The 175086-nt window shown below is 71.4% G+C and carries 162 protein-coding genes, 2 tRNA genes and 4 pseudogenes; 71 read left to right on the top strand and 97 right to left on the bottom strand.

Annotated elements, in window-relative coordinates; translation table 11 throughout:
• Window positions 1-122 precede the first annotated feature (122 nt).
• From ACFWV2_RS22960 to ACFWV2_RS22950, 3 genes are all read left to right on the top strand, one after another.
• The gene (locus ACFWV2_RS22960) at window positions 123-329 is read left to right on the top strand and encodes a DUF397 domain-containing protein (RefSeq protein WP_384407130.1); all 207 of its coding nucleotides are present in this window, start codon (window positions 123-125) and stop codon (window positions 327-329) included.
• A 313-nt stretch (window positions 330-642) separates the two neighbouring features.
• On the top strand, window positions 643-1293 hold the full coding sequence (locus ACFWV2_RS22955; protein WP_384407128.1) for a YdcF family protein: 651 nt from the start codon (window positions 643-645) through the stop codon (window positions 1291-1293).
• A gap of 140 nt (window positions 1294-1433) precedes the next feature.
• Window positions 1434-2576: a teichoic acid biosynthesis protein C gene (locus ACFWV2_RS22950; RefSeq protein WP_384407126.1), complete on the top strand. Its 1143-nt coding sequence runs from the start codon at window positions 1434-1436 to the stop codon at window positions 2574-2576.
• A gap of 49 nt (window positions 2577-2625) precedes the next feature.
• Here ACFWV2_RS22950 and ACFWV2_RS22945 read toward each other — a convergent pair whose 3' ends face one another.
• Window positions 2626-3417 (bottom strand): SDR family NAD(P)-dependent oxidoreductase, encoded by a 792-nt coding sequence (locus ACFWV2_RS22945; RefSeq protein ID WP_384407124.1) that lies wholly within the window; start codon window positions 3415-3417, stop codon window positions 2626-2628.
• Window positions 3418-3562: 145 nt separating this feature from the next.
• Here ACFWV2_RS22945 and ACFWV2_RS22940 point away from each other — a divergent pair, with 145 nt between their 5' ends.
• Window positions 3563-4180 (top strand): LysE family translocator, encoded by a 618-nt coding sequence (locus tag ACFWV2_RS22940; protein WP_384407121.1) that lies wholly within the window; start codon window positions 3563-3565, stop codon window positions 4178-4180.
• A 90-nt stretch (window positions 4181-4270) separates the two neighbouring features.
• Here ACFWV2_RS22940 and ACFWV2_RS22935 read toward each other — a convergent pair whose 3' ends face one another.
• The 4 genes from ACFWV2_RS22935 to ACFWV2_RS22920 all read right to left on the bottom strand — a co-directional run bounded on the left by ACFWV2_RS22935 (window position 4271) and on the right by ACFWV2_RS22920 (window position 8188).
• On the bottom strand, window positions 4271-5485 hold the full coding sequence (locus ACFWV2_RS22935; RefSeq protein ID WP_384407120.1) for a serine hydrolase domain-containing protein: 1215 nt from the start codon (window positions 5483-5485) through the stop codon (window positions 4271-4273).
• 147 nt (window positions 5486-5632) lie between these two features.
• The gene (locus ACFWV2_RS22930; RefSeq protein WP_384407118.1) at window positions 5633-6379 is read right to left on the bottom strand and encodes an energy-coupling factor ABC transporter ATP-binding protein; all 747 of its coding nucleotides are present in this window, start codon (window positions 6377-6379) and stop codon (window positions 5633-5635) included.
• On the bottom strand, window positions 6376-7140 hold the full coding sequence (cbiQ, locus tag ACFWV2_RS22925) for a cobalt ECF transporter T component CbiQ (RefSeq protein WP_384407116.1): 765 nt from the start codon (window positions 7138-7140) through the stop codon (window positions 6376-6378). Before cbiQ ends, ACFWV2_RS22930 begins: the two co-directional genes overlap by 4 nt.
• A gap of 1 nt (window position 7141) precedes the next feature.
• Window positions 7142-8188: an energy-coupling factor ABC transporter permease gene (locus ACFWV2_RS22920; protein ID WP_384407114.1), complete on the bottom strand. Its 1047-nt coding sequence runs from the start codon at window positions 8186-8188 to the stop codon at window positions 7142-7144.
• 201 nt (window positions 8189-8389) lie between these two features.
• Here ACFWV2_RS22920 and ACFWV2_RS22915 point away from each other — a divergent pair, with 201 nt between their 5' ends.
• Window positions 8390-8749 carry an SsgA family sporulation/cell division regulator gene (locus ACFWV2_RS22915; protein WP_360793260.1) on the top strand — a complete coding sequence of 120 codons (360 nt, stop codon included), beginning with the start codon at window positions 8390-8392 and terminating at the stop codon, window positions 8747-8749.
• 24 nt (window positions 8750-8773) lie between these two features.
• Here the strand turns inward: ACFWV2_RS22915 and ACFWV2_RS22910 are convergent, their stop codons facing one another.
• Together ACFWV2_RS22910 and ACFWV2_RS22905 are read right to left on the bottom strand one after the other, a co-directional pair.
• Window positions 8774-10978, bottom strand: a complete 2205-nt coding sequence (locus ACFWV2_RS22910; RefSeq protein WP_384407112.1) for an MMPL family transporter — start codon at window positions 10976-10978, stop codon at window positions 8774-8776.
• Between the two features lie 102 nt (window positions 10979-11080).
• Entirely contained in the window at window positions 11081-11653 is a 573-nt protein-coding gene (locus tag ACFWV2_RS22905; RefSeq protein WP_384407110.1) for a TetR/AcrR family transcriptional regulator, read from the bottom strand.
• Between the two features lie 183 nt (window positions 11654-11836).
• Here ACFWV2_RS22905 and ACFWV2_RS22900 point away from each other — a divergent pair, with 183 nt between their 5' ends.
• Window positions 11837-15184 (top strand): S41 family peptidase, encoded by a 3348-nt coding sequence (locus ACFWV2_RS22900; protein ID WP_384407108.1) that lies wholly within the window; start codon window positions 11837-11839, stop codon window positions 15182-15184.
• 57 nt (window positions 15185-15241) lie between these two features.
• Here the strand turns inward: ACFWV2_RS22900 and ACFWV2_RS22895 are convergent, their stop codons facing one another.
• The 5 genes from ACFWV2_RS22895 to ACFWV2_RS22875 form a co-directional block, all read right to left on the bottom strand.
• Complete coding sequence (locus ACFWV2_RS22895; protein WP_384407106.1) at window positions 15242-15745, bottom strand: GNAT family N-acetyltransferase; 504 nt, start codon at window positions 15743-15745, stop codon at window positions 15242-15244.
• Window positions 15746-15852: 107 nt separating this feature from the next.
• Complete coding sequence (locus ACFWV2_RS22890; protein WP_384407104.1) at window positions 15853-16098, bottom strand: hypothetical protein; 246 nt, start codon at window positions 16096-16098, stop codon at window positions 15853-15855.
• A gap of 143 nt (window positions 16099-16241) precedes the next feature.
• Window positions 16242-17123, bottom strand: a complete 882-nt coding sequence (locus tag ACFWV2_RS22885) for an SDR family oxidoreductase (RefSeq protein WP_384407102.1) — start codon at window positions 17121-17123, stop codon at window positions 16242-16244.
• A complete protein-coding gene (locus ACFWV2_RS22880) occupies window positions 17120-18046 on the bottom strand; it encodes an alpha/beta fold hydrolase (RefSeq protein ID WP_384407100.1) in 927 nt (308 codons plus the stop codon). The genes ACFWV2_RS22885 and ACFWV2_RS22880 overlap by 4 nt, the downstream gene beginning before the upstream one ends.
• Entirely contained in the window at window positions 18043-19611 is a 1569-nt protein-coding gene (locus tag ACFWV2_RS22875; protein ID WP_384407098.1) for a flavin-containing monooxygenase, read from the bottom strand. Before ACFWV2_RS22875 ends, ACFWV2_RS22880 begins: the two co-directional genes overlap by 4 nt.
• A 200-nt stretch (window positions 19612-19811) precedes the next feature.
• Between ACFWV2_RS22875 and ACFWV2_RS22870 the strand changes: the two genes are divergently transcribed.
• Window positions 19812-20450 carry a MerR family transcriptional regulator gene (locus ACFWV2_RS22870; RefSeq protein WP_384407144.1) on the top strand — a complete coding sequence of 213 codons (639 nt, stop codon included), beginning with the start codon at window positions 19812-19814 and terminating at the stop codon, window positions 20448-20450.
• A 9-nt stretch (window positions 20451-20459) separates the two neighbouring features.
• Here the strand turns inward: ACFWV2_RS22870 and ACFWV2_RS22865 are convergent, their stop codons facing one another.
• Window positions 20460-21263, bottom strand: coding sequence for an exodeoxyribonuclease III (locus ACFWV2_RS22865; protein ID WP_384407096.1), 804 nt, complete (start codon window positions 21261-21263; stop codon window positions 20460-20462).
• A 50-nt stretch (window positions 21264-21313) separates the two neighbouring features.
• Between ACFWV2_RS22865 and ACFWV2_RS22860 the strand changes: the two genes are divergently transcribed.
• A complete protein-coding gene (locus ACFWV2_RS22860; RefSeq protein ID WP_384407094.1) occupies window positions 21314-21793 on the top strand; it encodes a GNAT family N-acetyltransferase in 480 nt (159 codons plus the stop codon).
• Between the two features lie 75 nt (window positions 21794-21868).
• On the opposite strand, the gene ACFWV2_RS22855 is transcribed toward ACFWV2_RS22860, so the two are convergent.
• The 7 genes from ACFWV2_RS22855 to galU all read right to left on the bottom strand — a co-directional run bounded on the left by ACFWV2_RS22855 (window position 21869) and on the right by galU (window position 27167).
• Window positions 21869-21942: transfer RNA gene (locus tag ACFWV2_RS22855), tRNA-Ala, on the bottom strand.
• 91 nt (window positions 21943-22033) lie between these two features.
• On the bottom strand, window positions 22034-23050 hold the full coding sequence (gene glpR, locus ACFWV2_RS22850) for a gephyrin-like molybdotransferase receptor GlpR (protein ID WP_384407092.1): 1017 nt from the start codon (window positions 23048-23050) through the stop codon (window positions 22034-22036).
• 137 nt (window positions 23051-23187) lie between these two features.
• Window positions 23188-23799 (bottom strand): GNAT family N-acetyltransferase, encoded by a 612-nt coding sequence (locus ACFWV2_RS22845; RefSeq protein ID WP_384407090.1) that lies wholly within the window; start codon window positions 23797-23799, stop codon window positions 23188-23190.
• Window positions 23796-24353, bottom strand: coding sequence for a molybdenum cofactor biosynthesis protein B (locus tag ACFWV2_RS22840; protein ID WP_384407088.1), 558 nt, complete (start codon window positions 24351-24353; stop codon window positions 23796-23798). Before ACFWV2_RS22840 ends, ACFWV2_RS22845 begins: the two co-directional genes overlap by 4 nt.
• Window positions 24350-24835 carry a cyclic pyranopterin monophosphate synthase MoaC gene (gene moaC, locus ACFWV2_RS22835; protein ID WP_384407086.1) on the bottom strand — a complete coding sequence of 162 codons (486 nt, stop codon included), beginning with the start codon at window positions 24833-24835 and terminating at the stop codon, window positions 24350-24352. The genes ACFWV2_RS22840 and moaC overlap by 4 nt, the downstream gene beginning before the upstream one ends.
• 57 nt (window positions 24836-24892) lie before the next feature.
• Window positions 24893-26251, bottom strand: coding sequence for a gephyrin-like molybdotransferase Glp (glp, locus tag ACFWV2_RS22830; RefSeq protein WP_384407084.1), 1359 nt, complete (start codon window positions 26249-26251; stop codon window positions 24893-24895).
• Between the two features lie 4 nt (window positions 26252-26255).
• Window positions 26256-27167, bottom strand: coding sequence for a UTP--glucose-1-phosphate uridylyltransferase GalU (galU, locus tag ACFWV2_RS22825; protein WP_360793833.1), 912 nt, complete (start codon window positions 27165-27167; stop codon window positions 26256-26258).
• A 104-nt stretch (window positions 27168-27271) separates the two neighbouring features.
• Here galU and ACFWV2_RS22820 point away from each other — a divergent pair, with 104 nt between their 5' ends.
• On the top strand, window positions 27272-27877 hold the full coding sequence (locus ACFWV2_RS22820; protein ID WP_384407082.1) for a 5-formyltetrahydrofolate cyclo-ligase: 606 nt from the start codon (window positions 27272-27274) through the stop codon (window positions 27875-27877).
• Here ACFWV2_RS22820 and ACFWV2_RS22815 read toward each other — a convergent pair.
• Window positions 27867-30626 (bottom strand): penicillin acylase family protein, encoded by a 2760-nt coding sequence (locus ACFWV2_RS22815; RefSeq protein WP_384407080.1) that lies wholly within the window; start codon window positions 30624-30626, stop codon window positions 27867-27869. The two genes, ACFWV2_RS22820 and ACFWV2_RS22815, sit on opposite strands and share 11 nt — an antisense overlap.
• 259 nt (window positions 30627-30885) lie before the next feature.
• Here ACFWV2_RS22815 and ACFWV2_RS22810 point away from each other — a divergent pair, with 259 nt between their 5' ends.
• From ACFWV2_RS22810 to mscL, 6 genes are all read left to right on the top strand, one after another.
• A complete protein-coding gene (locus ACFWV2_RS22810) occupies window positions 30886-32403 on the top strand; it encodes a potassium/proton antiporter (RefSeq protein WP_384407078.1) in 1518 nt (505 codons plus the stop codon).
• Between the two features lie 326 nt (window positions 32404-32729).
• On the top strand, window positions 32730-34001 hold the full coding sequence (locus ACFWV2_RS22805) for an MFS transporter (protein ID WP_384407076.1): 1272 nt from the start codon (window positions 32730-32732) through the stop codon (window positions 33999-34001).
• A 68-nt stretch (window positions 34002-34069) separates the two neighbouring features.
• Window positions 34070-34399, top strand: a complete 330-nt coding sequence (locus ACFWV2_RS22800) for an FmdB family zinc ribbon protein (RefSeq protein ID WP_384407074.1) — start codon at window positions 34070-34072, stop codon at window positions 34397-34399.
• 81 nt (window positions 34400-34480) lie between these two features.
• The gene (locus ACFWV2_RS22795) at window positions 34481-35326 is read left to right on the top strand and encodes an S-methyl-5'-thioadenosine phosphorylase (protein WP_384407072.1); all 846 of its coding nucleotides are present in this window, start codon (window positions 34481-34483) and stop codon (window positions 35324-35326) included.
• 399 nt (window positions 35327-35725) lie between these two features.
• Window positions 35726-36133, top strand: a complete 408-nt coding sequence (locus ACFWV2_RS22790) for a hypothetical protein (RefSeq protein WP_384407070.1) — start codon at window positions 35726-35728, stop codon at window positions 36131-36133.
• 123 nt (window positions 36134-36256) lie between these two features.
• Window positions 36257-36784: a large conductance mechanosensitive channel protein MscL gene (gene mscL, locus ACFWV2_RS22785; protein WP_384407068.1), complete on the top strand. Its 528-nt coding sequence runs from the start codon at window positions 36257-36259 to the stop codon at window positions 36782-36784.
• Between the two features lie 19 nt (window positions 36785-36803).
• On the opposite strand, the gene ACFWV2_RS22780 is transcribed toward mscL, so the two are convergent.
• The 9 genes and pseudogenes from ACFWV2_RS22780 to ACFWV2_RS22740 form a co-directional block, all read right to left on the bottom strand.
• The gene (locus tag ACFWV2_RS22780) at window positions 36804-37019 is read right to left on the bottom strand and encodes a hypothetical protein (RefSeq protein ID WP_384407066.1); all 216 of its coding nucleotides are present in this window, start codon (window positions 37017-37019) and stop codon (window positions 36804-36806) included.
• A 77-nt stretch (window positions 37020-37096) separates the two neighbouring features.
• On the bottom strand, window positions 37097-37528 hold the full coding sequence (locus ACFWV2_RS22775) for a hypothetical protein (protein WP_384407064.1): 432 nt from the start codon (window positions 37526-37528) through the stop codon (window positions 37097-37099).
• A complete protein-coding gene (locus ACFWV2_RS22770; protein ID WP_384407062.1) occupies window positions 37525-38175 on the bottom strand; it encodes a ubiquinol-cytochrome c reductase iron-sulfur subunit in 651 nt (216 codons plus the stop codon). Before ACFWV2_RS22770 ends, ACFWV2_RS22775 begins: the two co-directional genes overlap by 4 nt.
• Window positions 38172-38771, bottom strand: coding sequence for a 4Fe-4S dicluster domain-containing protein (locus ACFWV2_RS22765; protein ID WP_086832060.1), 600 nt, complete (start codon window positions 38769-38771; stop codon window positions 38172-38174). Before ACFWV2_RS22765 ends, ACFWV2_RS22770 begins: the two co-directional genes overlap by 4 nt.
• 7 nt (window positions 38772-38778) lie before the next feature.
• Window positions 38779-41064, bottom strand: a complete 2286-nt coding sequence (locus ACFWV2_RS22760; protein ID WP_384407142.1) for a molybdopterin oxidoreductase family protein — start codon at window positions 41062-41064, stop codon at window positions 38779-38781.
• 122 nt (window positions 41065-41186) lie between these two features.
• Window positions 41187-42338 carry an MFS transporter gene (locus ACFWV2_RS22755; protein ID WP_384407059.1) on the bottom strand — a complete coding sequence of 384 codons (1152 nt, stop codon included), beginning with the start codon at window positions 42336-42338 and terminating at the stop codon, window positions 41187-41189.
• A gap of 66 nt (window positions 42339-42404) precedes the next feature.
• Window positions 42405-42704 (bottom strand): annotated as a pseudogene (locus ACFWV2_RS22750) (pyruvate formate-lyase 1-activating enzyme); the annotation flags it as partial.
• Between the two features lie 119 nt (window positions 42705-42823).
• Window positions 42824-43701 (bottom strand): annotated as a pseudogene (locus ACFWV2_RS22745) (pyruvate formate lyase family protein); the annotation flags it as partial.
• Window positions 43698-43859 (bottom strand): hypothetical protein, encoded by a 162-nt coding sequence (locus ACFWV2_RS22740; protein ID WP_384407146.1) that lies wholly within the window; start codon window positions 43857-43859, stop codon window positions 43698-43700. The pseudogene ACFWV2_RS22745 and the gene ACFWV2_RS22740, both read right to left, overlap by 4 nt.
• Before the next feature lie 277 nt (window positions 43860-44136).
• On the opposite strand from ACFWV2_RS22740, the gene ACFWV2_RS22735 reads away from it, so the two are divergent.
• The 3 genes from ACFWV2_RS22735 (at window position 44137) to ACFWV2_RS22725 (ending at window position 47368) form a co-directional block, all read left to right on the top strand.
• A complete protein-coding gene (locus ACFWV2_RS22735; protein WP_384407057.1) occupies window positions 44137-45324 on the top strand; it encodes a low temperature requirement protein A in 1188 nt (395 codons plus the stop codon).
• Between the two features lie 53 nt (window positions 45325-45377).
• Window positions 45378-46457, top strand: coding sequence for a P1 family peptidase (locus tag ACFWV2_RS22730; protein WP_384407055.1), 1080 nt, complete (start codon window positions 45378-45380; stop codon window positions 46455-46457).
• A gap of 62 nt (window positions 46458-46519) precedes the next feature.
• Window positions 46520-47368, top strand: a complete 849-nt coding sequence (locus tag ACFWV2_RS22725) for a DUF6227 family protein (RefSeq protein ID WP_384407053.1) — start codon at window positions 46520-46522, stop codon at window positions 47366-47368.
• 83 nt (window positions 47369-47451) lie between these two features.
• Here ACFWV2_RS22725 and ACFWV2_RS22720 read toward each other — a convergent pair whose 3' ends face one another.
• Window positions 47452-48540 carry a glycosyltransferase gene (locus tag ACFWV2_RS22720; protein WP_384407051.1) on the bottom strand — a complete coding sequence of 363 codons (1089 nt, stop codon included), beginning with the start codon at window positions 48538-48540 and terminating at the stop codon, window positions 47452-47454.
• 290 nt (window positions 48541-48830) lie between these two features.
• Between ACFWV2_RS22720 and ACFWV2_RS22715 the strand changes: the two genes are divergently transcribed.
• A complete protein-coding gene (locus ACFWV2_RS22715) occupies window positions 48831-49859 on the top strand; it encodes a hypothetical protein (RefSeq protein WP_384407049.1) in 1029 nt (342 codons plus the stop codon).
• A gap of 103 nt (window positions 49860-49962) precedes the next feature.
• On the opposite strand, the gene ACFWV2_RS22710 is transcribed toward ACFWV2_RS22715, so the two are convergent.
• Window positions 49963-51501: an MFS transporter gene (locus ACFWV2_RS22710; RefSeq protein ID WP_384407048.1), complete on the bottom strand. Its 1539-nt coding sequence runs from the start codon at window positions 51499-51501 to the stop codon at window positions 49963-49965.
• Window positions 51502-51563: 62 nt separating this feature from the next.
• Here ACFWV2_RS22710 and ACFWV2_RS22705 point away from each other — a divergent pair, with 62 nt between their 5' ends.
• Window positions 51564-52523: a helix-turn-helix transcriptional regulator gene (locus tag ACFWV2_RS22705; protein WP_384407046.1), complete on the top strand. Its 960-nt coding sequence runs from the start codon at window positions 51564-51566 to the stop codon at window positions 52521-52523.
• 143 nt (window positions 52524-52666) lie between these two features.
• Here the strand turns inward: ACFWV2_RS22705 and ACFWV2_RS22700 are convergent, their stop codons facing one another.
• A complete protein-coding gene (locus ACFWV2_RS22700) occupies window positions 52667-53668 on the bottom strand; it encodes an RNA polymerase sigma factor RpoD/SigA (RefSeq protein WP_384407044.1) in 1002 nt (333 codons plus the stop codon).
• Window positions 53669-54060: 392 nt separating this feature from the next.
• On the opposite strand from ACFWV2_RS22700, the gene ACFWV2_RS22695 reads away from it, so the two are divergent.
• Window positions 54061-55074, top strand: coding sequence for a questin oxidase family protein (locus tag ACFWV2_RS22695; protein WP_384407042.1), 1014 nt, complete (start codon window positions 54061-54063; stop codon window positions 55072-55074).
• A gap of 119 nt (window positions 55075-55193) precedes the next feature.
• On the opposite strand, the gene ACFWV2_RS22690 is transcribed toward ACFWV2_RS22695, so the two are convergent.
• A complete protein-coding gene (locus tag ACFWV2_RS22690) occupies window positions 55194-55982 on the bottom strand; it encodes a dioxygenase (RefSeq protein ID WP_384407039.1) in 789 nt (262 codons plus the stop codon).
• A 101-nt stretch (window positions 55983-56083) separates the two neighbouring features.
• Between ACFWV2_RS22690 and ACFWV2_RS22685 the strand changes: the two genes are divergently transcribed.
• Window positions 56084-56590, top strand: a complete 507-nt coding sequence (locus ACFWV2_RS22685) for a MarR family winged helix-turn-helix transcriptional regulator (protein ID WP_384407037.1) — start codon at window positions 56084-56086, stop codon at window positions 56588-56590.
• A 173-nt stretch (window positions 56591-56763) separates the two neighbouring features.
• Here ACFWV2_RS22685 and ACFWV2_RS22680 read toward each other — a convergent pair whose 3' ends face one another.
• Window positions 56764-58293 (bottom strand): MFS transporter, encoded by a 1530-nt coding sequence (locus ACFWV2_RS22680; protein ID WP_384407035.1) that lies wholly within the window; start codon window positions 58291-58293, stop codon window positions 56764-56766.
• Window positions 58294-58453: 160 nt separating this feature from the next.
• The gene (locus ACFWV2_RS22675) at window positions 58454-59119 is read right to left on the bottom strand and encodes a TetR/AcrR family transcriptional regulator (protein ID WP_384407033.1); all 666 of its coding nucleotides are present in this window, start codon (window positions 59117-59119) and stop codon (window positions 58454-58456) included.
• A 349-nt stretch (window positions 59120-59468) separates the two neighbouring features.
• On the opposite strand from ACFWV2_RS22675, the gene ACFWV2_RS22670 reads away from it, so the two are divergent.
• Window positions 59469-60740, top strand: a complete 1272-nt coding sequence (locus ACFWV2_RS22670; protein WP_384407031.1) for a M6 family metalloprotease domain-containing protein — start codon at window positions 59469-59471, stop codon at window positions 60738-60740.
• Here ACFWV2_RS22670 and ACFWV2_RS22665 read toward each other — a convergent pair.
• Entirely contained in the window at window positions 60727-62403 is a 1677-nt protein-coding gene (locus tag ACFWV2_RS22665) for a class I adenylate-forming enzyme family protein (RefSeq protein WP_384407140.1), read from the bottom strand. The genes ACFWV2_RS22670 and ACFWV2_RS22665 overlap by 14 nt on opposite strands.
• Window positions 62404-62752: 349 nt before the next feature.
• On the opposite strand from ACFWV2_RS22665, the gene ACFWV2_RS22660 reads away from it, so the two are divergent.
• A tRNA-Arg gene (locus ACFWV2_RS22660) sits at window positions 62753-62825 on the top strand.
• A 1201-nt stretch (window positions 62826-64026) separates the two neighbouring features.
• Here ACFWV2_RS22660 and ACFWV2_RS22655 read toward each other — a convergent pair.
• Window positions 64027-64779, bottom strand: a complete 753-nt coding sequence (locus ACFWV2_RS22655; protein WP_384407029.1) for a GIY-YIG nuclease family protein — start codon at window positions 64777-64779, stop codon at window positions 64027-64029.
• 147 nt (window positions 64780-64926) lie between these two features.
• Between ACFWV2_RS22655 and ACFWV2_RS22650 the strand changes: the two genes are divergently transcribed.
• From ACFWV2_RS22650 to ACFWV2_RS22635, 4 genes and pseudogenes are all read left to right on the top strand, one after another.
• Window positions 64927-66231, top strand: a complete 1305-nt coding sequence (locus ACFWV2_RS22650; RefSeq protein ID WP_384407027.1) for a DNA cytosine methyltransferase — start codon at window positions 64927-64929, stop codon at window positions 66229-66231.
• Window positions 66228-67004, top strand: a complete 777-nt coding sequence (locus ACFWV2_RS22645) for a very short patch repair endonuclease (protein ID WP_384407025.1) — start codon at window positions 66228-66230, stop codon at window positions 67002-67004. Before ACFWV2_RS22650 ends, ACFWV2_RS22645 begins: the two co-directional genes overlap by 4 nt.
• A 464-nt stretch (window positions 67005-67468) precedes the next feature.
• Window positions 67469-68307, top strand: a pseudogene (locus ACFWV2_RS22640) (IS5 family transposase).
• Between the two features lie 1104 nt (window positions 68308-69411).
• Window positions 69412-70935: a hypothetical protein gene (locus tag ACFWV2_RS22635; RefSeq protein WP_384407023.1), complete on the top strand. Its 1524-nt coding sequence runs from the start codon at window positions 69412-69414 to the stop codon at window positions 70933-70935.
• Window positions 70936-71305: 370 nt separating this feature from the next.
• On the opposite strand, the gene ACFWV2_RS22630 is transcribed toward ACFWV2_RS22635, so the two are convergent.
• The 5 genes from ACFWV2_RS22630 to ACFWV2_RS22610 all read right to left on the bottom strand — a co-directional run bounded on the left by ACFWV2_RS22630 (window position 71306) and on the right by ACFWV2_RS22610 (window position 73301).
• Complete coding sequence (locus tag ACFWV2_RS22630; protein WP_384407022.1) at window positions 71306-71653, bottom strand: hypothetical protein; 348 nt, start codon at window positions 71651-71653, stop codon at window positions 71306-71308.
• Window positions 71650-72321 (bottom strand): GntR family transcriptional regulator, encoded by a 672-nt coding sequence (locus ACFWV2_RS22625; protein WP_384407020.1) that lies wholly within the window; start codon window positions 72319-72321, stop codon window positions 71650-71652. The genes ACFWV2_RS22630 and ACFWV2_RS22625 overlap by 4 nt, the downstream gene beginning before the upstream one ends.
• Before the next feature lie 8 nt (window positions 72322-72329).
• On the bottom strand, window positions 72330-72554 hold the full coding sequence (locus tag ACFWV2_RS22620) for a hypothetical protein (protein ID WP_150504121.1): 225 nt from the start codon (window positions 72552-72554) through the stop codon (window positions 72330-72332).
• On the bottom strand, window positions 72551-72727 hold the full coding sequence (locus tag ACFWV2_RS22615) for a hypothetical protein (RefSeq protein WP_384407017.1): 177 nt from the start codon (window positions 72725-72727) through the stop codon (window positions 72551-72553). Before ACFWV2_RS22615 ends, ACFWV2_RS22620 begins: the two co-directional genes overlap by 4 nt.
• 295 nt (window positions 72728-73022) lie before the next feature.
• Complete coding sequence (locus ACFWV2_RS22610; protein ID WP_384407138.1) at window positions 73023-73301, bottom strand: hypothetical protein; 279 nt, start codon at window positions 73299-73301, stop codon at window positions 73023-73025.
• Between the two features lie 78 nt (window positions 73302-73379).
• Here ACFWV2_RS22610 and ACFWV2_RS22605 point away from each other — a divergent pair, with 78 nt between their 5' ends.
• Together ACFWV2_RS22605 and ACFWV2_RS22600 are read left to right on the top strand one after the other, a co-directional pair.
• A complete protein-coding gene (locus ACFWV2_RS22605) occupies window positions 73380-74144 on the top strand; it encodes a GntR family transcriptional regulator (RefSeq protein WP_384407015.1) in 765 nt (254 codons plus the stop codon).
• 231 nt (window positions 74145-74375) lie between these two features.
• On the top strand, window positions 74376-74561 hold the full coding sequence (locus ACFWV2_RS22600; RefSeq protein WP_384407013.1) for a hypothetical protein: 186 nt from the start codon (window positions 74376-74378) through the stop codon (window positions 74559-74561).
• Window positions 74562-74788: 227 nt separating this feature from the next.
• Here ACFWV2_RS22600 and ACFWV2_RS22595 read toward each other — a convergent pair whose 3' ends face one another.
• The 3 genes from ACFWV2_RS22595 to ACFWV2_RS22585 form a co-directional block, all read right to left on the bottom strand.
• On the bottom strand, window positions 74789-74998 hold the full coding sequence (locus tag ACFWV2_RS22595) for a hypothetical protein (RefSeq protein WP_384407012.1): 210 nt from the start codon (window positions 74996-74998) through the stop codon (window positions 74789-74791).
• A 33-nt stretch (window positions 74999-75031) separates the two neighbouring features.
• A complete protein-coding gene (locus tag ACFWV2_RS22590; RefSeq protein WP_384407010.1) occupies window positions 75032-75616 on the bottom strand; it encodes a glycine-rich domain-containing protein in 585 nt (194 codons plus the stop codon).
• A 105-nt stretch (window positions 75617-75721) separates the two neighbouring features.
• Window positions 75722-76006 carry a hypothetical protein gene (locus tag ACFWV2_RS22585; RefSeq protein WP_384407008.1) on the bottom strand — a complete coding sequence of 95 codons (285 nt, stop codon included), beginning with the start codon at window positions 76004-76006 and terminating at the stop codon, window positions 75722-75724.
• A 7-nt stretch (window positions 76007-76013) separates the two neighbouring features.
• Between ACFWV2_RS22585 and ACFWV2_RS22580 the strand changes: the two genes are divergently transcribed.
• The 4 genes from ACFWV2_RS22580 to ACFWV2_RS22565 all read left to right on the top strand — a co-directional run bounded on the left by ACFWV2_RS22580 (window position 76014) and on the right by ACFWV2_RS22565 (window position 78632).
• Window positions 76014-76352: a hypothetical protein gene (locus ACFWV2_RS22580; protein ID WP_384407006.1), complete on the top strand. Its 339-nt coding sequence runs from the start codon at window positions 76014-76016 to the stop codon at window positions 76350-76352.
• A gap of 4 nt (window positions 76353-76356) precedes the next feature.
• Entirely contained in the window at window positions 76357-77598 is a 1242-nt protein-coding gene (locus tag ACFWV2_RS22575; protein ID WP_384407004.1) for a Twin-arginine translocation pathway signal, read from the top strand.
• 1 nt (window position 77599) lies between these two features.
• Window positions 77600-77920, top strand: coding sequence for a 4a-hydroxytetrahydrobiopterin dehydratase (locus ACFWV2_RS22570; protein ID WP_384407002.1), 321 nt, complete (start codon window positions 77600-77602; stop codon window positions 77918-77920).
• A 271-nt stretch (window positions 77921-78191) separates the two neighbouring features.
• Window positions 78192-78632, top strand: coding sequence for a hypothetical protein (locus tag ACFWV2_RS22565; protein WP_384407000.1), 441 nt, complete (start codon window positions 78192-78194; stop codon window positions 78630-78632).
• Between the two features lie 85 nt (window positions 78633-78717).
• Here the strand turns inward: ACFWV2_RS22565 and ACFWV2_RS22560 are convergent, their stop codons facing one another.
• Both ACFWV2_RS22560 and ACFWV2_RS22555 read right to left on the bottom strand, forming a co-directional pair.
• Window positions 78718-80403, bottom strand: coding sequence for an MFS transporter (locus tag ACFWV2_RS22560; protein WP_384407136.1), 1686 nt, complete (start codon window positions 80401-80403; stop codon window positions 78718-78720).
• A gap of 811 nt (window positions 80404-81214) precedes the next feature.
• A complete protein-coding gene (locus ACFWV2_RS22555) occupies window positions 81215-83773 on the bottom strand; it encodes a serine hydrolase (protein WP_384406998.1) in 2559 nt (852 codons plus the stop codon).
• Window positions 83774-83968: 195 nt separating this feature from the next.
• On the opposite strand from ACFWV2_RS22555, the gene ACFWV2_RS22550 reads away from it, so the two are divergent.
• The 4 genes from ACFWV2_RS22550 to ACFWV2_RS22535 all read left to right on the top strand — a co-directional run bounded on the left by ACFWV2_RS22550 (window position 83969) and on the right by ACFWV2_RS22535 (window position 88045).
• Window positions 83969-84664 carry a GPP34 family phosphoprotein gene (locus tag ACFWV2_RS22550; protein ID WP_360793757.1) on the top strand — a complete coding sequence of 232 codons (696 nt, stop codon included), beginning with the start codon at window positions 83969-83971 and terminating at the stop codon, window positions 84662-84664.
• A 232-nt stretch (window positions 84665-84896) separates the two neighbouring features.
• The gene (locus tag ACFWV2_RS22545) at window positions 84897-85757 is read left to right on the top strand and encodes a helix-turn-helix transcriptional regulator (RefSeq protein ID WP_360793755.1); all 861 of its coding nucleotides are present in this window, start codon (window positions 84897-84899) and stop codon (window positions 85755-85757) included.
• Between the two features lie 181 nt (window positions 85758-85938).
• Window positions 85939-86139 (top strand): DUF397 domain-containing protein, encoded by a 201-nt coding sequence (locus ACFWV2_RS22540; protein WP_360793752.1) that lies wholly within the window; start codon window positions 85939-85941, stop codon window positions 86137-86139.
• Between the two features lie 355 nt (window positions 86140-86494).
• Entirely contained in the window at window positions 86495-88045 is a 1551-nt protein-coding gene (locus ACFWV2_RS22535) for a sodium:solute symporter family protein (RefSeq protein ID WP_384406995.1), read from the top strand.
• Window positions 88046-88075: 30 nt separating this feature from the next.
• Here the strand turns inward: ACFWV2_RS22535 and ACFWV2_RS22530 are convergent, their stop codons facing one another.
• The 3 genes from ACFWV2_RS22530 to ACFWV2_RS22520 form a co-directional block, all read right to left on the bottom strand.
• Window positions 88076-89194 (bottom strand): ADP-ribosylglycohydrolase family protein, encoded by a 1119-nt coding sequence (locus ACFWV2_RS22530; RefSeq protein ID WP_384406993.1) that lies wholly within the window; start codon window positions 89192-89194, stop codon window positions 88076-88078.
• Between the two features lie 149 nt (window positions 89195-89343).
• Entirely contained in the window at window positions 89344-91926 is a 2583-nt protein-coding gene (locus tag ACFWV2_RS22525) for a bifunctional FO biosynthesis protein CofGH (protein WP_384406991.1), read from the bottom strand.
• 269 nt (window positions 91927-92195) lie between these two features.
• Window positions 92196-93026: an LLM class F420-dependent oxidoreductase gene (locus tag ACFWV2_RS22520; RefSeq protein ID WP_384406989.1), complete on the bottom strand. Its 831-nt coding sequence runs from the start codon at window positions 93024-93026 to the stop codon at window positions 92196-92198.
• A gap of 155 nt (window positions 93027-93181) precedes the next feature.
• Here ACFWV2_RS22520 and ACFWV2_RS22515 point away from each other — a divergent pair, with 155 nt between their 5' ends.
• The 3 genes from ACFWV2_RS22515 to ACFWV2_RS22505 all read left to right on the top strand — a co-directional run bounded on the left by ACFWV2_RS22515 (window position 93182) and on the right by ACFWV2_RS22505 (window position 94890).
• Entirely contained in the window at window positions 93182-93922 is a 741-nt protein-coding gene (locus ACFWV2_RS22515) for a GNAT family N-acetyltransferase (RefSeq protein WP_384406987.1), read from the top strand.
• Window positions 93923-94076: 154 nt separating this feature from the next.
• Window positions 94077-94544, top strand: a complete 468-nt coding sequence (locus ACFWV2_RS22510) for a carboxymuconolactone decarboxylase family protein (RefSeq protein WP_384406985.1) — start codon at window positions 94077-94079, stop codon at window positions 94542-94544.
• A gap of 133 nt (window positions 94545-94677) precedes the next feature.
• The gene (locus tag ACFWV2_RS22505; RefSeq protein ID WP_384406983.1) at window positions 94678-94890 is read left to right on the top strand and encodes a hypothetical protein; all 213 of its coding nucleotides are present in this window, start codon (window positions 94678-94680) and stop codon (window positions 94888-94890) included.
• 90 nt (window positions 94891-94980) lie between these two features.
• Here the strand turns inward: ACFWV2_RS22505 and ACFWV2_RS22500 are convergent, their stop codons facing one another.
• Window positions 94981-96546 (bottom strand): APC family permease, encoded by a 1566-nt coding sequence (locus tag ACFWV2_RS22500; RefSeq protein ID WP_384406981.1) that lies wholly within the window; start codon window positions 96544-96546, stop codon window positions 94981-94983.
• Between the two features lie 453 nt (window positions 96547-96999).
• On the opposite strand from ACFWV2_RS22500, the gene ACFWV2_RS22495 reads away from it, so the two are divergent.
• Together ACFWV2_RS22495 and ACFWV2_RS22490 are read left to right on the top strand one after the other, a co-directional pair.
• On the top strand, window positions 97000-100164 hold the full coding sequence (locus ACFWV2_RS22495; protein WP_384406979.1) for a BTAD domain-containing putative transcriptional regulator: 3165 nt from the start codon (window positions 97000-97002) through the stop codon (window positions 100162-100164).
• A gap of 224 nt (window positions 100165-100388) precedes the next feature.
• Complete coding sequence (locus tag ACFWV2_RS22490; RefSeq protein ID WP_360793726.1) at window positions 100389-100631, top strand: hypothetical protein; 243 nt, start codon at window positions 100389-100391, stop codon at window positions 100629-100631.
• Window positions 100632-100840: 209 nt separating this feature from the next.
• Here the strand turns inward: ACFWV2_RS22490 and ACFWV2_RS22485 are convergent, their stop codons facing one another.
• Together ACFWV2_RS22485 and ACFWV2_RS22480 are read right to left on the bottom strand one after the other, a co-directional pair.
• Window positions 100841-101503 (bottom strand): hypothetical protein, encoded by a 663-nt coding sequence (locus tag ACFWV2_RS22485; protein ID WP_384406977.1) that lies wholly within the window; start codon window positions 101501-101503, stop codon window positions 100841-100843.
• 261 nt (window positions 101504-101764) lie between these two features.
• Entirely contained in the window at window positions 101765-102376 is a 612-nt protein-coding gene (locus ACFWV2_RS22480) for a hypothetical protein (RefSeq protein WP_384406975.1), read from the bottom strand.
• Window positions 102377-102503: 127 nt separating this feature from the next.
• Here ACFWV2_RS22480 and ACFWV2_RS22475 point away from each other — a divergent pair, with 127 nt between their 5' ends.
• Window positions 102504-103097 carry a hypothetical protein gene (locus tag ACFWV2_RS22475; protein WP_384406973.1) on the top strand — a complete coding sequence of 198 codons (594 nt, stop codon included), beginning with the start codon at window positions 102504-102506 and terminating at the stop codon, window positions 103095-103097.
• 13 nt (window positions 103098-103110) lie between these two features.
• On the opposite strand, the gene ACFWV2_RS22470 is transcribed toward ACFWV2_RS22475, so the two are convergent.
• The gene (locus ACFWV2_RS22470) at window positions 103111-105528 is read right to left on the bottom strand and encodes a PQQ-binding-like beta-propeller repeat protein (RefSeq protein ID WP_384406971.1); all 2418 of its coding nucleotides are present in this window, start codon (window positions 105526-105528) and stop codon (window positions 103111-103113) included.
• A 253-nt stretch (window positions 105529-105781) separates the two neighbouring features.
• The gene (locus ACFWV2_RS22465) at window positions 105782-106573 is read right to left on the bottom strand and encodes a VOC family protein (protein WP_384406969.1); all 792 of its coding nucleotides are present in this window, start codon (window positions 106571-106573) and stop codon (window positions 105782-105784) included.
• A 342-nt stretch (window positions 106574-106915) separates the two neighbouring features.
• Here ACFWV2_RS22465 and ACFWV2_RS22460 point away from each other — a divergent pair, with 342 nt between their 5' ends.
• From ACFWV2_RS22460 to ACFWV2_RS22450, 3 genes are all read left to right on the top strand, one after another.
• On the top strand, window positions 106916-107563 hold the full coding sequence (locus tag ACFWV2_RS22460; RefSeq protein ID WP_384406967.1) for a TetR family transcriptional regulator: 648 nt from the start codon (window positions 106916-106918) through the stop codon (window positions 107561-107563).
• Window positions 107564-107763: 200 nt separating this feature from the next.
• Window positions 107764-108426: a pyridoxal 5'-phosphate synthase gene (locus tag ACFWV2_RS22455; protein WP_384406965.1), complete on the top strand. Its 663-nt coding sequence runs from the start codon at window positions 107764-107766 to the stop codon at window positions 108424-108426.
• Window positions 108427-108458: 32 nt separating this feature from the next.
• Window positions 108459-108707, top strand: a complete 249-nt coding sequence (locus ACFWV2_RS22450; protein WP_384406963.1) for an SCO4226 family nickel-binding protein — start codon at window positions 108459-108461, stop codon at window positions 108705-108707.
• Window positions 108708-108735: 28 nt separating this feature from the next.
• Here ACFWV2_RS22450 and ACFWV2_RS22445 read toward each other — a convergent pair whose 3' ends face one another.
• The 4 genes from ACFWV2_RS22445 to ACFWV2_RS22430 all read right to left on the bottom strand — a co-directional run bounded on the left by ACFWV2_RS22445 (window position 108736) and on the right by ACFWV2_RS22430 (window position 113500).
• Window positions 108736-110619: an AMP-dependent synthetase/ligase gene (locus ACFWV2_RS22445; protein WP_384406961.1), complete on the bottom strand. Its 1884-nt coding sequence runs from the start codon at window positions 110617-110619 to the stop codon at window positions 108736-108738.
• Between the two features lie 150 nt (window positions 110620-110769).
• Window positions 110770-111417: a TetR/AcrR family transcriptional regulator gene (locus ACFWV2_RS22440; RefSeq protein WP_384406959.1), complete on the bottom strand. Its 648-nt coding sequence runs from the start codon at window positions 111415-111417 to the stop codon at window positions 110770-110772.
• Between the two features lie 108 nt (window positions 111418-111525).
• Complete coding sequence (locus ACFWV2_RS22435; RefSeq protein WP_384406957.1) at window positions 111526-112875, bottom strand: dicarboxylate/amino acid:cation symporter; 1350 nt, start codon at window positions 112873-112875, stop codon at window positions 111526-111528.
• Between the two features lie 358 nt (window positions 112876-113233).
• The gene (locus ACFWV2_RS22430) at window positions 113234-113500 is read right to left on the bottom strand and encodes a DUF4229 domain-containing protein (RefSeq protein WP_360793703.1); all 267 of its coding nucleotides are present in this window, start codon (window positions 113498-113500) and stop codon (window positions 113234-113236) included.
• A 144-nt stretch (window positions 113501-113644) separates the two neighbouring features.
• On the opposite strand from ACFWV2_RS22430, the gene ACFWV2_RS22425 reads away from it, so the two are divergent.
• Together ACFWV2_RS22425 and ACFWV2_RS22420 are read left to right on the top strand one after the other, a co-directional pair.
• Complete coding sequence (locus ACFWV2_RS22425) at window positions 113645-114178, top strand: GNAT family N-acetyltransferase (protein WP_384406955.1); 534 nt, start codon at window positions 113645-113647, stop codon at window positions 114176-114178.
• 85 nt (window positions 114179-114263) lie between these two features.
• Window positions 114264-115130 (top strand): GyrI-like domain-containing protein, encoded by an 867-nt coding sequence (locus tag ACFWV2_RS22420; protein ID WP_384406954.1) that lies wholly within the window; start codon window positions 114264-114266, stop codon window positions 115128-115130.
• 52 nt (window positions 115131-115182) lie between these two features.
• Here the strand turns inward: ACFWV2_RS22420 and mqnE are convergent, their stop codons facing one another.
• Both mqnE and ACFWV2_RS22410 read right to left on the bottom strand, forming a co-directional pair.
• Window positions 115183-116346, bottom strand: a complete 1164-nt coding sequence (gene mqnE, locus ACFWV2_RS22415) for an aminofutalosine synthase MqnE (RefSeq protein ID WP_360793697.1) — start codon at window positions 116344-116346, stop codon at window positions 115183-115185.
• 60 nt (window positions 116347-116406) lie between these two features.
• The gene (locus ACFWV2_RS22410; RefSeq protein WP_017241016.1) at window positions 116407-116862 is read right to left on the bottom strand and encodes an Lrp/AsnC family transcriptional regulator; all 456 of its coding nucleotides are present in this window, start codon (window positions 116860-116862) and stop codon (window positions 116407-116409) included.
• 114 nt (window positions 116863-116976) lie between these two features.
• Here ACFWV2_RS22410 and ACFWV2_RS22405 point away from each other — a divergent pair, with 114 nt between their 5' ends.
• Window positions 116977-117114, top strand: a complete 138-nt coding sequence (locus ACFWV2_RS22405) for a hypothetical protein (RefSeq protein WP_360793695.1) — start codon at window positions 116977-116979, stop codon at window positions 117112-117114.
• On the opposite strand, the gene ACFWV2_RS22400 is transcribed toward ACFWV2_RS22405, so the two are convergent.
• Genes ACFWV2_RS22400 through ACFWV2_RS22390 form a run of 3 tightly spaced genes read right to left on the bottom strand, consistent with a single transcriptional unit; the run spans window position 117115 to window position 120198 of the window.
• Entirely contained in the window at window positions 117115-117828 is a 714-nt protein-coding gene (locus ACFWV2_RS22400; RefSeq protein WP_384407134.1) for a UbiX family flavin prenyltransferase, read from the bottom strand.
• 13 nt (window positions 117829-117841) lie between these two features.
• Window positions 117842-118744 (bottom strand): menaquinone biosynthesis prenyltransferase MqnP, encoded by a 903-nt coding sequence (gene mqnP / locus ACFWV2_RS22395; RefSeq protein ID WP_384406951.1) that lies wholly within the window; start codon window positions 118742-118744, stop codon window positions 117842-117844.
• Window positions 118741-120198: a menaquinone biosynthesis decarboxylase gene (locus ACFWV2_RS22390; protein WP_384406949.1), complete on the bottom strand. Its 1458-nt coding sequence runs from the start codon at window positions 120196-120198 to the stop codon at window positions 118741-118743. Before ACFWV2_RS22390 ends, mqnP begins: the two co-directional genes overlap by 4 nt.
• 90 nt (window positions 120199-120288) lie before the next feature.
• Between ACFWV2_RS22390 and ACFWV2_RS22385 the strand changes: the two genes are divergently transcribed.
• Complete coding sequence (locus ACFWV2_RS22385) at window positions 120289-120687, top strand: PLD nuclease N-terminal domain-containing protein (RefSeq protein ID WP_384406947.1); 399 nt, start codon at window positions 120289-120291, stop codon at window positions 120685-120687.
• A gap of 69 nt (window positions 120688-120756) precedes the next feature.
• Window positions 120757-121632: pseudogene (locus tag ACFWV2_RS22380) on the top strand (LysR family transcriptional regulator); the annotation flags it as partial.
• Here the strand turns inward: ACFWV2_RS22380 and ACFWV2_RS22375 are convergent.
• Window positions 121544-122497, bottom strand: a complete 954-nt coding sequence (locus ACFWV2_RS22375; RefSeq protein WP_384406945.1) for a DMT family transporter — start codon at window positions 122495-122497, stop codon at window positions 121544-121546. The pseudogene ACFWV2_RS22380 and the gene ACFWV2_RS22375 overlap by 89 nt on opposite strands.
• A gap of 159 nt (window positions 122498-122656) precedes the next feature.
• On the opposite strand from ACFWV2_RS22375, the gene ACFWV2_RS22370 reads away from it, so the two are divergent.
• Window positions 122657-123304 (top strand): flavodoxin family protein, encoded by a 648-nt coding sequence (locus tag ACFWV2_RS22370; protein WP_384406943.1) that lies wholly within the window; start codon window positions 122657-122659, stop codon window positions 123302-123304.
• Window positions 123305-123908: 604 nt separating this feature from the next.
• Here ACFWV2_RS22370 and ACFWV2_RS22365 read toward each other — a convergent pair.
• Window positions 123909-124127 (bottom strand): hypothetical protein, encoded by a 219-nt coding sequence (locus tag ACFWV2_RS22365; RefSeq protein ID WP_384406941.1) that lies wholly within the window; start codon window positions 124125-124127, stop codon window positions 123909-123911.
• 111 nt (window positions 124128-124238) lie between these two features.
• On the opposite strand from ACFWV2_RS22365, the gene ACFWV2_RS22360 reads away from it, so the two are divergent.
• The 4 genes from ACFWV2_RS22360 (at window position 124239) to ACFWV2_RS22345 (ending at window position 130189) form a co-directional block, all read left to right on the top strand.
• Window positions 124239-124691, top strand: coding sequence for a nucleoside deaminase (locus tag ACFWV2_RS22360; RefSeq protein WP_384406939.1), 453 nt, complete (start codon window positions 124239-124241; stop codon window positions 124689-124691).
• Between the two features lie 106 nt (window positions 124692-124797).
• Window positions 124798-126867: a hypothetical protein gene (locus ACFWV2_RS22355; protein ID WP_384406937.1), complete on the top strand. Its 2070-nt coding sequence runs from the start codon at window positions 124798-124800 to the stop codon at window positions 126865-126867.
• A gap of 108 nt (window positions 126868-126975) precedes the next feature.
• The gene (locus tag ACFWV2_RS22350) at window positions 126976-128520 is read left to right on the top strand and encodes a hypothetical protein (RefSeq protein WP_384406935.1); all 1545 of its coding nucleotides are present in this window, start codon (window positions 126976-126978) and stop codon (window positions 128518-128520) included.
• A gap of 193 nt (window positions 128521-128713) precedes the next feature.
• Window positions 128714-130189: an MFS transporter gene (locus ACFWV2_RS22345; protein ID WP_384406933.1), complete on the top strand. Its 1476-nt coding sequence runs from the start codon at window positions 128714-128716 to the stop codon at window positions 130187-130189.
• Window positions 130190-130222: 33 nt separating this feature from the next.
• Here ACFWV2_RS22345 and ACFWV2_RS22340 read toward each other — a convergent pair whose 3' ends face one another.
• From ACFWV2_RS22340 to hemL, 8 genes are all read right to left on the bottom strand, one after another.
• Window positions 130223-130756 carry an SRPBCC domain-containing protein gene (locus ACFWV2_RS22340; protein ID WP_384406931.1) on the bottom strand — a complete coding sequence of 178 codons (534 nt, stop codon included), beginning with the start codon at window positions 130754-130756 and terminating at the stop codon, window positions 130223-130225.
• Between the two features lie 37 nt (window positions 130757-130793).
• Window positions 130794-131876, bottom strand: coding sequence for a c-type cytochrome biogenesis protein CcsB (ccsB, locus tag ACFWV2_RS22335; protein WP_384406929.1), 1083 nt, complete (start codon window positions 131874-131876; stop codon window positions 130794-130796).
• Window positions 131873-133579 carry a cytochrome c biogenesis protein ResB gene (locus tag ACFWV2_RS22330; protein WP_384406927.1) on the bottom strand — a complete coding sequence of 569 codons (1707 nt, stop codon included), beginning with the start codon at window positions 133577-133579 and terminating at the stop codon, window positions 131873-131875. Before ACFWV2_RS22330 ends, ccsB begins: the two co-directional genes overlap by 4 nt.
• 5 nt (window positions 133580-133584) lie before the next feature.
• A complete protein-coding gene (locus ACFWV2_RS22325; protein ID WP_384406925.1) occupies window positions 133585-134322 on the bottom strand; it encodes a cytochrome c biogenesis CcdA family protein in 738 nt (245 codons plus the stop codon).
• Window position 134323: 1 nt separating this feature from the next.
• Window positions 134324-134929: a TlpA family protein disulfide reductase gene (locus ACFWV2_RS22320; protein ID WP_384406923.1), complete on the bottom strand. Its 606-nt coding sequence runs from the start codon at window positions 134927-134929 to the stop codon at window positions 134324-134326.
• A 94-nt stretch (window positions 134930-135023) separates the two neighbouring features.
• Window positions 135024-136301 (bottom strand): hypothetical protein, encoded by a 1278-nt coding sequence (locus ACFWV2_RS22315; RefSeq protein WP_384407132.1) that lies wholly within the window; start codon window positions 136299-136301, stop codon window positions 135024-135026.
• A gap of 221 nt (window positions 136302-136522) precedes the next feature.
• Window positions 136523-137212, bottom strand: a complete 690-nt coding sequence (locus ACFWV2_RS22310) for a histidine phosphatase family protein (protein WP_384406921.1) — start codon at window positions 137210-137212, stop codon at window positions 136523-136525.
• Complete coding sequence (hemL, locus tag ACFWV2_RS22305; RefSeq protein ID WP_384406919.1) at window positions 137209-138555, bottom strand: glutamate-1-semialdehyde 2,1-aminomutase; 1347 nt, start codon at window positions 138553-138555, stop codon at window positions 137209-137211. Before hemL ends, ACFWV2_RS22310 begins: the two co-directional genes overlap by 4 nt.
• 230 nt (window positions 138556-138785) lie before the next feature.
• On the opposite strand from hemL, the gene ACFWV2_RS22300 reads away from it, so the two are divergent.
• A complete protein-coding gene (locus tag ACFWV2_RS22300) occupies window positions 138786-139388 on the top strand; it encodes a hypothetical protein (protein ID WP_384406917.1) in 603 nt (200 codons plus the stop codon).
• Between the two features lie 201 nt (window positions 139389-139589).
• Here ACFWV2_RS22300 and ACFWV2_RS22295 read toward each other — a convergent pair whose 3' ends face one another.
• A complete protein-coding gene (locus ACFWV2_RS22295; RefSeq protein WP_384406915.1) occupies window positions 139590-141545 on the bottom strand; it encodes an APC family permease in 1956 nt (651 codons plus the stop codon).
• Between the two features lie 133 nt (window positions 141546-141678).
• Between ACFWV2_RS22295 and ACFWV2_RS22290 the strand changes: the two genes are divergently transcribed.
• Window positions 141679-142098: a MerR family transcriptional regulator gene (locus tag ACFWV2_RS22290; protein WP_384406913.1), complete on the top strand. Its 420-nt coding sequence runs from the start codon at window positions 141679-141681 to the stop codon at window positions 142096-142098.
• A gap of 35 nt (window positions 142099-142133) precedes the next feature.
• Here ACFWV2_RS22290 and ACFWV2_RS22285 read toward each other — a convergent pair whose 3' ends face one another.
• The gene (locus ACFWV2_RS22285) at window positions 142134-143117 is read right to left on the bottom strand and encodes an ABC transporter substrate-binding protein (RefSeq protein WP_384406911.1); all 984 of its coding nucleotides are present in this window, start codon (window positions 143115-143117) and stop codon (window positions 142134-142136) included.
• 241 nt (window positions 143118-143358) lie between these two features.
• Window positions 143359-143943 carry a TIGR03086 family metal-binding protein gene (locus ACFWV2_RS22280; protein ID WP_384406909.1) on the bottom strand — a complete coding sequence of 195 codons (585 nt, stop codon included), beginning with the start codon at window positions 143941-143943 and terminating at the stop codon, window positions 143359-143361.
• 141 nt (window positions 143944-144084) lie between these two features.
• On the opposite strand from ACFWV2_RS22280, the gene ACFWV2_RS22275 reads away from it, so the two are divergent.
• Both ACFWV2_RS22275 and ACFWV2_RS22270 read left to right on the top strand, forming a co-directional pair.
• Entirely contained in the window at window positions 144085-144939 is an 855-nt protein-coding gene (locus ACFWV2_RS22275) for a DUF6597 domain-containing transcriptional factor (protein ID WP_384406907.1), read from the top strand.
• A 14-nt stretch (window positions 144940-144953) separates the two neighbouring features.
• Window positions 144954-145493 (top strand): GNAT family N-acetyltransferase, encoded by a 540-nt coding sequence (locus ACFWV2_RS22270; RefSeq protein ID WP_384406905.1) that lies wholly within the window; start codon window positions 144954-144956, stop codon window positions 145491-145493.
• 12 nt (window positions 145494-145505) lie between these two features.
• On the opposite strand, the gene ACFWV2_RS22265 is transcribed toward ACFWV2_RS22270, so the two are convergent.
• Window positions 145506-145958 (bottom strand): GNAT family N-acetyltransferase, encoded by a 453-nt coding sequence (locus ACFWV2_RS22265; RefSeq protein WP_384406903.1) that lies wholly within the window; start codon window positions 145956-145958, stop codon window positions 145506-145508.
• 161 nt (window positions 145959-146119) lie between these two features.
• On the opposite strand from ACFWV2_RS22265, the gene ACFWV2_RS22260 reads away from it, so the two are divergent.
• Window positions 146120-146857 (top strand): Mut7-C RNAse domain-containing protein, encoded by a 738-nt coding sequence (locus tag ACFWV2_RS22260; RefSeq protein ID WP_384406901.1) that lies wholly within the window; start codon window positions 146120-146122, stop codon window positions 146855-146857.
• Between the two features lie 69 nt (window positions 146858-146926).
• On the opposite strand, the gene ACFWV2_RS22255 is transcribed toward ACFWV2_RS22260, so the two are convergent.
• Window positions 146927-147451, bottom strand: a complete 525-nt coding sequence (locus ACFWV2_RS22255; RefSeq protein ID WP_384406899.1) for a hypothetical protein — start codon at window positions 147449-147451, stop codon at window positions 146927-146929.
• A gap of 75 nt (window positions 147452-147526) precedes the next feature.
• Between ACFWV2_RS22255 and ACFWV2_RS22250 the strand changes: the two genes are divergently transcribed.
• Together ACFWV2_RS22250 and ACFWV2_RS22245 are read left to right on the top strand one after the other, a co-directional pair.
• The gene (locus ACFWV2_RS22250) at window positions 147527-147862 is read left to right on the top strand and encodes a YnfA family protein (protein WP_384406897.1); all 336 of its coding nucleotides are present in this window, start codon (window positions 147527-147529) and stop codon (window positions 147860-147862) included.
• Window positions 147863-147929: 67 nt separating this feature from the next.
• Window positions 147930-148694 carry an SDR family NAD(P)-dependent oxidoreductase gene (locus tag ACFWV2_RS22245; RefSeq protein WP_384406895.1) on the top strand — a complete coding sequence of 255 codons (765 nt, stop codon included), beginning with the start codon at window positions 147930-147932 and terminating at the stop codon, window positions 148692-148694.
• Window positions 148695-148756: 62 nt separating this feature from the next.
• Here ACFWV2_RS22245 and ACFWV2_RS22240 read toward each other — a convergent pair whose 3' ends face one another.
• Window positions 148757-149950, bottom strand: coding sequence for an RtcB family protein (locus ACFWV2_RS22240; RefSeq protein WP_384406893.1), 1194 nt, complete (start codon window positions 149948-149950; stop codon window positions 148757-148759).
• Between the two features lie 174 nt (window positions 149951-150124).
• Between ACFWV2_RS22240 and ACFWV2_RS22235 the strand changes: the two genes are divergently transcribed.
• The 3 genes from ACFWV2_RS22235 to ACFWV2_RS22225 all read left to right on the top strand — a co-directional run bounded on the left by ACFWV2_RS22235 (window position 150125) and on the right by ACFWV2_RS22225 (window position 153457).
• A complete protein-coding gene (locus ACFWV2_RS22235; protein WP_384406891.1) occupies window positions 150125-151072 on the top strand; it encodes a DUF3558 domain-containing protein in 948 nt (315 codons plus the stop codon).
• A 129-nt stretch (window positions 151073-151201) separates the two neighbouring features.
• Window positions 151202-151939 (top strand): DUF3558 domain-containing protein, encoded by a 738-nt coding sequence (locus ACFWV2_RS22230; RefSeq protein ID WP_384406889.1) that lies wholly within the window; start codon window positions 151202-151204, stop codon window positions 151937-151939.
• Window positions 151940-152107: 168 nt separating this feature from the next.
• Complete coding sequence (locus ACFWV2_RS22225; RefSeq protein ID WP_384406887.1) at window positions 152108-153457, top strand: DUF2637 domain-containing protein; 1350 nt, start codon at window positions 152108-152110, stop codon at window positions 153455-153457.
• Between the two features lie 68 nt (window positions 153458-153525).
• Here ACFWV2_RS22225 and lysS read toward each other — a convergent pair whose 3' ends face one another.
• Window positions 153526-155250, bottom strand: coding sequence for a lysine--tRNA ligase (gene lysS / locus ACFWV2_RS22220; protein ID WP_384406885.1), 1725 nt, complete (start codon window positions 155248-155250; stop codon window positions 153526-153528).
• 218 nt (window positions 155251-155468) lie between these two features.
• Here lysS and argS point away from each other — a divergent pair, with 218 nt between their 5' ends.
• Complete coding sequence (gene argS / locus ACFWV2_RS22215) at window positions 155469-157235, top strand: arginine--tRNA ligase (protein WP_384406883.1); 1767 nt, start codon at window positions 155469-155471, stop codon at window positions 157233-157235.
• Window positions 157236-157316: 81 nt separating this feature from the next.
• On the opposite strand, the gene ACFWV2_RS22210 is transcribed toward argS, so the two are convergent.
• The 7 genes from ACFWV2_RS22210 to ACFWV2_RS22180 form a co-directional block, all read right to left on the bottom strand.
• Window positions 157317-157586: a DUF1876 domain-containing protein gene (locus tag ACFWV2_RS22210; RefSeq protein WP_360793845.1), complete on the bottom strand. Its 270-nt coding sequence runs from the start codon at window positions 157584-157586 to the stop codon at window positions 157317-157319.
• Window positions 157587-157647: 61 nt separating this feature from the next.
• Complete coding sequence (hemB, locus tag ACFWV2_RS22205; RefSeq protein ID WP_384406881.1) at window positions 157648-158652, bottom strand: porphobilinogen synthase; 1005 nt, start codon at window positions 158650-158652, stop codon at window positions 157648-157650.
• 273 nt (window positions 158653-158925) lie between these two features.
• The gene (locus ACFWV2_RS22200; protein WP_384406879.1) at window positions 158926-160596 is read right to left on the bottom strand and encodes a uroporphyrinogen-III synthase; all 1671 of its coding nucleotides are present in this window, start codon (window positions 160594-160596) and stop codon (window positions 158926-158928) included.
• A complete protein-coding gene (gene hemC / locus ACFWV2_RS22195; RefSeq protein WP_384406877.1) occupies window positions 160593-161579 on the bottom strand; it encodes a hydroxymethylbilane synthase in 987 nt (328 codons plus the stop codon). Before hemC ends, ACFWV2_RS22200 begins: the two co-directional genes overlap by 4 nt.
• Window positions 161576-162931 carry a glutamyl-tRNA reductase gene (locus ACFWV2_RS22190; RefSeq protein WP_384406875.1) on the bottom strand — a complete coding sequence of 452 codons (1356 nt, stop codon included), beginning with the start codon at window positions 162929-162931 and terminating at the stop codon, window positions 161576-161578. Before ACFWV2_RS22190 ends, hemC begins: the two co-directional genes overlap by 4 nt.
• Window positions 162928-163731, bottom strand: a complete 804-nt coding sequence (locus tag ACFWV2_RS22185; RefSeq protein ID WP_384406873.1) for a redox-sensing transcriptional repressor Rex — start codon at window positions 163729-163731, stop codon at window positions 162928-162930. The genes ACFWV2_RS22190 and ACFWV2_RS22185 overlap by 4 nt, the downstream gene beginning before the upstream one ends.
• Window positions 163732-164003: 272 nt before the next feature.
• Window positions 164004-164273 (bottom strand): glutaredoxin family protein, encoded by a 270-nt coding sequence (locus ACFWV2_RS22180; RefSeq protein ID WP_384406871.1) that lies wholly within the window; start codon window positions 164271-164273, stop codon window positions 164004-164006.
• 100 nt (window positions 164274-164373) lie between these two features.
• Between ACFWV2_RS22180 and ACFWV2_RS22175 the strand changes: the two genes are divergently transcribed.
• The 3 genes from ACFWV2_RS22175 (at window position 164374) to ACFWV2_RS22165 (ending at window position 168060) form a co-directional block, all read left to right on the top strand.
• Window positions 164374-165327: an HAD family hydrolase gene (locus ACFWV2_RS22175; protein ID WP_384406869.1), complete on the top strand. Its 954-nt coding sequence runs from the start codon at window positions 164374-164376 to the stop codon at window positions 165325-165327.
• A 410-nt stretch (window positions 165328-165737) separates the two neighbouring features.
• Complete coding sequence (locus ACFWV2_RS22170; protein WP_384406867.1) at window positions 165738-166523, top strand: ECF subfamily RNA polymerase sigma factor, BldN family; 786 nt, start codon at window positions 165738-165740, stop codon at window positions 166521-166523.
• 298 nt (window positions 166524-166821) lie between these two features.
• On the top strand, window positions 166822-168060 hold the full coding sequence (locus ACFWV2_RS22165) for a DUF5667 domain-containing protein (protein ID WP_384406865.1): 1239 nt from the start codon (window positions 166822-166824) through the stop codon (window positions 168058-168060).
• Between the two features lie 67 nt (window positions 168061-168127).
• Here ACFWV2_RS22165 and ACFWV2_RS22160 read toward each other — a convergent pair whose 3' ends face one another.
• The 8 genes from ACFWV2_RS22160 to ACFWV2_RS22125 all read right to left on the bottom strand — a co-directional run bounded on the left by ACFWV2_RS22160 (window position 168128) and on the right by ACFWV2_RS22125 (window position 174978).
• Window positions 168128-169192 (bottom strand): lysophospholipid acyltransferase family protein, encoded by a 1065-nt coding sequence (locus tag ACFWV2_RS22160; RefSeq protein WP_384406863.1) that lies wholly within the window; start codon window positions 169190-169192, stop codon window positions 168128-168130.
• A 15-nt stretch (window positions 169193-169207) separates the two neighbouring features.
• A complete protein-coding gene (locus ACFWV2_RS22155; RefSeq protein WP_384406861.1) occupies window positions 169208-170290 on the bottom strand; it encodes an NAD-dependent epimerase/dehydratase family protein in 1083 nt (360 codons plus the stop codon).
• Between the two features lie 137 nt (window positions 170291-170427).
• The gene (locus ACFWV2_RS22150) at window positions 170428-170526 is read right to left on the bottom strand and encodes a 30S ribosomal protein bS22 (protein ID WP_003948845.1); all 99 of its coding nucleotides are present in this window, start codon (window positions 170524-170526) and stop codon (window positions 170428-170430) included.
• 164 nt (window positions 170527-170690) lie between these two features.
• A complete protein-coding gene (locus tag ACFWV2_RS22145; RefSeq protein WP_015034391.1) occupies window positions 170691-170900 on the bottom strand; it encodes a helix-turn-helix domain-containing protein in 210 nt (69 codons plus the stop codon).
• Window positions 170901-171027: 127 nt separating this feature from the next.
• A complete protein-coding gene (locus ACFWV2_RS22140; protein WP_384406860.1) occupies window positions 171028-171843 on the bottom strand; it encodes a phosphatase in 816 nt (271 codons plus the stop codon).
• Window positions 171844-171928: 85 nt separating this feature from the next.
• Window positions 171929-173104, bottom strand: a complete 1176-nt coding sequence (locus ACFWV2_RS22135; protein ID WP_384406858.1) for an acetoin utilization protein AcuC — start codon at window positions 173102-173104, stop codon at window positions 171929-171931.
• Window positions 173073-174287, bottom strand: a complete 1215-nt coding sequence (locus ACFWV2_RS22130) for an MFS transporter (protein ID WP_384406856.1) — start codon at window positions 174285-174287, stop codon at window positions 173073-173075. Before ACFWV2_RS22130 ends, ACFWV2_RS22135 begins: the two co-directional genes overlap by 32 nt.
• 43 nt (window positions 174288-174330) lie before the next feature.
• Window positions 174331-174978: an HAD family hydrolase gene (locus ACFWV2_RS22125; protein ID WP_384406854.1), complete on the bottom strand. Its 648-nt coding sequence runs from the start codon at window positions 174976-174978 to the stop codon at window positions 174331-174333.
• Window positions 174979-175086: the final 108 nt, after the last annotated feature.

Genomic DNA, 175086 nt, shown 5'->3' with positions numbered 1-175086 from the left:
GCACAACCTCGCTCTCGCCGGATAGGCAAGCGGGCCGCAGGGTGGCCCGCCATGCCCGACGCGCCCCGGAGATCATTTGCGGGACAGCCCTTAGGCTTGCGGAATCACAAGACTGAGAGAAGGTGCGGGAATTGCAGTACGACGCCGTCGAGCCCACGTGGCGAAGCAGCAGCTACAGCAGCGGCAACGGGCAGTGTGTCGAGGTCGGGGACGACCACCCGGGCACCGTGCCCATCCGCGACAGCAAGGCCCCCGCCGGGCCCCGTCTCTTCTTCGAGGCGAACGCCTGGAGTTCGTTCATCCGCGCCGTGCGGGCCGAGCAGCTGTAGGGCGTCCCCGGACGCCAGCGGGGCGCTGAGCCCCGGGGGGACAGCACCTCCGGGAGCACCCGCGCTCAGTCCAACGACGCCAAGGCACTCGCCACGCGGGCGCGTGCGGCGGCTCCTCGTACAGCTTCTTGGGAGAGCCCTTCAAAGGCTCGGGTGTACAGCTCCACCCGGCTGGGCTGCGTGAGTGTGGAAGCCGCATCGAGTGTGTCCACGTGGGCCCTCGAACTGTCGAAGATCGTGAAGGTCGACATGGCCCACACGGTCCGCTGCCCCGAGAGTGGCGGACTTCCCGCACCGACCAGGAGGCACCCCCGTGATCACCCCTCAGGACTGGGCCGATGCCCGGCTGCTCTGGGACTTCCAGCAGATGGGGCACCAACCCCGCCCCTGCTCCGTGGCGATCGGGCTCGGGAGTCACGATCTCGGGGTCGCCGACGTGGCCGTCGGGCTCTACCGACGTGGGCTCGTGCCGCTGCTCGTCTTCACCGGGGCCACCAGTCGGACCACACGGGCGCGGATGCCACGGGGCGAGGCCGAGCACTACCGGGAGCGGGCCCTGGAGTTGGGGGTGCCCGGGGGTGCGGTGCTCGTCGAGCCTCGGGCCCGTAACACCGGGGAGAATATCCGGTTCTCGCGGGAGCTGCTCGCCGAGCAGCGGGTCGGCGTCTCCTCCGTGCTGCTCGTCAGCAAGCCGTACGAGGAGCGGCGGGCGTACGCGACGCTCCGCAAGCTATGGCCGGAGGTCGATGTCGTCTGTGCTTCCTCCCGCATGACACTCGCCGCGTACGTGGACTCCATCGGTGACGACCGTCTCGTGCTCGACATGCTCGTCGGCGCCGTACAGAGGCTCATCGTCTACCCGGCGCTCGGCTTCATGGTCGAGCAGGAGGTCCCCGTGCCCGTCGCCTCCGCGTACGAGCGGCTCCGGGACCGGGGGTTCACCGGGCGGCTCGTCTCGGCATGAAGAGGTCCCGCGCCCGACGCACCCACCGCCGGGCCCGGTTACGCCGACCCCCCGGCGCCCGACCCCGGCCGGGGCGTAGCCCCTTCAGCCCGCCTGCGAGGATGCTTCCGTTTCGTCAAATGGTGAACAGAGGCAGGAATATGAACGACATACAGCTGAACCGGCGCAACTTCCTCTCCTGGGGCGGCGTGGCCGCGCTCTCCTTCGCGGGTATCGGAGCGACGGCCGGGTCCGCGCAGGCGGCGGGCAGCCTGCCCGCGTCCCCGCTGATCAGGGTCGAGGGCAACACCGGGCCCGCCTACTTCCGCGAGGTGGCCCTGCACGAGGGGACCGTCATCCAGTCCATAGGGTTCGACAACGTCAACCGTCGGCTCTACTACGCCCAGCTCATCGGAGGCGGCCGTCAGCTGAAGGGGGAGTCGGCGCCTCTCTCCGGTGCCACGCGCGATCTCCACGGCGACCTCGCGATCACCGAGTGGACGCTCGGCGCCGACGCGGCGGACGGCGACGGCACCGGCCGGATCACGGGCTACATGTACCTGCGCGGCTTCGGGCACGGCGTCGGTATCGGCGTCGAGCCGTCCGGCACCAGCACCTACCTGTGGACCGAGACCGACGCCGTCCAGGACGCCGAGGACGGGACGAGCCGGGGCCGGCGCCTGTGCCGCTTCAAGTTCGTCTCCTCCAGCACCCCGCTGGACGCCACCAGCACCTCGCTCCAGAAGTTCACCCCCGTCCCGGGCAGCGTGAACAACACCGCGAGCATCGACCCGGTCAACAACCGCCTTGTGGTCCGGTACAGCCTGAACGGCATGCGCTACCGCATCTACGACCTGACCCAGGCCCGCGCGGGGGACTTCAGCACCCCCCTGGCGGAGATCGCCGAGCCCGCCGTCTCGATCGACCGCAACCGCTACGGCAAGCCGTCGTTCCAGGGCTACGCGGCGGCCGGGCAGTACCTGTACATGCTGCACGGCAACTCGTACGGCTCCACCCAGGACCACGACGGCAGCGCCTCGACGCCCAACATCGTCATCTCCCCGCCGGGTGAGGGCAACACCCACCTGACCTCGGTCGACCTGAACACCGGGGCCGTCGTCACGACCTTCCACTCCAAGGCCGGCTACACCCTGCCGTTCCGCGAGCCCGAGGGCCTGGCCATCCAGATCCCGCAGCCGTCCCGGCCCGACGTCTTCCGCCTGTGCATGGGCTTCGCCTCCGGAGAGACGCCGGGGCAGCGCAAGGCCTCGGTCTACTACAAGGACTCCCTGATCCAGCTCTGACCGCGAGCCGCCCGAACCCCACCAGCTCCTTCGGGGCGTCGGACAGGCCCTACGGGGCCCCGTCGCCCAGGACCTCCGCGAAGTGGGTGTTCACCGCGAGCAGGCCGCCGTCCACGCGCAGGACCGTGCCCGTGATCCAGGACGCGTCCGCCGAGGCGAGGAACGCGACGGCGGCGGCCACGTCCTCGGGGGTGCCGACGCGGCGCAGGGGGTAGACGCGGCCGGCGAGGGCGGCGAGTTCGGCTTCCCTGCCCGCCCACGCCCGTGTCGCGATCGTGCCCGGGTTGATCTGGTTCACCCGGACCCCGCGCGGCGCGGCGTCGCCCGCCAGGGTGCGGGTGAGGGAGGCCAGGCCTGCCTTCGCCGCGCTGTAGGCGTGGCCGCCGAAGTCCACCTCGGCGTTGACGGAACCGATGGTGACGATCGCCCCGCGTCCGCCGGCCGCCGCCAGGTGCGGGAGCGCCGCGCGGGCACAGCGGACGGTGCCCATGAAGGTGACGTCGTGCTGGGCGGCCCACGCCTCGTCCGGCTCGTCCTCGAAGCGGTCGCGGTCGGGCGAGACGGGCCCGAGGGCGTTGTTCACGAGGACGTCCAGACCGCCGAAGGCCTCCACGGCGTACGCGACCGCCGCCTCCACCGAGGACCGGTCGGCGACGTCGCAGCGCAGGGCGACCGCGCCGGGGAGGTCCGCCGCCGTCCTCCCGGCCTCCTCCTCGTCGATGTCCGTGACCAGGACCCTGGCGCCCTCCGCCGCGAGGCGCCGGGCGGTGGCCGCGCCGATGCCGCGCGCCGCGCCCGTGACCAGTACTCCGTATCCGTCGAACCGCGTGGTGAGTTCCATGGGCCGATCTCAGCACCGAACGCACCGCCCGCACCAGGCCCCACGACTCTGTCACCTCTCCCTCGCGCGGCGGACCCTTCATCGGCTAGCGTCACGGGGCCGTCCTGAAGGCGCGGGGCCGGGCGGGTGTGGGGGGTTCGGGGACATGGCTCAGCTGATCGCCGTAGCGATCATCACCGTTCTGGCTGTCATCAGCCCCGGCGCGGACTTCGCGATGACCGTCCGCAACAGTTATCTGTACGGGCGGACGGCGGGCGTCCTCGCGGCCGTCGGGATCGCCCTCGGCGTGCTCGTCCACGTCACGTACACCATGCTGGGCGTGGGCCTGCTGGTGTCCCGGTCACCGATGCTGTTCACCGCGATGAAGCTGATCGGCGCCGCGTACCTGGTGTACATCGGGTACAGGACCTTCGTCGCCACGTCCCGGGTGGACGTCGACCTCTCGGACGACGCCGGCCTGTCGAAGGCGGGGGCGCTGCGCACCGGGTTCCTGACGAACGCGCTCAATCCCAAGACGATGCTCTTCGTCCTGAGCACGTACACGCAGGTCGTCAGCGCCGACACCCCCCTCTTCCAGCAGGTCGGCTACGGCCTGTTCATGTCGTTCGCGCATCTCGTCTGGTTCGGTCTCGCGGCGGTCCTGTTCTCCCAGGAGAGCCTGCGCGCGCGGCTGTTGCGGCGGCAGGCCGTGCTCAACAAGGTCATCGGGAGCGTCCTCGTCGGGCTCGGCGTGGTGCTCGCCCTGACGCCCGCCGTCGCCTGACCCCGCCCGTCGCCGTGTCTGTCGTGCGGCGGACCTGCGGTCATGTGCCCCGCTCCCCGTGCGACGCGGTACGTCTCCGGCGCCTCGCCCCTACGCGGCGGAGAGCGGCGCCACCGACCGCACCGCCCGGACGAGCGACTGGGCGCGCGGGTCCGCGGTGACCGTCCTGCGCATGCCGTTCGTCACGTACCCGAAGGCGATCCCGGAGTCCGGGTCGGCGAAGCCGAGCGAACCGCCGCGGCCCGGGTGGCCGAAGGAGGACGGGCCGAGGAGGGGCGACGCCGGGCCGTGCAGCATGTGGCCGAGGCCGAAGCGGGTGCCGACGAGCAGTACCTTGTCCGGGCCCGCGGACTCCTCGGTCCGCGCGAGCGTGAGGGTGTCGGGGGTGAAGAGGCGGTCGTGGCCGTCGACGGGGCCGAGCGTGGCCGCGTAGAAGGCGGCGAGGGCGCGGGCGGTCGCCACGCCGGCCGAGCCGGGCAGTTCGGCGGCCCGGTAGACGGGGTCGTTCTCGTCGGGCTTGGGGTCGATGGCCCCGAAGGCACGCCGGGTGAGGGACTCCGGGTCGTTGTACGCCTCCGTGACGGAGCGCTTGGGGCGGAGCCTGAGGGCACCGCTCCCGGCGGGTTCGATCTCCTCGACGGGGCCGATCCTGCCGACCCGGCGGGCCTCCGCCGGGGGCAGCCCGATCCACAGGTCGAGGCCGCGCGGGCCGGTGATCTCGTCGGCGACCCAGCTGCCGATGGTGCGGCCCGTGACGTGGTGGACCAGGCCGGAGAGCAGCCAGCTGAAGGTGTGGGCGTGGTAGCCGTGGGCGGTGCCGGGCTCCCAGACGGGGGCCTGGGCGGCGATCGCGGCGGTCGCCGTCGGCAGGTCGGCCGCTTCGGCGAGGGCGAGGGGACGGTCGAGGACGGGGACGCCGGCCTGGTGCGCGAGGAGCTGCCGTATCGTCACCCGGTCCTTCCCGGCCGCCTTGAAGTCGGGCCAGTACGCGGCGACCGGGGCGTCGGGGTCGAGCAGGCCGCGCTGGTGCAGGATCAGGGGTACGGCGGCGGCGACGCCCTTGGTGGCCGAGCGGACGACCTGGGCGGTCTCCTCGGTCCACGGGTCCGTGCCGTCGACGTCACGGCTGCCCGCCCACAGGTCGACGACCTTCACCCCGTCGCGGTGGACGGCGACGGCCGCCCCGCGCTCGCCGCGCTGCTCGAAGTTGCGCAGGAACGCGTCCCTGACGGGCTCCCAGCCCGCCGCCACCGTGCCCTGGACGTCCACCTGTGCCACGCTCCCTGTCGCTCGACCGGCTCCCATGGTGCAACGCGGCCGGTGGGAGACCGATTCCGGGGGTCGGACCACCGAGGCCGGTGACCGACCTGCTCCGGGGTCAGACCACCGAAGCCGGTGACCGACCCGCTCCGGGGTCAGACCACCGAAGCCGGTGACCGACCCGCTCCGGGGTCAGACCACCGAAGCCGGTACGAAGCCGAACGGCAGCTCCAGGCGGTGCCGGGCCATCAGCTCCTCGTCGGCGAGGATGTCGCCGGTCCGGCCGTCGGCGGCGATGACGCCCTCGCTGAGGATCACCGCGCGCGGGCAGAGCTCCAGGGCGTACGGCAGGTCGTGGGTGACCATGAGGACGGTGACGTCGAGGGAGCGGAGGATGTCGGCGAGCTCGCGGCGCGAGGCCGGGTCCAGGTTGGAGGACGGTTCGTCGAGGACGAGGATCTCCGGTTCCATGGCGAGGACGGTCGCGACGGCGACCCGGCGGCGCTGCCCGAAGGACAGGTGGTGCGGCGGCCGGTCCGCGTACTCCGCCATGCCGACCCGCTCGAGCGCACGGGCCACGACGGCCTCCAGGTTGGCGCCCCGGAGGCCCGCCGCCGCCGGGCCGAAGGCCACGTCCTCGCGGACGGTCGGCATGAACAGCTGGTCGTCGGGGTCCTGGAAGACGATGCCGACCTTGCGCCTGATCTCGGCGAGGTGCTTCCTGCCGACCGGGAGCCCGGCGACGGTGACGCCGCCCGCGCCGCCGGTGAGGATGCCGTTGAGGTGGAGGACCAGGGTGGTCTTGCCGGCGCCGTTGGGGCCGAGGATCGCGACCCGCTCGCCGCGCCCGACGGTCAGGTCCACGCCGAACAGGGCCTGATGGCCGTCGGGGTACGCGTACGCGAGGCCGCGGACTTCGAGAGACGGGGCAGGGTTCATCGGAGCGTCCATCCCAGGAGGCAGATCAGGAGTGCGGTGAGCGGCACCGCGGCGGCGTACGCCCATTGCGCGCGGGTGGCGGTCACCTCGTCGATGACCGGCATGGTGCCGGTGTAGCCACGGCTGACCATGGCGAGGTGGACCCGTTCCCCGCGTTCGTACGAACGGATGAAGAGCGCGCCCGCCGACTTGGCGAGGACGCCCCAGTGCCGTACGCCCCGCGCCTCGAAGCCGCGGGAGCGGCGGGCCACGGACATCCGGCGCATCTCGTCGGTGATGACGTCGCCGTACCGGATCATGAAGGAGGCGATCTGGACGAGCATCGGCGGCAGCCGCAGTCGCTGGAGGCCGAGGAGCAGCTCGCGCAGTTCGGTGGTGGAGGCGAGGAGCACGGAGGCGGCGACGCCGAGGGTGCCCTTGGCGAGGACGTTCCAGGCGCCCCACAGTCCGGGGACGCTCAGCGACACCCCGAGGACGGTCGTCCGCTCCCCTGGCACCACGAACGGCATGAGCACCGCGAACGCGACGAACGGGATCTCGATGAGCAGCCGCTTGAGGACGAACCCGGCGGGGACGCGGGCCTTCGCCGCCACGCCCGCGAGCAGCAGGGCGTAGAGGGCGAAGGCCCAGACGGCCTCGCGGGGCGTCGAGACGACGACCACGACGAAGCCGAGGACGGCGGCGAGCTTGGTGTGCGGGGGCAGCTCGTGGACCGGCGACCGCGCGTGCCGGTAGAGCTTGTGGGCGTGCCCCGTTCCCATGTCAGACCGCTTCCGCGTCCGCGTGGACGCGGCGGCGGCGGACGATCCAGAACGCGCCGGTGCCGGCGGCGAGGGTCGCGCCCACGCCGATGACTCCGGCGAGGCCGCCGGCGAGGCGCTCGGTCTCGATGCCCTTGACGCCGTAGTCGGCCAGCGGGGATCCGGCGGCCGCGTGCTCCTCGGCCGCGGCGTCGAAGCCCTTGTCTGCGGCGACCTTCTCCAGGCCGTCGGGGCTGGCCGAGGCGTAGAAGGAGACGAAGCCGGCGAGGACGAGGGCGGTGAGGACGCCGCCGGTCCACAGCTTCTTCGGGGAGCCGCCGGTGACGGGAGCGGCGGCCGGGGCCGCGTCGACCAGCTCGCCGGCGACGCGGAGCCTGAGCGGGGCGGTCAGGCCGCGGGCGCCGTAGACCAGGTCCGGGCGGACGGCGATGACCGCGCCGACGGTCAGCATGGTGATGACGGCCTCGCCGACGCCGATGAGGACGTGCACGCCGACCATGGCCGTGAGGACCTTGGGCAGTGGTACGTCGGTGGTGCCGCCGATCGCGTAGAGCAGGGTGAAGGCGGCGGCCGACGCCGGTACGGAGACGAGTGCGGCGACGAAGGAGGCCGCGGTCACCGAGGCGCGGGTGCGCGGCAGGACGAGGACGAGGCCGCGGAAGAGGGCGTAGGCGACGACGACCGTGACGACGCCCATGACGGTGATGTTCACGCCGAGGGCGGTGAGGCCTCCGTCGGCGAAGAGGATGCCCTGCATCAGCAGGACGACGGCGATGCACAGGATCCCGGTCCAGGGGCCGACGAGGATCGCGGCGAGCGCCCCGCCGAGCAGGTGCCCGCTGGTCCCGGCGGCGACCGGGAAGTTCAGCATCTGCACGGCGAAGATGAAGGCGGCGACGAGCCCGGCGAGCGGGGCCGTCCGCTCTCCGCCGTGGCCGTCGTCCAGCTCGCGGCGGGCGCCCCGCAGGCTCACGGCGACGGCGCCGGCGGCGACGACACCGGCGGCGACCGATACGGGGGCGTTGATGAATCCGTCAGGTACATGCACGTACCGAATGATGAGCGCTCCTGCGAAGAGCTTGCAAGAGCGCACGGGTCACAGAACGGCGGCGCCCGGTCGTGCGCGGCTGTGCCCACGCTCCACCGCGTGACCCCGCACACACATGCCGTCGGCCACGCTTGGGCCGGGCGGTCGCCGGGAAGAAGTGGAACATTAGTCGATAAGAGGACAAAACGTGAGGAGCCCCCGATGGCCGCCGCACACGACCGTGAAGTCGACGACCACGCCAAGGGGCGGATCATCAGCGACGCACCACTCTCCCGGCCCGTGCCGGTGGCCCTCCGCTACGACCCCGCCTCCTCCCCCGCCACCGTCCGCTTCGTCTTCCCCCACGACGTCGAGTGGTCCTTCCCCCGCACCCTCCTGGAGAACGGGTTGCGCGCCCCGGCCCGCCGCGGCGACATCGAGGTCTGGCCCTGCGGCCGGGTGCAGACGGTCGTCGAGTTCCACGCGGCCGACGGGGTCGCCGTCGTCCAGTTCGACACCGCCGCCCTGCTGCGCTTCCTCAAGCACACGTACGCCGCCGGCGCGTCGATGTCGACACGCTGACGGCGTACGGGGGACGGGCGGAGGTCAGGCCTTCACGAGGTCCGGCTTCGCAGTCGGCTCCGGGGACTCCCGCTTCGCGAGCCCCTCACCCTCCACGTCCACGTTCGGCAGGATCCGGTCCAGCCACTTCGGCAGCCACCAGGCCTTGTGACCGAGGAGCGCGAGCACGGCCGGGACGATCGCCATCCGGACCACGAAGGCGTCGAAGAGGACCGCGATGGCCAGGCCGAAGCCGATCATCTTGATCATCTGGTCCGTCATGCCGATGAAGCCGGCGAAGACCGCGATCATGATCACCGCGGCGGCGGTGACCACCCGGGCGCTGTGCCGGAAGCCGGTCACGATCGCCTCGCCGGGCCGCTCCCCGTGGACGTACGCCTCACGCATGCGGGTGACGAGGAAGACCTCGTAGTCCATCGCGAGACCGAAGACGACACCCACCATGAAGATCGGCATCATCGACATGATCGGGCCGGTCTGCTCGACCCCGAAGAGGCTTCCCAGCCAGCCCCACTGGAAGACCGCGACGACCGCGCCGAGGGCCGCGACCACCGAGAGCAGGAAGCCGAGGGCCGCCTTCAGGGGGACGAGGACCGAGCGGAAGACCAGGGTCAGGAGCAGGAAGGCCAGACCGACGACGAGCGCCAGGTAGGGCACGAGGGCGTCGTTCATCTTCTGCGAGAAGTCGATGTTCATCGCGGTGGCGCCGGTGACGAGGACGTCGTCGCCGGTGGCGTCCCGGATGTCGTGGACGAGGCTCTCGGTGGCGACCGAGGACGGCCGGTCCTTGGGAACCACCGTGATCATCGCGGCGTCGCCGGCCTTGTTCGGGGTCGCCGGGGTGACGGCAGCCCAGCCTTCGAGGCCCTTGATCGTGGAGACCGCCCGGTCGGCGGTGGCCTTGTCGCCGTCCACGACGACGAGCAGCGGGCCGTTGAAGCCGGGGCCGAAACCGTCCGAGAGCGTGTCGTACGCCCGGCGCTCGCTGGTGGAGGTCGGCTTGGCGCCGTCGTCCGGGAGGCCCATCTCCAGGGAGGCGGCGGGCAGCGCGATCGCGCCGAGACCGAGGACGCCGACGACCAGCACCATCACGGGGCGGCGGATGACGAAGCGGGCCCAGCGGGTGCCACCGTTCGGCTTGTCGGCCTGCGCCGTGCCGACCTGTGCCGTGGCACCGGTCGCGGCGGCGTCGCCGCCCTTCGCACCCTTGCGCTGCCTGCGGCCGAGCACCTTGTCGCCCGCGAAGCCGAGCATGGCCGGGATCAGGGTGAGCGCGATCAGTACGGCGATCACGACCGTACCGGCGGCGGCGAAGCCCATCTTCGTCAGCATCGGGATGTTGACGACGGCCAGGCCGACCAGGGCGATGACGACGGTGAGCCCGGCGAAGACGACGGCGGAGCCGGCCGTGCCGACCGCGCGCCCCGCCGCGTCCTCCTTCTCGCGGCCCTCGGCGAGCTCCGCGCGGTAGCGGGAGACGATGAAGAGGGCGTAGTCGATGCCGACCGCGAGGCCGATCATCATCGCGAGGGTGGAGGTGGTGGAGCCGAGGTCGAGGACGTTCGCGAGCGCGGCGATCGAGGAGACGCCGATGCCGACGCCGATGAGCGCCGTGAGCAGCGGGAGCCCGGCGGCGACGAGCGAGCCGAAGGTCATGACCAGCACGATGGCGGCGATGACGACACCGATCGCCTCGCTCGCGCCCTGCTCCGGCATGGTCTGGAGGGCGTCACCGCCGACCTCGACGGTGAGTCCCTTGCCCTGCGCGTTCTCGCCGGCCCGGGTCAGGGCCTCGCGGGTCTCGTCGGTGAGCTCCATCGCGTTGACCTTGTAGGCGACGGAGACGTAGGCGGTCGAGCCGTCGCCGGAGACGGCCTTGCCGGTGTACGGGTCAGTGACCGAGACGATCTGGTCCGAGCCGGACTTCAGCGCGGAGACGGTCTCCTCGACGACGGCCTTGTGCCCGGCCTCGGTCATCTTCTGGCCCTCGGGGGCCTTGAAGACGACCCGGGCGGTGGCGCCGTCCGCCCCGGCACCGGGGAAGCGCTCTTCGAGCAGGTCGAAGGCGCGCTGGGCCTCGGTGCCCGGTATGGAGAAGGAGCTGGAGGTCGCGACGGGTGCGGTGGCGGCGCCGATCCCGGCTATCGCCAGGAGGGCCACCCAGAGGAGGGCGACGAGCCGTCGGCGCCGGAAGGCGGAACGGCCGAGCTTGTACAGGAACGTGGCCACGGGGGCGTACTCCCAGGGTGGGTGGGACAGGGCATGGGGAGCCGGCCCGACGGCGTGAGCGGTTCGACGTCAGGTGGAGAAGTCGTGCGGTACTTCTGGGGATCAGACGCCGAGTGAGGGGAGCACGACGGCGTCGACGTAGGCGCTGAGGAACGCCCGGTCGACCGGCTGATCGTCGATCAGCGGCCGGGCGACGAACGCACCGATCAGCATGTGGGGAATGAGCCTGAGCGCCGGGTTGGCGGCGTCGACCTCTCCCCTGCGGACCGCTCGGCGCAGTACCTCGTCGAGGCCGTTCATCTCGGGTTCGATGAGCAGCTCGCGCAGCGCCCGGTGCAGTTCGGGGTTGGTGTGGACGGCATGGGCCAGACCCCGCATCAGCGCGGAGTCCTTCTCCATCTGGCAGTCGTCGGTCCGGGTCATCAGCTCGTGGAAGTCGCCGCGCAGTGAGCCGGTGTCGATCTCGGAGAGGTCGGCGGGCTTGTTGGCGCGGAGCGCCCTGGCGACCAGCTCGGGCTTGCTCCCCCACTGGCGGTAGAGGGTGGCCTTGCTGGAGTGGGTGCGGGCGGCGACGGCGTCCATGGTGAGGGCGTCGTAGCCGACGTCGCGGAGGAGGTCGAGCACGGCTGCGTACAGCTCGGACTCCCGCTCGGGAGTGAGTCTGCTGCGTGCCATGGCCGGGGGCTCCGATCCGACGAGAAGCGAACGAAACGGTTTCGTACAGTACGAAGATACTCCTGGCGTCAACGAAACGAAACCGTTTCGTACGTGTCCTGGCCCACAGTCGGGACCCCCTCCGAAGACGCTCGCAAACACGTACGAGTTGCCGCACCCCCTCCGCGCGGAAAGCATGGGGAGGTGAGTCACGACGTCGCGTACCTCCGCTTTCCGCACCTCCACGACGACCTGCTGTGCTTCGCCGCCGAGGACGACCTCTGGATCGCCCCCCTCGTCCCCGAGGGCCACCGCCCCGGCCGGGCCTGGCGACTGACCGTCGACCGGACGCGGGTCGGCCACCCGCGCTTCTCGCCGGACGGACGCCGGATCGCGTACACGAACTGGCGCAGCCTCGACCCGGAGATCCACCTCGTCCCCATCGACGGCGGACCGGCCCGGCGGCTCAGCTACTGGGGGTCCACCGACACCCGGGTCTGCGGCTGGACGCCCCCGGACAAGGACGGCCGCTCCGACATCCTCGCCGTCTCCTCGCACGGCCAGCCCTTCTCGTACTACTCCTGGGCCTACACCGTCCCCACCGACGGCTCCCCCGGCAAGCGGCTGCCCTGGGGCCCGGTCTCCGACATCGGCGTCATCGACGGCCCCGGCGGCCACGAGGGGGAGCGCCGCACCCTCCTCCTCACCGGGAAGCCGCCGCACGAACCGGCCGCCTGGAAGCGGTACCAGGGCGGCGCCACCGGCCGCCTCTGGCTGCACGGCGAACGGCTGCTGCCCGACATCGGCGGCCACCTCGACTGCCCCATGGCCGTCGACGGCCGCATCGCGTTCCTCTCCGACCACGAGGGCATCGGCAACCTGTACTCCTGCCTGCCCGACGGCACCGATCTGCGCCGCCACACCGACCACGACGAGTTCTACGCCCGGCACGCGTCGAGCGACGGACACCGGGTCGTCTACCAGTGCGCCGGCGACCTGTGGATCGTCGACACGCTCGCCGACGGCTCCCGCCCCCGGAGACTGGAGGTACGGCTCGGCGGCCAGCGCGTCGGCAGGCGCCCCTACCAGGTGCCCGCCGCCCTCCACATCGACGCGCTCTCCGTCGACGAGACCGGCCGCGCCAGCGCCGTCTCCGTGCGCGGCAGCCTGTACTGGCTGACCCACCGCGACGGCCCGGCCCGCACGATCATCGACGAACCGGGCGTCCGCGTCCGGCTCCCCGAGATGCTCGGCAGCGGCGGCCAGGTCGCCTACGTCACCGACGCCGAGGGCGAGGACGCCGTCGAGATCGGCCATCTCCCGCGCGCCAGCGGCGACCGGCCGCCGCGCCGCCTCGCCTCGGGCGACCTCGGCCGCGTCGAGGAACTCGTCGCCGACCCCGCCGGCGAGCGGCTCGCCATCGCCTCCCACGACGGACGGCTGCTGCTCCTGGACACCACGGAGGAGCCCGAACCGGACGGGGACACCTCCCCGGCCGAACGCTCTGGAGGCTCCGAAGGCTCCCGAGGGGTCACCGAACTGATCCGCTCCGTCAACGGGCCCGTCCGCGACCTCGCCTTCTCCCCCGACGGCGCCTGGCTCACCTGGTCCCACCCCGGCATCGGCCGCTCCCTGCGCTCCATCAAGATGGCCCGGATCGCCGGCCCCGGAGCCCGGACCGTCCTCGACGTCACCAACGGGCGCTTCGAGGACGAGAACCCCGTCTTCACCCGGGACGGCCGCTACCTCGCCTTCCTCTCCTGGCGGGGCTTCGACCCGGTGTACGACGTCCACACCGGTGACCTGTCGTTCCCGCTCGGCTGCCGCCCCTACCTCGTACCGCTCTCCTCCGCCACGCCCTCGCCCTTCGCGCTGCTGCCCGACGGGCGCCCGGCGGCCGGCGGCCTCGACCCCGCCGACGACACGGACTCCGGCGACGGCACCGTCACCGTCGAGATCGAGGGGCTCCCCGACCGGGTCACCCCCTTCCCCGTCGCCGCCTCCAAGTACTCCGCCCTGCACCCGGTCAGCGGCGGCGGACTCGTCTGGCTGCGCTGGCCCATCTCCGGCGCGCTCGGCGAGACCTTCGCCAACCCGGCCGACACCTCCGGCCGCCCCACCCTCGAACACTTCTCCATCGTCAAGGCGCGCAAGAGCGAACTCGCCAAGGACCTCGACTGGTTCGCGGTCAGCGGCGACGGCACCCGGCTCGTCGTCGCCGACGAGGGCGAACTGCGGGCCGTCCCCGCCACCGAGTCCGGGGACGGCGACTCCACCGTCTACCTGGACCTGCGGCGCATCCTCCACGAGGCCGACCCGGGCGCCGAGTGGCGGCAGGCCTTCGACGAGGCCGGCCGGATCGTCCGCGCCTACTTCTGGGAGCCGGGCATGGGCGGGGTCGACTGGACGGCCGTCCTCGACCAGTACCGGCCGCTCGTCGAACGGGTCGCGTCCCCCGACGAGTTCGCCGACCTGCTCCGCGAGGTCATGGGCGAACTGGGCACCTCCCACGCGTACGTCACCCCCGCCCGCCGCAACGAGGGACCGCCGCACTACCAGCGGCCCATGGGGCTCCTCGGGGCGAACCTCGTGCCCCGCGAGGCCGGCTGGACGGTGAAGCGCATCCTGCCCGGCGAGTCCTCCGACTCCAAGGCCCGCTCCCCGCTCGCCGGCACCGGCATCCGCGAGGGCGCGGTCCTCACCCACGTCGACGGCCGGCCCGTGGACCCGGTCACCGGCCCGTACCCGCTGCTCTCCGGCACCGGCGGCACCACCGTCGAGCTCACCTTCACGCCCGCCGAGGGCGAGGGCCGGGCCCGCCGCGTCGCCGTCGTCCCCCTCGTCGACGAGCGTCCGCTGCGCTACCAGGACTGGGTCGCCAAACGCCGGGCGGTGGTACGGGAGGTCAGCGGCGGCCGCTGCGGCTACCTCCACATCCCCGACATGGGCGGCTCCGGCTGGGCCCAGTTCAACCGCGACCTGCGCATGGAGGTGTCCCGGCCCGCCCTCATCGTCGACGTGCGCGGCAACGCCGGCGGCAACATCAGCGAGCTCGTCATGGAGAAGCTCACCCGCAGGATCCTCGGCTGGGACCTCACCCGGAACGCCCAGCCCGTCGCCTACGCCTCCAACGCCCCGCGCGGCCCCGTCGTCGCCCTCGCCGACGAGGCCACCTCGTCCGACGGGGACATGATCACCGCCGCGTTCAAGCTCCTGGGCCTCGGCCCCGTCGTCGGGCAGCGCACCTGGGGCGGGGTCGTCGGCATGACCGGCCGCCACCGGCTCGGCGACGGCACCCAGATCACGGTCCCGATGAACGCGGCCTGGTTCCCCGAGTACGGCTGGTCCCTGGAGAACCACGGCGTCGAACCCGACCTCGCGATCCTGCGCACCCCCCTCGACTGGGCCGAGGGCCGCCACGCCCAGCTCGACGACGCGGTCCACGTCGCCCTCGCGCTCCTCACGGAGACCCCGGCGGCGAGCCCCCCGCCCTACGAGAACCTCCCGGACCGCTCCCGCCCGAAACTCCCCCCGAGGCCGGACGGCCGTTAGGGCTGGAGCGGTCCGGGAGGAGCAGGACGACGAACCCCCGCCGGGGCCCGGCGGCCCCTAGGAGGCCAGGGCCACGAGTTCCCCGAGGTCCGCCTCGTAGGAGATCCCCGGCCGTCCGTCGATCGTGACGCTCCCGACCGCCCCGAAGCCGACCCGCCCGAGCACGGCCCTCGACCCCTCGTTGTCGAGGGTCGTGACGGCGGTCAGCCGGCTCAGCCCGTACTCCTCGCGCGCCAGCCGGCACACCTCCCTGACCCCGGCCGTCGCCACCCCGCGCCCGGTCGCCTTCTCGGCCACCCGGTAGCCCAGCTCGGCACCCCCGTCGGCGACGTCGACCAGGTTGAACCGGCCCAGGATCTCCCCGCCCTCCCCCACCAGCACATGGAAGTGGATCGTCCCGGTCCCCTGCTCGTCGAGCAGGGCCCGGTGCCGCTCCGCGAAGTCGGTGAAGTAGGCGTCCCCCCGGTCGGGCACGGACGCGGCGAAGTACCCCCGGTTCTCCCGCTCGAACGCGAGCAGGGCGGGGGCGTGATCGGATCGGAGTCGCTCAAGTACGGCCATGGACAACACCGTACGAAGAACGGCCCTCGACGTGTACGACTTTTCGGTCCGCACGTGCGAAGGCGCACCCGGTGTCGCGGGTGCGCCTCGCTCACGGAAGGCCGGCGTCAGACGCCGGACTCCCGGTCCATACGGGCCCGGTCCATGCGGTCCCGGTCCGCGCGGTCCGGGTCGATCCGGTCCTGGTCCCTGCGGTCCTGAACTTCCGTGCGGGCCGTGCGGGCCTCGTCGTCGGAGCGGCCACGGCCCTGGGAGGCGCGCTCGGACGCTTCGTCCTTCGCCTTGCCCATGGCCTCCTTGGCCTGCTGCTTGAGCTGCTCCGACTTGTCCTTGAACTGGTCCTGCATGCCCATGGAAGTTCACTCCTAGAAGGGTGTGTCGGGAGGGGGCGTCGCGCCCCCTGGGGGCTCGATCAGCCTCGCACGCGCACCCACTCCACGCATGTCGATCAGTCACGGACAGTGAGGGCCCTGCGGGCAGGTGCCGAAGCCGGCCGTCAGGCCTTCCCCGTCCGCGCCCGCTCGTCGGCCGCGCCGCCCGCGCCCACCAGCCCCTTGGACACCGAGCCGAGCCGCGGCTCGAAGCGCCGCATCTCGCGCTGCCCGACGGTGGCGATCAGACCGGGGAGGTAGCCGCGGACCGACTGCATCCCGCGCAGCCACCACTGCGCGTACACATGGGCGGAGCGCCGCTCGATGCCCGCCACGATCCGGTCGACGGCGGGGCCGAGGGGGTACGTGCGGTTCGTCGGCCACGGCAGCCGCTGCCGCAGCTCCTTCATCACGTCGTCCTGGTCGGCGCCCCGCACCATGTCCGTGTCGGTCCAGGAGAGGTACCCGACGCCGACCCGCACCCCCTTGTACGCGACCTCGGCGCGCAGGCTGTGCGCGAAGGCCTCGACGCCCGACTTGGAGGCGCAGTACGCCGTCATCATCGGCGCCGGGGTGAGCGCGGCGAGCGAGGCGATCTGGAGGAAGTACCCCCGGGACTCCATGAGGACCGGCAGGAACGCCCGGCCCGTCACCGCGCCGCCGATGAGGTTGACCTCGATGACCCGCCGCCAGGCGTCGGGGTCGGAGTCGACGAACGGACCGCCCGCCGCCACACCGGCGTTGGCGACGACGATGTCGACCTTCCCGAACCGCTCCTTCACCTCGGCCGCGACCCTGGCCATCGCCTCGTGGTCGGTGACGTCGGCGTGCCACCAGTCGGCCTCGGTGTGCAGCCGCCCGGCGACCTCCTTCAGCTGCTCCGGCTCCAGACCGACGAGCGCGATCCTCGCACCGCGCGCGGAGAGCTTGCGGGCGAGGAGTTCGCCGACTCCGCGCGCCCCGCCGGTGACGACCGCGACCTGTCCTTCCAGGCTCACCCTGCTCATGCCTGCTCCTTCTCCTTCTCCTGGTCCCCGGACTTCACGCCCAGGTACGTGAGGGTCAGTTCGCGGATCTGCGCGGTGACGGCCTCGGGGGCCTCCACCGGTGTCATGTGGCCCATGCCGGCCAGCTCGACGAGACCGGTGCAGTGCGGCAGTTCCTCCGCCATCGCCCGGGAGTGGACGGCCGGGGTGAGCCGGTCGGCGGTCCCGACGAGCACGGCCACGGGCAGCCGCAACTCCCGCAGCCCCGCTCCGAGATCGAGCCCGGCCAGGACCTGCGACCAGCCGTACCGGGAGGTGCGCGGGCAGGCGTGCACGATCCGCGCGCAGGCGTCGACGCGGTCGGGCGCCGAACCGGGTCCCATCGTCGCGTACTTGAGGATCTTCTTCGAGACGGCGGTGACCGGCCCGAGCGGTGCCTTCGCGCCGAGGACGGCTCTGGTGAGGCGACTGCGCAGACCGCCCGGCCTGAGCGGTACGACGGTGGCCTCGGCCGTCAGCCGGGAGGACCCGGTGGAGCAGAGCAGGACGGCGGCGGCGTGCTGCCGGAAACGGGGCCGCCCGGCGGCGGCCATGATCGTCATGCCGCCCATGGAGTGACCGGCAAGGACGGCCCGTTCGCCGGGACCGAGGGTGGCCGCGAGCACGGCCTCCAGGTCGTCGGCGAGCGCCGTCGTCGAGTACCCCCCGGGGCCGGGCACCGGGGAACGGCCGTGACCGCGCTGGTCGTAGGCGATGACCCGGTGGTCGGCGGCGAGGGCCCGTATCTGCTCGGCCCAGAAGGCGGTCGAGCAGGTCCAGCCGTGGGCCAGGACGACGGCGGGGGCGCCCTCGGGGCCGTACACCTCGATGTGGACCGGGGCGCCGTCGGCGGAGACGGCGGTGAGCTCGCGGGACACGGGGAGCGATATCAGACGCGGTCTCACTGGGCGGCCTCCTTCTTGAGGGCCTTCACGGTGGCGGGCTCCGTGACGGCGGGCTCCGTGGCAGTCGGATCCGTCTGCCTGGGGGCGCGGATCACCTCGTACTCGGAGAGGTCGACCCGCCGGGTCTCGCGCCGGAACTCGCCCGTGGTGCCCGGCCACAGCGTGGTGTTGCGGCCGTTGGCGTCGAGGTACCAGCTCTCGCAGCCGCCCGCCTTCCACACGGTCCGCTCCATCCGGAGCTGCACCTTGCGGTTCCAGGCGCCGACGGCAGAGGGCCGGACGGCGAGGGCGGCGCGGCCGCCGAGCCCGGAAGGAGTCAACAGAGTCAACTGGCGCAGGTAGTCGGCCATGTAGTTCAGCTGGGACTCGATCATCAGGATCATCGAGGAGTTGCCGAGGCCCGTATTGGGGCCGATGACGGTCATGAAGTTGGGGAAGCCGGCGGCGGTGGCGCCGCGCAGCGCCTCCATACCGCCCTTCCAGGTCTCGGCGAGGGTCCTCCCCTCGGCGCCGACGACCCGCTCGGCGATCGGCATGTCGGTGACGTGGAAGCCGGTGCAGAAGACGATCGCGTCGACCTCGGTCTCGGTGCCGTCGGCGGCGACCACGGTCGAGCCGCGGACCTCGCGCAGGCCGGAGGCGACGACGTCGACGTTGGGCTGCGCGACGGCCGGGTAGTACGTGCTGGAGAGCAGGATCCGCTTGCAGCCGATGCGGTACGAGGGGGTCAGCTTGGCCCGCAGCGCCGGGTCCTTGATGGACTTGGCCATGTTGGCCTTGGCGAGCCGCTCGACGAGCCCGAGTTCGTTCGGGTGCTTGGTGAAGGCCCCGACCTGGAGCTCGCGGATGCCCCAGAGCAGGCCGCGCCGGAGGGTTCCGGTGACGGGCAGGGTGCGGTGGAGCCAGCGCTCGGGGCGGCTGATGGCCCGGTCCATGCGGCTCATCACCCACGGGGGTGTGCGCTGGAACAGCGTCAGCCTCTCCACCTGGGGCTGGATCGCGGGCACGATCTGGATGGCGGAGGCGCCGGTGCCGATCATGGCGACGCGCTTGCCGGTGAGGTCGTAGTCGTGGTCCCAGCGGGCGGAGTGGAAGACCTTGCCGGGGAAGTCGGCGAGCCCCGGGATGTCGGGGATCTTGGGGTCGGAGAGCGGTCCGGTCGCGGAGACGACGACCTCGGCGCTGAAGGAGCCCTCGCCGGTCTCGATCTCCCAGCGGAGCGCCTCGGCGTCCCACTCCATCCGCAGCACCTCGTGGTTCAGGCGGAGGTGGGGGCGGAGCCCGAAGGTGTCCGTGACATGCTCCAGATACGCGCGGATGTGGCGCTGCCCTGAGAAGGTCCGCGGCCAGTCGGGGTTGGGCGCGAAGGAGAAGGAGTAGAGGTGGGAGGGGACGTCGCAGGCGCAGCCGGGGTAGCTGTTGTCCCGCCATGTGCCGCCCACGGAGTCGGCCCGTTCCAGGACCACGAAGTCGGTGATCCCCTCGCGGCGCAGCCGGACGGCGGCGCCGAGGCCACCGAATCCCGATCCGATCACCGCCACCCGTACGTTCTCGTGCTTCGCCATGCCGCCTCCCGTGCACCCGGCCAATCACGCCAGCAATCACTGGCACAGTCGGGACTGTAGAGCAGCTCCCTACCAAGCGGTAGGGGTACGGCAAGGGAAAGTTACCGGCGGTACAACATAGGCTGGCGGGCGTGGCTGAAGGATCAGACGAAGGATCGGCACCCGGCAGGGGCGCGCACGAGGGCGTACGCGAGTACCGCATGGACGAGCTGGCGGCGGCCGCCGGCATCACCGTGCGCACTCTGCGCTTCTACCGCGAGCGCGGCCTGATCCCCCCGCCGCGCCGCGAGGGCCGGATCGCCTGGTACGACGAACAGCACCTGGCCCGGCTCCGCACCATCGCCGCCCTCCTGGAGCGCGGCCACACCCTCAACGGCATCGCCGACCTCACCACCGCCTTCGAGAGCGGCCGCAACGTCCGCGAGGTCCTCGCCCTCCCCGCCCCCTCGGAGGAGGAGCCGGTCCGCCTCACCCCCGGGGAGCTCGCCGACCACTTCGCCGGCGAGGTCACCCCGGAGAACCTCGCGGCCGCCCTCGACCTCGGCTACCTCGTCACAGACGGCGAGGAGATCATCCACATCAGCCGCCGCCTGCTCGACGTCTCCGCCGCCCTCGTCCGCGAGGGCGTCCCGCTCGCCGAGGTCCTCAAGGCGGGCGCCCGCGTCCGCGAACACGCCGACGCCCTCGCGGAGCTCTTCACCGACCTGCTGCGCACCCACGCGGCCGAGGGCGACCTGTGGCGGCTGCGTCCGCTCGCGAAGAGCGTGGTGGAGGCCGAACTGTCGATGGCCCTGGACCGCCGCCTGCGCCCCGAGCCCCCGGGGACACCGGCTCCGTAACCGCCGGGGCTACAGCTCGTAGACGGCGGTCACGGGCGCGTGGTCGCTCCACCGCTCCTCGTGGGTCGCGGCGCGCTCGACGTACGCCTTCACCGCCTTGGCGGCGAGACGGGGAGTGGCGATCTGGTAGTCGATGCGCCAGCCGGAGTCGTTGTCGAAGGCCCGCCCCCGATAGGACCACCAGGAGTAGGGCCCGTCCTGGTCGGGGTGCAGGGCGCGCACGACGTCGACGTAGCCGCCGTCACCCTCATCGAGCACCCGCCCGAGCCACTCCCGCTCCTCGGGGAGGAAGCCGGCGTTCTTCCTGTTCGCCCGCCAGTTCTTGAGGTCGGCCTCGCGGTGGGCGATGTTCCAGTCGCCGCAGACGACGACGTCTCGCCCGTCGGCGGCGGCACGGCCCCTGAGCTCCTTCAGGTAGGGAAGGAACTCCCCCATGAACCGCAGCTTCTCGTCCTGCCGCTCGGTGCCGGCCTCGCCGGAGGGCAGATAGAGGCTGGCGACGGTCACTCCGGGCAGGTCGGCCTCGACGTACCGGCCGCTGCCGTCGAACTCGCTGGACCCGAAGCCGACGCGCACCCGGTCGGGCTCGCGCCGCGTGTACAGGGAGACACCGGCGCGGCCCTTGGCGGCCGCGGGCGCGTGGACGGTGAACCAGCCCTCGGGCGCCCGCACCTCCACGGGCAGCTGCGCCTCCTCGGCACGCACCTCCTGGAGGCAGACGGCATCGGCGGAGGTCCCGGCCAGCCACTCCACGAAGCCCTTCTTGGCGGCGGCGCGCAGACCATTGACATTGACGGAGGTCACAGTGAGCATCCGGGGAGAATACCGACACCCGCACACCGCATACATGTACGCTACTCCGCATGAACATCCAGCCCACGCCCTATGACCACCCGGACGCCGTCAAACTCAACGACGCCGTCCAGGCCGAGTACGCCGTCCGCTACGACGACGAGGGCGATGTCACACCGCTGGACGCCGGGATGTTCGACCCTCCGCGCGGCCTCTACCTCCTGGCGTACGCCCCCGAGGGCCACCCCGTCGCCACCGGCGGCTGGCGCACCCAGGACAAGAACGACGAGGGCTACGAGAACGGCGACGCCGAACTCAAGCGCATGTACGTGATCCCCGAGGCCCGCGGCCTCGGCCTGGCCCGCCGCATTCTGGCCGCCCTGGAATCCGACGCCCGCGCGGCCGGCCGCACCCGCATGGTCCTGGAGACGGGCACGGCCCAGCCGGAGGCGATAGCCCTCTACACGTCCAGCGGCTACGAACCCTGCGCCAAGTTCGGCCACTACCGCGACTACCCCAACAGCCGCTGCTTCGCGAAGTCGCTGGTCTGACGGGAAGGCCGCTGGTCTGACGGGAAAGCGAAAATCCCGCCCGATCTTGCGATCGGACGGGATTCCCGGTGTCTGTGGACCTGTGGGGATTTGAACCCCAGACCCCCTCGATGCGAACGAGGTGCGCTACCAGACTGCGCCACAGGCCCTTGCGACGTGTGAAACATTAGCATCTCGATCGACGAGAACAAAAATCGCTTTCGCCGCAGGTCAGCCGGGGGCCTTCGGGCCCCCGGCCGGTCACTCGTTCGCCGCTCGGGGGCGGTCGTCGTCCGCGTACTGGTCGAAGAGCGGGGTGCGGCCGTGGTCGCGGGAGCGGCGGGGGGCCGTGGGGCGCTGGCGGGGGGCCGGGGGCGGGGTGGGGGTCGGATCGGCCGCCGTGGAGGAGCGGGCCGCGCTCCAGGTCTCCGGGTCCGTGATGTCGATGCCGCTCGTGGCGCGCGGGGCGACCGGGGCGGTGACGTACGTGGGGAGCGGGACCGGCACCGGGTCCCAGCTGTCGCCGCGGGCCGGGCCGCGGTCGCGCTGCTGGTCGACCCACTCCGCGTGGTCGGTCTGCTCGACCAGGGCGCGCCGGTCCGCCTCCTGCGGGGAGGGGGCCTGGGAGGTGTGGGGTGCCGGTTCGGGCGTGGGGGCCGGGCGCCTGCTCTCGCGCAGCCGGGCCGCCGCCGCTTCGGCGCGCCGCCGGTCCATCACGTAGACGAAGCGGCGTCGCTCCTGGGCCCGCAGGTGCACGATGTACGCGCTGAGGAGCAGCGCGGGGACGGCGGGCGCCCACAGGAAGGCGATGCCGCCGACGGCGGCGACGACCGCGCCGAGGGTGAAGGCCGCGAAGAGGAGCGTCGTGGTGCGGCGGCGGCGGGCGAGGACCTTGCCCCGGCGGGCGCGCTCGGCGGCGGCTCCGGTGGCGGGGCGGGCCGGCGCCGGTTCCTGTTCCGGTTCGGGGAGTTCCAGGCGCGCTTCGGTCCTGGCCGCGGGCGCGGAGAAGGCCCGGACGTCGACCGAGCTCAGATGCTCGGTCTCGACGTCCGGGTCCACGTCGGGCGTCGGACCCTCCGCCGTACGGTCCCGCTCCCTGAGCTCCTTGGCATACCGGCGCTCCATGCCCGCCCGTCCGGAAAGCAGCCGGATGGCGGTGCTGAAGCGTTCCGTCGGACGGGCTTCGTTCAGCTCGTCCTGCCTGCGGAGCCACATCGGCACCAAGTAGGCGGCCCAGGCCCCGACGATGACTGCGTAGATGAGGCCGCTGCTGCTCACGCTTCACACGGTAGAGGGGTTCGCGTGACGGCATCGGCCAATTGGGCCGGTGTGTCGCACGATCTGGCTGATATCACTGAAGTTTTTTGTGATTGTTCAGATCGATTGCGCGTCACCTACTGATTGAATTCGAACACTTATTTTATTCTTGTCTGATGCCAGCGGCGGATCAGCCCCTCCGGCACCTCCTCCACCGTCAGCGCGAAGACCAGATGGTCCCGCCACGCGCCGTCGATGTGGAGATAGCGGGGCCGCAGCCCCTCCTCACGGAATCCCAGTTTCTCCACGACCCGGCGCGAAGGCCCGTTCTCCGGGCGGATGCACACCTCCATGCGGTGCAGCCCGACCGCGCGGAAGCAGTGGTCGACGGCGAGCGCGACCGCCGTCGGCATCACCCCGCGCCCGGCCACCTCGCTGTCCACCCAGTACCCCACGTGCCCCGAGCACATCGAACCCCAGGTGATGCCGGCGACCGTCAACTGACCGACGAGCCGCCCCCGGTACTCGATGACGAACGGCAGCATCCGGCCCGCGTTCGCCTCCGACCTGAGATGGCGCACCATCTGACGGTACGTCGGCCGCTGCGGGACCGGGGTGCCCGGGGGCGGCGGCGGAACCGTCGCCTCCCAGGGCCGCAGCCACTCGCGGTTGCGCCGGTTCACCTCCCGCCAGGCCGCGTGGTCGCGCATCCTTATCGGGCGGAGCACCACCTCGCCGTCCACGAGGACCACCGGCCAGGACGGGATCACGACGGTCTCGGATGGTCGCCGCCACGGATCTGGTCGACGGCGTGCCGGAGGATCGGCTCCAGGACGGCCAGCCCGTCCCGTACCCCACCGGTCGAACCCGGCAGGTTCACGATCAGGGTGCCTCCCGCGACGCCCGCCAGGCCCCGCGACAGTGCCGCCGTCGGCACCTTCTCCCGGCCGTACGCGCGGATCGCCTCCGGGATGCCCGGGATCTCCCGCTCCAGGACCCGGCGGGTCACCTCGGGGGTCTCGTCGGTGGGCGAGATGCCCGTCCCGCCCGTGGTGACGATGACGTCGTACCCGGCGGCGACCCCGGCGCGCAGCGCCGCCTCGACGGGCGACCCGTCCGGCACGACCTGCGGGCCGTCCACGGCGAACCGCATCCCGGTCAGGCCCTCTGCGATCAGCGGACCGCCCTTGTCCTCGTACACCCCGGCCGACGCCCGGTTCGAGGCGGTGACGACCAGGGCGCGGTAGGCCGCCGCCGGAACCTCGCCCGGTCCCGTCGGCTCCTCGTGCTCGTGCGTCCCCGCCACCCGGCCCGCGCGCGTCACGCCTCGGCCCTCGTCCAGTGCCCCGACTTGCCGCCCGTCTTCTCCTCCACCCGTACGTCGGAGATGACCGCGCCCTTGTCGACCGCCTTGATCATGTCGACCACCGTCAGGGCGGCCACCGAGACCGCCGTCAGGGCCTCCATCTCGACGCCCGTCCGGTCCGTGGTCCGCACCGTCGCCAGGATCTCGACCGCGTCGTCCGTGACCGTGAGGTCCAGCGTCACGCCCGAGACGGCGAGGGGGTGGCAGAGCGGGATGAGGTCCGGGGTCTTCTTGGCGCCCATGATCCCGGCGATGCGGGCGGTCGCCAGGGCGTCGCCCTTCGGGACACCCTCGCCGCGCAGCAGCTCGATCACGCGCGGCGAGACGAGCACCCGCCCGCTGGCGCGGGCGGTGCGGGCCGTGACGTCCTTCGCCGATACGTCGACCATGCGGGCCGCGCCCGCCTCGTCGATGTGGGTGAGACCTTGCTGCGTGCTCATGGCCGTGACACTCCCGGTCGCTGTGTGGGACGACACCGTACCCCCACCCTCGCCCCCTCAGCCGAGGAGGACCACTTCCAGCTCGGTGCCAGGCTCCACGGTCTCCGTGTCCTCCGGGACCACGAGGAGGCAGTCCGCGTGCGCGAGGGCCGCGATCAGATGGGAGCCCGCGCCGCCCACCGGAGTCACCGTGCCCGCCTCCGCGTCGTACGTCCCCCGGAGGAACTGCCGCCGCCCGGCGGGTGACGAGAGGGCCTCGTCGGCGACGAGCTCCGCCCGCGCGCGGGGCCGGTGCAGGTCCTCGACGCCCATCAGGGCGCGGATCGCGGGGCGTACGAACAGCTCGAAGGAGACGTACGACGAGACCGGGTTGCCCGGCAGGGCGAGGAGCGGGATCTGCTCGGCGCCGATCGCGCCGAAGCCCTGCGGCTTGCCCGGCTGCATGGCCAGCTTGCGGAAGTCGACCTGCCCGTCGGCGGTCAGCGCCTCCTTGACCACGTCGTACGCGCCGACGCTCACCCCGCCCGTGGTCACGATCAGATCGGCCCGGATGAGCTGGTCCTCGATGGTGGCGCGCAGCGACTCCGCGTCGTCGGCGACGGCGCCGACCCGGTAGGTGAGGGCGCCCGCGTCCCGGGCGGCCGCGGCGAGCGCGAAGCTGTTGGAGTCGTGGATCTGGCCCTCGCCCAGCGGCTCGCCGGGCTGGACCAGCTCGCTGCCGGTGGACATGACGACCACCCGGGGGCGGGGGCGGACCTTCACGGTGCCCCGGCCGATCGCGGCGAGCAGGCCGATCTGGGGCGGCCCGAGGACCGTGCCCGCCGCCAGGGCGAGCTCCCCCGCCCGTACGTCGCTGCCGCGGGCGCGGACATGGGCGCGGGCCTCCGCTGCGCGGTGCACCCGGACCTCGCCGGCCGCGCCCTCGGGGGCGGCGCTCGCGGCGGTCATGCCGGTGGCCGCGCCCCCGCCCGTACCGCCGTCGGTCCATTCGACGGGGACGACGGCCTCGGCGCCGGGCGGCAGCGGGGCGCCGGTCATGATGCGGGCGGCCTGGCCGGGGCCGATCTCGGGCAGGCCGTGCGCGCCCGCCGCGACGTCGCCGACGACGGTGAGGACGGCCGGGTACTCCTCGGTGGCGCCGGCGATGTCCGCGACGCGGACCGCGTACCCGTCCATGGAGCTGTTGTCGAAGGGGGGCAGCGCGACCGGCACCGTCACGTCCTCGACGAGGACGCAGCCCTGCGCGTCGAGGAGTTGCAGCTCGATGGGTTCGAGCGGGCCGACCGCCGCGAGGATGTCGGCCAGGTGCTCGTCCACCGACCACAGACCGCGCGCGGGGCCCGCGCACGGGTCGCCGGCCCCCGGCCCGGGGTCGTGGTCGTCGTGGGGCGGCGACGGTGCCGTGCTGCTGCTCAAGGCTCTACATCTCCTCGCTGACGTATCTCCGGAGCCAGGCCCGGAAGTCCGGTCCCAGATCTTCACGTTCGCACGCGAGTCTGACAATGGCACGCAGATAGTCACCGCGGTCACCGGTGTCATAGCGGCGCCCCTTGAACACGACGCCGTGCACCGGGCCGCCGATCTTCTCGTCCGAGGCGAGTTTCTGCAGGGCGTCGGTCAGCTGGATCTCCCCGCCGCGCCCCGGTTCGGTCTCCCGCAGCATCCCGAAGACGGCCGGATCCAGTACGTAGCGGCCGATGATCGCGTAGTTGCTGGGGGCCTCGCCCGCCTCCGGCTTCTCGACCAGTCCCGTCACCTTGACGACGTCCGAGTCGACCGTCGCCTCGACCGCGGCGCAGCCGTACAGATGGATCTGCGAGGGCTCGACCTCCATGAGCGCGATCACGCTGCCGCCCTCCCGCTCCTGGACGTCCACCATCCGCGCGAGCAGCGGGTCACGCGGGTCGATCAGGTCGTCGCCCAGGAGGACCGCGAAGGGCTGATCCCCGACGTGCGGGGCGGCGCAGAGCACGGCGTGGCCGAGGCCGCGCGGGGCTCCCTGGCGCACGTAGTGCATGGTGGCGAGGTCGCTGGACTCCTGGACCTTGGAGAGGCGTTCGGCGTCGCCCTTCCGGCTCAGGGCCTCCTCCAGCTCGTAGTTCCGGTCGAAGTGGTCCTCCAGGGGACGCTTGTTGCGGCCGGTGATCATCAGCACGTCCGAGAGGCCCGCCGCGACGGCCTCCTCCACGACGTACTGGATGGCCGGCTTGTCGACGACCGGCAGCATCTCCTTCGGCGTCGCCTTGGTGGCCGGGAGGAAGCGGGTACCGAGGCCGGCGGCCGGGATGACAGCCTTGCTGATCCGGCCGAGCCTGGGGAGCGACTGATTCATGCGGTGCACCTTAGTCGTTCGGAATGAGAGGAAGATGTGGGTTCGGTTAACTTCCTCCACATAAAGACAGTTACCAGAGTTTTGTGAATGCACACGAGGCCGTCATGTCATCTGAGATGTCCGAAAAGACCCTGCTGCGCAGTCGACTTCTGGCCGCCCGCGCCACGCTGGACGCCGAGTCCCTGACTCGTACGGCCGAATCGCTCGCCCGTCACGGGGTGGAACTCCCCGAACTCGCCGAGGCGTCCACCGTCGCCGCCTATGTGTCGGTGGGCCGCGAGCCGGGCACGCGCGCCTTGCTCGACGCCCTCCACGCGCGCGGGGTGCGGGTCCTGCTTCCCGTCCTGCTCCCCGACAACGACCTGGACTGGGCCGCGTACGAGGGTCCCGAGCGGCTCGCGAAGGCCGGGCGGGGACTTCTCGAACCCGTCGGGCCGCGGCTCGGCCCCGACGCCGTGTGCGCCGCCGGCGCCGTCCTGCTGCCGGGCCTCGCGGTCGACGGGCGCGGGATGCGGCTCGGGCGGGGCGGCGGCTCGTACGACCGGGTGCTCGCCCGGCTCACGCGCGCGGGTGCCGATCCCGCCCTGGTGGTGCTCCTCTACACGGACGAGGTGGTCGCGCGGGTCCCGGAGGAACCGCACGACCACCCCGTGCACGCGGTGGTGACCCCGCAGGGGGTCACCCGTTTCCCGACAGGTCCTACGGCCTGAGGACCAGCGTGTCCTTCGTCGCCGCGTCGACCGCCGCCTTGCCGTAGGCCCAGTCGTAGAGCTCGCCCCTGGCCCAGGCGTCGGTCTGGTCGGTGTAGTGCGAGTGGAAGGCGTGGCCCGACGCGCCGGTCAGGTTGATCCACCGGGACTTGTCCCAGTCGCCGACGTTGACCACCATCCGCATCGACGGCACCCAGATCACCTCGTAGCCGCCGGCCGCGTTCCAGCCGGTGGCGTCGACGGCCGCCTCGCCGCCGCCCAGGTTCCACGGGCCGCGGTTGAGGAGCTGCTGCACGACACCGGGTCCGGCGATGCCGAGGGTCTGGTTCTTGAGGGTCAGCTGGTGGAGCCGGCCCCAGCTCCAGGTGGAGACGTCCTTGCCGAGCTTGGCCGTCAGCTCCCAGCGCGCGTCCTTCATGGCGCGGGCGAGCAGCTGGTCACGGGTCTCGGTGGCCGAGTCCAGGCGGTTGCCGGGGGTGGTCCACCACTCGCTCTTCTCCTGCTTGAGGAGCGGGCGGACCACCTCGTACCAGCGGTCGCCGCCGTCCGGCTGCGCCGTGTCGGGGTCGCGCTGGCCGCATTCCCGGACGAGCTTGTTCTGCTCGTCGACCGGGCCGGTGGCGTCGGCCGGGCGCACGTTGATGCAGTCGCCCTCGACGCGCAGCTCCTTGGGCAGCTTGTTGCCGAAGGCGAGCTTGAGGACGTTGCGCCAGACCGCGTTGAAGTAGGCGGCGGCGGCCGAGTCGGGTTCCTGGGTGTAGTCCCAGCCCTCCAGGAGCTTCTGCGCCTCGCGGACGTACGGGTCGGAGATGTCGATCTTCAGCAGGAGCGGGTTGAGCAGGGTCGCGATCTCGCTGCGGTTGTCCGTCTGCATGGTCCGCATGTCGTCCGACGAGATCTTTCCGCCGTCCTTGATCTTCGACTCGATGAGGTCGTTGATCCGCTGGCTGCGCGAGCCGTAGCCCCAGTCCTTGGTGAGCAGGTCGGGGTAGGTCGTGGAGTCGATCACGGCCTGGTTGGCGGTGACGATGTAGCCGCGCTTCGGGTTGTACTCGTAGGGCAGCTGCTCGTAGGGGATGTATCCCTTCCACTTGTACGTGGAGTCCCAGCCGGGAGCGGGCAGGGTGCCGTCGCCCTTGGAGCGCTGCGGGATCTTGCCGGGGGACTGGTAGCCGATGTTGCCCTCGGTGTCGGCGTAGACCAGGTTCTGGGAGGGCACCTCGAAGTTCTTCGCGGCGGCCCGGAAGGTGGTGAAGTCCTTGGCGCGGTCGAGGGCGAAGACCGCGTCCATCGACCTGCCGGGCTGGAGGGCGGTCCACTGCAGGGAGACGCCGTAGCCGGTGCCGCGGTCGGGGGCGGCGTTGCCGACGGGGGCCTTCTGGCCGACCTTCTCCAGTTCGGTGGAGCGGTCGGAGACGAGCGGGCCGCGCTCGGTGGCGCGGACGGTGATCTTCCGGTCCTTGCCGCCGGCGACCTTGATGATCTCGTCGCGGACCGTGAAGGGCTTGACCTTGCCGTCGACGAGGTAGCCGTCGGGGCCGATCCTCTCCAGGTAGAGGTCGGTGACGTCGGCGCCGAGGTTGGTGAAGCCCCAGGCGATCTTGTCGTTGTGTCCGATGATCACACCGGGCATGCCGGAGAAGGTGTAGCCCGAGACGTCGTAGCGGCAGGTCGCCGACACCGAACGGCAGTGCAGACCCATCTGGTACCAGAGGGACGGCAGCTGGGGCGCGAGGTGCGGGTCGTTGGCGAGCAGCGGCTTGCCGGAGGTCGTGTACTGCCCGGAGACGACCCAGGAGTTGGAGCCGATGCCGTTGCCGTTGGGGCCGAGCAGGGCGGGGACGCCGTCGAGGACCTCGGAGAGCGCGCCGAGCTGGGACTGCGCGCCGGAGGAGTCCGAGGAGTCGTCGGACCCCGAGCCGCCCGGCCCGTTCCCCGGCGTCTCGCCGGTGGTCGCCCCGTCGCCCTCGGTCGCCTCGGCCTCCGGGTCGAACTTCCCGCTGTCCTCGTCGACGGCGCCCTGCGAGACGATCGGCTGGTGGAGCGCGTACGGGTACTCCGGGTACAGCTGCCTGATCTGGTCCGCGCTCAGCCGGCTCGTCATCAGCGAGCGGTCGATCTCGTCCTGCATGTTGCCGCGCAGGTCCCAGGCCATCGCCTTGAGCCAGGCCACCGAGTCGACCGGCGTCCACGGCTCGATCGCGTAGTCGTTGGTGAGGGCCAGGGCCGCGTACTCGACCGAGACGTCGGCGGGGGCCCGGCCCTTCAGATAGGCGTTGACGCCCTCCGCGTACGCCTGGAGGTACTTCTTCGTCTCGGCCGACAGGACCTTGTCGTACTCCTCCTGCGCGACCCGGCGCCAGCCGAGCGTGCGCAGGAAGGAGTCGGTCTCGACCTGGCTCTCGCCGAACATCTCGGAGAGCCGGCCCGCGGTCACGTGCCGCCGGACGTCCATCTCGTAGAAGCGGTCCTGCGCCTGGACGTAGCCCTGGGCGCGGAAGAGGTCCGCCTCGGTGTCCGCGTAGATCTGCGGGACGCCGTTCGCGTCGCGCTTGACCTCGACCTGGCCCGAAAGTCTGTCGAGCCGGATTTCGCCCGTGGTCTGCGGGAACGAGGCCCGGACGGAGCTCACACCCCAGTACCCGCCGAATCCGACGCCCGCGACCAGGGCGAGGACCAGGACGAGGAGGATCAGGCGGGCGCGCCGCCCTTTCTTCTTGGCGGGAGGCGCGGTCGTGTTGGAGGGCATCGCTGTCCTTCGAGGGGCAGGGTGGTCCTGGAGTACGGGTGCAACCTTAGGCGCAGCGTCCGGACGGCCCGGACGCGGTGTCAGGAAGAGAACCGTACTGACGAGCGAGCGAACGCAAAGACGGCGTCAAGAAAACGTTAAAGATTAGGTAAGGTAACGAAGTGTCGGCCGCTGGAGGAACGATCCAGCTGCGTGTAAGGGGAAGGAACGGCCACTGACTGTCCACGAGCTCAACGCACTCCTGCTCATCAGCTCCCTCGTGCTGCTGATCGCGGTCGCGGCCGTCCGGATCTCCTCCCGCAGCGGCCTCCCCAGCCTGCTGCTCTACCTGGGCATCGGCATCGCCATCGGCCAGGACGGCATCGGCAACGTCGCCTTCGACAACGCCGAACTGACCCAGGTCATCGGCTACGCCGCCCTCGTCGTGATCCTCGCCGAGGGTGGCCTCGGCACGAAGTGGAAGGAGATCAGGCCGGCGCTTCCCGCCGCGGTCGTCCTCTCCACCGTCGGCGTCGCGGTGAGCGTCGGCATCACGGCCGCCGCCGCCCACTACCTCGTCGGCCTCGAATGGCGACAGGCCCTGATCATCGGCGCCGTCGTCTCCTCCACCGACGCCGCCGCGGTCTTCTCCGTGCTCCGCAAGGTGCCCCTGCCCGCCCGGGTCACCGGCGTCCTGGAGGCCGAGTCCGGCTTCAACGACGCCCCCGTCGTCATCCTCGTCATCGCCTTCTCCACCGCGGGCCCCGTCGACCACTGGTACGTCCTCGTCGGCACGATCGCCCTCGAACTCGCCATCGGCGTCGCCGTCGGCCTCGCCGTCGGCTTCCTCGGCGCCTACGGGCTGCGGCACATCGCCCTGCCCGCCTCCGGCCTCTACCCGATCGCCGTCATGGCCATCGCCGTCGTCGCGTACGCCGCCGGCGCCATGGCCCACGGCTCCGGCTTCCTCGCCGTCTACCTCGCCTCGATGGTCCTCGGCAACGCCAAGCTGCCCCACGCGCCCGCGAACCGCGGTTTCGCCGAGGGCCTCGGCTGGATCGCCCAGATCGGCATGTTCGTCCTGCTCGGCCTGCTCGTCACCCCGCACGAGCTCGTCCACGACTTCTGGCCCGCCGTCGTCATCGGCCTGGTCCTGACCGTGGTCGCACGGCCCATGGAGGTCCTGGTCAGCCTGCTGCCCTTCCGCATCCCCTGGCAGGAACAGGCCCTCATGTCCTGGGCGGGACTGCGCGGAGCCGTCCCCATCATCCTCGCCACCATCCCGATGGTGACGGAGATCGAGGGCAGCGAGCGGATCTTCAACATCGTCTTCGTCCTCGTCGTCGTCTACACCCTCGTCCAGGGCCCGACCCTGCCCTGGCTCGCGAAGGCACTGAAGCTCGGCGACTCCTCGGGGGCCTCCGACCTCGGCGTCGAGTCCGCCCCCCTGGAGCGGCTGCGCGGCCATCTGCTCTCCGTCGCCATCCCCACGGGCTCCCGGATGCACGGCGTCGAGGTCGCCGAGCTGCGCCTACCGGCCGGAGCGGCCGTCACCCTCGTCGTACGGGAGGACAAGAGCTTCGTACCGGGGCCCGCGACCGTCCTGCGGCGCGGCGACGAACTCCTCGTCGTCGCCACCGACCCGGTACGGGACGCCACCGAACGGCGCCTGCGCGCGGTCGGCCAGGGCGGCAAGCTCGCCGGATGGCTGGGGACGGGGGGCGCCACGGCGGCGTCCACGCCCTCGGGCGCGGCGATGCGGTTCCATCGGCACGGCCACGGCCGACAGGAGAAATAGCCGTCCGGCTGAGCGAAGGTCCGGGTGGGCGCCCGGGTGGCATGCGGATGGTCATCCGGGTGACCATCCGGTTGATCCGAGGCACCATTTCCGGGGCAGGAGCGTTTTCCCAGGCAAGAAGGCGCTCCTCCCTGTACCATGAAGGCACACCTGATCGAACCAACTCTGCCTGACGCAGAGCTGGCGCGACCGTATGGCGGCCGTGGCGCCCCTCCGCAGTGGGGCCGGCCCGGTATCTACCGCAGTGACGCGCATGAGGACAGCTCTCGGCGACACCCGCACCACCGTGCTGGGGCGCGCTACCAGGCGGCAGAAAGGCCAGGACCGTGGCGTCCACGGTCATCTCGGACAAGCGACCCGGCTACGGCCAGTTGCTGCGCACACCCGGTGCGCTGTCCTTCCTGCTCCCCGGCTTCGCCGCCCGGCAGCCCTTCGCGATGCTGACCATCGGCATCGTCCTGCTCGTCCAGCACACCACCGGCTCCTTCGGCAGCGCCGGCGCCGTCGCCGCCGTCACCGGCGTCTCCATGGCGCTGTTCGCACCGCAGAGCGGCAAGCTCGCCGACCGCCTCGGCCAGCGCACCGTCCTGATCCCCGGCGTCCTGATCCACACCGCGTCCGTCTCCCTGCTCGTGGTGCTGGCGCTGACCGGGGCCCCGCTCTGGGCACTGTTCCTGGCCGCCGTGCCCGCCGGTGCCTCCGTGCCGCAGGTCGGCCCGATGGTCAGGGCCCGCTGGGCCGCGAAGCTCGACGGCACCCCGCTGATGCCGACGGCCGCGGCCTTCGAGTCGGTCACGGACGAGTTCACGTTCGTCGTCGGCCCCGTCCTCGCCACCGCCCTGTGCACCGGCGTCCACCCGGCCGCCGGTCTGATCGCCGAGGCCGCCCTCACCCTCTTCGGCGGACTGTTCTTCGCCGCCCAGCGCGCCACCCAGCCCGCCTTCGGCGTCGCCGCCGCCGCGTCGGCGGAGCCCCACCGCTCGGCCCTCTCGATCCCCGGCGTCCGCGTCCTGATCGTCGCCTTCCTCGGCATCGGCTCCGTCTTCGGCGGCATGCAGGTCTCCCTCACCGCCTTCACCGAGGAGATCGGCAACCCGGGCGCCAACGGCCTCCTGTACGGGGTCTTCGCCGCCGGCAACATGCTCGCGGGCATCGCCATGGGCGCCGTCGCCTGGAAGACCGGGCCCCGCCGCCGCCTGATCCTCGGATACGCCGGCCTCACCGTCGCCGCGTCCCTGCTGTGGACCGCGCACTCGGTGCTGCTCCTCGGCGCCCTGGGCCTGGTCGTGGGCCTGTGCATCGCGCCCGCCCTGATCACCGGCTACACCATCGTCGAGACCCTGATCCCGGCGTCCGCCCGTACCGAGGCGTTCACGTGGCTCACCGGCGCCGTCGCGCTCGGACAGGCCGCGGCCGTCACGGTCGCCGGCCGCCTCGCCGACGTCCACGGCTCCAGCACCGGATTCCTGGTGCCGATGGTCGGCACGGCGCTCGCCCTCGGCACGCTCCTCGCCCTGCGGTCGCGGCTCGCGCCGCGCGAGACGAGCCGGGTCGCGGCACGTGGTATCGGTCACCGCGTGCCGGTGGCGGTGGACTGATGCCGCGGAATGCGTCACTATGGATCGTCGTTAGCACTCGATGAGTGTGAGTGCCAGGAGGAAGACAAGTGCCGACCTACCAGTACCAGTGCACCGAGTGCGGCGAGGGCCTCGAGGCGGTGCAGAAGTTCACCGATGACGCGTTGACCGAGTGCCCCCAGTGCAAGGGCCGCCTGAAGAAGGTGTTCTCGGCCGTCGGCATCGTCTTCAAGGGTTCCGGTTTCTACCGGAACGACAGCCGTGGCTCGTCGTCCAGCAGCTCGCCCGCCGCGGCGAAGTCCACGACTCCGTCGTCCACGTCCTCGACGTCGGACGCGAAGCCGGCCGCGTCGTCGACCGCGTCGTCCGCTTCCTCCTCCTCGGCGTCCTCGTCGAGCACCGGAAGCTCGGCCGCCTGACCGTCGCTTTCCCCGAGGGCCCCGTCGCCGCGTGCGACGGGGCCCTCGGCGTCTCCGGACACCCCGCATAGGGTGAGCGGCATGGCGACCCACGACGCGTACGCGGACATCGGTGTGATCGGCGGATCCGGCTTCTACTCCTTCCTGGAGGACGTCACGGAGGTGTCCGTCGACACCCCCTACGGCAGCCCGAGCGATTCCCTGTTCCTCGGCGCGGTCGCCGGCCGCCAGGTCGCCTTCCTCCCCCGGCACGGCCGGAGCCACAGCGTCCCGCCCCACCGCATCAACTACCGCGCCAACCTGTGGGCCCTGCGCTCCGTGGGGGTACGGCAGATCCTCGGGCCCTGCGCCGTCGGCGGGCTGCGCGAGGAGTACGGGCCGGGGACGCTCGTCGTCCCCGACCAGCTCGTCGACCGTACGAAGGCACGGGCGCAGACCTACTTCGACGGGGAGCGGCGGGCCGACGGGGCCGTCCCCCGCGTCGTCCACGTGACCTTCGCCGACCCCTACTGCCCCGACGGGCGGCGGGTCGCGGTCAAGGCGGCCCGGGGACGGGGCTGGGAGCCGGTCGACGGCGGCACGATGGTCGTGGTCGAGGGGCCCCGCTTCTCCACCAGGGCCGAGTCCCGGTGGCACGCGGCGGCGGGCTGGTCCGTCGTCGGCATGACCGGGCACCCCGAGGCCGTACTCGCCCGCGAACTGGGCCTCTGCTACACCTCGCTGGCACTCGTGACCGACCTGGACGCGGGCGCGGAGACGGGCGAGGGCGTCTCGCACACGGAGGTGCTGCGGGTGTTCGGCGAGAACGTGGGGCGGCTGCGGGAGGTGCTCTTCGACGCGGTGGGCGCCCTGCCGGCGACCGTGGACCGGGACTGCCTGTGCACCCACGCGCACGACGGTTGGAACCTGGGGATCGAGCTGCCGTGAACCCCCCTGGCGGGTGAGGGAGTTGTCCACAGGGCGGGGGTGGTCCCCAGGGCGGAGCGGGGCGGCGGCGAGGCCGGGACAGTGGGAGCGCACGCCACACCCGACCAGGACGGGCGGTACTCCGCGATGACGACTCGTTTCCCTTCCCCCGACGCCCCTGCCGCTTCCCTCGGCGCCACTGTTCCCGCTGTGGGCCTCTCGGGTCCCTCGGGCCTCTCTGGCCTCTCTGGCCTTTCGGCCGACTCCTCTGTCCTCGGCGCTCACCCCGCCGGTCCCTCTGTTCTCTCCGCTCGCCCCTCGGTTCCGGCGCCGTGTGCGGTGCCCGCCTTCGCACCCCTTCGGGTACGGGGCGCCAGGTGGCGGCTGCGGAAGGCGCTGCGGCGGGGGCGGTGGGCTCCAGTGCTGCTGTCGGCGCTCGCGGCCGTCGCCCTCGCCCTCACGAGCGGCGCCCCTGCGGCTCCCCCGCCGGGGAGCGAGGGGGCTCCGGTCTCCACGGTCGCCGCTCGCGCGCGGCCGCCCGTCGCCGTGCGCCCGGTGTCCGCTCCGGTACGGATCGCCGACGCCGCGACCGTACGGCTGTTGCGCCCGGGTGACCGGGTCGACGTCATCGCCGCCCCCAACTCGCCCCTGGGCACGGACGGTGCGGCCCGGGTGGTGGCACGGGGAGCCCGAGTGGCCCAGGTCCCGGATCCCGGCGAAGGCTCGTCGGACGGAGGGGCGCTCGTCGTCCTGTCCGTGCCGCGGTCGACGGCGGCGGAACTCGCGGGTGCGGGTGTCACCTCCCGGCTGGCGGTGACGGTGTGCTGATTCGCACGGACACCCTGTCAAGTCACCGTCCCGTGTGTACGGATTGGACGCCCCCGCGCCGGGCGCGGCCTAATGACACGGCAAGCACCGCACACAGCGACATGAGCGACGAAAGGCACCTTGGTGTCCGAGAACAAGGAAAGTTTGCTGGCAGGCTTCAAGGCCTTCCTGATGCGCGGCAACGTGATCGACCTGGCGGTGGCCGTCGTGATCGGTGCCGCGTTCACCAACATCGTGAACTCGGTGGTCAAGGGCATCATCAACCCGGTCGTCGGCGCCTTCGGCACGAAAAACCTGGAGAGCTACGCGTCCTGCCTGAAGAACCCCTGCAGGGTGGTCGACGGGGAGATGCAGGGCATCCAGATCCAGTGGGGTCTGGTCCTCAGCGCGGTTCTGAGCTTCCTGATCACCGCGGCGGTCGTCTACTTCCTGATGGTCCTGCCGATGGCGAAGGTCCTCGCGAAGCGCGCAGCGCACGACAAGGCGCGGCAGGGCGTCGCGGAGACCATGGAGATCACCGAGCTGGAGGTCCTCAAGGAGATCCGCGACCACCTGGTCGCCCAGCGCGGTCCGCTCACGGCGACGGGAGCGGGACCGAACCCCAACGGGTCGGGCTCCGGCGCCGCCTCGGGGACGCACTCCACCTCCTGACCGGCATCGCATGCCGGCTTCAGAGGTGGTGCGGCGGCTTCTCGTCGAGGAAGCGCGCGAGGTCGGAGGCGCTGTCGCCGCCGGCCGGAGGCCGCTCGCCCCACCCACGGTCCGTGTCGTCCGCGGACTGCTGGTCCAACGGATCGTCGAAGACGAGTACCGGCTTCGTCTCATCGGTGGGATGCGGGCCGGACCGCTTCGCGTCTCGCGGGCCGTGGGCGGGGGCGGTGCTCATACCTTCAGGGTACGCCCGCCGGCCCGCCCCGGACCCGTCTGATCCGCCGCCTCCGACGCCCTGTCCGCGTGCTCCGCTCAACGGTCCTTCGGGTCCACCAGCCAGAGGCCCAGCACCACGAGGAACGACAGGACGAGGAAGCCCGCGCCCCACCAGGCGGTGCCGGTGTCGCCCGACATCCACTCCTCCACCACGATCGTCAGACCCCAGAGCTGGCCGATGACGACCGTGAGCGCCAGCGCCAGACGGGCCGACAGCCTCGCGGAGCGTTCCGGTTCCTGTTCCGTGCCGGCGCCCGGCCCCGGCCCGGTGTGCCGGATACGGGGATCGCCGTACCCGCTGGTGGGGCGGATCTGCGGATACCGCTCGCGCACGGGCCGGTTCAGGCGCGGCTGCGCACTGCCGGGGGTGTACGCGGGGGGCTGCGGGGCGTCCGGGGTCCGGGCGGGTCCGGGGGCCCCGGTGGGGCCGGGGGGCTGCGGGTGGTGGGGAAAGGGGGTCTCCGTCATGAGCGCTCGCTCCTCTCCACCGGCTTCCCGGCCGGGGCTCCGTCACCGAAGCCGGGGCAGCCCGGACGGTCGTCGCCGTTCTGGCGGCAGAAGCCCTCGACGGCGCTCTCCCCCGAGCGGGCGGTGCCGACCGCCCAGACGCTGCCGTCGACCTGCTCGACGAGCAGCACCTTCGGCAGTCCCCTCGGCGGTGGGCCGGCGGCGACCTCTCCCGTACGGGCGTCGAAGATGCCCTCGTGGCAGGGGCAGTACAGCTCGCCCTCGCTGCCCCGCTCCTTGCGCCACAGCACGGCGCAGGCGAGGTGGGTGCAGACGGCGGAGTAGCCGGCGAGGGTGCCGTCCTCCATGCGGACGGCGATGGCCCGGTCCTCGGCGCCCGGGTAGCGGAAGGCGAGCGACTCCCCCGGTTCGATCCGGTCGGCGACCTTCTTGACCTCGGTCGCGCCCTCGGCGTCGCCGTGCCGGTGGAGGATGCCGGAGGCGACGGCGACACCGCCGACGGCGAGACCGCCGGAGACGGTCGCGACGATCCGCAGGTAGTCGCGGCGGGTGGTGAGGGAGTCGGCGGCGATCCGGTCGTGGAGCGCCTCCTTGGCCGCGTCTGTGCCGGCGTCCGAGGTCGGCGGCTGGGGGTCGGTGACGCTCAACGGACATCCCTTCCATTGATCTCGACGACGGGAAGTCCGCCGGGGACCGGCCACTGGACCTTGTCGGCGGGGACCACCATCGCCACTCCGGTGGAGACGGTGGTGGAGCCGAAGGTGAAGGAGTCGGCCACCTGGACGCCGGGGCGTTCGGCCCGGAGTTCGTCGAGGGTTCCGTAGAAGAGGGCGCCGGTGGGGCAGACGGTGGCGCACATCGGGGCGAGACCGTAGGCGGTGCGGTCGTAGCAGAGGTTGCACTTCATCTGCAGCTTCGCCTGGAGGTCGATCTTGGGGACGCCGAAGGGGCAGGCGTTGACGCAGTTGGCGCAGCCGATGCAGCGGGTGGTGTCGGCCTGCTGCACGACGCCGTCGGCGGTCACCAGGATCGCGTCGGCCGGGCAGACCTCGGCGCAGGGGGCGACGGGGTCCTCGCAGTGCATGCAGACGGTGGGAAGGGAGGCGACGGAGCGCCCCTCGTCGGGGTAGTCCAGGTGGATCATCGACTTGCCGCGGTGCGAGTCGCATTCACGGCAGGCGGAGACACAGGCCTGGCAGCCGATGCAGCGGCCCGGGTCGATGAAGATCGTGCGGCCCATCATGTGCGGATCAGCTCCTCTCCGCGGTGCCGCGGCCCTGGGGGGAGGTGGGGGGCAGCGGGTCGGTGCGGGAGACCTGGGTCTCGGGGTAGGCCCGCCGGCCGGGGGCGGTCGGCGGGGCGGGGACCTCGTCGATGTGCGGGGCGGCCTCGATGCGGGCGGCGCAGACCTTGTACTCCGGGATCTTGGAGCGCGGGTCGAGGGCGTCGATGGTCAGGGCGTTGGCCGCGGTGGGGACCGGCCAGTGGTACGGCACGAAGACGGTGTCGGGGCGGATGGCCTCGGTGACGAGGGCCGGGAAGACCTCGCTGCCGCGGCGGGTGACGACGCGGACGGGGTCGCCGTTGCGGAAGCCGTGCGAGGGGTGGACCTCGACCCAGGGGCGCGGGGTCTGTTCGACGAGGGCGCCGAGACGGCGGGTCTGGTTGCCGGAGAGGAAGTGGGCGACGGTACGGCCGGTGGTCAGCGACAGGGGGTACTCCTCGCTGTACGGGTCCATCGGCGGGTGCCATTCGACGACCTGCAGATGGACCTTGCCGTCCGGGTGGTACGTGCGGCCGTCCTCGAAGAGGCGGGGGGTCCCGGGGTGCTCGGTGGTGGGGCACGGCCAGGAGATCCCGCCGGTCTCCTCCAGGCGTTCGTAGGTGATGCCGTAGTAGTCGTTGACGGTTCCGGCGGACGCGACGCGGAGTTCCTCGAAGACGGAGCGGGAGTCGGGGAAGTCGAACTTGTCGCCGGCGCCGAGCCGTCGGGCGAGCTCGCACATGACCCAGGTGTCGGTGCGGACGCCGGCGGGCGGTTCCTGGGCCTTGTTGTGCTTGACGACGCGGGCCTCGGCGTTGGCCATGACGCCTTCGTCCTCGGCCCACACGGTGACGGGGAAGACCACGTGCGCGTTGGCGGCGGTCTCGGAGAGGAAGAAGTCGAACTGGGCGTGGAACTCGAGGGTGTCGTAACCGTCCTTGACGGTGGCGTAGTTGGGCAGCGAGACGAAGGGGTTGTTGCAGATGCCGACGAGACCGCGGATCTCCTTGCGCTGCATCTGCCAGACCATCTCCATCATGGAGGTCCCGGCGGGCGGCAGCTCGGTCTCGTCGACGCCCCAGATCTCGCAGATCTGGCGGCGGTGCTCGGGGTTGGTGATGGAGCGGCCGCCGGGCAGGAGGTCGGACTTCTGACCGTGCTCGCGACCGCCCTGGCCGTTGCCCTGGCCGGTGATGGTGCCGTATCCGGCTCCGGGCCTGCCGATGTTCCCGGTGGCCACGCACAGGTTGATGATGGTGAGGCAGTTCTCGACGCCCTGGGAGTGGTGCTCGACGCCGCGGGCGTGCCAGGCCATGGCCCTGCCGGCACCGGCGAACACGCGGGCGACCTGGACGATCTGTTCCTCGGGGACGCCGCAGATCCGGGCGGCGCGGGCGGGCGGGTAGTCGGCGACGGTCTTCTTCACCTCCTCCCAGCCGGTGGTGTGGGCGGCGAGGTACGCCTCGTCGGTGAGGCCTTCGGCGACGACGACGTTCAGGACGGCGTTGAAGAAGGCGGAGTCGGTGCCGGGCTTGAGGGCGACATGGATGTCGGCGGTACGGGCGACGGCGGTCTCACGGGGGTCGATGACGATCAGGGTGGCGCCCCGGTCGCGGGCTCCCCACAGGTACTGGGTCATCACGGGGAAGCACTCGCCGACGTTGGAGCCCGCGATGAGGAGGCAGTCGGTGAGGAGGATGTCGGAGAAGGGGTTGCCGGCGCGGTCGATGCCGAAGGCGAGTTTGTTGGCTCCGGCGGCGGAGACCATGCAGAGGCGCCCGTTGTAGTCGACGTGCCGGGTCCTGAGGGCGACCCGGGCGAACTTGCCGACGAGGTAGGTCTTCTCGGAGTAGAGGCTGGCGCCGCCGAGGAGACCGAAGGAGTCGTTGCCGTACTCGCCCTGGATGCGGCGGATCTCGGCGACGGTGTGGTCGAGTGCCTCGTCCCAGCTGACCTCGCGGAACTCCTCGTCACGGTTCCGTCGCATGAGCGGCGCGGTGAGCCGGTCGGGGTGGTTGACCTGCTGGTAGGCGTTGATGCCCTTGGGGCACAGGCGCATCCGGTTGATGTCGTGGTTGCGGGGTTCGACGCCGAAGACCTTGCCGCCGCGGTCGACCCGGAGGTACATGCCGCACTGGACTCCGCAGAAGCAGCAGTGGGTGGGGACGAGGGTCTCGCCGTTCTGGTCGGCGTGCCAGCGGTCGGCGGGGATGCCGCCGGCGTCGCGGAAGGCGCGGGTGCCGGGCGGGGCGAGGGAGGGGTCGAGCGGCAGCGTCGCCCGGCCCCGGGCGGCCGCGGGTCGGGAGCCGGCGTCGGTCGCGGGGCGGGTCCCGGCTTCGGCCGCGGGTCGGGAGCCGGCTTCGGTCGCGGGGCGGGGCGCCGGGTCGGTCGCGCTCACTTGAAGCCCTTCTTCACGTGGTCGAGGTAGGCGGTGCCGCGCAGGACGCGCTTGCAGCGGGGGCAGTACTCGGCCCAGTCGTCGAAGCCGAGGTCGAGGTCGCGCATGGTGCCCCTGAGGTTCTCCACGTACGGGGCGGTGTCGATGGGTTCGTGGCAGCGGCGGCAGCCGAGCACCTCCTCGTCCCTACGGCGGGAGGTGTACTTGAAGAGCTGCATGCCGACGGCGGCGGGCCGCTGCACGATGTGGAAGAACTTCCCGAAGGGGATGTAGATGAGGGTGAAGACGACCGACACCATGTGGAGGATCGCGAGGAACTCGTAGCCTCCGCCGTGCAGGAAGATCGACGAGAAGGTGAGCAGGAGCCCGGTCACGGAGATGACGATGAGGGCGATCAGCGGCACCAGGTCGTAGGCGAAGCGCTGGCCGGTCATGGCTCCGCGGTCCTTCATGCGGCGCCAGAGGAAGTAGGCGGCGCCGGCGATGACGAGGACGGCGGCGATGTCGAGACCGTGGAACATGAGCCAGCCGAGGAGACTGAGGGCGTCGAAGCCGACGACCTTGAGGCCCCAGATCCGCATCTCGTAGCCGGGGCCCGAGCCGGTGGAGGAGGTGAAGGTGAACCAGCCCCAGGTGAGCGGGAAGGTGATCGCGGCGGCGAGCAGGCAGCCCCAGAAGATGAGCTGGTGGGCGGCCCAGCGGGCGTGGGAGCGGGCGCCGAGGAACTTCTGGAAGCCCAGGTAGGTGGCGATCATCCGGGGCAGGGCGGTGGGCGCCTTGCGGAAGTTCCCGACGGAGAAGAAGGAGCGCCAGCCCTGCTTGAAGAGGCGGCGGGCGCCGGGGGCGGAGACCCACACGGTGTAGCGGTAGGCGACGCCGAAGGCGAGGAACACGGTGGCGACGGCGTAGGGCAGGAGGGCCGAGTCGAAGTCGCGGAGCAGACGGCTGCCGAAGACGATCGCGAGGATCAGCAGGACGGAGACGACGGTGCCCGCGAGGGTGGCGCGGCGGCGTACGGCGGCCGGGGTCTGCGGCGGGGGTCCGACAGCGGCCGGTCGTCCCGGGGCCGGGTCGCCCGTGGCGGGGACGCCGGGGTCCCGGTCGCCCGGCGGGGGTGTCGGATCGACTGTCTGCGGTGGCTCGGTCACGCGGCCACGGTAAGGCCATACGGGCCCTTTTGCCTGTTTTACACCGCTCTGGCGTAGGGGCGTCGTTCAGACGGCGTTCAGGCCGTGACAGCGGAAGACCTCGCGGACCCGGGCCACTTCCTCGGGGCTCGGGGACGGGGTGTCGCGCAGGGTGAACGGCTTGGCGAGTGCTTGCCACTTCGCTTCGCCGAGCTTGTGGAAGGGCAGGACGTCCACGCGCGAGACGTTGCCGAGACCCCCGGCGAAGGCGGCGACCCCCTCGACGTCGACCGGGTCGTCGGTGAGCCCCGGGACGAGTACGAAGCGGACGTGGACCTCCTGGCCGAGGTCGGCGAGCCGACGGGCGAAGTCTGGCCGGGGCGGTCGGGGCGGCTGATGTGGCGGGCCCGAAGGCGAGGCTTGTCATGGCGGGCCTTCTGCCTTCGTGTGGGGGCGACGGGCCGGGGCCGGGGTGAGACCCTGCGGCCCCGGGTGCGAGGAGGGGGTCACAGGGCCCCGTGGAAGGTGCGGTTCAGGACGTCGAGCTGCTGCTCGCGGGTGAGCCGGACGAAGTTGACCGCGTATCCGGAGACCCGGATGGTCAGCTGCGGGTGGTTCTCCGGGTGCTCCATGGCGTCCTTCAGCACGTCGCGGTCGAGGACGTTGACGTTCATGTGGAAGCCGCCGCCGGCCACGTAACCGTCGAGGACGCCCGCGAGGTTCCTGATCCGCTCCTCCGGGGTGCGGCCGAGGCCGTCGGGGGTGACCGTGCTGGTCAGCGAGATGCCGTCCTCGGCGTCCTCGTACGGCAGCTTGGCCACCGAGAGGGCCGAGGCCACGTAGCCGTGGGGTCGCGGCCGTTCATCGGGTTGGCGCCCGGCGAGAAGGGCTCGCCCGCGCGGCGCCCGTCGGGGGTGTTGCCGGTCTTCTTGCCGTAGCCGTAGACGACGTTCGAGGTGATCGTCAGGACGGACTGGGTGTGCTCGGCGTCGCGGTACGTGGGGTGCTTGGGGACCTTGCGCATGAACTCCTCGACCAGACGGACCGCGATCCCGTCGACGCGCTCGTCGTTGTTGCCGTACGCCGGGTAGTCGCCGTCGACGAGGTAGTCGGTGACGAGGCCGGTCTCGTCCCGGACCGGGGTGACCCGGACGTACTTCACGGCGGCGAGGGAGTCGGCGGCGACCGAGAGGCCGGCGATGCCGCAGGCCATGGTGCGGCGCACGTCGCGGTCGTGGAGGGCCATCTCGACGCGCTCGTAGGCGTACCGGTCGTGCATGTAGTGGATGACGTTCAGGGCGTGGACGTAGACGCTCGCGAGCCACTCCAACTGCTCGTCGAACCTGGCCATGACCTCGTCGTAGTCGAGGACGTCGGAGGTCAGGGCGCCGGTGGGGTGGCGACCTTCCGGCCGACGGACTTCCAGAAGAGCTCGTTCTCGGGCTCCCAGTCGGTGATCGGCCTGCCGGGGCGGTACTGCTCCGTGTCGTACGAGCCGGTCGGCCCGCCCGTCGCTCTGCTGTCCTGGACTACGGAACTCATGGCGCTTCCCTGGCTTTTCGAGACGTTCGGGGCGTTCCCCGCTCCTCCAGGCTGCGCTTCGGCCCAAGGGCGAGGTGAGTGCCGATGGTCGCCGGGCCGACCGCCCCAGGTCGGCTCTTCGGGCGGGACCAGGGTCCCGTCATCGGCGGGCCGGAGGGACCGGGAGGACGTCCACGCGCGCGCGTGGCGGGCCTGTGGCCACCGGGTAGGGCCGCTCAGGTGCCGTAACCGCGTGGCAGGTGAACCGGAGGGTCTCCGGCTCTGATGTGCTGGGGTCATGACACAACCGTTCCTCCCCCTCACCGCGCGGTCCCGTACGGAGTCCCACCGGGCCGCAACCCCCCTGGAGCTCTTCTTCGACCTGTGCTTCGTCGTCGCCGTCGCCCAGGCGGGCGCACAGCTCGTGCACGCGGTGGCCGAGAACCACACCGGTGAGGGGATCATCAACTACGCGATGGTCTTCTTCGCCATCTGGTGGGCCTGGATGAACTTCTCCTGGTTCGCCTCGGCTTACGACAACGACGACGTCCTCTACCGGGTCGTCACCCTCGTCCAGATCGCCGGTGTCCTCATCCTCGCCGCCGGTGTCTCGCGGGCCTTCGAGGAGCACGACTTCCTCGTCGTCTACCTCGGCTACCTCGTCATGCGGCTCGCGCTGGCCACCCAGTGGCTGCGCGCCGCCCACCACGCCGTCGACCGGGCCGAACGGACGATGTGCCGGCGGTACGCGGGCGGGGTCGTCGCCTGCCAGGTCGGCTGGCTCGCGCTGGTCCTCGCGCCGGAGGCGGTGCGCCCCTGGGTGTTCCTCGTGATGGCGCTGGTCGAGATGGCCGTACCCCTGTACGCGGAGAAGGACGCGCCCAGCACCTGGCACCCGCACCACATCGCCGAGCGGTACGGCCTGTTCACCATCATCGTCCTCGGTGAGACCGTCGCGGCGGCGACCGTCGCCGTGAAGTCCGGCATCGTCGAGAACGACGCCCTCGGTGAGCTGCTCCCGATCGCCGCCGGCGGTCTGCTGCTCGTCTTCGCCGCCTGGTGGATCTACTTCGTCGTCCCCGCCCACGACCGGCTGACGTCAAGCCGCCAGGGGTTCCTGTGGGGCTACGGCCACTACGTGATCTTCGCGTCGGCCGCCGCCGTCGGCGCGGGCCTGGAGATCGCCGTGGAGCAGGCGGTGGGCGAGGCGCACATCTCCACGTTCGCCGCCTCCGCGTCGGTGACGATCCCGTCGGCCGTGTTCCTGCTGTCCGTGTGGCTGCTGCACGCCCGCTACTTCAAGGTCGGTCTCGCGCAGCAGCTCGTCCTGCCCGTCTCGGCGTGCGCGATCCTGCTGTGCACCTTCGCGGGCCACTGGGCGGTCCTGGCCGCCGGTCTCGTCGCGGCGGCCACGGTCGCCGTGGGAGTGACCCTCACGGCCCGCAACCCGGCCACGAAGGCGGACGCGGGAGCGGCGACCGGCTGAGCCCGGAGCCGATCCCCGTGGTAGGCACCCGACGCCCGTGGTAGGCAGGGGACATGACACAGCCCGACGGGACGAACGGCCGCGACTCGATCACCGATGTCGGCGGACTGCGCGTGGGGCACGCGCGCGTGGACGGGGCCGGGGCGCTCAGTGGCACCACGGTGGTGCTCGGACCCGAGGGCGGGGTCGTCGCCGCCGTGGACGTACGGGGCGGGGGCCCGGGGACGCGGGAGACGGACGCCCTCGACCCGAGGAACGTCGTCCAGCGGATCGACGCGGTCGTCCTGACCGGGGGCAGCGCCTACGGCCTCGACGCCGCCACCGGGGTGATGGCCTGGCTGGAGGAACGGCGCCGGGGCGTGCGGGTGGGCCCCGATCCGTCCCACGTGGTGCCGGTGGTGCCCGCCGCGTGCGTCTTCGACCTGGGCAGGGGCGGCGACTTCACGGCCCGCCCGGACGCGGCGACGGGACGGGCGGCGGTCGAGGCGGCCGACGCCAGCGGCGACCACGCGCGCGTGGGGACGGGCGCGGTCGGCGCGGGCACGGGCGCGGTGGTCGGCGGCCTCCGGGGCGGGGTGGGCACGGCGAGCACGGTCCTGGCGTCGGGGATCACGGTCGGCGCCCTCGTGGTGGTGAACGCGGTGGGCTCGGCCGTCGACCCGGCCACGGGCGCGCTGTACGGGAGTTACCACGCCGAAGGCGGCCCCCCGGCCCCTCCCGGCCCGGAGGTGCACGAGGCGGCCACGAGGCGTCTCGCGGAGGCGCGCGCGGTGAGCGCCCCTCCCCCGCTGAACACCACGCTGGCCGTCGTGGCGACGGACGCGGTGCTGACCCGGGCCCAGGCGCAGAAGGTGGCGGGCACGGCACACGACGGCATCGCGCGGGCGCTGCGCCCGGTGCACCTGATGAACGACGGCGACACCGTCTTCGCCCTCGCCACCGGGGCGCGGGACCTGCCGGAGGAGGGCGGTCCGCTCGCCCTGAACGAGATCCTGGCGGCGGGGGCGGACCTGGTGACCCGGGCGATCGTGCGGGCGGTGCTCGCCGCTCCCGGCGGCCTGCGGGGGCCCGGCGGGGACTTCCCCTCGTATGTCGAGCTGTACGGGCCCGGGGTCGGTCCGTACACCCGGTGAGCGGACGGCAGTTGGGGGGAACTTCCCGCCCGCGCCCTTCGTTTTCCCGAACCCCGGACACGATGTCAGACCCAGGGACTACGTTAAGCAAGCACCAAGTGACATGCGGCGACGGCCTGGAGACCCTCTTGAACGATCCGCAGGATCCTCACGATCCCTTCGAGACGACCGAGACGCACCTCGAGCGGCTTCTCGGCCGGGCGCTCAACTCCTTCGACCTGCCCGACTCGACCGTCGAGCGCCTCGGCACGGCGCTCGCCCACTCCAGCGCGCTGCACTCCTCGCACCACAGCGCGTCGCTGCGCCGTTCCACCTACCGCCACACGTATCTGCTCAGCGACGGCAGCGCGCTCTCCCTCTGGGAGCTCACGCACAACGCCGGCCGGGACGGCGCCGAGCAGCACGAGCTCTACGCCGAGGAGGCGGAGGCCCGGCTCGCCGCCTCCCGTCTCCCGTCCGGGCCGCTGCCCGGCTGGAGCGCGGAGCGTTCCGACGGCAGCGCCCTCGACGAGACCGAGGACGACGACATGGCGCTGTTCGGCGCCCTGCTCGCCCGCCCGATACCCGCCCAGCCCCGGATGTACGTGCCGGACGACTCCGCCGACCACGCGCGCCGCGTCCTGCGGCGCGCGGAGAACGCGGACCGGCCGGGCGAGCGGACGGCCCGCCGGCTCCGGCTGGCCTTCGCCCACCACATCACCCAGGCCTTCGGACGCCACTGCCCCACGGAGGGGGGCCGGGACGCCGGCTTCACGCTCTACGAGCACCAGTTCCTGCTGCTCGACGGCAGCGAGGTCAGCCTCTGGGAGGTGGAGCACACGTCGACGCCGGACGGCCGGCACATGTGCGAGGTGTACGAGTCCGAGAGCGCCGCCCGCGCCGCGATGGAGTCCCGCTCCCGGGTCCGCTGACACCCTCCGCGTACGTCCGGGGCCGCTGGCACACCGCGCGCGCGTGCTGGGGCGCCGTCCCCGTACCGGTCCGCCTCCCGAGGTCAGACCGGTGCGGGGACGGCGGCCTCGGCGAGGCGGTCGGCGGCGAACCCGCGGTTGGCGCGGGTCTGTTCGCGGTACGTCTCGGGCAGGTCGGGCAGGGCGAGCAGCCGGTCGCAGGCGGCCAGCGACGCGGCGTGGTCGCCCACCCAGTACGCGGTGATCGAGTACTCGAAGAGCAGCCCCCACCGGTACACCCACGGCTGGGTGAAAAGCAGGTCGTCGGGGTGCTCCCGGTCCAGGACGGCACAGACGATCGCGTGGGCGGCCCGGTAGCGGCCCAGCTTCCTCAGCCGCGCCACCAGCTCGTAGCAGGCTTCAAGGCGCCCCGGCCGTGACTCCCAGGCGCGGGAGAGGGCGTCCATGGCGGCGGGCCAGTCACCGGCCTCGGCGCGCAGGACACCGGACTGGAGCAGTGCGTAGTAGACCTCCTCGCCCCAGCCGCCCATGGCCGCGCGCCGCTCGTAGAGCGCGACGGCCTCGTCGGGGCGGCCCATGTCGCGCAGGGTCTGCGCGAGGTAGAAGACCGTACGGGGGTTGGTCGGGTCCCGGTCGAGCTCGGCGCCCAGGAGCCGGGCGTCCCGCTCGAACTTGTCGTGCCGGGAGCCCCCGTCGGCGTAGTCCTCGATGACGAGGGCGTCCAGGTTCTCCTGGACGTGGTCCCGGTCGGCCGTCAGGTACTCATGGGTGACGCCCTCGTACCGCCACGGCAGGTCGCCCCTGACCAGGCGTTTGATGCGGTACTGGAGGGCGCCCTCGTGGCGGATCATGTACGCGTCGGCGGTCAGCGCGGGCAGCGGGCCCTCCTGCCGGAGGACGTGGTCGGCGTCGAGGAGCAGCAGGTGCTCGGCCCGGCCGCGGGCGTGTGCGATGTTCAGCGTGCGGTTGTGGCCGAAGTTCACCCACGGCTCCTCGCGCAGCTCGCCGGGGATGCCGGCGAGGGCGGTCCGGATCAGCTCCTGGGTGCCGTCGGTGGACCCGGTGTCGGAGATGACCCAGGTGTCCACGAGTCCGCGGACGGAGGCGAGGCAGCGCTCGATGACGGCGGCCTCGTTCTTGACGATCATGCACAGGCAGATGGACGGCTGCACGGCAACACCACTTCCGGTGGGGGCGCGAGGAGCGGGTGGGTGGAGCGATCGGGGGGCGACCCTACGGAGGGCCCGCCGACGCGGTCGGGCGGCGCGCCGTCGGGCCCTCCGAAGTTCGCCGTGGCGTACGCATCCATTCGGTTGTCCGCGATAGGCCATGGCGTTGAGAGTGCCGCGAGACCGTCAAGACCGGGCCTGCGCGATCCGATGATCCGATGGTGGGAGCGCTCATCGCTCCCCTCTCGATCTCGCTCACACCGGCCGTGAAGCCGGTGGAGGAAGGAGCATGCATGCGTCCTGATGCCAGGACCCGGTCCAAGCTCGGTCCCCTGCCCCGACGTCGCTCATGGCTCGGCGGCGGCGCCGCCGCCTCGCTCACCCTCGTGCTCACGGGCTTCGCCTCGCCGGCGGTGGCCGGCACGTGGGAGGACGCCCCCCGTACGACGGTCGCGGGGCCGTCCACGGGCGACCACTGCGAGGAGCGGCCGCCGCACCACCCGGACGGGCCGCCCCCGCACCACCCGGACGGGCCGCCGCCGCAGCACCCGGACGGGCCGCCGCCGCAGCACCCGGACGGGCCGCCGCCGTGGGAGCACCAGAACGGCCCGCGTCACACGGGCCAGGACGGGTCGGCGCCGATCGGTGACCTCCAGGCGTTCCTGGACGAGCGGATCAGGCCACTGGTCGAGGGCCCGCGGTACCGGACCCTGCCCGCGGTCCCGGCCGGCGGGGACGAATGCCCGGTGGGTCCGACAGGCCCGACGGGCCCGACCGGACCGCCCGGCCCCGAAGGCCCGACGGGCGACACGGGCGCGACGGGTGCGACCGGCGCCACGGGTGCGACCGGGCCGACGGGGCTCACCGGCGCCACAGGTGCCACGGGAGCCACGGGAGCCACGGGTCCCTGCTCCGACATCGACGCGTTCAGCCACTCGAACAACGAGGACTTCCAGGCGGTGCTCACCGGCGGCAAGTCCTTCGTCGGGAAGGCGAGCGTGCTGGGCGGGGCGATCGCCTGGCAGGACCTCACCAACGCCGTCGCCACCATGACGGACCCCGCGAACGCCAACTACCCGACGGGCGTCTGCGGCATCGCCATCGAGGCGCGGGGCAGCGACGCGTTCGTCAAGGTCGTCACGACCGGCGGCCAGGTCTGGCAGACACACGGCGACCTCATGGGCAACTCGTTCGTCTGGGACGAGGGCTGGTTCCAGCAGTCGACGCCCACCCCGCTGGCCCTCCGCGCGAACAAGTTCACGCGCGCGCTGCCGTCCGGGACGGCGCGGAACTTCGCCCTGCCGGAGGCGGCACGCCCCTGACGCGCTGATCCGGCCATGACGAAGGGCCCTGGTCACGGGAGTCCTCCCGCGACCAGAGCCCTTCGGACCGTTCAAGGCCCCTCGGCCCTACCGTCGACGGACCTCAGTGCGTCAGCACCGGCTCCTTCTCGACCACGACGCCGGCGTCACCCTCGTCGTCACCGCCGCCCTCCAGGTGCTGCTTCGGCTTCGCCGGCAGGGCGAACATCACCAGGAAGATCAGGGCGAGCACGCCCGCGACCCAGCCCATCGCGTTCTGGAAGGCGTCCGTGAACGCCGCCCCCGCCTCGGCCTGGGACTTCGGGGCGGGCTTGCCGTCGATCACGCCGAAGAAGACCACCGACACCAGGCCGAGCCCGAGCGCGTTGCCCATCTGGCCCGTCGTGTTGATCAGGCCGGAGGCCGAACCCGCGTGCTCCTTGGGCACGTCCGAGAGGACCGCGTCCGTCAGCGGCGCCACGATCAGGCCCATGCCCAGACCCATGACGACGAGCGGCGGAATCATCTGCCAGGACGCGATCCCGGTCCCGTGACGCCCGGCTTCGAAGAGGTAGAGCAGGACGCCCGCGGCCATCGTCAGGGCGCCCGCCTGGAGCACCTTCCGGCCGAAGCGCGGCACCAGCTTCTGCACCGAGATCCCCGCGGCCACCGACACGGCGATCGAGAACGGCACCCCGGTCAGGCCCGCACGCAGCGCGCTCCAGCCGAGCCCGATCTGCATGTACAGCGTCCACACCAGGAAGAAGATGCCCATCACGACACCGAACGTCAGCTGCACCGCGATGCCCGCCGCGAAGCTCTTCACCTTGAACAGCGAGAGCTCGACGAGCGGCGACCCGTCCTTCTTCGTCTTGTACTTCTCGTACGCGACGAAGGCGCCGAAGACGACCAGGCTGCCGGCCATCATCAGGTGGCCCCACAGCGGCCAGTCCAGCTCACGGCCGCGCGTCAGCGGGTAGATCAGCATGAGGAGCGCGCCCGTCACCAGGAGCACACCGATCATGTCGAGGCGGAGCGCCTTCGGTGCCTTCGACTCGGTGATGAACTTCCGGCCGAGGAGCAGACCCGCGATGCCGACCGGCAGGTTGATGAGGAAGATCGGGCGCCACTCGAGGCCCGCGATGTTCCACTGCGTGAGCAGCGCGCCGAGCAGCGGTCCCGAGACCGCGCCCAGGCCGATGATCGCGCCGAACATCCCGAAGACCTTGCCGCGCTCGTGCGCCGGGAACGTGACGTGGATGATCGACAGGACCTGCGGCACCATCATCGCGGCCGCCGCGCCCTGGAGGAGCCGGGAGGCGACCAGCATCTCCGGGTTGGCGGCGAAGCCGCAGAGCGCGGACGCGACGGTGAAGCCCGCCGTGCCCAGGAGGAAGAGGCGCTTGCGTCCGTAGATGTCACCGAGCCGGCCGCCGGTGATCAGGCCCGCCGCGAAAGCGAGGGCGTACCCGGCGGTGATCCACTGGATGGCCCCGAAGGTGGCGCCGAGGTCCCGCTCGATGCTGGGGATCGCGATGTTGACGATCGTGGCGTCGACCAGGTCCATGAAGGCGGCGGTCATGACGATGGCGAGGGCGATCCAGCGCCGCTTGCCGTTCGTGTCGGTGGGGGCCGCGTCCGTGACGGCGTCGTGTGAACTCATACGAAGAAGATAGAAGTCATCTAGGTCAGCTCGTGACCTAGATCGGCCGCATCCTGGAAGACATGACGGACACCCCGGCACGACTCCTGAATCTGCTCTCGCTCCTCCAGACCCCGCGCGAGTGGCCCGGAAGCGAACTCGCCGAACGGCTCTCGGTCTCCCCGCGCACCATCCGCCGGGACATCGACCGGCTCCGTGACCTGGGCTACCCCGTGGAGGCGACGCTCGGCGCGGTCGGCGGCTACCGGCTCGTCGCGGGCAGCGCCATGCCGCCGCTCCTGCTCGACGACGAGGAGGCCGTCGCCATCGCGGTCGGCCTGCGGGCCGGGGCCGGGCACGCGATCGAGGGCGTCGAGGAGGCGTCCGTACGAGCCCTGGCGAAGCTGGAACAGGTCCTGCCCGCGCGCCTCAGGCACCGGGTCTCCACCCTCCAGAACGCCACGATCCCGCTGACGCGCGGCGACGGGGCCACGGTCGCCCCGGCCACGCTCACCGCCCTCGCGGGCACGGTCACCGGCCGGGAGAAGCTCCGCTTCGGCTACCGGGCGGGCGACGGCGCGGAGACGAAACGCCTGGTCGAGCCCTACCGGCTGGTCTCCACCGGCCACCGCTGGTACCTCGTGGCGTACGACCTCGGGCGCGAGGACTGGCGCACCTTCCGCGTCGACCGGGTGAGCGAACCGCTCGCCACCGGGGCCCGTTTCACCCCGCGCGAGCTGCCGGCCGGGGACGCGGCGCAGCTCCTGCTGCGCTCCATGTCCCGCGCCCAGTCCGAAGTGGACCTCGACGTGTCCTTCGAGGCCCCGGCCGACTTCGTCACCGCGCGCCTCCCCTCCCACCTCGTGCCCACGGCGACGGGGCCCACCACCTGCCGTCTCCGCACCCGTGCGACGGACTCGGTCGAGTGGCTCGCCCTCCGCCTGGCTCTGGTGGACGCCCCCTTCACGATCCACGGCCCCGCCGCCCTCCACTCCTACGTGGAGGACCTGGCGAGCCGCCTCGCGGCGTCGACGCGGGAGTGAGGAACCCGGGGACCCCGGGAGTTCGCGGGCCCCCGGATCCCGGAACCTCACCGGGCCCGGGTTACGGGACCTCGCGGGGCCCATCCGGAACCTCACCGGGCCCCGGTTCCGGCGCCTCGCCGGGCGCGGGTCCACGGACCTCGTCAGGCCACCGCGTCGAAGCCGGTGTCGCGGGCCATCCTCTTGAGTTCGAGCAGGGCGTGCTTCTCGATCTGGCGGATCCGCTCCCTCGTCAGGCCGTGCTGCTTGCCGACCTCCGTCAGGGTCCGCTCGCGGCCGTCCTCGATGCCGTACCGCATGCGGATGATCGACGCCGTCCGGTGGTCGAGCTTGCCGATGAGGTCGTCGAGCTCCTCGCTGCGCAGCAGCGTGAGCACCGACTGCTCCGGGGAGATTGCCGACGTGTCCTCCAGGAGGTCGCCGAACTGCGTCTCGCCCTGGTCGTCCACCGACATGTTCAGCGAGACCGGGTCACGCGCCCAGTCCAGGACGTCGATGACCCGCTCGGGGGTCGAACCGAGCTCCTTGGCGATCTCCGCGGGCTCGGGCTCCCGGCCGTTCTCGCGGTTGAACTCGCGCTGCACCCGCCGGATCCGGCCGAGCTCCTCCACGAGGTGGACGGGGAGCCGGATCGTGCGGGACTGGTCCGCGATGGAGCGGGTGATGGCCTGGCGGATCCACCACGTCGCGTACGTGGAGAACTTGAAGCCCTTCGCGTAGTCGAACTTCTCGACCGCGCGCACCAGGCCCGCGTTCCCCTCCTGGATCAGGTCGAGGAGCGGCAGCCCGCTGCGCGGATAGCGGCGGGCCACGGCCACCACGAGCCGCAGGTTGGACTTGATGAAGAGGTCCTTGGCACGTTCGCCCTCGGCGACCAGCGCTTCGAGCTCCTCGCGGCTCGCCCCGCCGGCCTCGGTCTGCACCTCGCCGTCCAGGACCTGCCGGGCGTACACACCCGCCTCGATCGTCTGGGAGAGCTCGACCTCCTTGGCGGCGTCGAGCAGGGGCGTGCGCGCGATCTCGTCGAGGTACATGCCGACCAGGTCGCGGTCGGCGATCTCCCCGCCCACGGCGCGAACGCTGCTTGCCCGTGCGGCCCCGCTCTTGGCGGAGGTCTGACGACGGGCGACGGCACGGGTTGCCATGCGAGCTCCCTTGCTGAGTAGGTCGCGACACCCTTACGGGTGCCCTGCATCCGACGGAAACAACGACTGGAATCAGGACAGAATTCCCACGCGGCACATGGATTTTCGAGATCATGCAGTATCCTGCGCGGCCACCGCCCCTTCGGGCAGGGCGCCGGAACCCACGGAGGCGCAGGTCAGACCGGGCACGGCGGGTGATGCGGCGCCGCTCGCGGGGAGGCCGACCACACTGTCGGTGAGACCGCGATCACATGCGCCGCCGTCTCTCCAGACGCCCGGACGGGTCAGCGGGTTGCCTGCTCCCCACGCCGGGGTCCGGGTCGCCCTCCGCCTCGCGGACTAGGTCCCGCGCCCGTTACGTGGCAGCCGTCCCCCGCCCTAGCGTCCTCGGCATGAGCGACACCACCGGCATCCTGGACGAAGCCCTCGAACGCCTCCACACCACCGGCCCCGAGCGCAACGGCTGGCTCACCAATCACGCCCCGATGGCCGTCGAGGCCCTGGTCCACCGCGGCCAGGCCCCGGCCGTGCACCGGTGGCTGGATCGCTACGCCCACAAACTGGAGGAGCCGCCCTCCCCCTCCCGTCCCGTCACGGCCGGCGACTGGCACGAGGCGCTCGGCGACCCGGCCCGGATCACCGACTGGACCCGCTTCTTCGGGCGCGAACTCGACGGGCGCCCCTGGCGGGAGGTCCTCGCCGAGTGGTGGCCCCGGCTGCTGCCCGGGATCGCGGGCGGGGCGACGCATCCCGTGATCCGTACCGGACACGCCGTACGCACCCTCCTGACGTCCCCCGAGGCGGAGACGGCCCCGCGCCGCGCCGAACTCGCGCACGCCCTCGGCTACTGGGCGGCCCGCCACCAGCCGCTTCCGGCGCTCACCCCGCTGGCCCCGGCACCCACGGCGGCGGCCGCCCTGGACGCCGTACCGCCGATTCCCGAGCAGGACGGCGGGATGCGGGCGCGGCTCGCCCTGCTGACGGGGTTCCCGGTGTGGGGGACGGCGCCGGACCCGGACACGGCACGGGCGCGGCTCGTGGAGCTGGTGACGGCCTCGACGCACCGGTACGCGACGCACGGCCATGGCGAGCCGATCATGCTGGTGCACGCGGCGACCGCGCCGAACGCGGTGCTGCGCGCCCTGCCCGCGCTCCCCCGCGAGCTGTGGGCGCCGAGCCTGGCGGCGGCGTGGACGGCGTCGGCCGCGGTGACCGCCGCGTACACGCCGGTGGAGGCGGCGCCCCACGCGCCCACGTCCCTCACCCCCGAGGAGGTCTTCGAGCGGGCGGCGGCGCACGGCGACGACCACACGATCAAGTTCACCGACACGGCGCTCGACGTGGCCGACCCGTTCGCGCTCGCGGCGGCGGTCCGGTCGGTCGAGCTGAACCCGCCGGTGTTGTGAAGCGCGGCAGAGACTGCGGGTGGGCCGGGAGGCCCGCCGCGGCAGAAGGCTACGGGTGGGCCGGGGGACCCGCCGCGTCGTCAGGCGGCGGGGCGGACCGGGGGCCCGCCCGCGCGAGTTCAGCCGAACTGCAGGGACCTCTTCGCGAGCCCCATCCAGAACCCGTCGATCACCGACCGCTGCGCGTCGAGGTCGCCGGCCGCGTCCGCGGCGCCCAGGGTCACGAAGAGCGGCGCGAAGTGTTCCGTACGCGGGTGGGCGAGGCGGCCGGCGGGCGAGGCGTGCGCGAAGTCGAGCAGGGCGTCGACGTCGTGCGCGGCGAGGGCCTCCCGGCCCCACGCGTCGAACTCGGCGGACCAGCCCGGCACCCCGCCGCCGGGGTGACGGAGCGCGGCGAGGTTGTGGGTGAAGAAGCCGCTGCCCACGATGAGGACGCCCTCGTCGCGCAGCGGGGCGAGCCTGCGCCCGATGTCCATGAGCCGGCGCGGGTCGAGGGTGGGCAGGGAGATCTGGAGTACGGGGATGTCGGCGTCCGGGAACATCTCGACGAGCGGCACGTAGGCGCCGTGGTCGAGGCCCCGGTCGGGGATGTCCTGCACGGGCGTCCCCGGCGCGCGGAGCAGCTTGCGGACGGCGTCGGCGAGGGCGGGCGCGCCGGGAGCCTCGTACCGGACCCGGTAGTAGTGCTCGGGGAAGCCCCAGAAGTCGTACACGAGGGGGACGGTCTCGACGGCGCCGAGCGCGAGCGGGGCCTCCTCCCAGTGGGCGGAGACCATGAGGATCGCCGTGGGGCGCGGGAGGTCCGCGGACCAGGCGGCGAGCTGGCCGGGCCAGAGGGGATCGTCGGCGAGGGGCGGGGCGCCGTGGGACAGGTAGAGGGCGGGCATACGGGCGAGCGTGGCGTCCATGGCGACGACCTCCGGCAACCGATGTGGTGATTGAAACTTCAAGCTCCCCCTGCCATGCAGCATAGAACTACATAGTTCAACTTTCAAGGACGAGTCGTACGATGGAAACCATGGGAGACATGACCGCACCCCGCTGGCTCAGCGACGAGGAACAGCACGTCTGGCGCGCGTACCTGCACGCCACCACGCTCCTGGAGGACCACCTCGACCGCCAGTTGCAGCGCGACGCCGGAATGCCGCACATCTACTACGGACTGCTCGTCCAGCTCTCCCAGGCCCCCCGCCGCCGCCTCCGGATGACGGAACTGGCCAAGAGCGCCAAGATCACCCGCTCCCGGCTCTCCCACGCGGTCGCCCGTCTGGAGAAGAACGGGTGGGTGCGGCGCGAGGACTGCCCCTCCGACAAGCGCGGGCAGTTCGCCCTGCTGACCGACGAGGGGACGGAGGTCCTGCGCCGGACCGCGCCGGGCCATGTGGCGGCCGTACGCCAGGCTCTCTTCGACCGGCTCTCCGCCGAGCAGGTGGAACAGCTCGGCGCGATCATGCGGATCATGGCGGAGGGCCTCGAACCCCAGGACCCGGACGCGGACCTGCCCTGGCTCCGCTGAGCACACGGCTCGCGGGACCAGGGCAGGCGTCGGGGTCCGGGGCGGGGTCGGAACCAGGGCGGGCCCCCTGGGAGGCCAGGGCGGACCCCCGGGGGGGGAACCAGGGCGGGCCCGACCCCGAGGCCGGGATCACCCGACCCCGAGCGTGGGATCCCCCGGTCCCAGGGCTGCGGTCAGTGGACGATGACCGGCACCTTCAGCTCGTCGTCCGCACCCTCGCCCGATCCGGCGACGGCCCCCATGTCCGGCTTCCCGGTGTTGATCAGGACGAAGGCGATCGCGGCCGAGACGACCAGGATGCCGACGGCCCACCAGATCGCCGCGGTGTAGCCCTCGACCATGCCCTGGAGCTGGAGCAGCCTCTGACCGGCCGGGGTGGTCGCGCCGGCCGCGTTGTCGGTCAGGTACGCGGTCGTCGCCGAGGCGGCGATCGTGTTGAGCAGGGCCGTACCGATGGCGCCGCCGACCTGCTGCGAGGTGTTGACCATCGCGGAGGCCACGCCGGCGTCCCGCGGGTCCACACCGAGCGTCGCGAGCGACATGGCCGGCATGAACGCCGTGCCCATGCCCAGGCCGAGCAGCAGCTGGGCGGGCAGGATCAGACCGGCGTACGAGGTGTCGATCTCCAGCTGCGTGAGCAGCAGCATGCCGACGCCCGCGGTCAGGAAACCGGGGGCCATGAGCAGCCGCGGCGGGACCCGGGTCATCAGGCGCGTACCGATCTGGGTCGAACCGATGATCATGCCCACGATCATGGGCAGGAACGCGAAGCCCGTCATGACCGGCGAGTAGCCCTTCACGACCTGGAGGTAGTACGTCAGGAAGAGGAAGAGGCCGAACATCGATATGACGGCGAGACCGAGCGACAGGTAGACACCGCCGCGGTTACGGTCGGTCAGGACGCGCAGCGGCAGCAGCGGGGCCTTCACACGCGCCTCGACGAGGACGAAGACGCCGAGGAGCACCACCGAGCTCACGAACATGCCGATCGTGCCGGCGTCGCTCCAGCCCTCGGACTCGGCGCGGGTGAAGCCGTACACGAGCGCGACGAGGCCCAGGGTGGACAGGATCACGCCGGGGACGTCGAGCGGGGAGCGGTTGCGGCCGCCCGCGGGCTCACGGATGACGAGGTACGCGCCGACGGCGGCGACGATCGCGAACGGGATGTTGACGTAGAAGGTCCAGCGCCAGTTCAGGTACTCGGTGAGGAAGCCGCCGAGGATCAGGCCCACGGCGCCGCCGCCGCCGGCGATCGCGCCGTAGATGCCGAAGGCCTTGGCACGCTCCTTGGCGTCGGTGAAGGTCACGGCGAGCAGCGAGAGCGCGGCGGGCGCGAGGAGCGCGCCGAAGGCGCCCTGGAGCGCGCGGGCCCCGAGCATCATGGCCTCGCCGCTCGCGGCGCCACCGAGGGCGGAGGCGGCGGCGAAGCCGATCAGGCCGACGACGAAGGTGCGCTTGCGGCCCCACAGGTCGGCTATACGGCCGCCGAAGAGGAGCAGACCGCCGAAGGCGAGGGCGTAGGCGGTGATGACCCACTGCCGGTTGCCGTCGGAGATGCCGAGGTCCTGCTGCGCGGACGGCAGGGCGATGTTCACGATCGTCGCGTCGAGCACGACCATCAGCTGGGCGAGGGCGATGAAGACGAGCGCTTTCCAGCGGCCCGGGTCGGCGTGGGTCACGGTGTGGTCGGGGATTTTCGGCATGGGTGTAGCCACCTCTTGGCACGTACGGGGTGAAAAAGGGCGAAGGGAAGGCGGACGGAGGGAAAGCGGGCGAAGGGAAGGCGGACGGAGGAGCTGCGGGTGCGGAGATACGGGTGAGGGAACGCGGGTCACGTCAGGGGGGTCGAGGCCCCGAAGGCGGTCACGACGGGCGGGAGTCGCGCCTCAGGTCCTCGAGGGTGGCGGGCGACCCGAGCAGCTCGGAGCGCGCGGGCGCCTCCAGGCCGTCGAGGAACAGTTGCAGATGACGGTGGACGAACTGGTCGAAGGTGGTGCCGCAGGCCGTTCCCGGCAGCGGGCGGGTCAGTTGGGAGACCGCCACCATCAGGTCCCCGACGCCGACGTCGGACCGGAGCCGGCCGGACCGCTGGGCGCGGTCGACGAGCGCCTGGACGGCCTCCTCCAGGCGTTCCCGCTCGACGGTCAGCTCGGGGTGCTCACTGTCGAAGGCGCCGTCGAGCATCGGGCACAGGGCGCCGATGCGTTCGTCGGCGGCGGCGTGGGTGAAGCGCCGGAGTGCGGCGAAGGTGTCGGCCTCCTCCTCGGCGGCCCGTACGGCGATCCCGGTGACACGGCCCATGATCGAGAGGACGACCTCGTGGACGAGGTCGGTGCGCTCGGGGAAGTTCCGGTAGAGGGTGGCGTTGCCGACGCCGGCCCGGCGCGCGACCTCGTCGTACGGCACCTGGGGGCCGAACTCGACGAACATCTCGCGAGCCGCCGTCACGATCCGCTCGCGGTTGCGCAGGGCGTCGGCGCGCGGGCGGGGTACCCGACGGGCGGGCGCGGTGTCGGCGGTACGGGTCACGCCACGGCCTCCTGACAGTCGTCTCGTACATCCGGGAGGGAATTTCCCGGTATCCGGGGAAGGACTCCCCACTTCTTCGAACACAGGCGTAAACGGGGACGCGCTCCCCGGTTATTTCCCCTCCTGCCTGTGACCCCGGTCACAGGTGGAGCCGGGGGTGGCATACCCAGCCGTCCGGCACCCGCCGACGACCCGCGGTCCCGGACGGGCGGGGAGGCGGAATACCCACGATCGGGCCACCCGGCGCGCGCACCCGAACACCTCGTCACAGGCTGAATCGCACAGCGCGGCCCCGCGAGACCGGAGAGGGCCCGTGCCGCCGACCTGCCCCCACCGGAGAGGCGCCCGTATGCAGCACTCCCGCCGACGGATACCCAGAACCGTCGCCCTGGCCGCGACCACGGCGCTCTCCCTCACCCTGCTCGCCTCCGCGAGCACCACCCTCCCCGGGCCGGCCCCCGCCTCCGCCGGCCCCGTGGCCACCGTTCCCGGCGCCGCCCAGCTCGGACCGTGCCGCATCGCCACCACGATGGGGGTGCAGATGTCGGAGGGGCTGCCCACGGCCCCCGGCTACGTGCGCTCCACGGGCCAGGTCAGGGCCCTCACCCTGATGGTCGACTTCCCCGACGTACCGGGGGACGGCACGGCGATGGGCCGCTTCCGCGAATTCTTCCCGCAGACCGCCGACTGGTTCCGCACCAGCTCGTACGGGCGCCTGACGTACAAGGCCGAGACCCCGATACCCGACTGGCTGCGGATGCCCAAAACCTTCTCCGCGTACGGGATCGAGCGCGGCGCACCGTACGAACCCGGCTACCGCTCCCTCGTCGAGGACATCGTGACGGCGGCCGACCCGAAGGTGGACTTCAGCGCCTACGACCTGGTCAACGTCCTGGTCACGCCGAACGCCGGGCCCTCCGCCCTCGACACCGTCCTGTCCGTGACGTTCTCGGGCAACGACGACGCCCCCTACGCCGACGGCGTGCCGCTCGCCAACACGTCCTTCGTCTACAGCCGCCAGGACGACGGCTCGGGCAGCTTCGCCGAGACCGGCTACCGGGTCCTGCCGCACGAGAACGGGCACGTCTTCGGCCTGCCCGACCTGTACACCGCGGACGGCGGCGGGACCGTCGGGCACTGGGACATCATGTCCGAGGACTGGGGAGCCAACAACGACTTCCTCGCCTGGCACAAGTGGAAGCTGGGCTGGCTCGACAACGACCAGGTCGGCTGCGCGTCCCGCCCCGGCACAGCCGACCACACCCTCACCCCGCTCGCCGTCACGGGCGGCCCCAAGCTCGCGGTCGTCCCGCTCTCCGACACCTCCGGGTACGCGGTCGAGGTCCGCAGCCAGGACGGCAACGACGAGGCGGTGTGCGAACCGGGCGTCCTCGTCTACCGGGTGGAGTCCGACGTGGACACCGGCCACGGCCCCGTCACCGTGTCGGACAGCGAACGCGCCAGCGGCGGCTGCACCCGACGCGCCAACGTCCACGCGGAGCTGTCGGACGCCCCGTACCAGCCCGGCGAGACGTTCACGGACCGCGCCAACGGCATCCGGATCGAGGTGCTCGACGAGGACGCGAACGGCCGCTACCGGGTGCGCATCACCCGGAGTTGAGCAGCGCCTCCCGCAACTCCCGCTTGAGGACCTTCCCGGTCGGGTTCCGGGGCAGCTCCTCCTCCCGTACGACGATCCGGGCGGGCACCTTGAACGCGGCGAGACGAGCCCCTACGTGCTCCCGAAGCCGCTCGGTGTCGACGCCGGGGGCCTGGGTGCCTGGACGGGCGTCGGGACGGGGACGGGCGCCGGGCCGCAGCCGGACGACGGCGACGACCTCCTCCCCCCACAGGGGATGGGGGACGCCGAGGACGGCGGCGTCGACGACGTCCGGGTGCTCCTGCAGAACCGCCTCGACCTCGACGCAGTACACGTTCTCGCCGCCGCGGATCACCATGTCGGTGAGCCGGTCGACGATGCTGACCCGGCCGTCCGCGTCGACCCGGGCGAGGTCTCCGGTCCTGAACCAGCCGTCGTCGTTGAAGGCGGCGCGGGTGGCGGCCTCGTTGCGCCAGTACCCCCGGATCAACGACTGCCCGCGCAGCCACAGCTCACCCACGCCGTCCGCGTCGGGCCGGTCGATCCGCACCTCGGTGGCGGGCGAGGGGCGCCCGACGCTCCCGGGGTGGGCGCGGTACTCGGCGCCGACGTTGGACAGCACCCCGCCGCTGGTCTCCGTGAGCCCGTAGCCGTTGCGGGGCTCGACGCGCTCCCCGTACCCGGCGCTGATCCCGGCGACGATGCCGGGCGGGGCGGCGGCGCCCCCGGTGCTGAGCAGGGTGAGGCTCTCCAGCGGGTCGGCGGTGGAGCGGGCGAGGTCGAGCAGCTGGAGCGCGGTGGTGGGCACGCCGGCGTAGTGGGTCACGCGATGCTCGCGGATCAGTTCGAGAGCCCGGCCCGCGTCCCACTTCCGCATCATGACCAGGGTGCCGCCGGCGGCCATCACGGCGTAGAAGGAGGTGAAGGCGGCGACGTGGAAGAAGGGGAACGTGGTCAGCGAGACGGGCGCGGGCCCGGCCCCGGGCACGTCCCCCCGCGCGAGGGCCGCCGCCGCGGCGAAGTACCGGGGGTTCATGGCGGCCCCGGCCTGCGCGAGGTGGGTGGCGACGGCGCCCTTGGGGCGGCCCGTGGTGCCGGAGGTGTAGAGGATGGTGGCGTCGTGCTCGGGCAGGACGTCGACGACCGGAGGCCCGAGGAGCGGATCGTCGTCGACGGCGTAGGCGACGAACCCGTCCTCCGCCTCTCCCTCCCCCTGGAAGACGATCCCGGGCACACGGTTCCGCCGGGCCCAGGCCCGGACCCGCCCGACCCGCTCGCCGTCGACGAGGAGCACGCCCGGCGCGCAGTCGTCGAGGGCGTACGCGAACTCGTCCTCGGTCCACCAGGCGTTGAGGGGTACGGCGACGAGCCCGGCGAGCTGCGCGGCCCAGAAGGCGACCTGCCACTCGGGAAGGTTGCGCATGGCGACGACGGCCCGGTCCCCGGGCCGCAGCCCGTACTCCCCGACGAGCGTGCGCGCGAGCCCGCAAGCGGCGTCGAAGAACTCCCGATAGGTCGTCCGCCCGCTCTCGGACACGAGGAACACCCGGTCCCCGTAGGCCCAGGTGACCTCGACGAACTCCCGCAGGGTGCGGGGCCCGCCGGCGTAGACCCCGCCCTCGACGGCGAAGGGCGCCCCGGGCGCGGTCAACCGCGCTTCCCCCGCCTGCCCACCGGACACCATCACGAGGACCTCCTGAGCGCTTGCTTACCCCAGCGGGCGACGCTATGCGCCACCCTCCCGGGGGTCAACCCCGCGGCCGGGGACCGCGGCGGTGGCGAGTGCGATCCGGAGGCAACCGGTCGGGGCCGAAGTGACGCACCGCCTCACCGGCACGACCCCCGGAGACCCGGGCCCAACGCCACACCACAAGGAGACCGCGAGCGGCGCCGCCTCCCGAAGCGACCAGACCCGCCCGCCGGTCGCCCTGCCCGGCCCCACCCCTCCCGGGGCCGCCGGGACAACCCCCTCACCCGCCCGCCCCCACCCGCTACACTGACGGCGGCGTACCACTCCACGGGCGGCACGCCACGCCTTCGTAGCTCAGGGGATAGAGCACCGCTCTCCTAAAGCGGGTGTCGCAGGTTCGAATCCTGCCGGGGGCACAAGACCAAAGGCCACACCTAAACGTTTAGGTGTGGCCTTTGCCATCGACGCCTGACATCAACGGCAACGGTCAGGGGACCGGACCGCCTCTTCAGCAGCCGGTCCATGTGGCTGAAGGTGCTCCGCTGTAAGACCACAGGCGGCGAGGAACCAACGTCCTCAGACTCCAACTGCGGTCAAGCGGCTCACCCAGGCCGAGAGCACCGACCGAATGGCCACGGTCCACGCGATCCATCTCCTAGAAGCCCTGGACGAAGCGGGCCCTCACGTCCGATGCACAACGATCTCCACCTTTACAGAAGTTGGCGCCTGCGGCTGTACCGCCACACCTACGATTCGTACTGCCTCGACATCGACGACTCCCCACGGCTTCACCAGACCTCAGGGCAAACCTGGCACGCCTCCTGGAGCAATGGAAAAGCCAGGTCGACGAGCCGAAGGGCACCAGAGGCACTGCCTACCTGCCCTACGGCTTCTCCGACGAGTGCACGGCCTGGCTCCGCGTATCGTCCACGGACGGCCACAACGCCGAGGTGGAGGCTGGGTGGAGCGTCGCGGAGAACGATTGGAGCTTCATACCTTCCGACGACCTCGACACGGCCAGCGAGATCAGAGACTTCGCCCCAGAGGCCAACGCCCGGATCGAGTGCTCCTTGGAGGCCATATCCAGGCGCATCGCCGCAAGCGCCGAGACTTTCACGGCCCCCAGCCGGTAGCGCGGTAAGAGTTTCCCTACTTCATCAAGTGCCCGCGCAAGCGCGGCTGGCCCCTGGGGCCCGACCCCTCTGCGCCTTCGGCGCCGGGGCCGGACCCCTGGGGCCGCAGCAGGCTACGGCCCATGAGTAGAGAGCTGGACACGGAGTACTCCGGTCAGAACATGCCTCCGGCGGGGGCGCTCAGGCTCCGAGATGGCGGGGCGCCGTTCGCGTGTGCCGGCCGAGTGTGGCGTGCGCGGGGTGCTCCCTCCCGTCTACCGTCGACCCAGGCAGAGCCGAGCAGCCGTGGTCCACGATGTGTGGGTCGACGGCAGACGGGATGGAAGCTAGGTCGAGTAATGGGATCGGACGGTGGATTGCCGCCCTTGGCAATTGCCCCGGCCCCTGACATGAGAACGTCGGTAATTGACGAGCTCAATCGCGCGTGTCATAAACGGCCCCTGACATTCCGCTCATCTGACCAGGACCTATTAGCGTGCATGCCCTAGGCCAGATCCTCAGGAGCGTATTCCTCACCGGAGATGTAGTACTTGCGTGCACTCTCTGAGCGCAGCTCCTTCGGATACATGACCGCGTAGCCCGGCAGAGCCATGATCTGCCAGTCGCCTGGCAGAGTCGCACTAAGGAAGAGGAAGAACTCGTGCGCCGTCATCTCGGGGCGGTCGATGGTCACATCAAATCGCTCATAGAATTTCTCGGCGGCAGTCCGATAATAGGCGTAGCGAAATGTATAGGGAAGCTGCGTCTTCACGTTCTTCAGTAGCGGGCGCAGGTTCTGGCCCCCAAGGGCGAGGTCGCGTATCACCCAATTGAGATTCGCCGGATAGAGCTGATCAAAATGATCGCTCGCAAACACCGTGGTATCCCGCTTATCACCCGGATCATTGATGCCGAACCCGTTTTCATTCCACGGCGCCTCACCAGCGCTCTGAAACCTGTCGATCAGGAGCTTTTCAGGGGCAACTGCGGAAAAGTCTTCGTCGACCGAAAGCGCCGTAAAGGAGATCTCTTCCAACCGAATCCCCTCGCGGCCACTCAGCTTCCGCAGATGCTTCCCAAGGCGCTGGGGCAGGGTGACCTCGGCCTTTCCTACATAAAGCAGTTCCTTTCCTCGGCGCAGTTGGTAAACACCCTTGTGTGGAGGCAGGAGGCGAAGGTTAGCCTCGGTGAGTGGGGCTGGCGCGAGCGCTTCCAGGTCTGCAGCCAATTGATCACCAAGGGCCTTGGTGATGCTCAACTTGAACTCAGCGTGGTTCCCCAACGGCACCGTCGCGACTCCCTTCCCGGAGTGATCGCCGTCACTCTAACCGGTGAGCCCGGGGGGCATGATGCGTGTTCCCTCAACGCGCGTCGATGATCGCTAGCTCCGCGGTATAGTTCCCTCATGTCTGAGCTGCGAATCAAGCATCCCCAGGTAGGCACCTGCGTCGAGCTGTTCGCTGGCGGTGGGGGTCTCGCCATGGGCGTACACGCCGCCGGCTTCCGTCCACTGCTCGTGAATGAGTACGCCAAGCGGGCGATCGAGACGCTTCAGACCAACCCCACTCCAGAGGGCGGAAAGTGGCCAGTCAAGCCTGGCGATGTCCGCGATCTCGTCGACGACTTCAAGGCTCTCGACGGAAAGGTTGACATCCTGGCTGGGGGTCCGCCTTGCCAGCCGTTCAGTCTCGGCGGCGCGCACAAGGGCATGGAAGACGAGCGGAACATGTTCCCTCAGATGTTTCGCGCCATTCGCGAGATGAAGCCAAAGGCGGTCATCTGCGAGAACGTTCGCGGTCTCTTGCGTCCCTCCTTCGAGCCCTACTTCGAGTACATCCTCAACGAACTGCGCCTTCCCTTCGAGAAGCGCAAGGCTGGCACATCGTGGGAGGATCACAACGACATCCTGAAGAAGAAACTCGCCAACGACGAAGTGCCGCCCTCGGAGCGCTACTTCGTCAAGCACATCCCAGTGAACGCGGCGGACTTCGGGGTCCCTCAGATCCGACAGCGCGTGATCATCGTCGCCTTCCGTGCCGACCTCGGCGTCGACGAGGAAACCTGGAACGGATTCGAACCCAAGCAGACTCATTCCGACGAGGCGCTGATCCACTCCATGCGTGAGGGTGGGGAGTACTGGAACCGGCACGACTACGTCGACGACGACGCCAAGGCTCGCACCATCGCGAATCTACCGAAACTCGACTACGACGACCACAAGACCAAGAAGAAGCTGGAACTCCAGCCTTGGCGCACATTGCGCGACGCCATCCAGGGCATTGATGAGTTCGAGGGACGCCCTTTGCAGTTCATCGAGGTCGACGCCGTTGAGAACAAGCTTCAAGTGGGCGAAGTCTCTGATCATTTCGGCTGGCCCGGGGCCCGCGTCTACACCGGGCATACTCCGAACCTTCTTGATCGGCCGGCCAAAACCGTCAAGGCAGGGGTGCATGGTGTCCCTGGTGGCGAGTCGGTCATGCAGATGGATGACCCTACGTTCAACGGCACGGGATATCGCTACATGACCGTGCGTGAGACCGCCCGCGTCATGACTTTTCCCGATGAGTGGCAGCTTGCTGGCCCACGTGGGGAAAAGATGCGGCAGCTCGGCAACGCCGTGCCCGTGAAGCTCGGCGCGACCTTCGCGAACGCTGTGGGCAACGCGCTCCGTTCCGTCGGTGCCTTGCAGCAGTCCGGCGGGAAGCCGTGACTCCGGCGGCGGTCGTGAAACAACGGGGGTGGAACGATCGACTGCCGCCGGAGAATGCGTACAAACCGCGGCCGGGCCTGTCTCGGGACAAACGGACAGCAGAGCAGGACAAAGCGGCAGGTGGACGCTATCGCCGTGCAGTGCCGCTCGGGGAAGGCCGATACGCGCGGGCATCAATCCTGCTCCGACTTTATCGAAGCACTCGACGTATCCGGGCATATCTACGGTGGTCGGTCAGTGGCAACACCGAGGAGCGCTACGTCTGCGACGTCGATGGACCCACCCGCGCAGCCAATCTCGCCGCCGCCTGGAGCGAGGCACGCGAGGCCGGAATGGTCGTCGACGAACCGATTCCCGAGAACTCCTCCGCTAGCTCGATGTCCGTCCGGGCGGTCATGACGGCGAACAAGGGCAAGGACACCAAGCCAGAGCTCTTGTTGCGATCGGCGCTCCATCGCAGGGGTTTGCGGTATCGCGTAGGCATCCGTCCGTTGCCGAATCTGCGTCGAACCGCTGACGTCGTTTTCCCGAAGGCGAAGGTGGCTGTCTTTGTTGACGGTTGCTTTTGGCACGGCTGCCCTCAACACTATCGACCGGCCAAGAAGCAGGGCCAGAAATGGCAGGAGAAAATCCAAGCCAACCGAGAGCGCGACGCTACAACCAACATAGCTCTCAAGGAAGCGGGTTGGGCCGTCGTCCGCGTCTGGGAACATGAAGAGGTCGATGATGCGGCCGAACGAATCGAAGACATCGTCAGCGCCTTGTACCGGTGATGCGGCATCCGCACTCGGCCACGTGTCAAGCGAAGTGTGCTGCAACCAGCGGCAAGCCCGTGGGCTCCCGGCGAGGGCCGACCAAAACTTGCAGCAGAGTCTTCCCTTCCCTGACTGTCGATGGAACGTCAGGACATCCCGCACCCGAGCGTCACACCCCATGCTGACCTAGGCCGGTTCGTTTGGATCACTTCCGCTGGCCGAGGTCATCGTTGATGATGTCCATGTGACTCACCGCATCAGCGCTCTGATCTCGGCCGTCGGCGTCCTTGCCAGCATGGTGCTGCTCGTTGTCGCCGTTCGTGAGTACCGCTCTGGGGCTTCGATTCTCTGGCTCGTGGCTGGAGCCGTGATCTTCCTCAGCGCTTCGTACACGCTCGTGCGGGACGCGCGGCGACTCCGCACTGGGCCGACCGCCTGACAGCGGCGCCGTTCCAACCAGCCCCGCCAGTCGTTGTTCGTGTGTGCCGTTGACTGACGCGCAGTGGGCGCGAATCGAGCCGTTACTCCCAGATCGGACGCCACGGCGGGGTGGCCGGTGGCAGGACCACCGAGAAGTGATCGACGCGATCGCCTGGAAGTTCCAGACCGGATCGCAGTGGATCCACCTCCCGGAGAAGTACGGCAACTGGCGAGGCGTCTACAACCGGCTGCGGATGTGGGCCATCGACGGCACGTGGGAGCGGGTGTTCACCGCGCTGATCGCACAGGCCGACGACGACCTCAACTGGGCAGTCTCGGTGGACTCCACCATCGTGCGCGCACACCAACACGCGGCCGGAGCCCGCAAAAGAGGGCCCCAGCCGGCGAACCGGCAGACCATGCCATCGGCCGGTCCCGCGGCGGACTGACCACAAAGATCCACCTGGCCTCCGATGCCCACTGCCGGCCCCTGGCCTTCGTGCTCACCGCCGGACAGGCCGGCGACGCACCCGCCTTCACCCACGTCATGGCCCGCCTCCGCGTCCCTCGACGGCGAGGACGAACCCGCACCAGGCCGGACGTGGTCCTGGCCGATAAGGCGTACTCCTCCCGCGCGATCCGCGAGCACCTGCGCAAGCGCGGTATCCGGGCGGTCATCCCCGTTCCGGCCGATCAACGCGGTCACCGGCTGCGGCGCGGCAGCCGGGGCGGCAGGCCACCCGCCTTCGACCGCGAGGCGTACAAGCAGCGCAACACCGTCGAACGCTGCATCAACCGCTTGAAGCAATGGCGAGGCATCGCCACCCGCTACGAAAAGACAGCGGTCATCTACCTGGCTGGACTGCACGTCGCGGACATCTTCCTCTGGTCCGCCAGGTGATCCAAACGAAACGGCCTAGCGGTGTAAGGCGTCAACCATCGTGCCTCTAACTCGGCGTGACGGCCATGCACCCACTGTGACGGACCTCGCAGGGCGACATCCCACCCAGCGGGATGGTCCGAACCAAGCGTCCGCCGGCAGCAAGGGCCCCATATATCAGAGCCCGCCGACCTGAGACTCGAGAATGGAGAAAGTCCCCCAACCGCCTGAAGTCTCCGGCAGGCTAATGCCATTGGACGTACTTGTTCCCGGCACGTCGCGACATATGGCACTCGTCCCATGTGTTGGCAGTGGTCGCACCGTCGCATCGACGGGGGACCCGACAGACGACCGGCACCGAGTGCGGCCGCTCGGCAACACCGGAATCACCGGGATGCCGCAGCGGGGACAGTTGGTCGCCTAGCGCCCTTCGTCTCCAGGTGAGGCAGAAGGGTCCTTCCTTTGTCCGACGTGGCATGTCCCACGGAGGGCCCCGATCGCCTCAACGAACCCGGCGCCGCCGCAGTTCGTTCCACGCAGATCGGAAGGACCCCCGTGGAAGACCACGCCTCTCAGTCAGGGCCCGACGGCTCCGAGCCGAATTCGACACCCTCTGCTGAAGCCACCCCGCATTCTCCCGCCTTGCCACTGGCCAGTGCGGTTGAGATCAGCACCACCGCCCCTGAAACGAGTGAGGCGCGTGTTGATGAGATTGACCCCGTGGAAGAAGATCTTCCATCGTTGCCTGACGGGCTACCTGCCCTTCCGCGGACGGCGGCGGTACGTAAGCTCGCAAGCACACTCGTGAGCTATGGGTTCAGTGAGGGTGCTGCCACAGCCGTCGCACGAGCAATCGCACGACCTGAAGAGGCTCGCAAACGCCTCCAGAATCCCGACATCATGCGGGTACCCGGAGGCATTCTCCACACGATCACTACCCAGGTGTGGGCGCCTGCAGTCTGTCACTTCCCAGGCAACAACCGGGAAGCGGGATACAGGGTCTATCCCCTCTCGGGAACACTGTCACCAGGACACTTCCCCCCCTTGCGTGGCCTAGAAGCGGCGCCGGGGGAAACCGGGGAACTTGTTCTCCAAGCCCAATCGCGTGCGCATGTTGTCAGCGCCATGGACAAGTCGAATAGCTTCCTTGCTCGACACAACGACCTCACTGAGACTATCGGGCAGCACGGCATCCTGAGGGAGCTGCTGCTCACGGTTGTCAGAATCGACCACGACTCGGAGGATGAATCGTCGGTATGGGCACTAGCCGGCGCGGACGGGAGCAGCCGAATTTCGGCAAGTCACCGCATTCATGCACTCGGCGCGAGCGACGTTCTGTATGGCCTACCGGGTGACGATCGGAAGTATCGGCAGCTACTGAGCCAGGTCCTTGGCACGGGTGAGCGTCCGCGGGAAGAGGTCACGCCTGACGACGTGAAACGCGCCCGTGCGCTCGTGGCTCCGGCGACCCTCGTACTGCGGTTCATCCCGGACGAAAGCTCCCAACTGCAGTACGACCAGGCGGTGAAGTTCATCGTAGGCATCACCCACGTCGAGCCTCCGAAGCCCTGGGGAGCCGCAAGTGAGAACGACGCTTTGGCGGATCCGGTCATTGAGGAGTTCCTGAGGGCAGGCCGGCTCACCCGCACTCGTGCGGAGTGGTTCGCCGCAGACCTGACGCCGGATGAAGTCCGCTCGAACGTCCTCGACCCGTGGCCTGACACTCGGGTCGCGGAGATCGTAGCCGCATTCCTCAATGCCGAAGAGCACGCCCTCTTCCGTAAAGGCGTCTTGAGGATCACGGCCAAAAGCAAAGTCACGGTCGACTTTAAAGCCAAGGTGGTCACGGAGATGATCCTGCGCCCCTGGCGCGCTGCTAACGCTGACGCAGATGCCGCAGATCGGGTGAGCGGAACCCGCAGCACACTGCAACGCATGCTGAAATGGACGCCACTTCAGGCGTCAGGCTGGCACGTCAGTGGGGACAACGATCCGGACAAGATGCTGGAATCAGCTCTTCGCAGCCTGAAAGAGGGAGGCTCCTCCGAAGGGGCAGGCGTCGAGCTGGGGGTCCGTGGGGGCTACTACCTGGCAGTGCACGGAACTTTGGTCCGAGAGGCGCGAGGACGCACCGTCGACTATCGCACTCCGTCATCCGTGCTCCAACGAATGACGGAGAATCCGCACGGACTTAGGACCCTTCACAGGGCAATCATCGACGGACGCCAAAACAGGAAACCACAGAGGGTAGATGAGATCGGAACGCCGCAACTCAACCTGAATAACAAGCCTCTCGAAGCCGACGACACGTGGCTCCGAACCACGTTCACCGCCGTCGGTGAGGCAGTCTCTTCCCCTCCGATTGAAGGAGACGTCACGACGCCAGAGAGCGAATTCGAAGGGGCCAAAGCTCACTTCGCGAACCTCGTAGCTTCACTGGAGAGCGCACTCGTCGCAGCCGAGAGCGTTCGCGGACACAGCCGCGCGTTCGTCAGAGAACAGGGATGGCCTCAGGTTCACGCGGAGGACCTAGGTATCCGTCTCGACAAGATCAGCGGGCGGTTGAAGATGTACGCGGCAATCGCCGAGGCCGCAGAAGAGGCGCACACGGGGAGCACGGACAGCGCGGACGAGTCTGACGAAACCTGACGGCCGACTGCGCGCGCCGTCGCAATCAGCTCGACGGCGCGCAGCTCCGCAACCGGCTAGGCTGTAACCCCGGGCAAGGCGCCTCGCGCCCATGCCGACAAACCGTAGGGAACAGATACAGGATGCCTGCGAACCACCGCTACAGGTGACACTGCAGTCGTCAATGTCTCGGTTGTCAAGGTTGACCATGGTCAGCCACGTGCATAAAGGAGCGGGGCACCGCACCAGGCTGTGGACCCGCCAGGGACCTCTGGTCCTTTGACAGCCCCTCACCTGGGCCGACGTCGGTGGCTGGAACCTCCTCCGGAGCCGTGTGCAGAGGAGCCCCGGACTGGCCCCGGGGCTCCTCATTGTGCGGGGGCATCGCTCGTCAGCCGAAGGCCGCCGCCGGCAGCGTGGGACCTTTGGTGACGTTGGCGCGGGCCTCCGGGACCGGAGCCAATAGGCGGTGCCCGCGGCTTTCCGCTACACGGAGCGTGCCCCGCAAGGCTTCCGTGAGGTCCGCTGCCAGCGCGCTCAACTCTTGCAGGTCAAACTCATCGCTGTCGAGTACGTTGGCCACGCAATCCAGGAGCCGGGCCGCCAAGTCGAGTTGGAGCGCTTCGGTGTTGTCGGCCAGGCGGGAAAGGTGGCTGTCTTTGTCGTCGGTGCTCAGGTAGCAGGGCTTGCCGTCGGGGCCCGTCCACGGCAGGAGGCGGAGTTCGTTGTGGGGCGTCATCCTTCCTGTCCTTTCGCGTTGGCTGTGTGGTGCGTGACGAAGAGTGCTTCGGCGCGGTCGCTGGGGAGGACCAGGAGGGCCGCCTCGACCACGCGTCCGGTGATGTCGGTCGACACGCGCGTGATCGAGAGGACGACCAGCGTCGAGCTAATTCGGAGGGTTGCCGCTTCCTCGGGGGTTGGGTGGCGCGCCCTGATCTTGTCTCGGGATTCCTCCACGCCGGATCGGGGCCAGGGGGGCCCAGCCGACGCCAGCTCGCGCGAGACGTAGATGCGGGCCAGGCTGTGTGGGGACTCTCCCTGGTGGGTGAGGTAGAGGAACTCCGTCAGCGGGGTGCGCGAGGGGACTCCGAGCAGCGGGATTAGGTCTCCGCGGGCTCGGACGTTGGTGGTGCGGATCGTGACATGGAGGCCTGTGTCCGGGGTGAGACGGCCTCCGGTGTACGTGAGTCTGCGGAGGGGGTGGCGGACGAAGTTGCCCTTGCCGTGGATCTTCTCGATCAGACCCTCGGCCTGGAGGAGCGCGAGAGCGTTGCGCAGGGTCGGGGTGCTGACCTTGTACTGAGCGGCGAGCATCGGTTCCGAGGGGAGGCGGGCGCCAGCCTTCAGGTGGCCGGTGGTGATCTGCGTCCGGAGGTCGGCGGCGATGGTGTCGCGGAGGGACCGCATCGGGGCGCTCACCACCTTCTGAGCACTCGTACGGCGATCAGGCGCGTACGGGTGTGCATCGTCAGAAGTTCGCCCGACTCGAAGAGGAGACGCTTCGCGCCGCCGGGGAGTTGGCGGAGGTCGGCTACTCGGCACGGTTGGCCGCCGATCTGGATGACGTCGCCGCGCTGCACGGTGGCCGTGGTGATCTCGACCGGGGAGGCGAGCGCGCCGCCCGAGGGGAAGCCGTTCACGAGGCCGCCTTCGGTGACGTGGTCGGGGAGTGACAGGGGCAGACGCACGCCTCGTAGATGACGGGGATGTCGATCGGTGCCGTCGTCGGGGAGGAGTGCGCGCACTCGCGGTGGGTGCCGATCCGGCATGCGCTGGACCGGTAGGGCGTGGCCGCCGCGGGGATGCGTGTCATCCGTGGATCTCCGCTGGCGTGAAGCACGTGTGGGCGAGGAGGTGGTGCGGGACTGGCGTGTGCGCTGCTCGCTGGCCAGGACGTACGGGCGGACAAGGACCGTCTCCTCGCCCGGGAGGAAACCCATCCGTTCTGGGAGCTGCAGAAGGAGCAGCGTCAGCGCCTCGGACGGATTGGGGTGGATGCGTGTCGGGCGGGTGGGCTGTAACGCGTCGCGGTGCCGGGGCCGTTGGGAGTACCGCTCCCTGGTGCGCGCGATGGCGCGGCAGATACGGTCGAACATGCTGATCAGCTCCTATCGCTGATGGCCAGGTCCCCGGACATCGCCCGTCGCGGGGACCTCTTTGTTCACGGCGGCCCAGAGGGTTCGGCCGCCCAGGCTGGTGGCGAGGAGACCGAATCGGTCCGCCTTCGACACGACTTCCAGGACCTCCCGCCATGTCTCGACGGGAAGGGTTTCCGGTACCTCCGCTTCGATCGATGTGTGTCTTGCGTGCTCCTCCACTCGTGTGGTGAGCCCGATGGCAGATAGCCGGGCGGCGAGGGCCTCCGCGCTTACTGCTGGAGCAGGCACGGGGAAGCCTCCGTCACCGACGATCACTTTCAGCGAAGCTAGTTAACTAGATTAGAGCTAGTGGACTAGATTTTCCACATGCCTGAGCAGCCGCCCTATCTCCGCATCGCCGACAAACTCCGGCGGCGGATCGCGGAGCACGAGTGGACTCCTGGAGACCGGCTGCCCTCGCGGGCCCAGATCGGCCAGGAGTGCGGCGTGGGCGAGAACGTCGTCCGCCGCGCCCAGGAGCTGTTGATCTCCCAGGGCGTGCTGGAGGGACGGGCAGGATCCGGGACCTATGTCGCCGAGCCCAGGCAAAGGGTGCGGATGGTTCGGTCCGCTGCGCGCGAGCAGCCCGACGGATCGCCGTTCCGGGCAGATATGAAGGCCGTTGGGCGGAACGGCGGCTGGGAGAGCCGGACCGATGCCAAGGTGCCCGCGCCGACGGAGATCGCTGCGCGGCTCGGGATCGGTGAGGGCAAGCTGTGCGTCCGGACCGTGTACGAGTTCCTCGCCGACGGGCGACCCGTGCAGTTGTCCACGAGCTGGGAGCCGTACGACCTCACCGGCGGAACCCTTGTCGTCCTTCCCGAGGGCGGGCCACACGCCGGGGCCGGCGTCGTGAACCGGATGGCCGAGATCGGCGTCACCGTCAGCCATGCCGTCGAGCAGCCTGAGCCGCGGCAGGCCACCGCCGAGGAAGCTTCACTCCTCGGGATCCAGAAGGCTGCGCTTGTCACGCACATCCGGCGGACGTACTACAGCGACGAAGGCCGACCAGTGGAGACGGCGGACATCGTCGTACCTGCTGCGCTCTGCGAGATCGTCTACGAGATCCCCATTAACCGGCAGCAGGCGTAGGGAAGCCCGGAGTATCGTCGGCACCGGCTGCAATCCCGGTGTTGCAAAGACGGGCGATCGAGCGACGGATGACCGGGAGTTCCCGTTGCTTGCGCCCGTACCAACCGAAGACCCAGGCATGCCTGATGGACGTTGCGAGGCACCATCGTGGACGCAGATCGAAGGGCCCGGATAGCCGGCATGGCTGAGGCGGTGCGGCCCGTCTGGTCCGAGAGCCGCGACGGTGCTGCCTTGCAGGAGCTCTTGAAGCAGCGCGGCTGTGACGGGGTGGACGCCGTCATGGCCACCATGCAGGTCGTGGGTTGCGGGCTCGCCGAAGCGCAGGACATGTTCTTCGCCGCGCCGTGCCGCGCGGCCGAGCTCCGATTCCACAACGCCGTAATGGACGGTCTGGAGCGGTCCCAGAACGATGCCTGAAGTGCAGCGTGCCTCGGATGCCTGACATCCACAGCTGACATCAACACCAGTGGATGGCGACAGTCGTCCCTGGCTGTCCGCAGCAACCGTCAGCAGCGCCCCTCCCCCGCCCAGGACCCCACCACCGAACTCCTAAAGCGGGTGTCGCGGGTTCGAATCCTGTCCCTCGCGGAGCTGGTGCGGTAGCCCCGACCGGGGGACGGTCCGGCCGGGGCGGTTTCGGGCGGCTAGCCCGCGGTGACGAACCCGCGGGTGGGTTGCCGGCGGTCGGCGGCGGCCACGCGGGCGACGACGTCGTCAGTGATGTCCCGCTGGTCGACAGGGTCGACCACCCGCCAGGCACCCGACTGGTTCTGCGGATCGACCGGTGTGAGGATCCCGGGGATCCCGTACTTACGCATCGAGTCATGCAGGGACTTGACGTTGGCGGCGTCCATGACAGCTCTCCTTACGTCGGCAGGATGTCGAGCCTATTCGTCGTCGTCGCCGCCGTGGCTCGCGCAGTTGCCGGGGTTGATCGGGCCGCATCCGCCGGGCATCGGGGTGTGCCTGACCACCCCGACCAACGACTCCTGTCGCCCCGTCCAGAGCTCGGCGTCGACGTTGTAACCCGCCTGCTCGATGAGGGCCATGGTGCGGGTGAGGATGTCCGGGTCCGGGCGGGCCGCCTCCGGACGTTCGGGGAAGTGGTGGACGGTACGGCCGAGACGGCTGCACAGCGTTGCGTACAGGTGCGTGTGGAGGATGAGAGCGTGCCACCCCTCGTCGACTTCCTCCGTGGGGGAGATGCGCACCAGGGGGAAGAGGGAGGCGGCGTGCACGAACTTGAGGGCCTCGACGACGATCCGGGAGGCCCGTGACGGGTCCATGCCGGGGTTGTTGTCGAGGACCGTGTGCATGACGCCGGTGAACGCCGCGTCACTCAGCAGGGCTCTCGCGCTGGGCGAACTGCTGCTGACGCCGGGGGTGGCCGAGCAGGGCCTCGGGTTGCCGTCCTGCGGCTGGTTCTTGCAGGCCATGGGGTCCTCCTGGTGGGTGGATTTCCGATGGTTCATGGACCCGTCCCCGTTGGGGCGGGAGTCAGCGGGTCATGCCGATGACGAGGGCGGCGAGGATGCCGAGGACGATCAGGCAGAAGAGGGCCTGACGCTGCCACTCGCTCACCGGATCTTCGGGACAATCGGGGGCCGGTCGAGGCGGCCGACGAAGGACGTCGGTTGCTCGGCCGCGCGGTGCTGGCGCAGGGCGTGGACCATGCCGTGTGCGGCGTGGGCCAGGGCACGGAGGTAGGACCAGTTGCCGAGGGGGGCCGGGGCGGGCCCCTGCGCTTTGAGCCGCTCCCACGTGGCGAGTGCGCCGACTCCGCTCGCGCCGCGTCGGCACACCGGGATGCGCTCGACGCCGACGGCCAGGCCGGCGACGCGCGTCAGCATCCTGTCGGTCATCGCCGCAATGACGGCGGCCGGTTGGGTGCGGGATGGTCAGGGCGACGGTTGCGTCGCGTTCGGCCTCGTCCTCGGCGTGCTCCTCCAGAGCGGTGGCGACTTGCATGAGGGCAGCGCCGAGTCCCGTGTCGACGGCCGGACCGCCTTCCGTCTGATCCGTGTGCTCGGTCTGCTCGCGCATCGCTGCTCCCTCCGTCCCTGGGTGTTTCTGCAGTTCGCGGTACACCCCGTCTTCATGGGAACGATGATGTGCGAGCACCGCACCGAGCAGATAGGCCATCGAGTGGCCACGCATGGCCACGTCGCGGCCAAGGCCCAGAGGCGCCGCGATGACACCTCACACTGACACCATGAGCCGCAATGACGCACTCCGTGCCGCCCGCTTGAAAGCGGGCTGGAGGTCGATGGAGGCCGCCGCCGCGGCGCTCACCCGGCATGGGCAGCAGCTCCTCGACGACCTTCACTTCAACGTCAGCCCGCGGTCGTGGCGCCGGTGGGAAGGGCCCAATCCCGGGTGGCCCCCGCAGGAGACCGCGCTCGTCCTCCACGACACACTCGGGCGCTGGCCGGAGGATCTGGGCTTCACCACCCCGCAGGGCTGGATCCGGCCCGAGCACCACGAAGAGACCACCGTGCAGAACGCGACCTTCCTGAACGTCACCGCAGCCGCGCTCATCCCCGGGCCGCTCGCGACCCAGCACGTCGACCCCGCGCTCATCGACTACTTCCAAGCCCAGTTGGAGGGCCACTACAGGGCCGACATGCTCCTCGGGCCGCACGACCTCATCGGCGCCCTCGGACCGCAGTACCAGCTCATCGACAAGCTCACCCGCAGCGCCACCGGCGCGACCCGCCTCGGCCTCCTCCGCGTCGGAGCGGCGTACGCCGCGCTCGTCGGCTGGCTTTACCAGGACGCCGGCGACCTCTCCGCCGCCGCTTTCTGGCGTGGCATCACGCAGGAGATTGCGCTCCGGGCCCGGGACCCGCACCTCATCGGGTACGCCATGGTGAACTCGGCGCAGGTCCGCACCGACCTCGGCGACGGAGCCGGCGTCGTCGACCTGTGTGAAGCCGCCCTCGACGACGACCGAGTCGTCCCGAAGATCCGGGTCATGGCCATGCAGCAACAGGCCCACGGCGCGAGCCTTCTGCGCGATCGCGTGGCGGTCGACCGGCTCATCGATGACGCCTACCGGATTCTGTCCCGGGTCAACGATGACCTGCCCTGGGGCAATGCATGCAGGAGGACGCCCGGCTACCTGGAGGTGCAGCGCGCCACCTGCTACGGCCGGCTCGGTCTCGGCGCGGAAGCGGGTGCGCTCTGGGAGCAGGTGCTCGGCGTCGTCCCGGCCTCCGCGCGACGGGACCGCGGGGTGTACATGGCGCGTCAAGCGACGGCGGCCGCAACCGCGCGGGAGCCGGAGCAGGCAGTAGAGATCGCCCGGGACGTCGCGGTGATCGCCGTCGAGACCGGATCCGCGCGGATGCGGCGGGAGCTGGCGACTCTGGAGCGGACGATGCGGCCGTGGCAGGATGCGCCGGTGGGCCGGGACCTCGCGGAGGCTCTGGCTCCCGTGAGCGAGGGGAGCTGAAGTGTCGGACGAGAAGACGCCGTTGAGCGAGGACGAGATCGCGGCCGCGCTGGCGGAGGTGCCGGGGTGGCGGCGCACCGGGGACGAAATCACTCGCTCGTACAGCATCCGGTACCACGGCGGGGTCGCGATGATCGTGCACGTCGCGGACGTCGAGCGGCTCATCGGGCACCATGCTGACATCGACCTGCGCTGGGGCTCGGTCCGGTTCGGGATCACCACCCACGACGCCGGGCACCGGCTGACGGCGGCCGACTTCGACCTCGCGCAGCGGATCGACGCGATCGCGGCGGGGCACCTTGCTGAACCTCTCGACGACTGACCGAGCCTCGGAAGTCGGCCCATGTCATTCTCACGGGCGCAGGATGCCAGGCCCGTTGACCTCAACGGCTGACATCAACGACGGCGGACGGAGGCGAACGCACCCGGCCAACCGCAGCCGCCGACAGCGGCGCCCCTCCCCCGGCCAGGACCGCACAAGTGGATCCCTGGAGCGGGTGTCGCAGGTTCGAGTCCTGCTGGGGCGCAGCAGTGCTGTCGGAGTAAGGGTCCTTCTGCCGTGAGGTGGGATAGTTTCGTGAGGTGATCACGTCATGAGTGCGTTGCCGTTCGTCGACGAGCATGCCGTCGTCGTCGACGTCCGTGCCGAGGAGTTGTGGCAGCGGCTGGTCGTCGGGGTGGAGCGGGCGTTCTCGCGGGACGGTGGGGCGCGGTACGCGCGGCTCGTGCGGGCCGAGCCTGTCGTGGCCGGTGGGCCCCGGCCGCTTGCCGAGGGGGCCACGTTTCCCGGGTTCCGGGTCGTCCGGGTCGTGCCCGGGCGGGAGTTGGCGCTCCATGGCGGGCATCGGTTCTCCGCCGCGTATAGCCTCGTCTTCCGGATCGACGCGCTCGCGGACGGGCGCTCCCGGCTGCGCGCCGAGACCCGGGCCGCCTTTCCCGGGGTCGCCGGGCGGATCTACCGTCTCCTCGTCATCCGCAGCGGCGGGCACGCCTTCGGCATGCGGTGGATGCTCGCCGGATACCAGCGGCCGTAGCCCGGGTTACCGGCGACGCAACCCGTACCCGTCTCCCGTAGCCCGGTTACCGGCGACGCAACCCGTACCCCGCGTCCCGCACCCCCTAGCGCAACTCCTCCGGGCAGGCCGTGCCGCGGGAGAGTTTGTAGGGGGCCGCCAGGCGGTAGACGCCCGCCTTCGGGGCGAGTAGTTCCGTCCATTCGTCGCCCTCCGTGTCCGCCTCCGCCTTGAACAGGCAGCCCTCCTTGTTGGCGAAGACCTTGGGGATCTCCGTCTCGGACTCCTCGCGGGCCAGCTTCGACGCCTCTGTCTCCTGCGGCGGTTCGATCTTGCCGCCGTTCTCGTCGACGAGGGCCAGCCACGGCGAGTACGGCACGCGGATCAGGACTCGGCCGGGGCGGTCGACGCTGATCACGACCTCGTTCTCCTCCGCGCTCCGCACCTCCGCCGGCGGGTCCGCGAGCGGGGTCGGGTTCTCGACCTCGTAGAGGCGCCAGTTCGCGTCCGACCAGACCTGCTTCAGGTACGGCAGCCCCTCGGCGACCAGTTCGGCCTCCTGCTCGGCGCCCGAGTCGGGGGCGCCGGTGGGCAGCACCACGTAGTGGACGGCCCAGCGGTCCAGCCAGTCCTGGTAGTTCACCGCGTTCAGGGTGTCGTCGTAGAAGAGCGGGTTGCGCTCCATGTCGGCCTGCCGGTTCCAGCCGCGCGCCAGGTTGATGTACGGGCTGAGCGCCGAGGACTCGCGGTGGCTCGACGCCGGTACGACCTCCACCCGCGCCTTGCCCGCGCCCCGCACCTGGAGCTGGTTGATGAGCGGCGCCAGCTCCCGCGCCCAGGAGGCGTCCGGGGCCGTGCGGATCACGTCGTCGACGCCCTTGAAGCCGATCCAGAAGTTCAGCCCGGCGAACGCGAGGAGCAGCGCGTACCAGCGGCGTGAACGCGGCGCCGTGTACGGCAGGGCCGCGAGCAGCACGACACCGGCGAACAGCATCGGGAGCCGCGAGATGTTCGAGCCGATCTGCGAGTCGACCAGCCACGTCAGGAACGTGCCGATGACATAGACCGCCGCGGCGGTACGCACCGTCCTCCAGTCCCCCGGCACGAGCAGGAAGACCAGGGCCCCGAACGCCAGCGGCAGCGCCGTCGAACCGAAGGCCATCGGCTGCGTCCCGGAGAAGGGGAACAGCCACGACGAGAGCGCGACCACCGCCACCGGGGCCAGACCGAGGGCGTACGCGCCCGGGCGCCGTTTGTTGAGGAAGAGCGCCGCCGCCCCCACCCCGAGGAACAGCCCCGCGACCGGGCTGCACGCCGTCGCGAGGCCGGCGAGCGGGGCGGCCACCGCGGCCTTCGCCCAGCGCTTGCGGCGCCAGCGGTGCGGCCAGCAGAACACCGCCGCGACCGCGCCGAGCGCGAACATCATGCCGAGACCGAACGTGACCCGTCCCGACAGCGCGTTGCACAGGAACGCGAAGACGCCCGCGACCGAGCAGGCCAGCGGATTGCGGACCGCCCGCACCCGCACCAGGATCAGCGCGGTCAGCGCCGCGGACAGGGTCCCGGCGACCATCATCGTGCTGCGCACGCCGAGCAGCGACATCAGGTACGGCGACACGACGCTGTACGAGACCGGGTGCATCCCGCCGTACCAGGCCAGGTTGTACGCCGAGTCCGGGTGCCGGCCGACGAACTCCGCCCACGCGTCCTGCGCCGCCAGGTCGCCGCCGCTGTTCGCGAAGAAGAAGAACCAGAGGATGTGCGTCACGGCCGCCAGGCCGGTCGCCGCCATCACCGTGTAGCGCCGCTTCCGCCGGGGGGCGCGGGCCGTGGAGGCCGGAGCCCCGGGGGTCGCGGCCACGGAGGGCGGGGTGTTCCGCTGCGCCGGGAGCACTATTCGCGGGTGCGAAGAAGGGCCCGCGTCGGAGCCGGGGGCGGCGGATACGGGGACGGGGCCACGAGCCGCGGAGCCGCGGGGCACGGGGCCTCGGGGCACGGGGACGGCTCCGAGGGCGGCGGCGCGAACGGGGACGTGTCCTGAACCGAGGTCGTGGGCCGAGCCGGGGTCGGGGTCATGGGCGGGTCCGGCTTCTGCGCGGTCGAGGTGGGGTTGGAGGTCGGCGTCGAGAAGGGAGGCGGGGTGAGGGCCCGGGGGGACGTCGAGGGGGATGGGGCCCAATGGAGTGGGGTCCAGGGGGGTGGGGTCCAGGGGCGAGGTGACGTGCGCGCCGACGTGGAGGGCCGAGTCGGCGTCGAGACCTGACTCTGCGCGGTCGGGGCGGTCGGGGTGGTCGGGACGACCGGGACGGTCCGTACGGTCGGCGCTGGCCGGACAGTCCGCGCGATCGAGATGACCGGCGCGGTCGGGACGGTCCGTACGGTCGGCGCGGTCGGGACGATCCGCGCGGTCGGCGCGTGTCGGCTCGGCGGTGGTCACTGCGGCCCTTTCCCGTGCTGCTGCCCGTCTCACTTCTCACGTGTGTCACGCGTGCTTCTCGTCCCCCGAAGACGCTAACAGCCGGGCGCCCCGGAGAACCGGGGCGCCCAGCCAAGCGGGTGGCTTCTCGGGCCGGGCGAGTGCTTCGCGCCCGGCCTAGTACGCCTCAGCCCACGCGGGTCAGCTTCTTGTCGAAGCCGGGCTCCACCAGGTCCGTCCGGAGGGCGACCGGCGCGCTGACCTTGCCGGCGCCCGTACCGATCGACACCTGACCGACCACGTCACCCGCCTTGCCGGCGTGAGGGAGGGCCTTGCCGCCGTCGGTGAGCTCCAGCTTCACCCGGAGGCCGGGCCAGCCGATCGCCTTGAGCTCCTTGGTGGCCACGACCGGGGTCCGGCCGCCGAGGCCATCGTCGACGTACCCGAGGACCTGGCCCTTGCGGACCACGGCCGCCGAGGTGACGTCGTTCTGCGCCTTCTTGATCAGCTCGTAGCTGTAGTCGATGGAGAGCTGGAGCTTCTCGCCGAGCTGATCGGCGTCCTTGGCCCCCATAACGACGCCGAGGATGCGCCGCATCTTGCCGTCGACGACGGTGTTGGCCGACCAGAGCAGGTTGCCGCCCGCCGGGGTGGAGGAGCCGGTCTTGATGCCGCTCACGCCCGGCTTCAGCAGGATGTTGTTGTTGTTCTCGATCTGGCCGGGGATGCCGTCGACGGTCACGTTCGGCATGTTCACGATCTCCCGGAACACGTCGTACTGCATGACCGCCTTCGCCAGCTTCAGCTGGTCCTTCGGGGTCGACATGGTGCTGTCCAGCAGGCCGGACGGGTCCGTGTACGTGGACTGGGTCATGCCCAGGTCCTTCGCGGCGGCGTTCATCTTCTCGACGAACGCGGCCTCCGAACCGGCGTCCCAGCGGGCGAGCAGCCGCGCCACGTTGTTCGCGGAGGGGATCATGAGGAGCTGGAGCAGCTCCTTCTCCGAGTACGTCTGGCCCTCCTGGACCGCCGCCGTCGACTCGTGCTCCGCCTTGCCCTGTTCGGCGGCCTTCTTGTCGACGGTGATCTCGGGGCCCTTCTGCTTCCCCTTGAGCGGGTGGTCGCGCAGGATCACGTACGCCGTCATCGTCTTCGTGACGCTCGCGATCGGGGCCGGCTTCTGCGCCCCGTACGTGCCCATGGAACCGACGCCCTCGACCTCGACGGCGCCCTGCCCCTCGGTGGGCCACGGCATCTTCAGTTCGCCGCCCTCGAAGGTGAAGGTCGGCGCGGCGGAGAGGGTGAGCGCGGGTGCGGGCAGCGGGCGGACCATCTGCGCGATCGCAAAGACGATCAGGAGGATCAGCACCAGCGGCGTCCAGATCCGGACCCGGCGCACGGTCGTCCGCAGCGGGGTCGGAGGCGGCGGCGGGGTGTTCGTCAGCTCGGCGAGCAGATCGAGCGGAGGCAGCGGCGGCAACGGCTGCTGCCGCGTCCGCTCCGCCTCCACGAGACCGGAAGCGGGGACGGGAGTGGGAGCGGGGTCGGCAGCAGGGGCGGCAGCGGGTGACGTGGCCCGCTTCCCGGCCGGAGCCGGTACGGGGGCGGGCGAGGCGTCGCCGGGGGCCCTGACGGCCTCAGGGGCCTCCGGTGCCTTCTGCGCCTTCTGCTCGGCCGGGATGTCCGCGCGCAGCGGTACGAAGGCGCTGGTGCGCTCGTCGGCGGACTCCGCGGCCGGGGAGGGCGGAAGCTTCAGCGCGGTCGTCGGCTGGTCCACGGGGGGCGCCGCGGGCAGGCGGACGGCCTTGAACATGGTCGTGGGCTGGTCGAGGGGCTCCGGTTCGGGTGCGCCCTCGCCGCTGCCGGCGCCATCGTCCTCAGCGCCACTCTCGCCGTCGTCGCCCGCGTCCCGCACGTCGGCCCCGGACGCCGTGGGCTCCGAAGGCTCCTCGTCCGCCGCCGGCTTCCGCGCGGCGAACCAGGACTCGGCGGACGCCTTCGCCCCGACGGACGCCGAACCGGCCGGCTCGTCGTCCGCGATCTCGTCGTCCGCGATCTCGTCGTCCGCGATCTCGTCGTCCGCGATCTCGTCGTCCGCGATCTCGTCGTCCGCGATCTCGTCACCCTCGGGCTGGTCGCCCTCGAGTTCGTCATCGGCGGGCTCGTCGTCCGCGGACACGGCCTCGTCCTCGTCCCCGACACCGACCGGCTCCGGCTCCGGCTCCGAAGCCACCGGGCCAGCGGTCTCCGGCTCCGAAGCCACCGGGCCAGCGGTCTCCGGCTCCGAAGCCTCCGCGCCAGGGGTCTCCGGCGCCACCGGCTCCGCCGGATCCTCCGCCGTCGCGACCCACGCCGCCACCGCCGCCTTCAAGCGCTCGCTCTCCGGCTCCGCCGCCCCCGCAGGCGCGTCGTCCTCGGAGGCCCTCGGTACCAGGTTCTTGAAGACCGCAGTCGGCTGGTCGACCTGAACCGACGAACCCGACGCCGATCCCGCACCCGACGCCGAGCCCGCTGCCGAACCCGGTGCCGAACCCGAACCCGAACCCGGTGCCGAACCCGAACCCGAACCCGGTGCCGAACCCGACCCCGACGCCGACCCCGAACCCGCCCCCGCAACCGAAGCCGCCGACGAGGCGTCTGACTCATGGAGCACGGAAAGCCGAGGATCCCGGCCGCCGCCGCCCGAGGCCGCCGTCTCCTGAGACGGCCCCTGCTGCTCCGCCTTGTCGGGGGACTCGCCCGCCACCGTGCCTCCTCCATGCGTCATGCGTACGTACGGACCGTGTACCGGTCCGTGTACCAGTGTCCTGTGTGAACCCCTTGGCCCCCGTGCTAGACGAGAACGACATACCTACTGGTTCCCGGATGAACCACCCGGGCGCTCTCGACAGATGAATGTGAGAGGGGTCACCCTGTCATTCATCCACGCGGGGAGGCATGGATGGGCAGGAGCCGCAGAACCATTCCGGAGGAGCTTCTGCTGCTCGCTCTGGACCCGACCACGGGTACCACAGCGCAGCCGCAGTCGCTCGACCTCGGCCTGGCCGGTGCACAGCTAGTGGAGCTGGCGCTGGCAGGCCGGATAGCCCCTGACGGGGATCGTATCGCCGTGGTGATGCCACGGCCGACCGGAGATCCGACCTTGGACTCCGCACTGGAGCTGCTGCGCAGGCGTGGCAGTCCGGTTCGGGCCGTCCACTGGATCGGCGGGCCCCGACTGGGGCTCCGCCAGACGTATCTCTCGCATCTGGAGCGATGCGGCATGGTGCATGCCGTGGAGGGCCAGATGTGCGGGGTGTTGCCGACGACTCGCTACCAGGCGACGGAGACGGCGATCAGTCGGGAGATCCGTTCCCGGCTGGACAGTGCGATCCGCACCGGCGTACCGCCGGACCCGCGGACCGCGGCGCTTGCCGCGCTGGCCCACGCGGTCGGTCTCGGTAAGCACCTCTACCCCGGCAACGAAGGACGGTCGTCGCGGTCCCGGCTGCGCGACCTGATCCGGCACGACCCGATGGGCGGACTCGTGGCGCACGCCGTGATGGACGTCCAGAACGGCGCGGCGGCACAGCCGCGCCGGAGCGCCCCGGGTGTCCCGGCGCAGCCTCGCGGCATGGCCCGCGCGGCGGCGCTCTAGGACGACTCCGAGGACTCCGAGGAACCAGCCCGGGAGCCGCACAGGTGCGCGGGGCGGTCAGGACGACCGCCCCGCGCACGTGCCGCTCCGGCGGTACCGGACCAGGGTGTGTGTCCGTACGCCCCGGCGCGCAGTTGTGGTCGTTTCCCAGCGCACACCCGGCCTTTGGTGGCAGTCTGCCAAGCGGTAGATACTCACAGCTACGCAGCAGAGAGCCGGAGGTGCAGTTTCCGTGGCGTCCAACGTCAACCCCACCGTCAGGCGACGCCGATTGGGGCAGGAGCTGCGAAAGCTCCGGGAAGCGAAGAACATGACGGCGGAGCAGGTCGCCGAGCGTCTCCTCGTCTCCCAGTCCAAGATCAGCCGGCTGGAGAACGGTCGTCGCTCCATCAGCCAGCGCGATGTCCGCGACCTGTGCGGTGTGTACGAGGTCGAGGACGAGCGCATGGTCGACTCGCTCATGCAGATGGCCAAGGACTCGCGCCAGCAGGGCTGGTGGCACGCCTTCGGTGACATCCCGTACAGCGTCTACATCGGTCTGGAGACGGACGCGGAGAGCCTGCGGATGTACGAGCCGCAGATCATCCCCGGGCTGCTCCAGACCCACGCCTACGCGGAGGCCGTGATCTCGGGCGCGCTGCCGGAGTCGACGCCCGCGGAGATCGAGAAGCGGGTCACGGTCCGCACCCGCCGCCAGGAGCGCATCCGGGACGAGGAGCGTCCGCTGCGGCTGTGGGCGGTCATCGACGAGGGTGCGCTGCACCGGACCGTCGGCAGCAGGCAGTTGATGGTGGAGCAGCTCGAGCACCTCATCGAGCAGTCGCATCTGCCGCATGTCACCGTGCAGGTGATCCCGTTCGAGATGGGCGCCCATCCGGGGATCAGCGGCCAGTACTCGATCCTGGAGTTCCCGGACACCTCGGACTCCAGCGTCGTCTACATCGAGGGCGTGACGAGCGATCTGTACCTGGAGAAGGCGCAGGACGTCGGCAAGTACAGCGTCATGTACGAGCACCTCAGGGCGCAGGCGCTGAACGTCGAGCAGACCCGTGACTTCATCTCCGAGATGGCCAAGAAGCACGCCAGGGGCTGACTCCGGCCGACCGGGGCAGGCACCGTACACCGCGTGATCGCTCCCACGGAAGCTGAGTTGGAATATGCCACTCGGACGTGTGAACGCCGGTCCCGCCGGTGGGGACCGACCAGTAGCGTCGATCACGCCGCCAAGAAGGTCGGTGCGACACACCCCACACGCAGAACCGGAGTTGAGCGTCATGGCGATCATTCAGGGTGCAACGGACACGTGGACCAAGTCTTCCTACTCCGGCGGGAACGGAGCCTGCGTCGAGGTGAAGTCCCCCCTCGTGGCCGCGATCGCGGTGCGGGACTCCAAGGCTCCTGAAGGCCCGTCCCTCTCCTTCGGACCGGGATCGTGGAACGCGTTCGTGGGCGAGGTGAGCAACGGGGCCCTCTAGCCCCGGTGCGCGCCCGCCGTCACCAGCAGTACCCGAAGAGCCCTCTCGTCCGGTCCGCCGTCCTGGCCGAGAGGGCTCGGCCATGTCCGGAAGCCCTCCCCGCTCGCGTCCCCGCCCCCGGCGCCCGCAAGGTCTACGGGGCAGTCGCCGCTGGTCAACGCGGGTGAGGTGATGCGCTGACACCGCCCGGGAGGGAGTTCAGGACCCCCCTCACAAGTTCATGGACATGAACGAGAGTCAGTAAACAGAACGATTTTACTGTCCCTTGACCCTCCATTGCATTGTCCCCGCCTTGTCCGTCGCCACACCATGAACGGCGTTCACAAGGCGGACCAGAACCCCTGGAGGGGGCTCCATGAACAGTCTCGACTGGGCCGTGCTCATCGGCTACTTCGGCGTGATGGTCGCGATCGGCGTCTGGTCCCACAAGCGCGTGGACAACGTCTCCGACTTCTTCACCGCCGGAGGCAAGATGCCCTGGTGGCTCTCCGGCATCTCGCACCACATGTCGGGCTACAGCGCCGTGATGTTCACCGGCTACGCCGGCATCGCCTACACCTACGGTGTCACGTCCTACGTCACGTGGTCCTTTCCCATCGCCATCGGCATCGCCATCGGCGCGCACCTCTTCGCGCCCCGGCTCAACCGGCTCCGGTCACGGCTCCACGTGGCCTCCCCGCTGGAGTACCTGAAGAACCGCTACAACCTGCCCACCCAACAGGCCCTCGCCTGGTCCGGCGTCCTCCTGAAGATCGTGGACGTCGGCGCCAAGTGGGCCGCCATCGCCACCCTGCTCTCCGTCTTCACCGGCATCTCCCTCAACCAGGGCATCCTCATCACCGGTGTGATCACGGGCATCTACTGCACGGTCGGCGGCCTGTGGGCCGACGCGCTCACCGAACTCGGCCAGTTCATCATCCAGTTCTTCGCCGGCATCGCGATGCTCGTCGCCGTGCTGGCCGAACTGGGCGGGATCAGCGCGCTGTGGGACGTCTGGGACCGGCCCGAGCTCCAGGGCCACACCGCGCCGACGGCCGGCCCGTACACGCTGACGTTCCTGCTCGCGTACCTCTTCATCAAGACCTTCGAGTACAGCGGCGGCATGTGGAACCAGGCCCAGCGCTACATGGCCACCCCCACCGCCCGCGAGGCCACCCGCTCCGGGCGCCTCTCGGCCGCCCTGTGGTTCGTCTGGCCGCTGGTCCTCTTCTTCCCCATGTGGGTCGCGCCCCTGCTCGTCACCCCCGAGAAGCCCGACGCCTCCGACTCCTACGCCCTGATGACCGAGCAGCTGCTGCCGCACGGACTGCTCGGCCTGGTCATCGTCGGCTTCTTCTCGCACACCATGGCCATGTGCTCGTCGGACGCCAACGCCATCGCGGCCGTCTTCACCCGGGACATCGCACCCGTCATGAGCAAGGCGGCGCGGACCTGGACGCAGCGGGCCGGACTGGTCGCGGCGCGCTGGTCGACGGTCGCGTTCCTCGCCCTGTCGATGGCGGTCGCCACCCAGGTCAACTCCCCCACGTTCAAGGACATCATCACCATCGTCATCAAGTGGGTGGCCGGCCTCATGGGTCCGATCGCGATCCCCTTCATGCTCGGCCTGCTGCGGACCTTCCGGAAGTCGGGCCCCACGGCGGCGCTCGTCTCCTGGGCGGCCGGGCTCTTCGTCTTCTGGCTCACCAACTACGGCCTCGACGGCATCGAGCTCCAGATCCAGATCGTCTCGCCGCTCACCACCTCGCTCGTCCTGTACGTCCTCATCGGCTTCGTCCGACCCGAGGACACCCCGGAGCGGGACGCGGTCCTCGACAAGCTCCACTCGGACGACGGCAGCCCGGCCGGAGCGGCAGCCGTCCCCGCGCAGGCCGACGGCGACCGCGCGGACCAGCCCCTCCGGTAGCGGGGCCGCACCCCACCGAGAAGCCGGCGATCAGCCCCTCGGGTAGCGCGCCAGCCAGCCCGGGGAGGCCTCGGCGGGGGTGTGCAGGGCCGGTCCCTGGGTCATCTCCATCGCGAAGTCGTCCGCGAGCTCCAGGACCGTCGCACGGCCCTCCAGTTCGGCCAGCCAGGCCGGCGGGAGGGCCGTCTCGCCGTGCAGGGCGCCGAGCAGCGCGCCGGTGAGCGCCCCCGTCACCGCCGAGGGCCCGTCGTGGTTCACGGCGAGGCGCAGCCCGTGCCGGACGTCCTCACCGACCAGGGCGCAGTAGACGGCCGCCGCCAGCTGCCCCTCGGCCCGGTCCTCGTCCGCCCCGAGGGCGGCCACCCGCCCGGCGTCCGGAACCCCTTCCCGTACGGCTCCGAGGGCGCGGCCGAGCGCCTCGGTGACCGGCTCGTGGCCGGGGCGCGCCGCCAGTTGCTCCAGGGCCCGGTCCACGGCCGCCTCCACGGAGCCGCCGCGGGCGAGTCCGTGGACGGTGACCGCGAAGGCGCCCGCCGCGAGGCCGGCGGCGGGGGCGCCGTGGGACTGCGCCGCGCACTCCACGGCGAGCTGGCAGACGAGCTGCGGCTCCCAGCCGACGAGCAGCCCGAAGGGGGCGGAGCGGACGAGGGCGCCGGAGTCGGCGGCGGTGGGGTTCTTGGGCCGGTCGAGGGTGCCGGGACGCTCGTCACCGAAGCCGGTGAGGCAGGCGCGGGGCGGGTTGCGGCGGGCGTAGAGCCACTCCTCGCGGGCGAGCCAGCCGTTGTCCTTGCGCCGCTCGTCCGGCCCCCAGTCGCGCTGGGTGGCGGCCCAGCGGAGGTGCGCCCGGTGGACGTCGGTGGGCGGGTGCCAGACGCCGGTGTCGCGGCGGACCTGTGCCCGGATCAGGCCGTCGACGGTGAAGAGCCCCATCTGGGTGGCGGCGGTGACGGCGCCACGGCGGCCGAACGCGGGCGCGGGCTCGGTCAGTCCGCCGGGCCCGTGGACGTCCCGGATCCCGGCGAGGGTGAGGCCGTCGACGCCCACGCCCAGCGCGTCGCCGAGGGCCCCGCCGAGCAGACAGCCCCGTACGCGGGCCCGGAAGTCCTGCTGTTCGGCGCGGCCCCACACGGCTGCGGCTGTCGTGGCCACGACGTGCCCTCCCCCCGTAGACCGGTCTGCGCAGCACTGTAATCGACCGGGTACGCCCGTTCGGGGGCCGGAACGTTATGTGATCCGACGCCCTTCACGCCGCTTTTGACCGGAGTTCAGCGCGTCTTTTTCCGGCGCGGTGCCGCACCTCACCCCTCGACCACCGGCAGCAGTTCGGGAAGGTGGCCGTCGGAGGCGCGGGCGGTGCGCTGCCGTTCCTCGGGCACCTCGCCGTACATGGTCGTCCGGGGCTTCGCCGGGCGGCCGGCCGCCTCCGCGATGGCCTCCAGGTCGCGGATCGAGCGGTACGAGCCGTAACTCGACCCGGCCATCCGGGAGATGGTCTCCTCCATGAGCGTGCCGCCCAGGTCGTTCGCGCCGGAGCGGAGCATCTCGGCGGCGCCCTCGGTGCCCAGCTTCACCCAGCTCGTCTGGATGTTCGGGATGTGGGGGTGGAGGAGGAGGCGGGCCATGGCGATGACCGCCCGGTTGTCGCGGACGGTCGGGCCGGGGCGGGCGATGCCCGCGAGGTAGACCGGCGCGTTGGTGTGGATGAAGGGGAGGGTCACGAACTCGGTGAAACCGCCGGTCTCCCGCTGGATGCGGGAGAGGGTGCGGAAGTGGCCGAGCCAGTGCCGGGGCTGGTCCACGTGCCCGTACATCATCGTGGACGACGAACGGATGCCCAGCTCGTGCGCCGTGGTGACGACCTCGATCCACGTGGCCGTCGGCAGCTTGCCCTTGGTGAGGACCCAGCGGACCTCGTCGTCGAGGATCTCGGCGGCCGTGCCGGGGATCGAGTCGAGCCCGGCCTCCTTGGCGGCCGTCAGCCACTCGCGGATCGAGAGCCCCGTGCGGGTCGCGCCGTTCACGACCTCCATCGGGGAGAAGGCGTGCACGTGCATGCCGGGGACCCGCTTCTTCACCGCGCGGGCGATGTCGAAGTACGCGGTGCCGGGCAGGTCCGGGTGGATGCCGCCCTGCATGCAGACCTCGACGGCGCCGACCTCCCAGGCCTGCTGGGCGCGGTCCGCGACCTGGTCCAGGGAGAGGGTGTACGCGTCGGCGTCCGTGCGGCGCTGGGCGAAGGCGCAGAAGCGGCAGCCGGTGTAGCAGACGTTGGTGAAGTTGATGTTCCGGGTGACGACGTAGGTGACGTCGTCACCGACGGCGTCACGGCGGACGTCGTCGGCGATCCGGGTGAGCGCGTCGAGGGCCGGTCCGTCGGCGTGCAGCAGGGCGAGCGCCTGGGCGTCGGTGAGCCGCGTCGGGTCGTCGGCGGCGACGGAGAGGGCCTCGCGGACGTCGGCGTCGGCCCGCTCGGGGACCATCCCGGGGGCGGCGGCCTCGCGCAGCGCCTCCCAGTCGCCGTACACGTCGTCGAAGTCGTCGCGCCGGTCGCTGGTGCGGCCCGTGGTGTCGATGGTGCGGTGCAGGTCGGTGCGGCCGGCGGCGGTGAACGCCTCGTCGGGCTCCTGCCAGGGGAGGCCGCGCACCTCCGCGTCGGGGTCGGCGAGGCCGGTCTCGGGGTCGGCGAGGGCGCGGACGTGCGGGAGGAGCCGGGGGTCGAGCCAGGGTTCCCCCCGGGTGACGAACTCGGGGTAGACACAGAGGCGTTCGCGCAGCTCGAAACCGGCGGCGGCGGAACGGGCGGCCAGCTCCTCGATCCTGGGCCAGGGCCGCTCGGGGTTGACGTGGTCGATGGTGAGCGGGGAGACGCCTCCCCAGTCGTCGATGCCGGCGGCGATCAGGCGCTCGTACGCGGAGTCGACGAGGTTCGGCGGGGCCTGGAGGCAGGCGGAGGGGCCCATGATGAGCCGGGCGACGGCGACGGTGGCGACGAGGTCGTCGAGTTCGGCGTCCGGTGTCCCGCGCATGGCCGTGTCCGGCTTGGCGCGGAAGTTCTGGATGATCAGCTCCTGGAGGGAGTGGTACGCCCTCGACACCCGGCGCAGGGCGAAGAGGGACTCGGCCCGCTCCTCCAGGGTCTCCCCGATGCCGAGCAGCAGCCCCGAGGTGAAGGGGACGGAGGACCGTCCGGCGTCCTCCAGGACCCTGAGCCGGACGGCCGGTTCCTTGTCGGGGGACCCGTAGTGGGGGCCGCCGGGCTCGGACCACAGCCGGGTCGCGGTCGTCTCCAGCATCATCCCCATGGACGGGGCGACCGGCTTGAGGCGCTGGAAGTCGGTCCAGGACAGCACGCCCGGGTTGAGGTGCGGGAGGAGCCCGGTCTCCTCCAGGATGCGGATCGCCATGGCCCGTACGTACGCGATCGTGTCGTCGTAGCCGTGCGCGTCGAGCCACTCGCGGGCCTCGGGCCACCGGTCCTCCGGCTTGTCGCCGAGGGTGATGAGGGCTTCCTTGCAGCCGAGTTCGGCTCCGCGGCGGGCGATGTCGAGGACCTCGTCCGGCGACATGAACATCCCGTGGCCGGCGCGGCGCAGCTTGCCGGGCACGGTGACGAACGTGCAGTAGTGGCACGTGTCCCGGCAGAGCCGGGTGAGCGGTATGAACACGCTCTTCGAGTACGTGATGACCCCCGGCCGCCCGGCGGCGTCGAGCCCGGCGTCCCGCACCCGCCCCGCGGAGGCGACCAGATCCGCCAGATCGTCCCCCCGCGCCCGCAACAGCACGGCGGCCTCCGCGACATCGAGCGCGACCCCGTCCCTGGCCCGCCTGAGGGCGCGACGCATGGCGTTCTCGGTGGGGCGTGCCGCCCGGTGATCCGTCATGGAGCGAGCATACGAGCGAGTACGGGGGTGAGGGCCGGGGTCTCCGCAGGAGGCCGGTCAGTCGGTGTCCTCGGGACGCCGGGGTGCGGCGTACACCAGGTGCGCCGTCCCGCGCGGCTCGTCGACGGGATACCGCACGCGACAACCGGCCGTGACCTCGAACTCGCCCTGCGGGTGATCCCGCCCGCCGAGGGTTCCCACGGGCGAGCCGGCCGCGCCGCCGGTGCCGCCGGTCCGGATCGGTCCGCAGGTATTCCTCGGTCGATCGCTCACAGGTACCGGGCGTACGCGTCCATGACCCCCAGGACCTCGGTCTCCTCCCGCGGCGGCAGTTGGAGGACGACCTCCTCGCAGCCCAGGTCCGCGTAGCGGGCGAGCTTGCCGGGGTTGGGCAGGACCGCGTACGGGACGATCTGGAGGGCCTTCGGGTCGCGGCCCGCCCGCTCCCAGGTGTCCCGGAGGACCGGGAGGGACTCCGTCAGGCCCCGGCCGCCGATCGGCATCCAGCCGTCGGCCCGTGCCGCGATCTGCGCGAACAGCCTCGGACCCGCCGCCCCGCCGAGGAGGGTGCGCGGGGCCCCGCCGACGGGCTTGGGCCACGCCTCGGAGGCCCGTACCGAGTGGCCGAACCCTCCCTCGTACGCCGTCGGCTCCGACGCCCACAGGGCTCGCATCAGGTCGAGCCGGTCGCCGGTGAGCTCCCGGCGGGTGGACCAGTCGACGCCGTGGTCGGCGGCCTCCTCGCGGTTCCAGCCGTAGCCGACGCCGAGGGTGAAGCGGCCTCCGGAGAGGTGGTCCAGCGTGGCGACCTGCTTGGCGAGGGCGATCGGGTCGTGCTGGGCGACCAGGGTGATCCCGGTGCCGAGCCCGAGGCGCTCGGTGACGGCGGCGGCCTGCCCGAGCGCCACGAACGGGTCCAGGGTGCGCCCGTACTCGCGGGGCAGCTCGCCGCCCGCCGGATAGGGCGTGGTCCGTTCGACCGGGATGTGGGTGTGCTCGGGAAGGTAGAGCCCGGCGAAGCCGCGCTGCTCCAGCTCCCGCGCGAGCCGCACCGGGCCGATGGTCTCGTCGGTCAGGAAGATCGTGGTCGAGATCCGCATAGCGGCACGGTAGGGGGTGCGGCGCGGATTTCCGAGGGGTGCGACGCCGGACGCCCGCGTCCGGGGGGGCGGGACCGGGACGCCGGAGCGGGCCGTGGACCGGTTCGCCGGAAATCCTCCTGCGCGGGCGGCTCCCGGCGCCTACCGTGACGCCCGTGCTGAAGCGAATCGAGACGTACTACGACACCGTCCCCCGGACCTCCGCCCGCGCGGAGGACTTCGGGCCCCTGACCCTCTTCGTCCGGGAGGGCGGGGGCTGGCCCTTCTACGCGCGACCGGCCCTCGGGGTCACCGGAGAGATCCCGCTCGGGGCCGTGGAGAAGGTACGGGCCCGGCAGCGGGAACTCGGTGTGCCCGAGGCCTTCGAGTGGGTCGCGGAGACGACTCCGGGGCTGCGGGCGGCCGTGGAGGCGAGCGGGCTCACCGTGAGCGAGCACCCGCTGATGGTCCTGGAGGGCGAGGCGCTCGCCGTACCCGAGCCGGAGGGCGTCACCGTCCGGATGGTCGGCGCGGACGACCCCGCCCTTCGCAGCGCCGTCGCCGCGCCGTTCGCCGCCTTCGGTGTCGCCCCGGAGCCCGGCACGGCGGAACGGATCGGCGCCAGGATCGAAGCGGGGTGGACCCGCCTCGCGGCGGCGCTCGACGGTACGGGAGAGGCCCTGTCGGCCGGGCAGCACCAGCCCGTCGGGCCGGTCTCCGAGGTCGTCGGCGTCGGCACCGTCCCGTCGGCGCGGCGGCGCGGCCTCGGTCCGGCGGTGACGGCCGCCCTGGTCGCGGACGCCCGCGCCCACGGGGCGGAGCTCGTGTTCCTGTCGGCCTCGGACGCGGACGTGGCCCGCCTGTACGGCCGGCTCGGCTTCCGTACGGTCGCGACGGCCCTCATCGCGGAGGCCTAGGGACTGTTCAGGGGAGGCGCGGTGATCCGGTCCGCGAAGGCGCAGGCGCTGTTCCCCGGAGGCGCGGTGATCCGGTCCGCCGAGCCTGTCACATCGTCGGCGCGGGCTCCGTCAGTGCGGTGGAAGCGACACCACACGCCGAGGAGTGATCACGATGACGCACCCGACCACGGCCCGCATGGCCAACCCCGCCCACGTCCTGCCCGAGGCCGGTCCGGCGATCCAGGAACTCCTGAAGGCCACCCGGCGGGGCGGGGTCCCCGAGTCGACCCTGGAGCTGGTGCACCTGCGGGCCAGCCAGATCAACGGCTGCGGGTTCTGCGTCGACTACGGCGCGAAGAGCGCCAGGAAGAGCGGGGTGAGCGACGACAAGCTGTTCGCCGTCGCCGCCTGGCGCGAGGCGCCGTACTTCTCCGACGAGGAGCGGGCGGCCCTCGCCCTGGCCGAGGCCGCGACCCGGCTCGCCGACACCTCGGACGCCGTGCCGGACGCCGTCTGGGACGCGGCCGCCGACCACTACGACGAGAAGCAGCTCGCCGCGCTCGTCCTGATGGTCGCCGTCACCAACCTCTTCAACCGGCTCAACGTCACCGTCCGCCAGCCGGCCGGCGTGGGCCTGTGACGGGGCTCGGGGCGGTGGCGTGAGCCTGGTGACGGGGCTCGGGGCGGTGGCATGGGCCTGGTGACGGGGTTCGCGGCGGTGGCCGCGAGCCGGCCGTCGTAACCGGATCCGTCCCCTCCCCGTTGGAGCCGGCATGAAGAAGATCCTCACCGCAGCCGCGCTCTCCTGTCTCGCCGCCGCCGGCGGTCTCTCCGGCCCCGGTACCGCGGCCGCCGACGCCGGAGGCCTGAACCTGCCCTCGGTCGTGCCGCTCAGCGGCGTCCTGACACCCACGGCCGAGTCCGCCGACACGCCCGACCTGCCGCCCGCGAACGCGGCGGTGGAGCGCCTGCTCCCGGGGCACTGAGCCCGTACCCGGACGGAACGACGAAGGCGGCGGGACCCCCCACGGGCCCGCCGCCTTCGCGTTCTCGGATGACTCAGGGACGTCCGGCCGTCAGTCGGCCACCACCAGGGACGGCGTCTCCTTCGTCAGGACCTCGCCGCGGAAGAAGGCGGGGCTCCTGCGCTGCATGACCAGCATGATGACCACGCCGAGGAGCAGCAGCCCCACGCCGATCACGAAGACCGAGCCGACGCCGAGGACGGCCGAGCCGGAGCCGTACGCCGGGTCCCACATGTCGTACAGCGTCTTGCCGAAGACGGCGGTGAGCATCAGGCCGCCGACCAGCGGCATGAGGCCCTTGTAGGCGAAGTCCCGGCCGGAGCGGAAGAGCTCGCCGCGGAAGTACCAGACGCAGGCGAAGGCCGTGAGCGCGTAGTAGAAGCAGATCATCAGGCCGAGCGCGTAGATGGTGTCGACCAGGACGTTCTCGCTGACCAGGGTCATCACGGTGTAGAAGACGCCGGTGGCGACGCCGGCCACGATCGTGGCCTTGCCGGGGGTCTTGAAGACCGGGTGGACCTTGGTGAAGGACTTCGGCAGGGCCTCGTACGTGGACATCGCGAGCACCGTGCGGGCGACCGGGATGAACGTGGTCTGGAGGCTGGCGGCCGCCGAGGCGAGGACCGCGACGAAGAGCAGGACGCCGAGCGTGGGGCCCATGACGGGGCCCGCGAGCGCGGCGAAGACGTTGTCGGAGGTCTCCGGGTTGGCGAGGCCGAGGCCCTCCTCGCCGGAGCCGACGACCATCTGCGCGGCGATGCCGGTGGCCAGGTAGGAGGCGACCAGGACGACCATCGCGATGAGCGCGGCACGGCCGGGGGTCTTGGTGCTTCCGGTGGTCTCCTCGTTGGTCGCCATGCAGGCGTCCCAGCCCCAGTACATGAAGATCGAGAGGGAGAGTCCGGCGGTGAAGGCGGCGAAGGACTGGACCGCGAAGGGGTTCATCCAGGACCAGGAGAAGTCGACCGAGGTCTCGAAGGAACCGGCCTTCGTCAGGGCCATGCCGACGAAGACGGCGAGGACGACGAGCTGGAGGCCGACGAGGGCGTACTGGACGCCCTTGGTGGCGGTCATGCCGCGGTAGCTGATCGCGGTGGCGACGGCGATGAGCACCAGGCAGGTGACGATGTGGACGGCCTTGTTGTCGTCCAGGGCGGCGATGGACTCGTTGCCGCTGACCTCACCCGCGAGGAGCCAGAAGTAGGAGGTCGCGACGCCGGCCAGGTTGGAGAGCACGATGATCGTCGCGATGACCAGGCCCCAGCCGCACATCCAGCCGATCTTCGGGCCGAAGGCCTTCACGGTCCAGGTGAAGGAGGTGCCGCAGTCGGGCATGACCCGGTTGAGCTCCCGGTACGCGAAGGCGACGAGGAGCATCGGGAGGAAGCCCGCGAGGAAGATGGCCGGCATCTGGAGGCCGACCTCACCCGCCGTGGAGCCGAGTGTCGAGGTCAGGCAGTAGACGGGGGCGACCGTCGAGATGCCGATGACGGCACTGCCGAGGAGGCCGACGGAGTTCCCGCCGAGGCCCTTGGTGCGAACGCCGTGGGTGTCACCCGGGGCGTCGACGCCCCTTACCGTGTCTCCGGCCTGCGGCCGCGCTTCCACCTGAGTCATGAACAGGACGTTAAATGCTGCGGTTTCCACATCCGGAGGTCTTGACTCCGTAAGATCCGTCGATCCTCCGCCTTGGTTTGACAGGCGGAATCCGGACGCTCACCAATGATTGAAAGATCGACCACCGCGACGGACCGACCAACTGGTAGGTCGACGGACCCATGTCCGATATGCGGGAACCGCAGCCGTGACCTAAATGTCCGTTTCGAAATTTTCCCGAGGAATTTTCCCGGGAATCCCCCGGCGGCCCCCGAGCGGCGCTCGGCCCGTGCGTGCGCGGCCGGTCCGGGGGCGGCGAACGACGGCCGGACGGCGGCGCGGTCGTCGGCACGGTCCGGTGGCGGAACCGCGGTGCGGTGACGGGCCGTAGTGCGCTCGACCCGATGCTGACGGACTCCGTCCGGACAAGGCAGACTGTCCTGGGCGAAACCAGCGGTACGGGCAGGGGGAGCGATGGACCGTGAGAACGGGCCGCGAGTTCCGGTGCAGCGGACACCGACGACGGACGCGGGTGCCGAGTCCGGCGCAGGCAGGGGTACGAGGGTGAGCGCGGGCGCGCGCGCCGACACGGACACCGGAACCGGAGCTGAGCCCACCGTGAGCACGGGCACCGGCACGACCGCCGACGGCAGCACGGGCTCCGGCTCCGGCTCGCACGACGGCTCCCGCTCACGCGACAGCTCCGGCTCACGCGACGGCTCCGGCTCAGGCGACGGCTCCGGTGTCGGGCTTCGTTTCGCCGTGCTCGGGCCCGTGCGGGCCTGGCGCGACGGGAAGACCGTGCCCACCGGGTCGCCCCAGCAGCGCGCCCTGCTCGCCGCCCTGCTCCTGCGCGGCGGGCGCACCGCCACCGCGTCCGAGCTGATCGACGCGCTCTGGGGTGAGGAGTCGCCCTCGCAGGCCCTCGCCGCCGTGCGGACCTACGCCTCCCGTCTCCGCAAGTCCCTGGACCCGAACGTCCTCGTCAGCGAGTCCGGCGGCTACGCCCTGCGGACGAGCCCCGCCGCCCTCGACGTCACCACCGCGCAGGAACTCGCCGCCGAGGCCGAGAAGCTGCGGGCCGCCGGGGACCGCGCGGGCGCCCGCGACCGGCTGGCGCAGGCCCTCGACCTGTGGGACGGCGAGGTCCTCGCCTCCGTACCCGGTCCGTACGCCGAGACCCAGCGGACCCGCCTGGAAGAGTGGCGGCTCTCGCTCCTGGAGACCCGGCTCGACATCGACCTGGAGGTCGGCGCACACGCCGAGGCCGTCTCCGAACTGACCGCGCTCACCGCCGCGCACCCGCTGCGCGAGAGGCTCCGCGAGCTGCTGATGCTGGCGCTCTACCGCAGCGGACGGCAGGCGGAGGCGCTCGCCGTGTACGCCGACACCCGCCGGCTCCTCGCCGACGAGCTGGGCGTCGACCCGGCCCCCGAACTCTCCCGGCTCCAGCAGCGCATCCTCCGGGCCGACGCCGAACTCGCCCGGCCGGTCGAGGAGACCGCCCCGGCCGCCGGGCCCGTCGCCCGCCCCGCCCAACTCCCGGCGACGGTCGCGGACTTCACCGGCCGCGACTCCTTCGTACGGGAGCTCGGCGCCCGGCTCGCCGCCGCCGAGGGCCACGTCATGGCGGTGTCGGCGCTCGCGGGCATCGGGGGCGTGGGCAAGACGACGCTCGCCGTGCACCTGGCCCACGAGGCTCGGCCGCACTTCCCGGACGGCCAGCTGTACGTGGACCTCCAGGGCGCCGGTTCGCGCGCCGCCGCACCCGAGACCGTCCTCGGCTCGTTCCTGCGCGCGCTCGGCACCCCGGACTCGGCGATCCCGGACTCGCTCGACGACCGGGCGGCGCTCTACCGGTCGACGCTCGACGGCCGCCGGGTCCTCGTCCTCCTCGACAACGCCAGGGACGCGGCCCAGATCCGCCCGCTGCTGCCCGGCACCGCGGGCTGCGCGGCCCTGGTGACGAGCCGCATCCGGATGGTGGACCTGGCGGGGGCGCACCTGGTGGACCTGGACGTGATGTCCCCGGACGAGGCGCTCCAGCTCTTCACCCGGATCGTCGGCGCGGAGCGGGTCCAGTCCGAGCGGGAGGCGGCCCTCGACGTGGTCGGCGCCTGCGGTTTCCTGCCCCTGGCGATCCGTATCGCCGCGTCCCGGCTGGCGGCCCGCCGTACGTGGACGGTCTCCGTCCTCGCGGCCAAACTGGCGGACGAGCGCCGGCGCCTGGACGAGCTCCAGGCGGGCGATCTGGCGGTCAAGGCGACCTTCGAGCTCGGCTACGGCCAGCTGGAACCGGCGCAGGCCCGCGCGTTCCGCCTCCTCGGCCTGGCCGACGGTCCCGACATCTCCCTGGCGGCGGCGGCAGCCGTCCTCGACCTCCCGCTCTGGGACACGGAGGACCTCCTGGAGGCCCTGGTCGACACGTCCCTGGTGGAGTCGGCGGCCCCGGGCCGCTACCGGTACCACGACCTGGTCCGCCTCTACGCGCGTGCGTGCGCGGACCGGGACGAACAGCCCCCGTCGGAGAAGGAGGCCGCGCTCTCCCGGCTGCTCGACTTCTACCTGTCGACGGCGGCCCGTGTGTACGCGACCGAACGCCCCGGCGACCGTCTGGTGGACCATCTGGAGCCGACGGCCTACGAGGGCCTGACGTTCACCGACCGCCACCAGGCCCGGGACTGGCTGTACGCCGAGGCGAACTGCCTGCTGGCCACGGTCCGCCAGTCCGCCGCGTCCCCCTCGACCCTGCGCAGGGCGGTGGACCTGCTGTGGGCGTCGCTCGACCTCGGCGAGTCCGGGGCGAACTCGAAGGAGTTCGAGGCGACGGGGGCGGTCGTGCGCAGCGCCGCCCACACCCACGCGGACGACAGGGCCGAAGGCCGTGCGTTGATGGTGCTCGCGGGCGTCCACCACACGGCGGGCCGGTTCGAGGACGCGGACCGCGACGCCGAACGGGCCCTGCCCCACGCCGACCGGGCCGACGACCCGGTGCCGGCCTGCTGGTCCGCCAACGCCCGCGGCATCATCGCCCTCTACCAGAACCGCTTCGCGGAGGGCGAGCAGTACCTGACGGCGGCGATCGAGCGGTTCCGGGGCATCGGGGACGAGCCGGGTGAGGCGAGCGCCCTGTGCAACCTGTCGCGCATCCACCTGGCCACGGGCCGTACGTCGAGCGCCATCGCCCTCGCCCGACGGGGCACGGAGATCTACGACTCGATGGGGCACACGCTCCGGGGGGCCAACGGGCGGTACGCCCTCGGTCTCGCGCTCACCCAGGACAACCAGCTCGGCGCGGCCGGCGACCGGCTCCGGGAGGCGCTGGCGGTCTTCGCCGACAGCAGGCAGCGGCTGTGGGAGGGCATGACCCACTTCCGGCTGTCCGAGGTGGACCTCGCCGCCCGCCGTCACGCGCAGGCGGCGTCGAACGCCGAGATGGCCCTCACGGTGCTGCGGGGCATAGGGGGCGAGTGGCGGCGGGGCAACGTCCTCACCGTGCTCGGCCGGGCCCTCTTCGGCATCGGCCAGAGCGGCCGGGCGCTGGTCTGCTGGCGGGAGGCCCTCGGCATCTTCGAGGAGCTCGGGGCGCCCGAGGCGGCGGACGTCCGCGCGCTGCTGGCCCCCGCGACGGCCGCGTAGGGCCGCGCAGGGCCGCGGCCAGGACGTTCATCGTTCGTTTATCGCCGCACGGCATGCTCTGCTGCATGACGATCCGCCGCGTCGGGGGGCAGACGGGTCGCCGATGAGGGCCACACCCCGCGGTACTAGGGTGACCGGCCCCGGAGATTCGTCCAGCCGTCCTCGGGGGAACGACTGGACGAATCTCCTCACATCTCGGACATCACACGCAGGAGTTGACGAGCATGACCGACCCGAACAAGCAGGAACCGCTCATCACCACCAAGGACATGCACGCCACCTCCGAGCCGGCGGTCGGCGCGATCACCGGGAAGATCACCGGCGGCAAGGAGGCGTCGATCACCACCAAGGACATGCACGCCACCTCGGAGCCGGCGGTCGACGCCATCACCGAGAAGATCACCGGCGGCCACGAGGAGACCATCACCACGATGGACATGCACGCCACGACGGAGCCGGCCAAGTAGACCATTCCCGACGGGGAACGGCCGCGGCGGCGACTTCGGGGGAGCCGCCGGGGCCGGCCGGGGAGGTCCGGTCGACGGGGGAGCGCACGGATTCGGGGGACACCCGACGGCACCAGGGGGGAGCCGTCCGGGCAGGGCCCGTGCGCAACGCGGTCGGACCACCGCGAAGAGGGGCCGGGCAGCTGCCCGGCCCCTCCTGCGTGCGTGGGTCACCGGGCGTAGGAGCCGAGGCCGACCAGGCAGTACACGTACTCGCTGACGACGGCGCCGTTCATGGTGTAGCGGTGCGAGAAGGCGTACTGGGTCTTGGGGTTGGAGTTGCAGTTGTCCATGTCCGAGGTGAACGGGAAGGTCTGGATCACCCGGTAGTGCGCGTCGGCCGCCGAGCAGGGGACCTCCTCGACGTCGTCGACCGTCTGCGCGGTCGTCGAGTCGGGCAGGGAGCCGTTGAGGCAGGTGCCCTTCTCATACGGGTCGGGCTCCTCTTCGGTCGGGGTGGAGGCGGGGCTGCGGGTGGGGTCGAGGTCGAGGGTGGGGAACGGCGAGTACGAGAAGGTCGGCACCGGGCCGGGTCCCCGGGAGCCGGCCGTGTCGTCGCCGTCGTCCAGGAGGGACAGGCCGCCGATGATCGCGCCGATGACGAGGAGGGGGACCAGACAGCCGAGGATCCCGGACTTCTTGGTCGGCTGCGCTCCGGCGACCGTGATGCGCAGGTACACGGTGCCCTCGCCGAGCCGGGCGGCGACGAGTTCGCCGTGGCGGCAGGGGCGGACGGTGAGGTGAGCGGTGCCGGTCGGCAGGTTGATCGGGATGATCACGCCCTGGGCCGCCTGCTGAGGGGTGAGGGTGAGGGGGATCTCTTGCGTCGACACCGGCTGCTCCTGAAGAGGGGAGGGGAGGTGCGGGACTGCCTGTATGACGTGTACACGGAGGGAGTTGGTTGCGTACACGGGCCCCGGAGGCACCCGGCGCCCCTCCCCTCAGCACCACGTCCGCGTCCCCTCGGCGCGTGCCCCGTCCGTGCCCGCAGTTCGCCGCCGCCCGGGCTCTCGTGCCCGCGCCGCACCTGGTCGCCCCGGGAACCCACCGCCGGAGCGCCGGACGGCGCTGTTCACCCGGTGGGGAGCCGGGCTTCAGGACGCGGTAGCCGAAGGGGTGGAGGAGGGGGTCGATGCGCCGGCCCCCGGGACCTCGCCCTCGGTGAAGGCGAAGCACTCCTTCACCCGGCCGACGGTCCCCGGGTGGGCCATCTTCACCTCGAAGGTCTTCGTCCCCCGGCGCTCGACCGTGACCGTCGTCTCGGCCCGGTCCACCCCTTCGTGTCCCGCCCCGTCGAACTGCACGACGACCCGGAACGTCTTCTCCTCCCACGCGTCCGAGGTGATCCGCACCGTGGCCGTGGTGTCCGCCTTGCGGGCGGGCCTGCCCTTGCGCTTCTTCTGCGCCGGCTCCACGCAGTCGACGACGGAGACCCAGACGTCCGCCGTCGGGGTGGCCGTCGGCGTGGGGCCGTACGTGTACTCGTCGGCGGCGGACCGGCCCGAGCCGTCCGCGCCGCTGTAGTCGTCGTTGCTCTTCTCGTCGCTGGAGCAGCCGCCGCCGGAGTCGTCGTCCGAGCGGCTCTTGCCGCTCTTGCTCTTGCCGCCGCCCCCACCGCTGCTGCTGCCGTGACCGGTCTGGAAGCCGGTCAGCGCGAGCACCACCACCGTGAGCGTCGCCGCCAGCTTCAGCCGTGTGCGTACCATCGCCGTTCCCCCGCGTCCCTGTCGTGTCCGCGCCACTCTAGCGATGCCCCGGGCCGCGTGGCGGGCCCCCCGCACCCGGCGTAGCGTCGGGAGCGAGAGCGCCGGACCGTCAAGGAGGGCCGCATCGATGCTTCGCAACGTCGTCGGCTCGGTCCTCGCTCTCGCCGGAGCGACGGCCGCCGTCTGGAGCCCCTTCCGTGCCTGGTACGACGGCCGTCACGGCCGCGACTACGCCCTCGGCGACCTGTTCACCGGCATCACGGGCGACTCGGCGGACCCGCTCGGCTCGATCCTGCTGCCCCTCGTCGTCGCCGCGCTCCTCACCCTCCTCGGGGTGGTGCTGCGCTCCCGTCTTCTCGTCGCCTTCGCCGGGATCGTCGTCCTCGGCTTCACGATCCTGTGGATGGTGCGCGTCGGGCAGGCCGAGGGCAGCCTGACGGTCGGCGGCGACGGCACGGGCCTCGGCGACGGCGTCGCCGGCGCCCTCGGCGGCGGGACCCTGCTGCTGATCGGCGCGCTCGTCATGTCCGGCAGGACCCGCGCGCGCCGGGTGGACGGGGAACCCCGGCACACCCGCCCCCCGCTCGACGAGCCGCCCCGGGACGGCAGCCCGGACGAGCCCCGCCGGCACCCGCAGACCTCGGCCCCGTACGCGGCGACCCAGACCTACGACGTACCGGCCTGGGACCCGGACCGCGAGAACCCGCCCCCGCGGCAGTAGGCCCGTCCGGACCTCACGGTGCGGCGGATCCCCGGCCGGTGGCCGTGCCCTTGACCGCGTCGAGGGCGTACACGCAGCGGTCCTTGCTGCACGCGTACACGACCCCGCCCTTCACCACCGGCGAGCCGGTGATCTCGCCGCCCGTCGCGAGCTTCCAGCGCAGCTGACCGCCCGTCGCGTCCAGGGTGTAGAGGACGTGGTCGGCCGAGCCGAAGTGCACCCGGCCGTCGGCGACGACCGGGGAGCCGACCAGATCGCCGCCCGCCGCGAACCGCCACCGGGGCGTGCCCGTGACCGCGTCGAGCGTGTACAGGGCGCTGCCGCTGCCGACGTGCACGTTGCCGTCGGCGACGAGCACCGGCTCCGCCGACTGGCGCGGCTCGGTCGCGATCCGCCAGCGGTCCTGCCCGGTGGTCGCGTCGATCGCGTACACCGTGCCGAGGTGGTCGGAGAGGTACACCCCGCCGCCCGTCACCGCCGGCCCCGGCGCGAACGCCGGCGGCGACAGGAAGACGGCCGGTGCCTCGAAGTGCCAGCGGACGTGCCCGGCGGCGATGTCGACGGACAGGACCCGGGTCCCGGCCGACACGTACACACAGCCGTCCTCGGCCGGGGCGACCCTGACCGGCACGTTCGCACAGGAGGCGGCGTCGCCGATCGGGTACGACCAGCGCTCCACCCCGGTACGGGCGTCGAGGGCCTGGAGCCGGGCGTCCCGCCACACGTACACGGTGTCGCCGTGCACGGAGGGCCCCGCCTCCGGGGTCTCGAAGTCGGTCTGGGCGCCGGTGATCTCCCACAGCTTGGCGCCGTTGGAGGCCTCCCAGCCCTGCACCCCGCCGCCGCGCGTGCCGGTGACGACCGTGCCCCGGTCGACCTGGAGCGAGTACACCCAGGCGTCCGTCCGCAGCCGCCAGCGCTCACTGCCGTCGGCCGCGTCGAGGGCGTACAGCGTGGGCCCGTCGGACGCGTGGATACGGCCCGAGGCGACGGCCATGGACCAGGCCACGTCCCGGGTCTTGAACTGGCGCCGGCCGCTGCCGGTGTCCAGGGCGTGCACCTCGAACGAGGTCACGTACAGCAGGTCACCGGCCACGACGGGGGTGCCCCACACGTCGTTCGACATCCGGAAGCGCCACGGCCGCCAGGGTCCGGGCTCGGCCGGCGGGGCTTGCTCGGAGCCCTGCGCGGGGACGTTCACCGGGCGGGCGCCGGGCGGCGGGCCGGGCTCCCCGGCGTACGGACCCGGGTCCGCGCCGTGCGGGCCGCCCCCGGGCGGACGGATCCAGCCGGTCGCCGGCCCGGCGTCGGCACCCCGGCCGACGGCGAGCGCGGCGCGGGTGTCGGCGACCCGGGGGCCGGGGCCGATCGGCACGGTCGCGCCCGGGAGGCGTACGGGACCGCCCGCGCCCTCGGCGGGCCCCGCGTGCCGGCCCCCGCCGACGGGCGCGGGCTCGCGGAAACGCGGGTCGCCGCCGCCGTCGGGCCCGCGCGGCGGGCGCGGCGGCATCGGCGGCGCGGTCGGGGCCGGGGCGGGACGACCGCCGCGGCGGGTCTCGATCATGGCGGTGGCGCTCTCCGGCAGCCAGGCCGACGCCGTACCGCTGTCGTCGCTGCCGGGGCCGAAGAGGTGCGGGGCGAGCTGCGCCTGGAGGTCGGCCGGGGTGGGCCGGCGGCTGACGTCCATCTGCATGCAGGACTCGATGAGGGGCCGCAGTTCCTCGGGCAGGCCCTCCAGGTCGGGGCCCTCGCGGAGCAGCATGAAGACGGTCTCGACCGGGTTGGCGCCGTGGAAGGGCGCGTGGCCGGTGGCGGCGAAGACCAGCATGGAGCCCAGCGAGAACACGTCGCTGGCGCCGGTCACGCTGCGCGAGTCACGGGCCTGCTCGGGCGACATGTAGGCCGGGGTGCCGACGGCGACGTTGGTCATGGTCAGGCGCGTGTTGGAGACGCCCGACGCGATGCCGAAGTCGATCACCCGGGGGCCGTCCTCGACGACGAGGACGTTGGAGGGCTTGAGGTCACGGTGGACCAGGCCCGCGCCGTGGATGGACTGCAGGGCCTCGGCGACGCCGGCGGCCAGCCAGCGCACGGCCTGGGCCGGGAGCGGTCCGCACTCGTTCACTATCTCTTCGAGCGAGGGCGCGGGGACGTAGGCGGTCGCCAGCCAGGGCACGGCGGCCCGGGGGTCGGCGTCCACGACGGCGGCCGTGTAGAAGCCGGAGACCGCCCGCGCGGCCTCCACCTCCCGGGTGAAGCGGACCCGGAACAGCTGGTCCTCCGCGAGCTCCGTGCGCACGGTCTTGATCGCCACGCGCCGGCCCGAGGCCGATCGCGCGAGATAGACCAGGCCCATCCCGCCCGCGCCGAGCCGGCCCAGCACCTCGAAGGGCCCGATACGTCTCGGGTCGTGCTGCGTCAGCTGCTCCACTTGCCTGCCACCTCCCCGTACGGGCCATGAGTACGGCCCCGTGGCCCTGATTCTTCCTGTCCGAGGGCCCGGTTGCGAACCCGGGGGCGGATCGGGGTGTCGCAGGTCATGGGGTGCGGCCCGGCGGGGGCCGGTACCGGCCCCCGGGAGCCGCCCGTACCGACCGGTTCGGTGACGGACGCGGCGGCTCGGCGCGCCGGCCCCGAAGGGGCGGGCGACCCGGCTCGGCGCGTCGGCTCGGGTTGCCGGCCCCTCAGCTCGTACCGGACGGCTTCGGTTCCGCGAGGACGGCGAAGCGGGCGCCCTGGTTGTCGTGGAGGACGGCGATGCGGCCGTGCGGGGTGTCGAAGGGCGGGGTGGTGACGCGGCCGCCGAGGCGGACGGTGGTGGCGCAGGCCTCGTCGCAGTCGTGGACGACGAAGTAGACGAGGACGTGGCCGGGCAGCTCGGCGGGGAAGTCGTCGGTGATGACGGCGCGGCCGCCGAAGGCGCTGTCGTCGCCGGGCCGGGAGCCGGGTGGCGACCAGACGCGGTAGTCGAAGCCGGCGTCCCTGCCCTCCTCCTCGGCGTCGGTCTGGCGGCCGAGGTAGCCGAAGACGGTGGCGTAGAAGGTGTCGACCGCGTCGGGACGGCGGGTGTACACCTCCATCCAGCAGAAGGAGCCCGGCTCGTTCGTGACCTCGAAGCCGTCGTCGTCACCCGCCTGCCGGAGCCCGAAGACGGCGCCGCCGGGGTCGGCGGCGAGGGCGAGGACGCCGAAGGGGCCGACGGGGTACGGCTCCATGACCATCTGTCCGCCGGCCGCCTTGATCCGGGTGGAGAGCGTGCCGGCGTCCCGGGTGGCGAGGTAGAGCGTCCAGGTGGTGGGCATGCGGCCGTCGCGCTTGGGGAGGAGCCCGGCGACGCGTCGTCCGCCGAGGAGGGCCTCGTCGCGGTCGGGGTCGAAGGTCCAGCCGAAGAGCTCGCCGTAGAAGCGCTTGCCGGCCTCCACGTCGGGAAGCTGTGCGTCCACCCAGCAGGGGGTGCCCTCAGTGCGTGCCGCCATGGTTCCACGCTAGGGCGGCGGGATCGGCCTCGCATGCCCCGACATGCGAACAAACAGGCGATTCATCCCACTGGAACCCTTGGCGCGCCCGGGTTGTCCACCGAAGTTGTCCACAGCCTGTTCATAAGCCTATTCGGGTACGGGGTGGGTGCGGGGCGGGGACGAAGGCTCCCGCGGCCACCCCGCCGACGCCACCACTCTGGCTTGAATCCGCCCCTCCACCCCGAGCCGGCCCGCGCCGGGACACGCGCGCCGACCTCGTAGAACACCCGTGGGACAGGGTCGCACCCCATTTGCAGTCGGCCGAATCGCGCCCCGACCCCCCCTCGGTAAGCTGACGGCATGACAGGACAAGTACGCACCGTCGACGGCCGCGTGGCCGGACGACGCGGTCAGGCGACGCGGCAGAAGCTGCTCGACTGCCTCGGTGAGATGCTCAGCTCCTCGCCCTACCGGGACGTCAAGGTCATCGATGTGGCCCGGAAGGCGGGTACTTCACCCGCGACGTTCTATCAGTACTTCCCGGACGTCGAGGGAGCGGTCCTCGAGATCGCGGAGGAAATGGCCAAGGAGGGCACCGGGTTGACCGAGCTGGTCTCCGGCCGCTCCTGGGTCGGGAAGGCCGGCTGGCAGACCTCCGAGGAACTGGTCGAAGGCTTCCTGGACTTCTGGCGGAAGCACGACGCGATCCTCCGGGTGGTGGACCTCGGCGCCGCGGAGGGCGACAAGCGGTTCTACAAGATCCGCATGAAGATCCTGAACTCGGTCACCAACTCCCTGACGGACGCGGTGAAGGAGCTCCAGGCCAAGGGCAAGGTCGACAAGGAGGTCAGCCCCGCCGCCATGGCGGGATCGCTCGTGGCGATGCTGGCCTCGGTCGCCGGGCACCAGAAGGGGTTCACGACCTGGGGCGTGAAGCAGGCCGAACTCAGGCCGAACCTGGCCCTGTTGGTGCATCTGGGCATCACCGGAAAGAGGCCGACCAGGTAGCCCCACTCCCTCCTTCCCCCGTCCTGTCGCCGACGCCGACGGCTGCCCGCCCCCACGGACCGCCGTCGGCGTCGCCGTGCACAGGGGGACCTGGTTCTGCTCGGCCGGAACGGTGGTGCCGGGCCGGAGCCGACGCTCCGACCGTCCGTCACCCACCGCACGACCGGCTCCCACCCCTCCCCGCCCCCTACCGTGGCCGCATGACCGACTTCCACCACGCCCTGCGCTCCCTGAAGGTCTGGGACACCGAACTGCCCTCCTTCGATCCCGCGGGCGCCCCGCCCTCGCCGCTGCCGCTCTTCCACGACTGGTTCACGTCGGCGGTCGCGGCCGGCCAGACCGAACCGCACACCCTCTCCCTGGCCACCGTCGACGAGGACGGGCTGCCGGACGTCCGTACGGTGATGCTGCACGGCGCCGACGCGCGCGGCTGGCACTTCGCCTCGCACGCCACCAGCGCCAAGGGCCGCCAGCTCGCCGCCCGCCCCGCGGCCGCCCTCGGCTTCTACTGGCCGGTCCAGGGCCGCCAGGTCCGGATCAGGGGCCACGTCACCACCGGCACCGCCGAGGAGGCGCACGAGGACCTCCACGCCCGCACCACCGGCGCCCTCGCCTCGGCGCTCGTCGGCCGGCAGAGCGAGGTCCTGGACTCCCCCGCGACCCTCGCGGAGGCGAGCGAGGCGGCCTGGCACCGGGCCGAGACGGAACCCGACGCCCCGGCCCCCACCTGGACCCTGTACGTCGTGGAACCGGCCGAGGTGGAGTTCTTCCAGGGCGACGGCAGGCGCCGCCACCTCCGCCTCCGCTACCGCCGCGACCCGGTGTCCGCGGCCGGCTGGCTGCGCGAGCTGCTCTGGCCGTGAGGGCGCACCATGGAAGTGGAGGTGGGTGAACCATGGCAACGTACATGGACGTGCACCGGGGCATGACGGGCATCACGGCCGAGCAGTTGAACGAGGCGCACCAGGCCGATCTCGCCGTCGAGAAGGACGAGGGAGTGCACTTCGAGAGGGCGTGGGCCGACCCGGAGTCGGGAACGGTCTACTGCCTGTCGCACGGCCCGTCGGCCGAGGCGGTCCAGCGGGTCCACGCCCGCACGGGCCACTCCGCCGACGAGATCCACGAGGTGTCCCTCATGGTCTGAGGAGCGGGCCGGGTACGGGGCGGAGCCCTCACGGGGCATCCCCCGCCCCGTACATCTCCTCGATCTCGCGGGCGAAGTCCCGCAGCACCGCGCGCCGCCGGAGCTTGAGCGACGGTGTCAGATGTCCGGAACTCTCGGTGAACTCGGCGGTCAGGACGCGGAAGGCGCGGATCGACTCCGCCCGCGAGACCAGCCGGTTGGCGTCGTCCACCGCGCGCTGGACCACGGCGAGCAGCTCCTCGTCCCGGGTCAGCTCCCACAGGGCCAGATGGTCCTTGCGCCGCATCCGCCGCCAGTGGGTCAGCCCTTCGTGGTCGAGGGTGACGAGGGCGGTGATGTACGGGCGGTCGTCGCCGAGGACCACGCACTGGGCGATCAGCGGATGGGCCCGCAGCCGGTCCTCCAGGGGGGCGGGAGCGACGTTCTTGCCGGCCGAGGTGATGAGCAGGTCCTTCTTGCGGCCGGTGATCCGCAGATAGCCGTCGGCGTCCAGTGAGCCGAGGTCGCCGGTGGGGAACCAGCCGTCGTCGGTGTACGGCACGGCCGCTCCGCGCCGGGCGTCCCAGTACCCGGCGAAGACGTGGCCGCCCTTGAGCCAGACCTCGCCGTCGTCGGCGATCCGCACGGCCGTGCCGGGCAGGGGCCAGCCGACGGTCCCGGTGCGGGGCCGCAGGGGCGGGGTGACCGTGGAGGCCGCCGTGGTCTCCGTCAGGCCGTACCCCTCGAAGACCTCGACGCCCGCGCCCGCGTAGAACTCGGCGAGCGGCGCGCCGAGCGGGGAGCCGCCGCAGATCACGTACGCGAGCCTGCCGCCGAGCGCGGCCCGGATGCGCCGGTAGACGAGCGGGTCGTACAGCGCCCGTGCCGCACGCAGGGAGAGCGAGGGGGCCGCTGTCCTGCCGTAGCGGCGGGCGACGGTGGCGGCCCGGTCGAACGCGGCGGCCCTCCCGCCGCGTTCGGCGGTGGCGCGGGCGCTGTTGTAGACCTTCTCCAGGACGTAGGGGATGGCGAGGAGGAACGTGGGGCGGAAGCCCGCGAGGTCGTCGAGGAGTTCCGGTCCCTCGACCGTGGGGGCGTGGCCGACGCGGACCCGGGCCCGGACGCAGCCGACGGCGACCATCCGTCCGAAGACGTGGGAGAGCGGCAGGAAGAGCAGGGTGGCGGCGGGTTCCTCGCTGTCGGCGACGAAGACGGGGTGGAGGAGCCGGACGGCGTTGTCGACCTCGGCGAAGAAGTTGGCGTGGGTGAGGGCGCAGCCCTTGGGGCGGCCGGTGGTGCCCGAGGTGTAGACCAGGGTGGCGAGGGTCTCGGGGGTGAGCAGTCCCCGGCGGGCGGTGACGGCCTCGTCGGCGACCCTGGCCCCGGCGCGGCGGAGCTGGTCGACGGCGCCGGTGCCGAGGACCCACAGGTGGGCGAGGCCGGGCAGCTGCCGTCGTTCGGCGGAGACGAGCCGGGCCTGTTCGGGGTCCTCGACGACGCAGGCGGCGGCGCCGGAGTCCTGGAGGATCCACCGGGTCTGGAACGCGGAGGAGGTCGGGTAGACGGGGACGGTGACGAGTCCGGCGGCCCACGCGGCGAAGTCGAGGAGGGTCCACTCGTAGGTGGTGCGGGCCATGAGGGCGAGCCGGTCGCCGGGGCGCAGGCCCTGGGCGACGAGCCCCTTGGCGACGGAGTGGACCTCGGCGGCGAAGGCGGAGGCGGTGACGTCGCGCCACTCCCCCTGCGGTCCCTTGCGGGAGAAGAGGACGGCTCCCGGTTCCTGGCGGGCGTTGTCATACGGCAGGTCGGCGAGGGACCCCCGGCGGACCGGCGGGGCGAGGGCGGGAACGGAGACCTCCCGCACCCCCCCGTCGACCAGGGTCTTGCGCGGTTCGACGGGTTCGCTCTCGGACGGGGCGTGGACGACGGACACGTGCGGCTCCTCGGTCTGCGCGATGAACTGAGGTCGTACGTAGGTGCGTTGTCTGCTTCACGTGAGTGACTAGCCGGTAACCTTACTGCGCGGTAAGGCCCTGGGGGGAGAGCGGCGCCGGTATGCGGAGGCCCGCCCACGGAGTCCGGCTCACCGCCTGGGAGACCACCGCTCGCTCCTCATCAGGTTCCCGAGCCCGGACCACGCGAAGTTCATCAGCGTCGCGGCCGCCTCCCGGGCCGTCACCCCCGGCGTCTCGTTCGCCCAGCCGGCCAGTGACTCGGCCGAACCGACGAGCGCCTGCGCGAGCGCGGCCACGTCCCGGTCCGCGATGGCGGCGGCGCCCCGCGCCTCCCGTGCCGCCTCGCCGATCAGACCGGCCACGAACGCCGTGATCCCGTCCCGCATCCGGGCCGCCTCCCCGGCGAACGGCTCCCCCTGCGTCCGCGCCTGCCTGCTGAGCACCGCCCAGGAGTCGGGGTGCTCGGCGGCGTACGTGAAGAAGGCGAGGAGCCCCGCCCACAGCCGCTCGTCGGGCGGCGCGCTCCGGTCGACGACCGCCTCGGCGACCACGGTCAGCAGCGCCTGCGCCTCCCGCCGGATCACGGCGGTGAAGAGCTCCTCCTTGGAGTGCAGATAGAGGTACACCAGCGGTTTGGAGACTCCGGCGAGTTCGGCGATGTCGTCCATGGACGCCGTCTGGTACCCGTGCCGCGCGAAGCACCGCACCGCCGCGTCCAGCATCTGCCGCTCCCGCACGGCCCTCGGCAACCGCCGCGCCTTCGCACCGCCGGCCATGGCGCCCCACCCCTGCTTCCAAGATCCACTGGATGCCCCGCCAAAGCGTACGTGCCCCCTGCCCGGACGGGGCAGGGGGCACGTGGGCCGTCGGACGCGCGGGGCGTGTCAGGCCGGGACCGGCACCGAGACCTTCTGCTCGGCCTCGCGGCTGTCGGCCAGGTCGTCGATCGGGGACGACGAGGCGTTCTCGTAGGCGGTGAGGTCCAGGATCTTCTCGCGGGCGGAGACGATCACGGGGACCAGCGCCTGGCCTGCAACATTCGTAGCCGTCCTCATCATGTCCAGGATCGGGTCGATCGCCATCAGCAGGCCGACGCCCTCCAGCGGGAGGCCGAGGGTGGAGAGGGTCAGGGTCAGCATGACCGTCGCGCCGGTGAGGCCGGCGGTGGCCGCCGAGCCGATGACGGAGACGAAGGCGATGAGCAGGTAGTCACCGATGCCGAGCTGCACGTCGAAGATCTGCGCGATGAAGATCGCGGCGAGCGCCGGGTAGATCGCGGCGCAGCCGTCCATCTTGGTGGTGGCGCCGAACGGGACGGCGAAGGAGGCGTACTCCTTCGGGACGCCGAGGCGCTCGGTGACCTTCTGGGTGACCGGCATGGTGCCGACGGAGGAGCGGGAGACGAAGGCCAGCTGGATGGCCGGCCAGGCGCCCTTGTAGAACTGGATCGGGTTGACCTTGGCGACCGTGGCGAGCAGCAGCGGGTAGACGCCGAACATGACCAGGGCGCAGCCGATGTAGACGTCGGCGGTGAAGGTCGCGTACTTGCCGATCAGGTCCCAGCCGTAGTCGGCGATGGCGAAGCCGATGAGGCCGACGGTGCCGAGCGGGGCGAGACGGATGACCCACCACAGGGCCTTCTGGAGGAGTTCCAGGACCGACTCGGAGAAGGTGAGGATCGGCTTGGCCCGGTCGCCGAGCTTGAGGGCGGCGATGCCGGCGACGGCGGCCATGAAGACGATCTGGAGGACGTTCAGCTCGGTGAAGGGCGTGATGACGTCCGTCGGGATGATGCCGGTGAGGAAGTCGATCCAGGAGCCCTCGCGCTTCGGCAGCTTGCCGTCCTGCGGGGTGAGGCCGGTGCCGGCGCCCGGGTTGGTGATCAGGCCGATGGCGAGGCCGATGGCGACCGCGATCAGCGAGGTGATCATGAACCAGAGCAGGGTGCGGGTGGCGAGCCTGGCGGCGTTGTTCACCTTCCGCAGGTTGGTGATCGAGACCAGGATCGCGAAGAAGACGAGCGGGGCGACGGCCAGCTTTAGCAGCTGGACGAAGATGTCACCGATCTGGCCGAGGGTCTCCTTCAGCCAGGAGACGTCCTGGCTGCGGGCGATCCAGCCGAGCAGGGCGCCGAGGACGAGACCGGCGATGATCTGGGCCCAGAAGGGGACCTTCGGTATGCGCGAGGAAGCCGGGGACTTCTTCTCGTCGGGCGTGGTCGCGGACGCGGACACAGACACACTCCACAGGTGCGTATCGGGCAATACGGGGACGGGGGTGCGGCACACACGCGTTTTCACGCGGGCCGCTGCATGATGCCGGGTCAGAGCGCGCGGCAACAGACCGCGGACATACAGCGGCAGAGGTCGACATGCAGGCGCGCCACGAGCGGGGTGCTCGCGGCGTCGGAGAGGCGCACTGCTGTCGTCATGCCGAACACGTTAACACTTGAACTTTGAGAACCTCAAAGCCCTTCTTTGGGGTGTGCGGGCGGCCCGGTGCCTCCGAAACGCAGAACGCCCGGGCCAGGAGCCTGGGAAGCTCCCGCCCGGGGCGGACGGTCTGTGATGTTGCTTACGCGGCCCTCGCGGGTTACAGCGCGTCCTCCTGGGACCGGTTCGCCGCGAGGCGGTCCTTGGCGCGGTCGACCTTCGCCGCCACCTCGGCGCTCGCCTCGTCCCGCACCTTGCGCAGGAGGACGAAGCTCAGCGGGGCGGAGATGACGAGGGACAGCATGAGGACCCAGAGCAGGTTCGAGTCGCCGAGACCGCGCGGCAGCGCACCGACGTAGACGAGACCCCACAGGGCGAGGAAGCATCCGGCGAAGATGCCGAGACGCATCAGCGTGTAGCGGAGCATGTCAGCCCACTCTTCCGTTCCGATGTTTCCGGGAAGCGCCCGGGATCCCTACAGGGCCCGGGCCCCTCCAGTGAAGCACGGGACACCGGCACACCCCGGCCCGGGCCTCTTGAGCGCCCATTCGGTAATAGATACGATTCATATATGACCCTTACGTTCGAGATGGACCCGGCGGTCGACCGCGCCCTGCGCGACGGCGTGCTCTCCCTCTGGGCCGACGTCTCCAACGCCGGCGGCTCGGTCGGCTTCGTCCCTCCCGTCACTCCCGACGACATCCGCCCCGTGCTGCTCAAACACCTCATCGGGATGACCGAGGGCGGCACCCGCCTGCTCGTCGGCCGCGACGAGCACGGCGAGGTCGCCGCCACCGCCTTCTTCACCTTCAACACCCACCAGCTGATGACCCACTGGGTGTGGCTCTACACGGTGATGGTCCACCCCCGCCACCAGGGCAGGGGATACGGCCGCGACCTCATGGCGGCGGTCGAGCACACCGCCCGTACCGCCGAGGGCTTCGAGGCGATCGAGGCCATCCGGCTGACCTGCCGGGGCGGCACGGGCGTCGACGCCTTCTACGCCAAGGCCGGCTACAAGGAGGTCGGCCGCGTCCCCGACGCGATCCGGGTCGCCCCCGGCGACGACCGCGACGACATCGTCATGCTGCTGCCCCTGAACTGACCCGACCGGACCGGGCACAGGATGTCGGGTCCGCACCCCGCACCCCTTCCTACGGTGAAGGCACGGAAGAGGAAGGACGGACCACGTGCTGGAGCGGCTCAACCAGGCACTCGACCACATCGAGGAGCGTCTCGACGGCGACCTCGACCCGGCCGAGCTCGCCAGGATCGCCACGACCTCCGAGTACCACCTGAGGCGTCTGTTCTCGGCGCTCGCCGGGATGCCCCTGTCGGAGTACGTCCGCCGCAGGCGGCTCACCGTCGCGGGCGCCGAGGTGCTCGCCGGGGAGCGGACGCTCCTGGAGATCGCGGTCCGGTACGGCTACGGCTCCGGGGAGGCCTTCGCCCGCGCGTTCCGCTCGGTGCACGGGGTCGGCCCCGGGGAGGCCCGCCGTACCGGAGCGGCGCTGCGCTCCCAGCCGCGGATGTCCTTCCGCCTCGTCGTCGAAGGGAACAGCACCATGCGGTACAGGATCGTGGAGAAGGAAGCCTTCAGGATCATCGGGCGCGGGACCCGGGTCCCCCTGGTCCACGAGGGGGAGAACCCGGCGATCGCCGCGCACATCAGGTCCATCGGCCAGGAGGCCCTCGCGCGGCTCGCCCGCCTCTCGGACGGCCGGCCCGAGGGGGTCGTCTCGGCGGTCACGCACCTCACGGAGAGCCGGGAGGAGGGCGCCGAGCTCGACTACTGGCACGGGGCCGTCAGCAGCGCCGAGGTCCCGGAGGAGTTCGACGCGCTCGACGTGCCGTCCGGCACCTGGGCGGTCTTCGAGAACGAGGGCGCGTACCCGAAGGCGCTCCAGTACCTGTGGCGGGACGTCTTCACCCAGTGGTTCCCGTCCAACCCGTACGCGAGCCGGCCGGGACCCGAACTGCTCGCCGTACGGCCCTCGGCGGACTGGACGACGGCACACGCGGAACTCTGGATCCCGGTGGAGCCCACCGGGACATGAGAAGAGGGCCCGGCGGGGATCTCCCCCACCGGGCCCTCCGTCCGTACGCGCGTCAGACCCGCATCGCCTGCGGCGACTCCCGCAGCTCCGTGTCCGGGCCCGGGTACTCGCGGATGATCTCGTACCGGGTGTTCCGCTCGACCGGTCGGAAGCCCGCGTCCCGGATGAGTTCGAGCAGGTCCTCGCGGCCCAGCTTGTTCGGCGTGCCGTAGTTGTCGGCGTCGTGCGTGATCTTGTACTCGACGACCGAGCCGTCCATGTCGTCGGCGCCGTGCTGGAGCGCGAGCTGCGCCGTCTGGACGCCGTGCATGACCCAGAAGACCTTGACGTGCGGCACGTTGTCGAAGAGCAGCCGGGAGACCGCGAAGGTCTTCAGCGCCTCGGCGCCGGTCGCCATCGTCGTGCGCGCCTGGAGCCTGTTGCGGACCTTGCCGTCCTGCATGTCCACGAAGTCGTGCTGGTAGCGCAGCGGGATGAAGACCTGGAAGCCGCCGGTCTCGTCCTGGAGCTCACGCAGCCTGAGCACGTGGTCGACGCGGTGCCGGGGCTCCTCGATGTGCCCGTACAGCATGGTCGACGGGGTCTTGAGCCCCTTCTCGTGGGCGAGGCGGTGGATCCGGGACCAGTCCTCCCAGTGGGTGCGGTGGTCCACGATGTGCTGGCGGACCTCCCAGTCGAAGATCTCGGCGCCGCCGCCGGTCAGCGACTCGAGACCGGCTTCGATCAGCTCGTCGAGGATGTCGGACGCGGACATCCCGGAGATCGTCTCGAAGTGGTGGATCTCGGTGGCGGTGAAGGCCTTGAGGGAGACGTTCGGCAGGGCCTTCTTCAGCTCGGAGAGCGAGCGCGGGTAGTACCGCCACGGCAGGTTGGGGTGGAGGCCGTTGACGATGTGCAGCTCGGTGAGGTTCTCGTTCTCCATCGCCTTCGCGAGGCGCACGGCCTCCTCGATGCGCATGGTGTACGCGTCCTTCTCGCCCGGCTTGCGCTGGAAGGAGCAGTAGGCGCAGGAGGCGGTGCAGACGTTGGTCATGTTCAGATGCCGGTTGACATTGAAGTGCACCACGTCGCCGTTCTTGCGGGTCCGGACCTCGTGGGCCAGACCGCCGAGCCAGGCGAGATCGTCGGACTCGTACAGGGCGATGCCGTCCTCACGGCTCAGCCGTTCACCGTCCCGGACCTTCTGCTCAAGGTCGCGCTTGAGTCCCGCGTCCATGTACGGCCGCCTCCCTTTATCTTCGAAACAAGCCCTGCCAACCGTACTCCCCCGCCCTGGTCAGCCCTCCTCGGGCAGCTCCCCGACCCGGTTCTCCCACTTCGTGGAGAGCACGATCGTCGTGCGGGTGCGGGAGACGCCCTTGGTGCCGCTGAGGCGGCGGATCGTCTTCTCCAGGCCGTCGACGTCGTTGGCGCGCACCTTGAGCATGAAGGAGTCGTCGCCGGCGATGAACCAGCAGTCCTCGATCTCGGCGAGGTCCTTGAGCCGGCGGGCCACGTCCTCGTGGTCGGCGGCGTCGGAGAGGGAGATGCCGATGAGGGCGGTGACGCCGAGGCCGAGCGAGGCGGCGTCGACGGTGGCGCGGTAACCGGTGATGACTCCGGCCGCCTCGAGGCGGTTGATGCGGTCGGTGACGGAGGGGCCGGAGAGCCCGACGAGCCGGCCGAGCTCGGCGTACGAGGCACGACCGTTCTCGCGCAGAGCCTGGATGAGCTGCCTGTCCACGGCGTCCATAGGTACGAAGCCTTCCATTGTCCAGCGATACCGCAAGTTTAGGTATAGAATCTAAGGTACACAGGGGTCGACACCCTGTGAATCTTTCAACAGATCTCAGACGATCTTTCAGGAGTGGTGCTCACCGTGTACACGATCGAGATGGCCTACGCCCGTATGCGCGAGCTGCAGGACCTGGCCAACCGCTCGCGTGCCCACCAGCCGACCGCCGCGTCGAAGCGTGCCGAGAAGAAGCACGCCGAGAAGCGCTGATCAGACCGGGCGGGTCGCTCCACCGAGCTCTCCCTCCCAACGGCGGTACAGCCGGTGCGGCACCCCTGCCGCGTCCAGCACCCGCCCGGCGACGAAGTCCACCAGATCCTGGATGTGCGTCGCCCCCGCGTAGAACGCCGGAGAGGCGGGCAGCACCACCGCGCCCGCCTCGTCGAGCGCCACCATGTGCCTGAGCGTCTGCCCGTTCAGGGGGGTCTCCCGCACGGCGACCACGAGCGGCCGCCGCTCCTTCAGCGTCACGCTCGCGACCCGCTGCAGCAGGTCCTTCGACAGCCCGAGGGCCACTCCCGCCACCGCCGCGGTCGAGGCCGGCACCACGAGCATCCCCTTCGCCGGGTACGAACCCGAGGACGGTCCCGCGGCCAGGTCACCGGCCGCCCAGTACCGCACCCCGCCCGCGTCGACCGCGAAGGTGTCCGGCTTGCCGTCGGCGCCGCGCGCCAGCCACGTCTCCAGGTCCTCGCGCCAGTGCGCGTCCCGGAAGGCGATCCCCGTCTCGTCGAGCAGCGTGAGCCGCGAGGCCCGCGACACGACGAGGTCGACGCTCTCCCCCGCGGCGAGCAGCCCCCTCAGTACGGCGGCGGCGTACGGCGTACCCGACGCCCCGGAGACCCCCACGATCCAGGGGGTGCGCCTGCCGTCGTCGCCGCGGCCTTCGTCCATGCCGTCGTCCATGCCGTCGAGCCTATCCATCATCGGGCCGGGGCTACGGGGTGAGCCCGCGGACCAGCAGGTCGAGGAGGGCGCACACGAAGAGGCTGATCCCGATGAAGCCGTTCGTCGTGAAGAAGGCCCGGTTCAGCCGGGACAGGTCGTGCGGCTTCACGATCGAGTGCTCGTAGACGAACGCGGCCGCCACGACCACCAGACCGGTCCAGAAGAAGACACCGGCGCCGGTCGCGAGCGCGTACCAGACGAGCAGGCCCGTGGTGACGACCGCGGAGGCGCGGGCGCCCCACAGCGCGGCCGGGATCCCGAAGCGCGCCGGGACGGACAGCACGCCGTGAGCGCGGTCCGCCTGCACGTCCTGACAGGCGAAGATCAGGTCGAAGCCGCCGATCCAGACACCCACCGCGAGGCCCAGGATGACCGCGTCCCAGGACCACTCGCCGGTCACGGCGATCCAGGCGCCGATCGGGCCCATGGCCTGGGCGAGCCCCAGGATGGCGTGCGGGAAGTTCGTGAACCGCTTGCCGTACGGATAGACGACCATCGGGACGACGGCGAGCGGGGCGAGCGCCAGACAGAGCGGGTTGAGCAGGGCCGCGGCGCCGAGGAAGACGACGACGGCGATCCCGGCCCCGGTCCACGCCGAGCGGACGGACACCGCACCGGTCACCAGCTCGCGGTTCGCGGTCCGCGGATTGCGCGCGTCGATCTCGCGGTCGATGATCCGGTTGCAGGCCATGGCGAAGGTCCGCAGCCCCACCATGCAGACGGTGACGAGCAGCAGCGTCCACCAGTGGATGTTCCGGTCGAGCTGGAACATCGCGGTGAGCGAGGCGGTGTACGCGAAGGGCAGCGCGAAGACCGAGTGCTCGATCATCACGAGCCGCAGGAAGGCCTTGGTGCGTCCCGGCTGGGCGCCGGGCACGGCCGCGGTCGTCACAGTCCGTACTCCTTCCAGCGGCGGTCCACGAGGGCGGCCGTCGCCGGGTCCGACTCGACCATGTCCGGCCAGCCGCCGTCCCGGGTGTAGCCCTCCTCGGGAAGCTTCCTCGTGGCGTCGATGCCCGCCTTGCCGCCCCAGAACTGCTGGTAGGAGGCGTGGTCGAGGTGGTCGACCGGGCCCTCGACGACCGTGAGGTCACGGGAGTAGTCGGTGTTCCCGAGGGCCCGCCAGGACACCTCGTGGAGGTCGTGGACGTCGCAGTCCTTGTCGACCACGATGATCAGCTTGGTCAGCGACATCATGTGCGCGCCCCAGATGGCGTGCATGACCTTCTGGGCGTGCTTCGGGTACTTCTTGTCGATCGAGACGATCGCGCAGTTGTGGAAGCCGCCCGACTCCGGCAGGTGGTAGTCGACGATGTCCGGCACGATGATCTTGAGGAGCGGCAGGAAGAAACGCTCCGTCGCACGGCCGAGCGGACCGTCCTCGGTCGGCGGCCGGCCGACGACGATCGACTGGAGCAGCGGACGCTTCCGCATCGTCACGCAGTCGATCCTCAGCGCCGGGAAGGGCTCCTGCGGGGTGTAGAAGCCGGTGTGGTCGCCGAAGGGCCCCTCCGGCAGCATCTCCCCCGGCTCCAGCCAGCCCTCGACGACGACCTCGGCGTTCGCCGGGACCTGGAGCGGGACGGTCTTGCAGTCGACCATCTCGACCCGCTTGCCCTGCACGAAGCCGGCGAAGAGGTATTCGTCGATGTCACCCGGCAGCGGGGCCGTCGAGGCGTACGTCACGGCCGGCGGGCAGCCGAAGGCGATCGCGACCGGCAGCCGCTCGCCCCGCTCCGCCGCGACCGCGTAGTGGTTGCGGCTGTCCTTGTGGATCTGCCAGTGCATGCCGATGGTGCGCTTGTCGTGCCGCTGGAGGCGGTAGAGACCCAGGTTCCGCACGCCGGTCTCCGGGTGCTTGGTGTGGGTGAGACCCAGGTTGAAGAAGGACCCGCCGTCCTTCGGCCAGGTGAAGAGCGCGGGCAGCGCGTCGAGATCGACGTCGTCCCCGGTGAGGACGACCTCCTGCACGGGCGCGTCGTCCGCCTTCACCTTCTTCGGCGGCACGTGGACCATCGAACCCAGCTTGCCGAACGCCTCCCGGACGCCGACGAAGCCCTGCGGCAGCTCGGGCTTGAGCAGCCCGCCGATCTTCTCGCTGATCTCGCCGTACGACTTCAGGCCGAGCGCCTTGAGCAGCCGGCGGTCCGTCCCGAAGACGTTCATCGCGAGCGGCATCGAGGAGCCCTTGACGTTCTCGAAGAGAAGCGCCGGGCCTCCCGCCTTGTTCACCCGGTCGACGATCTCCCCGACCTCCAGGTACGGGTCGACTTCGGCCTTGATGCGCTTGAGGTCGCCATCACGCTCAAGCGCCCTGAGCAGCGAGCGGAGATCGTCGTAAGCCATACGGGCAAGTATCGGTCACCGGCTACCCTGGACCTGTCACCGGGGCCGCCGTAGCGCGCCCCCGCCACCGCTTCCAGGGGGCTGTCCCACATGCTCAGGGCGCTGCTGTTCATCCTGCCGCTGGCGCTGATGATCTACGCCTTCATCGACTGCCTCAACACCCCGGAGGAAGAGGTCAAGCACCTTCCGAAGCCGGTCTGGGCCATCGTGATCCTGCTGTTCTCCGTGGTCGGCGCGGTCGGCTGGATCGCCGCCGGCAAGGAGCGGCGGCCGAGGACCCGGGGCGGCGCGGGCGCCGGCGGCTGGGTGGCCCCCGACGACAACCCCGAGTTCCTGAGGTCGCTGAAGGACGAGAGGAAGAGCGAGCCGGACCCGGGGGACGGGCCCGGCCCGGACGACCGCGAGGACCGCGACGCCCTGGAGGCGGAGCTCCGGCGCCGCGAGGAGGAGCTGAAGAAGCGCGAACGCGGCGAGGACACGGAGGGCTGATGGGCTCGCGGTACGGCGAGAGGGCCGGGAGCTGATGGGCTCGCGGTACGGCGAGAGGCGGGAGGGCTGATGGAGCTGCGGCTCCTCGTCACCTTCGAGAAGGTCGCGACGGTCCTCTCCTTCACCCGGGCCGCCGCCGACCTCGGCTACGCGCAGTCCAGCGTCACCGGCCAGATCCGGTCGCTGGAGTCCTCGCTCGGCGTGGAGCTCTTCGAGCGGCTCGGCAGCCGTATCCGGCTCACCGGGGCCGGGGAGCGGCTCCTGCCGTACGCGCGCCGGATGGCGGAGCTGGCGGAGGAGGCCCGTACGGCCGTGGCGAGCGCGGAGGCCCCTTCGGGGACGATCGCCGTCGGCACGATGGAGTCCCTCACCTCGTACCGGCTGCCGCCGCTCCTGGAGTACTTCCACCACCGCTACCCGGCGGTGCGGCTCACCCTGCGGCCCACGCTCGGGGACGAGACCCGGCAGGCGCTGCGGCAGGGCACGTACGACGTCGGCTTCCTGATGGAGCCCGACACCGAGCACGAGGGCCTGGAGTCGGAGGTCCTCGCGCCCGAACCGCTGGCCCTGGTGGCCGGTCCCGCGCATCCGCTGGTGGGGCGCGCGGCGCTGACGAGCGCGGAGGTGGCCGGCGCCCGGCTGGTGGGCACGGAGCCCGGCTGCCCGTACCGCGACCTGTTCGAGGCGGAGCTGCGGGAGTGGGCGCCGCCGTTCATGGAGTTCGGCACGATCGAGGCGACGAAGCGCGGGGTGGCGGCGGGCCTCGGGGTGGCACTGCTGCCCCGGGTCGCGGTCTCCGGGGAGCTGGCGTCCGGGGCGCTGGCGGAGCTGGCCTGGGAGGCCCCGTTCACGCTCTTCACCCAGCTCGCGTGGCGGCGGGGGAAGCGGCTTCCGGCGCATGTCCGGCTGTTCGTGGAGCAGGCGCGGCGCCTCGTGCGGGAGCAGAACTCGGGCGGGAGCCCGAGCCCGACAGGGTGACCTTGAGGCTGGCGAGCACGATGAGGGGCACGCCCAGGGCCTGGACGAGCCCGATGTGGTGGCCGTACACCGCCCAGTCGACGCCCATGGCGACGGCCGGGTAGGTGAAGGCGAGGACGGCGATCTTCGCGGTGGGCAGCTTGGCGTAGGCGGCGTACATGAGCACGTACATCAGCCCCGTGTGGATGAGCCCGAGACCCACGAGCCACAGCCAGCCGCTCCCGAGCCCCCCGACGGCACCGAAGTCGGCGAACGGCAGCAGCAGCGGAAGCCCGACGACCACCTGCGCGAGGGCGATCAGATGGGGCCGTATGCCGGTGATCCGCTTGGTGACGAAGGTCGCCAGGGCGTAGAGGACGGCGGCGGCGAGCGCGAACCCGAGCCCCTTGAGGGACGCGGTCTCCCCGGGCCGCACCCCGGAGACGAGCACGAGCCCGACGAAGGCGAGGGCGAGCCACCCCAGCTTCCCTGCGGATATCCGCTCCCGCAGGAACACCGCCCCGAGCAGCACCAGGAAGAAGGGCTGGGTGTGGTAGACGACGGTGGCCAGCGAGATCGAGGTGGCCTCGTACGCCTCGAAGAGGAACACCCAGTTGAAGACGATGAACACCCCGCCGAGCGCGGCCAGCCCCAGCTTCCCGGCGGTGAACCCGTGCCCGGTGAAGAACCCCCGGACGAGGCTGTACGCGCCGAGGGCGGCGGCCCCGAAGAGGCACCGGAAGAACACCACCTCGAACGGCGACGCCCCGGACTCGACGACGAAGACGCCGAGGGTGCCGGAGAGCGCCATGGCGAGGGTGAGTTCGACGGTTCCCCTGGTCTCGTTTCTCATGGGAACGACGCTACGGACGGCCCGGGAGGCGGTCCACGGGCCAGTGGGGCGTCCTCCCGATGGGGGCGATCGGCGGGGCCGATGGGAGCCCGGAATACGAGCGCGGAAGCGGGAGTTGGCCCCGAAGCAGGAGGCGCCCTCGACACCGGAGCAGACGACATGACCCTCGACACCGCAGGCGGCTCGTCCCACCCGGACCTCCCGGACCGCCCGTCCCGCTCGTTCCTCTTCGTCCTCGGCAGCTCGCGCTCCGACGGCAACACCGAGATCCTCGCCCGCGCGGCCGCCGCGCAGCTGCCCGCCGGGATCCCGCAGCGCTGGGTGGACCTGAACCGGCTGCCGCTCCCCGACTTCCAGGACGGCCGGCACGAGACCGAGGGCTGGCCGGCCGCCGAGAACGAGGAACTGCTGCGGCAGGCGACGCTGGAGGCCACGGACATCGTCATAGCCTCACCGCTGTACTGGTACACCCTCTCGGCCCAGACCAAGCGCTACCTCGACTACTGGTCGGGCTGGCTGAACGTCCCCGGCTCGGACTTCAAGCAGCGGATGGCGGGCCGGACGCTGTGGGGAGTGACGGTCATGGCCGACGACGACCACGCGGTCGCGGACGGCCTGGCGACGACCCTGAACCACTCGGCGGCCTACCTGCGGATGCACTTCGGCGGCCTCCTCACGGGCACGGGCTCCCGCCCGGGCCGAGTCCGCGCCGACGAGGCCGCCATGCGCCGAGCGAAGACCTTCTTCGAGAGCGAGACCCCGCTCGCGCGGTTCCCTCACGAGGAGGGGGCGGAAGCCCTGGTGTGACCGGTGAGGGGACGACGACCCGGTCCGGCCGGAGTTGTCCCGGCTCTCGCGCGGGCTCTCCGCATGCGAAAGAGCGAGCGGGACTCTGCTCGTCCGGAGCGTCGGAGCCGGGTAGGGGGCGCCGGACGGCAGAGGCACCCGCACACGAGATAGCGGACTCCTCGTACGCCGCTGTCGCGGGGCACGTGGTCCCGGCGGCGGTCGTGGCGGCCCATGACGCAGCGCGGTGACCTGTACTCCGGCTCTACGGGCCCGGCCGTCAGGGCGTCGGCCGGCAGGGACACGGTCACCGCGTCCGCGATCTCCGGCGTCACCCACCAGCCGTCCCCCGCGCGGTCGCGGTGCGATCCGCCGTGCCCGACGGCGAGCACGCAGACCGAACCGCCCCACAACGGCCGCACCACCTCCGCGACGGCGAACACCGACCGCCGCGCTCCGCACCGGCTCACCTGGAACATCCAGGTAGGTCACCTGGAGGACGTATCCGCACTCGTAGCGCGGGATGAGAAGGAAGACGAACATCCCGCCGGGTACGCGGCGATGAAGGCCGGCGGGGCGCCCCCGACGACGTACTCCTCGCTGGGGTCGTACTCCCACCTCCAGCTCACCCGCCCACCGCCCTGTGCGCCGCCCGGACGATGTCCCCGGCCTCCCGTACGTACCGCCGACTCTCCTCCGGGTCCTCCGCGATCTGAGCCAGGTATGCGGCGCGGCGCAATTCGCGGGCGGTGTCGGGGAAGCGTTCGATCTCGATGACGGCCGCCCACTCGACAAGGAACATGCGCAGAGGGGGGATGCCGCTCTGCTCGATGGCCTCCGTCACAGCGGCGCGTTGACTGGCGTCCATCTGCCGTGGCACGGCCCGCGCCGACCGTCGCCACACACGTGGCCGAGCCGGGGTGAGGCCCACGCCCCATCGGGGAAGAGTCCCCGCATGGACAAGGAACAAGCCCGCCGCTGGCTCGCGACCGCCATCGCCGAGGCCCGTGCCGGGCTCGCCGAGGGCGGGATTCCCATCGGGGCCGCGCTCTACGGAGCCGACGGGGCGCTGCTCGGGCGGGGGCGCAACCGGCGGGTGCAGGACGGGGACCCGTCCGCGCACGGGGAGACCGCCGCCTTCCGCGCGGCCGGGCGGCAGCGCTCGTACCGGGGGACGACCATGGTCACCACCCTCTCGCCCTGCTGGTACTGCTCCGGGCTCGTCCGGCAGTTCGGGATCTCACGGGTGGTCGTCGGGGAGGCGGAGACCTTCCACGGCGGGCACGACTGGCTTGCCGAGCACGGCGTGGAGGTCGTGGTGCTCGACGATCCCGAGTGCGTCGCGCTCATGCGGGAGTTCATCGCCGAGCGGCCGGCCCTGTGGAACGAGGACATCGGTGAGGAGTGAGGCGGGCCTCCCGAACAGCACACGTTGACAACAGAGTCGAAAAGCCGACCGCTTTCCCAACACAGCGTCGATAGTCTTGAGTTGACTGTGACGGGGGTGACGGGGCGTGGACAGGGACCTGTACGGCCGCGAGGCGGTCCTGCACGAGGCCGGGTTGGTCGCGCGTCTCAGCGGCCTCACCCGGCACGGCGTTGCCCGGGTGCCGTTCGAGCACGGTGACGATCCGCCGGTCACCGTGTTCACCGGCGGGCGCGGTACGGGGAAGACGGCCCTGCTCAAGGAGGTCCGCAACCGCTACAAGGGGTACACCCCGCTCGCCCTGCTCGACTGCGCCCACATCGAGCCGCCCGCCGACCACGGCCCCGGCTGGACCCCGGTCACCGGAGCGCTCGCCGAGCTCGCCGTGCAGCTGTCGCCGAAGGTGCTCGGCGCCCGGCCCGTGCGGTTCCCCCGGCTCTCGCTCGGTCTGGTGGCCGTCGCCTCGCTCGGCTGGTCCCAGGAGGACGACGAGCGGGCCCGGCGCGACCTGCTGCGGCTCGGGCCGCTGCTCGCCACCGTCGACGCGACCCGGGGCGCCGCCGCCAACTGGGTCGGCAAGGTCCTCGCCAAGCTCGCCGCGCGGTTCGCCGAGGCCACCGTCCCGCTCGCCGGGCTGGTCGCCGAGGCGACCGTGGAGACCGTCCTGGAGGAGGTGTTCGGGCGCATCCAGCGCGCTTCGGAGAGCTGGTACGGCAGCTACCGCAACGCCGGCGGGCACGGCAAGGCCGGGCTCCAACAGCTCGCCATCGACTTCGAGCAGGGTGGTCGGCGCCGCCGCGAGGCCGAGGACTTCCTCGTCGGCGCTCTGACCGAGGACCTGCTCCACGCCTACACCGGGCTGCGGCGCGGCAGCCGCATCGGCCGCCCGCTCGTCCTCCTCGACAACGCCCACGAGCCGCTCGGCCGACAGCTCGTCGAACCGATTCTGCGCGCCCGTGCCGAGGGCCACCGCGACCGGGTCGTCGTCCTCGCCGCCTCCCGGATCCGCGAGCACGAGGGGCTGCGGCACGCCACCAGGACCCGGCTGCCGGAGACCGCGCACCGGGCGCCCTGCCCGCGCGGGACGAGCGTCGGCTCCGGCATCCTCGCCGTCGAACTGACACCGCTCTCCCCCGCGCAGACCCGTTCCGCCTTCGACCGGCACGACCCGGCCGGCCGGACGCCCGTCGAACTCGCCCGCGCCGTCCACCGGCTGACCGGCGGCCGCCCCCTCGGCGTGGCACTCCTCGGCCGGGCCGCCGGCGAGGCCCCGCAGCACCTGCGGGCCGGGCTCACCCCGGGCGGGCTGCTCGACCTGACCGTGGAACTGCGCGAGGACTCCCCGCCGGTGCCCGTCGCCCCGACCCTGCTCGCCGAGCTGCTTCCGGTGCGGCGGCCCGGCCCGTACGCGGTGCTGGCCGCCGCCCACGACGAGGAGTCGGCCCGGATGCTCGCCCACGCCCGGCTCCAGGGCGAGTCGCTGGACGGGGACGTGGCACTGCGCGTCCGCGACCACCTGCGTTCCGAGGACTGGCCGGAGGGTCCGGGGCACTTCGTCGCCGACCCGCTGCTCCGCGCACTGCTCCTGCACCGGCTCCGCTTCGAGGACGGCGACCATCCCCGGTACGCCGCCTGGCACGCCGTCCACGAGACCCTGCGCCGGCACTACGGGCCCGAGCGCGGACCGTACCGGCTCCATCACGACCTCGCGCTCGGCCGCACCGAGGAGGCCGTCACCCATCTGCGGGAGACCTTCCCCGAGCAGGACGTCGTCGGGTGGCTGGGACGGCTGCGGTTCATCGGCTCCGCCCCCTGCCCCCGGGAGCGGAACCGGACGGGTCCCGACCCTCGCCGGGCGGTCGCCCTCGGCCAGGGGCCGCCGGGTGACCTGCCACCGGGCCTCGACGCCGACACCGTCGAACTCCACCTGTCCATACGGCGGTTGCTGCACGCCGTGTGGCTTCTCACCGATCCGCTCGCACTGCCCGACGACGAGGTGGCCGACCGCCTCGCACACGAGCTGCGCCGGCTCTCCGGCCGCCATCTGACGGGCAGCGGTTCGCTCTGGGACGCGGCCACCCACTGGCCCCGCGACATCCGCGCCTGGCGGGAGCTGTCCCTGCCGCCAGGCCAGGAGGCACCCCCCGGCCCGACGTGAGCCGCCCGGCCCCGGACGACGGGGCCCCACGCCACCCGATCCGACCGACCTGATCCCACCCGGCCCGACCCGACCCCCACGTAGCCCCCTGAGGACGGAGTCCGACGCATGCCCGACCGACCGCTCGACCGGCTGCGGCGCCGCGTCCGCACCCCCCGTCAGAAGCTCGTCGCCGCCGTCGTCACCGCCGCCGTCGTCCTCGGCCTCGGCGGCTACGGGATCAGCCGGCTCACCACCCCGGAGGACCGCTCCTGCGCGCCCGGCGTCGAACGCCCGGCCGGCAGCGCCGAATGCGTGGGCGTCAACGGCGACGGCCACGACTTCCGTATCACCGAACTCCGCGACATCGCCGCCGCCATCAGCGCCGAGAACGCCACCCTCAAGGCCGGCGAGTACGTGACCGTCGCCGTCCTCCTGCCGCTGACCTCCGTCGACAGCGGCATGCGCGTCAAGGTGCTGCACGAACTCCAGGGCGCCTACGCCTACCAGTACCGCGCCAACCACGAGTCCAACAGCGAGACCCCGAAGATCCGGCTCGTCCTCGCCAACACCGGCCAGCGCAACGCCCACTGGCGTCCCACCGTCGACCGGCTCATCACCATGACGGGCGCGCCCGACCGGCTGCGGGCCGTCTCCGGCGTCGCCACCTCCTCCACCGAGATACGCCAGGCGCTGACCGCGCTCACCGGCGCCGGGATCGCCGTCGTCGGCACCACGATCACCGCCGACGACATCGCCAACGGCCCCGGCGCGGGCAACCGCTACCCCGGCCTCGCCCGCGTCTCCCCCACCAACGGCGACGAGGCCAAGGCCCTCGCCCACTTCGGCAAGGTGGACGCCACCAAGGCCTTCCTCGTCCAGGACACCCGCACCGGCGACCACTACACCGACACCCTCAAGGCCGCGTTCGCCGCCAACCTCAAGGGGGCCCCGCACGAGCCCGCGCTCTTCACCTCGCCCCCCGACCCGACCGAGGAGGGCACCACCGCGAACACCTTCCGTCAGATCACCCACCTGATCTGCGACACCCGCGCCGAGACGGTCTTCTTCGCGGGCCGCCACACCCAACTGCGCCAGTTCATCAACGCCCTCGGCGCGCGGGGCTGCGTCGACCGCGCCTTCACGGTCCTGACCGGCGACGAGGGCTCGTACCTGGGAGCGGACGAGAAGCTCGACCGGAACGCCCTGAAGGCGAAACTCACCGTGCGGTACGCGGCGCTCGCCCACCCGGACTCCTGGAAGCCGGCGCCGGGGCGGCAGATCCCGTCGACTGGCGGTTCGGTGGTGGCGTACTCGACGTTCCTCACGGACATCGCCCGCGCCTCGAAGAAGCCGGTGGCGCTCACGGACGGGCAGGCGATCATCGCGTACGACGCGATGGCGACGGCCGTCCACGCGATCCGCCAGGCCACCCCGCAGGGCGCCCCCTTCCCGGAGCTGGCGGACGTGGTGACCCAGTGGCCGCAGGTCAAGGGCTCGCTGCGGGTGCAGGGCGCGAGCGGCTGGATCTGCCTGGACAACTACGGAAACCCGTACAACAAGGCCGTCCCCATCGTGGAGCTGGCCCAGGACGGCACCCAGCGCTTCGTCCAGATCGCCTGGCCGGAGGGCCGCCCGCCGGCCCTCTCCTGCCTCCCGCCGAAGCGGAACTGAGCCCCCGCGCCCGGAAGCCGCCCCTCCCGGAGGCCCCCGCCCCGCGCCCCGCGCCCGAACGGCCCAGCCGACCCGGGCAGCTGTTGTCGCCCCCCGGGGCTCCCCGGAAGCTGGGACGGCGGCCCGTACGGCATACCCCCACGCCCCGGGGGTACGAGGGCAGCCGCATGAGGGGACGAAGGGAGCGCGATTCATGGGAGTCGACTCGGCACCGGCGCCTGTGCCGGCGGACACGGGCGGCGGCACGGTCACGACGGCGGTCCCGGCCCGCCTCGACCGCCTGCCGTGGTCCAGGTGGCACTGGATGATCGTGATCGGCCTCGGCACCGTCTGGATCCTCGACGGACTCGAGGTCACCATCGTCGGCAACGTCGCCGGCCGCATCGCGGAGGAGGGCAGCGGCCTCGCCATCACCTCCGCGCAGGTCACCGGCATCGCCGCCGCCCTGTACGTGGCGGGAGCCTGCCTCGGAGCACTGTTCTTCGGCTGGCTCACCGACCGCTTCGGGCGCAGGAAACTCTTCATGATCACCCTGGCCGTCTATCTGGCCGCGACGGCGATGACGGCCCTGTCCTTCGAGTCCTGGTGGTTCTTCCTCTTCCGCTTCCTCACCGGCTTCGGCATCGGCGGCGAGTACGCGGCCATCAACTCGGCGATCGACGAGCTGATCCCGTCCCTCTACCGGGGCCGGGTCGACCTCATCATCAACGGCAGCTACTGGCTGGGCGCCATCGGCGGCGCCCTGCTGTCCATCGTCATGCTGGACACCGACATCTTCCCGAAGGACCTCGGCTGGCGGCTCAGCTTCGCCCTCGGTGTCGTCCTCGGCCTCGTCATCCTGCTTGTCCGACGGCACGTCCCGGAGAGCCCACGCTGGCAGTTCATCCACGGCCAGGGAGAGGCCGCCGAGGAACTGGTGTCGTCGGTCGAGCGCGAGATCGAGCAGGAGAAGGGCCGGAAGCTGCCGCCGCCGGCCGGTGAGATCACGATCCACCAGCGCAAGAGCATCGGCTTCGGGATGATCGCCAGGACGGTCTTCGCCCGCTATCCGCGCCGCGCGGTCCTCAGCCTGTCGCTGTTCATCGGGCAGGCGTTCCTCTACAACGCCATCACCTTCGGCTTCGGCGCCATCCTCACCACGTTCTTCGACGTGCCGACCGGGAACACCGGCTACTACTTCGCCGTCATCGCGGCGGGCAACTTCGTCGGTCCGCTGCTGCTCGGCAAGCTCTTCGACACCGTCGGACGCCGGATCATGATCTCCTCCACGTACGTGCTGTCGGGCCTGCTCCTGTTCGTGACGGCGTGGCTCTTCGACCGGGGCTCGCTGACGGCGACGACCCTGACGGCGTGCTGGTGCGTGGTGCTCTTCTTCGCGTCGACCGGCGCCTCCAGCGCGTACCTGACGGTCTCCGAGATCTTCCCCATGGAGACCAGGGCGATGGCCATCGCCTTCTTCTACGCACTCGGCACCGCGGCCGGCGGCATCAGCGGCCCGCTGGTCTTCGCCGAGCTCACCGAGTCGGGCGTCGTCGGCGACACGGTCCTGGCGTTCCAGATCGGCGCCGGCCTGATGGTCGCCGCCGGGCTCGTGGCCGCGTTCCTGGCGGTGGACGCGGAGCGGCGCTCGCTGGAGGACATCGCGGAACCGCTGTCGGTGGCGAAGTAGGACGCCCCCGGGGTCTCGGAGGCCGTACGCGTCTCAGGGCTCCCACTTCGGCCAGGTGGCGGCCTCCCGCTCGTACAGCTCCCGCAGGTGCCCCCATCGCTCGGACGTCCGCTCCCGCCAGTCGGCGGGGTGGCCGTCCAGGGCGCGGGCGAGCCATTCGAAGTGGTCGTGCCAGGCCGCGAGGCGGTCGAGCCGGTGCTCCGGCGGCCCCCGGAGTTCGTTGGTGAAGCGCAGCACGGTCGACCCGTCGCCGCCGGGTCCGGGTTCCAGGCGGAACCGGATCCGGCCGTGCGTCGGGTCGACGGTGTATTCGGCGACCCGCTCGGGGTCCCAGGCGGTCACCCGCCCCGCGTCCTCGGTGTCGCCGCTGGTCAGCCGGTGGAGGGTGATCCGGCCACCGAGCCGTGGTTCCAGCGGGTCCACGGCGCACAGCCAGCCGGCCAGGCCCTCGGGGGACGCGACGGCCGCCCACACCGCCGACACGGGGTGGGGCAGCTCGACGACGAACCGCAGCAGGTGCGTGTCCCCGTCGTGGGTCTCGCTCCGGCCCCGGGGTATCTCGCTCATGCCTCAAGCGTCACCCCGGGGCGGACCCGCTGCCAGCTCAGACGCCGGCGTACGAGTGCTTGCTGCTCACGAAGATGTTGACGCCGTAGTAGTTGAAGAGGAAGCAGGCGAAGGCGATGAGCGCGATGTACGCGGCCTTCCGGCCCTTCCAGCCGGCCGTCGCGCGCGCGTGGAGGTACGCGGCGTAACCGACCCACGTGATGAAGGACCAGACCTCCTTGGCGTCCCAGCCCCAGTAGCGGCCCCAGGCGTCGCCGGCCCAGATCGCGCCGGCGATGATCGTGAAGGTCCAGAGCGGGAAGACGGCCGCGTTGATCCGGTACGAGAACTTGTCGAGCGAGGCCGCGGAGGGCAGCCGCTCCATGACCGAGCGGGCGAAGGCGCCCGGGTCGCCGCCGGTCGCGAGCTTGTTCTCGTACGAGTCGCGGAAGAGGTACAGCAGGGTGGCGACCGCACCGAGGTAGAAGACCGCGCCGCAGAAGATCGCGGTGGAGACGTGGATCCACAGCCAGTACGAGTCGAGGGCGGGGACCAGCTGGTCGCTGGGCGTCTTCAGCCAGGTGGTGGCCATGCCCAGGTCGAGCAGGACCGTGGTCACCAGGGGAAGACCGATCCAGCGGACGTTCTTCCCGGCGACGAGGAAGGCGAGGTACGCGCCGACCGCCACCGTCGAGAAGGTGGTGGAGAACTCGTACATGTTGCCCCAGGGGGCCCGCTGCACGGCGAGCGCCCGGGTGACCACGCCCGAGGCCTCGACCAGGAAGGCGAGGGCGGTGAGCGAGACGGCGATACGGCCGTACAGGTCGCCCTTGACGGTGCCGCCGGCGGCGCCGGGGCCGTCCGGCACGTCACGGCTGCCGGCCGCGGCACGGGTGACGACCTTCGGCTTGTCCAGGACGGCGGTGCCCCCGGCCTGCTCGACCCGCACCGTCACGGCGGCGGCGGCCGCGGTGGCACGCGAGGTGAGGGCGGCGGAGGTGCGGCCGACCTTGCTGCGGCTGCCGAACACCCACTCGGCGATGTGGGCGAAGAAGGCCAGGGTGTAGACGGCCATCGAGGAGTAGATGAGCAGGTCGCTCATCCGCGCCAGGCTCTCGTCGGTCGTGGCGGCGAGGATCACTTGTCGGCCTCTCCAGAAGGGGCAGGGTCTGCTGCGGTTGCTTCCGCGGGTTCCGGTGCGGCGGTGGGCGGGGCCTGTCCGGTGAGGGCGAGGGCGAGGTCGCCCAGCTCCTCCGGCAGCTTCGCGGACTCGCTCCGGCCGAGCCCGGCCATCTCGACGACCGTCACGCCGTCCTCGCCCCGGGCGGCCCGGACCCAGACCCGGCGCCGCTGGATGAAGAGCGAACCGGTCAGTCCGGCGATGGCGGCGATCGCGCCCGCGAGGGCGAGGCCGTTGCCCGGCTGCTGCGAGATCTGGAAGCTCGCCCACTCCTTGACGTCCTTCTCGAAGGTGATCGAGCCGGCGCCGCCGGGCAGCGTCATGGTCTCGCCGGGCAGCATCCGCTGGGCGAACTTGTTGCCGGACGCGTCCGTGAACTGGGTCATCTTGGACTTGTCGAGCTGGTACACGTTCTGCGGCAGCCCGGAGTCGACGCGCAGGTCGCCGTGGAAGCCGGTGAGCGCCATGACGGGGAAGTCGAGTGCGGGGAACTGGGAGAACATCGTGCCCTTGCCCGCGCCGGCGAAGGTCGGCACGAAGAAGGCCTGGAAGCCCAGCTGCTCCTTCTTGCCGTTCTTGTCGCGGTAGCCGTCCATGACCTTGATGGCGCCGGTGGACGTGATGTTGTTGTCGATGGGGAGCAGCGGCACGGCGCCGTGGAAGACGGTCTTGCCGCGGCCGTCCTTGACGGTGACGACGGGGGCGTAGCCGTGGGCGATCAGATAGACCTTGGAGTCGCCGACCTCCAGGGGTTCGTTGACCCGGATGACCGCCTTCTTGTCCGCGCCGCCCTGCGAGTAGGTGACGGCCGCCTCGAAGGTGCGCGGGGTGCCGCGCTGGGGGCCGTCCTTCTCGTACGTGCCCTTGAAGGAGTCGAGGACGAAGCTGAACGGCTCGAGTTCGTCGGTGCCGAACTGGGAGCCGGACTTGAAGTCGTCGTACTGGGTGAGCGTGTTGGAGAAGCCGTCGCCCTCGACGATCAGCTTGCCGCCCTCGGACTTGAAGAGCTGGCCCCAGGCGAAGGCGACGAGCATCACGATCAGGGCGATGTGGAAGGCCAGGTTCCCGGTCTCGCGGAGGTAGCCCTTCTCGGCGGCGACGGCGTCCCGGGCGGTGTGGGCGCGGAAGCGGCGCTCCTTGAGGAGGCCGAGGGCGGCCTCGCGGACCTGCTCGGGCTCGGCGTCCGTGCGCCAGGTCGTGTACGCGGGGAGCCGGTCGAGGCGCCGGGGGGCGCCCGGCGGGCGGCTGCGGAGCTGGCCGACGAACTGCCAGGTGCGCGGCACGATGCAGCCGATGAGGGAGACGAACAGCAGGATGTAGATCGCGGAGAACCACACCGAGCTGTAGACGTCGAAGAGCTGGAGCCTGTCGTAGACCGGGCTGAGGGTGGGGTGGGCGTCCTTGAAGGCCTGCACCTTGAGCTCGTCCGCGCTGGTCTGCGGGATGAGGGAGCCGGGGACGGCGCCGAGGGAGAGCAGGAAGAGCAGGATCAGGGCGACCCGCATGGAGGTCAGCTGCCGCCAGAACCAGCGGATCCAGCCGACGACCCCGAGCGTGGGGCCGCCGAGGACGGTCTCGCTCCGGTCCTCGACGGGGGCGGTCGAGAGCTGGGCCCCGGCGTCGCCGAGGTTGTCCTGCTCCGACGTCGTGTCGGTCTTGCTCATGGAACTCAGATCCCCACCGTGAAGCCGTTGGACCAGCCCTGCATCGTGGACACCATGGTGTCCCACACTCCTGTGAGCATGAGCAGTCCGGTCAGGATCATCATGCCGCCGCCGATCCGCATGACCCACACATAGTGCTTCTTGACCCATCCGAAGGCGCCGAGCGCCTTGCGGAAGGCGACCGCGGCGATGATGAAGGGCAGTCCGAGGCCGACGCAGTACGCGAAGGTGAGCAGCGCTCCCCGGCCGGCGCTGGCCTGCTCGGTGGCGAGCGCGTTGACGGCGGCGAGGGTGGGTCCGATGCACGGTGCCCAGCCGATGCCGAAGAGGGCGCCGAGCAGCGGCGCGCCGACGAGGCCGGCGACGGGCTTGCGGTGGATGCGGAACTCGCGCTGGGTGACTCCGGGCATGAGCCCCATGAAGAACAGGCCCATGAGGACCATCAGGACGCCGAGGATCTTGCCGAGGACGTCCCGGTGTTCCTGGAGCGTCCACCCGAAGTAGCCGAAGAGCGCGCCTCCGGAGACGAACACGGCGGAGAAGCCGAGGACGAAGAGGGAGGCGCCGGCGGCCATGCGGCCGCGTCGGGCCTCGGCCAGGTCGGTGCCGGTGACGCCCGTCACGTAGCTCAGGTAGCCGGGGACGAGCGGCAGGACGCAGGGGGAGAAGAAGGAGACCAGGCCGCCGAGTACGGCGATGGGCAGGGCGAGCAGCAGGGCTCCGCTGAAGACCGTCTCGTTCACGTCACTTCTCCGCGAGCAGCGGCTCGATCATCGACCGGAGCTTCTTCTCGTCGAGTGCCATGAGGGCTCGGGCGGCGATCCTGCCCTCCTTGTCGAGGACGACGGTGGAGGGGATGGCCTGCGGGTTGAGCGTGCCCTTGGGGAAGCCGAAGAGGATCAGCTTGCCGTTGGGGTCGTAGAGGCTCGGGTACGGGACTCCGTAGTCCTCTTCGAAGGTGAGGGCCTGCTGCTTGTTGAAGTCGCGGGTGTTGAGGCCGACGAACTCGACGCCCTGGTCCTTGAGGTCGGCGGCGACCTTCACGAAGTGGGGGGCCTCGGCGCGGCAGGGGCCGCACCAGGAGCCCCAGACGTTGAGGACGACGATCTTGCCCTTGAGGTCGGCGATGTCGAGCTGTTCGCCTTCGAGGGTCTTGCCCGCGATCTTCTCGGTGGCCGTGCGCTTGCCCTTGGCGACGGTGGAGATTCCGCCCGTGTCGGTCACGAAGTTGGTGTTGCCGCCGCCGCCGGACTTGCCGTTGCTGTCGCCGCCGCAGGCCGAGAGCGCGAGGGCGACGGTCAGCACTCCGACGGCGAGCAGGGTGCGGCGAGGGGCACGGTCAAGGCTCATGTGAAAAGTTTCGCATGGGCGTTTGGGGGATCTTGGGCACCCCCCTACGTGCCCGTAAAGCCCCTTGTCAAGATCTCCTAAGCGGGCGGGTGAACTACGGCGCCGGTGTGGCCGAGGAGGTCGCGGCCGGCTTGAGGAAGGAGTTCCAGCCGCCGGCGGGCTTCTGGCCCACTTCCAGCGAGCGCAGCTTGGCGAGGATCTTCGGGTCCTGGACGTCGAGCCAGTCCACGAACTGCTTGAAGGAGACGAGCCGGACGTCCTTCTTTCCGGCCATTCCCTTGAGCGCGGCCTCGACGGCGTCCATGTAGATGCCGCCGTTCCACTGCTCGAAGTGGTTGCCGATGTAGAAGGGCGCGCGGTTCGACTCGTACGCGCGCGTGAAGCCGCCGAGGAGTGCCTCGGTGGCCTGCTTGCGCCAGCCCGGGTAGCGCGAGGGCATGCCCTTGGTGGTGTTCTTCGACTGGTTGGCGAGCATGTTGTAGTCCATGGACAGGACCTCGAAGGAGTGCCCGGGGAAGGGCACGGCCTGGAGCGGGAGGTCCCAGATGCCCTGGCGCTTGGTGGGCCAGGTCTGGCGGCCGCCGGGGGAGCTGGCGTCGTAGCGCCAGCCGAGCCGCTTGGCGGTGGGGAGCAGGTTGTCCTGGCCCAGGAGGCAGGGGGTGCGGCCGCCGACGAGCTCCTTGGAGTAGTCGAAGGGCAGCGGGTCGAGGTCGGTCCAGCCGCTGTTCGTCTTCCACTCGGTGACGAACTTCATCGCCTGGTCGATCTCGCTCTGCCACTGGGCCGGGGTCCAGTTGCCGACGGAGCCGGAGCCGCCGCAGAAGTGCCCGTTGAAGTGGGTGCCGATCTCGTGGCCCTCGAGCCAGGCCTGCCGGACGTACTTCAGCGTGTCCTTGATGTGGTCGTCGGTGAGGTAGCCGATGTCCGAGGCGCCGACGCGGTTGTTCGGCGGGCGGTAGAGGTGCTTCTTCGACTCGGGGAGGAGGTAGATCCCGGAGAGGAAGAAGGTCATCGCCGCGTCGTGGTTCTTGGCGAGTTCGAGGAAGCGCGGGAAGAGTCCGTTGCCGACCTCGCCGGCGCCGTCCCAGGAGAAGATCACGAACTGCGGCGGGGTCTGGCCGGGTTCGAGGGGGACGGGGGTGTCGGGCTGGTGCGGCTGCTTTCCGGTGTCGGCGGTGGAACCGTCGCCGATGAGTCGGACGGTGTCCTCGGTCGGGGTGGCCGTGCCCGGGTCCGCCGAGACGTCACCCCCCTTACCCGGTCCGGAACGTCCCGACTTGTCCGCATTGTTACCGCTGCACGCGGCAACACCCATCGCGGCCGCGGCGCCGACTCCCGCCCCGAGCAGCCCCCTTCGACTGATTCCCCTGATCCCGCGCATGACATCCCCATTCGCGCTGACGTATCACCTGAACGTCATCCAAACCGACAATGAGTGAGATGCCAGGAGGAACACTGAGGTTCCGGGAAATAGTATAAAAATTTCAGGGCGATCGATGGGCATGAACGCCATCGACCGCCCTGAACTGTGGACCGGGCCTCACCGCGCTGTCCAGTGAGGCCCCGACCCCTCCACGGGATCCACCCGAAGAGCTACGCCCCGAAAGCCTTCGACTTCCCCTTGACCGGCTTCGCGCCGGCCCGCAGGTGCGCCGGGACGAGGTCGAGCGCCGGCTCGCTGTAGCCGACCGAGACGATCCGGTCCCCCTGGTACGTGAACGACGTCAGCGAGGCCAGCGTGCACTGCCGCCGCCGCGGGTCGTGCCACAGCCGCCGCTTCTCGACGAAACTGCGCACGATCCAGATCGGCAGCTGATGGCTGACGCAGACCGCCTCGTGTCCCCGGGCCGCGTCCTTCGCCGCGTCGAGCGCGCCCATCATGCGGACGACCTGCTCGACGTACGGCTCGCCCCACGACGGCTGGAACGGGTTCGTCAGGTGCTTCCAGTTCCCCGGCTTGCGCAGCGCCCCGTCGCCCACACCGAAGGTCTTGCCCTCGAAGACGTTCGCCGCCTCGATGAGACGCGGATCGCTCGCGAGGTCGAGACCGTGCCCCTTGGCGACGGGCATCGCCGTCTCCTGCGCCCGCTCCAGCGGGGAGGCGACGACATAGGTGATGTCCCGGTCGGCCAGGTGCTCGGCGACCCGGTCCGCCATCCGACGGCCGAGCTCGGACAGGTGGTAGCCGGAGCGGCGCCCGTACAGCACCCCGTCCGGATTGTGGACCTCGCCGTGCCGCACCAGATGGACGACGGTGATGTCGTCGCTGCTCGCGGCGCTCACGCGGTGGCCTCCGCGGCGGCACGGGCGGCGGCGGGCAGCGCGGCGGCGATCCGCTCGACCGCCCGCTCGTCGTGCGCGGCCGACACGAACCAGGACTCGAACGCGGACGGCGGCAGGTAGACGCCGTCGGCCAGCATCGAGTGGAAGAAGGCGTTGAAGCGGAAGGCCTCCTGCCGCTTCGCCTCGTCGTAGTTCCGCACCTCGTCGGCCGTGAAGAAGACCGAGAACATGTTGGAGGCGGTCTGCAGCTGGTGCGCCACGCCCTCCTTGGCGAGCGCGCCCGTGACCAGGCCCTGGATCTCCTGCGAGACCGCGTTCACCTTCTCGTACGCCGCGTCGTCGAGCAGCCGCAGCTGCGCGAGCCCGGCGGCGGTCGCGACCGGGTTACCGGAGAGGGTGCCCGCCTGGTAGACCGGCCCGGCCGGGGCCAGGTGCCCCATGACATCGGCGCGGCCACCGAACGCGGCGGCCGGGAAGCCACCGCCCATGACCTTGCCGAAGGTCAGCAGGTCGGCCTTCACCCCGTCGACGCCGTACCAGCCGGCCTTCGACGTACGGAAACCGGTCATCACCTCGTCGGAGATGTACAGCGCGCCGTTCTCCCGGCACACGTCCGCCAGGCCCTGGTTGAAGCCCTCCGCCGGCGGGACCACGCCCATGTTGCCGGGCGAGGCCTCCGTGATGACACAGGCGATCTCACCCGGGTGCGCGGCGAACGCGGCCCGCACCGCGGCCAGGTCGTTGTACGGCAGCACGATCGTGTCCCCGGCCTGCGCGCCGGTCACCCCGGGCGTGTCGGGCAGTCCGAGGGTGGCGACACCGGAACCCGCCGCGGCGAGCAGCGCGTCCACGTGGCCGTGGTAGCAGCCGGCGAACTTGACGACCTTGGCGCGCCCCGTGAACCCTCGGGCCAGCCGGATCGCGGACATCGTGGCCTCGGTGCCGGAGGAGACGAGCCGGACCTGCTCGACCGGCTCGATCCGCGCGACGATCTCCTCGGCGAGCGCGACCTCGCCCTCGCCGGGCGTACCGAAGGAGGTGCCGCGGGCCACGGCGGCCTGCACCGCGGCGGTCACCTCGGGGTGCGCGTGGCCGAGGATCATGGGGCCCCACGAGCACACCAGATCGACGTACTCACGCCCGTCCGCGTCGGTGAGGTAGGGACCGGAACCGGACACCATGAACCGGGGCGTTCCGCCCACGGCCCGGAAGGCCCGCACCGGTGAGTTCACGCCGCCGGGCGTCACGAGGGAAGCGCGGTCGAAAAGCGTCTGTGAGACTGGGGCTTCGTATGAATACGGCACTGTGATCCTGACCTGCGAGAACGACTTCGGGCACGACATCGGGAACGGAGGGACGACGTGAACATCCTGGGCACTACGCCGAGGCGTACGCCCTCCGCGTCTGCGAAACTGTGGCGACATGGGGATGACTCACGGAATCCATGGTGTCAGAGGCCACGGCGTTCTTGCGGACAGGTGTTTCACCGTACGAACGCGGGGGAGGTCACTGACACGATGATCGGGTCGCGCGGCGGGGTCGTGTTGCCGAGAAAAAGCAGTCGGGTGGAGATATGCATCGCGGTGGCGGACCGGGCGAGGGGACGGACGACCTGGGCCCGGAGTCTGCCCGGCGGGGGAGGCACCGGCGCCGGCGGGCCGAGGACCAGACCGCGTCGGAGCGCCGGGCGAGTCCCGACCCGGCGGCGGAACCGCCCCCTGCGACCGGGGGCCGGAGCTTGGGGGTGACGTACAAGTACTTCGGCGCGCCCAACAGCGCGACGGCGGCTCAGGTCCCGATCTCGATGCGCCCGGAGGAGCTCGGCGGCGACGAGCTCGGCATGGGCGGCATGTTCACCAAGATCAAGCCGGAGACCATAGCCGCCATGGTCCTGACCGGCATCCAGGGCATGCCCCTGCACAAGGTGCCCCCGCTGGAGCTGGTGGTGCTGCACCCGGACTACGCGGTGGTGAAGCTGCCGATGACCGTGGTCGACCCGCTGCGCGCGATCGGCGAGGAGTCGGTCGGCGCCGCTGCCTTCATCTGGTCCACGGTCCCCGACCGCGGCGGCCCGCGCGACGCCTTCGACGTCTACCAGCTGCTCCACGAGTGGCAGGACTTCTCGGTCCGCCTCCACGACGCGGGCCACCAGCCGTACTGCCTGGTGTGGCCGTGAGCCGCTGACGGAGCCCGGGGCCGGGGTGCCGCGCTTGAGCCGGGGTGCCGCGCGTGAGCCGGGGTGCCGCGCATGAGCCGGGGTGCCGCGCATGAGCCGGGGTGCCGCGCATGAGCCGGGGTGCCGCGCATGAGCCGGGGTGCCGCGCATGAGCCGGGGTGCCGCGCGTGAGCCGGGGGTCCAGCGGCGGTGGCCCGGGAGTCACTTCCGGTCCGCCGCCTCCCTGGTGCGCTCGGCGGCGAGCTCGCGGGCCGAGGCGAGCCGGTACGGCACGTCGATGACGACGACGTTCCTCATGAACAGCAGCCGCGCCTTGAGGCGCAGCGCGCTCTGGTTGTGCAGCGGCTGTTCCCACCAGTGCCCCACCACGTACTCGGGGATGACCACCGAGATCACCGCGTCCCCCGTCCGCTCGGGCGCCTCCCGGACGTGCCGCAGCACCGGCTGGACGATCGAGCGGTACGGGGAGTTGAGCACCCGCAGCGGTACGTCGATCCCACGGGCCTCCCAGGTCGCGCGGAGCACCTCCGCCTCCGCCGGGTCCTCGGCGACGGTGACGGCCGTGAGGGAGGAGGGGCGCAGGGTCTTCGCGTACGACAGGGCCCGGAGGCTCGGCGCGTTGACCGAGGCGATCAGGACCAGGACGTGGTGCTCGGCGAGGGCGCGGGGCCGCTCGTGCGGGCCGACGGCGACCTCGGCGGCGACGGCGTCGTAGTGCCGCCGTACCCCCTTCATCCCGGCGAAGAGCACCGGCATCGCGAGGACGACGAGCCAGGCGCCGTGGGTGAACTTGGTGATGAGGACGATGACGAGGACGACCGCCGTCAGACAGGCCCCGAAGGCGTTGATCGCGAGGCGGCGGTGGATGGCGTGGCGCTTGTCGGCCCCGGCGGGCGTGGCGAGTTCTCGCCGCCAGTGCTTGACCATCCCGGCCTGGGAAAGGGTGAAGGAGACGAAGACGCCGAGGATGTACAGCTGGATGAGGCGGGTCAGCTGCGCGTCGAAGGCGACGACGAGGGCGATCGCGGCGAGCGCGAGGAGGACGATGCCGTTGGAGTAGACGAGCCGGTCGCCGCGGTGGAAGAGCTGGCGGGGCGCGTAGCGGTCCCGGCCGAGGACGGAGGCGAGCATCGGGAAGCCGTTGAAGGCGGTGTTGGCCGCCAGGATCAGGACGCCCGCGGTGACGGCCTGGAGCACGTAGAAGAGGATGTGCCAGTCGCCGAAGGTGGCGCGGCCGATCTGGGCGAGCGCGGTGGACATCGGGGTGCCGGGGGCGAGCCCGAGTTCCGTGGGGTCCTCCGCGACGTGGACCTCGTACACCATGGCGAGCACGGTGATCCCGAAGAACATGGTCACGGAGAGACCGCCCATGATCGCGAGGGTCATGGCCGCGTTGCGGCTCTTGGGTTTCGCGAACGCCGGGACGCCGTTGCTGACGGCCTCGACGCCGGTCAGGGCGGTGCAGCCGGAGGCGAAGGCGCGCAGGGCCAGCAGCACCAGCGCGAGGCCCGTGTAGGTGGACACCTCGTTCACGGGCAGCGTCGCGGACTCGGCGCGGATCGTCGCACCGGTCGCCATCCGTACCGCCGCCACAGCGAACATCACGTAGACGACCAGGATGAACGCGTACGTGGGGACGGCGAACCAGCGGCCCGACTCGCGCACCCCGCGCAGGTTCATCCAGGCCAGCACGGCGACGAAGAACACCGACATGGCCACGGCGTGCCCGTCGAGCGCGGGGACGGCGGAGGTGATGGCGGCGACCCCCGAGACGACGGACACGGCGACGGTCATCACGTAGTCGATGAGCAGCGCGGACGCGGCGGTGAGCGCGGCGGTCCGCCCGAGGTTCTCGGCGGCGACGACATAGGCCCCGCCGCCGCCCGGGTAGGCGTAGCAGGTCTGCCGGTACGAGGCGACGACGACCACGAGCAGGATCACGATGCCGACCGCCGCGTACCAGGCCAGATGGAGCACGGCGAGGCCGCCGAGAGCCAGGATCAGCAGGATCTCCTCGGTGGCGTAGGCGACCGAGGAGAGCGGGTCGCTGCAGAAGATCGGCAGGGCGACGCGCTTCGGCAGCAGGGTCTCCCCGAGCCGGCCGCTGTCCAACGGACGACCTACGAGCAGGCGTTTCGCCGCACTTCCAGCTCTCATAAGTGATGAAGTTAGGACGAATGGTACGTCATACACGGAAGCCGCGCCCGGCGGGAGCCCCGCACGAGGAAGGACACGACGCGTGAGCGGAGTACGAGAAACCGGAGAAGCGCGAGGAGCGCGAGGAGTACGCATGGCCGGCGAACCCCTGCAGATCGGCGAGGTCGCCGCACGGACCGAACTGTCCCTGCGCACGATCCGACAGTACGAGGACAGCGGCCTGGTCGTCCCGTCCGCCGCCTCGCCGGGCGGCTTCCCGCTCTACACGGACGCGGACGTGTCCCGGCTGATGGTGGTCCGCCGGATGAAGCCGCTCGGCTTCACCCTCGACGAGACCCGCGAACTCCTCCTGGCCATGGACCGGCTGACCGCCGAACGCGTCGGCACGGACACCGAACTCGACCCGGACGAGCGGGCCGCGCTCCTGGCCCGCGTCCGCCGCTACGAGCAGGCCGCCGCGGAACGGGTCGCGGAACTGCGGGCCCAACTCGCCCGCGCGGAGGAGTTCGCCGACTCCCTCCGCCGCACCCGCTCGGCGGCGGCGCCGGTCTGACCCGCCCGTCACGGGGCGCCCGGCCGGCCGGTCGCTCAGGGCGTGAGCGCCGCCGCGAGGTCGCGGAAGAAGCGCGCGTAGGCGGCCGGGCTGGGCGGGGTCTCCGGGTTCCACGGCATGGACCGGACACCGGCCAGCGCCTCGTCGGGCGCCGCCGCGTGGGCGCGGTTGTCGAAGAGGACCAGGTCGGGGCGGAGTTCGACGGCGCGGCCCCAGTCGGCGGTGAGCCAGTTGGCGCCGGGCCCGGGCCCCGGGTCGACGAGCCGGACGCCCAGCTCGGCGAGCCGCGCCAGCTCGGGCCAGGCCTGCGGGCGGGCGAGATGCACCTGGTCGGGGCCCGCCCCGGAGAGAGCGAGCACGGCGAGACCACTGACCGCCGCCGCCTCCCGAAGCACGCCCTCGGCGCCCGGAAGCCCGCCTGAGACACCGCCCGCAGCCGCCGCGGGGTGCGCGGGAGCACCGGTCACCGCCGAGTCCGCGACCGTGACCGCCGCCGCCGCGGGGTGCGCGGGAGCGCCGGTCACCGCCGGGTTCGCGACCGTGACCGCCGCCGTCGCGGAGAGCGCGGCCGTGACCGCCGTGGCCTGCCCCGCCCCCAGGCTGACGGCCAGCGTGCCGAAGCGGTCGAGGATCGCCGGCAGGGTGAGCTCGTTGCCGACGGAGAGCGCGACGAGCGGCACCCCGATCCGGTCGGCGACGGCCTCGTCGAGCGCGTACGGGCTCTTCCCGTCGTAGGTCACGTCGACGATCACATCCGGCCGCAGTTCCCGCAGCCGCTCCTCGTCCAGGCCGCGGCCCGGCCCGAGGTACGTCACCCCCGCCGCCCGCAGCCCGCCCTCCTTGGCCGGGTCGAGGACCTCGCCGTCGTGCCCGGAACCGTAGACGGCGACCGGCGTCACGCCCAGGTCGCAGAGGGCCGCCCCGGCCCGTACGTACGCGATCACCCGCCTCGGCACGCGCGGCGCCCCCAGCTCCGTACCCCTGTCGTCCGTGAATCCCCATGCGTGCGCCCCGGACATACGGCTGCTCCCTCCCCGGCCGGAATGTGCCTCTTCCGCCACCTTGGAGCGGTTCCCCGGCACGCACAAGAGGGCCTCCCGGCCCCGGTCGGCGCGGGGGCGCCGAGGGCCGGGACCACGGTCCCGGTTCCCCCTGCAGAAAGCCCCCCAGGGTGGTGTCAACTGAACAGATCCGGAGGAAGCAGTAGGAACCGCCGGTGCCGTCGTGCCCGAGAGGTACCCATCCGCGCGAGGACCGGTCTCAAGCCTCCCGTGCGCGGGGGTCGCGGCCGGTGGTCGCGAGCAGGCGCTCGAACGCGGTGGCGTCGGCGGGCAGGCCGACGGCCTCCGCGAAGAGGTTCATCCTCCGGGCCGTGGGCGCCATCCGCTCCACCTCGTCGACGAGTTGGGCGACGACGACCGGGTCGGGTGCGAAGCTCCGCCCGGTGGCACGGGCCAGGTCCCAGACGTGCACGGTCAGGTCGAGCAGGACCAGGAACCCGACGGTCCGCGCGGGCAGCCCCATGGCGCCCGAGGTGCCCTCTTCGGCGTCCGGCGCCGACCAGGCCTCGACGAGCTTCCCGGTCTCGGCCTCGAAGTGGTCGCGCCAGTCGGCCTCGGCGAGCCGGTCCGGGGTGTGGGAGAAGTCGGCGGCCCGCTTGGCGGCGAGGGCCTGGAAGTTCACCACGACGTCGAAGAGATGGTTCAGCAGGGCGCGCACGTCGTACTCGGCGCAGGGCGTGGGCGCGCCGAGTGAGGTGTCGGCGGTGTCCCTGATGAGGGGCGTGGCGTGGGTGGCGGCGCTACGGAGCAGGTCACCGATGCGGGGCGGGGCCTCGTTCGTCATGGGGGCGACGGTAGGCGAGGTGCCCACCCCGGTCTTGAAGAAACCCGCCAGGGCGGTCATGGGTGAGGACTCGGGGTCGCCCCGCCGATCACGCCGCGCCCGCCCGATCCGGACCGGCCGGACGCGTCCTAGCATCGGGGGATGCCGTCCTCCGCTCCCCGCCGGGACACCCGGGGCATCGTCGACCCCGCCGAGCTGCTCTCCCGTGTCCGCTTTCGCCGGCACACCCCGGCGCCGGAGCTGCGGCCCTATCTGGAGCACTACTGGCTGATCGACTGGGAGCTCCCGGAGCCGTACGCGACCCATGTCGTGCCGCATCCGTCGGTGAACGTCGTCTTCCAGCGGTACGGAGCGCTCGGCGCCCCGGCGACGGAGGCGGACGTGTCCGCCGAGGTCTCCGGGATCGGCCTCGGCCTCTTCACGCAGAAGCTGGCGGAGTCGGGCCGGGTCTGCGGGGTGCAGTTCCGTCCCGGCGGTTTCCGTCCCTTCGCGCCCGCGTGGCCGGTGTCGGCCTGGACGGGCCGCCGGGTCCCCCTCACCGACGTGTTCCCGGACACGGGCGCCGATCTGCCGTCCGCCGTCCTCTCCCCCGACACCGACCACGCGCGCGTGGCGGCGCTCGACGCCTTCCTCCTGGCCCACGGCCCCGCCCCCGACCCGGCCGCCGACCAGGCGATGGAGCTGGTGGACCTGGTCCGCACGGACCGCATGATCCGCAGGGTGTCCCGACTGGCCGCGGCGGCGGGCCTGTCGGCGCGCTCGCTCCAGCGTCTCTTCGCGACCCGTGTCGGCGTCGGCCCGAAGTGGGTGATCCTCCGCTACCGCCTCCACGAGGCCCTGGAACGCGCCGAGGCCGCCGGGGAGGCGGGCGCCCCGGACTGGGCGGCGCTCGCGGCCGAGCTGGGCTACAGCGACCAGGCGCATCTCGTACGGGACTTCACGGCGACGATCGGGGTGCCGCCCACGGCGTACGCCCGCGGTCTGTCAGTGCCCTGACCTACCGTACGGACATGGACACCGACGCCTCCCCCGCCCGGCCCGCCCCCGTACGGCTCGAAGCCTGGTCCGAGGACGACGCGGGTCTGCTGCGCGCCCTGAACGCGCCCGCGTCGACGGAGCACCTGGGCGGTCCTGAGACCGAGGAGCAGCTGGTCGGGCGCCACCGGCGGTACGTGGACCTGAGCGCGGGCGACGCGGGCGCGGGGCGGATGTTCCGGATCGTGCTGCTGCCGGAGGAGGTCGTGGTGGGCAGCATCGGATACTGGCCGCAGACCTGGGACGGTGAGCCGGTGTACGAGACCGGGTGGGCCGTGCTGCCGGGCTTCCGGGGCCGGGGCCTCGCGACGTCCGCCACGCGCGCGGTGGTCGCGGAGGCCAGGTCCGCGGGCCGCCACCGCCATCTGCACGCGTTCCCGTCGGCGGACAACACCGCTTCGAACGCGGTGTGCCGCAAGGCGGGGTTCGAACTGCGCGGCGAGCGGGACTTCGCGTACCCGCCGGGCCGCCTGATGCGCTGCAACGACTGGCGCCTCGACCTGGAACGGCCCTAGCGGGCCAGGGTCCTAGGAGGCGTTCGACGGCGGTGCGGTGAGCGGCCTGGTGAAGTGGAAGGCCACGATGTCGAAGCGCTCGCGCAGGTAGAAGCGGTGGGCCCCGGTGCGGTGGGTGCCGGAGTCCAGATTGAGCTCGTGGCAGCCGGCGGCGCGGGCGTGGGCCTCCAGATGGGCGACGAGCGCGTGGCCGACCCCGGTGGAGCGGGTGGTGGCGGCGGTCACCAGATCGTCGACGTAGAGCTTGCGCAGCGAGCTGGTGTTGATGACGATCCGCCAGCCGGCCGCGCCGACGCAGCGCCCGTCGTCCGCGTAGGCGGCGCTGAACCGGAGCCCCTGCGCGTGACCGGCCTCGTACACCTCGTGGAAGAGGGCCGGGGTGAGGTGCGGGCGGAGTTCGGCGAGGACCGGCAGGAGGTCGGTCTCCAGCCGGGGGTCGCCGGGCCCGAGGTCGATGATCTTCATGGCGGGACCGTACCTCAGGGTCTTCTCCGGGCGGCCACCCCGGACCCGGCCGCCCGGAGAACCCGCCGTCTTCCCCTACGCCCCTCCGTCTCCCCGCTCCCGTCTCACGCCGCCGGCGAATTCCCTGGCAGCCCGTCGTGGCCCGGTGCCATCCTGTCCCCGTGAACGGACCGGAGATCCAGATCAGTTTCGCCCCCGGCCTGGGGCTCTTCGTCTCGCCCGAGCGGCGGTCGGGCCGCACGCGCGTGACCACCGACGGCGCATCCTCGCTCGGCCACGTCGTGGAGTCGCTGGGCGTGCCGCTCACCGAGGCCGGGAGGCTCCGGGTCGACGGACGGATCGTCGACACCTCGCACGTCCCGGCCGCGGGCGAGACCGTCGACGTGGAGGTCGTCACCCGCCCGCAGCCGGTGCCGGGCGCCCCGCTCCGGTTCCTGCTCGACGTGCACCTCGGCACGCTGGCGCGGCGGTTGAGGCTGCTCGGGGTGGACGCGGCGTACGAGAGCGAGGACATCGGCGACCCGGCGCTCGCCGCGCTCTCCGCGCGGGAGCGGCGCGTCATGCTCTCGCGGGACCGCGGCCTGCTGCGCCGCCGCGAGCTGTGGGCGGGCGCCTACGTCTACAGCGACCGACCGGATGAACAGCTCCGCGACGTCCTCGAACGGTTCGCGCCGCCGCTCGCGCCCTGGACGCGGTGCACCGCCTGCAACGGGGAGCTGAGCGACGCCGACAAGGACGCGGTCCGCGAGCGCCTGGAGCGGGGAACGGAGAAGACGTACGACGTGTTCGCCGAGTGCGTGGAGTGCGGCCGGGTCTACTGGCGCGGCGCCCACCACTCCCGCCTGGAGGAGATCGTCTCCGAGGCGGTACGCGAGTTCGGCGGCGCGGCAACGGGCTGACCGGTCAGGACACCGGGCCGGGCCGCGATCGCGTCCGAGCACCCGACCGGAGCGGAGGACGACCGGCCCTCAGAAGACGTACGGGTCCCCCGTGGCGAACACCATGACGCGGTGCCGGTCGTTACCGGGGTTCCGGTCGGTCACCCCGTCCCGCCACACCGTGGTGATGTCCACGGTCAGCTCGTCCGGGAGACCGGAGGCCCGCAGATCGAGCATCAGCCGACCCGCGCCACCGACCGCCCGCAGCTCACCCGTGCGACAGGACACCACCCGGTCACTGCTCCACAGGCAGGCCTCCGGCAGCTCCTGGCCCCCCGCCATCGGCTCGGAGAAGGCGAGCCGGACCGTCGCCTGGGAGAGGTCGGAGGGGCCGTGGTTCTCGCTGATCAGCCAGACCCCGATCCTGCCGCCCCAGAGGGAGACATGACCGTGATGGGCGATATCCGCCTCAGGCCCGACCACCGGGCTCACGGCACCGGCTCCGGCTCCGGCACTGACTCCGGCACCGGCACTCGCTCCGGCACCCGCCCCCGTACCCATCACCACCGCGGCCGCGAGAGCGACCCCGAGCACACCCTTCCGCATTCCACGCATAAGCCCAAAATACCCACTGATCATCCCATTTTCTGACAACCCATCAGTCAGCGTGTCCCATGGCACGCTGCCCCCATGCTCACCGTCCGCTCCCTCGCCCTCTTCGCCCTCGCCGCCCTCTTCGAGATCGGCGGCGCCTGGCTCGTCTGGCAAGGCGTCCGCGAGCACCGCGGCTGGATCTGGATCGGCTCCGGCGTCCTCGCCCTCGGCGTCTACGGCTTCGTCGCCACCCTCCAGCCCGACGCCGATTTCGGCCGCGTCCTCGCCGCCTACGGCGGTGTGTTCGTGGCGGGATCCCTCGCCTGGGGCATGGTCGCGGACGGCTACCGACCCGACCGCTGGGACGTCATCGGCGCACTCGTCTGCCTCGCCGGCATGGCCCTGATCATGTACGCCCCACGAGGCCGCTGAACGGCGCCCCCACCTATCCTGACCGGGCGATCGACGTCACCGACCCCCTGTGCGAGGAGCCCCCGCCATGACTGCCCCCGGTACCCCCATCGCCGTCATCACCGGAGCGAGCAGCGGAATCGGCGCCGCCACGGCCAGGCAGCTGGCCGCCGCCGGCTACCGCGTGGTCCTCACGGCCCGGCGCAAGGACCGCATCGAGGCCCTCGCCGCCGAGATCAACGACGCCGGCCACCAGGCCACCGCCTACGCCCTCGACGTCACCGACCGCGCCGCCGTCGACGAGTTCGCCACCGCGTTCCGCTCCCTCGCCGTCCTCGTCAACAACGCCGGCGGCGCCCTCGGCGCCGACCCCGTCGCCACCGGCGACCCCGCCGACTGGCGCCAGATGTACGAGGTCAACGTCATCGGCACCCTGAACGTGACCCAGGCCCTGCTCCCGGCCCTGACCGCGAGCGGCGACGGCACGGTCGTCGTCCTCTCGTCCACCGCCGGCCACTCCACCTACGAGGGCGGCGCCGGCTACGTCGCCGCCAAGAACGGCGCCCGCGTCCTCGCCGAGACCCTCCGCCTGGAGATCGTCGGCACCCCGGTCCGCGTCATCGAGATCGCCCCCGGCATGGTCAAGACGGACGAGTTCGCCACCACCCGCTTCCGCGGCGACGCCGACAAGGCGGCCAAGGTCTACGCCGGCGTGGCCGCCCCCCTCACCGCCGACGACGTCGCCGACACCATCACGTGGGCCTGCACCCGCCCCCCGCACGTCAACATCGACCTCCTGGTCGTCCGCCCCCGAGCCCAGGCCTCGAACACCAAGGTCCACCGCGAGCTGTAGGGCGACGGAAGGGGCCGGTGCACCGCACCGGCCCCTTCTTCCCCCGTCCCCTGCGGGCCGCCTCAGCCCTTCACGCAGATGAGCTGCTTCAGCTTGGCGACGACCTCCACCAGGTCCCGCTGCTGGTCGATCACCTTCTCGATCGGCTTGTACGCTCCCGGGATCTCGTCGACGACGCCGGAGTCCTTACGGCACTCCACACCCCGCGTCTGCTCCTCCAGGTCCTTCGTCGAGAAGCGCCTCTTCGCCGCGCTCCGGCTCATCTTCCGACCGGCACCGTGCGAGGCCGAGTTGAACGACGCGGCGTTGCCGAGGCCCTTCACGATGTACGAGCCGGTACCCATCGAGCCCGGGATGATCCCGAACTCGCCGGAGCCGGCCCGGATCGCGCCCTTCCGCGTGACCAGCAGGTCCATGCCCTCGTACTGCTCCTCCGCCACATAGTTGTGGTGGCAGGAGATCACCTGGTCGAAGGTCACCCGCGCCTTGCGGAACTCCCTGCGGACGACCTCCTGGAACAGCGCCATCATGATCGCGCGGTTGTACTTCGCGTACTCCTGCGCCCAGAAGAGGTCGTTCCGGTAGGCGGCCATCTGGGGGGTGTCCGCGACGAACACCGCCAGGTCCCGGTCCACGAGGCCCTGGTTGTGCGGCAGCCTCTGGGCTTCACCGATGTGGAACTCCGCGAGCTCCTTGCCGATGTTCCGCGAGCCCGAGTGCAACATGAGCCACACCGAATCGGATGTGTCGACACAAAACTCCACAAAATGATTACCGGCTCCCAGCGTTCCCATCTGCAGCGCAGCGCGCTCCCGCCGGAACTTGACCGCATCCGCGATGCCGTCGAACCGCGACCAGAAGTCGTCCCACCCCGCCGTCGGGAACTGGTACAGGCGCCCCGGGTCCACCTCCGAGCGGTGCATCCCGCGCCCCACCGGAATCGCCTGCTCGATCTTCGACCGCAGCCTCGACAGATCCCCCGGCAGGTCGTTCGCCGTCAGCGAGGTCTTGACCGCCGACATCCCGCAGCCGATGTCCACACCGACCGCCGCCGGACAGACCGCACCCTGCATCGCGATCACCGAGCCGACCGTCGCGCCCTTGCCGTAGTGGACGTCCGGCATCACGGCCAGGCCCTTGATCCACGGCAGGGTCGCCACGTTCCGCAGCTGCTGCATGGCACCGCCCTCCACCGTGGAGGGGTCGGCCCACATCCGGATGGGGACCTTCGCCCCAGGCACCTCTACGTACGACATACTTCCTCGATTCCCCCGAAAAGCCTGATAACGCAAAAACCGGAGCCAAAGCCCGTACAGGTGACAACGGACCAGCATCAACGGCTGCGTGTGCGATAGACATTGTGTCCACCGGCCGGGTTCGCGCGGCAAACAGTTTTCGGGAAAGACTTCGGGAGAAGGGAGCCTGGGACCGTGCAGCGAAAGAGGTACGCCCCCGGCCGAACCGGGCCCGCGGCGCGCACCGCCGTCGTCCTCGCACTCGGCCTCGGCCTCGGGATCGGCCTCACCGGATGCTCCTCGGGCACCCCGACGGACGACGTCGCCGTCGACGCCAAGGCCGGCCCCGCCGCGGCCGTCGCACCCCCCGGCCGCTACCGCACGCTCTTCGAGCCCTGCGGCGCCGTCCCGCCGGGCACGCTCAAGGACCTGCTCCCGGGCGCCGCAGCCCTGGCGGACCCCGAGCGCGAGCAGGCGTACCGGGGCTCGGCCGCCGTCACCTACGACACCGACCGGCGGGTCGGGTGCGCGTGGAAGGCCGACAGTCCGGACGTCTCGCACCGGCTGGCGCTCGACGTCGAGCGGGTCGTGTCGTACGACACCGCCGTCAGCGACGACGACCGGGCACAGGAGGTGTTCGTCCGCAAGCAGCTCGCGGCCGGCATCCCGCTGGCCCCGACGGCCCCACCGACCCCCACAGCCACAGCGACTGCCACGCCGACAGCGACAGGGGCTACGGCACCCGTCGGCGCGAGCACCCGGCCCGCCCGGAGCGCGGGCGGGACCGCGCCGGGCACCACCGCTCCGCCCACGCCCCCGAAGGGCACCGCGCCGGGCAGCACGGGCTCCCCCACCGGCACCGGTCCGTCCGACCCCACCCCGTCCGGCCCCGCCCCCACCGGTCTGGAGCCCCGCGTCCTCGTCGGCCTCGGGAACGTCGCGTATCTGGACGACGTCCTGAAGACGGTGGGCGCGAACGGTCGTGAGCGTGTCGTGAGCGTGGTGTTCCGCACATCCAACGTCATCGTGACCGTCTCCTACCGGGAGCGGACGACCGCCGCGGCCGAGGCCCCGGACAGCGGGGAGCTGCAGGAAAAGGCCCGGAACCTGGCCCGGCTGCTCGCCGAGCGCCTGGAGGAGTAGCGGTCCGGCTCCGCTCCGTGAGGGCGCGGCGACCACGTAACGTGTCGCCGTACCCGTGGCCCATCCGCACCCGTGCCGGTGGCCGCCGGGAGCTCCGGCCGGACCGCACGACAAGCGACTGAAGGAACCATGCAGCGATCAGCCCCGCGACTCACCCGCATACTCGCCTGCGCCGCCGTCCCGGTGATGCTCGTCGTCGCCGGCTGCTCCTCGGACTCCGGCGACGGCGGCTCCGGCTCGACGGGTTCGAAGGACAAGGGCGGCGTGTCGGCGTCCGCCACCCCCTCGCCGTCGCAGACCACGAAGACGGTCGAGCCGGCGAGGTTCGCGAAGCTGCCGCAGGCCTGCAAGGCGATCTCCGCCGGGACGACGGCTGCGCTGGTGCCCAAGGCGAAGACCAAGAACGGTACGCCCGCGCCCTCCAGCGACGTGGCGAGCCGTGGCGGCTGCTCGTGGAACGGTCTCGCCGACAAGGGCGTGAAGGGCTCGCAGTACCGCTGGCTCGACGTGTCGTTCTACCGGTACGAGTCGGACGCCACGCTCGGCAGCGGCCAGGAGCGCGCGCGGGAGAACTTCGCGAAGGAGCTCGCCAAGGTCGAGGAGACCCCGGGTGCCAAGAAGCTCCGCACCACCACGGCCACGGGCATCGGCGAGGAGGCGAAGACCGTCGCGTACCAGCTGCGCAAGACGGACGAGGACTTCGTGTACGGCTCCGTCGTGGCGCGTACGGGCAACATCCTGGTCCTGCTCTCGTACAACGGGGCCGGGTACGCGGGCGCGCCGACGCCGACGGAGAAGACCATCGTGGACGGCGCGGTGAAGGCGGCGAAGGAGGCCGTGGCCGCGGTCGCCGCCGCGAACAAGTAGTCGGGCGGGCAGCCGGGCGGACATGCCTGACGGGCAGGCCCGACAAGTAGTCACATACCTGCGCACAGTGGCGTGTCCGCGTGGAGCCCGTCCCTCCCCCGAGGGCCGGGCTTCGCTCGCGTGTGCCACTCTGTGCGCGCGGGATGTCAATGACGGGAGGGTTCGCGGGTGGCCGCGATGCAGCTGACACGCACACACCGAATACTCATCGGCCTCGTCATCGCCGGTGCGCTGATCATCGCGGGGATCGGTTTCGCGGGTTCGTACGCCGCCGTGCGCGAGCTCGCCCTGGACAAGGGCTTCGGCACCTTCTCGTACTTCTTCCCGATCGGCATCGACGCGGGCATCTGTGTGCTGCTCGCCCTCGATCTGCTGCTGACGTGGTTGCGGATCCCGTTCCCGCTGTTGCGGCAGACGGCGTGGGTGCTGACCGCGGCGACGATCGCGTTCAACGGCGCGGCCGCCTGGCCGGACCCGTTGGGCGTCGGGATGCACGCGGTGATCCCGGTGCTGTTCGTGGTGGCCGTCGAGGCCGCGCGTCACGCGGTGGGGCGGATCGCGGACATCACGGCGGACAAGCACATGGAGGGCGTCCGACTGACCCGCTGGCTGCTGTCTCCGGTACCGACGTTCCGGCTGTGGCGCCGGATGAAGCTGTGGGAGCTGCGCTCCTACGAGCAGGTGATCAAGCTGGAGCAGGAGCGGTTGATCTACCAGGCGCGTCTGCAGGCCCGTTACGGCCGCAGCTGGCGCCGGAAGGCGCCGGTGGAGGCGTTGATGCCGCTGCGGCTCGCCCGGTACGGCGTCCCGCTGGCGGAGACGGCGGCGGCGGGCCTCGCGGCGGCGGGTATCGAGCCGGCCCTGCTGCCCCCGCAGCCGCAGCCGCAGCTCCAGTCCCACCAGCAGCTCCAGCCACAGCCCCAGCAGCTGGCTCAGCCTCTCCTGCCCCAACAGCCCCAGCCCCAGCTCCAGCAGGGCCCTGTGCAGGCGCAGGGCCCGGCACAGGCCCAGGTACAGGGCCCGGCACAGGCGCAGGCGCAGGGACAGGCCCAGGCGCAGCCGGGTGGGCAGGGCGGTCAGCTCCCCGAGGCGGAGGCCCCGAACCACGACAGTCCGTGGTTCCAGGCGCCGCAGCTCCCGTCCGAGGCCCATGAGACGGCGTTCGACCCGCAGTACGTCGACGGTCTGGCGCCGACCCCGGTCCCCGTACCGCTGGGCCCGGAGGACGTCCCGGTCCCGGACCCGCGCCATGAGCAGGGCCCCGAGGCGTTCGAGCCGTACCCCGAGTACGTGGAGGAGCCGGAGGCGCAGGTCGACGAGTTCCGTGAGGTCGTCTACAAGCTGACCTGGGCGTACGCCCTGGAGCACGACCGCTTCCCGGAGGATCCGGAGCTCGCGGCCATGGTCGCCGATCACTACGGCGGCGGGCAGCCGCGCAACCCCGCCCTGCTGCAGCAGGTGGTCCCGGGGGTGCAGGAGCAGATCCGGCGGGACATGCAGGACTACCGCCCGGCCTGAGTCCGCACGAACACAGGGAAAGGGCCGCCACCCCGTCTCCGGGTGGCGGCCCTTTCCCCTGGTCGTGGTCAGGCTCCGAGCAGCTTCCTCACCCGGTCCGCACCCACCGCGAGCAGCAGCGTCGGCAGCCGCGGTCCGGTCTCCCGGCTGACGAGCAGCTTGTACAGCAGGGCGAAGAACGCGCGCTGCGCGAGCTTCAGCTCGGGCGTCGGCTTGGCCTCGGGGTCGAGACCGGCCATCACCTTCGGGACGCCGTAGACGAGGGTGGTGAGCCCGTCGAGCGACCAGTGGGTGTCGAGACCCTCCAGGAGCAGGCGGAGCGACTCGCGGCCCTCGTCGTCGAGGGAGCCGAGGAGCTCGGTGTCGGGCTCCTCGCGGACGATGGTGCGCTGGTCGGCCGGGACCTGGCTGGTGATCCAGTTCTCGGCGCGGTCGAGGCGCGGCCGGACCTCGTCGAGGGAGGTGACGGGGTTCTCCGGGTCGAGCTCGGTGAGGATCCGCAGGGTCTGCTGGTCGTGGCCTGCGGTGATGTCCATCACGGAGGCGAGCGTCCGGTAGGGCAGCGGCCGCGGGGTGCGCGGCAGCTCCCCGGCGGCGGTGCGGGCGGCGCGGGAGTGGGCGGCGGCGTCGGCGGGCAGCACGGTGCCGTCGGCGACCTTCGTCTCCAGCTTGTCCCACTCGTCGTAGAGCCGCTGGATCTCCTGGTCGAAGGCGATCTTGAAGGACTGGTTGGGCCTGCGGCGGGCGTACAGCCAGCGCAGCAGCGGCGCTTCCATGATCTTCAGGGCGTCGGCGGCTGTGGGTACGCCGCCGCGCGAGGAGGACATCTTGGCCATGCCGCTGATGCCGACGAAGGCGTACATGGGTCCGATGGGCTGGACGCCGTCGAAGATCTCGCGGACGATCTGGCCGCCGACGACGAAGGACGAGCCGGGCGAGGAGTGGTCGACGCCGGAGGGCTCGAAGATGACGCCCTCGTAGGCCCAGCGCATGGGCCAGTCGACCTTCCAGACCAGCTTGCCGCGGTTGAACTCGCTGAGCTTCACGGTCTCGGCGAAGCCGCACTCCGTGCAGGTGTAGGCCAGTTCGGTGGTCTCGTCGTCGTACGAGGTGACGGTGGTGAGGTCCTTCTCGCACCGCCCGCAGTACGGCTTGTACGGGAAGTAGCCGGAGGCGCCGCCGGAGCCGTCGTCCTCGCTCGCGGCGCCGGAGCCTTCCTCGGCCTCCAGTTCGGCCTCGTCGAGGGGCTTCTGCGACTGCTTCTTCGGCGTCTTCTTCGTCCGGTACTGGTCGAGGATGGCGTCGATGTCGCCGCGGTGCTTCATGGCGTGCAGGATCTGCTCGCGGTAGGCGCCGGCGGTGTACTGCTCGGTCTGGCTGATGGGGTCGTACTCGACGCCCAGCTCGGCCAGCGACTCGACCATGGCGGCCTTGAAGTGCTCGGCCCAGTTGGGGTGGGGCGAGCCGGCGGGGGCCGGGACGGAGGTCAGCGGCTTGCCGATGTGCTCGGCCCAGGACGCGTCGATGCCCCCGATGCCGTTCGGCACCTTGCGGTAGCGGTCGTAGTCGTCCCAGGAGATGAGGTGCCTGACCTGGTGGCCGCGGCGGCGGATCTCGTCGGCGACCAGGTGCGGGGTCATGACCTCGCGGAGGTTGCCGAGGTGGATCGGGCCGGAGGGGGAGAGGCCGGAGGCGACGACGACCGGTTTGCCAGGCGCACGTCGCTCCGACTCGGCGATGACCTCGTCCGCGAAACGGGAGACCCAGTCGGTCTCGGTGCTGCTCTGAGCCACGGTCGGTACGTCCTTCTTCCTGAGGGGTTCTGCCTGACAGCTCTACGTGAGCCATTCTCCCAGACGGAACAGCGCGCTCCGAGGTTGTCCACAGCAAGAGATCGCGCGGCGTCCGGGGTTGTCCACAGGCGGGGAAATCTCGTTGCGCTGCCGTGGGACACTTGACAAGCGAATCAGACCTGACGAACCCCTGACGAACCCAACAGGAACGGAAGCTCATGGCCTCGGTCCCTTCCCTCGCTTCGACCGTGCAGCAGCGCCTCGCGGACGGCCTCTCGGCAGCCCTGCCGGAGGCGGCGTCCGCCGACCCGCTGCTGCGACGAAGCGACCGGGCCGACTTCCAGGCCAACGGCATCCTGGCGCTGGCCAAGCAGCTCAAGGGGAACCCCCGTGAGCTGGCGACCCGGGTCGTCGCCGCGATCCCGGAGAACGACGTCCTGGCGGAGATCGAGGTGTCGGGCCCCGGCTTCCTGAACATCACGGTGACGGACGCGGCGATCGTCCGCACGCTCGCGGCCCGCGCCGCCGACGCCCGGCTGGGCGTGCCGTTCAACGAGTCGGCGGGCACGACGGTCATCGACTACGCCCAGCCGAACGTGGCGAAGGAGATGCACGTCGGGCACCTGCGGTCCGCCGTGATCGGCGCCGCGATGGTCGAGATCCTGGAGTTCACCGGCGAGAGCGTGGTCCGCCGTCACCACATCGGTGACTGGGGCACCCAGTTCGGCATGCTCATCCAGTTCCTGATCGAGCACCCGCACGAGCTGGACCACAGGGCCGAGGACGGCGGCGAGGTCTCCGGCGAGGAGGCCATGTCGAACCTGAACCGGCTCTACAAGGCCTCGCGTGCTCTTTTCGACTCCGACGAGGAGTTCAAGACGCGGGCCCGTGCGCGGGTGGTGGACCTCCAGGCCGGTGACGAGGAGACGCTCGCGCTCTGGCAGCGGTTCGTCGACGAGTCGAAGATCTACTTCTACTCGGTCTTCGACAAGCTCGACATGGACATCCGGGACGCCGACGTCGTCGGCGAGTCCGGGTACAACGACATGCTGGCGGAGACCTGCGCCATCCTGGAGGAGTCGGGCGTCGCCGTCCGCTCCGAGGGCGCGCTGTGCGTCTTCTTCGACGACGTCAAGGGCCCGGACGGCAACCCGACCCCGCTGATCGTCCAGAAGTCCGACGGCGGCTTCGGGTACGCGGCGACGGACCTGTCCGCGATCCGCGACCGGGTGCGGAACCTGAAGGCGACGACGTTGTTGTACGTGGTCGACGCCCGGCAGTCGCTGCACTTCAAGATGGTCTTCGAGACGGCCCGCCGGGCCGGCTGGCTGAACGACGACGTGAAGGCCGTCCAGCTGGCCTTCGGCACGGTCCTCGGCAAGGACGGCAAGCCGTTCAAGACCCGCGAGGGCGAGACGGTCCGGCTGGTGGACCTGCTGGACGAGGCGATCGACCGGGCGTCGGCCGTCGTCCGCGAGAAGGCCCAGGACCTCACGGAGCAGGAGATCGCCGAGCGGGGTACGCAGGTGGGCATCGGCGCCGTGAAGTACGCGGACCTGTCGACCTCGGCGGCCCGCGACTACAAGTTCGACCTGGACCAGATGGTCTCGCTCCACGGCGACACCTCGGTCTACCTGCAGTACGCGTACGCCCGTATCCAGTCGATCCTCCGCAAGGCGGGAGACGCCAGGCCGGCCGCCCACCCCGAGCTGGCCCTCGCGCCGTCGGAGCGGGCCCTCGGTCTGCACCTGGACGCGTTCGGCGAGCTGATCGCCGAGACGGCCGCGGAGTACGCCCCGCACAAGCTGGCCGCGTACCTGTACCAGCTGGCCTCGCACTACACGACGTTCTACTCGGAGTGCCCGGTCCTGAAGGCGGACACCCCGGAGCAGGTCGAGAACCGCCTCTTCCTCTGCGACCTGACCGCCCGCACGCTCCACCAGGGCATGGCTCTCCTCGGCATCAGGACGCCCGAGCGCCTCTGACGGCCCCGGAGCGACAGTCGATCCGAAGGCGAAGCCCCCGGCACGGAATCCGTGCCGGGGGCTTCGTCGTCGACGGAATCGTCAACGGAGGGAGTGCGAGGTCCTGCCCGACACCTCGTCGATCTCCGTATGCGCCTTCTGCAGCAGCTGCGAGGCGAGGTCCATCAGGGCACGCGCCCCGGCGATCTCCTCGCCCACCCTCAGCTGGTCCGGATCGGAGGGGTGACGGTTCGCGGTTCCGTGGGCCCGGAACTCGGTGCCGTCGCCCAGCCGGACCATGGCCGCGGCCCGCGTGCGGTCGCCCTCCTCCTGGAACTCCATCTCCACATGCCATCCGACAAGCGTGTGCATCATGAGGACCACCTCCAGCGAGGACCTGTCGGCTACCCCTCCAGGGTGCGCCGGACGGCCGTCACCGGCGAGCCGACCCCAGTGTCTGCGCGGCCTCGGTGGCCCAGTAGGTCAGGATCATCTGCCCGCCGGCCCGCCGGATGCCGGTGAGGGTCTCCATGATCGCCTTGTCCCGGTCGATCCAGCCCTTCTCCGCGGCCGCCTCGACCATCGCGTACTCACCGCTGATCTGGTACGCGGCGACGGGCACGTCCACCGACTCGGCGACCTTCGCGAGCACGTCGAGGTACGGCCCGGCGGGCTTCACCATCACCATGTCGGCGCCCTCCTCCAGGTCGAGGGCGAGCTCGCGCATCGACTCCCGAAGGTTCGCGGGGTCCTGCTGGTAGGTCTTGCGGTCACCGCGGAGCGAGGAGCCGACGGCCTCGCGGAAGGGACCGTAGAAGGCGGAGGAGTACTTCGCGGTGTACGCGAGGATCGACACGTCCTCCTTGCCGATGGTGTCCAGGGCGTCCCGGACGACCCCGACCTGGCCGTCCATCATTCCGGAGGGGCCGACCACATGAACACCGGCGTCGGCCTGGACCTGGGCCATCTCGGCGTAACGTTCCAGCGTGGCGTCGTTGTCGACCCGGCCGTCGGCGTCGAGGACGCCGCAGTGCCCGTGGTCGGTGTACTCGTCGAGGCACAGGTCCGACATGATGACGAGCTCGTCGCCCACCTCGGCCTTCACGTCACGGATGGCGACCTGCAGAATGCCGTCCGGGTCGGTACCGGCCGTACCGAGGGCGTCCTTCTTGTCGTCCTCGGGCACGCCGAAGAGCATGATGCCGGAGACCCCGGCCTCCAGCGCCTCGGCCGCGGCCTTCCGCAGGGTGTCCCGGGTGTGCTGGACGACCCCGGGCATGGCCTGGATCGGAACGGGCTCGGTGATCCCCTCGCGTACGAACGCGGGGAGGATCAGATCGGCGGGGTGCAGCCGCGTCTCGGCCACCATCCGCCGCATGGCAGGCGTCGTCCGCAGCCGCCGCGGCCGCGCCCCGGGAAAGGATCCGTACGAGTTCATAAACCCGAGGCTACGCCCGCGGAAACGATGCACTTACCGACCCGGTGTGGGCATACGTCCGGCCCCGCCCCCGTGTGGGCAATCGTCCCGCAGGGCGGGACGGGTGGGCACACGGGACGGCGCCCCGTGCCGGGCCCAGGCCGCTGGCGCCCGAACCCGCACCCCGAGCGCCCCGCACCCACGAGAAACCCTCACTTCCCGGCCCCGCACAACGCAAAGGGCGCGGGCCCTCGAAGGACCCGCACCCCACGCGCACTTAAGCGCACGAACCACCTACGTCGTCCGACGCCTCCGCGCCCCCGGCCGCCGCTCGGAGGGCCGCGTCACCGGATCCCCCGCCTCGAGCGCGGACGCCCGCCGCCGCAGCCCGAAGTCCGCCAACGCCTCCGCCAGCTTGTGCACGGACGGCTCGGGCGACAGGACGTCGACCCGCAGCCCGTGCTCCTCGGCCGTCTTGGCCGTGGCGGGCCCGATGCAGGCGATCACGGTCACGTTGTGCGGCTTCCCGGCGATACCGACCAGGTTCCGCACGGTCGACGACGACGTGAACAGCACCGCGTCGAAGCCGCCGCCCTTGATCGCCTCACGCGTGTCCGCCGGCGGCGGCGAGGCCCGTACGGTCCGGTACGCGGTGACGTCGTCGACCTCCCACCCGAGCTCGATGAGACCGGCGACCAGCGTCTCGGTCGCGATGTCGGCCCGCGGCAGGAACACCCGGTCGATCGGATCGAAGACGGGGTCGTACGGCGGCCAGTCCTCGAGGAGCCCGGCGGCGCTCTGCTCACCGCTCGGCACCAGATCGGGCTTCACGCCGAAGTCGACCAGCGCCGCGGCCGTCTGCTCGCCCACCGCCGCGACCTTGATCCCGGCGAAGGCACGCGCGTCGAGCCCGTACTCCTCGAACTTCTCCCGTACGGCCTTCACCGCGTTGACCGACGTGAAGGCGATCCACTCGTACCGTCCGGTGACGAGCCCCTTGACCGCCCGCTCCATCTGCTGCGGGGTGCGCGGCGGCTCGACGGCGATGGTCGGTACCTCGTGGGGCACCGCGCCGTACGAACGCAGCTGGTCGGAGAGCGACGCGGCCTGCTCCTTGGTGCGCGGCACGAGCACCCGCCATCCGAAGAGCGGCTTCGACTCGAACCACGACAGCTGGTCCCGCTGCGCCGGGGCGCTGCGCTCGCCGACCACGGCTATGACCGGCCGGTGGCCCTCGGGCGAGGGGAGGATCTTGCCCTGCTTGAAGACCTGGGCGATGGTGCCGAGCGTGGCGTTCCAGGTCCGCTGCCGGGTGGTGGTGCCCGCGATGGTGACGGTGAGCGGGGTGTCCGGCTTACGGCCCGCCGCCACCAGTTCACCGGCGGCCGCGGCCACCGAGTCGAGCGAGGTGGAGACGACGACGGTGCCGTCGGAGGCACCGACCTCGGTCCAGCACCGCTCGTCGGCGGTGCGCGCGTCGACGAAGCGCACGTCGGTGCCCTGGGCGTCACGGAGCGGCACACCGGCGTACGCGGGTACGCCGACGGCCGTGGCGACGCCGGGCACGACCTCGAAGGGGATGCCCTCGGTGGCGCAGGCGAGCATCTCGGCTCCGGCGTTCCCGTCGAGGCCGGGGTCGCCGGTCACCGCACGGACGACCCGCCTGCCGCCCCTCGCGGCCTCCATGACAAGATTGGCGGCGTCCCTCAACACGGGGACACCGGCGGTTGTTGACGCCTCGTCAACAATCGTCAGCTCCGGCGTGCTCACCCCCGCGCGCGCGTGGCCGCGAACGACCTCGAGCACCTCCGGCTCGGCGATCAGGACATCCGCTCCGGCGAGGGCCTCCACGGCCCTGAGGGTCAGGAGTCCGGGGTCACCGGGGCCTGCGCCGAGGAATGTGACGTGTCCATGGCCCGCGAAGGCCGGGGACAGCGGGCTGGTGGTCGGGCGGGTGGGGTTCAAAGTGCTCGCTCCCCCATAAGACCGGCCGCACCCTTGGCGAGCATCTCGTCCGCGAGTTCGCGTCCGAGCGCCATGGCCTCGTCGTGCGAGGTGGGTACGGGTCCGGTGGTGGACAGCTGCACCAGCGTCGAGCCGTCGGTGGTGCCGACGACGCCGCGCAGGCGCATCTCGGTGACAACCTGCCCGTGACCGGGGTCGTCGGCCAGCAGGTCGGCCAGCGCACCCACGGGTGCGGAGCAGCCGGCCTCCAGGGCGGCGAGCAGGGATCGTTCGGCGGTCACGGCGGCCCGCGTGAGCGGGTCGTCGAGCGCGCCGAGCGCGGCGACGAGGTCGGCGTCGGACGCCGGGCACTCGATCGCCAGGGCCCCCTGGCCGGGGGCGGGCAGGACGGAGTCGACCGACAGGTGGTCGAGCGACAGGGAGCCGGTGAGCTCCTCCGTACCGCCGATGCGGTTGAGGCCGGCCGCGGCGAGGACCACCGCGTCCAGTTCCCCGTTGCGCACGTAGCCGATCCGGGTGTCGATGTTCCCCCGGATCGGGACGCAGGTGATCTCCAGGCCGTGACTGCGTGCGTACGCGTGGAGCTGAGCCGTGCGCCGCGGCGAACCGGTGCCGATCCGGGCGCCCTGGGGCAGCCGGTCCAGCGTGAGCCCGTCGCGGGCGATCAGTACGTCGCGCGGGTCCTCGCGCTTCGGGATCGCGGCCAGCACCAGGTCGGGGTGCTGGGTGGTCGGCAGGTCCTTCAGGGAGTGGACGGCGAAGTCCACCTCGTCGGCGAGCAGTGCGTCGCGCAGGGCGGCGACGAAGACGCCGGTGCCGCCGATCTGCGCGAGGTGCTCCCGGGAGGTGTCCCCGTACGTCGTGATCTCCACGAGCTCGACGGGCCGGCCGGTCAGCCGCCGGACGGCGTCGGCAACGTGCCCGGACTGGGCCATGGCGAGCTTGCTGCGCCTGGTCCCGAGCCTCAGTGCCCTCTCGGTCATACTCGCCCTCGGTTCTTGACGTCGGCGTCATTCAGGTCGGCCCGGCTGACAGCAGCCACCGTCTCCGGGTCGAGGTCGAAGAGTGTCCGCAGCGCGTCCGCGTACCCGGCGCCGCCGGGCTCGCTGGCCAGCTGCTTGACCCGCACGGTCGGCGCGTGCAGGAGCTTGTCGACGACGCGGCGCACGGTCTGGGTGATCTCGGCGCGCTGCTTGTCGTCGAGGCCGGGCAGCCGGCCCTCGAGCCGGGCGACCTCGTTGGCCACCACGTCGGCGGCCATGGTGCGCAGGGCGACGACGGTGGGGGTGATGTGGGCGGCGCGCTGGGCGGCGCCGAAGGCGGCGACCTCGTCGGAGACGATGCCGCGCACCAGGTCGACGTCGGCGGCCATGGGGGCGTCGGCGGAGGCCTCTGCGAGCGACTCGATGTCGACGAGGCGGACGCCGGGGACGCGGTGCGCGGCGGCGTCGATGTCGCGGGGCATGGCGAGGTCGAGCAGGGCGAGCGGGGTGCGCCGGCCCTGTACGGCGGTCTCGACCCCGTCGCCGGTGAGGACGAGTCCGGTGGCGCCGGTGCAGGAGACGACGACGTCGGCACGTGTCAGTTCGTCGCCGACGGCAACCATCTCGACCGCGTGTGCGGCCACTCCGGTGCCACCGGGCTCGCTCAGGATCTGCGCGAGCCGCTCGGCGCGGGTCAGGGTGCGGTTGGCGATGACGATCTCGGAGACGCCGGCACGCGCGAGCGTGGCGGCGGCGAGCGAGGACATCGATCCCGCGCCGATGACGAGTGCCTTCTTACCCTTGGCCCAGGTGTCGACGTCGGCTCCGTCGGCGATCTGCTCGAGCCCGAACGTGACGAGCGACTGCCCGGCCCGGTCGATCCCGGTCTCGCTGTGGGCGCGCTTGCCGACCCGCAGGGCCTGCTGGAACAGATCGTTGAGGAGGCGGCCCGCGGTGTGGAGTTCCTGGCCGAGGGCGAGGGCGTCCTTGATCTGGCCGAGGATCTGGCCCTCGCCGACGACCATGGAGTCGAGTCCGCACGCCACCGAGAAGAGGTGGTGGACGGCCCGGTCCTCGTAGTGCACGTAGAGATAAGGAGTGAGCTCGTCCAGGCCGACCCCGCTGTGCTGCGCGAGGAGGGTGGACAGCTCGGCGACGCCCGCGTGGAACTTGTCCACGTCGGCGTAGAGCTCGATGCGGTTGCAGGTGGCGAGGACGGTGCCCTCGGTGGCCGGTTCGGCGGCGAGGGTGTCCTGGAGGAGCTTGGCCTGGGTGTCCGCCGACAGCGCGGCCCGCTCCAGGATGGAGACCGGGGCGCTGCGGTGGCTGAGGCCGACCACGAGGAGGCTCATGCCGGCATCACGGCGGGGACGTCCCCGTCGGGTCCCTTGCGGCCGGCGCCCGTGGCACCACGGGGGGCCGGCGGTACGGCGGCCACGGCGGCCTCCGCGTCGGCGCCCGTGTCCGTGCCGGACTCGGCGTTCGACTCCTCGCCGGCCTTGCGCTGCTCGTGGAAGGCGAGGATCTGCAGCTCGATGGAGAGGTCGACCTTGCGGACGTCCACGCCGTCGGGCACGGAGAGCACGGTGGGGGCGAAGTTCAGGATGGAGGTGACTCCGGCGGCCACGAGCCGGTCGCAGACCTGCTGGGCGACGCCGGCCGGGGTCGCGATGACGCCGATGGAGACGCCGTCCTCGTCGATGATCTTCTCGAGGTCGTCGCTGTGCTGGACGGGGATCCCGGCGACCGGCCTGCCGGTCATGGCGGGGTCGGCGTCGATCAGCGCGGCGACGCGGAAGCCACGGGACGCGAACCCGCCGTAGCCGGCGAGGGCGGCACCGAGGTTGCCGATGCCGACGATGACGACCGGCCAGTCCTGGGTGAGCCCCAGCTCACGGGAGATCTGGTAGACGAGGTACTCGACGTCGTAGCCGACCCCGCGGGTGCCGTAGGAGCCGAGGTAGCTGAAGTCCTTGCGGAGCTTCGCGGAATTGACCCCCGCCGCGGCCGCGAGCTCTTCGGAGGAGACCGTGGGTACGGAGCGCTCCGAGAGCGCCGTGAGGGCGCGCAGATACAGCGGAAGCCGGGCGACGGTGGCCTCGGGAATTCCTCGGCTACGGGTCGCCGGTCGGTGAGTTCGGCCAGTTGCCACGGTGCTCCTGCGGGATGAGCGGGGCTGCAGGCGGCCATATGTCCCAAGACCGCCCCGTCGAATGCAGGCTATGTCTTTGTGAACGCGTGCACAAAGATGGTGTCCGTTTTGTCCGGCCAAAGTGACCGGGGTCACGCGGCTGGTTCGTATCGTCACGGAACCGCGGAGCGCCTCAGCGCGTTGAGAACCCGAAGGGGGCATAACCGCACACTCTCCTCACGGCACCGCCCCCGAAAGCCAACAAAACGTCCACGATGGTAGCCGCGTTTCGGTCACGCACCCAGTTCGCGACGGAGCCGCCCCGCGTCGACACGCCAGAACGTGTGCTGCTCGCCGTCGACCAGGACCACGGGAATCTGCTCCCAGTACGCCCGGTGGAGCTCCTCGTCCCGCGTGATGTCCTTCTCCTCCCAGCGCGCCCCCGTCTCCGCGCACACGGCCTCGATCACCGCGCGCGCGTCGTCGCACAGATGGCACCCCGGCTTGCCGATCAGCGTCACGGTGCGCGCCCCGGCTTCCTTCTTCTTCGTCCGTCCGAACATGCGCCCATTCTGTCCCGATCAACAGGAGAGCCCCGCAGTGTTCACGCCGCGGCACCGTCACGTCTCGGGAAGTCCCGAACAGACTGGCTATGCTCACCGCATGGCCGCTCTGGGATGGCTCACCCCCCGTAGGCGCTCCGCCACCGCGCGCAGCGTCCTCGCAGGCGAGGCCGCTGCCGAGGCAGCACGGAAGTCCTCGCTCCAGCTGGAACGGGAGCGGGAGGCGGCCGCGGCGGCCGCGCCGCCCCAGGCGCCGATCGAGCCCGTGTTCCCGGTCGTCGGCGACGTACGGGCGGCCGCGTTCTTCGACCTCGACAACACCGTGATGCAGGGCGCCGCGATCTTCCACTTCGGCCGCGGCCTCTACAAGCGGAAGTTCTTCCAGCGCCGCGAGCTCGCCCGCTTCGCCTGGCAGCAGGCCTGGTTCCGGCTCGTCGGCGTCGAGGATCCCGAGCACATGCAGGACGCCCGCGAGAGCGCCCTGTCCATCGTCAAGGGCCACCGGGTCTCCGAGCTGATGTCGATGGGCGAGGAGATCTACGACGAGTACATGGCCGACCGCATCTGGCCGGGCACCCGCGGCCTGGCCCAGGCGCACCTTGACGCCGGCCAGAAGGTCTGGCTGGTCACCGCCGCCCCGGTGGAGACGGCCACGATCATCGCCCGGCGCCTCGGCCTGACCGGCGCGCTCGGCACGGTCGCCGAGTCCGTCGACGGCGTCTACACCGGCAAGCTGGTCGGTGAGCCGCTGCACGGACCCGCCAAGGCCGAGGCGGTACGGGCGCTCGCCGCCGCCGAGGGACTCGACCTGGGCCGCTGCGCCGCCTACAGCGACTCGCACAACGACATCCCGATGCTCTCGCTGGTCGGGCACCCGTACGCGATCAACCCGGACGCCAAGCTCCGCAGGCACGCCAAGGCCAGGGACTGGCGACTGCGCGACTACCGGACCGGACGCAAGGCCGCCAAGGTCGGGATCCCCGCCGCGGCGGGCCTCGGCGCCCTGGCCGGAGGCACGGCCGCCGCGGTCGCGCTGCACCGCCGCCGTCACTGACACGGCTCGCCCCTGCCGATACGTTTCGGCTGTGATCATCTGCGACAACCCCGGACCAGGCACCCTCACCCGTCCGTGGTCGAACACCACCGCACAGGTCGACTCCCCGGCAATCCGGCCCCCTTACCCCGCAGCGGGCCCAATGACTCACGCGCCCCGCACTTGAGCACAACGCAACGCGGACGCAGTCACACCCGAAAGCAAACCGATCAAGAATCGATCACTAATAGCGAGCAGTTTCGACTACAACCAGTAACAGAACCGTCGTAACCGGTGATTTGAGCAACTGGGTGTAGCGCTGCCTGTACGAAGCGTTATTCTCCTCAGACGCACAAAGGACCCCTCACGTCGCCACGACGAGTGAACGGTCCCGCACTGCACGTGATGGAAGCTCTGCCTCTGGGAGTCCCGTGTACCCACACGTCGGGGTTGACACCTCGGGCCTGGCTACGCTGCGCGCAACGGTCCTCGACCTCTTGCGCGGCTTCGTCCCCACCGCGTACGCCGGCCCTGTCCCCGCATTCGCCTTCGCCGCCCCGGCACCCGCCGGCCCTTGCTATGCCCTGGCCGACGGCAGCGCCGCCGTGGGCAGACGAGGTGCCCGCTCGGGAAGCTCGACCCCCGTCCGCCGCCCCACCGCCGACAGCGACAGCGCCCGCATGATGGACCTGGTCGAGCGCGCCCAGGCGGGCGAGGCCGAAGCCTTCGGCCGCCTGTACGACCAGTACAGCGACACGGTCTACCGCTACATCTACTACCGCGTCGGCGGAAAGGCGACAGCGGAGGACCTCACCAGCGAGACGTTCCTGCGCGCCCTGCGCAGGATCTCCACCTTCACCTGGCAGGGCCGCGACTTCGGCGCCTGGCTCGTCACTATCGCCAGGAACCTGGTCGCCGACCACTTCAAGTCCAGCCGCTTCCGCCTGGAAGTCACCACCGGCGAGATGCTCGACGCCAACGAGGTCGAGCGCAGCCCCGAGGACTCCGTCCTGGAGTCCCTCTCCAACGCCGCACTCCTCGACGCGGTCCGCCGCCTCAACCCCCAGCAGCAGGAGTGCGTGACCCTGCGCTTCCTCCAGGGCCTGTCGGTCGCCGAGACCGCCCGGGTCATGGGCAAGAACGAGGGTGCCATCAAGACCCTGCAGTACCGGGCCGTCCGCACCCTGGCCCGTCTTCTCCCGGACGACGTCCGCTGAGCGTTCCGCGCCCCCCACACGCGCCCCCACACCCCGGTCCGCGAGCCCCCTCCCACCCCTCCCCCCACGTCCCCACGACCCCCGCCCAACTCACAGTCGGTGACGCCCCGATGACGCACTGGTCCGATCATCTTTCGCGCGTAACCCAAGTGCCACGCCGCTCGTTGTGCGGGATGCAGGCTCCCTGTGGACACTCCATGTCCGCGTCCACTCACTCTTTCGTGTGGATGCGCTCAAGGTGTGCAACCTTCCGGACCCCCCGGGGAGTCGACCGTCATGACGAGAGGAGGTGCCGCCAGTGATCGCGAACGTATCGGCCCACCGGCGGGCGAACGCCTTCGCCCAGACCCTGGAGGACCGGGCGTCCGAGGGCGCGGCGGCCGAGCAGTCCGATGCCTCGGCCGAACCGGCCGAGCAGGGACGGCTGTTGGCCTTGGCGAACGGTCTCGGCGAGTTGCCGAAGCCACAGTTGGACCCCCAGGTCAAGGTGGTGCAGCGAGCCCAGCTCGTCGCCGCCATGGAAGCGATGCTCATGGAGGGGAGCGCGGCCGCGGCACCCACGGTGCCGGAGCAGCGCACCGCAAGCGGCAAGGGAGCCCACCGGGCGTCCCCGCTGCGCAAGCTGCGGCCCCGTTCCCGCTGGACCAAGGGCCTCGCCGCCGGCGGCCTCACCGTCGGTGTGGCGGCGGGCGCCTTCGGCGGAGTGGCCGCGGCCAGCTCCGACGCGCTTCCCGGTGACTCGCTCTACGGGCTCAAGCGAGGCATGGAGGACATCAAGCTGGGAATGGCGGACGACGACGCGGATCGCGGCGGCATCTACCTCGACCAGGCGTCCACGCGCCTGAGCGAGGCCCGCAGACTCATGGAGCGTGGCCGCTCCGGCGACCTCGACCACGAGTCGCTCAGCGAGATCCGCCGCGTCCTGGGCGGGATGAAGCACGACGCGAGCGAGGGGCACCGCCTGCTCCGCCAGGCGTACGAGCGGGACGGCAGGATCGCCCCGATGGCCCGGCTCAACTCCTTCGCCCAGGCCCACCGGGGCACCTGGAACGGCCTGCGCGACCGGCTCCCCGTGCAACTGGCGGACGTCGGCAGCGAGGTGACCCACGTCTTCGACGCCATGGACGAGGAGGTCGAGCCGCTCCAGTCGGTGCTCCCCCGCACCCCGGAGAAGAGCGGGATCGGCTCGGAGAGCCCCAGCGGCACTCCCAGCACCCCGCAGGCCCCCCAGGAGACGGACTCCCAGCGTCCGTCCTCCCCCGACCAGGCCCCTCCCTCGGGCAGCCACTCGGCACCACCCCGCCCGACCGGCCCCAGCACGGGCACCAGCCCGAGCTCGGACGGCGTCACCGGTTCACCGGAGGACGACGGCCTCCTCGGCGGCAGCACCGGCGGTCTGCTCAAGCCCTCCCCGACCGGCACGCCGACGCCCCCCACGGGCGACCAGGCCCCGCCGGACATGCCGGACGTGACCATCCCACCCATCCTGCCGGGCCTGCTCCCAGGCCTCGGCATCGACAGCGAGGACGCTCGCTGACACGCAGGAAGGGGCGCCCCCCGTCCGTGGGGGCGCCCCTTCCTGCGTGCCCGGACGACCACTCGCCTCAGAAGAACACCGACCGCCGCTCCACCAGCAACTTGTACAGCGTGTGCTGGATCTGCTCCCGTACCTGATCCGTCAGGTTGAACATCAGCATCGGGTCCTCCGCCGCCTCCGGCGCGTAGGAATCCGTCGGGATCGGCTCGCCGAACTGGATCGTCCACTTCGTCGGCAGAGGCAGCGCCCCCAGCGGACCCAGCCACGGGAAGGTCGGGGTGAGCGGGAAGTACGGGACTCCGAGCACCCGCGCCAGCGTCTTCGCGTTCCCGATCATCGGGTATATCTCCTCCGCCCCGACGATCGAGCACGGCACGATCGGCACCCCGGCACGCAGCGCCGTCGAGACGAATCCGCCCCGCCCGAACCGCTGGAGCTTGTACCGCTCCCCGAACGGCTTCCCGATGCCCTTGAAGCCCTCGGGCATCACCCCGACGATCTCGCCGGCGCGCAGCAGCCGTTCCGCGTCCTCCGCACAGGCCAGGGTGTGCCCCGCCTTACGGGCCAGCTCGTTGACGACCGGCAGCACGAAGACCAGGTCGGCCGCGAGCAGCCGCAGGTGCCGCCCGGCCGGATGGTGGTCGTGGACGGCGACCTGCATCATCAGCCCGTCCAGCGGCAGGGTCCCCGAGTGGTTGGCGACGATCAGGGCCCCGCCGTCGGCCGGGATGTTCTCGACGCCCTTCACCTCCACCCGGAAGTACTTCTCGTACAGCGGGCGCAGCAGCGACATCAGGACCTGGCCGGTGAGTTCCTCGTCGTAGCCGAACTCGTCGACCTCGTAGTCGCCGGTGATCCGCCGCCGAAGGAACGCGAGCCCGCCCGCGAGCCGGCGCTCCCAGCCACTCGTCCCGGCAGGCCCCTCGGCCCCACCGACGGAGCTCACGCCGGCACCGTCCTCAGGACCACCGTCACCGGGCAACACACCCTCCCGGGCCTCCCCGGGCTCCTCAGGGCCCTTCTGAGGCCCCGGCAGGGCCCGTACGGCCGCCGCCTCGCCGTCGGGGCGGCCGGGCCGTCGCCGGGCCCGCGACCGGTCGTCGTCGAACGGAATGACCTTGGCGTCCGCCATCGCTGTCCGGCCTCCTCAGGCGCCGTCGTGAACGGGGGGAACAGATGAGACAGGTACGGCAGGCACGGCGGGTGGGGCCAGGCGCCCGGCCAGCCGGTCCACCGCCCCCGCGAGCCTCGCAGGCGGCAACAGTCCCGGCCCCCGGCCGCGCGCGAAGTCGGCGAAGGTCTCCGCCGTGGAGTAGCGCGGCGAGAATCCGAGCACCTCACGCGTCTGGACGGTCGAGACGACCCGGCCGTGGGTGAGCAGCCGGATCTGCTCGGGCGCGAAGTCGGTGATCCCGACCGTACGCAGCGCCGTCCCCACCCAGGTGACCGCGGGCAGCAGCACCGGCACCGTGGGCCGCCCGAGGCGCCGCGCGCACTGGGACAGCAACAGCACCCCGTCCCCGGCCACGTTGAAGGTGCCGCTGTTCTGCGTGGCCCTGCGAGGCTCGTGCGCCCCCAGGCGCAGCACGTCGATCACGTCGTCCTCGTGGACGAACTGCAGCCTCGGGTCGTAGCCGAGGACGGTCGGCAGGATCGGCAGCGCCAGGTACTCGGACAGTGGGGAGTCGATCCGGGGCCCGAGGATGTTCGCGAACCGCAGCACGCACACGGCCACGTCCGGGCGGCGCCGGGCGAAGCCCCGTACGTACCCCTCGACCTCGACCGCGTCCTTGGCGAAGCCCCCGCTGGGCAGCGCCTTCGCGGCCGTCGTCTCGGTGAAGACGGCCGGGTCGCGGGGCGCGGAGCCGTAGACGCTGGTGCTGGACTTGACCACGAGCCGGCTGATCCGCGGCGACTTCTGGCAGGCGCCGAGCAGCTGCATGGTGCCGATGACGTTGGTCTCCTTGACCGACGTACGGCCCCCACCGCCGAGCGCCGTGCCGGTGACGTCCAGATGGACCACCGTGTCGACGTCGTGCTCGGCCAGAATCTTGGCGATCTCCGGCCTGCGGATGTCGGTCCGTACGAACTCGGCGGCGCCGAGCCGGTGCGCGGGGTCGACCGCGTCCACCGCGATCACCCGCTCCACCTCCGGGTCCCGCTGGATCCGCCGCACGAAGCGGCCCCCGAGGTGCCGGGCGGCACCGGTGACGAGCACGACCTTGCCCAAGATCAGCGCCTTCCGTCGGTCTTCCGTTGGTCGCCACCGTAGCGCCTCGGGATTTCCGCGCACATAAGACGTGGCCCTCCACCGCGAACGGTGAAGGGCCACGCCTGACGCACGAAACGCTGCGATGCAGCTGTCGCCTACTTCTTGTTGCGACGCTGAACGCGCGTGCGCTTCAGCAGCTTGCGGTGCTTCTTCTTGGCCATCCGCTTACGCCGCTTCTTGATAACAGAGCCCACGACTACCCTCGCTCACTTCTCGGAACATTCCCGCCTCCCGGCGGGAATCGGTGCGGGGCGTCTGGGCCCACACGACCTACGTCGGCCTAGCCTACCGCCCCGAGCACCGCGCTTGTAATCCGAGGGACATACGGAGCTTTCCCGGCGTTGACGCCGCGCTCGCGCTACGCGGTCCCCACCCCCACGAAGGACTCTCGCAGGTACTCGTGAACCGCCTGTTCCGGCACCCGGAAGGACCTGCCCACCCGGATCGCCGGCAGATGACCGCTGTGCACCAAGCGGTACACGGTCATCTTGGACACGCGCATCACCGAGGCGACTTCCGCCACGGTCAGAAACTTGACCTCGTTGAGAGGTCGTTCGCCAGCAGCCATGACCCACCTGTACCTTCCGCCGCGACGCCCACCGGCTTCCCCTCCGATGACTCTCCGTCGCCGAGCGCTCACGCTCCAGCCTAGGGGCGGGTGGTACGAGTGGGGAAGAGGAGCTACCACCGGCCGTTTACCGTGACAGACACGCTCGATTGAGTACATAGCGAGTAAGGGGGCGGTAGAAGACGGAGCGCACGCCGTCATCCAGCGGAACGACCACCGACACCTGCCCCTCCGCCTCGCCCACGAACAGCGCCGGATCATCCGTATCGGCGAGTCCGATGGCCTCGATACCCAGCTGACCTGCCCCGCAGACCCATCCGTGGTCCCCCACGACGAGCTCCGGAAGCGGCCCGCCGCACTCGGCCGCGCTCTCCAGAACCGCCCTGACCGGCAGCGGGGAGTGGGAGTGCGCCCCCGGCTCGCGCCCACCCCCGGACGGCCCCGGCTCCCGCACCAGGGCCACCCCCCGTACGTAGTCGATGAGGTACGTACGTACGCCGAACCGCGTCGTTATGTCGACACATCGCCCCTGCGCCGGTGTGAGGACAAGACATCCCGCCGCCGACAAAGCGTCTGCGAGAGCGACGTAGAAACCGAGCAGCCGATGCGGATGCCCCGTCCCGATGAGCACCGGAACCCGCCGCGCGGCCGCCGCGCCCAACCGCGCCGCGAAGGCGTCGAGCCCCCTCACCGTACGCTCGGGATCGATCACGTCGGGCCCCGTCCGATGCGCCGGATCCCCCGACACCCCGCACTTGTCGGCCATCAGCCGCAACAGCTCGGCCTCGCCCCACCCCCACGCCGGGTCGAGCCCCAGCAGCACCCGCGGATCGCGCGCGGCGAAGAGCCGGTAGCTCCGCAGGCTCTCCTCCCGCGACGTCGCCACCGTTCCCGCCAACCCCGCCGCCAACAGATGCGCCCGCAGCGCCCCGGTACTCAACATCCACCCGATGCTGCCGGAACACCCCCACGCCGGAGCCCGAACCCCCCGGACACCCCACCGTCGGCGTAACGCCCACCAGAACGTTCTAGGCGAGCAACCCCCGCAACGGAAAAGCGGCCTTACGGGTGGCGAGCACCGCCTGGTCGAGCCGGTCCGCCGGGTCGTACCCCTCGGCCCAGTCCCGGAAGCCCACCGGCCACCGCCCGTCCGTCATCCGCGCCGGCCCCGACTGCCGGGTCCGCGCGTACACCTCGTCCCGCCACGACGACGAGATCACCGACTCCGGATCCACCGGAGCGTGCGCCGCGATCCCCACCAGATGCGTCCACGACCGCGGTACGACGTCCACCACCGCGTACCCGCCACCGCCCAGGGCCACCCAGCGCCCGTCCGCGTACGCGTGCGCCAGCTCGTGACAGGCCTCCTGCACGGCCCGCTGCGCGTCCAGCGACACCGCCAGGTGCGCGAGCGGATCCTCGAAGTGCGTGTCCGCGCCGTGCTGCGTGACGAGCACCTGCGGCCGGAAGTCCGCGATCAGCTCCGGCACGACGGCGTGGAATGCCCGCAGCCACCCCGCGTCACCCGTCCCCGCCGGCAGCGCCACGTTCACCGCCCCGCCCTCACCGGCACCCGCCGCGCCCGTCTCCTCCGGCCACCCCGTCTGCGGGAACAGCGTCCGAGGATGCTCGTGCAGCGACACGGTCAGCACCCTGGGGTCCTCCCAGAACGCCGCCTGCACCCCGTCCCCGTGATGCACGTCCACATCCACGTACGCGACCCGCTCCGCGCCCAGCTCGAGCAGCCTGGCGATCGCCAGCGAGGCGTCGTTGTAGATGCAGAAACCCGAGGCGGACCCCGGCATCGCGTGGTGCAGCCCGCCCGCGAAGTTCACCGCGTGCGCGGCCTCCCCGCGCCACACCGCCTCCGCCGCCCCCACCGACTGCCCCGCGATCAGCGCCGAGGCCTCGTGCATCCCGGAGAACGCCGGATCGTCGACCGTACCGAGCCCGTACGCCTGGTCGGCGCCCCGCGGATCCACCGACGCGGCCCGCACCGCCGCCACGTAGTCCTCGCGGTGCACGAGCCGCAGCGTCGAGTCCCCGGCCGGCTTGGCCGCCACGACGTCCACCGCCCGGTCGAGCCCGTACGCCCGCACCAGCGACATCGTCAGCGCGAGCCGTACCGGATCCATCGGATGCTCGGACCCGAAGTCGTACTGCGTGACAGCTTCATCCCACATCAACAGTGCGCGGCCGCTCATGCCCGCCACCGTATCGGGCCGCCCGCGAGCCGAACGACGTGGCGTAGGCCACCGTCACCAGGACCAGCACCATCGGCACCAGCATGGCCCCCCGGTAGCTCCACGCGTCCCCGAGCGCCCCCACCAAGGGCGACCCGATGAGGAAACCGACGTAGTTGAAGACGTTGAGCCGTGCCACCGCCGCGTCGCTCCCCCCGGGACCGTCACTCGCGAAGGCCAGCCGGCCGGCCGCCGCGAAGGTCTGCGGCACGATCACGCTCAACCCGAGACCGAGCACCGTGAACCCGGCGATCCCCACCCAGGCCCCCGGCGCCACCGCGACCACCGCGAACCCCACCGCGGCGAGCACGGCCCCGCCCCGCACGACCGCCGCCGCACCCAGCCGCCGCACCCCGAAGTCCCCCACGGCCCGCCCGAGAAGCGTCGTCACCATGTACGCGTTGTACGGCACCGTCGCCATCTCCTCCGAACTGCCCAACACGTCCTGGAGGTACTTGGCACTCCAGTTGGAGACGGTCGAGTCCCCGATGTACGCGAAGGTCATGACGAGGCAGAGCGGCAGCAGCAACGCGAAGGCGACCCCGCTCCCCGCGCTCTCCCCCACTTCCTCCCCCGCCCCGTCCCCACCGGCCGCGTACCACCGGCTGCCGACGAGTGCGACGGGCAACAGCACCAGGACCACCGGCAGATACGACACGAACAGCGACAGGTCCCCGCGCGCCCCCACCCACGCCAGCGAGGCACCCACGATCCCCCCGAGGCTGTACGAGGCGTGGAACCCGAGCATGATGCTCCGCCCGTACGCCCGCTGGAGGCTGACCCCCAGCATGTTCATGGAGGCGTCCAGGGCGCCGACCGCGAGCCCGAAGAGCCCCAGGGCGACCGCCGCCTGCCACAACTCGCTCCCCACCCCCACGGCGAGCAACGACAGGAGGACGAGCGGCTGGGACCACCGCAGCACCACCGCAGGCCCCACCGTGGCGACGACCCTCCCGGTCGCCACACTCGCCACCCCGGCCAGGATCGGCACGGCGGCCAGGAACGCCGGCAGCAGCCCGTCCGAGATCCCGTACCGCTCCTGGATCGCCGGTATCCGGGTCACGAGCAGGGCGAAGGTGACCCCCTGCACGAAGAAGCTGACCGCCAGGGATCCCCGCCCACGCCGCAACCGCGCATCCGTCATGGCGGCACAGCGTACGGCCGGAACCTACCGCGGGGTAGGTGGATCACAGGCCCAATATCGCCGGCAGCTCCTCCATTCCGCGGAAGAACCCGAGGGCCCCGGCGAGCTTCTCCTCGGGCGTCATCGCTGTGAACCCGTAGACGTCCATCCCGGCCGCAAGGGCCGCCTGCACCCCGAGCCGACTGTCCTCGACCACCACGCACCGCTCGGGGGCCACCCCCATCCGCTCGGCGGCGTACAGGAACAGATCGGGCGCCGGCTTCCCCCGCCCGACATCGTCGGCACTGAACACGATCTCGTCCCGGAACCAGGCGTCGAGTCCCGTCTTCCGATGTCCCACCCGGATCCGCTCATGACTCCCCGAGGAGGCCACACAGTACGGAACCCCACCCTCGGCAAGCAGCCTCAGCACCTCCCGAACCCCGGCCACGGCCTCCAACTCGGCTTGGAAGGCAGCGAACACACGCGCATGGAACGTCGCGTCGAACTCCGCCGGCAATCGCTGTCCACTCCGCTCTTCGACGAGTTCATGAATCCGGTGCATGGCGGATCCCATGTAGTCCCGAACGGATTCCTCGTACGAGGTGGGATGCCCGAGCTCCGTCAGATAGCCGGCCAGCAGGGTGTTGGAAATCGGCTCGCTGTCCACGAGCACACCGTCGTTGTCGAAGATGACCAGGTCGTAGCGCATGCCGCCCAGCTTAGAACGCAAAAATGCCTCAACCCCCGGACAGAGTCCGGGGGTTGAGGCTAAAAATTGTTCGGCGGCGTCCTACTCTCCCACAGGGTCCCCCCTGCA

The organism is Streptomyces sp. NPDC058671 (assembly GCF_042716475.1).
GTDB lineage: Bacteria > Actinomycetota > Actinomycetes > Streptomycetales > Streptomycetaceae > Streptomyces.
Note: the sequence above shows the minus strand (reverse complement) of the source record. Positions and strands in the feature narration are given on the sequence as shown.

Coding starts and splice junctions, on each gene's coding strand:
- ACFWV2_RS22815 (WP_384407080.1), bottom strand. CDS start 30,626: ATGCCCTCCAACACGACCGCGCCTCCCGCCAAGAAGAAAGGGCGGCGC.
- ACFWV2_RS22595 (WP_384407012.1), bottom strand. CDS start 74,998: ATGGACGCCGCCAACGTCAAGTCCCTGCATGACTCGATGCGTAAGTAC.
- ACFWV2_RS22915 (WP_360793260.1), top strand. CDS start 8,390: ATGGCCGCCGCACACGACCGTGAAGTCGACGACCACGCCAAGGGGCGG.
- galU (WP_360793833.1), bottom strand. CDS start 27,167: ATGAATCAGTCGCTCCCCAGGCTCGGCCGGATCAGCAAGGCTGTCATC.
- ACFWV2_RS22285 (WP_384406911.1), bottom strand. CDS start 143,117: ATGTCCGGGGCGCACGCATGGGGATTCACGGACGACAGGGGTACGGAG.
- ACFWV2_RS22705 (WP_384407046.1), top strand. CDS start 51,564: ATGACGGACACCCCGGCACGACTCCTGAATCTGCTCTCGCTCCTCCAG.
- ACFWV2_RS22670 (WP_384407031.1), top strand. CDS start 59,469: ATGCAGCACTCCCGCCGACGGATACCCAGAACCGTCGCCCTGGCCGCG.
- ACFWV2_RS22630 (WP_384407022.1), bottom strand. CDS start 71,653: ATGACGCCCCACAACGAACTCCGCCTCCTGCCGTGGACGGGCCCCGAC.
- ACFWV2_RS22625 (WP_384407020.1), bottom strand. CDS start 72,321: ATGCGGTCCCTCCGCGACACCATCGCCGCCGACCTCCGGACGCAGATC.
- ACFWV2_RS22140 (WP_384406860.1), bottom strand. CDS start 171,843: ATGTTGAGTACCGGGGCGCTGCGGGCGCATCTGTTGGCGGCGGGGTTG.
- ACFWV2_RS22560 (WP_384407136.1), bottom strand. CDS start 80,403: ATGGCGGCGACCGGCCTGGCGGCCGTGACGCACATCCTCTGGTTCTTC.
- ACFWV2_RS22525 (WP_384406991.1), bottom strand. CDS start 91,926: ATGACGGATCACCGGGCGGCACGCCCCACCGAGAACGCCATGCGTCGC.
- ACFWV2_RS22950 (WP_384407126.1), top strand. CDS start 1,434: ATGAACGACATACAGCTGAACCGGCGCAACTTCCTCTCCTGGGGCGGC.
- ACFWV2_RS22695 (WP_384407042.1), top strand. CDS start 54,061: ATGAGCGACACCACCGGCATCCTGGACGAAGCCCTCGAACGCCTCCAC.
- ACFWV2_RS22240 (WP_384406893.1), bottom strand. CDS start 149,950: ATGTCGTACGTAGAGGTGCCTGGGGCGAAGGTCCCCATCCGGATGTGG.
- ACFWV2_RS22245 (WP_384406895.1), top strand. CDS start 147,930: ATGACTGCCCCCGGTACCCCCATCGCCGTCATCACCGGAGCGAGCAGC.
- ACFWV2_RS22865 (WP_384407096.1), bottom strand. CDS start 21,263: ATGCTCACTGTGACCTCCGTCAATGTCAATGGTCTGCGCGCCGCCGCC.
- ACFWV2_RS22940 (WP_384407121.1), top strand. CDS start 3,563: ATGGCTCAGCTGATCGCCGTAGCGATCATCACCGTTCTGGCTGTCATC.
- ACFWV2_RS22280 (WP_384406909.1), bottom strand. CDS start 143,943: ATGACGAACGAGGCCCCGCCCCGCATCGGTGACCTGCTCCGTAGCGCC.
- ACFWV2_RS22450 (WP_384406963.1), top strand. CDS start 108,459: ATGGCAACGTACATGGACGTGCACCGGGGCATGACGGGCATCACGGCC.
- ACFWV2_RS22935 (WP_384407120.1), bottom strand. CDS start 5,485: ATGGGAGCCGGTCGAGCGACAGGGAGCGTGGCACAGGTGGACGTCCAG.
- ACFWV2_RS22145 (WP_015034391.1), bottom strand. CDS start 170,900: ATGGCTGCTGGCGAACGACCTCTCAACGAGGTCAAGTTTCTGACCGTG.
- ACFWV2_RS22700 (WP_384407044.1), bottom strand. CDS start 53,668: ATGGCAACCCGTGCCGTCGCCCGTCGTCAGACCTCCGCCAAGAGCGGG.
- ACFWV2_RS22510 (WP_384406985.1), top strand. CDS start 94,077: ATGACGCACCCGACCACGGCCCGCATGGCCAACCCCGCCCACGTCCTG.
- cbiQ (WP_384407116.1), bottom strand. CDS start 7,140: ATGGGAACGGGGCACGCCCACAAGCTCTACCGGCACGCGCGGTCGCCG.
- moaC (WP_384407086.1), bottom strand. CDS start 24,835: ATGAGCACGCAGCAAGGTCTCACCCACATCGACGAGGCGGGCGCGGCC.
- ACFWV2_RS22615 (WP_384407017.1), bottom strand. CDS start 72,727: ATGACACGCATCCCCGCGGCGGCCACGCCCTACCGGTCCAGCGCATGC.
- ACFWV2_RS22430 (WP_360793703.1), bottom strand. CDS start 113,500: ATGCTCCGCTACACGCTGATGCGTCTCGGCATCTTCGCCGGATGCTTC.
- ACFWV2_RS22290 (WP_384406913.1), top strand. CDS start 141,679: ATGGCCGGCGAACCCCTGCAGATCGGCGAGGTCGCCGCACGGACCGAA.
- ACFWV2_RS22605 (WP_384407015.1), top strand. CDS start 73,380: ATGCCTGAGCAGCCGCCCTATCTCCGCATCGCCGACAAACTCCGGCGG.
- ACFWV2_RS22125 (WP_384406854.1), bottom strand. CDS start 174,978: ATGCGCTACGACCTGGTCATCTTCGACAACGACGGTGTGCTCGTGGAC.
- ACFWV2_RS22295 (WP_384406915.1), bottom strand. CDS start 141,545: ATGAGAGCTGGAAGTGCGGCGAAACGCCTGCTCGTAGGTCGTCCGTTG.
- ACFWV2_RS22730 (WP_384407055.1), top strand. CDS start 45,378: ATGACACAGCCCGACGGGACGAACGGCCGCGACTCGATCACCGATGTC.
- ACFWV2_RS22495 (WP_384406979.1), top strand. CDS start 97,000: ATGGACCGTGAGAACGGGCCGCGAGTTCCGGTGCAGCGGACACCGACG.
- ACFWV2_RS22535 (WP_384406995.1), top strand. CDS start 86,495: ATGAACAGTCTCGACTGGGCCGTGCTCATCGGCTACTTCGGCGTGATG.
- ACFWV2_RS22270 (WP_384406905.1), top strand. CDS start 144,954: ATGGACACCGACGCCTCCCCCGCCCGGCCCGCCCCCGTACGGCTCGAA.
- ACFWV2_RS22340 (WP_384406931.1), bottom strand. CDS start 130,756: ATGAGCGAGATACCCCGGGGCCGGAGCGAGACCCACGACGGGGACACG.
- ACFWV2_RS22890 (WP_384407104.1), bottom strand. CDS start 16,098: ATGGGCATGCAGGACCAGTTCAAGGACAAGTCGGAGCAGCTCAAGCAG.
- ACFWV2_RS22455 (WP_384406965.1), top strand. CDS start 107,764: ATGACCGACTTCCACCACGCCCTGCGCTCCCTGAAGGTCTGGGACACC.
- ACFWV2_RS22135 (WP_384406858.1), bottom strand. CDS start 173,104: ATGAGCGGCCGCGCACTGTTGATGTGGGATGAAGCTGTCACGCAGTAC.
- ACFWV2_RS22590 (WP_384407010.1), bottom strand. CDS start 75,616: ATGAACCATCGGAAATCCACCCACCAGGAGGACCCCATGGCCTGCAAG.
- ACFWV2_RS22265 (WP_384406903.1), bottom strand. CDS start 145,958: ATGAAGATCATCGACCTCGGGCCCGGCGACCCCCGGCTGGAGACCGAC.
- ACFWV2_RS22870 (WP_384407144.1), top strand. CDS start 19,812: ATGGACGAGCTGGCGGCGGCCGCCGGCATCACCGTGCGCACTCTGCGC.
- hemB (WP_384406881.1), bottom strand. CDS start 158,652: ATGAACTCGTACGGATCCTTTCCCGGGGCGCGGCCGCGGCGGCTGCGG.
- ACFWV2_RS22540 (WP_360793752.1), top strand. CDS start 85,939: ATGGCGATCATTCAGGGTGCAACGGACACGTGGACCAAGTCTTCCTAC.
- mqnE (WP_360793697.1), bottom strand. CDS start 116,346: ATGGACGCGGGACTCAAGCGCGACCTTGAGCAGAAGGTCCGGGACGGT.
- ACFWV2_RS22565 (WP_384407000.1), top strand. CDS start 78,192: ATGAGTGCGTTGCCGTTCGTCGACGAGCATGCCGTCGTCGTCGACGTC.
- ACFWV2_RS22885 (WP_384407102.1), bottom strand. CDS start 17,123: ATGAGCAGGGTGAGCCTGGAAGGACAGGTCGCGGTCGTCACCGGCGGG.
- hemL (WP_384406919.1), bottom strand. CDS start 138,555: ATGTCGTGCCCGAAGTCGTTCTCGCAGGTCAGGATCACAGTGCCGTAT.
- ACFWV2_RS22650 (WP_384407027.1), top strand. CDS start 64,927: ATGTCTGAGCTGCGAATCAAGCATCCCCAGGTAGGCACCTGCGTCGAG.
- ACFWV2_RS22635 (WP_384407023.1), top strand. CDS start 69,412: ATGGACAAGTCGAATAGCTTCCTTGCTCGACACAACGACCTCACTGAG.
- ACFWV2_RS22460 (WP_384406967.1), top strand. CDS start 106,916: ATGACAGGACAAGTACGCACCGTCGACGGCCGCGTGGCCGGACGACGC.
- ACFWV2_RS22230 (WP_384406889.1), top strand. CDS start 151,202: ATGCAGCGATCAGCCCCGCGACTCACCCGCATACTCGCCTGCGCCGCC.
- ACFWV2_RS22575 (WP_384407004.1), top strand. CDS start 76,357: ATGAGCCGCAATGACGCACTCCGTGCCGCCCGCTTGAAAGCGGGCTGG.
- ACFWV2_RS22370 (WP_384406943.1), top strand. CDS start 122,657: ATGACCCTCGACACCGCAGGCGGCTCGTCCCACCCGGACCTCCCGGAC.
- ACFWV2_RS22210 (WP_360793845.1), bottom strand. CDS start 157,586: ATGCACACGCTTGTCGGATGGCATGTGGAGATGGAGTTCCAGGAGGAG.
- hemC (WP_384406877.1), bottom strand. CDS start 161,579: ATGACCGAGAGGGCACTGAGGCTCGGGACCAGGCGCAGCAAGCTCGCC.
- ACFWV2_RS22190 (WP_384406875.1), bottom strand. CDS start 162,931: ATGAGCCTCCTCGTGGTCGGCCTCAGCCACCGCAGCGCCCCGGTCTCC.
- ACFWV2_RS22735 (WP_384407057.1), top strand. CDS start 44,137: ATGACACAACCGTTCCTCCCCCTCACCGCGCGGTCCCGTACGGAGTCC.
- ACFWV2_RS22330 (WP_384406927.1), bottom strand. CDS start 133,579: ATGAGCAAGACCGACACGACGTCGGAGCAGGACAACCTCGGCGACGCC.
- ACFWV2_RS22710 (WP_384407048.1), bottom strand. CDS start 51,501: ATGAGTTCACACGACGCCGTCACGGACGCGGCCCCCACCGACACGAAC.
- ACFWV2_RS22410 (WP_017241016.1), bottom strand. CDS start 116,862: ATGGACGCCGTGGACAGGCAGCTCATCCAGGCTCTGCGCGAGAACGGT.
- ACFWV2_RS22765 (WP_086832060.1), bottom strand. CDS start 38,771: ATGATGGGCCGCACGATCTTCATCGACCCGGGCCGCTGCATCGGCTGC.
- ACFWV2_RS22465 (WP_384406969.1), bottom strand. CDS start 106,573: ATGGCGGCACGCACTGAGGGCACCCCCTGCTGGGTGGACGCACAGCTT.
- ACFWV2_RS22690 (WP_384407039.1), bottom strand. CDS start 55,982: ATGGACGCCACGCTCGCCCGTATGCCCGCCCTCTACCTGTCCCACGGC.
- ACFWV2_RS22360 (WP_384406939.1), top strand. CDS start 124,239: ATGGACAAGGAACAAGCCCGCCGCTGGCTCGCGACCGCCATCGCCGAG.
- ACFWV2_RS22945 (WP_384407124.1), bottom strand. CDS start 3,417: ATGGAACTCACCACGCGGTTCGACGGATACGGAGTACTGGTCACGGGC.
- ACFWV2_RS22350 (WP_384406935.1), top strand. CDS start 126,976: ATGCCCGACCGACCGCTCGACCGGCTGCGGCGCCGCGTCCGCACCCCC.
- ACFWV2_RS22685 (WP_384407037.1), top strand. CDS start 56,084: ATGGAAACCATGGGAGACATGACCGCACCCCGCTGGCTCAGCGACGAG.
- ACFWV2_RS22175 (WP_384406869.1), top strand. CDS start 164,374: ATGGCCGCTCTGGGATGGCTCACCCCCCGTAGGCGCTCCGCCACCGCG.
- ACFWV2_RS22320 (WP_384406923.1), bottom strand. CDS start 134,929: ATGAGCCTTGACCGTGCCCCTCGCCGCACCCTGCTCGCCGTCGGAGTG.
- ACFWV2_RS22475 (WP_384406973.1), top strand. CDS start 102,504: ATGCTTCGCAACGTCGTCGGCTCGGTCCTCGCTCTCGCCGGAGCGACG.
- ACFWV2_RS22680 (WP_384407035.1), bottom strand. CDS start 58,293: ATGCCGAAAATCCCCGACCACACCGTGACCCACGCCGACCCGGGCCGC.
- ACFWV2_RS22375 (WP_384406945.1), bottom strand. CDS start 122,497: ATGAGAAACGAGACCAGGGGAACCGTCGAACTCACCCTCGCCATGGCG.
- ACFWV2_RS22130 (WP_384406856.1), bottom strand. CDS start 174,287: ATGACGGATGCGCGGTTGCGGCGTGGGCGGGGATCCCTGGCGGTCAGC.
- ACFWV2_RS22795 (WP_384407072.1), top strand. CDS start 34,481: ATGGCGACCCACGACGCGTACGCGGACATCGGTGTGATCGGCGGATCC.
- ACFWV2_RS22275 (WP_384406907.1), top strand. CDS start 144,085: ATGCCGTCCTCCGCTCCCCGCCGGGACACCCGGGGCATCGTCGACCCC.
- ACFWV2_RS22520 (WP_384406989.1), bottom strand. CDS start 93,026: ATGCGGATCTCGACCACGATCTTCCTGACCGACGAGACCATCGGCCCG.
- ACFWV2_RS22500 (WP_384406981.1), bottom strand. CDS start 96,546: ATGACTCAGGTGGAAGCGCGGCCGCAGGCCGGAGACACGGTAAGGGGC.
- ACFWV2_RS22160 (WP_384406863.1), bottom strand. CDS start 169,192: ATGGCGGACGCCAAGGTCATTCCGTTCGACGACGACCGGTCGCGGGCC.
- ACFWV2_RS22665 (WP_384407140.1), bottom strand. CDS start 62,403: ATGGTGTCCGGTGGGCAGGCGGGGGAAGCGCGGTTGACCGCGCCCGGG.
- ACFWV2_RS22860 (WP_384407094.1), top strand. CDS start 21,314: ATGAACATCCAGCCCACGCCCTATGACCACCCGGACGCCGTCAAACTC.
- ACFWV2_RS22490 (WP_360793726.1), top strand. CDS start 100,389: ATGACCGACCCGAACAAGCAGGAACCGCTCATCACCACCAAGGACATG.
- ACFWV2_RS22385 (WP_384406947.1), top strand. CDS start 120,289: ATGCTCAGGGCGCTGCTGTTCATCCTGCCGCTGGCGCTGATGATCTAC.
- ACFWV2_RS22820 (WP_384407082.1), top strand. CDS start 27,272: ATGTCATCTGAGATGTCCGAAAAGACCCTGCTGCGCAGTCGACTTCTG.
- argS (WP_384406883.1), top strand. CDS start 155,469: ATGGCCTCGGTCCCTTCCCTCGCTTCGACCGTGCAGCAGCGCCTCGCG.
- ACFWV2_RS22345 (WP_384406933.1), top strand. CDS start 128,714: ATGGGAGTCGACTCGGCACCGGCGCCTGTGCCGGCGGACACGGGCGGC.
- ACFWV2_RS22180 (WP_384406871.1), bottom strand. CDS start 164,273: ATGTTCGGACGGACGAAGAAGAAGGAAGCCGGGGCGCGCACCGTGACG.
- ACFWV2_RS22250 (WP_384406897.1), top strand. CDS start 147,527: ATGCTCACCGTCCGCTCCCTCGCCCTCTTCGCCCTCGCCGCCCTCTTC.
- ACFWV2_RS22780 (WP_384407066.1), bottom strand. CDS start 37,019: ATGAGCACCGCCCCCGCCCACGGCCCGCGAGACGCGAAGCGGTCCGGC.
- ACFWV2_RS22905 (WP_384407110.1), bottom strand. CDS start 11,653: ATGGCACGCAGCAGACTCACTCCCGAGCGGGAGTCCGAGCTGTACGCA.
- ACFWV2_RS22775 (WP_384407064.1), bottom strand. CDS start 37,528: ATGACGGAGACCCCCTTTCCCCACCACCCGCAGCCCCCCGGCCCCACC.
- ACFWV2_RS22300 (WP_384406917.1), top strand. CDS start 138,786: ATGCATCGCGGTGGCGGACCGGGCGAGGGGACGGACGACCTGGGCCCG.
- ACFWV2_RS22425 (WP_384406955.1), top strand. CDS start 113,645: ATGACCCTTACGTTCGAGATGGACCCGGCGGTCGACCGCGCCCTGCGC.
- ACFWV2_RS22505 (WP_384406983.1), top strand. CDS start 94,678: ATGAAGAAGATCCTCACCGCAGCCGCGCTCTCCTGTCTCGCCGCCGCC.
- ACFWV2_RS22930 (WP_384407118.1), bottom strand. CDS start 6,379: ATGAACCCTGCCCCGTCTCTCGAAGTCCGCGGCCTCGCGTACGCGTAC.
- ACFWV2_RS22255 (WP_384406899.1), bottom strand. CDS start 147,451: ATGCGTGGAATGCGGAAGGGTGTGCTCGGGGTCGCTCTCGCGGCCGCG.
- ACFWV2_RS22715 (WP_384407049.1), top strand. CDS start 48,831: ATGCGTCCTGATGCCAGGACCCGGTCCAAGCTCGGTCCCCTGCCCCGA.
- ACFWV2_RS22480 (WP_384406975.1), bottom strand. CDS start 102,376: ATGGTACGCACACGGCTGAAGCTGGCGGCGACGCTCACGGTGGTGGTG.
- ACFWV2_RS22580 (WP_384407006.1), top strand. CDS start 76,014: ATGACGGCGGCCGGTTGGGTGCGGGATGGTCAGGGCGACGGTTGCGTC.
- ACFWV2_RS22550 (WP_360793757.1), top strand. CDS start 83,969: ATGGGCAGGAGCCGCAGAACCATTCCGGAGGAGCTTCTGCTGCTCGCT.
- ACFWV2_RS22390 (WP_384406949.1), bottom strand. CDS start 120,198: ATGGCTTACGACGATCTCCGCTCGCTGCTCAGGGCGCTTGAGCGTGAT.
- ACFWV2_RS22400 (WP_384407134.1), bottom strand. CDS start 117,828: ATGGATAGGCTCGACGGCATGGACGACGGCATGGACGAAGGCCGCGGC.
- ACFWV2_RS22875 (WP_384407098.1), bottom strand. CDS start 19,611: ATGGCGAAGCACGAGAACGTACGGGTGGCGGTGATCGGATCGGGATTC.
- ACFWV2_RS22585 (WP_384407008.1), bottom strand. CDS start 76,006: ATGACCGACAGGATGCTGACGCGCGTCGCCGGCCTGGCCGTCGGCGTC.
- ACFWV2_RS22895 (WP_384407106.1), bottom strand. CDS start 15,745: ATGGCCGTACTTGAGCGACTCCGATCCGATCACGCCCCCGCCCTGCTC.
- ACFWV2_RS22725 (WP_384407053.1), top strand. CDS start 46,520: ATGTCAGACCCAGGGACTACGTTAAGCAAGCACCAAGTGACATGCGGC.
- ACFWV2_RS22740 (WP_384407146.1), bottom strand. CDS start 43,859: ATGAGTTCCGTAGTCCAGGACAGCAGAGCGACGGGCGGGCCGACCGGC.
- ACFWV2_RS22440 (WP_384406959.1), bottom strand. CDS start 111,417: ATGGCCGGCGGTGCGAAGGCGCGGCGGTTGCCGAGGGCCGTGCGGGAG.